Origin of the sequence: Haloarchaeobius lipolyticus (assembly GCF_051208015.1) — an archaeon.
Taxonomy (GTDB): domain Archaea; phylum Halobacteriota; class Halobacteria; order Halobacteriales; family Natrialbaceae; genus Haloarchaeobius.
The window spans coordinates 1-224,987 of record NZ_JBPKGF010000002.1; the positions used below are offsets into that span (position 1 = coordinate 1).

At 65.6% G+C, this 224,987-nt stretch carries 212 protein-coding genes, 4 tRNA genes and 1 pseudogene (1 of these 217 running past the window's edge); 95 read left to right on the plus strand and 122 right to left on the minus strand.

Translation table 11 applies throughout. From position 1 onward, the window contains the following. Positions 1-355 precede the first annotated feature (355 nt). Positions 356-440: transfer RNA gene (locus ACSC1Y_RS03050), tRNA-Leu, on the minus strand. 138 nt (positions 441-578) lie between these two features. Between ACSC1Y_RS03050 and ACSC1Y_RS03055 the strand changes: the two genes are divergently transcribed. From ACSC1Y_RS03055 to ACSC1Y_RS03070, 4 genes are all read left to right on the plus strand, one after another. Then, on the plus strand, positions 579-1,100 hold the full coding sequence (locus ACSC1Y_RS03055) for a helix-turn-helix domain-containing protein (protein ID WP_435333184.1): 522 nt from the start codon (positions 579-581) through the stop codon (positions 1,098-1,100). Between the two features lie 58 nt (positions 1,101-1,158). Next, on the plus strand, positions 1,159-2,433 hold the full coding sequence (locus ACSC1Y_RS03060; RefSeq protein ID WP_435333185.1) for an alanyl-tRNA editing protein: 1,275 nt from the start codon (positions 1,159-1,161) through the stop codon (positions 2,431-2,433). A gap of 242 nt (positions 2,434-2,675) precedes the next feature. Continuing rightward, positions 2,676-3,455: a helix-turn-helix transcriptional regulator gene (locus ACSC1Y_RS03065; protein WP_435333187.1), complete on the plus strand. Its 780-nt coding sequence runs from the start codon at positions 2,676-2,678 to the stop codon at positions 3,453-3,455. 39 nt (positions 3,456-3,494) lie between these two features. Continuing rightward, the gene (locus ACSC1Y_RS03070) at positions 3,495-4,631 is read left to right on the plus strand and encodes an acyl-CoA dehydrogenase family protein (protein ID WP_435333188.1); all 1,137 of its coding nucleotides are present in this window, start codon (positions 3,495-3,497) and stop codon (positions 4,629-4,631) included. Between the two features lie 216 nt (positions 4,632-4,847). Here the strand turns inward: ACSC1Y_RS03070 and cysE are convergent. Then, a pseudogene (gene cysE / locus ACSC1Y_RS03075) lies at positions 4,848-5,351 on the minus strand (serine O-acetyltransferase); the annotation flags it as partial. Positions 5,352-5,573: 222 nt separating this feature from the next. Between cysE and ACSC1Y_RS03080 the strand changes: the two are divergent. Next, a complete protein-coding gene (locus tag ACSC1Y_RS03080; protein WP_435333189.1) occupies positions 5,574-6,095 on the plus strand; it encodes an HAD family hydrolase in 522 nt (173 codons plus the stop codon). A gap of 83 nt (positions 6,096-6,178) precedes the next feature. On the opposite strand, the gene ACSC1Y_RS03085 is transcribed toward ACSC1Y_RS03080, so the two are convergent. Then, positions 6,179-6,502, minus strand: a complete 324-nt coding sequence (locus tag ACSC1Y_RS03085) for a DUF5822 domain-containing protein (protein WP_435333190.1) — start codon at positions 6,500-6,502, stop codon at positions 6,179-6,181. A gap of 111 nt (positions 6,503-6,613) precedes the next feature. Here ACSC1Y_RS03085 and panB point away from each other — a divergent pair, with 111 nt between their 5' ends. Then, positions 6,614-7,426 (plus strand): 3-methyl-2-oxobutanoate hydroxymethyltransferase, encoded by an 813-nt coding sequence (panB, locus tag ACSC1Y_RS03090; protein ID WP_435333191.1) that lies wholly within the window; start codon positions 6,614-6,616, stop codon positions 7,424-7,426. A gap of 24 nt (positions 7,427-7,450) precedes the next feature. Here panB and ACSC1Y_RS03095 read toward each other — a convergent pair whose 3' ends face one another. Then, a complete protein-coding gene (locus tag ACSC1Y_RS03095) occupies positions 7,451-8,239 on the minus strand; it encodes an alpha/beta fold hydrolase (protein WP_435333192.1) in 789 nt (262 codons plus the stop codon). Positions 8,240-8,384: 145 nt separating this feature from the next. Between ACSC1Y_RS03095 and ACSC1Y_RS03100 the strand changes: the two genes are divergently transcribed. Next, positions 8,385-8,633: a DUF7127 family protein gene (locus ACSC1Y_RS03100; protein WP_435333194.1), complete on the plus strand. Its 249-nt coding sequence runs from the start codon at positions 8,385-8,387 to the stop codon at positions 8,631-8,633. Further along, positions 8,630-10,894 carry a CDC48 family AAA ATPase gene (locus ACSC1Y_RS03105; RefSeq protein WP_435333196.1) on the plus strand — a complete coding sequence of 755 codons (2,265 nt, stop codon included), beginning with the start codon at positions 8,630-8,632 and terminating at the stop codon, positions 10,892-10,894. Before ACSC1Y_RS03100 ends, ACSC1Y_RS03105 begins: the two co-directional genes overlap by 4 nt. Positions 10,895-10,964: 70 nt before the next feature. Here the strand turns inward: ACSC1Y_RS03105 and ACSC1Y_RS03110 are convergent, their stop codons facing one another. From ACSC1Y_RS03110 to ACSC1Y_RS03130, 5 genes are all read right to left on the minus strand, one after another. Further along, a complete protein-coding gene (locus ACSC1Y_RS03110; protein ID WP_435333198.1) occupies positions 10,965-13,304 on the minus strand; it encodes an amino acid permease in 2,340 nt (779 codons plus the stop codon). Between the two features lie 104 nt (positions 13,305-13,408). Next, complete coding sequence (gene bcp / locus ACSC1Y_RS03115; protein ID WP_435333200.1) at positions 13,409-13,864, minus strand: thioredoxin-dependent thiol peroxidase; 456 nt, start codon at positions 13,862-13,864, stop codon at positions 13,409-13,411. Positions 13,865-13,929: 65 nt separating this feature from the next. After that, complete coding sequence (locus ACSC1Y_RS03120; RefSeq protein ID WP_435333202.1) at positions 13,930-14,955, minus strand: DNA replication complex subunit Gins51; 1,026 nt, start codon at positions 14,953-14,955, stop codon at positions 13,930-13,932. 7 nt (positions 14,956-14,962) lie between these two features. Then, complete coding sequence (gene priS / locus ACSC1Y_RS03125; protein ID WP_435333204.1) at positions 14,963-16,135, minus strand: DNA primase small subunit PriS; 1,173 nt, start codon at positions 16,133-16,135, stop codon at positions 14,963-14,965. 72 nt (positions 16,136-16,207) lie between these two features. Further along, complete coding sequence (locus tag ACSC1Y_RS03130; protein WP_435333206.1) at positions 16,208-16,693, minus strand: GNAT family N-acetyltransferase; 486 nt, start codon at positions 16,691-16,693, stop codon at positions 16,208-16,210. A gap of 109 nt (positions 16,694-16,802) precedes the next feature. Between ACSC1Y_RS03130 and ACSC1Y_RS03135 the strand changes: the two genes are divergently transcribed. From ACSC1Y_RS03135 to ACSC1Y_RS03145, 3 genes are all read left to right on the plus strand, one after another. Then, entirely contained in the window at positions 16,803-17,642 is an 840-nt protein-coding gene (locus ACSC1Y_RS03135; RefSeq protein ID WP_435333207.1) for a DUF502 domain-containing protein, read from the plus strand. A 15-nt stretch (positions 17,643-17,657) separates the two neighbouring features. After that, entirely contained in the window at positions 17,658-18,068 is a 411-nt protein-coding gene (locus tag ACSC1Y_RS03140; RefSeq protein ID WP_435333208.1) for an archease, read from the plus strand. Positions 18,069-18,143: 75 nt separating this feature from the next. Then, positions 18,144-19,604: an RtcB family protein gene (locus ACSC1Y_RS03145; protein WP_435333209.1), complete on the plus strand. Its 1,461-nt coding sequence runs from the start codon at positions 18,144-18,146 to the stop codon at positions 19,602-19,604. 164 nt (positions 19,605-19,768) lie between these two features. Here ACSC1Y_RS03145 and ACSC1Y_RS03150 read toward each other — a convergent pair whose 3' ends face one another. Together ACSC1Y_RS03150 and ACSC1Y_RS03155 are read right to left on the minus strand one after the other, a co-directional pair. Further along, the gene (locus ACSC1Y_RS03150; protein WP_435333210.1) at positions 19,769-19,981 is read right to left on the minus strand and encodes a hypothetical protein; all 213 of its coding nucleotides are present in this window, start codon (positions 19,979-19,981) and stop codon (positions 19,769-19,771) included. 76 nt (positions 19,982-20,057) lie between these two features. After that, the gene (locus tag ACSC1Y_RS03155) at positions 20,058-20,357 is read right to left on the minus strand and encodes a DUF7969 family protein (protein WP_435333211.1); all 300 of its coding nucleotides are present in this window, start codon (positions 20,355-20,357) and stop codon (positions 20,058-20,060) included. 128 nt (positions 20,358-20,485) lie between these two features. Here ACSC1Y_RS03155 and ACSC1Y_RS03160 point away from each other — a divergent pair, with 128 nt between their 5' ends. Next, complete coding sequence (locus ACSC1Y_RS03160; protein WP_435333212.1) at positions 20,486-21,337, plus strand: eIF2B alpha/beta/delta subunit family protein; 852 nt, start codon at positions 20,486-20,488, stop codon at positions 21,335-21,337. Positions 21,338-21,368: 31 nt separating this feature from the next. Here ACSC1Y_RS03160 and trmB read toward each other — a convergent pair whose 3' ends face one another. After that, positions 21,369-22,427, minus strand: a complete 1,059-nt coding sequence (gene trmB / locus ACSC1Y_RS03165) for an HTH-type sugar sensing transcriptional regulator TrmB (protein ID WP_435333213.1) — start codon at positions 22,425-22,427, stop codon at positions 21,369-21,371. A 172-nt stretch (positions 22,428-22,599) separates the two neighbouring features. On the opposite strand from trmB, the gene ACSC1Y_RS03170 reads away from it, so the two are divergent. Continuing rightward, entirely contained in the window at positions 22,600-23,715 is a 1,116-nt protein-coding gene (locus ACSC1Y_RS03170; RefSeq protein WP_435333215.1) for a mechanosensitive ion channel family protein, read from the plus strand. Between the two features lie 29 nt (positions 23,716-23,744). Here the strand turns inward: ACSC1Y_RS03170 and ACSC1Y_RS03175 are convergent, their stop codons facing one another. The 3 genes from ACSC1Y_RS03175 to ACSC1Y_RS03185 all read right to left on the minus strand — a co-directional run bounded on the left by ACSC1Y_RS03175 (position 23,745) and on the right by ACSC1Y_RS03185 (position 27,049). Next, the gene (locus ACSC1Y_RS03175) at positions 23,745-24,149 is read right to left on the minus strand and encodes a universal stress protein (protein WP_435333216.1); all 405 of its coding nucleotides are present in this window, start codon (positions 24,147-24,149) and stop codon (positions 23,745-23,747) included. 99 nt (positions 24,150-24,248) lie between these two features. After that, positions 24,249-25,649, minus strand: a complete 1,401-nt coding sequence (locus ACSC1Y_RS03180) for a bifunctional metallophosphatase/5'-nucleotidase (protein WP_435333217.1) — start codon at positions 25,647-25,649, stop codon at positions 24,249-24,251. 26 nt (positions 25,650-25,675) lie between these two features. Further along, positions 25,676-27,049 carry a bifunctional metallophosphatase/5'-nucleotidase gene (locus ACSC1Y_RS03185; RefSeq protein WP_435333218.1) on the minus strand — a complete coding sequence of 458 codons (1,374 nt, stop codon included), beginning with the start codon at positions 27,047-27,049 and terminating at the stop codon, positions 25,676-25,678. 79 nt (positions 27,050-27,128) lie between these two features. Here ACSC1Y_RS03185 and ACSC1Y_RS03190 point away from each other — a divergent pair, with 79 nt between their 5' ends. Together ACSC1Y_RS03190 and ACSC1Y_RS03195 are read left to right on the plus strand one after the other, a co-directional pair. Further along, positions 27,129-27,383, plus strand: coding sequence for a DUF5816 domain-containing protein (locus ACSC1Y_RS03190; protein WP_435333219.1), 255 nt, complete (start codon positions 27,129-27,131; stop codon positions 27,381-27,383). Between the two features lie 97 nt (positions 27,384-27,480). Beyond that, positions 27,481-27,804 (plus strand): DUF7116 family protein, encoded by a 324-nt coding sequence (locus ACSC1Y_RS03195; protein WP_435333220.1) that lies wholly within the window; start codon positions 27,481-27,483, stop codon positions 27,802-27,804. 39 nt (positions 27,805-27,843) lie between these two features. On the opposite strand, the gene ACSC1Y_RS03200 is transcribed toward ACSC1Y_RS03195, so the two are convergent. After that, the gene (locus ACSC1Y_RS03200; protein WP_435333222.1) at positions 27,844-29,034 is read right to left on the minus strand and encodes a pyridoxal-phosphate-dependent aminotransferase family protein; all 1,191 of its coding nucleotides are present in this window, start codon (positions 29,032-29,034) and stop codon (positions 27,844-27,846) included. A 123-nt stretch (positions 29,035-29,157) separates the two neighbouring features. On the opposite strand from ACSC1Y_RS03200, the gene ACSC1Y_RS03205 reads away from it, so the two are divergent. The 7 genes from ACSC1Y_RS03205 to ACSC1Y_RS03235 all read left to right on the plus strand — a co-directional run bounded on the left by ACSC1Y_RS03205 (position 29,158) and on the right by ACSC1Y_RS03235 (position 36,177). Then, the gene (locus ACSC1Y_RS03205) at positions 29,158-32,232 is read left to right on the plus strand and encodes an FAD-binding and (Fe-S)-binding domain-containing protein (RefSeq protein ID WP_435333224.1); all 3,075 of its coding nucleotides are present in this window, start codon (positions 29,158-29,160) and stop codon (positions 32,230-32,232) included. A gap of 72 nt (positions 32,233-32,304) precedes the next feature. Then, positions 32,305-32,874, plus strand: coding sequence for a mechanosensitive ion channel domain-containing protein (locus ACSC1Y_RS03210; protein WP_435333226.1), 570 nt, complete (start codon positions 32,305-32,307; stop codon positions 32,872-32,874). 113 nt (positions 32,875-32,987) lie between these two features. Beyond that, entirely contained in the window at positions 32,988-34,004 is a 1,017-nt protein-coding gene (locus ACSC1Y_RS03215) for a metal-dependent hydrolase (protein ID WP_435333228.1), read from the plus strand. A gap of 77 nt (positions 34,005-34,081) precedes the next feature. After that, positions 34,082-34,810 (plus strand): hypothetical protein, encoded by a 729-nt coding sequence (locus ACSC1Y_RS03220; RefSeq protein WP_435333230.1) that lies wholly within the window; start codon positions 34,082-34,084, stop codon positions 34,808-34,810. After that, positions 34,807-35,469 (plus strand): DUF2238 domain-containing protein, encoded by a 663-nt coding sequence (locus tag ACSC1Y_RS03225; protein ID WP_435333232.1) that lies wholly within the window; start codon positions 34,807-34,809, stop codon positions 35,467-35,469. The genes ACSC1Y_RS03220 and ACSC1Y_RS03225 overlap by 4 nt, the downstream gene beginning before the upstream one ends. A 68-nt stretch (positions 35,470-35,537) precedes the next feature. Further along, positions 35,538-35,879 (plus strand): hypothetical protein, encoded by a 342-nt coding sequence (locus ACSC1Y_RS03230; RefSeq protein ID WP_435333234.1) that lies wholly within the window; start codon positions 35,538-35,540, stop codon positions 35,877-35,879. Between the two features lie 97 nt (positions 35,880-35,976). Next, positions 35,977-36,177 carry a dodecin gene (locus ACSC1Y_RS03235; protein ID WP_435333236.1) on the plus strand — a complete coding sequence of 67 codons (201 nt, stop codon included), beginning with the start codon at positions 35,977-35,979 and terminating at the stop codon, positions 36,175-36,177. A gap of 56 nt (positions 36,178-36,233) precedes the next feature. On the opposite strand, the gene ACSC1Y_RS03240 is transcribed toward ACSC1Y_RS03235, so the two are convergent. Then, positions 36,234-36,599: a HesB/IscA family protein gene (locus ACSC1Y_RS03240; RefSeq protein WP_435333237.1), complete on the minus strand. Its 366-nt coding sequence runs from the start codon at positions 36,597-36,599 to the stop codon at positions 36,234-36,236. 105 nt (positions 36,600-36,704) lie between these two features. On the opposite strand from ACSC1Y_RS03240, the gene ACSC1Y_RS03245 reads away from it, so the two are divergent. Then, positions 36,705-37,853, plus strand: coding sequence for a PAS domain-containing response regulator (locus tag ACSC1Y_RS03245; RefSeq protein ID WP_435333238.1), 1,149 nt, complete (start codon positions 36,705-36,707; stop codon positions 37,851-37,853). Between the two features lie 127 nt (positions 37,854-37,980). On the opposite strand, the gene hisD is transcribed toward ACSC1Y_RS03245, so the two are convergent. Next, on the minus strand, positions 37,981-39,264 hold the full coding sequence (gene hisD / locus ACSC1Y_RS03250; RefSeq protein ID WP_435333239.1) for a histidinol dehydrogenase: 1,284 nt from the start codon (positions 39,262-39,264) through the stop codon (positions 37,981-37,983). A gap of 115 nt (positions 39,265-39,379) precedes the next feature. On the opposite strand from hisD, the gene ACSC1Y_RS03255 reads away from it, so the two are divergent. Further along, the gene (locus ACSC1Y_RS03255) at positions 39,380-40,009 is read left to right on the plus strand and encodes a cupin domain-containing protein (RefSeq protein ID WP_435333240.1); all 630 of its coding nucleotides are present in this window, start codon (positions 39,380-39,382) and stop codon (positions 40,007-40,009) included. Positions 40,010-40,024: 15 nt separating this feature from the next. Here the strand turns inward: ACSC1Y_RS03255 and ACSC1Y_RS03260 are convergent, their stop codons facing one another. From ACSC1Y_RS03260 to ACSC1Y_RS03315, 12 genes are all read right to left on the minus strand, one after another. Further along, entirely contained in the window at positions 40,025-40,234 is a 210-nt protein-coding gene (locus tag ACSC1Y_RS03260; protein WP_435333241.1) for a hypothetical protein, read from the minus strand. Between the two features lie 148 nt (positions 40,235-40,382). Next, complete coding sequence (locus tag ACSC1Y_RS03265; RefSeq protein WP_435333243.1) at positions 40,383-40,856, minus strand: cation:proton antiporter regulatory subunit; 474 nt, start codon at positions 40,854-40,856, stop codon at positions 40,383-40,385. 2 nt (positions 40,857-40,858) lie between these two features. Next, a complete protein-coding gene (locus ACSC1Y_RS03270; RefSeq protein ID WP_435333244.1) occupies positions 40,859-41,242 on the minus strand; it encodes a DUF7522 family protein in 384 nt (127 codons plus the stop codon). Positions 41,243-41,286: 44 nt separating this feature from the next. After that, positions 41,287-42,987, minus strand: coding sequence for a proton-conducting transporter transmembrane domain-containing protein (locus ACSC1Y_RS03275; RefSeq protein ID WP_435333245.1), 1,701 nt, complete (start codon positions 42,985-42,987; stop codon positions 41,287-41,289). Beyond that, a complete protein-coding gene (locus ACSC1Y_RS03280) occupies positions 42,984-44,546 on the minus strand; it encodes a complex I subunit 5 family protein (protein WP_435333247.1) in 1,563 nt (520 codons plus the stop codon). The genes ACSC1Y_RS03275 and ACSC1Y_RS03280 overlap by 4 nt, the downstream gene beginning before the upstream one ends. Continuing rightward, on the minus strand, positions 44,543-45,991 hold the full coding sequence (locus ACSC1Y_RS03285; RefSeq protein WP_435333249.1) for a proton-conducting transporter transmembrane domain-containing protein: 1,449 nt from the start codon (positions 45,989-45,991) through the stop codon (positions 44,543-44,545). Before ACSC1Y_RS03285 ends, ACSC1Y_RS03280 begins: the two co-directional genes overlap by 4 nt. After that, positions 45,984-46,343 carry a cation:proton antiporter subunit C gene (locus tag ACSC1Y_RS03290; protein WP_435333251.1) on the minus strand — a complete coding sequence of 120 codons (360 nt, stop codon included), beginning with the start codon at positions 46,341-46,343 and terminating at the stop codon, positions 45,984-45,986. Before ACSC1Y_RS03290 ends, ACSC1Y_RS03285 begins: the two co-directional genes overlap by 8 nt. After that, positions 46,340-46,780 carry an MnhB domain-containing protein gene (locus tag ACSC1Y_RS03295; RefSeq protein WP_435333253.1) on the minus strand — a complete coding sequence of 147 codons (441 nt, stop codon included), beginning with the start codon at positions 46,778-46,780 and terminating at the stop codon, positions 46,340-46,342. Before ACSC1Y_RS03295 ends, ACSC1Y_RS03290 begins: the two co-directional genes overlap by 4 nt. Further along, on the minus strand, positions 46,781-47,317 hold the full coding sequence (locus tag ACSC1Y_RS03300) for a DUF4040 domain-containing protein (protein ID WP_435333255.1): 537 nt from the start codon (positions 47,315-47,317) through the stop codon (positions 46,781-46,783). It abuts the gene before it with no gap. After that, on the minus strand, positions 47,314-47,667 hold the full coding sequence (gene mnhG / locus ACSC1Y_RS03305) for a monovalent cation/H(+) antiporter subunit G (RefSeq protein WP_435333256.1): 354 nt from the start codon (positions 47,665-47,667) through the stop codon (positions 47,314-47,316). Before mnhG ends, ACSC1Y_RS03300 begins: the two co-directional genes overlap by 4 nt. Further along, the gene (locus tag ACSC1Y_RS03310) at positions 47,664-47,954 is read right to left on the minus strand and encodes a cation:proton antiporter (RefSeq protein ID WP_435333257.1); all 291 of its coding nucleotides are present in this window, start codon (positions 47,952-47,954) and stop codon (positions 47,664-47,666) included. Before ACSC1Y_RS03310 ends, mnhG begins: the two co-directional genes overlap by 4 nt. A 25-nt stretch (positions 47,955-47,979) precedes the next feature. Further along, positions 47,980-48,711, minus strand: a complete 732-nt coding sequence (locus tag ACSC1Y_RS03315; RefSeq protein ID WP_435333258.1) for a Na+/H+ antiporter subunit E — start codon at positions 48,709-48,711, stop codon at positions 47,980-47,982. Between the two features lie 437 nt (positions 48,712-49,148). Between ACSC1Y_RS03315 and ACSC1Y_RS03320 the strand changes: the two genes are divergently transcribed. Beyond that, entirely contained in the window at positions 49,149-50,270 is a 1,122-nt protein-coding gene (locus ACSC1Y_RS03320) for an MBL fold metallo-hydrolase (protein WP_435333259.1), read from the plus strand. Between the two features lie 42 nt (positions 50,271-50,312). Here ACSC1Y_RS03320 and ACSC1Y_RS03325 read toward each other — a convergent pair whose 3' ends face one another. From ACSC1Y_RS03325 to ACSC1Y_RS03340, 4 genes are all read right to left on the minus strand, one after another. Next, on the minus strand, positions 50,313-51,314 hold the full coding sequence (locus tag ACSC1Y_RS03325; protein ID WP_435333260.1) for a hypothetical protein: 1,002 nt from the start codon (positions 51,312-51,314) through the stop codon (positions 50,313-50,315). Positions 51,315-51,434: 120 nt separating this feature from the next. After that, positions 51,435-52,736: a Brp/Blh family beta-carotene 15,15'-dioxygenase gene (locus tag ACSC1Y_RS03330; protein ID WP_435333261.1), complete on the minus strand. Its 1,302-nt coding sequence runs from the start codon at positions 52,734-52,736 to the stop codon at positions 51,435-51,437. Continuing rightward, positions 52,733-53,527 (minus strand): lycopene cyclase domain-containing protein, encoded by a 795-nt coding sequence (locus ACSC1Y_RS03335; protein ID WP_435333262.1) that lies wholly within the window; start codon positions 53,525-53,527, stop codon positions 52,733-52,735. The genes ACSC1Y_RS03330 and ACSC1Y_RS03335 overlap by 4 nt, the downstream gene beginning before the upstream one ends. 88 nt (positions 53,528-53,615) lie before the next feature. Further along, positions 53,616-54,347 carry a bacteriorhodopsin gene (locus ACSC1Y_RS03340; RefSeq protein ID WP_435333263.1) on the minus strand — a complete coding sequence of 244 codons (732 nt, stop codon included), beginning with the start codon at positions 54,345-54,347 and terminating at the stop codon, positions 53,616-53,618. A gap of 193 nt (positions 54,348-54,540) precedes the next feature. On the opposite strand from ACSC1Y_RS03340, the gene ACSC1Y_RS03345 reads away from it, so the two are divergent. The 3 genes from ACSC1Y_RS03345 to ACSC1Y_RS03355 all read left to right on the plus strand — a co-directional run bounded on the left by ACSC1Y_RS03345 (position 54,541) and on the right by ACSC1Y_RS03355 (position 56,916). Beyond that, positions 54,541-55,161, plus strand: a complete 621-nt coding sequence (locus ACSC1Y_RS03345; RefSeq protein ID WP_435333264.1) for a hypothetical protein — start codon at positions 54,541-54,543, stop codon at positions 55,159-55,161. Between the two features lie 123 nt (positions 55,162-55,284). Continuing rightward, positions 55,285-55,683, plus strand: a complete 399-nt coding sequence (locus ACSC1Y_RS03350) for a Rieske (2Fe-2S) protein (protein WP_435333265.1) — start codon at positions 55,285-55,287, stop codon at positions 55,681-55,683. Positions 55,684-55,803: 120 nt separating this feature from the next. Next, complete coding sequence (locus ACSC1Y_RS03355; protein ID WP_435333266.1) at positions 55,804-56,916, plus strand: pyridoxal-phosphate-dependent aminotransferase family protein; 1,113 nt, start codon at positions 55,804-55,806, stop codon at positions 56,914-56,916. A 60-nt stretch (positions 56,917-56,976) separates the two neighbouring features. On the opposite strand, the gene ACSC1Y_RS03360 is transcribed toward ACSC1Y_RS03355, so the two are convergent. The 4 genes from ACSC1Y_RS03360 to ACSC1Y_RS03375 all read right to left on the minus strand — a co-directional run bounded on the left by ACSC1Y_RS03360 (position 56,977) and on the right by ACSC1Y_RS03375 (position 60,060). Further along, complete coding sequence (locus tag ACSC1Y_RS03360) at positions 56,977-57,816, minus strand: hypothetical protein (RefSeq protein ID WP_435333267.1); 840 nt, start codon at positions 57,814-57,816, stop codon at positions 56,977-56,979. A gap of 81 nt (positions 57,817-57,897) precedes the next feature. After that, positions 57,898-58,131 (minus strand): hypothetical protein, encoded by a 234-nt coding sequence (locus ACSC1Y_RS03365; RefSeq protein ID WP_435333268.1) that lies wholly within the window; start codon positions 58,129-58,131, stop codon positions 57,898-57,900. A 112-nt stretch (positions 58,132-58,243) separates the two neighbouring features. Continuing rightward, positions 58,244-59,065, minus strand: a complete 822-nt coding sequence (locus ACSC1Y_RS03370; protein ID WP_435333269.1) for a mechanosensitive ion channel family protein — start codon at positions 59,063-59,065, stop codon at positions 58,244-58,246. Then, positions 59,059-60,060 carry a hypothetical protein gene (locus ACSC1Y_RS03375; RefSeq protein WP_435333271.1) on the minus strand — a complete coding sequence of 334 codons (1,002 nt, stop codon included), beginning with the start codon at positions 60,058-60,060 and terminating at the stop codon, positions 59,059-59,061. Before ACSC1Y_RS03375 ends, ACSC1Y_RS03370 begins: the two co-directional genes overlap by 7 nt. 152 nt (positions 60,061-60,212) lie before the next feature. Between ACSC1Y_RS03375 and ACSC1Y_RS03380 the strand changes: the two genes are divergently transcribed. After that, entirely contained in the window at positions 60,213-61,583 is a 1,371-nt protein-coding gene (locus tag ACSC1Y_RS03380; protein ID WP_435333272.1) for an FAD-dependent oxidoreductase, read from the plus strand. Between the two features lie 53 nt (positions 61,584-61,636). Next, positions 61,637-62,950 (plus strand): dienelactone hydrolase family protein, encoded by a 1,314-nt coding sequence (locus tag ACSC1Y_RS03385; protein WP_435333273.1) that lies wholly within the window; start codon positions 61,637-61,639, stop codon positions 62,948-62,950. A gap of 41 nt (positions 62,951-62,991) precedes the next feature. Here ACSC1Y_RS03385 and ACSC1Y_RS03390 read toward each other — a convergent pair whose 3' ends face one another. Then, positions 62,992-64,671: a potassium channel family protein gene (locus ACSC1Y_RS03390; RefSeq protein ID WP_435333274.1), complete on the minus strand. Its 1,680-nt coding sequence runs from the start codon at positions 64,669-64,671 to the stop codon at positions 62,992-62,994. Positions 64,672-65,309: 638 nt separating this feature from the next. Between ACSC1Y_RS03390 and ACSC1Y_RS03395 the strand changes: the two genes are divergently transcribed. Together ACSC1Y_RS03395 and ACSC1Y_RS03400 are read left to right on the plus strand one after the other, a co-directional pair. Beyond that, the gene (locus ACSC1Y_RS03395) at positions 65,310-66,659 is read left to right on the plus strand and encodes a right-handed parallel beta-helix repeat-containing protein (protein WP_435333275.1); all 1,350 of its coding nucleotides are present in this window, start codon (positions 65,310-65,312) and stop codon (positions 66,657-66,659) included. A 252-nt stretch (positions 66,660-66,911) separates the two neighbouring features. Then, positions 66,912-68,108 (plus strand): CBS domain-containing protein, encoded by a 1,197-nt coding sequence (locus ACSC1Y_RS03400; RefSeq protein ID WP_435333276.1) that lies wholly within the window; start codon positions 66,912-66,914, stop codon positions 68,106-68,108. Positions 68,109-68,387: 279 nt separating this feature from the next. On the opposite strand, the gene ACSC1Y_RS03405 is transcribed toward ACSC1Y_RS03400, so the two are convergent. From ACSC1Y_RS03405 to ACSC1Y_RS03430, 6 genes are all read right to left on the minus strand, one after another. Continuing rightward, positions 68,388-68,576 (minus strand): DUF7972 family membrane protein, encoded by a 189-nt coding sequence (locus tag ACSC1Y_RS03405; RefSeq protein ID WP_435333277.1) that lies wholly within the window; start codon positions 68,574-68,576, stop codon positions 68,388-68,390. A 12-nt stretch (positions 68,577-68,588) separates the two neighbouring features. Beyond that, complete coding sequence (locus ACSC1Y_RS03410) at positions 68,589-69,896, minus strand: hypothetical protein (RefSeq protein WP_435333278.1); 1,308 nt, start codon at positions 69,894-69,896, stop codon at positions 68,589-68,591. 12 nt (positions 69,897-69,908) lie between these two features. Next, on the minus strand, positions 69,909-70,658 hold the full coding sequence (locus ACSC1Y_RS03415; RefSeq protein ID WP_435333279.1) for a GNAT family N-acetyltransferase: 750 nt from the start codon (positions 70,656-70,658) through the stop codon (positions 69,909-69,911). Between the two features lie 156 nt (positions 70,659-70,814). Next, positions 70,815-71,648: a DUF7972 family membrane protein gene (locus ACSC1Y_RS03420; RefSeq protein WP_435333280.1), complete on the minus strand. Its 834-nt coding sequence runs from the start codon at positions 71,646-71,648 to the stop codon at positions 70,815-70,817. Between the two features lie 452 nt (positions 71,649-72,100). Continuing rightward, positions 72,101-73,363, minus strand: coding sequence for an NAD(P)/FAD-dependent oxidoreductase (locus ACSC1Y_RS03425; protein WP_435333281.1), 1,263 nt, complete (start codon positions 73,361-73,363; stop codon positions 72,101-72,103). Between the two features lie 103 nt (positions 73,364-73,466). Continuing rightward, positions 73,467-74,840 carry an NAD(P)/FAD-dependent oxidoreductase gene (locus ACSC1Y_RS03430; protein ID WP_435333282.1) on the minus strand — a complete coding sequence of 458 codons (1,374 nt, stop codon included), beginning with the start codon at positions 74,838-74,840 and terminating at the stop codon, positions 73,467-73,469. A 138-nt stretch (positions 74,841-74,978) separates the two neighbouring features. Here ACSC1Y_RS03430 and ACSC1Y_RS03435 point away from each other — a divergent pair, with 138 nt between their 5' ends. The 3 genes from ACSC1Y_RS03435 to ACSC1Y_RS03445 all read left to right on the plus strand — a co-directional run bounded on the left by ACSC1Y_RS03435 (position 74,979) and on the right by ACSC1Y_RS03445 (position 78,284). Continuing rightward, positions 74,979-75,767, plus strand: coding sequence for an enoyl-CoA hydratase/isomerase family protein (locus ACSC1Y_RS03435; RefSeq protein ID WP_435333283.1), 789 nt, complete (start codon positions 74,979-74,981; stop codon positions 75,765-75,767). Between the two features lie 131 nt (positions 75,768-75,898). Continuing rightward, the gene (locus ACSC1Y_RS03440) at positions 75,899-76,867 is read left to right on the plus strand and encodes a D-2-hydroxyacid dehydrogenase (protein ID WP_435333284.1); all 969 of its coding nucleotides are present in this window, start codon (positions 75,899-75,901) and stop codon (positions 76,865-76,867) included. A 79-nt stretch (positions 76,868-76,946) separates the two neighbouring features. Then, the gene (locus ACSC1Y_RS03445) at positions 76,947-78,284 is read left to right on the plus strand and encodes a cytochrome P450 (protein ID WP_435333285.1); all 1,338 of its coding nucleotides are present in this window, start codon (positions 76,947-76,949) and stop codon (positions 78,282-78,284) included. Positions 78,285-78,323: 39 nt separating this feature from the next. Here the strand turns inward: ACSC1Y_RS03445 and asd are convergent, their stop codons facing one another. Next, positions 78,324-79,364 (minus strand): aspartate-semialdehyde dehydrogenase, encoded by a 1,041-nt coding sequence (asd, locus tag ACSC1Y_RS03450; RefSeq protein WP_435333286.1) that lies wholly within the window; start codon positions 79,362-79,364, stop codon positions 78,324-78,326. A gap of 183 nt (positions 79,365-79,547) precedes the next feature. Between asd and ACSC1Y_RS03455 the strand changes: the two genes are divergently transcribed. After that, positions 79,548-80,048 (plus strand): hypothetical protein, encoded by a 501-nt coding sequence (locus ACSC1Y_RS03455; RefSeq protein ID WP_435333287.1) that lies wholly within the window; start codon positions 79,548-79,550, stop codon positions 80,046-80,048. A gap of 84 nt (positions 80,049-80,132) precedes the next feature. Here ACSC1Y_RS03455 and ACSC1Y_RS03460 read toward each other — a convergent pair whose 3' ends face one another. From ACSC1Y_RS03460 to ACSC1Y_RS03490, 7 genes are all read right to left on the minus strand, one after another. Continuing rightward, positions 80,133-81,116 carry an aldo/keto reductase gene (locus tag ACSC1Y_RS03460; RefSeq protein WP_435333288.1) on the minus strand — a complete coding sequence of 328 codons (984 nt, stop codon included), beginning with the start codon at positions 81,114-81,116 and terminating at the stop codon, positions 80,133-80,135. Positions 81,117-81,247: 131 nt separating this feature from the next. Continuing rightward, complete coding sequence (locus tag ACSC1Y_RS03465; RefSeq protein ID WP_435333289.1) at positions 81,248-81,439, minus strand: 30S ribosomal protein S17e; 192 nt, start codon at positions 81,437-81,439, stop codon at positions 81,248-81,250. Positions 81,440-81,463: 24 nt separating this feature from the next. After that, positions 81,464-82,075 carry a DUF447 domain-containing protein gene (locus ACSC1Y_RS03470; RefSeq protein WP_435333290.1) on the minus strand — a complete coding sequence of 204 codons (612 nt, stop codon included), beginning with the start codon at positions 82,073-82,075 and terminating at the stop codon, positions 81,464-81,466. Further along, positions 82,075-82,914, minus strand: coding sequence for a triphosphoribosyl-dephospho-CoA synthase (locus tag ACSC1Y_RS03475; RefSeq protein WP_435333291.1), 840 nt, complete (start codon positions 82,912-82,914; stop codon positions 82,075-82,077). The genes ACSC1Y_RS03470 and ACSC1Y_RS03475 overlap by 1 nt, the downstream gene beginning before the upstream one ends. 62 nt (positions 82,915-82,976) lie before the next feature. Next, positions 82,977-83,723 carry a tRNA-dihydrouridine synthase gene (locus ACSC1Y_RS03480; RefSeq protein WP_435333292.1) on the minus strand — a complete coding sequence of 249 codons (747 nt, stop codon included), beginning with the start codon at positions 83,721-83,723 and terminating at the stop codon, positions 82,977-82,979. Between the two features lie 7 nt (positions 83,724-83,730). Then, positions 83,731-84,723 carry a 2-phospho-L-lactate transferase gene (gene cofD / locus ACSC1Y_RS03485; protein WP_435333293.1) on the minus strand — a complete coding sequence of 331 codons (993 nt, stop codon included), beginning with the start codon at positions 84,721-84,723 and terminating at the stop codon, positions 83,731-83,733. A gap of 73 nt (positions 84,724-84,796) precedes the next feature. Then, complete coding sequence (locus ACSC1Y_RS03490) at positions 84,797-86,353, minus strand: glutamate-cysteine ligase family protein (protein ID WP_435333294.1); 1,557 nt, start codon at positions 86,351-86,353, stop codon at positions 84,797-84,799. Between the two features lie 277 nt (positions 86,354-86,630). Here ACSC1Y_RS03490 and ligA point away from each other — a divergent pair, with 277 nt between their 5' ends. After that, on the plus strand, positions 86,631-88,292 hold the full coding sequence (gene ligA, locus ACSC1Y_RS03495) for an ATP-dependent DNA ligase LigA (RefSeq protein WP_435333295.1): 1,662 nt from the start codon (positions 86,631-86,633) through the stop codon (positions 88,290-88,292). 115 nt (positions 88,293-88,407) lie between these two features. On the opposite strand, the gene ACSC1Y_RS03500 is transcribed toward ligA, so the two are convergent. Both ACSC1Y_RS03500 and ACSC1Y_RS03505 read right to left on the minus strand, forming a co-directional pair. Then, positions 88,408-89,061, minus strand: a complete 654-nt coding sequence (locus tag ACSC1Y_RS03500) for a DUF7504 family protein (protein ID WP_435333297.1) — start codon at positions 89,059-89,061, stop codon at positions 88,408-88,410. Positions 89,062-89,100: 39 nt separating this feature from the next. Continuing rightward, entirely contained in the window at positions 89,101-89,439 is a 339-nt protein-coding gene (locus tag ACSC1Y_RS03505) for a helix-turn-helix domain-containing protein (protein ID WP_435333298.1), read from the minus strand. A 227-nt stretch (positions 89,440-89,666) separates the two neighbouring features. Here ACSC1Y_RS03505 and ACSC1Y_RS03510 point away from each other — a divergent pair, with 227 nt between their 5' ends. Then, the gene (locus tag ACSC1Y_RS03510; RefSeq protein WP_435333299.1) at positions 89,667-90,131 is read left to right on the plus strand and encodes a hypothetical protein; all 465 of its coding nucleotides are present in this window, start codon (positions 89,667-89,669) and stop codon (positions 90,129-90,131) included. Here the strand turns inward: ACSC1Y_RS03510 and ACSC1Y_RS03515 are convergent. Further along, a complete protein-coding gene (locus tag ACSC1Y_RS03515; protein WP_435333300.1) occupies positions 90,095-92,188 on the minus strand; it encodes a hypothetical protein in 2,094 nt (697 codons plus the stop codon). The two genes, ACSC1Y_RS03510 and ACSC1Y_RS03515, sit on opposite strands and share 37 nt — an antisense overlap. A 92-nt stretch (positions 92,189-92,280) precedes the next feature. Between ACSC1Y_RS03515 and ACSC1Y_RS03520 the strand changes: the two genes are divergently transcribed. After that, a complete protein-coding gene (locus ACSC1Y_RS03520; protein ID WP_435333301.1) occupies positions 92,281-93,033 on the plus strand; it encodes an MBL fold metallo-hydrolase in 753 nt (250 codons plus the stop codon). A 29-nt stretch (positions 93,034-93,062) separates the two neighbouring features. Here the strand turns inward: ACSC1Y_RS03520 and ACSC1Y_RS03525 are convergent, their stop codons facing one another. Beyond that, positions 93,063-94,154, minus strand: coding sequence for a DNA topoisomerase IV subunit A (locus tag ACSC1Y_RS03525; RefSeq protein ID WP_435333303.1), 1,092 nt, complete (start codon positions 94,152-94,154; stop codon positions 93,063-93,065). Continuing rightward, positions 94,151-96,577 (minus strand): DNA topoisomerase VI subunit B, encoded by a 2,427-nt coding sequence (locus ACSC1Y_RS03530; protein ID WP_435333304.1) that lies wholly within the window; start codon positions 96,575-96,577, stop codon positions 94,151-94,153. The genes ACSC1Y_RS03525 and ACSC1Y_RS03530 overlap by 4 nt, the downstream gene beginning before the upstream one ends. Positions 96,578-96,895: 318 nt before the next feature. On the opposite strand from ACSC1Y_RS03530, the gene gyrB reads away from it, so the two are divergent. The 4 genes from gyrB to ACSC1Y_RS03550 all read left to right on the plus strand — a co-directional run bounded on the left by gyrB (position 96,896) and on the right by ACSC1Y_RS03550 (position 103,156). Continuing rightward, entirely contained in the window at positions 96,896-98,815 is a 1,920-nt protein-coding gene (gyrB, locus tag ACSC1Y_RS03535; RefSeq protein ID WP_435333305.1) for a DNA topoisomerase (ATP-hydrolyzing) subunit B, read from the plus strand. Continuing rightward, a complete protein-coding gene (gyrA, locus tag ACSC1Y_RS03540; protein WP_435333306.1) occupies positions 98,812-101,328 on the plus strand; it encodes a DNA gyrase subunit A in 2,517 nt (838 codons plus the stop codon). Before gyrB ends, gyrA begins: the two co-directional genes overlap by 4 nt. Before the next feature lie 271 nt (positions 101,329-101,599). Further along, positions 101,600-102,034 carry an ester cyclase gene (locus tag ACSC1Y_RS03545; RefSeq protein ID WP_435333307.1) on the plus strand — a complete coding sequence of 145 codons (435 nt, stop codon included), beginning with the start codon at positions 101,600-101,602 and terminating at the stop codon, positions 102,032-102,034. Positions 102,035-102,109: 75 nt separating this feature from the next. Continuing rightward, positions 102,110-103,156 carry a ferredoxin--NADP reductase gene (locus ACSC1Y_RS03550; protein ID WP_435333308.1) on the plus strand — a complete coding sequence of 349 codons (1,047 nt, stop codon included), beginning with the start codon at positions 102,110-102,112 and terminating at the stop codon, positions 103,154-103,156. Positions 103,157-103,173: 17 nt separating this feature from the next. Here the strand turns inward: ACSC1Y_RS03550 and ACSC1Y_RS03555 are convergent, their stop codons facing one another. Continuing rightward, entirely contained in the window at positions 103,174-103,371 is a 198-nt protein-coding gene (locus tag ACSC1Y_RS03555; RefSeq protein WP_435333309.1) for a hypothetical protein, read from the minus strand. An 80-nt stretch (positions 103,372-103,451) separates the two neighbouring features. Next, positions 103,452-104,378 (minus strand): arginase, encoded by a 927-nt coding sequence (gene rocF / locus ACSC1Y_RS03560; RefSeq protein WP_435333310.1) that lies wholly within the window; start codon positions 104,376-104,378, stop codon positions 103,452-103,454. 144 nt (positions 104,379-104,522) lie between these two features. Here rocF and ACSC1Y_RS03565 point away from each other — a divergent pair, with 144 nt between their 5' ends. Next, positions 104,523-104,897: a hypothetical protein gene (locus ACSC1Y_RS03565; RefSeq protein ID WP_435333311.1), complete on the plus strand. Its 375-nt coding sequence runs from the start codon at positions 104,523-104,525 to the stop codon at positions 104,895-104,897. Positions 104,898-104,928: 31 nt separating this feature from the next. Here ACSC1Y_RS03565 and ACSC1Y_RS03570 read toward each other — a convergent pair whose 3' ends face one another. After that, entirely contained in the window at positions 104,929-105,864 is a 936-nt protein-coding gene (locus ACSC1Y_RS03570; protein ID WP_435333312.1) for an NAD-dependent epimerase/dehydratase family protein, read from the minus strand. Positions 105,865-106,011: 147 nt separating this feature from the next. On the opposite strand from ACSC1Y_RS03570, the gene ACSC1Y_RS03575 reads away from it, so the two are divergent. Both ACSC1Y_RS03575 and ACSC1Y_RS03580 read left to right on the plus strand, forming a co-directional pair. Beyond that, on the plus strand, positions 106,012-106,545 hold the full coding sequence (locus ACSC1Y_RS03575) for an Rrf2 family transcriptional regulator (RefSeq protein WP_435333313.1): 534 nt from the start codon (positions 106,012-106,014) through the stop codon (positions 106,543-106,545). A 69-nt stretch (positions 106,546-106,614) separates the two neighbouring features. After that, positions 106,615-107,772, plus strand: coding sequence for an NAD(P)/FAD-dependent oxidoreductase (locus tag ACSC1Y_RS03580; protein ID WP_435333314.1), 1,158 nt, complete (start codon positions 106,615-106,617; stop codon positions 107,770-107,772). A gap of 499 nt (positions 107,773-108,271) precedes the next feature. Here the strand turns inward: ACSC1Y_RS03580 and ACSC1Y_RS03585 are convergent, their stop codons facing one another. The 3 genes from ACSC1Y_RS03585 to cdd all read right to left on the minus strand — a co-directional run bounded on the left by ACSC1Y_RS03585 (position 108,272) and on the right by cdd (position 110,543). Further along, complete coding sequence (locus ACSC1Y_RS03585) at positions 108,272-109,093, minus strand: nucleoside phosphorylase (protein WP_435333315.1); 822 nt, start codon at positions 109,091-109,093, stop codon at positions 108,272-108,274. Positions 109,094-109,153: 60 nt separating this feature from the next. Then, positions 109,154-110,086 (minus strand): hypothetical protein, encoded by a 933-nt coding sequence (locus tag ACSC1Y_RS03590; RefSeq protein WP_435333316.1) that lies wholly within the window; start codon positions 110,084-110,086, stop codon positions 109,154-109,156. 61 nt (positions 110,087-110,147) lie between these two features. Continuing rightward, positions 110,148-110,543 carry a cytidine deaminase gene (gene cdd / locus ACSC1Y_RS03595; protein WP_435333317.1) on the minus strand — a complete coding sequence of 132 codons (396 nt, stop codon included), beginning with the start codon at positions 110,541-110,543 and terminating at the stop codon, positions 110,148-110,150. A 143-nt stretch (positions 110,544-110,686) separates the two neighbouring features. Here cdd and ACSC1Y_RS03600 point away from each other — a divergent pair, with 143 nt between their 5' ends. Then, a complete protein-coding gene (locus tag ACSC1Y_RS03600; RefSeq protein ID WP_435333318.1) occupies positions 110,687-110,923 on the plus strand; it encodes a hypothetical protein in 237 nt (78 codons plus the stop codon). An 11-nt stretch (positions 110,924-110,934) separates the two neighbouring features. On the opposite strand, the gene ACSC1Y_RS03605 is transcribed toward ACSC1Y_RS03600, so the two are convergent. From ACSC1Y_RS03605 to ACSC1Y_RS03630, 6 genes are all read right to left on the minus strand, one after another. After that, a complete protein-coding gene (locus ACSC1Y_RS03605; protein WP_435333319.1) occupies positions 110,935-112,068 on the minus strand; it encodes an ABC transporter permease in 1,134 nt (377 codons plus the stop codon). Beyond that, positions 112,061-113,359 carry an ABC transporter permease gene (locus ACSC1Y_RS03610; protein WP_435333320.1) on the minus strand — a complete coding sequence of 433 codons (1,299 nt, stop codon included), beginning with the start codon at positions 113,357-113,359 and terminating at the stop codon, positions 112,061-112,063. Before ACSC1Y_RS03610 ends, ACSC1Y_RS03605 begins: the two co-directional genes overlap by 8 nt. Then, positions 113,356-114,906 carry an ABC transporter ATP-binding protein gene (locus tag ACSC1Y_RS03615; RefSeq protein WP_435333321.1) on the minus strand — a complete coding sequence of 517 codons (1,551 nt, stop codon included), beginning with the start codon at positions 114,904-114,906 and terminating at the stop codon, positions 113,356-113,358. The genes ACSC1Y_RS03610 and ACSC1Y_RS03615 overlap by 4 nt, the downstream gene beginning before the upstream one ends. Before the next feature lie 44 nt (positions 114,907-114,950). Further along, positions 114,951-116,090, minus strand: a complete 1,140-nt coding sequence (locus tag ACSC1Y_RS03620; protein WP_435333322.1) for a BMP family lipoprotein — start codon at positions 116,088-116,090, stop codon at positions 114,951-114,953. 286 nt (positions 116,091-116,376) lie between these two features. Further along, positions 116,377-117,765, minus strand: coding sequence for a phosphohexomutase domain-containing protein (locus ACSC1Y_RS03625; RefSeq protein ID WP_435333323.1), 1,389 nt, complete (start codon positions 117,763-117,765; stop codon positions 116,377-116,379). A gap of 120 nt (positions 117,766-117,885) precedes the next feature. Next, positions 117,886-118,356 carry a DUF5793 family protein gene (locus ACSC1Y_RS03630; protein WP_435333324.1) on the minus strand — a complete coding sequence of 157 codons (471 nt, stop codon included), beginning with the start codon at positions 118,354-118,356 and terminating at the stop codon, positions 117,886-117,888. Between the two features lie 159 nt (positions 118,357-118,515). Here ACSC1Y_RS03630 and ACSC1Y_RS03635 point away from each other — a divergent pair, with 159 nt between their 5' ends. The 6 genes from ACSC1Y_RS03635 to ACSC1Y_RS03660 all read left to right on the plus strand — a co-directional run bounded on the left by ACSC1Y_RS03635 (position 118,516) and on the right by ACSC1Y_RS03660 (position 125,075). Beyond that, a complete protein-coding gene (locus ACSC1Y_RS03635; RefSeq protein ID WP_435333325.1) occupies positions 118,516-119,067 on the plus strand; it encodes a DUF7549 family protein in 552 nt (183 codons plus the stop codon). 130 nt (positions 119,068-119,197) lie between these two features. Beyond that, positions 119,198-120,880, plus strand: a complete 1,683-nt coding sequence (locus ACSC1Y_RS03640) for a type II/IV secretion system ATPase subunit (RefSeq protein ID WP_435333326.1) — start codon at positions 119,198-119,200, stop codon at positions 120,878-120,880. 1 nt (position 120,881) lies between these two features. Beyond that, complete coding sequence (locus ACSC1Y_RS03645; RefSeq protein ID WP_435333327.1) at positions 120,882-123,008, plus strand: type II secretion system F family protein; 2,127 nt, start codon at positions 120,882-120,884, stop codon at positions 123,006-123,008. Positions 123,009-123,064: 56 nt separating this feature from the next. Next, positions 123,065-123,715, plus strand: coding sequence for a class I SAM-dependent methyltransferase (locus ACSC1Y_RS03650; protein WP_435333328.1), 651 nt, complete (start codon positions 123,065-123,067; stop codon positions 123,713-123,715). A 269-nt stretch (positions 123,716-123,984) separates the two neighbouring features. Further along, positions 123,985-124,055: transfer RNA gene (locus ACSC1Y_RS03655), tRNA-Gly, on the plus strand. A 213-nt stretch (positions 124,056-124,268) separates the two neighbouring features. Further along, complete coding sequence (locus ACSC1Y_RS03660; RefSeq protein ID WP_435333329.1) at positions 124,269-125,075, plus strand: response regulator; 807 nt, start codon at positions 124,269-124,271, stop codon at positions 125,073-125,075. Between the two features lie 36 nt (positions 125,076-125,111). Here ACSC1Y_RS03660 and ACSC1Y_RS03665 read toward each other — a convergent pair whose 3' ends face one another. Continuing rightward, positions 125,112-125,798 carry a DUF2238 domain-containing protein gene (locus ACSC1Y_RS03665; RefSeq protein ID WP_435333330.1) on the minus strand — a complete coding sequence of 229 codons (687 nt, stop codon included), beginning with the start codon at positions 125,796-125,798 and terminating at the stop codon, positions 125,112-125,114. Positions 125,799-125,890: 92 nt separating this feature from the next. On the opposite strand from ACSC1Y_RS03665, the gene ACSC1Y_RS03670 reads away from it, so the two are divergent. From ACSC1Y_RS03670 to ACSC1Y_RS03690, 5 genes are all read left to right on the plus strand, one after another. Next, the gene (locus ACSC1Y_RS03670; RefSeq protein WP_435333331.1) at positions 125,891-126,535 is read left to right on the plus strand and encodes a GNAT family N-acetyltransferase; all 645 of its coding nucleotides are present in this window, start codon (positions 125,891-125,893) and stop codon (positions 126,533-126,535) included. A 108-nt stretch (positions 126,536-126,643) separates the two neighbouring features. Next, positions 126,644-127,624 carry a flap endonuclease-1 gene (gene fen, locus ACSC1Y_RS03675; protein WP_435333332.1) on the plus strand — a complete coding sequence of 327 codons (981 nt, stop codon included), beginning with the start codon at positions 126,644-126,646 and terminating at the stop codon, positions 127,622-127,624. 151 nt (positions 127,625-127,775) lie between these two features. Then, entirely contained in the window at positions 127,776-128,024 is a 249-nt protein-coding gene (locus ACSC1Y_RS03680; protein ID WP_435333333.1) for a BolA family protein, read from the plus strand. 103 nt (positions 128,025-128,127) lie between these two features. Continuing rightward, positions 128,128-128,592 carry a PH domain-containing protein gene (locus ACSC1Y_RS03685; RefSeq protein WP_435333334.1) on the plus strand — a complete coding sequence of 155 codons (465 nt, stop codon included), beginning with the start codon at positions 128,128-128,130 and terminating at the stop codon, positions 128,590-128,592. Further along, positions 128,589-130,268 (plus strand): PH domain-containing protein, encoded by a 1,680-nt coding sequence (locus tag ACSC1Y_RS03690; RefSeq protein WP_435333335.1) that lies wholly within the window; start codon positions 128,589-128,591, stop codon positions 130,266-130,268. The genes ACSC1Y_RS03685 and ACSC1Y_RS03690 overlap by 4 nt, the downstream gene beginning before the upstream one ends. Before the next feature lie 73 nt (positions 130,269-130,341). Here the strand turns inward: ACSC1Y_RS03690 and ACSC1Y_RS03695 are convergent, their stop codons facing one another. From ACSC1Y_RS03695 to ACSC1Y_RS03710, 4 genes are read right to left on the minus strand one after another with little or no spacing between them, the layout of a single operon-like run. Continuing rightward, positions 130,342-131,487 carry an ABC transporter ATP-binding protein gene (locus ACSC1Y_RS03695; protein ID WP_435333336.1) on the minus strand — a complete coding sequence of 382 codons (1,146 nt, stop codon included), beginning with the start codon at positions 131,485-131,487 and terminating at the stop codon, positions 130,342-130,344. Positions 131,488-131,520: 33 nt separating this feature from the next. Then, a complete protein-coding gene (locus ACSC1Y_RS03700; RefSeq protein WP_435333337.1) occupies positions 131,521-132,429 on the minus strand; it encodes a carbohydrate ABC transporter permease in 909 nt (302 codons plus the stop codon). Further along, positions 132,426-133,409, minus strand: coding sequence for a carbohydrate ABC transporter permease (locus ACSC1Y_RS03705; RefSeq protein WP_435333338.1), 984 nt, complete (start codon positions 133,407-133,409; stop codon positions 132,426-132,428). The genes ACSC1Y_RS03700 and ACSC1Y_RS03705 overlap by 4 nt, the downstream gene beginning before the upstream one ends. Positions 133,410-133,435: 26 nt before the next feature. Next, positions 133,436-134,662: an ABC transporter substrate-binding protein gene (locus ACSC1Y_RS03710; protein WP_435333339.1), complete on the minus strand. Its 1,227-nt coding sequence runs from the start codon at positions 134,660-134,662 to the stop codon at positions 133,436-133,438. A 369-nt stretch (positions 134,663-135,031) separates the two neighbouring features. On the opposite strand from ACSC1Y_RS03710, the gene ACSC1Y_RS03715 reads away from it, so the two are divergent. The 3 genes from ACSC1Y_RS03715 (at position 135,032) to gatE (ending at position 138,959) form a co-directional block, all read left to right on the plus strand. After that, positions 135,032-136,441, plus strand: coding sequence for a class II fumarate hydratase (locus tag ACSC1Y_RS03715; RefSeq protein ID WP_435333340.1), 1,410 nt, complete (start codon positions 135,032-135,034; stop codon positions 136,439-136,441). A gap of 231 nt (positions 136,442-136,672) precedes the next feature. Then, positions 136,673-136,906, plus strand: a complete 234-nt coding sequence (locus tag ACSC1Y_RS03720; protein WP_435333341.1) for an HVO_2901 family zinc finger protein — start codon at positions 136,673-136,675, stop codon at positions 136,904-136,906. A 184-nt stretch (positions 136,907-137,090) separates the two neighbouring features. Next, positions 137,091-138,959, plus strand: coding sequence for a Glu-tRNA(Gln) amidotransferase subunit GatE (gene gatE / locus ACSC1Y_RS03725; protein ID WP_435333342.1), 1,869 nt, complete (start codon positions 137,091-137,093; stop codon positions 138,957-138,959). Between the two features lie 56 nt (positions 138,960-139,015). Here the strand turns inward: gatE and ACSC1Y_RS03730 are convergent, their stop codons facing one another. From ACSC1Y_RS03730 to ACSC1Y_RS03740, 3 genes are all read right to left on the minus strand, one after another. Then, complete coding sequence (locus tag ACSC1Y_RS03730) at positions 139,016-139,888, minus strand: phosphatase PAP2 family protein (protein WP_435333343.1); 873 nt, start codon at positions 139,886-139,888, stop codon at positions 139,016-139,018. 118 nt (positions 139,889-140,006) lie between these two features. After that, a complete protein-coding gene (locus ACSC1Y_RS03735; RefSeq protein ID WP_435333344.1) occupies positions 140,007-140,753 on the minus strand; it encodes an RNA methyltransferase in 747 nt (248 codons plus the stop codon). Continuing rightward, entirely contained in the window at positions 140,750-141,292 is a 543-nt protein-coding gene (locus tag ACSC1Y_RS03740; protein WP_435333345.1) for a DUF8114 family protein, read from the minus strand. Before ACSC1Y_RS03740 ends, ACSC1Y_RS03735 begins: the two co-directional genes overlap by 4 nt. A 147-nt stretch (positions 141,293-141,439) precedes the next feature. Between ACSC1Y_RS03740 and folP the strand changes: the two genes are divergently transcribed. Further along, positions 141,440-142,651, plus strand: a complete 1,212-nt coding sequence (gene folP / locus ACSC1Y_RS03745; protein ID WP_435333346.1) for a dihydropteroate synthase — start codon at positions 141,440-141,442, stop codon at positions 142,649-142,651. A 300-nt stretch (positions 142,652-142,951) separates the two neighbouring features. Next, entirely contained in the window at positions 142,952-143,635 is a 684-nt protein-coding gene (locus tag ACSC1Y_RS03750; RefSeq protein ID WP_435333347.1) for a 6-hydroxymethylpterin diphosphokinase MptE-like protein, read from the plus strand. Between the two features lie 86 nt (positions 143,636-143,721). Here ACSC1Y_RS03750 and ACSC1Y_RS03755 read toward each other — a convergent pair whose 3' ends face one another. Next, on the minus strand, positions 143,722-144,693 hold the full coding sequence (locus tag ACSC1Y_RS03755; RefSeq protein WP_435334638.1) for a quinone oxidoreductase family protein: 972 nt from the start codon (positions 144,691-144,693) through the stop codon (positions 143,722-143,724). 125 nt (positions 144,694-144,818) lie between these two features. Here ACSC1Y_RS03755 and ACSC1Y_RS03760 point away from each other — a divergent pair, with 125 nt between their 5' ends. Further along, positions 144,819-146,234, plus strand: a complete 1,416-nt coding sequence (locus tag ACSC1Y_RS03760) for an FAD-binding oxidoreductase (RefSeq protein ID WP_435333349.1) — start codon at positions 144,819-144,821, stop codon at positions 146,232-146,234. 19 nt (positions 146,235-146,253) lie between these two features. Here ACSC1Y_RS03760 and ACSC1Y_RS03765 read toward each other — a convergent pair whose 3' ends face one another. From ACSC1Y_RS03765 to ACSC1Y_RS03780, 4 genes are all read right to left on the minus strand, one after another. Beyond that, a complete protein-coding gene (locus ACSC1Y_RS03765; protein WP_435333350.1) occupies positions 146,254-146,673 on the minus strand; it encodes an SHOCT domain-containing protein in 420 nt (139 codons plus the stop codon). Positions 146,674-146,753: 80 nt separating this feature from the next. Next, positions 146,754-148,508, minus strand: a complete 1,755-nt coding sequence (locus ACSC1Y_RS03770; protein WP_435333351.1) for a thiamine pyrophosphate-binding protein — start codon at positions 148,506-148,508, stop codon at positions 146,754-146,756. Positions 148,509-148,833: 325 nt separating this feature from the next. Then, positions 148,834-150,120: an O-acetylhomoserine aminocarboxypropyltransferase/cysteine synthase family protein gene (locus ACSC1Y_RS03775; RefSeq protein ID WP_435333352.1), complete on the minus strand. Its 1,287-nt coding sequence runs from the start codon at positions 150,118-150,120 to the stop codon at positions 148,834-148,836. A gap of 349 nt (positions 150,121-150,469) precedes the next feature. After that, the gene (locus ACSC1Y_RS03780) at positions 150,470-151,477 is read right to left on the minus strand and encodes a TIGR04024 family LLM class F420-dependent oxidoreductase (protein ID WP_435333353.1); all 1,008 of its coding nucleotides are present in this window, start codon (positions 151,475-151,477) and stop codon (positions 150,470-150,472) included. Between the two features lie 249 nt (positions 151,478-151,726). On the opposite strand from ACSC1Y_RS03780, the gene ACSC1Y_RS03785 reads away from it, so the two are divergent. After that, on the plus strand, positions 151,727-153,256 hold the full coding sequence (locus tag ACSC1Y_RS03785; RefSeq protein ID WP_435333354.1) for a hypothetical protein: 1,530 nt from the start codon (positions 151,727-151,729) through the stop codon (positions 153,254-153,256). A 129-nt stretch (positions 153,257-153,385) separates the two neighbouring features. Continuing rightward, entirely contained in the window at positions 153,386-155,332 is a 1,947-nt protein-coding gene (locus ACSC1Y_RS03790; RefSeq protein ID WP_435333355.1) for a PAS domain-containing protein, read from the plus strand. A 24-nt stretch (positions 155,333-155,356) separates the two neighbouring features. Here the strand turns inward: ACSC1Y_RS03790 and ACSC1Y_RS03795 are convergent, their stop codons facing one another. Then, a complete protein-coding gene (locus tag ACSC1Y_RS03795) occupies positions 155,357-155,785 on the minus strand; it encodes a universal stress protein (RefSeq protein ID WP_435333356.1) in 429 nt (142 codons plus the stop codon). A 142-nt stretch (positions 155,786-155,927) separates the two neighbouring features. Here ACSC1Y_RS03795 and ACSC1Y_RS03800 point away from each other — a divergent pair, with 142 nt between their 5' ends. The 5 genes from ACSC1Y_RS03800 (at position 155,928) to ACSC1Y_RS03820 (ending at position 161,586) form a co-directional block, all read left to right on the plus strand. Continuing rightward, a complete protein-coding gene (locus ACSC1Y_RS03800) occupies positions 155,928-157,364 on the plus strand; it encodes a cryptochrome/photolyase family protein (protein ID WP_435333357.1) in 1,437 nt (478 codons plus the stop codon). Positions 157,365-157,555: 191 nt separating this feature from the next. Next, positions 157,556-158,461, plus strand: a complete 906-nt coding sequence (locus ACSC1Y_RS03805; RefSeq protein ID WP_435333358.1) for a UbiA family prenyltransferase — start codon at positions 157,556-157,558, stop codon at positions 158,459-158,461. Positions 158,462-158,563: 102 nt separating this feature from the next. Further along, positions 158,564-160,276, plus strand: coding sequence for a histidine kinase N-terminal 7TM domain-containing protein (locus tag ACSC1Y_RS03810; RefSeq protein WP_435333359.1), 1,713 nt, complete (start codon positions 158,564-158,566; stop codon positions 160,274-160,276). Between the two features lie 72 nt (positions 160,277-160,348). Continuing rightward, a complete protein-coding gene (gene sod / locus ACSC1Y_RS03815) occupies positions 160,349-160,960 on the plus strand; it encodes a superoxide dismutase [Mn] (RefSeq protein WP_435333360.1) in 612 nt (203 codons plus the stop codon). Positions 160,961-161,304: 344 nt separating this feature from the next. Further along, positions 161,305-161,586, plus strand: a complete 282-nt coding sequence (locus ACSC1Y_RS03820) for a DUF5827 family protein (RefSeq protein ID WP_435333361.1) — start codon at positions 161,305-161,307, stop codon at positions 161,584-161,586. 21 nt (positions 161,587-161,607) lie between these two features. Here ACSC1Y_RS03820 and ACSC1Y_RS03825 read toward each other — a convergent pair whose 3' ends face one another. Both ACSC1Y_RS03825 and ACSC1Y_RS03830 read right to left on the minus strand, forming a co-directional pair. Next, complete coding sequence (locus ACSC1Y_RS03825; protein ID WP_435333362.1) at positions 161,608-162,207, minus strand: MBL fold metallo-hydrolase; 600 nt, start codon at positions 162,205-162,207, stop codon at positions 161,608-161,610. Positions 162,208-162,289: 82 nt separating this feature from the next. After that, the gene (locus ACSC1Y_RS03830) at positions 162,290-162,628 is read right to left on the minus strand and encodes a cupin domain-containing protein (RefSeq protein WP_435333363.1); all 339 of its coding nucleotides are present in this window, start codon (positions 162,626-162,628) and stop codon (positions 162,290-162,292) included. A 104-nt stretch (positions 162,629-162,732) separates the two neighbouring features. Between ACSC1Y_RS03830 and ACSC1Y_RS03835 the strand changes: the two genes are divergently transcribed. The 3 genes from ACSC1Y_RS03835 to ACSC1Y_RS03845 all read left to right on the plus strand — a co-directional run bounded on the left by ACSC1Y_RS03835 (position 162,733) and on the right by ACSC1Y_RS03845 (position 165,004). After that, on the plus strand, positions 162,733-162,879 hold the full coding sequence (locus tag ACSC1Y_RS03835; protein ID WP_435333364.1) for a DUF8555 family protein: 147 nt from the start codon (positions 162,733-162,735) through the stop codon (positions 162,877-162,879). Positions 162,880-162,941: 62 nt separating this feature from the next. Then, the gene (locus ACSC1Y_RS03840; RefSeq protein WP_435333365.1) at positions 162,942-164,642 is read left to right on the plus strand and encodes a YcaO-like family protein; all 1,701 of its coding nucleotides are present in this window, start codon (positions 162,942-162,944) and stop codon (positions 164,640-164,642) included. Between the two features lie 152 nt (positions 164,643-164,794). Further along, entirely contained in the window at positions 164,795-165,004 is a 210-nt protein-coding gene (locus ACSC1Y_RS03845; RefSeq protein WP_435333367.1) for a DUF7479 domain-containing protein, read from the plus strand. 295 nt (positions 165,005-165,299) lie between these two features. Here the strand turns inward: ACSC1Y_RS03845 and ACSC1Y_RS03850 are convergent, their stop codons facing one another. The 6 genes from ACSC1Y_RS03850 to ACSC1Y_RS03875 form a co-directional block, all read right to left on the minus strand. Next, on the minus strand, positions 165,300-166,421 hold the full coding sequence (locus ACSC1Y_RS03850; protein WP_435333368.1) for a DUF63 family protein: 1,122 nt from the start codon (positions 166,419-166,421) through the stop codon (positions 165,300-165,302). Positions 166,422-166,499: 78 nt separating this feature from the next. Beyond that, the gene (locus ACSC1Y_RS03855; RefSeq protein WP_435333369.1) at positions 166,500-166,949 is read right to left on the minus strand and encodes an Lrp/AsnC family transcriptional regulator; all 450 of its coding nucleotides are present in this window, start codon (positions 166,947-166,949) and stop codon (positions 166,500-166,502) included. Between the two features lie 41 nt (positions 166,950-166,990). Then, positions 166,991-167,797, minus strand: coding sequence for an inositol monophosphatase family protein (locus ACSC1Y_RS03860; RefSeq protein ID WP_435333370.1), 807 nt, complete (start codon positions 167,795-167,797; stop codon positions 166,991-166,993). 175 nt (positions 167,798-167,972) lie between these two features. Beyond that, a complete protein-coding gene (locus ACSC1Y_RS03865; protein ID WP_435333371.1) occupies positions 167,973-168,890 on the minus strand; it encodes a hypothetical protein in 918 nt (305 codons plus the stop codon). 571 nt (positions 168,891-169,461) lie between these two features. Further along, positions 169,462-169,545, minus strand: a tRNA-Leu gene (locus ACSC1Y_RS03870). A 95-nt stretch (positions 169,546-169,640) separates the two neighbouring features. Continuing rightward, positions 169,641-170,201 carry a 2'-5' RNA ligase family protein gene (locus ACSC1Y_RS03875; protein ID WP_435333372.1) on the minus strand — a complete coding sequence of 187 codons (561 nt, stop codon included), beginning with the start codon at positions 170,199-170,201 and terminating at the stop codon, positions 169,641-169,643. Between the two features lie 123 nt (positions 170,202-170,324). Between ACSC1Y_RS03875 and ACSC1Y_RS03880 the strand changes: the two genes are divergently transcribed. Further along, positions 170,325-170,819, plus strand: a complete 495-nt coding sequence (locus ACSC1Y_RS03880; protein ID WP_435333373.1) for a DUF309 domain-containing protein — start codon at positions 170,325-170,327, stop codon at positions 170,817-170,819. A 33-nt stretch (positions 170,820-170,852) separates the two neighbouring features. Here ACSC1Y_RS03880 and ACSC1Y_RS03885 read toward each other — a convergent pair whose 3' ends face one another. Together ACSC1Y_RS03885 and ACSC1Y_RS03890 are read right to left on the minus strand one after the other, a co-directional pair. Beyond that, positions 170,853-173,924 carry a G8 domain-containing protein gene (locus ACSC1Y_RS03885; RefSeq protein WP_435333374.1) on the minus strand — a complete coding sequence of 1,024 codons (3,072 nt, stop codon included), beginning with the start codon at positions 173,922-173,924 and terminating at the stop codon, positions 170,853-170,855. Positions 173,925-174,080: 156 nt separating this feature from the next. Then, positions 174,081-174,809 carry a DICT sensory domain-containing protein gene (locus ACSC1Y_RS03890; RefSeq protein ID WP_435333375.1) on the minus strand — a complete coding sequence of 243 codons (729 nt, stop codon included), beginning with the start codon at positions 174,807-174,809 and terminating at the stop codon, positions 174,081-174,083. 114 nt (positions 174,810-174,923) lie between these two features. Between ACSC1Y_RS03890 and ACSC1Y_RS03895 the strand changes: the two genes are divergently transcribed. Continuing rightward, positions 174,924-175,706: a M14 family metallopeptidase gene (locus ACSC1Y_RS03895; RefSeq protein ID WP_435333376.1), complete on the plus strand. Its 783-nt coding sequence runs from the start codon at positions 174,924-174,926 to the stop codon at positions 175,704-175,706. Between the two features lie 96 nt (positions 175,707-175,802). Here ACSC1Y_RS03895 and ACSC1Y_RS03900 read toward each other — a convergent pair whose 3' ends face one another. Together ACSC1Y_RS03900 and ACSC1Y_RS03905 are read right to left on the minus strand one after the other, a co-directional pair. Next, positions 175,803-176,624: a hypothetical protein gene (locus ACSC1Y_RS03900; RefSeq protein ID WP_435333377.1), complete on the minus strand. Its 822-nt coding sequence runs from the start codon at positions 176,622-176,624 to the stop codon at positions 175,803-175,805. Then, a complete protein-coding gene (locus tag ACSC1Y_RS03905) occupies positions 176,621-177,070 on the minus strand; it encodes a UPF0179 family protein (protein WP_435333378.1) in 450 nt (149 codons plus the stop codon). Before ACSC1Y_RS03905 ends, ACSC1Y_RS03900 begins: the two co-directional genes overlap by 4 nt. Before the next feature lie 143 nt (positions 177,071-177,213). Here ACSC1Y_RS03905 and ACSC1Y_RS03910 point away from each other — a divergent pair, with 143 nt between their 5' ends. Further along, entirely contained in the window at positions 177,214-178,191 is a 978-nt protein-coding gene (locus ACSC1Y_RS03910) for a calcium/sodium antiporter (protein WP_435333379.1), read from the plus strand. A 52-nt stretch (positions 178,192-178,243) separates the two neighbouring features. Here ACSC1Y_RS03910 and ACSC1Y_RS03915 read toward each other — a convergent pair whose 3' ends face one another. The 3 genes from ACSC1Y_RS03915 to ACSC1Y_RS03925 form a co-directional block, all read right to left on the minus strand. After that, a complete protein-coding gene (locus ACSC1Y_RS03915; RefSeq protein ID WP_435333380.1) occupies positions 178,244-179,251 on the minus strand; it encodes a sodium:calcium antiporter in 1,008 nt (335 codons plus the stop codon). 71 nt (positions 179,252-179,322) lie between these two features. After that, entirely contained in the window at positions 179,323-179,475 is a 153-nt protein-coding gene (locus ACSC1Y_RS03920) for a hypothetical protein (RefSeq protein WP_435333381.1), read from the minus strand. A gap of 94 nt (positions 179,476-179,569) precedes the next feature. Then, positions 179,570-179,974, minus strand: a complete 405-nt coding sequence (locus ACSC1Y_RS03925) for a DUF5820 family protein (protein ID WP_435333382.1) — start codon at positions 179,972-179,974, stop codon at positions 179,570-179,572. Between the two features lie 521 nt (positions 179,975-180,495). Here ACSC1Y_RS03925 and ACSC1Y_RS03930 point away from each other — a divergent pair. From ACSC1Y_RS03930 to ACSC1Y_RS03950, 5 genes are all read left to right on the plus strand, one after another. Beyond that, a complete protein-coding gene (locus ACSC1Y_RS03930; protein ID WP_435333383.1) occupies positions 180,496-182,568 on the plus strand; it encodes a PrkA family serine protein kinase in 2,073 nt (690 codons plus the stop codon). Then, positions 182,568-184,853 carry a PrkA family serine protein kinase gene (locus tag ACSC1Y_RS03935; RefSeq protein WP_435333384.1) on the plus strand — a complete coding sequence of 762 codons (2,286 nt, stop codon included), beginning with the start codon at positions 182,568-182,570 and terminating at the stop codon, positions 184,851-184,853. The genes ACSC1Y_RS03930 and ACSC1Y_RS03935 overlap by 1 nt, the downstream gene beginning before the upstream one ends. Beyond that, complete coding sequence (locus ACSC1Y_RS03940; protein ID WP_435333385.1) at positions 184,844-186,154, plus strand: YeaH/YhbH family protein; 1,311 nt, start codon at positions 184,844-184,846, stop codon at positions 186,152-186,154. Before ACSC1Y_RS03935 ends, ACSC1Y_RS03940 begins: the two co-directional genes overlap by 10 nt. Further along, a complete protein-coding gene (locus ACSC1Y_RS03945; RefSeq protein ID WP_435333386.1) occupies positions 186,147-188,153 on the plus strand; it encodes a SpoVR family protein in 2,007 nt (668 codons plus the stop codon). The genes ACSC1Y_RS03940 and ACSC1Y_RS03945 overlap by 8 nt, the downstream gene beginning before the upstream one ends. 61 nt (positions 188,154-188,214) lie before the next feature. Beyond that, positions 188,215-189,366: an MBL fold metallo-hydrolase gene (locus ACSC1Y_RS03950; protein WP_435333388.1), complete on the plus strand. Its 1,152-nt coding sequence runs from the start codon at positions 188,215-188,217 to the stop codon at positions 189,364-189,366. Positions 189,367-189,414: 48 nt separating this feature from the next. On the opposite strand, the gene ACSC1Y_RS03955 is transcribed toward ACSC1Y_RS03950, so the two are convergent. After that, positions 189,415-190,767: a DUF7827 domain-containing protein gene (locus tag ACSC1Y_RS03955; protein WP_435333389.1), complete on the minus strand. Its 1,353-nt coding sequence runs from the start codon at positions 190,765-190,767 to the stop codon at positions 189,415-189,417. 93 nt (positions 190,768-190,860) lie between these two features. On the opposite strand from ACSC1Y_RS03955, the gene ACSC1Y_RS03960 reads away from it, so the two are divergent. Beyond that, positions 190,861-191,256 (plus strand): secondary thiamine-phosphate synthase enzyme YjbQ, encoded by a 396-nt coding sequence (locus ACSC1Y_RS03960; protein WP_435333390.1) that lies wholly within the window; start codon positions 190,861-190,863, stop codon positions 191,254-191,256. A gap of 27 nt (positions 191,257-191,283) precedes the next feature. Here the strand turns inward: ACSC1Y_RS03960 and ACSC1Y_RS03965 are convergent, their stop codons facing one another. Then, positions 191,284-191,961: a glycerophosphodiester phosphodiesterase gene (locus ACSC1Y_RS03965; RefSeq protein ID WP_435333392.1), complete on the minus strand. Its 678-nt coding sequence runs from the start codon at positions 191,959-191,961 to the stop codon at positions 191,284-191,286. A gap of 36 nt (positions 191,962-191,997) precedes the next feature. Further along, the gene (locus ACSC1Y_RS03970; RefSeq protein ID WP_435333393.1) at positions 191,998-192,384 is read right to left on the minus strand and encodes a hypothetical protein; all 387 of its coding nucleotides are present in this window, start codon (positions 192,382-192,384) and stop codon (positions 191,998-192,000) included. Positions 192,385-192,493: 109 nt separating this feature from the next. Here ACSC1Y_RS03970 and ACSC1Y_RS03975 point away from each other — a divergent pair, with 109 nt between their 5' ends. Beyond that, positions 192,494-193,198: an SDR family oxidoreductase gene (locus ACSC1Y_RS03975; protein WP_435333394.1), complete on the plus strand. Its 705-nt coding sequence runs from the start codon at positions 192,494-192,496 to the stop codon at positions 193,196-193,198. Here the strand turns inward: ACSC1Y_RS03975 and ACSC1Y_RS03980 are convergent. Next, a complete protein-coding gene (locus ACSC1Y_RS03980) occupies positions 193,183-194,907 on the minus strand; it encodes a histidine kinase N-terminal 7TM domain-containing protein (protein ID WP_435333395.1) in 1,725 nt (574 codons plus the stop codon). The two genes, ACSC1Y_RS03975 and ACSC1Y_RS03980, sit on opposite strands and share 16 nt — an antisense overlap. A gap of 187 nt (positions 194,908-195,094) precedes the next feature. On the opposite strand from ACSC1Y_RS03980, the gene ACSC1Y_RS03985 reads away from it, so the two are divergent. From ACSC1Y_RS03985 to ACSC1Y_RS04020, 8 genes are all read left to right on the plus strand, one after another. Continuing rightward, complete coding sequence (locus ACSC1Y_RS03985; protein WP_435333396.1) at positions 195,095-196,387, plus strand: M48 family metallopeptidase; 1,293 nt, start codon at positions 195,095-195,097, stop codon at positions 196,385-196,387. Between the two features lie 179 nt (positions 196,388-196,566). After that, a complete protein-coding gene (locus ACSC1Y_RS03990) occupies positions 196,567-197,181 on the plus strand; it encodes a TetR/AcrR family transcriptional regulator (RefSeq protein WP_435333397.1) in 615 nt (204 codons plus the stop codon). Then, on the plus strand, positions 197,181-198,626 hold the full coding sequence (locus ACSC1Y_RS03995; RefSeq protein ID WP_435333398.1) for an MATE family efflux transporter: 1,446 nt from the start codon (positions 197,181-197,183) through the stop codon (positions 198,624-198,626). Before ACSC1Y_RS03990 ends, ACSC1Y_RS03995 begins: the two co-directional genes overlap by 1 nt. A gap of 162 nt (positions 198,627-198,788) precedes the next feature. Then, positions 198,789-200,165 (plus strand): sodium-dependent transporter, encoded by a 1,377-nt coding sequence (locus ACSC1Y_RS04000; RefSeq protein ID WP_435333399.1) that lies wholly within the window; start codon positions 198,789-198,791, stop codon positions 200,163-200,165. A 192-nt stretch (positions 200,166-200,357) separates the two neighbouring features. Beyond that, positions 200,358-201,758, plus strand: a complete 1,401-nt coding sequence (locus ACSC1Y_RS04005) for a sodium-dependent transporter (protein WP_435333400.1) — start codon at positions 200,358-200,360, stop codon at positions 201,756-201,758. Positions 201,759-201,810: 52 nt separating this feature from the next. Next, positions 201,811-202,356, plus strand: a complete 546-nt coding sequence (locus tag ACSC1Y_RS04010) for a carboxymuconolactone decarboxylase family protein (RefSeq protein ID WP_435333401.1) — start codon at positions 201,811-201,813, stop codon at positions 202,354-202,356. Between the two features lie 198 nt (positions 202,357-202,554). Further along, positions 202,555-204,099: an acyl-CoA carboxylase subunit beta gene (locus ACSC1Y_RS04015; protein WP_435334639.1), complete on the plus strand. Its 1,545-nt coding sequence runs from the start codon at positions 202,555-202,557 to the stop codon at positions 204,097-204,099. A 1-nt stretch (position 204,100) separates the two neighbouring features. Beyond that, complete coding sequence (locus ACSC1Y_RS04020) at positions 204,101-204,358, plus strand: DUF8022 family protein (RefSeq protein ID WP_435333402.1); 258 nt, start codon at positions 204,101-204,103, stop codon at positions 204,356-204,358. A gap of 53 nt (positions 204,359-204,411) precedes the next feature. Here the strand turns inward: ACSC1Y_RS04020 and ACSC1Y_RS04025 are convergent, their stop codons facing one another. Continuing rightward, a complete protein-coding gene (locus ACSC1Y_RS04025) occupies positions 204,412-205,551 on the minus strand; it encodes a sugar-transfer associated ATP-grasp domain-containing protein (protein ID WP_435333403.1) in 1,140 nt (379 codons plus the stop codon). Positions 205,552-205,850: 299 nt separating this feature from the next. On the opposite strand from ACSC1Y_RS04025, the gene ACSC1Y_RS04030 reads away from it, so the two are divergent. Beyond that, a complete protein-coding gene (locus ACSC1Y_RS04030) occupies positions 205,851-207,668 on the plus strand; it encodes an acetyl-CoA carboxylase biotin carboxylase subunit (protein ID WP_435333404.1) in 1,818 nt (605 codons plus the stop codon). A gap of 33 nt (positions 207,669-207,701) precedes the next feature. On the opposite strand, the gene ACSC1Y_RS04035 is transcribed toward ACSC1Y_RS04030, so the two are convergent. The 11 genes from ACSC1Y_RS04035 to ACSC1Y_RS04085 form a co-directional block, all read right to left on the minus strand. Next, the gene (locus ACSC1Y_RS04035; protein ID WP_435333405.1) at positions 207,702-208,577 is read right to left on the minus strand and encodes an NmrA/HSCARG family protein; all 876 of its coding nucleotides are present in this window, start codon (positions 208,575-208,577) and stop codon (positions 207,702-207,704) included. A 120-nt stretch (positions 208,578-208,697) separates the two neighbouring features. Next, on the minus strand, positions 208,698-209,396 hold the full coding sequence (locus ACSC1Y_RS04040; RefSeq protein ID WP_435333406.1) for an SDR family NAD(P)-dependent oxidoreductase: 699 nt from the start codon (positions 209,394-209,396) through the stop codon (positions 208,698-208,700). 69 nt (positions 209,397-209,465) lie between these two features. Then, complete coding sequence (locus ACSC1Y_RS04045; RefSeq protein ID WP_435333407.1) at positions 209,466-210,146, minus strand: peptide-methionine (S)-S-oxide reductase MsrA; 681 nt, start codon at positions 210,144-210,146, stop codon at positions 209,466-209,468. Positions 210,147-210,427: 281 nt separating this feature from the next. Then, the gene (locus tag ACSC1Y_RS04050) at positions 210,428-210,616 is read right to left on the minus strand and encodes a DUF7836 family putative zinc-binding protein (protein WP_435333408.1); all 189 of its coding nucleotides are present in this window, start codon (positions 210,614-210,616) and stop codon (positions 210,428-210,430) included. 38 nt (positions 210,617-210,654) lie between these two features. Next, positions 210,655-211,578: an ADP-ribosylglycohydrolase family protein gene (locus ACSC1Y_RS04055; protein WP_435333409.1), complete on the minus strand. Its 924-nt coding sequence runs from the start codon at positions 211,576-211,578 to the stop codon at positions 210,655-210,657. Between the two features lie 80 nt (positions 211,579-211,658). Further along, positions 211,659-212,897 carry a hypothetical protein gene (locus ACSC1Y_RS04060; RefSeq protein ID WP_435333410.1) on the minus strand — a complete coding sequence of 413 codons (1,239 nt, stop codon included), beginning with the start codon at positions 212,895-212,897 and terminating at the stop codon, positions 211,659-211,661. 76 nt (positions 212,898-212,973) lie between these two features. Next, positions 212,974-213,435 carry a hypothetical protein gene (locus tag ACSC1Y_RS04065; protein ID WP_435333411.1) on the minus strand — a complete coding sequence of 154 codons (462 nt, stop codon included), beginning with the start codon at positions 213,433-213,435 and terminating at the stop codon, positions 212,974-212,976. A gap of 70 nt (positions 213,436-213,505) precedes the next feature. Next, positions 213,506-214,069 (minus strand): redoxin domain-containing protein, encoded by a 564-nt coding sequence (locus tag ACSC1Y_RS04070; protein WP_435333412.1) that lies wholly within the window; start codon positions 214,067-214,069, stop codon positions 213,506-213,508. Positions 214,070-214,186: 117 nt separating this feature from the next. Next, positions 214,187-214,261 (minus strand) — tRNA-Glu (locus ACSC1Y_RS04075). A gap of 81 nt (positions 214,262-214,342) precedes the next feature. Continuing rightward, positions 214,343-215,611, minus strand: coding sequence for a helix-turn-helix transcriptional regulator (locus ACSC1Y_RS04080; RefSeq protein WP_435333413.1), 1,269 nt, complete (start codon positions 215,609-215,611; stop codon positions 214,343-214,345). Between the two features lie 34 nt (positions 215,612-215,645). Beyond that, positions 215,646-216,815: a metal-dependent hydrolase family protein gene (locus ACSC1Y_RS04085; protein WP_435333414.1), complete on the minus strand. Its 1,170-nt coding sequence runs from the start codon at positions 216,813-216,815 to the stop codon at positions 215,646-215,648. A 457-nt stretch (positions 216,816-217,272) separates the two neighbouring features. Here ACSC1Y_RS04085 and ACSC1Y_RS04090 point away from each other — a divergent pair, with 457 nt between their 5' ends. Further along, on the plus strand, positions 217,273-217,638 hold the full coding sequence (locus ACSC1Y_RS04090) for a winged helix-turn-helix transcriptional regulator (protein ID WP_435333415.1): 366 nt from the start codon (positions 217,273-217,275) through the stop codon (positions 217,636-217,638). 32 nt (positions 217,639-217,670) lie between these two features. Here the strand turns inward: ACSC1Y_RS04090 and ACSC1Y_RS04095 are convergent, their stop codons facing one another. The 4 genes from ACSC1Y_RS04095 to ACSC1Y_RS04110 all read right to left on the minus strand — a co-directional run bounded on the left by ACSC1Y_RS04095 (position 217,671) and on the right by ACSC1Y_RS04110 (position 220,424). Continuing rightward, positions 217,671-217,958: a hypothetical protein gene (locus tag ACSC1Y_RS04095; RefSeq protein ID WP_435333416.1), complete on the minus strand. Its 288-nt coding sequence runs from the start codon at positions 217,956-217,958 to the stop codon at positions 217,671-217,673. Between the two features lie 86 nt (positions 217,959-218,044). Next, positions 218,045-218,788 carry an FAD-dependent thymidylate synthase gene (gene thyX / locus ACSC1Y_RS04100; protein ID WP_435333417.1) on the minus strand — a complete coding sequence of 248 codons (744 nt, stop codon included), beginning with the start codon at positions 218,786-218,788 and terminating at the stop codon, positions 218,045-218,047. A gap of 106 nt (positions 218,789-218,894) precedes the next feature. Then, positions 218,895-219,836 carry a DUF1028 domain-containing protein gene (locus ACSC1Y_RS04105; RefSeq protein ID WP_435333418.1) on the minus strand — a complete coding sequence of 314 codons (942 nt, stop codon included), beginning with the start codon at positions 219,834-219,836 and terminating at the stop codon, positions 218,895-218,897. Positions 219,837-219,944: 108 nt separating this feature from the next. Beyond that, positions 219,945-220,424 carry a DUF7528 family protein gene (locus tag ACSC1Y_RS04110; protein WP_435333419.1) on the minus strand — a complete coding sequence of 160 codons (480 nt, stop codon included), beginning with the start codon at positions 220,422-220,424 and terminating at the stop codon, positions 219,945-219,947. A 260-nt stretch (positions 220,425-220,684) separates the two neighbouring features. On the opposite strand from ACSC1Y_RS04110, the gene ACSC1Y_RS04115 reads away from it, so the two are divergent. Continuing rightward, positions 220,685-221,401, plus strand: coding sequence for a DUF7117 family protein (locus ACSC1Y_RS04115; RefSeq protein WP_435333420.1), 717 nt, complete (start codon positions 220,685-220,687; stop codon positions 221,399-221,401). A 33-nt stretch (positions 221,402-221,434) separates the two neighbouring features. On the opposite strand, the gene ACSC1Y_RS04120 is transcribed toward ACSC1Y_RS04115, so the two are convergent. The 3 genes from ACSC1Y_RS04120 to glyA form a co-directional block, all read right to left on the minus strand. Then, positions 221,435-222,325: a bifunctional methylenetetrahydrofolate dehydrogenase/methenyltetrahydrofolate cyclohydrolase gene (locus ACSC1Y_RS04120; RefSeq protein ID WP_435333421.1), complete on the minus strand. Its 891-nt coding sequence runs from the start codon at positions 222,323-222,325 to the stop codon at positions 221,435-221,437. 170 nt (positions 222,326-222,495) lie between these two features. Then, a complete protein-coding gene (locus tag ACSC1Y_RS04125; RefSeq protein ID WP_435333422.1) occupies positions 222,496-224,058 on the minus strand; it encodes a methyl-accepting chemotaxis protein in 1,563 nt (520 codons plus the stop codon). A 199-nt stretch (positions 224,059-224,257) separates the two neighbouring features. After that, on the minus strand, positions 224,258-224,987 hold the 3' portion of the coding sequence (glyA, locus tag ACSC1Y_RS04130) for a serine hydroxymethyltransferase (RefSeq protein WP_435333423.1). It continues 518 nt past the right edge of the window; the window shows 730 of its 1,248 coding nt (coding positions 519-1,248); the start codon falls outside the window, past its right edge; the stop codon is at positions 224,258-224,260.

A 224,987-nucleotide genomic window follows, 5' to 3' on the forward strand; every position in this document is an offset into this window, starting at 1 on the left:
GAATGTCCGTTAGGAGCGCACCCGCATCCGCTTCAGTCGTCACTGTTCGAGTGAAGGTTATGAAGAAGTCCAACGCCTCGCTCTGAGAGCGTTGCGTCGGAAAGGATTATGCGTGGGTGCGCTGGCCAGAAATCACAGATTTCTGGCTGCTTCCCAGAACGGCTTCGCCGTTCTGAGAATGTCCGTTAGGAGCGCACCCGCATCCGCTTCAGTCGTCACTGTTCGAGTGAAGGTTATGAAGAAGTCCAACGCCTCGCTCTGAGAGCGTTGCGTCGGAAAGGATTATGCGTGGGTGCTGTCCGTTAGGAGAGCACCCGCATCGTGTTTGTGGCGGAGTTGGTCGCCACGTTTGCGATGCGTGGGACCGGATTTGAACCGGCGGACCTCTACAGGACAGCGCCCTCAACGCTGCGCCGTTGGCCTGGCTTGGCTACCCACGCTCGCTGTGTCTTGCTGCACTCTCTCGTTTTGGGGGGATAAATAAAAGCGTGTCCTTTTCACCCGACAGTGGCGCCCCATCGCATGGGGCATCACAGCAAAGCGGGGTATTCAAATGTCGCGCCACGGTAGGAGGGCGTATGGCGAAGTACTCGACGGGTGGCTCGTCGGGTAGCAGTGACGGCGACACCTGCGAACTCTGCGGTTCGGCGAGCGACGACCTGCGCACGGCGTCCGTGGCCGGTGCGTCGCTCCAGGTGTGTCGCTCCTGTGCCCCACACGACGACACCTCGAAGAAGCGGTCGTCCGGTTCCTCCGGCGGAGGCGGGAGCGAGCAGGACGAGCGCGACCGGAAGCGGCGAGCCGTCCAGAACACGGTGAAGGCGAACGACGTCTGGAAGGGCGACTCGAAGCGCTGGGAAGAAGAGGGAACGAACTACGACGACGACCCGCTCCCGTACCTCGTGAAGGACTACGGGAAGAAGGTGACGGCGAAGCGCCAGGAGGAGGGCCTCCAGCGCGAGGAGCTCGCCGACGCCCTCGGCGTCGACGAAGCGGACATCATCGCCATCGAGCAGGGTCGCGCGACCCAGGCCGGCATCGGTGGCGGGCTCATCGCCGCGCTCGAAGACCGCCTCGACATCGAACTGTCCGAGTCGTAATCGCTGTCGGCTGCCTGCCCGCAGTGCTTTTGGTCGCGGGACGTGTCTTCCACTGCCGATGACGCAACTCGCCGCCAGAGAGCCCTATACGACACGTTTCTCGACGACCGTCACCGACGTCGACGGCCGTGACGTCCGGCTACAGACGAGTTACTTCTACGCCGAGAGCGGCGGTCAGCCCGCGGACCGCGGCACCATCGGCGACGTTCCCGTGGTCAACGTGCGGCTCGAGGACGGCGAACACGTCCACACGCTCGCCTCGGAGCCGACCTTCCGCCCGGACCGGGAGGTGCTCTGCGACGTCGACTGGACGTTCAGGACGTACTGCATGCGCGCACACACGGCCAGTCACGTCCTCTACGGCGCCGGTCGGAAGCTGCTCGACGGGCTCGGTTACGGCGGGTTCGACATCGGGGCGCCACCGACGGATTCGGACGACGAGGGCGACGACGCAGCCGCGGACGTGAAGGTCCGCGTCGACTTCGAGACGACGAGTGACGTCGACGATTCGACCCTGGTCGAACTCGAACGGCTGGTCAACCGGGTCGTCTGGGAGTCCCGCCCGGTGACGTGGGAGGAAGTGGCCCTCGAGACGGTCCGCGACGACGAGTTCGTCTCGTTCAACACGAAGACCGAGGAAGGCGTCTTCGACGGTGCGGACGAGGTCCGCATCGTGACGGTCGGTGAAGGCGAGGTCGTCCCCGGCCAGCCGTCGTCGGGCCCGTGGGACGTGGCCGCGTGTGGCGGAACGCACGTCAGAAACACCCGGGAGATCGGCCCCGTAACCGTCCTGAATCGGTCGAACCCCGGCGAGGGACTCACCCGGGTCGAGTTCGCGGTTGGCCCGACGAGCATCGACCGACGGGCCGCCGAGAAGGAGGCGCTCTTCGACGCCAGCCGATTGCTCGGAACCGGCCAGACGGCTATTCCAGACGCCGTCGGTCAGCTTCGAGGACAGGTTGCGGACCTGGAAGCCGAACTGGCAGCTGTCCGTGAGACGCTCGTCGACTCGCAGCTGGACTCGTTCGAGCGGGTCGAACGAGACGGTTCGTCGTGGCTCGTGGGCACCCTGGAGGAGGTCGGCCCGAACGACGTGCGAGAGCAGGTAGAAGCGACAGCGGGTGACAGGGCAGACGTCGTGGTCGCCGTCGGCGACGCCGGAGGGACGTTCGTCGTCGCGGCGGCCGCCGGCGAACGGGACGCTGCTGCGGTCGTCGATTCGGTAACCGCAGCACACGGCGGCGGTGGCGGCGGAAGCGAAGCCTTCGCGCAGGGCGGCGGCATCTCCGCACCACCGGCTGCCGTGGTCGCCGACCTTCGCGGGAGTGAGTAGCCACGCGAACCGTAACGTCGCGACACTGGGGTCGACGTCGGCGACAGGGCACGTCTCGTGACGGGCCGCAGGCAGCCGTCGCCGGCGGACGGCGATAGAGAATGTCGGCACCATCTGTAAAAGTCCAATCATTCCACACCCGGTGGGACAGTCGCGAGCCTGCGGACCACATCCCTGTGGACGTTAATTGAAAGTACTACCTCTGGGATAATTATTTACAGTCCCAGCTACCATCCCAACTCATGCGTGGTCCCACAGAACGCGCCGCCTTCGTCTGGGGTTCAGCCGCCCGGCGCGAAGTCCTCTCCGAACTGGCCGACGACCCGCGGTCCAGACAGACCGTGGTCGAGACAGCCGATGCGAGCGAGTCCGCCGTCTACGACGCCATCAACCGCCTCGAACGGCGGGATTACGTGTTCGAGCGGGACGACGGCCGATGGGCTGTGACGGGGACCGGGCAGCTGTTCACGGACCTGCTTCGCCACGTCGAAACCGTCGAATCCGTCGTCGAAACGGCACCGGACTACTGGGCCGCACACGACCTTTCGGTACTCCCGGAGAGCCCTCGCCGCGAGCTTCATTCCCTCCGCGGCTGCGAACCCATTCGCTCGCCGGAAGCGGACCCGTTCCGGGCGGCGCGGTACGTGCAGAACGCCATCCGGCGGGCCCAGGATGCGGCCATCGTCGCTCCGATGTACGACGACCGGTTCGCAGAAGCCCTCGTCGAGAGCGAAGACGACAGCCCACGGCTGCTCGTCACTCGGGAGCTCGTCGAGGAGACCGACGACGCGACCGCGACCCGTCACGACGTCGACGACGTACGAATCCGCATCTGCGATGCCGCGTACGCGATGGCCGTCACGGAGACCGGTGTCTACCTCTCGCTCCCTCGACTCGACGGGAGCTACGACCCGCGGACGCAGCTCGTCGCCGAGACGACCGCGGCCGTCGAATGGGGTCGGTCGATGTTCGATCAACTCTGGGCGGCCGCGACTCCCCTCTCCGAAGTCGCAATCGCCTGAATCAGGCAACTTTTTCCACCGCCCACCGTATGCGAGGGTATGCAACTCACCCCGGAGCAAGCGGCGGTCCGTGACGTCGTCAGGGAGTTCGCCGAGGAGGAGATCCGGCCCTACGCCGAGGAGTGCGACCAGACGCAGACGTTCCCCGAGGAGGTCTGGGACGGCCTCGCCGAACTCGACCTCACCGGACTCACCGTCCCCGAGGAGTACGGCGGCTACGATGCCGACCCGATGACGTACGCCATCGTCAACGAGGAACTGGCCTACGGGATGCTATCCGTGGCGACAGCGCTCTCCGTCCACGGACTGGCGACCTCCTGTCTCGCCGAGTTCGGCTCCGAGGAGCTGAAGGATGCCTGGCTCCCCGAGATGGCGACCGGCCGACCCATCGGTGCGTTCGCCCTCTCCGAGCCGCACGCCGGCTCGAACCCCGCCGAGATGACGACGGTCGCCGAACGGGACGGGGACGAGTACGTCATCAACGGCAAGAAGCAGTGGATCACGAACGGGAAGCGAAGCGACGTCGTCATCCTGTTCGCCAAGACCGACCGGGACGACGACGGCTCCATCACCCAGTTCTTCGTCCCGAAGGACGAGGTCGAGGGGCTCGAGGTCGGCAAGAAGGAGGACAAGCTCGGCCTTCGCGCATCGGATACGACGACCCTGATGTTCGACGACGTGCGCATCCCCGCCGAGTACCGCCTCACCGAGGAGGGGAAGGGGCTCTCTGCGGCCTTCCACATCCTCACCGGCGGCCGCATCGCCATCGGAGCGCAGTCGGTCGGGCTGGCCCAGTCCGCGTTCGACGCGGCGCTCGCCTACGCCCAGGAGCGTGAGCAGTTCGGCAAGCCCATCGGCGACATCCAGACCATCCGGCACAAGCTCGCCGACATGCAGACGAAGATAACAGCTTCCCGCCTGCTCACCCGTGAAGCTGCCCGGAAGAAGGCGGAAGGCGACCAGATGGAGACGGCGTTCGCCGCCTCCCAGGCGAAGTACTTCGCCAGCGAGGCCGCGATGGACGTGACCAACGAGGCCGTCCAGATACACGGCGGCTACGGCTACACCACAGACTTCCCGGTCGAGCGGATGTACCGCGACGCGAAGATACTCACCATCTACGAGGGAACCTCCGAGATACAGAAGAAGATCATCGCGCGGCACCTGCTCGACTGAGCGGGCGTACAGGACCTGCGACTCACGTCGCTATCCTGTGGCTCCGACTCGCTCAGTTCAGTCGTCGGCTTCGATCTTCTCGGCGTCGCCGACTTCGCCGTCGGAGCTGGCCGAGTCCGTCCCAGTCTCGGTCGGGTCGTCAGCTTTTGCTCCAGTCCCGCCGTCGACATCGGTCTCCGCCGGTTGCTCAGCGTCCTCGTCAGTCGCCGCGTTTCCCACCGGCTTCGCGGGGATTCCGGTGACGGTGACGCCCGGCGGCACGTCGTCGGTGACGACGGCCCCTGCGCCGACCCTGGCGTCGTCCCCGATGGTGATGTCCCCCAGCAGGGTCGCGTTCGCCCCGATGACGACGCGGTCTCCCACGGTCGGGTGACGCTTGACCGGATGAGGCGAGTTCCCGCCGAGGGTGACGCCGTGGTACATGTGTACGTCGTCGCCGACCGCTGCCGTCTCACCGATGACGACGCCCATCCCGTGGTCGATGACCACGCGACGGCCGAGCTGTGCGCCCGGGTGGATCTCGACACCCGTCATGAACCGGACGAACTGCGAGAAGGCTCGCGCCGGGAGCCGGTACCCTCGCTTCCAGAGGGCGTGGGCGATGCGGTGGCCCCACGTGGCGTGGAGGCCGGCGTAACAGGTGACGACCTCGAGCGCGTTGCGCGCGGCCGGGTCGCTATCGAGGACCGACTTCACGTCCTCGCGAAGGCGACGGAGCATCACCGTGACACCTCTGCCGTCGTGCGTTCGGAACCGCCACCGCAGCAACAGCACGACCGAGACAGCGTCTGGTCGAGAGCGTGCTCCTCGGATGTGACGGTATCCGTCATACTCTGTCATGCGCTTGCGACGATGAAAAACTACGCGGTTTCGAGGGTGACAGTCACCAGATGGGTATCTGGAACCGACACGCTCAACCCACCGAACGTCGTCTGTTCGCACGTGACAGGCGAGTACGACGGGGTCGTCTACGACCTCGACGGGACGCTGGTCCGACTCGACGTGGACTGGGCAGCCGTCAGGACCGACGTGAGCGCCGTATACGAGTCGTTCAGCCACGACCCCAGCGGGCGCGACCTCTGGGCGCTGTTCGAGGACGCACCGGACTTCGGCCTGACCGACGAGGTCGAAGCGACAATCGCACGGCACGAGCGCGAAGGCGCGAGGACGTCCGACCGGCTCCCACTCGCTGACGAAGTCGTGTCGGACGACCGGCCAATCGGCGTCTGTTCGCTCAACTGTGAGGCCGCGGCGCGCATCGCACTGGAGACCCACGACCTCCACGAGCACGTCTCGGTCGTCGTCGGACGCGACTCGGTCGAGCTGTACAAACCACATCCCCAGCCGCTGCTCGCGGCGATTCGGGAGCTCGGGCTGGAGCCGGCGGGAGTCCTCTTCGTGGGTGATTCCGAGCGCGATGCGGATACGGCAGAACGAGCGGGGACGGCGTTCGAGTGGGTGTGATTCCGGCCGAGTGGGTGTGATTCCGGCCAAGTGGGTGTGAGCTCGGCCGAGCGGACCTGCACTCGGCCGGCCAGCAGGGACGGTCACTCGCCGGCGTCGCCGGCGGTACGGTACTGCTTCTCGTAGACGAGTGCGCCGATAGCCGTGACGAAATAGATGACCGCACCGACCCGTAGTGCGAACTCCGCACGCGCACCCCACGTCACCAGGTCGAACGGAAGCGAGAGCAGCGTGACGATGGGGGCACCGACGAGGATGGTCACGACGAACGTCGTCTGCATAACCCACGCGTAGTCTGTCTCGTCCGGGTCGGTGGTCGTCTCGCCGACCTCGGCCGCGTGGGCTGGCGACCTGGCACCGGCCGCCGGTGCCCCGTCTTCATTCGCGTCGTCCGCTGCGTCTGTCACGTCGGTCTCTCCGAGGTCCACCGGCTAATGGTTGCTGATTCCTGTACGAACCCGCGACCGATTCGCTCCCGTTCCGGCACTCGTAAGACACCCCGCCAGCAACTATCGCCCATGCCAACCACGGTGCGCGCGGTCCAGTCGAAGACTGGCGAGGAACCGATAACCATGCTCACCGCCTACGACGCGGTGACGGCCGAACTCGTCGACGAGCAGGGAATCGACGTCATCCTCGTGGGCGACAGCCTCGGCAACACGGTCCTCGGGTACGACTCGACCATCCCGGTGACCGTCGACCAGACCGTCAGTCACACGGCGGCGGTGTCGCGCGCGGTCGACGACGCGCTCGTGGTCGCCGACATGCCGTTCCTGAGCTACGGTCACGACGACAGGGCGAGCATCGAGAACGCGGGCCGGATGATGAAGGAGGCGGGTGCGAACGCGGTCAAGATAGAGTCCGGACCGCACACGGTCGAGTTGACCGAACGGATGGTCCAGCTCGGCATCCCCGTGATGGCCCACCTCGGGCTGACTCCACAGCGGGTGAACCAGCTCGGCTACGCACGTCAGGGGACGACCGAGGAGGCGGCCGCGGACATGCTCGAACTCGCGCGCGAACACGAGGAGGCGGGTGCGTTCTCGCTCGTCCTCGAACACGTTCCGGCGAACGTCGCCCGGCTCATCACCGAGGAGCTGGACATCCCGACCATCGGCATCGGCGCGGGCCCGGACTGCGACGGGCAGGTGCTCGTCGTCGACGACGCGGTCGGGCTGTCGGACTGGACGCCCTCGTTCGTCCGGGAGTTCGGGAAGTTGCGAGAGCAGATGAGCGAGGCCATCGGCGCCTACCGAGACGCCGTCGAATCCGGTGAGTTCCCGGCCGAAGAACACAGTCACGTCGAGGAGGACCTCGACGGGCTGTACTGACCCGTCGACCGCCGCGGTCCGTCGCTATTCTCCCGTCTCGACCCGTCGACAGAACCGTGAGACCGCCTCGTTGAACGCCTCCGGCTGCTCCAGCATCGCGAGGTGGGCCGCGTTCTGGAGGACGGTGACGCTCGCGTCCTGGATGTGTTCTGCGAGGTACTCGTGATAGTGTGGCGGTGTGAGCCTGTCGTGTTCGCCAACGAGACAGAGGGCCGGACCCGTCAGTCCGTCGAGGTCGTCTCGTACGTCGAATTCGTGGCAGGTCAGGAAGTCGCGCTCGGTGACGGTCCGGCCGCAGTCACGCATCGCGGCCTTCGAGAGTTCGACGAAGCGTGGGTCGGCGTCGTGGAACAGTCGGTCCGGCCCGTGCAGGAACTCGACGGCGCGCTCGAAGTCGGACGCGAGCCAGTCACGCAGGTCGTCCAGGACGGCGAGTTTCGCACCCGTGCCAGCCAGGACGACTCCGGCTGGTTCGTACTCGTCGGCGCGCTCGAGCAAGATGTGCTGGACGACCGCACCGCCGAGCGAGTTGCCGACGAGGAACTCGGCACCGGTCTCGCGGGCGACCGCGATGACGTCGTCCGCGTACACGGAGAGCGTCTCGAAGCCAGCGTCCGCGTGAACGTCGTCGCTCTCGCCGTGCCCGCTCAGGTCGAGTGCGACGACCGGCCGTTCGTCGCTCATCCGCGCCTGCCCCTTCCAGACGCCGGCCCTCCCTCCGCTGCCGTGAACGAAGAGAACTGGTGCGTCGTCGCCTCCCCTGTCCGACACCTCGAACGCCGTCTCCCTGCCGTGGTGGCTCGTCGTCTCCATGCCCCTGTTTGGGTCGACCGGTCCATAAAGGCTAATACTGTGTGAACCGCAGTTCAACCTAACATACGTGAACCCGGAGCCGTCCGGTGGTTCCGCCAGCAGTAGATTTATATACTGAGAAGACTAACCTGTGGTTAGTAATAGCATGCACATTCAAGAATTCGTCTCGGGCGGTGAACAGTTCGTTCGCCACTACCAGTACGACGACTATCACGTCGTCGCAGCGGACCTGGGAAGTGCCCTTGGACAGGAGGCGACGCTCGACGTGGTCGGTGACACCGTCATCGTCATCCCCCACGACGACAGCGACCAGTTCGAGCTGGAAGTTCCGGGAATCTCGCAAGCGTTTATCAGAAACGGCATCCTCACTATCGAAGTGGAGGTCGACCAATGAAGCTTACCGTCAAACCCCTCAAGCAGAAGGATGCAGGCCGCGGTCTCGCAGCCATCGACCGGGCGTCGATGCGGGAACTCGAACTGGAGAACGGCGACCACATCCAGATCGCAGGAAAGGGCGACGGGAAGGCCGTCGCGCGCGTCTGGCCGGGCTACCCCGAGGATCAGGGCCAGCACGTCATCCGCATCGACGGCCGTCTGCGACAGCAAGCAAACGTCGGTATCGACGACCGCGTCGAGGTGGAGAAGGCCGACGTGAAGCAGGCACAGAGCGTCACGGTCGCCCTGCCGCAGAACCTCCGCATCCGGGGGAACATCGGCCCGCTCGTCCGAGACAAGCTCTCCGGGCAAGCAGTCACCAGCGGACAGACCGTCCCGTTCTCTCTTTCGTTCGGGCCGATGGCGGGTAGTGGACAGTCCGTCCCGCTGAAGGTCGCCGCGACCAAGCCGTCGGGAACGGTCATCATCACCGACTCGACGGATATCCAGATATCGGAGAAGCCGGCCGAACAGATCGCCGGACCGAGCGGTGCGAGCCGGGAGGGCGTCCCGAGTGTCACCTACGAGGACATCGGCGGGCTCGACAAGGAGCTCGACCAGGTCCGCGAGATGATAGAGCTGCCGATGCGCCACCCGGAGCTGTTCAAACAGCTCGGCATCGAGCCCCCAAAGGGCGTGCTCCTCCACGGTCCGCCGGGCACCGGGAAGACGCTCATCGCGAAGGCCGTCGCCAACGAGATAGACGCGCACTTCCTCACCATCTCGGGCCCCGAGATCATGTCGAAGTACTACGGCGAGTCCGAGGAGAAGCTCCGCGAGGTGTTCGAAGAAGCCGAGGAGAACCAGCCCGCCATCGTCTTCATCGACGAGATAGACTCCATCGCCTCCCGACGTGGCGAAGCGTCCGGTGACGTGGAACGCCGCGTCGTCGCCCAGCTCCTCTCGCTGATGGACGGCCTCGAAGAGCGCGGTCAGGTCACGGTCATCGCGGCGACCAACCGGGTCGACGCACTCGACCCCGCGCTCCGTCGCGGTGGTCGTTTCGACCGCGAGATAGAGATCGGCGTGCCCGACAAGGAGGGCCGGCTCGAGATCATGCAGGTCCACACGCGTAACATGCCGCTGTCGGACAGCGTCGACCTCGAACAGTACTCGGAGAACACCCACGGCTTCGTCGGCGCCGACATCGAATCGCTCGCCAAAGAGGCCGCGATGAACGCACTCCGGCGCATCCGTCCCGAGCTCGACCTCGAGCAGGACGAGATCGACGCCGAGGTGCTCGAGTCGCTGAAGGTGACCGAATCCGACTTCAAGGAGGCGATGAAGTCGGTCAAGCCGTCGGCGATGCGAGAGGTCTTCGTCGAGGTTCCGGACGTCACCTGGAACGACGTCGGTGGTCTCGAGAACACCAAAGAACGGCTCCGCGAGACCATCCAGTGGCCGCTCGACTTCCCCGAAGTATTCAAGGCGATGGACCTGGAGGCCGCACGAGGCGTCCTCATGTACGGTCCGCCGGGCACCGGGAAGACGCTGCTCGCGAAGGCCGTCGCCAACGAGGCCAACAGCAACTTCATCTCCATCAAAGGGCCGGAGCTGTTGAACAAGTTCGTCGGCGAGTCGGAGAAGGGCGTCCGCGAGGTGTTCGACAAGGCGCGGTCGAACGCCCCGACGGTCATCTTCTTCGACGAGATAGACTCCATCGCTACCGAACGCGGCCGTCACTCCGGTGACTCCGGCGTCGGCGAACGGGTCGTCTCGCAGCTGCTGACCGAGCTCGACGGCCTCGAGGACCTGGAGGACGTCGTCGTCATCGCGACGACTAACCGCCCCGACCTCATCGATTCGGCGCTCCTCCGCCCCGGTCGCCTCGACCGGCACGTCCACGTTCCCGTCCCCGACGAGGCCGCCCGCAAGAAGATCTTCGAGGTCCACACCCGCGACAAACCGCTGGCCGACGACGTCGACCTCCAGTGGCTCGCTCAGCAGACCGAAGGCTACGTCGGTGCCGACGTTCAGGCGGTCTGCCGCGAAGCCTCGCTCGCCGCGACCCGCGAGTTCATCAACTCGGTCAAGCCCGAGGAGATGGAGGACTCCGTCGGCAACGTGCGCATCACGAAAGCGCACTTCGAGCACGCACTCGGCGAGGTCGTCGCGAGCGTGACCGAGGAGACCAAGTCGCGGTACGACGAGATAGAGAAACGCTTCGGCCGCGAGGCGCCCGAACTGGACGACCGCGACATGGGTCGCACGTTCCAGTAGGCGCGAGGCCGTCTTCGACGGCGATTCTCACGTCGTCGTTCCTCGGCCTCTACGGCCGTTCTCCACCCTTCTACGCAGATATCGCTCGACGCAGATACCGGTAGGCCGGGAAGGTCCACTCTTCGACCCGTTCGGCGACACCCGTCTGGCTCGCGTAGACGAGCACCGGGACGTCGGCCTCCTTCGCCAGTCGCATCACCCGGTCGGGCGTGCTCCCGAAGACCCAGCGTTTGAGCCGGCGGGTCCGTGACGCGCCGACGAGCAAGACGGCGTCTTGTTCGTCCGCCAGGACCACGAGCGAGGTCGCCACGTCCGACGAGGAGACGGCGTGGTGTTCGACCGTCGCGTCCTCGTCGAAGGCGGCCAGGGTGTCCTCGACGTCCTCGTCGGTCCCGTCCTCGGTCGGGGAGACCGAGACGACGTGGACCTCGGAACCGGAGCGCTCCAGCCCGGCCGCCGTGTCGAGCATCGCCTCGTGGTGCGGGCCGCCGCCGGAGCCGACCATGACGGTCTCGAAGTTCGGCTCCGCGACGTCGCCGTTCATGAACAGCGTGTCGCACGGGGCGTCGTACTCGACCGTCTCCGCGATGTGCGGGTTCGCCTCGGGGTAACCCATCACGATGCGGTCCACGTCGCCCTCGCGAGCGGTGGTGACGATGTCGTAGCCGAGGTCGCGCGAGACGTGGCCCTCGACCGAGTACGAGACGTCGAGGTCCGCCTCGTCGACGAACTCCCGGAGTCGTTCAGTCCGCTCGGTCGCCACGTCGTCGACCGCGTCGGTCGGCGTCTGTTCGGGGACCTTGGTCGTGGTGAGGAAGCGAACGTGCGGGTCGTCGTCCGCCAGCCTCCCGAGTCGCGCCGCGACGCGGCCGAACCGTGGGGCACGGTGCATGCGGGCGAGCGGGACCAGGATGGTGTAGCGCTCCCCGTCGTCGGGCGCTTCGGCGGGACCGGTCCCCGACGCCGGCTCGACCTCGTCGACCAGGTCGTCGACCTCCTCTTCTCCGCCCCAGGCGAGGAACAGCGCGACTGCGGCGACCTCGACGATGACGCCCGCGACGAGCCCGAGCGCGGCGGGCATCACGGCGACCGTCGTCCCCGCGAGCTCGAAGGCGAACTGCGCACCCTCGGGCGTCGAGCCGAACTGGAGCCCCTTGACCGCGAGGAAGCCGATGAGGGCGACGTTCGCCACCGCCCCAACGAGGGGAAGAACCGTCCCGTACGGAATCTCGAACGGGCGGTCGACGTCCGGCTCCCGACGGCGGGAGTAGACCAGTGCGACGTTGACCACGGCGAGCGGGGCGAGCAGATTGAGCGTCGCGAAGTTGGTCAGTCCGGCGAGACCGATGTGGACTATTCCGCCCTCACCGAGGACGAACGTGAAGAGTCCGACGAGGGCGACGATGGTCCCGGTCACTGCCGCCACCGAGTACAACGGCGTCTCGTACTCGGGGTGGACCTGCGCGAGCTTCCGCGGGCCCTGTCCGCGTCGGCCCATCAGGTAGCTGATGCCGCTCCCGGCGAGGATGCTCGCGTTCGAGGCGCTGACCATCGAGAAGACTGCACCAGCGACGATGACCCACTGACCGATGGGGCCGAGGAACGCCTTGGCGATGGTTCCCATCGCGGTCTCACCCTGCGTGAGCGCGCTCTCTGCGGCCTGCGGCGTGTTGACCAGCGCGACGATGACGAGCGCGTAGAGGACCGTCACCGTGACCATGCTCGCCGCGATGGCCTTGGGCACGTTCTTCCTCGGCTCGATTATCTCGCCGGCGCTCGCCGCGATGGCGGAGAACCCGAAGAACGTGATGAACGCGGTCCCAGCAGTCGAGACGATGCTGACCGGTTTCGCCTTGAAGCTCGTGGCGAACTCACCGAAGGCGGGGATGATCCCCGCGAACTGCATCGCCCCGCCGACGAAGACGAGCAGCACGACGACCTTCAGTGCGGTCACGACGACCTGGAAGGTCCCGCTCTCTTCGGTCCCACCCGCGTTCAGCGCACCGAGTGCGAGGGCAGTGAATATGCCCGCGGCACCGACGGGGAGAACATCACCGGGGACGACGAACTTCCGGACCCAGTGGTCCATCGTGGCGAGGTAGAAGGCGGTCGTCCCGGTGTAGCCGAGGAACAACGAGACACCGACGGCGAAGGTGAGCCTGTCGTCGTCGAACGTCTGTGAGGTGAACAGGTAGCCACCACCGTTCTCGGCGTATATCGAGGCGAACTCGGAGTACGATGCAGCCGTGATGCCCGCGACGAGTGCGGCGAGAACGAACGCGACGACGGCGCTGGAACCGACGTCGTGGACCGCCTGGCCGGACAGCGAGAAGATACCGGCGGCGATCATCGTCCCGAGACCCATCGCGAACGCGACCCAGAAGCCAAGCGACCGCGTGCGCTCTACCATACGGGCATTTCTCGCCCGATGCGTGAGTACTCAGGGACGAAGTGGATTGGCTGGAGAACCGAGAACGTCACCCGGAACCGCAATAGGTGGACGCCGCTACCCGGTCAGTCCAGGTCCGCCAGAATCTCCTCCGCGTGTTCCTCCGGGTCCACGCCCTCGTAGACGAGTTCTACCGTGCCGTCTTCGCCGACGACGTACGTGTTCCGGAAGACGCCGTCGAACGTGTTCCCGAACATCTTCTTCTCGCCGTAGGAGTCGTACAGCGTCGAGACCTCGCCGTCCTCGTCGGACAGCAGCGTGACGGTGAGGTCGTGGTCGTCCTCGAACGACTTCAGGTCGGAGACGGGGTCGTCGCTGATACCGAGGACGGCGATGTCGCGTTCCTCGTAGGCGGCCCAGTTGTCGCGGAACGAGCACGCCTCCATCGTACAACCCTTCGTGTTCGCGCGGGGGTAGAAGAACAGGACGACACGCTGGCCCTCGAAGTCCGAGAGCGAGACGAGCTCGCCGTTCTGGTCGGGCAGTTCGAAGTCGGGTGCGTCAGCGCCGATGTCGAGCATACGTGGCGCAACACCGCCGCACTAGAAACAGGTTTCGCTTCCCGGGATTCCCGCGTCGCTCCGACTCACTCAAGCTTCTCGGCCGCCTCGCGCTCGACGAGCGGGTCTGCGTTCGCCGTCGGGAGCGTCACCACGTCGTCGGCCGTGAGCCGGTACTCTCGCTGGTCGACGCCGAAAATCTCGCCGACGTCCTGCGTCAGGCGGACCGTGGTCCGTTCGACGTCGGGCTGTGTCGTCCCCTGCGCAGCCGACGGTTCACCGGCCGTTCCGGGGTCGCTGCCCGCCGTGGGGCCCTCGTCCGGTGTCGGGTCGGCCGCCGCCGAGTCTGCCGCCGCCGAGTCGTCCGGCGAGCCACCCATCACGTCAGCGGCCGAGACGCCGTCGTCGGCCGGCTGGGAAGCCACCGACTGGCCACCGCTCGCGGGCGGTTCGTCGTCCGCGATGGCGCGGGCTTCGGCGGCCGAGATGTCGGGGTCACCGCGGGGGTCTGCCGCCGTCTCCTCGTGGGTGTTAGCCGCCGTCTCCTCGTGGGCGTCGGCCGTCGATACGCCGTCGCTCGCACCCGGGCCCTGGTCGACCGCCGGGTCCGGATCGAACTCCGGCGGTGCCTCGGTCCGGGCGTCCGCACGGGTCGGCTCGTCGTCACCGTCCGCGGCCGAGTCGTCGCCACTCCCTTCGACCGCGGGCGTGGTCGTCGCCTCGCCCGCGACCACGTCGAGCATGTGTGCCTTGTTCTCCTCGATGCGGCCGACCAGGTCCTCGTACAGCTCTCGTTCCTCGGCGGTGAGCCCCTGGACCTGGTCGGGGTTGGCCATGTCCGCGGCGGCGAGGCTGGCCTGCTTGACGAGTTTCCCGAGACGGCGCTCGTACAGGGACTCAGCCGTGTTCTTCGCGGTCTCTATCTCGTCGGTGATTCGCTGAACGTCCGGCGAGGCGAACGGGTCGTCGGCCTCCGCCGCGAGCTCCTCCCGCTCGTCCTTCCGGGTCTCGACGTACTCCGCGACCTCCTGGTAGAACGAGTCGCGAAGCTGCTGGAGACCACCCTTCTGCCGTTCCGTGTCGAGCGCCGAGCGAAGTTCGCCGAGATTCATGCGTGGTTCATTCTTTCTCCTTCTGTGCCTGCCCGCGGGCCATCAGGAAGATGCCCACGTACTCTGGTACTGTCTGTGTTCCCTCCGATACTGTAAATCTACCGCCACCTAACTCGACCGTCACCGGCTCGTCGACGGTAACCTGTATCTCGCTGCCGACGAATGTCCGCGGAACGGCGTCGTGAAGCGGGTCGAACTCGGCGATGTCATCGCGTTCGATGCGCGTGACCGCGAGGCCGCTGCCGCCGTGGATGCTGCCGGGCAGGCGGATGAGCCGGTTGATGTCGGTCGTCACCGGCTCGTCGATGGGGGCAGTCTCCTCGCGGATGGTCTTCTCGGCGAGCGAACGTGCGAGCGTCAGGAACGCCGGGTGCACGTCGACGTTTCCGGCGTGTATCTGCGCTGCGTTCGTCCGCGCTGCGTTGAGGATGCCTTCCGCGCGGCCCTGGCCGATACCATCGAGTTCCTGCAACCGCTCGAGAGCCTCGTCGTCGTCGAGTTCGAGCAAGTCATCGACGTACGCCGAGATCCGCGCCGCGACCCGGGCGCTCCACCCGCCGCTCGTGTCGAGCGTCCGTTTGTCCGTCGGGTTGTTCAGGCCGATGCCGGCGACCGATTCGTGCTGTAAGAGCGTATCGAAGTCGACATCGTTCGCGAGGACGTAGTCGACGATCTCGCGTCGGTGGTGCCGGTCCAGCTCCTTGACGCCCCCGTCCCGGACGTGGACGTGGTAGCCCCGCCCGCCGGAGAACACGATGGTCAGTTCCTCGAAGCCGAAATCGTCCTCCAGGAAGTCGAGCAGCCGGAACAGCGCCTGTTTGCACTCCGCCAGCATGTCCGCATAGCTGGTCTCCGCCGGGTCGACGCCGGGTAGGTGGTCGGCGTCGAGGTCGAACACGAGGTCGGACGAGCGCCATCCCTTCTTCGACATCGACCCCGCGCCGGGGTCGTCGTACCGTCCCGCCGAGAAGTAGACATGCTGGGGAGCGTTGTCCGCGAGGAAGGTCTCGAGGTCGCCGATGTCGAGCCACGAGTTGTGGCGGACCATCGTCGTCCCACCCGAGTCCCAGGGGATGTACCCCCACTCGCGCTCGTGGGGCTCCGGCGGCGGCGTCACCGTCGTCTTGCGATAGTGGTCGCCGAAACGACCGCGGAGGTAGCGTCGGGTGCGCGCGTCCATGGCTCTCAATTTCTTTGAGAAGGTGCGATAAGAACCTAGCGGAGTCGATGGACGAACCGGCCCCGATGGCCGTCACCGACGAACGAACTCGGAGAGGCGCGCGGTGAGACTCACGTCGTCTCCCAGTTTGAGGTAGTACGCGTCGCCGCCGTCCTCGTAGTAGTTGTCGATGCGACGCTTGATGTCGAAGCCGAGATGTTCGTAGAAACGAAGGGCGTTTTCGTTGGTCGTACGGGCGTGGCAGGTGACTGTCCGATGCTCCTCGGCGACTCGTGCGACGAGTCGCTTTCCGAGTGCCTCGCCACGATGCTCGGGTGCGACCGCGAGGAATAGGATGTAGCCGTCGCGGCGAACCGCGGCGAAGGCGATGACCGTCGGGTCGGGACCGTCTTCGACGTAGAGGTGGACCTTCGAGCGGCGATAGGCGTCCGCGAAGAAGCCTCGTCGCTGTTTCAGCACGCCCTCTCGCTGGCGGATGCGCTCTTTCAGCGCCCACGCACCCTCGACGAACTCGTCGCTTCCCGGACCGACGACGCGTGTATCGACGTTGACGCTCACTACTTTTGAAGTCGTGGTCACACAGATATAATTCCACCGGCAGACCCCTCGACGAACCGGCCGATTTGGCCGTGGGTTTTCGTGAGAACCGCTCCTGTACTGAGACACGATGCTCGCGGACGACGTCGAACTCGAACGGACGAGACGCGCCGGCCGGACGCTGGTCGACGTGGTGAGAGACGCGTTCGTCGCGGGCCTCGCCGTCGTCGTTCCCATCATCGTGACGATCGCGGTGCTCAACATCCTCGCTGGCTACGTCTTCGGCGCCCTGTCGGGCGTCGTCACGTTCATCCAGCAACACGGCCTCGTCGTGAAGGAGGCGGAACCCCTCCTCCAGATGACCCCCGCTGAACGCGACCTGGCGCTTCAGATATTCACGGTCCTGTTGTTGCTCGTGGTCATCCCAGCCCTCGGCTTCCTCACCAAGTTCCGCTACGGGGAGCGTGCCATCCAGTACGTCCACGACATCATCGGGACGATTCCGGGCGTCGGCTCCGTCTACGAAAGCTTTCGGGAGATGTCCGAGGTCATCGTCGAGAGCGACGAACGGAACTTCCGGGAGGTGAAACTCGTCGAGTTCCCCCACGAGGGAGCCTACACCCTCGGGTTCCTCACGACGACGACGCCACCCGAACTCCAGGAGGCGGCGGGACGGGACGACATGGTGACCCTGTTCCTCCCGCTCGCGCCGAACCCGGTCATGGGGGGCCACCTCGTCCATATCTCCGAGAACCGGGTCATGGACGTGGACATGACCGTCGAGGAGGGCCTCCGCGCGGTCGTCACGACCGGTGTCGCGTCCGGAAGCGCCGACGCGACGATGGGGCGCTCTCAGGAGCCGCTAACGGCGCAGGTCGGCCAGAAGGCGAGTTTCGAACAGGCCGACCATCGGTTGGATCTCGACGTCGCCGCCGACCCGGAGGAGAACCGACAGACCGACGACGAGTGACGACCCAGTTGTGGTATGCACTTCGAACTTCGTGACCACACCGCCGACGTCGCCGTCGCCGCCGACGGAGCGACCCTCGGCGAGGCCTTCGCCGCGACAGCCGACGGGCTCACGGCCGCGATGTGCGAGGACTGGCCCGAATCCGGCGAGCGGTTCTCCATCTCACTCTCTGCCGAGAACGTCGAGGCCCTGCTCTTCGACTACCTCGACCAGCTCATCTACGAACGGGACGTCAGGCTCGTCCTTCCGGTCGACAACGACGCGACGGTCACCGAGACCGGCGGAACGTGGCACCTCGAGGCGACCGCCCGAGGTGTCCCGCTCGACGAGGTCACTGCCCGCGACGTCAAGGCCGTCACGTACTCCGAGATGGTCGTCGAGGAGACCGCCGACGGCTGGCGGGCGTACGTCGTCCTCGACGTGTGAGCGAGTACCGACGCCGCCCCCGCGACCTGACGGCGCAACGAAATCCTTTCCGACCAGCCGCTCGCATACTCACGTATGGACACCTACGAGGCCGGCGACGTCACGCTCCACAAGGTCCGTGACTACGTCTGGGAGATCCCACAGGAGGGCGATATGCGCGTTCCGGCGCGCGTGCTCGCCAGCGAGTCGCTCCTCGACGAGATCAGCGAGGACAAGACGCTCGAACAGCTGAAGAACTCGACGCAGCTCCCCGGTATCACGAAGTATGCCATCTGCATGCCGGACGGCCACCAGGGCTACGGCTTCCCCGTCGGCGGCGTCGGCGCGATGGACGCCGAGAACGGCTGTATCTCGCCCGGAGCGATCGGCTACGACATCAACTGCGGCGTCAGGATGATGACGACGAACCTCACCTACGACGACCTGCAGGGTCGCGAGGAGGAGCTCGTCGACGCCCTGTTCGCGAATATCCCGTCTGGCCTCGGCGGGGGCGGCGTGGTAAAGGGCACCATCCAGGACGTCGAGCGAATCCTCGAGAACGGCGTCGAGTGGGCGCTCGCCGAGGACTGGGCCGTCCCCGAGGACCTCGAACACTGCGAGGACGAGGGCAAGCGACCCGACGCCGACCCCTCGAAGATATCCCAGAAGGCCAAAGACCGCGGGAAGAACCAGATCGGCTCGCTCGGCTCGGGCAACCACTTCCTGGAGGTCCAGCGCGTTACCGACATCTTCCGCGACGACGTGGCCGAGGAGTTCGGGCTAGAGGAGGACCAGATAGTCGTCCTCATCCACTGCGGTTCGCGCGGGCTGGGCCACCAGACCTGCAACGACTACCTTCGCAAGATAGAGAAGACGCACTCCGGGCTGCTCAAGCAGCTCCCGGACAAAGAGCTCGCGGCCGCACCTGCCGGCTCGCAGCTCGCCGAGGACTACTACGGCGCGATGTGCGCCGCCATCAACTTCGCCTGGGTCAACCGCCAGCTCATCATGCACCGGACCCGGCAGGTGTTCGAGAAGGTGTTCGACCGCGACTGGGAGGAGATGGAGATGGACCTCCTGTACGACGTGGCGCACAACATCGGGAAGAAGGAGGTACACGACGTCGACGGCGAAGAGCGCGAACTGTACGTCCACCGCAAGGGCGCGACCCGGGCCTTCCCCGCCGGCCGTCCCGAACTCCCGCCGGCCTACTACGACGTCGGGCAGCCCATCATCATCCCCGGCAGCATGGGCGCCGGAAGCTACGTCCTCCGCGGCGGCGAGAACTCGCTGCAGGAAACGTTCGGTTCGACCGCCCACGGGGCGGGCCGGCTGATGAGCCGCACCCAGGCGAAGCAGGACTTCTGGGGCGGCGATGTCCAGACCGAGCTCCGCGAACAGCAGCACATCTACGTCAAGGCACAGTCCGGCGCGACCATCGCCGAGGAGGCTCCCGGCGTCTACAAGGACGTCGACGAGGTCGTCCGCGTCAGCGACGAACTCGGTATCGGCGACAAGGTGGCGCGGACGTTCCCGGTCTGCAACATCAAAGGCTGAGACGGCCCGACTACCGGCGAGGGTTCAAGTACGAAGCCGCGGCCAGACGGTGCGTGGTCTGACGACCGACGCATCCTGGCCGAGGCGGTTGTGCGGCACGCCAGATGCGACGACTCCCGTGCGGGTGCCGCCTGTTCGCCATCCAGTGGTCCGGAGCCGCGGCGCTACTTCAGCCGGTACGGATTGTCGCCGTCGTCGCCGTCTTCGTCGTTCTTCGGGAACTGCTTGCGGGCACTGAGCGTCACGCTCGCCTCCGGCGTGTCGTCGTCCTCCCACGGGCTCTCGTACACCGAGAGCTCCGTCTCGGTCACGTCCCAGCCCTGCTCTTCGAGAAGGCGCACCAGTTCGCGCTGGTGGTCGAGGATCTCGTCGTCCATCGACTCTCACGACGCGACCGGCGGGTAAAAATCCGTGGCCGATTCTGGTAGCCGTGCGCCAGTTCGAGCACGCCGCTCAGGCGTTGAAGTCGAACCGCGGTCGGTCGATGTCCGGCATCCGGTGGACCACCTCTTCGCCACCTTCGAACTTCACGAAGTTGAGGTAGAACGTCTCGCCACAGCCCTCGCGTTCGGGGTCCGCGTCGCCGATACAGACGAACTCGACGCCGTCCGCCGCCTCGTAGTCGCCCGTGGTCGACTCGTACTCCCAGCCGTCGAGTGGCTCCCTCGTGACACACTTGTCCGCGAGGTAGGCGTCGCGTTCGAGACTCGTCAGTGCCTCGCAGTAGGGGCAGTAGTAGGTGACGGCGACCATGCCGAGACTTGCCGCCGGAGCGACTTAGCCTCGCGGCTGGCGGTAGCGTCACCGGACTCGCTCGCACTACCGCGAATCCCCATCGCGTAGTGGAAAGGACTTTGACGGCGACGACAGACCTGTAGCACATGATAGACGAGACCGTCGAAGAGATAGAGGAGATGCAGACGCACTCCTCGTCGGTCGTCGCCGTCAAGGCGACACGGTCGCTTCGCGAGCTGCTCGACCGCGAGTACGTCACCGTCGAGGAGTTCGTCCGGACGCTCGACCGAAACGCGAAGGCGCTCCAGCGCGCGAACCCCTCCCACGCCTCGCTCCACAACGCGATGCGCGAGGTCGTCGAGCTCGTGGAGAACGAGGACGCGGGGTCGGTCGACGAGGCGCTCGAAGCGCTCAGGACCGCCATCGAACAGGTCGCCGACGACGTCGAACACGGCAAGCGCCGAGCCGCGGAGAACGCCGCGGACTACTTCGAGGACGGCGCGACGATTCTCACGCACGACTACTCTTCGACCGTGCTGGAGGCGGTCGAACTCGCCACGAAGGAGGGTATCTACCTCGATATCTTCGTCACCGAGGCGCGCCCGCGCTATCTCGGTCGGAAGACCGCCCGGACGCTCGCGGAGAACGACCGCGTCGAGACGCACCTGCTGACCGACAGCGCGTCCGGCTACTACCTGCACGAGTGCGACGCGGTCGTGCTCGGTATGGACTGCATCGTCGGCGACAGCCTCTACAACCGCGTCGGGACGTTCCCCATCGCGGCGACGGCTGCCGCCTGTGACGTCCCCGTCACGGTCATCGGTTCAAGTGCGAAGATAATAGAGGACGGCTTCGTCTTCCAGAACGAGTTCCGCTCCTCCAGCGAAGTGATGCGGGAACCGGCAGAAGGATTCGACGTCCGGAATCCTGCCTACGACGAGACGCCCGTCGAGTTGCTCGACGGCGTCATCACCGACGACGGTCGCAAAGAGTTCTGAACACGGGCTGTTCTCGACCGGGAACCGGCGACTACCGGTCCGGTGCTGGCGGCTCGTCGCGCCCGACCGTTATCTCGTGTGCTTCGACGTCCTCGTACGAGGCGACCTGTCCACCGACGGTGACCTCGCCGTCGTCGGTCTCGAGGGTCATACCGGCGATCTCCTCGGTCAGTTCGAAGGAGATGTCCGCGATCTTGCCCTGGACGAGCCGCGGCGTTCCGGTTTCGACGTCCCTGCCCTCGATGGTCGCGTAGAACTCGCCGCCAGCCTCGATGAGGTCCTTGACGGCGCGGCGGATGGACGCGTACCGGCGGGGGAACGGCCGGTCGTCGCCGTTACTGTGGATCTCCTCGGCCGTCGTCCAGAGGACGGTCCCGAAGAAGCCGGAGACGAGGAAGCCGAGCGCGGAGCGATTGAAGATGACGCCGTAGCGGTCCTGGTCGTCGCGCAGGGCGTCCTGCGTCGCGTAGATGGAGTACGAGCCGTCGGCGACGGCCATGACCGGGCTGGTGATGCCGCGGCGGGCGCGGACCGTGGTCGCGACGCGGGCGTAGTCGAACTCGTCCGGGTCCGGTGCGCCGGACTCCGGCGTGATGAGGAGTTCGATGCTGATGCCCTCGTGGTGCCGACTCGCGAGCAGGTCCTCGAATCGTTCGAGCAGGTCCGGCGTGAGCGACAGCGCCAGTTCGTACTCGGCGGCGTCGATGACCTCCTCGAGGTAGCGGAGGATGGTCGAGCGCGACTTGACCAGCGAGACGGCTTCGGTGTCGCGCGCGGGTGCCGTGTAGCGCGCACCCAGTTCGTCGACCATCTCCGTGAGCGAGGACTGGACGTCGGAGAACGCGTCCTCGGGGTCGACGGCGATGATCTTCATCGGCCGCGACTCACGGAGTTCGACCAGTCCACGGTCGGAGAGGCTGCGGACCGTGTCGTAGACGCGCGGTTGGGGAATCTCCGTGCGGTCCGCGATCTCACTCGCGGTGAGCTGACCGTGCTCCAGCACCGTGAGATAGGCGTCTATCTCGTACTCGCCGAGACTGAAGCGGTCGCCCACTCGTTCGATGGTCGCGTGGAGGTCGTCGGATGGCATATCTACACCACAGGTCCGCCCACCTAAATGATTTACTGAAATCCGAGTAGCACGCTCTTTCAGAATTCGGTCCTATGTGGATTGGTGCCACTTCACTCAGAAGTGGCCCCTGAGACGGTATTGTGCATACGCCTTCCCAACCCTTATCTCGGCAGCGAGTGACCGCTGAGACATGTCCGCCGGCGTGGAGTTCGAACAACAGGCGAACGGGACGGCGACTCGAGCGAGCGCCGGCACCGGCGGAGGTGGCGGGACGTCGACACAGCCTGGTCGGATTACCGATGGACAGAGCGGGCTCGAGGGGCTCAGTCGGCAGATAGCCGAGCTCATCGGCCAGTATCTGCCGCCGTGGATTCCGATCTCGGACATCGTCAACGTCCTCCTCGCCCTGGTCGTCCTGACGCTCGGCTGGTACGCCTCGAAGCTGTTCATCCGCGTGTTCGGCAGGACCATCGCCCAGCAGCTGCAGCGGCCGAGCATCACCCGGACGGTCCTCCGGATGATACGGCTCTGTATCCTCGCCATCGCGGCGGCGCTCGCGTCGACCCTCCTCGGTCTCGGCGTTGGCGACATCCTGCTCTCCGTGACCGTGTTCTCTGCGGTCCTCGGTATCGTTCTCGCACCCATCGTCGGGAGCATCATCAACGGCGTGTTCGTACTGGCCGACCAACCGTACGAGATCGGTGACATGATCGAACTCGCCGACCGCGGGACGCGCGGCTTCGTCGAGGACATCACCATCCGGTACACGAAGATATTCACGTTAGACAACACCTTCCTCGTCATCCCGAACTCCTCCATCAGGAACCGCGACGTCATCAACTACTCAGCGGAGGACGAACGGACCCGACTGTCGCTCCCGCTCGTGGTCACCTACGAGGGCGACCTCGACGAGGCGCGGGAGATCATGCAGGATGCCGCGAAGGAGGTCGAAGAGGTCATCCCTGGCGGCCCTGACATCCGCATCGGCTCTGCCCGATACCCGGCGGCACCGACGGCCTACATCGACACCTACGCCGACCACGGCGTCAAGCTAACGCTACGGTACTGGGCGAAGCAGCCGTACAAGCTGCTAACGGTCCGCTCGAAGGTTCAAGAGCAGGTGTGGACCCGACTCGACGAGGCGGACGTCGCCATCGCCTATCCACACTCGCACATCATCTTCGACGAGACGAGTGGCCAGATGCCCGTGTCGATGCGGCAGACGGACACGGGTAGCGGGGCAGAGAACTGGGCGGGTGGTCGAGGAACCCGTGACCACGATTCTACCGGTGCCGACCGGAGGTGACCGGGTGGGAACGTGTCGGATGAGTCCGGCTACGAGGCCCTGACGGTTACGACCTCGCAGTCGAGGTGCTCTCTGAGGTACTGGTCGATGTTGGGGTCGTCGACGAGCTTCTGAAGCATCCGACGCCACTTGCCGGACTGTTTGTTACCGATGACGACGACGTCGGCACCTTCCGCGGCGACCTCGTCCAACAACGTCTCTTCGACGAGGAACCCGCTCCGGACGACGTACCGGGTGTTCTCGAGCGGGCCGAACGCCTCCTCGACGCCGTCTTTGAGTTCGAGCCGGTCGATGTGACGCGAGTTCTGGTAGAGGTTGACGTGGAGGACCGTCAGCGCCGCCGCTCGCTCGCGTGCGATGTCGATGGCGGCTTCGAGCGTTCGTCGGGAGTGTTTCGAGAGCGGATATCGGACGGGGACAACGACGCGCTCCATCGTCGGAAGGGAGTCGGCCGGCGAGGGTAAAGGTTCGGACTCGGCCCCCTCTCGTCGCCGTCGGCCGAGGCACTCGACGGACGTCGGCGCTCCAGACGGTCAGTCGTCGCCGCGGTTCCCGTTCCAGACGACGCGTCCCTCGACGACGGGGTCGACGCCCCGCTCACGTGCGTAGGCCGCCAGAACTTCGTACTGGATGTCGTCCTCGAACTGGGCGTCACTCGATTCGAGCCGGTGGTGGTCGTCGAGCGCCGGGAACTCGTGGTCGGTGTGGAACAGGTAATCCGTCGTCGCGAGCGTGTACGTCGCCTCGGGGTCGACCGGCTCGCCACCGACGGTCGCTTCGACGAGTTCGTGCGTCCGCCGGTCCCAGGTGACCGTCGCCCCGGAGAGGTGGGCGTGCCACCAGTCGGGTTCGCCGAAGGCGACGTTCGCCCCGCTCGCCTGCCGGAGCGTCGCCAGCAGCTCCTCACCGGTGAGCTCGGCGACCGCAACCGGCTCTTTGAACGGGACGACCGAGACGAGGTCCGCCACCGTCACTTCGCCACGCAGCGGCTCGCCCTCGCGGATACCGCCCGAGTTCTGGAGCCCGACGTCGGCGCCGGTCGCCCAGCGGTAGGCGTCGGCGACGAAGTTGCCGATTCGGCTCTCGCCCCGGAAGGCGGCCGCGTTGGTCCGTTCGATGGGGTCCTCGACGTGTCCGACCACCTCGTCGAGGTCGGCCTCGGCCATGCGGTCTCGGACGGCTGCGGCGAGCGTTTCGTCGAGCGGGCCGTCCGACGGGTCGTGTCTCGTGGCTTCGGGCGCACTGGCTCCATCCGGGTCGAGGGCAACCTCGAACACGGCCGCCCCGTTGACGCCGGGCCGGACGAGCAGCGTGTCGTCGATTCGCTCCTCCACGATGCTGTGGACGTGCCCACCGAGGACGACGTCCACGTCGACGGAGACGGCCAGTTCCTCGTCGTCGTTCCCGAGGTGGGAGACCGCGACGACGTAGTCCGCGCCGGCACCGCGCAGTTCGTCGACGGCCTCCTCGGCGGCGGCGATGGGGTCGGAGAACGAGAGGCCGGTCGCAGCCGGGTTGATGGAGGGCGTCCGGGGGTCGGTGACGCCGAAGAATCCGACGGTAGCGCCGTCGATCTCGCGCACGGTCCACGGTTCGGTGTGGTCGGCGGCGAACCGGTCGCCGTTCTCGTGGACGTTCGCGGTCAGCCAGGTCTGGGGCGAGTCCGCGACGAGTTCCTTCGTCCGCTCGGCGCCGAAGTCGAAGTCGTGGTTGCCGAACGTCTCCAGTTCGGTGTCGACGGCCTCGAAGAAGTCGAGCGCCTGTTGGCCCTCCGTGACGAGGGCGAGCACGCCCGGGGCGGTGTCGTCACCCGTCCCGATTACGAGCGCGTCGTCACCAGTGCGCTCGCGGATGGTGCCTGCCAGGCGGCCGATTCGTTCGGGGTCGTCGTAGGCGTTCTCGACGTCTGAGTAGTGGAGGAGACGGGGAGACATACAGCCGTCTGTGGCCTACCGGGCTATCAGCGTTGCGTCTCCGGTGTATCGGATTCGCCAGATCTGGTGAGCCAGCCGACGGGCTGGGTGGGGATACCCGACTGCCGGGCGCAGTCGGCCATCGCCTCGTGGAGCGACCCCGATTCGGCCACGACTGCCGACTCCCCGAGAGTCGGGAACTCTGTGTCCTCGACGATCAGATACCGGAGCGTCGTCAGCGTGTACCTCGCTTCGGGGTCGACCGGCCGATCGCCAACTGCGAGCGAATCGACCGTCTCCCTCTCTGCGTCCCACGTCATCGTCAGCCCAGCGAACTGCCCGTTCCACAGGTCGTCGCGGTCGATGTGTTTCGCGCTGGCTTCGCGAGCGACCGCCCGGAGTTCGCGGCCGGACAGCGAGAGCGTGACGAGGCCGCCGCCGTCGAAGGGGACGAGCGAGTGAAGGTCGGCGAGCGTCACGCGGCCGTCGAGCGGAACGCCGCAGTCTCGCATCGCCATACTGTTCACGAGTCCCACGTCGGCGTCTCCCGCTCGCCTGAACGACTCGGCAACGAACGTTCCGACGGGCGACTCGCCGTCTCGCACCCGACGTGAGAGCGGGCCGTCGACGGTCGTCACGACGGTGTCAAGACCGAGTGCTTCGAGTCGATGGTCGAGCGTCTGCGTCACCGCCTCGTCCGGGTCGAACTCGGTGACGTCGTGCCACCGGGTCTCGGTCCCGTCCGGTTCGACACGGACCTCCGCGAGTCGCCGGCCGGCCGCGCCGGGCCGGACGAGTCGGGTCCCGGCGACCACCTCGTCCCGTGGTTCGTGGTCGTGCCCACCGAGTATCACGTCCACGTCGGCGGCCGCAGCGAGTTCTGTGTCGTCGCCACAGTGCGAGACCGCGACGACGTACTCCGCGTCGTCTTCGCGCCGCAGGCGCTCGGCTTCCCGTGTTCCGACCGAAACGGGGTCGCGAACGTTGAACGTCAGGCCGGGGTTGATGGCGCAGAGTTCGGGCGGTGAGAGTCCGAACAGGCCGACGCGGCCGGCTGCCGTATCGACGACGGTCGACGCCGTGGAGACTTCCGCGGCGAACCGTTCGTCCCCCTCGTAGACGTTGGCGTTCAGCCAGGTCTGCGGTGATTCGCGGGCGAGTTCGACGGCCCGTGCTGGTGAGTGGTCGAACTCGTGGTTGCCGAAGACCTCCACGTCGGGCCGAACGGCCTCGAAGAAATCGAGCGACTGTCGGCCGGCCGTCGCCATCGAGAGGACGCTCGGACTGGTGTCGTCGCCACCGCCGGTCACGACTGTCGACTCGTCGCGGAGCGTCTCGATCGCGGTGACGACGCGGCCGACGCGCTCGGGCACGTCGTATGCCGCTTCGAGGTCGGCGAAGTGAAGCAGGCGGAGGCTCACGTCTCGGTTCGCGGGCGATGCGAGAAAAAATCTTCCGCCGACGAACAGACCTAAGCACGCCGACGCCCAACCTCGGCCCATGAGTGATGCCGCGCTCGACGAGCGAACGACCGACGACGGCGAGACGGTCTACGTCTCCCGGCAGGAGGGAGACCGCGGGGCGAAGGGCCCGTTCTTCGTCGTCTACCGGACCCCCGACCAGGAACGGAAGTACGGCTACTTCTGCGGCAACTGCAACACCTTCGACAACGCGATGGACGCGATGGGCCGCATCCAGTGCAACGCGTGCGGAAATCTCCGGAAACCGACCGAGTGGGACGCCGCTCACGAGTAGAACCGTCCAGAAAAACCGTACGGAATCACCAATGCTCTGGATTTTTCCAGGCGTTCGGGTGAATACTTATTAGTATGGGCGTGGTAGTCGATACCGAATGTGCCCTGTTAACAAGAGGCGCCACATCGGCGAACAGGCCAGGACGATTTTCAGCCGCCTGGGGTACACCGTCAGCGGAGACGGAGAGGAGTTCCGAGCAGAACGAGACTGGAAGGTCGTGTACGTCACGACGAACACGGACGTGCGCGTGCCGCCAGGCTCCGACCGTGCGACACTTCGGTGTTTCGTGACCAAGAAGGACCGCGCCAAACGGTTGCGCCGTCGCGTCGCCGACGAGAATCCCGAGTACGAGTGGGCCGTCATCGGGGTCGACGACGACGAGGAGTACGAGGTCGAACGCGCACCGGCAGCCGCGGTCTGACGGGACCGTAGCCGTTTTTATCGCTGGTTCGACGGACAGCTACAGCTGCGACATCGTCGCCGAGACGCCCGCGTCCGCGTCGACGTCGGCACCGAGCGAGTTGAGCGTCTCGCCGAGCGCGCTCACGAGGTAGGAGACGTTCTGCGGGCGAGCGGAGTAACCCATGCAGCCGATTCTGAATATCTCGCCGGAGAGGTCGCCCAGTCCGCCGGCGATCTCGAGGTCGTACTCGTCGAGCAGTCGCGAGATGACCTCGCCGTCCTCGACGCCTTCGGGGACGCGCACGGCGTTGAGGCTCGGGAGCCAGAACTCCTCGGCCGCGTTCATCTGCATCCCCATCGCCTCGACACCGGCCTTCAGCGCGCCGGCCATCTCGCGGTGGCGCTCCCACCGGTTCTCGATGCCCTCTTCGGCCACGAGTCGCAGCGCCTCGCGGAGCGAGTAGACGTTCGTGATGGGCGCGGTGTGGTGGTAGGCACGCTCCTCGCCCCAGTAGCCCTCCAGCAGCGAGAGGTCCAGGTACCACGACCGGGCGGGCTCCTCGCGGCTGAGAACCTTGTCCATCGCCGTATCGTTCAGCGTCAGCGGCGACGCGCCGGGTGGACAGGAGAGACACTTCTGCGGTCCCGCGTACGCCACGTCGATGTCCCACTCGTCGACGCGGAGCTCCACCCCGCCGATGCTGGTCACTGTGTCCGCGATGACGAGCGCATCGTGTTCGTGTGCGATTCGGGTGAGCTCGGAGACCCGGGGCTGTCTGACGCCCGTGCTCGTCTCGGCGTGGACGAAGCCGAAGACGTCCGGCTGGTGTTCGTCGAAGGCGTCTTCTACGTCTTCGGGCGCGAGTGGTTCGCCCCACGGCGCGTCCACTTCGACGACCTCGCCGCCGGCACGGCTCGCCATGTCGGCCATCCGGCCGCCGAAGTAGCCGTTCGTCGGCACGAGCATCGTATCGCCCGGTTCGACGACGTTCCCGATGGCCGCCTCCATCGCGGCAGAGCCGGTGCCGGAGACGGGGATGGTCCACTGGTTCCCCGTCCGGAACGTGTAGCGGAGCAGCTCCTGGACCTCGTTCATCACTTCGATGAACGACGGGTCGAGGTGGCCGACGAGCGGGGTGCTCATCGCCCGCAGGACGCGGGGATGGACGTCACTCGGACCGGGCCCCATCAGGGTTCGATTCGGTGGCGTGAGTTCGCCTACGTCGGGTGCATCGGGAACGTCGGACATGGGAGTCGATTCGACGGGTCGGGAGAAAAAAGGTGGCGTTGGGGCGGGAACAGGGTCACCTATCCGCGTTCCGCTGGCATATCCGGGAAACGACTAAACCGCGTCCCCTGTTCACAGTCGACAATGGTGACCGACCCGCCCTCCCCGCACTCCGGTGCCGGTGTGCCCGCCCGACCCGCGCACGAATCCAGCGAGCGCCCCAGTCACGGCGCGCTCGGGTTCGACCACCCCGACGACGAGCAGTTCGCCGACCTCGCAGCCGACCTCCGGAAGGCGGTCGACGGTGACGTCCGGTTCGACGAGTACGCACAGGTCCTCTACGCCACCGACGGGAGTATCTACCAGGCGAAGCCGGCGGGCGTGGTCGTTCCGCGAGACGAAGCCGACGTCCAGGCGGCGGTCCGGGTCGCGGCCGAGCACGACGTTCCCATCATGCCCCGGGGTGCCGGCACCTCCCTCGGGGGGAACGCCGTCGGCCCCGGCTGCGTCGTCCTCGACTGTTCGGTCCACATGGCGGACCTCGTCTCCCTCGACCCCGAGGCGCGGGTCGCTCGCGTCCAGCCCGGCATCGTGCAGGACGACCTCGATAACCTGCTCGAACCACACGGCCTCCAGTTCGCGCCCGACCCCGCGTCCTCGGCCCGGGCGACGGTCGGCGGCGGCATCGGGAACAACTCCACCGGCGCGCACTCGGTCCGCTACGGGATCACCGACGCCTACGTCCGAGAGGTCCGAGTCGTCCTCGCCGACGGGACGGTCGCCGAGTTCGGCGACGTGGTGCTCGACTCGCCCGAGTGGGAGGACCTGCTCGAACGGGACGACCGGGTCGCCGAACTGCACCGGACCGTCCGGGAGATCGTCGAGTCGAACGAGGCCGAGATAGCGGCGCGGTATCCCGAACTCAAACGCAGCGTCACGGGCTACAACCTGAACAAGGTCATCCGGGACGAGGGGGACGAGCGCGTGATGAACCTCGCGAAACTCGTCGTCGGCAGTGAGGGAACCCTCGGCGTCGTCACGGAGGCAGAACTCGACCTCGTCACCCGCCCTTCCGAACGGGCCCTCGCCGTCTACGCGTACGACGACCTCGTGACGGCGCTCGCGGCGGTCCCGGACGCCCTTTCGCACGACGTGAGCGCGGTCGAACTGGTAGACGACCGGGTCGTCGCGATGGCCCGCGATTCCCCGAAGTACGCCGAGTACGCCGAACCCATCCCCGACGGGTTGGCGGCGTTGCTCATGGTCGAGTTCGACACCGAACTGCACGGCGACTTCGAGCTGGCGATGGCGGCGGTGACGGAGACGCTCCAGACCGAGGGCGACGCCTTCGACCGCATCGAGGCGTTCGACCCGGCCGAGCAGGCGAGGCTCTGGAAGCTCCGGAAGGCGGCGATTCCGCTGTTGATGTCGATGGACGGCGACCCGAAGCCGTACCCGTTCATCGAGGACGCGACGGTCCCGCCGGCCCAGCTCGCCGAGTACGTCCAGGAGTTCCAGGCGATACTCGAACGACACGACACGTCGGCGGCCTACTTCGCCCACGCCGGCGTCGGCACCCTGCACATCCGGCCCATCCTCAACCTCAAGTCGGGTGGGGATATCGAAACGATGCACGCCATCGCCGAGGACGTAACCGACCTTGTCCTCGACTACCACGGTTCGTTCTCGGGGGAGCACGGCGACGGCATGGCCCGCACGGAGTTCACGCCGAAGATGTACGGGCCCGAGCTCTGGGACGCCTTCAAGCGCGTGAAGACGGCGTTCGACCCCGACTGGCTGTGTCATCCGGGGAACGTCGTCTACCGCGAACCCTCCGACGACCACGGGCCGCCCACCGACCGCGGCGTCGGTGCGGACATGCGCGAGAACCTGCGCTACGGCGCGGCCTACCAGTCGATCGAGCCGCAGACGACGCTCGACTTCTCCGATGACGGCGGCTTCTCCCATCTCGTCGAACTCTGTAACGGCTGTGGTACCTGTCGGCAGGAGGGCTCGGGGACGATGTGTCCGACCTATCGCGCCAGCCACGAGGAGATACAGTCGACCAGGGGGCGGGCGAACCTCCTGCGGGCCGCCATCTCCGGCGAGCTGGACCCCGAGGAGCTGTACTCGGACCGGTTCCAGTCCGAGGTTCTCGACCTCTGCGTCGGCTGCAAGGGCTGTGCGAGCGACTGTCCGACCGGGGTCGACCTCGCCAAGCTCAAGGCCGAGGCGAAACACCAGCACCACCAGCGTACGGGCTCGTCTTTCCGAGACCGACTCTTCCGCGACATCGACCGCTGGGCCGCGCTCGGGAGCCGACTCGCTCCGGTCTCGAACCTGGCGGCGAAGCTTCCGGGGAGTCGTACCGTGGCGAAGCACGCTCTCGGCGTCTCCCCCGACCGGGAGCTTCCCACGTTCCGGCGCGAGAGCTTCGCGGACTGGTTCGGCTCCCGTGGCCCGTCCGTCTCGCCGGCGGACGCCGGTCACCGCGTCGTCGTCGTCCCCGATACGTACACGAACTACACCGAACCGGCGGTCGGGAAGGCGGCGGTGCGCGTCCTCGAGGCTGCGGGCTGTCACGTCGCGGTCCCGCCCGACCTCGGGCCGAGCGGTAGACCGGCCTACTCGCTCGGATTCCTCGACGAGGCGAGAGAGCGAGCCGAGCGCTTCGTCGAGCACGTCGCCCCGCTCGCAGTCGACGGGTGGCACGTCGTCTTCGTCGAGCCGGCGGACGCGGTCATGGTGCAGGACGAGTACGCGGACCTGCTCTCGCGGTCGTCCGAACGGGATGCGGTGATGGCGGCGACGACGGGCGTCTGCCGGTTCCTCGACGAACGGCGACTCGACGAGGAGATTACGTTCGAGGCCCCCGCAGAGCGGCTCGTCTACCACGGCCACTGCAACCAGAAGGCCATCGGTCGCGACCACCACGCCGTCGGTCTCCTCCGTCGCGCCGGCTACGAGGTCGACCCGCTGGACAGCGGCTGCTGCGGGATGGCCGGGAGCTTCGGCTACCACGAAGAGCACTACGACCTCTCGCAAGCGATCGGCCGCATCCTGTTCGACCAGGTCGACGACCGCGACGGGACGCCGGTCGCCCCCGGCGCGTCCTGCCGGACTCAGCTCGGCGACCGGCCCGGCGCGGAGACGCCGCCTCACCCCATCGAGAAGCTCGCCGAATCCCTCCCGGACTCGAAGCGCGAGTACCGGGGGTGAGAACGAGGCAGGGTTGGCGACGCACCGATGATGAGGGAACACCTTAACAGGCGGCTGGCCGACGGGACAGCCATGCAAGCCGCTGAATCGCCACCGGACAGTATCACGGAGATAGTCCAACGGGCGGTCGACCTCTTCCTCGCGGACCTGACGCAGGCACTCCCGAAGATCCTCGCGGGTATCGTCTTCCTCGCTCTCGGAGCCGTCGTCGTGACGGTCGTAACGTCCGTCGCGAGGCGGCTCCTCCGACGGGTGTTCCCCGACCACTCGCCGGTCTACCGGCGGTTCGTCCTCACCGTCGTCGCCCTGATGCTCTGGTTCACGGTCGCGCTGTCGTTCCTCTCGGTGGTCGGCCTGGGCGAACTCTCGGCCGCGCTGGGGACCTCCGCGGGCTTCCTCGCCCTCGGTGTCTCGTACGCACTCTCGGGTATGATAGCCGACGCCGTCGCCGGCGTCTACCTGCTTCGCGACCCGGACTTCAACGCGGGCGACACCGTCACCGCCGGCGGGGTCACCGGCGAGGTCGTCGACATCGAGCTCCGGAAGACGCGCCTGCTGGTCGACGGCGACACCGTCGTCCGGGCGAACGCGGAAATCGAGAAGCAGTGGCGAAAGCACGGCTCGGAACCGGCCGAGAGCTGACGACGGCGGTGTGGAACTGGCGACGCCGGTGACCGCTGGCCGACGCCAGCGAGGGACGGACGATGCCTGCCGGCGACTGACTTATCCGGCATCCCCGCATATCCTGAGCATCGATGATGGTCGGCCACGCCCTGCTCGCGTTCGCGCTCGTCGTCCTCGCGGCGCGGGTCTCCGGGGCCGAGAACCGGTACGCGCTCGTCGCGGGACTCGTCGCCGGTGCCTTCGCGACGGTCCCCGACGTCGACATGGTCTACGCGCTCGTCGGCGTCGCCCGGGCGGAGGCGACGGGTGTCCTCGACGTGACGAACGCGTTCTGGTCGGCCAGCACGGTCGTCCACCGGACGATGACGCACTCGCTCGTCGTCGCGCCACTCGCCGCCGTGGCGGCCGCGTGCTGGGTGTACCAGGGGGAGTTCGACCGGCCGGTGCGAGGGGTCGGCGGTCTCCTCCTCGTGGCACTCGTCTGCGTGGCCGCCGCGGAACTCGCCCTGCTCGGTGCGGTCGTCATGGGCGCGTTCGCCCTCGCGACGGCGCTCGTCGCGGTCGCGGTCCGCGAACTGACCGAGTTCGGCCCGAGGACGGTAGGTCTCCTGGCTTTCGTCGGTCTGGTGAGCCATCCGTGGGGCGACCTGTTCACCGGCGAACCGCCGGCACTGCTCTGGCCGCTGGACACCGCCCTGCTGTCGGAACGTGTCGTCCTCTCGACCGACCCGACGCTGCACCTCCTCGGCGCGTTCGCGCTGGAGCTGGCGACCGTCTGGCTGGCACTGCTCGTCCTCTTGACGACCGTCGACGTTCGCTTCCGGATGGGTCCGCGAGGACTCGTGGGCACGCGGGCGCTCGTGGGCGTCGGCTACGCCGGGGTCGCCTTTCTGCTCCCGCCGCCGACGCTCGACGTGTCGTACCACTTCGTGTTCACCATCCTCGGAGTCGGGACGGTGCTCGCGGCACCCGACGTGCTCCGGGCGAGACTGCTCGCGTCCGCCCGCCGCCTCCGTCGAGAGTGGGACACGCCTCGATTGCTCACGGCGTTCGTCACCGGCCTCGCCGCCGTCACGCTCGCACTGTTCGCGTACACGGCGCTGTACGTTCTCCGGACGCTTTCGATGACGGGAGCCATCGGCCCGTGACAGACGCCGGTGGCTCGCCGGGAGCACCACGAGGACGGGCGGGTAGCCTTTTACCGGGGCGAAGCGAAGGCCCGGACATGTCGGGGCAGGACCTCGGTCGGCTGTTCGAAGAACATCGCCTGAACGCCCAGCTCGCCTGGGTGCTCGTCGGCGTCGTGCTCGTCACGGCCATCGAGGAGGCGGTCACCGGCGAACTCCTCTGGGCGGCGTTCGCCGTGGGTGTGGTGTCGCTTGCTATCGTTCCACCGGTAGCCTATCGGTCGCTTCGCGTGATGCTTCCGTGGGAAGTGTTGCTGCTGGCGGCGCTCCCGATCGTCGGTCGGGCGTTCGCCGCGACGGTCCTCGGCGGCGGGTTCGTTACCGAGCTCGCGACGATACCGACGTTCGGGAGCGTCCTCGTCACGACCACCGTCGTCCAGAAGGTGACGACGTACCTCGCGGTGGCCGCCATCGCGCTCATCGTCACGGTGGAGTTGCACGTCTTCACAGCGGTCCGGATGACGGTCGGCTTCGCGATTCTCACGGTCGTCGTCATGACGCTCGCGGCCGCGGGCGTCTGGGCCATCATCAGGTGGGCGTCGCACATCTACCTGGGCACCGGCTTCTACGGCGACGACCAGCTGGACCTCCTGATGTGGGAGTTCGTCTACTCGACCCTCGCAGGGATACTCGCGGGTATCACGTTCGAGCTGTACTTCCGTCGCCGCGAACAGGTCGCACAGCGGGCACTGGCCGCGACCGCCGAAGCCGCCGCGACGGCCGAGGCCGCCGTCGACGACGTCGCAGACGAGGTGGGTGACGAGTGAGACTCAGAGACCACATCGGAATCTCTCGGTCGACGCAACGGGCGGTGACCCGTCTGATGGAGCTGACGCTCGTCGGCCTGCTGTTCGTCGGGCTCTACCAGCTCGACGTCGGTATCGTGGTCAACGCGGGAGCTGGGCTCCTCGTCACGCAGCTTCCGCCCGTGCTCGAACGGGACTACGACATCCAGATGGACGCCGGCCTGACCCTGTGGATAACCGCTGCTGCGTTCTTACACGCCATCGGCACGGCCGGGCTGCCGGGCATGTCGCGGAACCTCTACGTCGCGATTCCCTGGTGGGACCACGTCACCCACACCCTGTCCGCGTCGCTGGTCGCGGCGGCTGGCTACACGACGGTGCGGGCGCTGGACCTCCACCGGGAGGACATCTACCTGCCGCCGAACTACACCTTCGTGTTCGTGCTCGCCTTCGTGCTCGCCTTCGGCGTCCTCTGGGAGGTGCTCGAGTTCTTCATCGGGCTCGCCGCACAGTTCGTCGGCGGCGACCCCGTCCTCACCCAGTTCGGCATCGAGGACACGATGGTCGACCTGGTCTTCGACGCACTCGGCGGCATCGTCGTCGCGACGTGGGGCCAGGTCTACCTCTCGGACGTCGTCGGGTCGATTCGGCGGCAGTTCGAACGTGACGCGGCAGAGTGACCGCTGGGAGACGAGTGACCGACGGGAGGCTGCCATCCGACGCGTCGTTTCGAGTACCAGACCGGAACGTGGTGAACGAGCGCAGCCGTCGGCCGATATTCGTGGCCGTCCACTACGCGGAGTTCGAGGACGAGAACGGTGAGACCGTCGTCTTCGACCCGACCGAACGGTCTGAGCGGTACCGATTCAGCCCGCCCGACGTGGTCGCCAGTGGCGGCGGCGCACGGCCCGCCGTACACCTGTTCGAACGCGACATGAACGGCGATGGGGTCGACGACCTCGTGCCGGTGTTCGAGGCACACGAGGCGGGCTTCACGACCGGGGACACACGAGCGATGTTGTACTGGGAACGAGACGAAACGGGCGAGCACGGCCTCGCGGGGGCGGATTCCGTACGAGTCGTCGGCTGAGAGCCAGACCAGGCGTGCGAACCCCGGCGCTTCCGGTACAATCGACCGCCCGCGCAGGGTAGCTTTAACTATCTATGCTGAGTGCTATCACGTGTAGATGGTGTTCAAGAAGATCACACTCATCGGCACGAGTGACGAGAGTTTCGAGGCGGCGGCCGACAACGCGATAGACCGAGCTCAGGACACGCTAAACAACGTCCACTGGATAGACGTCAAGGAGCTGGGCGTCGAGATAGCCACGGCCGACGACCGCGAGTACCAGGCGGAAGTGGAGGTGGCGTTCCAACTTCAGGAGTGACGCGGGCGCGGTCCTGTACTCACTATCGACCAGAGGACGAGCGAAGACAGGCGAAATCAGGTCCGGAAGCTCTCACCGCAGCCACATTCGCTGACCACGTTCGGATTCTCCACGTGGAAGCCTGCGCCCTGGAGTCCTCCTTCGAAGTCGAGCGTGCTCCCGCCGATGTACTTCAGACTCGCAGGGTCGACGAAGATGCGCAGGCCGTGTTTCTCGTAGATGGCGTCGTCGGCCTCCGGTTCGTCGTCGAACCGCATCCCGTAGGAGAGGCCGGCACAGCCACCCTGCTGGACGAACAATCGCAATCCGGACACATCGGTGTCCATCCCCTCGCCGTCGAGCAGCGAGAGCGCCTGCTCGGCAGCGGTCTCGGTGACGCTGATCTGCGGGGCGCTCTCACCGTCCACAGTTCCCGTGCTCATATACCATCTGTTCGGTTCGATCGGTGTTAACGTTGTTGCCGGTCGAACGATATGTCCACCCGGGAGGCGGTACATTGAAATCGACAGACGTAGTGGTGAAGATGAATGACTAGTACCATCCGCGTCCTCCATGTGGATGACGATCAAGCGTTACTCGACTTGACCGAGACGATGCTCGCTCGTGAGGATGGCCGGATGGACGTACACGCAGAGACCAGCGCGTCGGACGCACTCGAAGTGCTCGACGAGGGCGAGCGGTTCGACTGTGTGGTGAGCGACTACGACATGCCAGGGATGGACGGGCTGACGTTCCTCGCCGCGATCAAGGAGCGCTACCCCGAGCTCCCGTTCATCCTGTTCACGGGGAAGGGGTCAGAGGAGATTGCCAGTCGAGCCATCTCGGCGGGCGTGACCGAGTACCTCCAGAAAGGGGGTGGGACAGACCGGTACGTCGTGCTCGCGAACCGCATCGAGAACGCCGTAGCGAAGCGACGGGCGGAGCGCAGACGCGAAGCCGACCGGAACCGGTACCAGGCGCTCATCGAGCACTCGAGCGACCTCGTCTCGGTCCTCGACGACGAGGGCATCGTCCAGTACGTCAGCCCGTCGGCCCCGACCGTCGTCGGATACGAACCCGACGAGCTCACGGGGACGTCGTCGTTCGACCGGATCCACCCGGAGGACAAAGACGAGGTCGTCGAGTCCTTCAGGAGCGCCATCGACGACCCAACCGTCACGCCGACGGTCGAGTACCGGTATCACCACGGTGACGGCGACTGGCATCTGCTGGAGTCGAAGGGGAGGAACCGGCTCGAGGACCCGGATATCGAAGGGTTCGTCGTCAACACCAGGGACGTGACGGACCAGCGCGAGACCGAGCGCGAACTCGACGCCGAACGAGACCTGTTCAGCGCGGCGATAGATGCGCTGCCACACACCTTCTACATATCCAACCTCGATGGCTCGCCGTGGCGGTGGAACAAGGACTTCGAGGAGCTGACCGGCTACACGGGCGAGGAGATCGCATCGCTTCCCACTGAGGCGTTCTTCGCGGAGGAGGACATGGACCGCATCGAAGAGGTCCTCGAGCGGGTGCTCGACGGCGAGACGGTCGTCTACGAGGCACGGGCGAAGACGAAGTCTGGGAACCTGATTACGAGACGCATCAGTGCGTCGCTGCTCACCGACGAGGAGGGTGAACCGATAGCCATCTGCGGCGTCGGGGTCGACCCCGACGTCGAACTCGACCTCTGACGCCGGGCTGGGGTAGCCGCCCGCACTCCCAGTTCACGCGTGCTGTCTTCGACGGACGCCCGTCCGCGACGACGTCCTCCCCGCGACGACGTTCAGATTCCGCTGACGCTCTCCTCTCGAAGGCGGTCTACTTCTCGAACCGCTTCCGGACGCTCTCGGCGTGGGCTTCGAGGCCCTCTGCCTCGGCGAGCGTCGTGACGGTGCCCGAGAGCGCGTCGAGGCCGTCCCGGTCGAGTCGCTGGACGGTCGTCGACCGCACGAAGTGGTCGACCGAGAGGCCGCCGTGGCGCTTCGCACCGCCGTTCGTCGGCAGAACATGGTTCGTCCCCGATGCGTAGTCCCCCGCGGCGATGGGGGTGTAGGGTCCGAGGAAGACGCTCCCGGCGTTCGTGATGCGGTCGAGGAGTGCTTCGTCGTCGTCCGCCTGAATCGCGAGGTGCTCTGCGGCGTACTCCTCGGCGAACAGGATGGCCTCGCTCATCGACCGGGCGAGGAACACACCAGATGCGTCGTTGTCGAGCGCCTCGCGGATGGTCTCAGCACGCTCGCGGTTCGACACCTGCTCTTCGACCGCGTCTGCGACGGCCTCGGCGGTTTCCTCGTCGTCGGTCACGCAGACGACGGAGGCGTTCGGGTCGTGTTCCGCCTGTGCGACGAGGTCAGCCGCGACGAACTCGGGGTCGGCGGTCTCGTCCGCGAGGACCAGCACCTCGGACGGACCCGCGAGGAAGTCGATGTCGACGTCGCCCTGGACCTCGGCCTTCGCGGCGGTAACCCAGCTGTTACCCGGACCGACTATCTTCTGGACGGCCGATATCGACTCCGTCCCGTAGGCCATCGCCGCGACGGCCTGTGCGCCACCGACCGAGTAGACCTCGTCCGCGCCGGCGGCGTGGATGGCCGCCAGCGTGACCGGGTTCATCTCGTCCGCGGGCGGCGTGCAGACGACCACCTCGTCGACGCCGGCGACCTTTGCGGGGACGACGCCCATTATCGCCGACGAGGGGTAGGCGGCGGTGCCGCCGGGAGCGTAGACGCCGACTCGCTGGAGGGGCCTGAACCGCCGGCCGAGTTCCCGGGTTCCCGCCCCGTCGCCGAACTCGTCGCGCCAGTCCTCGGGAACCTGCCGTTCGTGGAACTCGCGGACGTTCTCGGCGGCCGTCTCGATGGTCTCGAGCAGCTCCTCGTCGAGCTCCTCGTAGGCTCGCTCTGCGGCGTCGGTCACCTCGAGATTCGCAACTTCCACGTCGTCGAACTCGCGGCAGAAGTTCCGAACCGCGACGTCCCCTTCCTCGTGGACCGTCGAGACGATGTCGGCGACGTCGCTCCGGACCGCCTCGATACCGGCGTCGCGCTCGAACAACGAGCGTCGGGCCGCCGTCCCGAGGTCGGCGAGACTGCGTACGTTCATGCGACGGGGTTCGGTCGGGGCCGGTAAACCGGTTGTGTTACCCGCTGGGCCCGGTACCGTCGATTCGGCGAGTCGAGGGAGTAGACTTTTACTCGATGGAACCGAGCGGTGAGTCATGAGTCAGGACGTCCTGTCAGCTCCGAACGAGCACGTTCGCGAGGTCTACGACCGTCTCGGTGACCTCCTCGACCAGGGTGACGACGCCTTCGTCGATGAGGGGCCTGCACTCCTCCGGCGCGCCATCCGGCAACCCGGCTTCTTCGACGGCGTGGAGACGGAACCGGCGACCGACGGGAGCTACACCCGGACCAAGGTCGTCGGTGACCCCGACGGCCACGTGATTCGCTTCATGGAGTGGCCACCGGGCTACAGTCTCTGCCCGCACGAGCACCACGGGCGACCCTGCTTCGAGGTACTGGTCGACGGTCTCCTCCACGTGGTCGACATGGACGTAACCCGCGTCGAGGAGAAGGGCGTTGCCGACGGCCTGGTCGACGAGAACGGCGATGCCGACGGCGGCCTGTACGAACTCTCGATACTCGACTGCGGCGTGACCGAGCCGGGGCAGTCGGCGGTCGTCGATCCGCGAGATAACGACGTTCACTCCGTCTACAGCCCCGTCAGAAGCCGCTCTCTCCACGTCTATCCCGACGACCAGCACTTCTCCTACGGCTACGTCCTCGACGAGGACGCGGGCGGGGAGCGAGACCGATATCGGCGCGAACGGTTCGACCTGGACGAGTGAGTCACACTCTCGGTCTCACTCCTCGGCCGACCCGAACAGGACCGTACGAATCCCGTCGGCGAACAGGACGACCACGAGACCGAAGGCGACCAGACCCAGCGGTGCCGACAGCAGCTGTGCCGTGTGGTAGCCGAGGAAGATGCGGCTGACACCGAGGACGACGAAGCTCGCCACGACGAGGGTGAAGGCGACGAGCGAGAGCACCACGTACCTGTCGCGGTTCATAGCTGAGACAGTGCCGGCCGCCGCTAAGTGATTTTGGTTCCGCTCCCGTCGCCTCGAACGGGCTGATTCGGCTTCCGCCCGTAACGTTCGGTGCGACGCTGGATAGACGACGGCAGCGGCGGTTCGTTCACCAGTGGCGGACACAGCGTCAATCGAGCAGTGACTGCAGTGCCCGATGGCTCTCGTCGGTACCGACCCCGACGAGGACGTCTCCCGCCTGGATTCGGGTCGAGGGATCTATCTCGGAGAGAACGGTATCGCCTCGGCGAATCGCGAGGATGGTCACCCCGGTCGTCGAACGGATGCTGACCTCGCCGATGGTCCTGTCGGCCACGGGTGACGCGGCATCGACGTGGATCCACTTGATGCGAGCGTTCTCGAGGATGTCTTCGAGCCCATCCTCGACGGGTTGAAAGTACGTCCCGTCGAAGATATCCGAGAGCTTCTTCGACTCATCCTCGTCGAGTTCGAACAGGCTATCGGAGTCGGCGGTCGGTCGCTCCCTCCAAAACACTTCGCGCGACCCGTCGTTCTGCGTGAGGATGATGAGTTCACCCTTCTCGGGGAACTGTACGGTGTACCTGACGCCGATGCCGGGCAGCTGCGTCTCGTATATCCGCATGATCAGCGCTCCGTGAGCAAGCCTCTGCACGTTTCGGCGAACGACGGGAGCGTGACCGAGACGTCGGGCTCGAACATGATGGTGATGCCGCGCGTGTCGTCGAGGAAGACGTGGTACGCCGTCCCGCGTTCGTACTGGACGACCAGTGAGTCCGCCTCACCGAGGTGGAAGTACACTTCTTCGGCGTGTCGCTTGTTGTAGACAGCGAGCGACCGGTGGATGACGTAATCTAGCTGGTTGTCCTTCAGCTCGGTCTCGAGGTCTGGCCTGACGTATCGGACCCGATACTCGTACGTCTCGCTGTTGTAATTCGCGACCCATCGGAGGTCATCACCGTACTGCGTACGGAGGTCATCGACCAGCCTGTCGAATCGGAATTTTTTCATGTGTATTCGAACGCTTTCCGCGATGGTAAAGATGCTGGCGTCGCTCAAACGAAGATCATCGTGAACAACAGGACCAGAACGAGCGCGATGACGAGAACACCGGTGCCGATCCCGCCCGCTTCCGACCTCGCACGGGCCGCAACCTCGCCGGCGCCGTCGCCGCTGAGTCCGGCAGACAGCGCGTTCGAGAGGACACCGCCGACCCGGTCCACGCTCGACTCGGCCGTTATCGCAACCGTCACCGACCGGTCGCGAAGTCGCCGCCCGAGCGACTCGTACACGACGTCGAGGTCCGGAACCGGCGGGACGTGACTGAGCCACTCCTTCAGCAGCTGGAACAGCACGAGGCCGACCAGGGTGACCGCCCCTGCCTTCAGGAACTGTTTCGAGACGAATGGCTTCGCAGTCCGGACGTCCTCGGCCGGCAGCAGATCGAACAGGAGCGACGGGACGAGACCGAGGATTACGCAGAGAGCAGCGACCGTCCCGAGCGTCAGCAGTTCTACCGGTCGCAGGTCCTCGTGGCCGCGAGCGGGGGTCTCTCGGACGAACGCGTAGTAGCCGAACTTCGCGAAGGAGACGACGGTCCCGACGCCGCCGACGAGGAGTGCGTACCACAGGACCTCGAGGCTCCCCTTCTCGGTCCCATCGAGGATCATCCCTTTGCTGACGAAGCCGTTGAACCCGGGCACGCCGGCTATCGAGAGTGCTGCCACGGCGAAGACGACCGCCGTCACCGGCATCGTCCGCCCCAGTCCCCCGACCTTCTTCAGGCTCGAGTTGCCGGTCCGGACGATGAGCAATCCCGCCACCATGAACAGCAGGCTCTTGTAGAGGACGTTGTTGACGAGGTGGCCCATCGCCCCGGCCCGTGCGAGGTTCGTACCCGCACCGAATCCCGCCACCATGTAGCCCACCTGTGAGACGATGTGGTAGCTGAGGAGGCGACGCATGTCACTCTGGAGGATGGCGAACGTCACGCCGAACAGTACCATCGCGCCGCCGACGTGGGCGACGACGAGGTTGCCCTCGGGGAACGCCCTGATGAGGGTGTACGCGCCCACCTTCGTCGTGATGGCGGCGAGCACGACGCTCGTGGCGACGTGGGTCCTCGGATAGGTGTCGACGAGCCAGACGTGCAGGCCCAGGAAGCCGGCGTTGAGGCCGATTCCGAGCCCGACGAGGACAGCGGGGATGCCCGTCGCGATACCCCCACCGTAGAGAAACGTCCCCGTCGCGACGTAGTGGAGCAGGACGCCACCGACGAGGGCCAGTGCGCCCAGTTCGTGATAGACGGCGTACCTGAAGCCGACTCGACGGTCGCCGGTCCGGTGCCAGACGAGCACCGTCGCGCAGACCGCCATCAGCTCCCAGAAGACGACGAGCGAGAGCCAGTCGCCGACGAGTGCCGCTCCCGTTCCCGAGCCCACGTACGCCAGGACGAGCCCGCGCTGTCGCCGGTCGGCACCGGTCGCGTACGCGTAGGCCGTCGCGACCGCCGCCACGAAGCCGAACGTCATACCGAGGAGCCGGGAGTACGGGTCGACCGCGAACAGGACGGCATCGAACCCGAACAGGCTCGTCTGGAGGTGGGTGCCCGCCGGGGCGGCCGCGACCCATACGCACGTCGCGATGCCACCGAGGACGCCCACCGACGCGCCCGTCCGCCGGGACAGGAACTGTACTGCCAGTGCGAGGCCGAACAGGAGGAACGCGGGTGACGCCGCCACGAGAGGCGAACTCACTCGAACGTCACCTCCACGACGCGGGCGGCGAGGTCGTAGAACGGCAGGTGTTCCGGAACGATTCCGAAGACGACGGCGACTGTGCACGCGACCGCCACGGGCAGGAGCAGTCGCCAGTCGGTCTCGATGGGGGTGATGCGAGCCCCCGCGTCCGGGTGGCTACCTCCCCGTGGTTCCGCGGGCGCCGGCTCGTGGTGACCGTGCTGGTCGCCTGTCACCTCGCCAGCACCATCGTCCGGGAAGAATGCACTCGCGACGATGGGCCAGAAGAACAGGAGTTTGAGCAACCCGGCGAGGAGAAGCGCCCCCGCAAATGCGAGGTACCCTCCGTCGAGCAACCCGAGAAGCAGGTACCACTTGCTCACGAACCCCGCGACAAGCGGGAGGCCGACCAGCCCCGCGCTCGCGATTCCGAACATCGCCATGGTCAGCGGGAGCCGGCTCCCGATGCCGGCGACCTCGTCGATTCGTTCGAGGTGGGTCTCGACGTAGACGATACCGACGCAGAAGAACAGGACGATCTTCATGAACGCGTGGGCGGCCAGGTGGAGCAACGCTCCCTTGACCGCGAGCGGGGTCACCATCGCCAGCCCGAGTACGATGTACGAAAGCTGACTCACTGTCGAGTACGCGAGCCCCCGCTTCAGGCGCTCCTCGCGGAGTGTGAGGAGCCCCGCGAGCAGCATCGTCGTGGCAGCGACTGTAGCCAGCGGGATCCCCACACCGAGTTCAGTCACTCCGTCCGGGCCGAACAGGGAGAGGACGACTCTGGCGATGCCGAACACGCCGCTCTTGACGACCGCGACGGCGTGTAAGAGCCCGGAGACAGGCGTGGGTGCGACCATGGCGTCGGGCAACCAGCCGTGCAATGGCATCAGGGCGGCCTTGACGCCGAAACCGGCGACCAGCAGGGCGAACGCGGCCCGCGCGAGGACGGGGTCGGCGGCCAACACCGCGTCGAGCCCACCGGCCGCGAACGTCGTCGTCCCCGTCAGCGCATAGAACAGGACGGTTCCCGCCAGAACGGCCGCGCCACCGCCCAGGGTGTAGAGGACGTACTTCCGGCCGGCGCGCTTCGCGACGTCGGTTCGTTTGTGGACGACGAGCGGGTAGGTCGCGAGCGTCAGCAGTTCGTACCAGACGAACAGCGTGAGGAGGTTCCCCGCGAAGGCGACGCCCATGGTCGTACTCAGGCTCGCCGCGAAGGCGGCGAAGTAGCGGGTCTGGTGGGGTTCGTCCAGCTCCCGAACGTACCCCACGCTATACAGGCTCGCGACCAGCCAAAGTCCGCTGGCGACGAGGGCGAACAGAGCGCCGAGCCCGTCGACCCGAAACGAGAACGATAGTCCCGGCAGGAACGTCAGTTCGGGCGAGACGTACGTCGCGCCGCCCAGTACGCCACGGACCATCGCGGCCACGGCCCCGAACTTACCGAGCGCGGCGAGAGCAGTCCACGACTCGCGCAGCGTGGGTCGGCTACCGCTCAGCAGGATTGCCACTGTCGCCAGCCCAGGGAGGGCGATGGCCACGAGTGGAAGGAGCGAGTCGACCTCGGTCACGGACGCATCAGCTCCGTGACTGCCGGTTCGACCATGGAGACGATTCCGATCGCGGCCAGTCCGAGGACGACCGTCACGACGGCGGCCCCCACCGCGAGCCCGCGCATCCCTGCCGAGGGCCACCGTTCGACCGCTCGCGGCTCCGCAGTACTCACGTACAGCGACTGGACGATACGGCCGAAGTACGTCAACGAGAGGAGCGTGCTACAGAGCACGAGGGCGAGCACGGGCCACGCAGCCGCTTCGATTGCACCCACGGCGAGGTACCACTTCGCGACGAACCCCACGGTCGGAGGAATGCCGACCATCCCGAGGCCGAGGACGCTGAGTGCACCGCTTTCCCAGGGCAGTGAACTCCCGAGTCCGTCGTACTCGTCGAGCAGCTCTGCGCCGGTCGCCGAAGAGATGACACCTGCAGTCGCGAACAGCCCACCCTTCATCACGGCGTGACCGAGTAGCTGGAGGACCGAGCCGACGACCGCCGGGACGTTCCCGAGTCCGATGCCGAGTGCTGCAAGTCCGAACTGGGCGACAGAGGAGTACGCGAACGTCCGTTTCGCACTGGTCTGCCGGTAGGCGAGGATGCCCCCGGCGAGCACGCTACCCCCAGCGAGCAAGAGGATAGCCTCGTCGAGAAGCGGGACGGCCGCGAACAGACCGAGGGTGAACACGCCGAAGACCAGCCGAATCAGGGCGTAGCCAGCCACGGTCGAGACGAGTGCGGCGAGGAGTGCACTCACAGCAGGTGGTGCATGGTCGTACGCCGCGGGCTGCCAGGTGTGAAGCGGGAACAGCGCCAGTTTCACCGAGAGGCCCGTGACGATGAGGGCGAATGCGGCAAGCGTCAGGGACGACTCGTGGGGGAGACGTTCGGCGAGTGCGGCCATATTGAGGGTCCCCGTCGCGGCGTAGGCGTACCCCACCCCGAGCAGGTACAGGGTCGCGCCGATCGTCCCAAGGAAGAGGTACTGCATGGCCGCGATGGCCGCTCTGCCGCCCGACCCGCTCGCCACGAGCGCGTACGCCGCCAGCCCGCTTATCTCGAGGAATACGTACAGATTGAAGGCGTCACCGGTGAGGCAGACACCCGTGAGCCCAGCGACGAGCAGCTGGTAGAGGCTGTAGAAGGTGTTCGAGTGTGGCCCCTCCCGACGCGTGTACACGAGCAGGCTGAACGAAACGGCCGAGACGAGGACGACGAAGGGGGCGGAGAGCCCGTCGGCGACGAGTACGATACCGAACCGGGAGTCGAAGCCACCGACCGTGGTGGTGACCCGGCCGCGGGCGGCGACCAGCGAGACGAGCCAGAGCGACAACCCGGTCTGGAGCGTAAACGCAACCAGCGCGATGAGCCAGCCGCTCTCTTCCCGCAACCAGCCGACGAGCTGGGGAATCGCTGCGGCGGCGATGGGGAGGACCACGAGTGCGACGAGCAGGTCAGTCATCGGCCAGCTCCTCCCGGAGTACGTCCTCTCTGAGAGTTCCGTACTCGCGATAGATTCTGACGACGAGCGCCAGTGCGACCGCGGTCACGCTGACGCCGACCACTATGGCGGTCAGCATGAGCACCTGCGGCAGCGGGTTGACGTAGGGGCCGCCGCCGTCGGAGACGATGGGTGGGTCGCCGCCGCGGCGGTACCCCACCGTGATGAAGAACAGAAACACGCCGGTCTGGAAGAGGTTGAGACCGATGACCTTCTTGACGAGGTTCTCGTCGTCCACGAGGACGAACAGACCGATCGTGACGAGTGCGACGTAACCGAGGTAGTTCACCCGCTCGAGAAGAACGTCTATCATTCCGACCCCTCCTCGTCGAATCCGCCGGATATCTCGAAGAACAGGACGACGATGGTCGCTGCGACCGTCACGCCGATGCCGAGTTCGACGAGCTCGATGGCGTAGAGTGCGCCCTTCTTGCCGGGGTAGGCCGTGAACTCGAGAACCGTCCCGCCGTAGAGAGTGGGCCCGACGCCGACCGCTGCAAAGGTGACCACGCCGACGACCGAACACGCCGTCAGTATCGTCCGGTCGAGCCACTTCCCAGTCTGGTCGATGCCGAACGCGAACGCGATGGTGACGATGACGGAGGCGACGACGACGCCTCCTTGGAAGCCGCCGCCGACGCTGCTCGCCCCGTGGAACATCGTGAACAGGCCGAACGTGAACACGAAGGGTGCGACGAGTCGCACCGACTTCGTGATGACTACGCTCTCCACCGACTGGTCGGAACGCACTCAGAGCACCTCCTTCTGGAAGACGACGAGCACGGCTACCCCTGCCGCGAAGACGACCGTCACCTCCCCGAACGTGTCGAATCCACGGTAGCCGGCCAGGATAGCGGTGACGACGTTCTGGATGCCGAAATCCGGGACGGACTGGGCGAGGTAGTACGGGGCGACCTCGGCGAACGCGCTCGAGTTCGGGTCACCGACGGCGGGCAGAGACGGAATCGTCGCACCGAGGACCCCGAGGACTCCGAGGACCGCCAGAACCGACGACGGCTCGACGTTCCTGACGAAGACCGCCTCCCCGACCGGGCGACCGGTCTTCGCGATGGCGACGAGGAACAGGGACGTCGTGACGCCGGCGCCGACGGCCGCCTCGGTCAGGGCGACGTCTGGCGCCTGCAGGACGACCCAGAGGATGGCCATTCCGAGACTGTACGCCGCAAATACTACCGCGGCGGCCAGGACGTCCCTGAGCAAGGCGACGACGAGGGCGACCACGACGAGGAACACGACGAGTGCGTGACTCAGTGCGAGGGCGCTCATTCCGACGCCTCCTTCTCGTCTTCCGTTGCGACTCCCTCGGAACCTGACTCACTGCCCCGCCACGCCGGAATTCCCTGAAGGTACGCGGCGCGGGTGATGGCGTGAGCGGCGACGGGGTTCGTGAGGAGGACGAATGCGGCGAGGAACGCCAGCTTCAGCCGAGCCACGCCGGAGTCGAGGACCAGGGCGACCGCGACGAGGGCGAGTCCGGTTCCCATCGTGTCGCTCTTCGAGGTGGCGTGGGCTCGTGAGTAGACATCGGGCAACCTGACGACGCCCAGCGCCGCGACGAACGAGAAGAACAGACTCCCGCCCGCCAGTGCGAGGACGGCGAGCTCGACCGGTTTCACAGGATACCTCCGCGTTCGATCGAGAACTTCGCCACCCCGAGGCTCAGCAAGAAGTTGAGCATCGCGTAGACGAGTGCCACGTCGAGGAATCCCGGCTGGTTCAACGCGCCCGCGACGAGGGCGATGACCACGACGGTGGTGGTCCCGATGGCGTTGATCGCGACGACACGGTCCTGCGTCGTCGGTCCTATCGCTGCTCGGTAGACGAACAGGAGTGCGAACGTCACGAGGAGGGCGGCGGTCGCGAGCAGACTCGTCGAGACCGCCCCCTCCGCAGGCGGGGTCACTCGGACTCACCTCTTCTCTCGGCGGTCATTCGCCATCACCTCCCCTCCACGCCCCGGATTCCGAACCGTGAAACACCCACGAGACGAGTCGTCCGAGCCGACCCTGGTCGAGGTCGTCTCTCGCCGCGGTGGTCAGGGAGTGGACGACGAACGTCTCGTTCTGGACGTCGACGGTGAGAGTCCCGGGCGTGAGGGTGATGCTGTTCGCCAGTACCGTCCGCTCGAGCCCGTGCTTCGTTCGGGTTGTGAGCGTCGACATCGACGGGTCGATGGGGAGTCGCGGATGGAGGATGATCGCGGCGATGACCACGTTCGCCTTCAGCACCTCCCAGAGCAGCACGGGAAGGAACACGACCATCCGTCCGATTCGAGGGAGTGTCCGGGTGACGGTGGGTTCGTTCCGCATCGCTACTTGCGAGAGCGACAGCGAGACGACCGCTGCACTGATCGCACCGGTGAGATACTCGACTCCGCCGGCGAACCCACCGAGCGAGAGGTAGAACAGGAACGTTGCACCGAACAGTGCGACGAGCCGCCGCACACCGCCGGGGTGGACGAGTCGGCGGCGTCCTCCGCGGGTTGCGGTCGGTGCGAGTTCGACGTCTGTGCCGCCGACGAGTTCACGCAACCGTTCCACCGAGAGTGAGGACTCGGCCGGGAGGATGAGACGGGTTACCGGCTCCGGTCCGATGGACCCCACGACGACCTCTGTACGGCGTTCCGGGTCGGTCTCGTCGACGGGCTTGACTGAAACCACGGTTCGAACTCCACTCCCTGGCTGGAACCGGTCGATCGCGACGTCGAGCCTCGCTTCTGTCCTCCTCGCGGCCCGCGTCTGGTCTGGTGAGCAGACGACGTGTATCACGACAGAGAGCCCTCTACCCGTCTCGAGGTGCGTGTCCCGAGCTTCACGTAACGCGTACTCTACCGTCCGTTCGGCCGTATCCGTCGGCTCGACGAGGACCAGAATGCGCGCGTCTCCGTGTGACTGGGACATCGATGATGTACTGTCCTGTCACAGGGGCTGGAGTGATTACTTTTACGCCACGGACATATCGAACAGGCTGTACTCCGGTGACCAGCTCGAACGCGAGACAGTTGGCTGGTTAGAACGGCCCAGTACTGGGGAGGGGTCACTTTTGGTCGAGAATTGGCGGAGGGTTTATGCACCGGACGCAGTTAGTATTGCACAGGATGAGCAATACTGTAATCGACCCATCGACAGTCGCACGTCGCGTCTCCGAGTCCGACGACGACCCGTTCGTCCTCGACGTTCGGAACGAGGACGACTACGAGGAGTGGCGTATCCCGGGAAGTACGAACCTCCCCATCTACGACGAGCTGCTGGAACACGACTTCTCGACGCTCGAAGAGCAGGTCGACGACCTGCCCGAAGACGAGGAGATAGTCGTCGTCTGCGTCGGCGGGGTCACCTCGTCCCGCGCCGCGAGCTTCCTCCGCGACCGGGGGTTCGACGCGAAGTCGGTCGACGACGGGATGAACGGCTGGGGCCGGGTCCACCGGACGTACGAAATCGACGCAGCCGACGGTATCGTCCAGGTCGTCCGACCCGGAACGGGCTGCGTCTCGTACCTCGCCCACGACGGGGACGAAGCCGTCGTCGTCGACCCGAGCCAGTATCTCGACGAGTACCTCGCGGCGGCCGACGACCGTGACCTCGACATCGTCGGGGTCGCGGACAGCCACGCCCACGCCGACCACATCTCCGGGGCACGGAAGCTCGCCGGGGAACTCGACGTCCCCTACTACCTTCACGACGAGGATTCGGGCGAACTGGACCGCGTCACCGCCATCAAAGACGGCGAGACGATAGCGGTCGGCGACCGTCACATCGACGTCCACCACACGCCGGGACATACACCGGGGAGCGTCTCGTTCGAGTTCGGCGACGCACTCCTCTCGGGTGATACGCTGTTCCTCAGGAGCGTCGGCCGTCCCGACCTCGAGGACGGTTCAGAGGAGGCGGTCCGGACCGCCGCGAGCAAGCTGTTCGACAGCCTCGACCGGCTGACGGACCTGCCGGGCGACACGGTCGTTCTCCCCGGCCACTTCGACGACGAAGAGGTCCGCCCGCTCGCCACCGAACTCGGGGAACTGCTCGACGAATCGACCAACGAACTCCTCAGCTACGTTGAGGACGACGACGAGGATTCGTTCGTCGAGACCATCGTCGACTCCCTCGCAGACGAGCCCGCGAACTACAACGAGATAAAGCAGATAAACTGGGGTAGAGAACAGCCCGACGGGGATTCAGAGTCGCTCGAACTCGGGCCGAACAACTGCGCGGCGAACTAGCGCTTCCCCGAGAGCCATCCGTCCACCCCTCCACCTGCCCACCTACGCCTTCAGGTAGCGTCCCGGCGTCGCTGCGACCGCCAGGAGCAGTGCCGGACCCACGACGAACCCGGCCCACGTTAGCAACGCGGCGACGCCCGCAGCGGCGATACCGCCCCGTATTCTGGGCGACAGCGACCCCCCGTTCCGCAGTGCCAGCGACAGCACCCAGCCGCCGCAGACGAGCGGGACGACGACGAACAGGGCGGTGACGACTGCTGCGGGTGTCGGACCGGTCTGGCCGAGCGCGAGCGCCAGCTGTACCGCCGTGTTCACTCCGCTCGCGAGGACCGTCGCACCGGCACCACCGAGAACGAGGCGAGCCGGCCGGGTCAGCCAGCTTCCCTCCCGCTTCCTCCACACGGCGCCCACCCCTCCCAGGGTCGTGGCCAGGAACGGACCGACGACGACGAGCGGATGCTGTCCCTCCCAGAGGTGCGTCCTGACGAGGTCGTATGGGACCCTCACGTACTCGACAGTCGCGAACGACTCCTCGTAGCCGAGAGACACGCCGGCCGGGCCGGACCGATTCTCCGGCTCGTAGATGGCCACCAGATACGTCGTCTCCGCGTCGACCGGTCTGGCGAGACTCGCGGTCCGGTAGTTCGCCGCCGGTGCGAACGGTTCGTAGGAGGGCCGCTCCGGCCGTTCTCCCTCGACGACGATGGCACCCATCCCGTCGGGGACGGTTACGCCTGGCGGGACCCCCTCTGTTCCGTTCAGTGACGGACTCATGACGACTATAGAGGGGGTGAACGCCGACCGTTCGGGTGTGAACGTCCCGACCTGCAGTCGCTCGCCGGCACCCAGCGAGAAGCGGTAGTACTTCGCACCGCCTCCGCCCAGGGTGTCGTAGAACGCCCACGACTTGGCCGCGTCCGGGACCTCGACCGCCCGTTCTGGGCTGGTGTTGTCGACGGGGAAGCTCGGGACGTGAGCGAGAACCGGCGCTGCTAGCAGGACGAGGAGACAGACGACGACGCCCGCACGGGCCGTTCTCACCATACCACCTACAGGTGTTCGCGGGGTATCACGATGCTGCCTTACGAGACGAGGGAATACCCAGTCGAGCACCAGGTGGACACGGACCCTGCGGTGATATCTCGCCGCGGGAGGTGGCCGCGCTCACCGACTCCAGACACCCTGGGCTAAGTCGGCCCACGCCGCGATGGCCGCGTGCGGCAGGGTCAACACCGCGAGCAGGACGAGGTAGACCGCGACCGTACCGGACAGGGTGAGCCGCGCCGCCGGGAGTGCGAGGAACAGCCCGCCCATGAACACGAGGGCTACGGCCGTCAGCGGGGCGGCGTCCCGCGCGAAGCGCACCAATCCAGGCACGAGACGACCTCGTTCGAAGCCGGCGACCGCCGGTGGGTCGAGTAGCTCGAGTCTGAATACGTGTCGCAAAGAGTGCCAGAGCGGGAAGTACACCCCGATGGCGACGACCGGCGGGACGACGGCGAAGAAGCCGACCAGCAGGAGCGTCTCGCCGGCGTCGAACAGCCAGTCGGCCCGGCTTGAGTCGTCACGACGCGAGTCGGCCCGGCTTGAGTCGTCACGACGCGAGTCGGCCCGGCTTGAGTCGTCACGACGCGAGTCGGCCCGGCTTGAGTCGTCACGGTTCGCACCACGACGGGCTCCCAGAACGAGTGTCGTCGCGAGGAGAAGACCGAAGCAGGCGCCGATGGTCAGCCGTGTCGAGAGTGTGAACAGACCGGCGAGCCCGGACGAAGCCGTCGGGTCGACCGCCTCGACCACGAGCGTCGCTACCCTGCGGAACTCGTCGGGGTGAGCGAGCAGGGGGACCAGCATCGGAATCGCTCCGCGGACGGCCGCTACCAGCAGTCGTTCGCCACGTGTCCGCAAGTGACCGGCTCGGTCGACTGCGACGAGGCTGTAGAGGTCGCCCAGTCCCCAGTGTGCGGCGGTCAGGCAGACGAAGAGGACGAACGCGGCAGCAGGTTCGACGAGCCAGCAGCCCAGATACGTTCCGCCGAGGAGCAGGTAGACCACACCCACGGTCGCGAGCGGGTAGGCCCGGGCGAACCTGGAAAGACGGCGTCCGAGCCGCCTTCCGAGGATTCGGGTACCGGCGGTGTTTCCAGTGGCTCGGCGGCCGGTGTCTACCGCTTCCGTCGCAGGGCCGGCCGGCGTGAGGAGCCGACGGACCAGCAGGTGGTCGACCGCCCCGTGTGAGAGCCCGAAGAGGAACACGCTGAGCAACAACAGGCCGTATCCGAGTCTGGTGTGCAGCCGGTACCCGGCCGCGGTGAGGAGCGTGAGAACAAGCAGTACGCCCCAGACGGGTACGAATCCACGGCGACGGAGCACGCTGCGAACGCCGTCGAGTGCCGGCTTCGCGTCGGTCACCCTGCTGGTCCCGGTCAGCTCGGGCTTCCGCCCCCTCGCTTGTGCGGGCCTCGTCATGGGCTCGCCGGTGTCGCGTCGGGAACGGACTCGTCTACGGGCTCGGGGCGTTCGACGACCCAGAGGAACAGCACGAGCCCCTGGACGACGAACACGTTCGTGACAAGGAAGAACAGCCCCTCCTCCACGGGGAGCCCGGCGACGGTCACGCCGGTCGTGAACCGTGGCGACAGCACCCAGATGCCGAGTTCGATGGCGACCCTGTCCGCGACCGAGAGGTACACGGTCGGGACCAGGACAGCGAGCGCGGTCAGCCGACGGGTACGGACGAGCTCCTGCCAGCCGAAGCCCCACTGGAGTGCGAGGACCGGCCCGGCCCAGGCGAGTATCGCACCCAGATACAGGGTTCGTTCGCCCGTCAGGAAGACGAGTCCGCTCGCGCCGACCAGCAGCCCGGCCACGGCGCCACCGATCCGGGCCCGTGTCGAGACCGCCACCCAGCTACGTTCGGCTTCGTAGGCGTCACCTCCCGGTCGCGCTCCCGACAGCCGTTCCCGCAGGACGACGAGCCAGAGCGCGGTCAGCAACGGCTGCAGGAGGATGAACAGGTACTCCTCGAGCGGCGCGCGGTAGAGCGTCGCCAGGACGGCGTCATCGCCGTACCACCATACCCCTCGCGCGATGAGGGCGTTGTCCCACGGCACCGTATAGACGAAACCGATGGCGGTGACGAGCGCCGTTCCGGCGACGAACGTCCGCGTGAGCCGTCGTCGGGCGAGGACGGCCAGCGCGACGAGTGGCGGCACGAGCACGAGAGCCAGGAAGGCGAAGTAGGTCGGTGTGTCGAACATTGGTGGTAGATGCCGAGAACGGATGGTTCGTGCGCGTCAGTCACGTCGGCACGAACTGACGCATTTTCGAGCGGGGACTACCGCACCGTCAGGCGACTTCGGCAACTGCGGCAGTCGGCTTGGTCGCCGCCTCGAGGACACTGCGCGAGCGCAGCAGCAGGTAGCCGAACCCCACTTTCGCCGAGAGGTCGAGGACCATGAACACCGCCGTCTCCCAGTAGAGCGGCAGGATGCCGATGGTGCCTTCGGTCCCGAGTATCCAGACGACCGGGTAGAGCAGCCACAGGAAGATGGTCAGGTTCCGCAGCGTGGCGAACAGCTTGGCGGCTTCTCCGGAGCGCGTCTTCGCCTGCTCGGAGAGCGTCCCGACCAGGAAGTACAGTAACACCAGTAGGGAACCGGTGCTGATACCCCACCAGAGGATGCGGTACGCTGCGACGGCTTCGAGCGTCGCGATTGCGCCGGTCGCGATCATGAACACGTCGATACCGACGAGCGTCGCGATGGTGTTCCGGTTCGCCCCGGCAAGCAGCGCGAGGTCGAACAACAGCAACGGCGTGGTGAACACCCAGTCAGCGTACCGTGCCCAGTAGATGTCGAGCGTCCTGTCGCCCACTTGAACCTGCGTCAACCCGAATCCGGTCGCCATCAGCAGGTACATCGTCGCGGCGATGGCGGTGATGAATATCGTCGCGATGTAGAACTTCTGCATCTCTACGTCTCTGACGCCCCGCCCCCGTCCGACGAAGTACAACGTACCGATGGTCATCCCGATGGTCCCGATCCACAGCCATATCGACTCTGCTCCCGGTGTAGCCATGGAACAGTATAGTCGCCGTAACTCAATAAGTAGAGCGACAATTCACTATTAAATTTATAATCCTATATTCAAATAATATCTTCACGTACTCGTGTCATATGGACGGTACGGACGGTGTACCTGTCGAGCAGCCTGTATCTAACTGACCGACGACGTTATATGCTATTCAGCTACAGAAACGCATCGTACAGTGATGGAACGAGAGGATAGCTTCGACGACCCGATCGCGTCCGCCGTGGTAGCCGGCACGGCGTACGAACGACTCCGGGTACGGCGGTTCAGTCTGTTCTCCCAGTCGATCCCCAGGAAGCTCGCGTGGCAGGGCATCATCCTCCTGGGACTGGCACTGGTGCTACCGCTCGCGATGACCCTGCCCGAGTCGACACGGACGTTCTTCCCCGGCGGAGACCCGGTATGGTCTGCGCCGAAGATACTGCTCCTGGGTGCCTACGCGGGAACTATCGAACTCGTCGGCGGAGCAGGACTCGTCTACGTGGCCTCCCGTCGACTCCAGAGCGACGACGACCTGAGCGAGCACGAAGCGCGAAGGTTACTGAACGTCGAGGACGTGGCGTCGATGATAAGCCTGGTCACAGGCGCGGTCGCCGTCTTCGCCGTCGACGGGTTCTTGCTTCTGGGCCACGGCGGCGAGCCGGCGGTCCGGAGCTTCCTCGCGGCCGGTGGGCGGAACCCGTTCGCCGGGACACCGGTTCCGGTCTCTGCGGTCGTGGTCGCGGTCCCCGCCGTACTCCTCGCCGCGTTCCTGTTCGCCTGGAGCTGGCATCTCAACAGGCGACTCCCGGAGACCGCCTGAGCTGGTGACGTGGTTACCCCTTTTCCGCGTTGACCCACAGTAGTAGTTCTCCTCGCGAGCCGTCCTGCTCGACTCCTCACCTGCCCGCGACAAGTCTTTTTAGGCCCGCCTAAAAGTCGGGGCATGCAGGACGAATCGACGGCGGAGACCCTGGCCGACGACCGCCTCATCGGGACGCTCGAACAGATACCGCCGACTGGAACACTGTGGTTCGAAGTACGGGCGAGCAGGTTCCGCACCGAGGCCATCCTCTGTCACACCGGAGACTCGGTTTCCGCCTGGCAGAACTCCTGCCCGCACGACCCCGAGGTCAAGCTCGACAGGGGGTTCGGTGCGTTCGTGATCGGGGGACAGCTCGTCTGTCACAAACACGGTGCACGGTTCAACTGCGACGACGGTTTCTGTACCCACGGACCGTGTCGGGGCTGCATCCTCGAACCCATCGCCGTGACGGTCCACGACGACGAGGTCTACCTGACCGACGACCGGTTCGACTCGTGTCGGCCGCTCGGTGAGTACTGAGCGGCCGGCTCGGGAGCGACGTCCGCGGCGTCGAACAGCTGTCGGTTCCGCCCAATATGGTGCGGAATCAAAACTACCTTGCCACCGCGCCGCGCAGGAACCCGTACGCAGGTGGTTTCTGTGACCAAGAAACGCGAATACACGGACGACTATCCGGACAAGAAGCTGTACATCCCGGGCCCGACGGAAGTGCGAGAGGACGTCATCGAGGCGATGTGCGAGCCGATGTTCGGTCACCGCATGGACCGGATGACGGACCTCTACACGACCATCGTCGAGGACACGAAGGAGTTCCTCGGCACCGACAACGACGTCATCATCCTCACCGGGTCGGGGACCGAGTTCATGGAGAGCTCCATCCTCAACCTCGCAGACGAGCACGTACTCTGTACGACCTGCGGCAGTTTCAGCGAGCGACAGGCGAACGTCGCCGAGCGCCTCGGCAAGACCGTCGACACGCTCGAGTACGACTGGGGACAGGCCGTCAAGCCCGAAGACGTCCGCGCGGCGCTCGAAGAGAGCGAGACCGACTACGACGTCGTCACCTGCGTGATGAACGAGAGCTCGACGGGCATCCGCAACCCCATCGAGGAGATCGGCGACGTCGTCGCCGAGTACCCGGACACCTACTTCGTCGTCGACGCAGTCTCCTCGCTCGGTGGCGACCACGTCGACATCGACGAGCACGGCATCGACGTCATCTTCACGTCCGTACAGAAGGCGTTCGCGATGCCGCCGGGTCTCGCCGTCTGCGTCGTCAGCGACGACGCCTACGAACGAGAACTCGAGAAGGACTCCGCGTCGTGGTACGGCGGCTTCCAGCGGTCGCTCGACTACTACGACCGGAAGGGCCAGACACACTCCACGCCCGCGATTCCGGTCATGCTCGCCTACCGGAAGCAGATGAAACACATGCTCGACGAGAGCCACGCGGAACGCGACCGCCGCCACCGTGAGATGGCCGAGTACACCCGCGACTGGGCCCGCGAACACTTCGACATGTTCCCCGAGGAGGGCTACGAGTCACAGACCGTGAGCTGCATCGAGAACACCCGCGGAATCGACGTCGCTGGAACCATCGACGCCGTCTCCGAAGAGTACGACATGGTCTTCTCGAACGGCTACGGCTCCGCGCTCGGCGAGAAGACGTTCCGTATCGGTCACATGGGCGAACACGACGTAGAGTCGATCGAGGAACTGACCGACGCCATCGAGGACGTCGCCGGGCTCTGAACGGTCGAAATCAGCGCCGACGCGTCCGACGGGGCAATCTACGACGTGTTTCTCCCGTCTTCACAGACGCCCGACAGTCCTGCCCGGGTCGGTCATCCGAATCGACGTGCTCGCGTGGTCTGCCTCCGAAGGTACGTAGATGTCCGTACTCGTGACCGTCGTGGCACCTGGGTTGACGATGCCGACGGGACAGGTACGGCTGGCGATGACGGCGTCCTGCTCGTCGTGCAACCGTATCTCGACCTCGACGTCGGCTGCATCGCCGTCGTTCGTGAGACTGAACTCGACACGGCAGACCTGGTCCCTGAGTGCCACCACAGAGGCCTCGTCTCCGTCCTCGCCGTAGAATTCGAGGCTATCGACGGTGACGTGCCCCGTCTCCGTTCCGATGTACCTGAACAGTCGGTCGGACACGTTCTCGTACAGTCCGTACCCCTCCGACCCCTCCTCGTAGAGGACACCGATAGGGTTGAGGTCGGCCCGGAGGTCGCTGGCGATAGTGGTGCGGTTCATCGTGTTCGTCTTCAGCCGACGGTAGTCGCTGACGAACGGGTCAAACACCGCCGGAAGGTCGCCGTCGTGTAGCTTCGCGAAGGCCCTCAGTTCGTCGTCGAAGTCGAGTATCGGCGGGAGCGGTACGGGAAGCTCGCGCTCGACCACCCAGGGCTCCGGCGCTGGCTCCGACGCCGTCGCCGCAACACTGGCTGGAGCGGCGTCCTCCTCGAAGTAGCCGAGGCTATCGAGCAGTACACCGAGGACCGCGCTGAGAACCGTGACGAACAGCACTCCCACGGTGAGGATGTCCGAGATGGGTCGCGGTAACGTGACCTGAAAGAACGCGATGAACACGCAGGTCACGGCGACGACGATGAGGAGGAAGGACAGGAGAATCGGTGTCACACCGACGTCAGACCGTCGGACGGCCTCCGGCTCACCCCTGCGGCGAACGGACCCCTCGCTCCGTCTCGGGAGCGACATCGTTCACTTCACCCCCGCCGTCTCCGCCCGTCTCGCGGAGCCGGCCCGCGTGACGACCTGAACGAGGTGAGACACCCATAGACCGGCGGTGAACCCGAAGAGCGTCCCGACCGTCGTGATTCGGACCGTCTCTTCGAGTGGTGCGAACGCTGTGAGGATACACAGCCCCCCGAAGAGGAGCATGAGCGCGTACTGGACGCGTGTCTCTCGGTTGAACAAACGTACGTCGTCGAGCATGGTCGGTGAAGATAGGCGTTTCAGGGCGTTAACGCAGCGCCACGGTACCCTGATACGTTCCGCTGGGCGTTGCGGCCGGCGGTGTCGAAAGGGCGACGTTCTGCTGCCGTACTCAGGACTTCGTGTTCTTCTCTTCGTGCCCCGGAACCGGTGACGGCTTCTCGATGCCCTCCGTGACGAACTGCTCGCGGACGCGTCTGGTCACGTCGGACTTGAAGACGAACTCGTTTCGCGTGTCGTTCACGTACGCCTTCCCCCGGACGACCTGGTAGTACAGCTCGTCCTCGGTGAGGACGACGAACGGTCGTTTCTCCGAGACGAACACGTACCGCGAGGTGACCATGGCCTCCTCGACGATGTGCATCGCCCTCTCGAGGTCCGCGTCCGCCGAGACGTAGAACTCTACCACGACGAGCATCTCCGCCTGCCCGGCGTTCGCGTTCGCGACCGCGCCACTGAACACGGAGTCGTTCGGGACGACCACGAGCGTGTCGTTGGGAGTCTGGAGCCGCGTCGACCGGATGCCGATATCCGTCACCTCGCCGTAGTGGCCGTCGAGCGTGACTTTGTCACCGATCTTGTACGGGCGCTCGACGATGAGGATGAGCCCGCCGAAGATACTCGAGAAGAGGTCCTTGAGACCGAAGCCGATGGCTGCCCCGATGAGGCCGGAGATGGCGAGCAGTTGGTTCGGCGTGAGCGCGAGCACCCCGCCGACGATGTAGTACGTGACTGCACCGTACACCAGGGCCTTGAACAGCGGCAGTACCATCTTCACCGTGATCCGGTGCTTCACCGTTCGCTCTGCGAGCTTCGAGACGACGAATCCGAACGTCTGGACCAGCAGATAGGCGACGACGACGATGGTGAGCGAACTGACGATGTCCACGACGCCGAAGGTGATGTCGGGGATGCCAGACTGGAGCGTCACCATATGATCCGCCGCCGCTCGAGCGATTCCACGAGTTGTTTCAACGTGGCGGGTCTGAGTTCTACGAGGTCACCGTCCACGGTGAGGACCTGTTGTCTCACCAGCTGTCCCAGCGCCCGGTCGAGGTCGGGGTGTGCTACCACGTCGTACAGTTCGTCGTACGATATTCGCTCCTTCGTCAGGAGGACCTGTAACAGGAACGCGGTATCGTAGTCCAGCCCGAGTTCGCCGTCCGGTTCACGGAGCGCACTGAACTCGAGTCGTCCGTCGGAGATGCGCTCTTCCCAGAGGTACCTCGCGACACCGGGGTTCCCATCGGCCACCTGTGTGAGCCGCTCGAAGAAGAGGGTCTCTACGGGCTCTCCGTCGTTCTTCGTCACCCGTCTCACGATCTCGTCGACGTTCGGCACGACGTACGGGAGGTGAAGCTTCCGGTCACGGCCGAACGAGAGTGGATAGTCTCGTCGCACCAGCAACGGCTCGGCTATCGAACCCCTATCGTCGACGAGCTCCGGGACGTCGTCGTTCTCGGCCAGGAGGAACACCTGTAGGTACTCCCTGTCGAGGTGACCGAGGCGAATCTGCGTCGGGAAGGTCCGTTCGAGGTCCTTCACGGCAACCAGATAGTCCCACGAGTAGGTATTCCAGGAGGTGACGACGAGTCCGTCGAAGGTCGCGACCTGGCGCAAGAACCGATCGAACCCGTCGAACCCGCCGATACGGCGAACGAACAGGTGCTGGCAGTCGTCGACGATGACGACGTCGCCATCGCCCAGGTCGAGCCCTCGGCTACACTCCATCGTCGGGCCACACCGTATCCGGGTCGCCCGCTCGCCGAACTTGTCCGCTGCGACGTCGAGGAACCGCTCGCGCCCACCGAACGGCTCTGACAGAACCGCGATAGCACCCCGCGTCCCCCCGTCGGCGTCCGAGAGAGCCGATTCGAACGCCTCCCTCTCTTCACTGAATCCGGTCAGGAGCTGGGTGCTGGAACTCATATTCGATATATTACATCACCTACAATCATAAAGTCCCGTACTGGTCCGTTCTGCGTCGAGGAGACTCTGTGCAGTGGTTCCTGCAACGGCCGGCCGTTCCGGAGACGTAATCTAGTAGCGCGTCTGAACGTTCCGTCGAGGGAGAAGAACCGATGACGTTGGCGAATATCGAGCGATACGACGGGGACCGCACGCGATCTCTCGGAGACCGGGCCGTGGTCGCCGGCGGAAGCATCGCGGGCCTCTGCGCGGCGCGGGTCCTCGCTGATTCGTTCGACGAGGTCGCGGTCCTCGAACGGGACACCATCCCCAGCGAGCCAGCGAGTCGCGACGGGGCGCCTCAGACCAGCCAGCCTCACGCGATGCTCGAAGCCGGTCGCGTGACGCTCGAAGATCTCTTCCCCGGCTTCAGTGCAGACGTCCGGACTGCCGGCGGCCTGCAACTCGACATGACCGCGGACCTCGTCTGGTACGACCAGGGCGGGACAATCGCCGAAGCGGAGAGCGAGCTCGAGGCACTCTACGCGAGCCGCCCGTTGTTCGAACACGTCGTCCGCGAACGGGTCCGCGAACACGAGAACGTCCGACTTCGCGGTGGCTGTCGATTCGTCGACTACGAACACGACGCCGACGGGGACCGAGTGACGGGTGTCCGTTTCCGAGACGAGACCGGGGCCGAACGAACACTCGGTGCGGCGCTCACCGTCGACGCGACCGGACGGAACAGCCGGACGCCGAAGTGGCTGGAGACGAACGGCTATCCCTCGCCTGCGGTCGACGCAGTTCACGTCGACGTGAGCTACAGCACCGTCCGTATCAGCCGGCCACCGGAACGTCAGTGCGGCGTTCTCGTCGCACCGGAGCCGCACCGCCCGCGGGGCGCGGCGATGCTCCCCGTCGAGGGAGACCGGTGGGAGGTCCTGCTTCAGGGACTTCACGGTGAGCGGGCGCCGACCGACCGGGAAACGTTCGTCCGGTGGGCCGAGTCGCTCCCGCTCGACCACATCGGTCGCCAGCTCCGCGAGCAGGAGTGGCTATCGGAGATCCAGCAGTACCCGTTTCCGGCGAGCGTCAGACGGCACTACGAGTCGCTGGACCGCTTCCCGGACGGCCTCGTCGTCACCGGCGACGCGCTGGCGAGCTTCAATCCCGTCTACGGGCAGGGGATGTCGGTCGCGGCGCTGGATGCGGTCTCGCTGCATCACGAACTCACCGGTGGACTCACCGGGCTCGGCCCGCGGTTCTTCGACCGGGCGGCCGGTACCGTCGACGAGGCGTGGAAGATCGCCGTCGGGAAGGACTTCGTCTTCGAGCAGACGACCGGGGCGAAGCCGGTCGGGACCGACCTGTTCAACCGCTACCTCGCGCGGCTCCTGCGGCGGTCGCACACCGACGGGAAGCTGACAGAAGCCTTCTTCCGCGTGTTCCGACTCGAGCGCCCCGCGACCAGCGTACTCCACCCGCGTGTCGTCTGGCGAGTGTTCCGTCCACGGGTCGACTCCGTGCCGGAGCCAGCGGAGTAGCACCTCGGGCTACCGAGCAGTTCACTTTTCACTCACCGGACACGATTCGGACCATGGTCCGCACACGCGACACAGGGGAGACGGTGCAGGAGTTCGCCAGGCGGTTCGTCGATGGAGCGTTCGACGAGATGGCCGACCTGCTCACCGAGGACGGACGAGACGCGGTCGTCGAGTCCTTTCCCACCGATTTCCAGCAGGGACCGATGGACGCTGAGGACGCCTTCGAACAGTACTGGTGGGGACTATACGGCCAGTATGGCCCGCCGGTGGGGGTCGACGAGCTGGCCGTCGAGGGCGCCGATGCGACTGTTGATTGCTCCGAGGCGACCATCACTCTTGAATTCGAGGAGGATACCGAAACAGCCCATCTCGAGGTCGATAACGGTGGAATCGCTGCGTTCTCGTTCTCACCCGCCTACCGGACACCCGGCTACGTCGACGAGAACGGTTTCGACGAGCGCGATGTGACCGTCGACGCCGGAGACGTGGAGTTGGACGGCATCTGTACGGTACCCGACGGTGATGGTCCGTTCCCGGCCGTCGTCTTCGTTCACGGGGCTGGTGTCCACGACCCGGACGGGACGGTTGGCGCCTCGAAGTTGCTCAGAGACGTCGCGTGGGGGCTCGCCAGCGAGGGTATCGCCTCACTTCGCTACGAGAGCCGACTCGCAGCCCACGAGGTCGACGACGAGAACCACACGCTCGATACGGTCGTCGTCGACGACGCGGTCGCCTCGGTGGAGACGCTCGCAGCCACGGAACGCGTCGACGAGGACGCCGTGTTCGTCGCAGGGCACAGCCAGGGCGGGATGGCGGCTCCGAGGATCGCCGACCGACACGGCGGCGTCGCCGGCGTGGTGAGCCTCGACGGCTCGCCCGAAAGTACGCTCGCCCCCGAACACGCCGACATCATCCGGTACGAGTTCGAACGAGACGGTGACCTCGACGAGGAGCAGGAGGCCCAGCTCGAGGAGGACCGCGAGACCCTCCGGCGAATCCGTGCGGGAGAGTTCGACGACGACGAGACCATCATGGGACGGCCGGGAACCTGGCACCGGAGCCTGAACGAGTACGACCCGAAAGCCACCGCCAGCGGCCTCCACGTCCCTCTCTACGTTGCGAACACGTTCCTGGCCGACGAGGAGGCCCAGCCCGAGGTTGCGTCGTTCCTCCGCGACCGCGTCGAGGCGTGGAAGACCGCCGGGCTCCCGGGCGGAAGCAGCGTCAAACTCTACGAGGGCGTCGATCACTTCTTTCAGGAGGGACACGCCCCGAAGACGCCGCTCAGCCTCTACTTCGGTGGGACCGTCACCGAGGACCTGGTAACGGACAGTGCAGCGTGGATTCACGACGTCGCGATGCTGTGACCGGGGACGCGTAACCCGTTTCTCAAGTGGGCTCTCGCGAGTCAGGGAAGCTCGGTCGGGGCGACGTCGAACCGCTTGAGGAACTCCTGGACGGCATCGTCCGACCCGACGATGGTCATCCGTTCGTCTCCGGTGAACTCCCGCTGCGGGTCGACCGCCACCGTCTTCCCGTCGTCTTCGATGGCGATGACACGACAGCCCGTCTGCTCGTAGATGCCCGAGTCCGCGAGCGTCGAGCCGGCGAACGGCGTGGTCGGCACGCGGACGAGCCGGACCTGGCTCGCGGGTGCGAGTACGTCCTCGCCCCGAAGCTCCTTGGCGACCATCCTGGCACTCACCTGCGGAACCGACAGGACGTAGTCGGCGCCGGCGGTGAAAGCCTTCTGTGTGGCGTCCGAATCGCTCACTCGAACGAGGACCTCGATCTCCGGGTTGAGCGACTGCGCCAGGACCGTCGTGAGGAGCGCGACCGAGTCGTCCGGGACGCCGACGATGATGGCACCGGCATCCTCGACGCCCGCCGCTGTCAGTAACTCCCTGGAGCCACCGTTCCCGACGATGTCGACGCCTGGTTTGTCTTCTGCGTCGATGGACACGACGTCGCCTCCCGCCTCTTCGATGACCGACCGGGCCGCCCTGCCGACTTCACCCAGGCCGACGAGGACGAAGCGTTCGTGCTCCGTGAACGAGCGGAGGGGGCGGGTGAACTCGCTCAGCTCCTTGAGTGCGCTCTCCTCGCCCGAGACCAGGAGGACGGTGTTCGGACGGACGATGGCGTCCGGACTGGGCGGTAACTGCAACTCCCCGTCTATCCAGGCACCGACGATGGTTGCCCCCGTCCGCTCTCTGACACGGGTGTCCCGGATCTTCCGGCCGACCAGTTCGCTCGAGTCCGAGACCGGAATCTCCATCAGTTTCGTGTTTCCGCCGATCTCGATGGTGTCCCTGAGTTCTGCGCTGAACGAAGCGACGGCCTTCTCTGCGAGACGGTGCCCCAGAACTCCGTGGGGGGACAGCACGGTATCCGCACCGACCGCGTACAGTACCTCCTCCATATCGCTGTCGTCGGTCAGTGCGATGATGTCCACATCCGGTCGCACCGATCGGATGGTGAGTATCGTGTTGACGTTGGCGTCACCGGCGTCGGTGATGACCGCCCGCGCGGTGTAGATGCTCGCACGCTCGAACGACTCCGTCTCCTGTGGGGAGCCGTCGATGGCTGCGTACCCGCGGTTCGAGAGCGCTTCCGCGTCGTCCCGCGAAGAGGAGATGAGCACGTAATCGATGTCGAGCTCCCGCAGCTCCTCCAGAAGGACCGCGGAGTCGCGCCGGTACTCGCAGATGATGACGTGGTCGTTCTTCCGGCTGAGCCGGTCGTCGAGGTTGACCTCGGCACCGGTGAACAGGGGGATGATGATGAGACGGAGCGTGAAGAAGCCGATGGCGATGCCGGATATCTGTATCAGGGCGACGAACAGGAACATGAGCGGATGGCTCCAGAGACCCGAGTCCTGCCCGTACCCGGTGGTCGTCATCGTCTGCACGACGAACTCGAAGGACGCGAATATCGACTGGTCGACGCCCTCCAGCTGCGCCATCGCGTAGTTGTACGAGACCGTGTACAGGAGCACGAGCACCACGAGACCGGCGAGATAGTAGATAACGTGCCGGATGCGTCGGCTCGGTTCGAGTCTGCGGAGCGGCTCTGGTAGCGAGAACATCGTCTGATAGTCTACTATAGTATCGAATCCGAGAAAAGCATACTCTCCGGGTGTGCAGTCCCCACAAGACTGGGATGCTCGTCATCAGTGGTCGAGCACCCCGCGGGGATCGTCGGCGAATTGGGCTGACGTCTGTTGGTTCTACGGTCCGACCCGTGTCTCGTAGATTCGGTGCTCGGGGGAGGGTTCCATCGTTGGCAGCATACGCCCTCTTCCACGTCTATCGGCATCGAGCCAGCGAGCCTTCCCGGCGGGGTAGGGGCGACACAGTTCGGACGAAGCTACCGAGCGTTTCGAGTGTCCCGGGGGGTTCGGTCGAACTGCCGTTTTCTGTTTCCGATCGAGTAAGAAGTATGCAGTCGTCCAAGGCGGGTCCCGGTTATACTGATGCTGTGGGTTAGACATGCCGATTTCATGTAAATAAGTATATGTGGTGGCCCTGAATAGTCAGGGTCGTCGCTACATTCACAGTCGCCGCGAGTCACTTACACACCGGTGTTTGGGGGTTCTAGACGATTCTGGCAGTAGGACATCAGAGAGCTATGTCGATCAAAAAATCATCTATTGTCGGTCGGTTGGGGAGCGAACGTACCAGCGGTTCCACCGTAACAGTGTCACGGCGCTCTGCGCTGAAGGGCATGGCGGGCATCGGACTGTTCGGTCTCGGCGGGGTCGGCACCGCCACCGCGAATCCCGCTGCGACGACGGTCCACGTCGATGGGAGTGTCTCTGCTGGCGATGGAAGCCAGTCGAGTCCGTTCCCGACCATTCAGGAGGGTGTTGCCCACGCGAACCCCGGCGATACAGTGGTCGTCGCAGCCGGCACGTACAGCGGAGTGGTGTCGCTCACCGAACCAATAACGCTCGAAGCAGACGGGCACGTCGTTCACCAAGGCCAGCCAAACGTCCCTCTCGACGCCTTCGAGATACGGTCTTCCGACGTGACTATCAGGGGGTTCCACTTCCAGGAGACGTATTTCGGTATCTGGACGGACTGGGGGAGCAGGCAGAACATCGTCGTCGAGAACAACTCGATGTCCGACGCCATCCGGGGATTCTCGTTCTCCGGTTGCCGTTCCATGACGGTCCGCAACAACACGTTCACCGACTGCGGAGAGGGAGTTCACTTCAATTCAGTTTCTAACGGCACGATCGAAGGAAACGAATTCATCGGAAACACACACGAGGCGGTGCATCTCCGGTGGACGCAGGATGTTACCGTGACCCGAAACACCATCGAGAACGAGACGGTTGGAATCTCGTTCTATGTGCGGGCAGAGGGCCACATATACGACAACTACGTCGCCACCCCGGAGAACATCCACATCAGGTCGTCCAGTTTCTACGAAAATCAGGGACCCACGCTATACGTCACGCCCGCTGCTGGCCCGAACATCCTCGGTGGCCCTCGAATCGGTGGGAACTACTGGTCCAACCCGAGCGGGACTGGATTCAGTGATACTGCATCCGACACCAACGGGGACGGTTTCGCCGACGAACCGTACGTCACCACCGAATCCCACACCACGGGGGCGACCGAGTTCGTCGACCACTACCCGCTCGTCGAACCCCCGTCACACATCGAACTCGGTCTCGACGTCAAGCCTGACAGCGAGGAGAACACTATCAACCCCAACAGCAAGGGGGTCACGCCCGTCACGGTCTACTCGACGGCGGACTTCGACGCGACGACGCTAGACGTCTCGACGCTCAGGTTCGGTTCGGCCGCCGTCGTCGATGCCGGCGACGGCGCGAGTGCGGCTCACGGTGGTCACGTAGAGGAGAGCGACGGTGACGGTCTCGCGGACCTCGTGTTGCACTTCTCGACGCCGGACGCGGGGTTCGTCGCTGGTGATACCGAGGCGAAACTCGTCGGTCAGACCGGCGACGGAACCCAGGTTGTCGGGACCGATTCGGTGACGACCGTCGATGGGAGCGGGAAGAGGGGCCCGCAGTCGAGCAAATCCGGCGGCAAGAAGAGCAAGTAAGCAACCCGTCGGCCTCTTTGCGTAGAGTAGGAGTTAGAGGGTCGTCACTCGCGGTGAGTCGGAACTGTCGCCCGGAACACTACCGCCCGACAATCTACTAGTACGTTCAGCGGAAGTGAAACACCCGAAACGTGTGAGTCGTAACTCGACGGACGTGAACCAGCCATCTCGTCGCGCTACCAACTCGGCTTCGACAGTGTGCCGGGGGGACAAACGCAACCGTTCAGCGTACTTACACCTAGAGAACAACACATGGACATCTCAGGGATTCTTTCGACCCACTACACCGAGTTCGATATCGGCACACCGCTTTCGAAGGTTGCAGGAGCATTCGAAAATCAGGAACTCGATGCCGTCGTCGTAACGGACGGTGATAAGTACCGGGGCGTAGTCAGCCGCCGACAGCTCGCGTCCTCGTCTAACCAGCCCTCGTCGAAGGTTGGTTCCCAGGTGCAACACGCGCCGACAGTTGACCGCACAGAGGACGGGCGAGAAGTCGCGCGACTCATGATCGGCAGTGACGCCAAGACGCTTCCCGTGTTGCACGGGGACCGTCTCGTCGGCGTGGTGACGGCGGATGCCGTCCTCGAAGCTGTCCGGCCGTTCCTCGACGCGGTGATCGTCGAGGACGCGTATTCGGCGAAGCTGGTCAGCGCAAGCCCAGACACAACGGTCGGGAAAGCACTCAACACGCTCCGAGAAGCACGAATTGCACACTTGCCCGTCGTCGAGGGGACGGAACTCGTAGGAATGGTGGGTCTGTACGGCGTCATTGACTTCACGACTCGCGGTAGCAGCAAAAGCCAGGGTGGGTCGTCGGGCAGTTTCGGGGGCAGCGGACGAGCAAGCGGGAGCCACGGCGGATTTGGTGCCCGCGAAGGCGACTCCGACCGGATGCTCGATCTCCCTGTGCGGAACCTGATGTCCGAGACGGTCGAAACCGTTCGTCTGAGCGCACCGCTCGACGACGTCGTCGAAACGATGTTCGACCGAGAGATCTCCTCGCTCGTCGTCACGGACGATGAGAGCGACGATCCGGTCGGTATCATCACGAAAACGGACATCATCGAGGCACTCACCTGGGAACGTGACGACCGGCGTGCAGTGCAAGTGTTTGGTCTCGAGTTACTGGAGGGGATGAATTACGACGACGTCTCCGCGCTGGTCGAGAGCGTGACTACAAAGTACGGCGACATGAGGGTGATCAAGGCCAGTATCGAACTGCACGAGCACAAGGAACAGTCGCAGGGGGTTCCACTGATACTGGCACGGATTCGGCTAGTCACCGACCGCGGCTACTTCACGGCTGATAGGGAAGGGTACGGAGCCACCCACGCGCTCCGTCTGGCTGCGAACGCTATCGAACGCCAGGTGCTGAAAGGGAAGACGTACGGGCAGTCGAAGAAGAACCCCGACGCGGAACCCCAAGAGCATCTGTACGGCTGGTGACTCGGTGGATGACGGCTTTTCCTCGTCCTATACGGACACACCACGGGACGAAGTCGTTCATCGACTTACTCGTCGGACTAATAGGAGGACTATCGCTCGGACGATGTTAGACCTCTGACTTCGGTGTTGGGATCGTCCACAGGCGATAGGAACTGATAGTTGCTCGGGAGTCGGTTCGTTGGCGGTCAGATTGGAAGCTCGGGGGCACCGCTGCGGCGTTCGAGCCGCTCTCCGCGTCGGCTTGGTCGCCATCCGCAAGGAGGCCAATTCCGATATCCGTTACTTCAGCGAAAAGATACCACCCGGCGCGGTCAGCCGCGCGACGGTGGAGAGCCGGAACAGATAGGCGGTCAACACGAGGTAGGGCGCGATGGAGATCGTGAACGCCATCGCCACGAACGGTTGTAGCAGCGGGATGCCGAACATCAACCCGCTTGGGAGGACCTGCCCGTTGATCGCGATAATCATCGAGGCGAAGGACTACGGCCTGTCACGGAAGAGCGCGAGATGCCGGAGCGCCATCCGATTTTCGGTACCGCCGGCGAGCGCGCCCGACAGCACACCGAGCGTGCTGATGAAGGCCCCGACACGGACAAGGTCGACGAGCCCGACCGTGGGTTCCTCGAGGCTCGGCCAGTTCGTCATCAGGTTCGGCGGAAAGACGGCGAACTCGATCAGGAGCATGATCGATCCGACGAGGATGAAGAGCCCCATCATCGCCACGACGAGGATGAAGAACACTGTCACGTTCACCAGTGCCATATGCTCGGTGAACACCTGGCTGCGCTCTCGTGGGAACGTGAGGCGCTGAACGTACAGGAGATGGACTGCGGCAGCGATGACACTCCCTATCGCGAAGAGTGCGGCCGTACGGTTGGTCAGGTTCAGCCCGACGTCCCATGCCTCGGCACTGAACACGAGGATCAGTGTCGGCGTCACAGCGGCCGTCGAGAGGCGCGGGAGTGAGAACGGGAGCAGGGGGGCGCGACTCTGCAGCAGCGTCGCGGCGACGATACCCGGATTCCGAACGAGGCTCACCACGTGAAACGCCAGCCGTTGAAGCCGCCCTCGCGAGACGTCGGCTTGGGGAATGCGGGTCGCAATCCCTCTGAGGTGATCCGTGATGTCCGCATCGAACGGCGGGACGCTCCGTCGGGAGGGGTCAAACGAGAACGGAGCCATGACGCCGCCATCACCGTGGTCCGCACCAAATACGTGTCCCAGGAGGTGAACGAGGAGGGTCGCAGCGTTCCAGCGGACGGCCGGTGAATCGAGCGCCCTGACCGTCTCCCGGTCGTGGGTCCGCAGGAGTCGCCGTGTGGAGACGACAACGACGCGGGCAAGCGGGGAAGCGAGCCCCTCGACGGATCGCTCCTCCCGCGTGGTGAGGGGCACGTCGGTCACGACGACGACTAGGTCGTACGGGCGTTTCGTCATGTGAAGCGCGGCTTCATCGAGGAACTCGGACGGCCGTCGAGGAGCATGGTCGGTGAGCGAGTCCGGATCGGCACAATGGATCCGCCAAGCTGCGTCCGTGGCTGCCGCCAGCTCTTCGATACCGTCCCGGGCCATCCGCTCGGCGAACGACCGGAGCGGCTCGACATCCCCATCAGGCGAGTGCGCAACGAGGACCCCCACGTCGATCGGTGCCCCGGCCTCATCGTCACTCCGATCGTCCACAGTCGGCTGGTCGGGCTGATCCGCCGCATTGAACTGAGATACCGCACCGCCTGAGGGGTTCCGGTCGACGTCGGAGGACTCGTGATTCATCGCTTTAGTGTCGTCCATTATCAGGCGATCTCAGAGATACGCATCGTCCCACTCGTCAGCCAGGTGAGCGTTGCCACAGTTCCCGCACTCGAGCCTGCCTTGTCCGTCGGCGGAGACGTCAGTACTGCCGCACTGTGAACAGAAGTACCCGTACGCGTCCTCCTCGTCCTCCGCATGGGACACCGTGAAAAACGGGGCCTCCCTGCCAGGAACGCTCTCATCGCGATTGACGGACCGGGCAACTCCATCGACGGTGACGGATTCGGGGATCGGAACGGCGGGTTCGTTCGGCGTCTCTGTCTTTTGCCCCTCCGTGAACATGGTGACATCGAACTCCTCCCCGCCGAGCAGTATCTGGTCGTGGTCGCTCTCTTTGAGGCCGAACCCTTTGAGGAAGTCGCCGCCCTCCACGGCTTCGTCGAGGACAACCGCCGCAATCGGCTTCTCGACGAACTCTTCGCGAACGCGGTCGAGCAGCGCCGTGGCGATGCCCTCGCCCCGCGCATCCGGATCCACCTGGAGCCACCGGATCGTCGCTCGTGTTCCGACTTCGACGGTGATGAACCCGTAAACAGTCTCCGTGCCGTCGATCGTCTCGTCGACGACGAGCACCGTCGTGTCCGTATCTTCGAGCAGGTCGTTCAGTGACGTGTCGTCGAACTCCTCTTCGAGAATCGTCTCGATCTGCTGTGGGCTGAGCGAGTACGACGACTGCAGCGAGTCGCGCGCGATCGCTCTGATCCGTTCCCGGTCGGCTGGCTCCGCAGGGCGAACTTCCATGCGGTAAGTTGTCGTTGAACAGAGTTAAGTCGTCGGTTGGTCCTCATCTCTGCGCGGAACAATCCACGCGAACACGTGACCAGCAGGAATCGGACCAGTCTATGGTTCTCCCGGGGTACAGCTGTGACGCTGGGGTTTAGAACGATTCTGACTCAGTCAAGTCGTCATCGTCGGTGGCATTCCCTCCGCGGTCGCTGTACTTTTCTCGACCGACAGCCTCGTCATCGACCATGTTGAAAGCATGAGCGGTCCCATCGAGAGTGTCTGTTTGGTGAGCGTCGCGAGCCGCAGGATGTAGGATGTGAACAGGAGAAATGGCAGCACTGAGATGGCAAACGCGGCGCTGACGACCCAGAGAACGCTCTCGATGTCGAGGAACGTGCCGGTGAACGTTGTCGGGTCGACGAAGGCGACCATCCCCCCAGCGACGGAGAGTTCGACCACTGCGGTGTACAGGATGGCTCGTGAGAGTTTCACCAGCGCCCACTGGATGTATAGGACTTTGATGTACTTGCGGACTACCCCGTACATCGTGAGCACCTCGAGCAAATTTCTGAACGCGCTTCGTTCCTCGTCGGTGAAGGAGTCTTCGTACTCCATCCCGAGCCGTCGAACGTCGTGTATTTTCCGATCGTAGTTATAATCGAGTGCGGACGATACGACGTCGAAGGTGCCGAAATCTGTGTCTTCGAGGTGGGTACGTGCGTGGTCAGCGTTCTCCAACAGGTCGGTGACGTACTCGTTTACCTTCTTGTAGAGCGCTCGGTTTTCAGTCTCGGAGAGTGTGTCTCGCAGTGTCTTCGCTCGCTGTTTGCTCGTTTCGATAAGCGCATCGAGGTAGGCCGCAGGGTCAGATGGCGACGTCATCCCGAGGAGGCTATCGGTGTTCTGGCGGAAGTCCATCGTCATATCCATCCGACTACGCTGACTCCCGAGCGAGCCGATTTCCTGGGAGAGGACGAGCTGATTAATCGTGACGACGAGCGTCATTCCTGTGATGATCGCGCCGACGAGACTGGCGTAACAAAAAGAGCGTCTCCTACTCTTCGGGTACAGTGGTCAAGGTAATCTTAGAGTCTGAACTCACTGATTGTCTGACTATCAGCGATGACGTTGCAAAGTAGTCCTGAGAGGACTACTAGTAGTTTGTCGCCCGGAACACTAACGACCGGTCTCATCCCTGGCGGCGTGCCGTGTCGACCGGGAAACCCTCGTGCCGGGCGGGCAGCGTCGTCAGTTGCTGCCGGATGCCGAACCGACTGACGCCTGTTCGGCTGGCCGCAGAGCGGCCGACGATACACTGTCGCGTGCCTGGGTTCTCCGCCGTGTCATCGCAACCAGAAGTGGATACGCTCGGGCGGGGACTAGTGGCACGCAGTCGAGAGTAGTCCATCCGTCCGGTAATCTCTTGCGACTCCGCGTGGCCGTCCTCGGCCGCCCTATCAGACGTGTCCCGGGATGTGCTTGTACTCCCAGTCGTTCGTGTAGGCCCGGTAGAGCCGCTCCCGCATCGTCGGGTTGGAGAGGAGGTCGGCGAGCAGTTTCGGGCGTCTCGCGAGCCGAAGGAACGCGTGTTTCGGGTCTCGGTCCACCTCCTCGACGTCGATGCCCGACACCGCGTCCATGACGCCGCCGAGGAGGTCCGGCCGGCCGTCCTCGAGCGCCCCGCGGACGATGTACGCCAGCCGGTACTCGTTCTTCAGTCGGTGGTAGAGATGGCGCGGATAGTCGACGAGCTTGTTCTCGGCGGCGAGTCTCGCCATCAGGTACGAGGATTCGACCGCCTGCGAGATGCCCTTGCCCGTGAAGCGGTTCGCGATGCCGGCGGCATCGCCGACGCGGACGACCGATTTCGTCGGGAAGTAGGTCCGTCGCGGGTCGAGCGAGGGTCCCCGCGGGATGGTGTAGACGTTCGCTTCCTCTCTCGTGGGGACGGGCCAGCCGTTCCGCTCGCAGGCGTCGGCGAAAGCGTCCATGTACGAATCGGGGCGCTTCGACTGGGCCCAGCCGATACCCACGTTGGCCCGGGTGGGCGACTTCGGGAACGCCCACGAGTAGCCGAGGTAGTTCTCGAAGACGATGAGCGAGTTGGGGTAGAGGTCGGAGAAGTCCCCCTCGACGTCGGCGTTGAGGGCGGTCATCGCGCCGGCGTACTCGCCGGTCGTCCCCTCGACCTTGCTCGCCATCGAGGGCTGGCCGGTCGCGTCGACGACGAGGTCGTGTTCGTCCTGGAACGCTTCGAACTCGGCCTTCGTGACGCCGGTCTCGTCCCGGACGTCGACGCCGCGCTCTGTGAGCAGTTCTGCCCAGGAGCGTTCGACGAGATGTCGGTCGGTCACGTACCCGTCGCTGGACGGGAAGGTACCTTTCCCGGCGAGGTGGCGGTCGCCGGTCTCGCCGGTGAACACCTCGACCTCGAACGCCGGCGTGTGGTTCGGGAAGCCGTTCTCGGGCGTCTTCTCCAGCGGAATCGCAGCGCCGTGTGTCATGGCTTCGCCGCAGTTGACCCGCTTCGTCTCGTAGGACTGCCGTTCGTAGAGAGTCACGTCGTAGCCGAGGCTGCGGAGGGCGTGCGCGGCGGCGAGGCCGGCCATCGCGCCGCCGACGACGGCGGCAGACCGGCCGGAACAGTCCAGATGAGCGGGGAGAGAACGGTGACCCAGATAGTCGAGGAACGGGTCGGAATCGAGAGATGGCTGCGTCATGGAGAGAGGTTCGGACGCCAGTACAAAAACTCGTTGCCGTTTCGACACGGCGGTATATCACCGGGGCTCCGTAAGCACGGAGCGGTCCGCTCGAACCTGCGAATCAGACCGTGTACTGGTCCTCGCGGAACTGGACGTAGCCGTCCTTCGCGATGGAGCGCTTCTTGCGCTTGTACTTCGTCAGCAGCTTCAGTCCCCCGACGCCGGCGGAGAGCTTGCCCTTGACGAGCGAGCCGTCGCTGCCGTCGGAGAGCAGTTTGCTGGCCATCTCGAACGTCTCGTCCCACTGGTCGGGTTCGTAGTCGCCGACGATGTCCGCGAAGGTGACGTTGCGGAGTATCTCGTCGCCGATGGCGTCCTTCCAGAGGTCGTTGTACCGGTCGAGCGAGTCCGTCGCGGCGAGTCGCCCGGCCAGTTTGCCCGTCCGGCAGGCGACGTGGTAGCCGCCTTCGTGGAAGGCGGACGTGGTGCCCATCGCGCCGCCGGCGACTGCGATACCGGCACCCGTCGGGGAGTCGATGGGTCGCGTCGAGGAGATGGGGTAGGTCTCGGTGCCGCCCGACTTGCCGCGCTCCTCGACGAGCGGGAAGTCCTCCTCGATGTCGTACTCGTCGCCGTACTCGATCTCGAGCAGCCGGCGGACGTACTCGCCGGCGCGGGGGAGCGACTCGTCGTCCGGTTCCAGCAGGCGGTAGGCCGACGGGTCCTCGACGTCGTCGAGCGACATCCCGATGGGCATCGTCAGGCCGACGCGGGCGACGTTGCCGTCGTTCGGGAAGACCCACGGGTAGGCCGTCTCGCCGGGCATCCATCCCCACCAGAACTTGAGGACGTTCTCCTCGAAGACCTCCTCCGGGAACTCGCGGTGTTCCTGGTAGGCGATGTGGTTCGCTTTGGGCGGCGACAGCTGCTCGGAGATACTCGTCCCCGACGGGACGAACTGGTCGAGCGCCGGGATGGTGACGGTCCGCTGCGGGCCGTCGGCCAGCACGAGATACTTCGCCGCGACGTTCTCGCCGTCGGCGAGCTTCACGGTGTGGCGGTACTCCGCGTCGAGGTCGGACTCGACGCTCTTGACGGAGACGCCGACCTCGTAGGTCGCGCCCTCGTCTTCGGCTCGCTCACGGAGGTAGTCGTCCATCCGGGCACGCTGGAAGGTGTAGCCCAGTCTGTCGTACGACGAGTCGATACCGGTGCTGTGGAGGGTACAGGACTCTGCGGGGCCGACGAAGTCGACCGCGTCGAGCTGCTGGAGGACGATTCCCTCGGGGAACTCGTCCGGGTCCTCGTCCATGATGTCGACCCAGTAGTCGAGCATTCCCGCGGCGTCCGTCGAGTCCGGTCCCAGCCCCTCGCGGTCCGCACGGGGGACACCCTTCTCGAGTACCAGTGTGTCCGCCCCGTGGTAGGCCGCCTCCATGGCGGCGCAGGTTCCTGCGGGACCACCGCCCACGATGGCCACGTCAACGCGCTTCATATCCCGATTCCTCTCGGCAAGTCCTAATAAACCCCCTGAAGCGATGCGGTTCGTCGTGATTACTGATAGACAGGTGAGGGTGGCCGTTGCCCACGGTCCCTCGGCGGACTTTTGGCACTTCCCGTCGACGCCACGAACATGCACGACGCGGAGACCCTCACCGTGACGAAAGCCGACGCAGTCGGCCGCATCACCCTCGACCGACCGGAGACGTACAACTCGCTCGACGCCGAGACCGCCGAGGCGCTCGAAGCCGCCGCTCGAGACCTCGCCGCGGACGACGAGATTCGCTGCATCGTCCTCACCGGCAACGGCCCCGCCTTCTGCTCCGGCGCGGACCTCTCCACCTTCGAGGGTGACGAGTCGGACACCGAGCGACTCGACGCCGTCGCCGGCCCGCTTCACGGCTCGATAGAGGCGCTCGTCACCGCCCCCAAGCCGACCATCTCGGCCGTGAACGGGGTCGCCGCGGGTGGCGGCCTCGGCCTCGCGCTGGCTGGAGACGTCGTCCTGGCACACGAGGATGCCCGGTTCGAGTTCGTCTACCCGAGAATCGGGCTGTCGGGCGACGGCGGCTCGACGTGGTTCCTCCCGCGGCTGCTCGGCTACCGGAAGGCGCGGGAGTTCGCGCTGCTCGACGAGCCGATTCCTGCCGCGAAGAGCGTCGAGGCTGGGTTGGCGACGGAGGTGGTCGCCGACGAAGAGTGGGAGGACCGCATCACCGAGGTCGAGGAGAAGTTCGGGGACGGGCCCACGGCGGCGTACGGAACGATCAAGGAACTCCTGCACGCGTCGAACCGGCGGTCGCTGTCGGAACAGCTCGACGTTGAGAAAGAGGAGATATCGCAGCTGGCGACGACGGGCGACTACGAGCGCGGGTTCGCGGCCTTCTTCGGGAAGGAGGAGCCGGAGTTCCGGGGTGAGTGAGGCCGATGTTCCGGGGTGAGTGAGGCCGATGTTCCGGGGTGAGTGAGAGCGGTCGCTCGGAAACCACCTCGTCATCCGCTTCCCTGCCGCAAGCGCCGGTAGTTTAGTGCCTTCCCATCCTCACCTCGTCCATGACCCACACACCCGACGTACTCGTTCTGCGCAACCGCTGCCACGGGATGCCGGTCGAGGAATACGCCGCGGCCCTGCGGGACCGCCTGCCGGACCACGACGTCGTGCTCGCACGGACGCCCGAGCAGGAGCGCGAGCACATCACCGACGCCGAGATAGTCACAGGATTCGTGCTCTCGCCTGATCTGCTCGACCACGCCGAGAACCTGCGCTGGTTCGCCTGCGGCTACGCGGGGACGGGCCACCTCCCGCGCGACCAGCTGGCCGAGATGGGCGCTGTCCTCACCAACGCCTCGGGCGTCCACGGACCGAACATCGGCGAGCACGTGCTGGGTGCCATCCTCACCTTCTCGCGGCGGTTCCACGTCGGCTTCCGGCGACAGGAGCACAACGAGTGGCGGGCGTACGAGACCCGGGAACTGGCCGGTTCGACGGTCACCATCGTCGGCCTCGGAGCCATCGGGAAGGCGGTCGCCGAGCGACTGGAACCGTTCGACGTGGAGACGGTCGGCGTCCGGTACACGCCCGAGAAAGGTGGGCCGACGGACGAGGTGGTCGGATTCGACGAACCTGGCTTCGACGAGGCGCTGGCCCGGAGCGAGTACGTCGTCCTCGCCTGTCCGCTGACCGACGAGACGGAAGGACTCATCGGCCGCGCCGAACTCGACACGATGCCGCCCGAGGCCGTCGTCGTCAACGTCGCCCGCGGGCCCGTCGTCGACACCGACGACCTGACCATGGCAATCCAGCGCCGGTGGATCCGCGGGGCGTCGCTCGACGTGACCGACCCCGAACCGCTGCCGGGCGACCATCCGCTGTGGGACCTCGGCAACGTCCAGATAACGCCCCACAACGCGGGCCACACGCCGAAGTACTACCAGCGACTCGCGGACGTCGTCGCCGAGAACGTGAAGCGGGTCGACGAGACCGGGCGGTACGACGACCTCCGGAACCAGGTCGGCCTCTGACCCACCTCCTAGCTACTAGAGGCTCGCTCTCTCTTTTCGGGCGGGCAGCGTTTATTACTCTCCCCGACACGCGTAACGTATGCCGAAATCCTCGACCGACTGGCGGCCGCCCGGGCCACGCGGCCTCCCGATACTGGGCAACACACTCGACGCCAGCCGCGACCTGCTCTCGTTCCGGACGGCGGTCGCCCGGACCTACGGACCCATCGCGAGCTTCGAGACCCTCGGACAGGAGTTCTGCCTGCTCACCGACCCCGACCTCATCGAACAGGTGCTCGTCCACGAGAACCAGCGGTACGTAAAGGGCGACCTGTTCCAGCGACTGCTCTCGCCGGTCGTCGGAAAGGGTCTCCTCACCAGCGAGGGCGAGTTCTGGCGGCGACAACGTCACCTCATCCAGCCCGCGTTCGCACCCGAGGCGCTGGCGCACTACGCCGACGTCATGGTCGAGGAGACCGAAGCGTGGGTCGACGGGTGGGATGACGGAGAGGTCCACGAGATGCACGAGGAGATGCTGTCGCTGGCGGGAGAGATCGTCGCCCGTGCCCTGTTCGGGGTGGACGTGAGCGACCGGACCGAGGTCGTCGGCGAGGGGCTGGACGCCATCATGGCCTACTCCGAGAACCTCCTCGCATCGATGCTCCCCGACTGGCTCCCGCTTCCGAAACGGCGACGGCTCGAACGGTCTATGGAAGAGCTCGACGCCGTCGTCGCCGACATCGTCGAGGAGCGTCGGCAGGATCCCGGCGAGGACGTGGTTTCCGCCCTGCTCGCCGCCGAAGACGAGGACGGTCAGGGGATGAGCGACCAGCAGATTCGCGACGAGGTGATGACGCTGTTCCTCGCCGGTCACGAGACCACTGCCCTCACGCTGTCGTTCACCCTGTTCGCGCTCGCCCAGCAGCCAGCGGTCGAGCGACGGCTCGTCGACGAACTGGACGAGGCACTGGGGGGCGACCCACCGACCGTCGCCGACCTCCGCAAACTGGACTACCTCGACAAGGTGGTCACGGAGTCGATGCGGCTCTACCCGCCGGTCCACGCCATCGTCCGCGAACCGACGCAGGACGTAGAGCTGGGCGGGTTCACCATCCCCGCGGGCACGCCCATCTCGATGCCCCAGTGGACCGTCCATCGGGACCCCGAGTACTATGACGACCCGATGACGCTCCGACCGGAGCGGTGGACCGACGAGTTCGAGTCACAGCTACCGCGGTACGCCTACTTCCCCTTCGGTGGCGGGCCGCGGCGATGCATCGGCGACCGGATGGCGACGATGGAGGCGAAGCTCCTGCTCGCCATCATCCTGCAGGAGTACCACCTCGAACTGGTCTCGGACCCGAAGCTCGACCTCGCGGCGAGCATCACGACCCGGCCGAAGTCGCCGATAGCGATGCGACTGCACGAACGGGAGTGACGGGACGAAGGACGAGCGGTTCGGGTTCGAGAGGCGAAACTACAGGTAGCCTTCCGACAGCAGCAGTTCGCCGTTCAGCACGCTCGCACCTGCCGCGCCGCGAATCGTGTTGTGGGCGAGGCAGTTGTACTGCAGGCCGAACGTCGACTCCTGGAAGCCACCCGCCGCGATGGCCATCCCGCCGCCGACGTTCCGGTCGAGCCGGGGCTGTGGCCGCTCGGGCTCTTCGAAGACGTGGATGAGCGGGTCCGGCGACGACGGCAGGTCGAGGCTCGGGAACTCCCGCATGGCCGCGTTCGCGCCCGAGGGCGAGATGTCGTCCTCCGCCTCGACGAAGACGTTCTCCAGGTGACCGTCGAGCGTCGGGATGCGGTTACAGGAGGCCGCGACCTCGACGTCGTTCAGGTCGAGCGCCGCGCCGTCGAAGCTTCCGAGGAGCTTACGCGACTCGGTCTCGAGTTTCTCCTCCTCGCCGCCGATGTGCGGGATGGCGTTGTCGATAATCTCCATCGAGGTGACGCCGTCGTAGCCTGCGCCGGAGACGGCCTGCAGGGTCGCGACGTGGACCCGACGGAGGTTGTAGCCCGCGGCTTCGAGCGCCGCGAGCGTCGGGACGAACGTGATGGTCGAGCAGTTCGGATTCTTCACCAGGGCGCCGTCCCAGCCGCGCTCGTCGCGCTGGACCTCGAGCAGGTCGAGGTGGTCGGCGTTAATCTCGGGGATGACGAGCGGCACGTCCTCGGCCATCCGAGCGTTCGAGGAGTTCGAGGAGACGACGTAGCCGGCTTCACAGAAGTCCGGTTCGACGGCCGCGCCGACCGACGACGGGAGCGAGGAGAAGAGCAGGTCCACGTCGTCGGGCACCTCGTCTGGGTCGGTCGCCGTGACGGTCGCGTCGGCGACGGACTCCGGGATGGGCGAGTCGACGCGCCACTTCGCCGCCTCGCGGTACGATTTGCCCGCGCTGTCGTCGCTCGCGGTGAGTGCGGCGATCTCGAAGTCGTCGTGCGGTTCGAGCAGTTGGATGAGGCGCTGTCCGACGGCACCGGTGGCACCGAGGACGCCTACGCGTACGGTCATCGTTTCTGCCTCTCGGCCCTGCCGTAGCAAAGGCCTTCGGGTGGGGTCAGACATTGCTGGGGCCGCAGTGGCGGCTGCCGCGTCCGACCGCCGGAACTGGTTTAGGGCCCGGCTGGCTATCCTCACGGGTGCGATAGTTCGACGAGGCGAGGTCTTCGGCTCGATTCGTCGCACGGACTCTCAATGGACCCGAACGCATCTCCGACAGACGAAGCGAGCGTCCATATCCGGACGGACGGTGGCGAAGACGATACTGGCGCGTATCCGATGAACCGTCGCGAACTGTTACTCTCCGGCGCGTCGTACGCGACCATCGGTCTCGCCGGCTGTGACGCACCGCTCATCACGCTCGCGCAGGTTCGCCGGGCGGCCGACGCGGGCCACGGAACGGAGGCGGCAGCCGTCTACCGGGCCACTCGACGACAGAGCGCGTCGCCCGTCTCTGCGGCTGGCATCGACGCGGCGAGCAGGATCGTTTCGTCCCCTGGCGACGAGTCAGGAGCGGACGGCCACGAGTCAGAAGCAAGCGACGATGGGCCAGAAGCAGTTAACGACGGGGTCGAAGCAATCGACGGGCCCGAATCAAGGGCCAACGAATCAGAGAGAGTCGACCCGGCAGCGACCGACGGCAACGAACGGGCTGACGCGGTGGAGACAACGGAGTCGGCAGTATCGGGTGAATGAGGAGCGGCAGTCATTCGGGTGAGCACGGGCGATTCTCCGGGTGAGAATCGAAAGAAGAGACCGTTCTCGAGACCGCTTTACCCCTCACCAGCGGTGGTGAACGAACTCCCGTATCGACTCGTCGTACACGCCACGAACGTGGTCGAAGTCCCGGAACGAGGGGGCCGGCAGGTCGGCAGCCGCGACGTTGTCCGCGATGTGCTCAGGAGAGGTCGACCCGGGGATGACCGTCGAGACCGCCTCGAACGAGAGGATCCACCGGAGCGTGAACTGCGCGAGCGTCGCCTCCGCTGGAACGACCGGACCGAGTTCTTCGGCGGCGTCGACGCCGACCGGGAGCGGGACGCCGGCGAACGTCTCGCCGACGTCGAACGCCTCTCCCCCGCGGTTGAAGTTCCGGTGGTCGTTCTCGGGAAACTCCGTGTCGGCGTCGACGTTCCCGGTCAGCAGACCGGAGGCGAGCGGGACCCTGACGATGACGCCGACGTCCGCCTCACGCGCCGCGTCGAAGAACCGCTCTGCTGGACGCTGGCGGAACGGGTTGAAGATGAGCTGGACCGTCTCGACGCCGGGGTACTCGATGGCCTTCATCGCCTCTTCGACGCGCTCGACGGAGACGCCGTAGTGGGCCAGCTTCCCCGCCCGCTTCAGGTCGTCCAGGGCCGCGAACGTCTCCGGCTGGTAGTAGACGTCGGTCGGCGGACAGTGAAGCTGGAGCAGGTCGAGCGTGTCGACCCCGAGGTTCTCCCGGCTCCGGTCGACGAACCGTTCGAGGTTCTCGTGCGTGTAGCCGTCCGGTTCGTGCGGGTCGAGCCGTCGTCCGGCCTTCGTGGCGACGACCGGCTCCTCCGGGCGCTCGGCCAGCACCTCGCGGATGCGCGTCTCGCTTCGCCCGTCACCGTAGACGTCAGCCGTATCGAGGAAGTCGATTCCCTCGTCGAGCGCCGCGTACAGTGCCTCGCGAGCTGCCTCGTCCGACACGTCACCCCAGTCGCCCCCGAGCTGCCACGTACCGAGGCCGACCTCGGAGACCTCGTAGCCAGTCGAACCGAGCGGTCTTGCTTGCATGCTGGGACCGTTGGCCGTCGCTCTGATAACGGTTCGGGCGTCGGCAGTCCGGTGTCACGGCTACCGATGCAGCCTGCCTCGGTAGCGCCGCTGCTCCCGTCGAGAGAGAACGGAGAATGCGAGAAGACGGTCTACTGCTCGACCGGAGCGCCCTTCTTGTGGGTGACGTAGCCCGCGATGCGGTTGCGGACGGATTTGGACTCGATGTTCGTGAGCTTCTGGACGCTCTTTTTGTTCGTGTCGAAGTCGTCGGTGAACGCCTTCGGGTACCGTTCGAGCAGGATGGACCCCGTCTTCTTGACGTAGTCGGGCTTGATTGCCATACTCGCTTGTTCCCCATTCGCCCCCTAAAATGATTCGTTCTGCGTCTTCCAGTCGGTCAGACTCGCGATGCGCGCCATCGCCTCGCGCTCTCGCGGCCCGCCACACTTGTCGACGACGGCGTCGAGGAACGACAGGCGCTGTTCGAGCGTCGTCCGGTCGAACGAGTCCACGTCGAGGCGGGATGCCGCGACCGTCGCCTCGATGACGGCCCCGTGCCCCCGGTTGATGGGGACGACCGATTCGCGTTCGACGTCCGACTCGACCGGGTGGAGTTCCCACTCGGCCCACTCGGTCGCCCCGTCGTCGCCCGTCGTGACGAACTCGACCTCGCACCGCGCCCAGGCGTCCGCACTCGGCAGCACGGGCTCGTCGCGCTCGAAGATGGAGAGTGCGGCCTCGGTGAAGTGGACCGGGTCGCGCGTGAACTGGACGACGCACTCGCCACGGCGGTCGAAGTTGATTCGGGTCCGGGTTCGTCCCCACGTCCGCGCCGTGACGGGGTCGCCGGCGTGCAGGCCGAGTGCGGCGAGGTTCCACCGTCCGTTCGGGCCGAGCGTCGCGACCACGGACTCCGTGACGCCCGTCAGGTCGACGGGCCACGTCTCGTCCGGTCCTGGTACGTCGTCCTCGGCCATCAGACGACCACCTCGTCCCGTTCCAGCGCGACGAACGTTCCGGCCGCGACCACGTCAGCCGTCGTCCCCGGATTGACGCCGCGGGAGACGAGGTCGTCGCCGAACGCCTCGATTTCGTCGAGCGACGCATCGAGAAGGTCCGTCGCCCGGTCACAGACCGATTCGGCCGTCTCGGTCCCGTGCTGTTTCGCCACGAGCGAGTCGGGGAACTCCGCCAGCTGTTCGAGGAATGCTCGTGCGATTCGCTCCGGAACCGGTCCGTCGCCGCTCGCAATCTGGTCGCCGACCGCGAAGCTCCGGGGGAACCCGGCCGTCCACTCGACCGCGTTCCCGTCCTCGGGCGCACTCATCTCCATCAGGTCGTAGAGCGTGAGTCCTCGCTCTTCGACGGCGGAGACGGCATCGCTTCCGCGTCTGGCATCGAGTTCGTGCGCATCCTCGGGTGGGTCGGCGACGAACACGTCGACGTGGTCGAAGGCGCGGTAGAAGCCGGCGGCGTCGGCGACTGTCGTCGTCTCCACCGCCTCCGTCGCCGCCGCGGGGGTCAGGTTGCCCTGTCCCGCCACCCGAACCAGCGGGACGAGCAACAACAGTGCGCCGAACTGGGTGTTCCCGCCGCGCTGGTCGGCCATCCCGGCGACCGCCGTCTCGAAGGCGTCCCCGACGGGTTCGCCCGCTGCTGCACCTCGCAATCCCTCGCTCGCACCCACCGCTCCTGCCAGAAAGTGCTCGAACCGGAGGTCGTCGAAGTCCCGGTGTCGGTCGACGTTGCCCGGTTTCGGCGTCCCGGCCACCTCCAGCAGGAGCGCGAGTTCCGCGTTCTGTGCGGCGGTTCGCATGCCTCGCGGTTCGGTTCGAACCGTCAAGAAAGGCGCGCCACCGGCGAAGACCGCGGTTCGGGTTACCTCCCCTCGGCGTCGAACCACCGGTCTACCGCGTCGCGCACCCGACCGAGGACGCGCGGGTCGTCGCTCGGTCGGCCGACGCTGACCGCGTCCGCACCGTACTCGAGGTACTCGTACACCGATTCGCGGCCGCGGACCCCGTTGTTCGCGACGACGTAGCAGTCGGTCGCGTCTGCCAGCACACCGACGACGGACTCGGAGTCCATCGCGTCGACGTGGAGAACGTCTGCACCGGCGTCCTCGAGCCGAGTTGCGGTCGTCGAAAGGTCGACGCCGGTCACCTCGGCTCGAATCTTCACGCTGACCGTGGCTCCCTCTCCGGCCGCCGCGGCGACGTACTCGCAGAGCCGGTCGGTGTCGCGTAACAGCGTCTCGCCACAGCCAGCCGCGCAGAGTTCCTCCTGTCGGCAGTGGGCGTTTACCTCCAGAATCGCGTCGTGCGCCGCACAGACGGCCGCCGCTTCGGCGACGGGTTCGACCGTGGCGCTCCGGACGTTGAAACCCGCCAGGATGGGGTCGTCCGCGAGCGATTCCAGCTGGCGGTCGACGAAGGCGAGCGGTTCGTCGGGGAGGAACTCGTTTCTGTCACGGGCGACCAGCTCGCGAGCTGCTGCTCGCGACTCCTCGTCGATCGCGATGCCGCCCAGCACCGCCAGGTCGGCGTACGCACTCGCAGCGCGTGCCCAGTCGGCGTTCGACTCGCCACTCAGACTCGCGAGGACGACCCGTGGAGAAGCCTGCATCTCGTGCTCACTCTACCGCGTCGATGGCCCGTGCGACGGCCTCGCAGACACGGGCTGCGTCCTGTCTGTCGTCGATACGGATGTCGGTCTGCTCGACCGGCGCGTCGAAGTCGACGTCGTCGCTCTCGTCGACGACGTAGGCGTCGGCAAACGGGTACGCGACCGACAGCCCGTTCGTGCTAGGCTCGCCACCGACCGCCTCCATCAGCTTCGACGCCGGTCCCGAGAACGCTTCGTCGCCGAGGAACGGAGAGACGACCACGACCGTCGTGTCCCGTAGCGCCTCGCCGAACCCGGGAATCGACAGCATCGGGCCGATGCTGGTCACGGGGTTCGACGGCCCGATGACGACCGTCTCCTCCAGCGCGTCGAGCACGCCCGGCGCGGGGTCTGCCTTCGAGGAGCCGCGGAACTCGACATTGTCGACGTCGGGCTCGCCACCGTGGCCCACCCAGAACTCCTGGAAGTGCATCATCCCATCCGGTGTATGGATGAGACTCGCGACGGGGTCGTTCGTCATGGGGAGGATGTCGATACCGAGGCCGAACCCCTCCGCGAGCATCGCGGTCACCTCCGTGAGCGAGTGTCCCGAATCGAGGAGGCTCGTCCGTGTCACGTGGACGGCGCGGTCCCGGTCGCCGATCTCCATGAACTCCGCGACGCCCGAGAATCGCCGCCAGCGGGCGATGTCGCGTCCCTTCGTCTGGTACTCGTCGGGCAGGTAGTTCGGGCCCTCCGGGAGGTCCATCGCGTTCGCGATGTCGTGGAGCGCGGAGTGTGTCCGAGTGGTATCTCCGCGGATGCCCCACCATCGGTCCCGGTCGAGGATGCCGCCGCCCTGGAACAGCAGGGTGTCGACGTCGGGACAGACGAACAGCCCGCCGAGTTCGATGTCGTCTCCGGTGTTCGCGATAACTGTGGTCTCGTCTGGCGAGAACGCGGCAGCGGCCCCGTCTAACAGTTTGGGGGTTCCGGTGCCACCGGAGAGGAACGTCACCATACGGACCCGCTTCAGCGTGGAGGCTATAATCAGTTCCGGCCCGAATCGCCACTGGTGCGTGGACGACGACCGGCTACTGCTCGCGGAGCCAGTCGGCGAAGGTTCCCTCGAGCAACGTCTCTCGCTGGTGGTCGACGTAGGCTCGCTGGGCCTCGAAGATGGCCTCGTCCAGGTCGGACCCCTCGTCGACGGCCTCCCGGACGCGGTCGTGCTTCCAGCTCGCCGGGGTCACCTCCTGTCTGACCCGTACCCGGAGCGGGTAGAGGTAGTGGGCGGCCTCCTCCTCGGTGAGCCCACGGCTCTTCAGTCCCTCCTCGGCGTGGTCGAAGATATCGGCGAATATCTCGTCCGTCTCCATCGTCTGGTGACCGTCGTTCGTTATCCAGGTCAGGTCTGCGTCGAGACCGTCACGCATCGCCCGGTAGAAGTTGTCGTGGGCGAGTTCCCAGTCGAGGTCCGCGACCGGATGTTCGAGTCGCGGCATGCTCGCCATCAGACCGGCGAAGACCGCCTGATAGGCGACAGAGTCGCGGACCGTCGGCTGGGCGGAGATTGGCCGGAACTCGATGCGGGCGTTCGCCGCCGAGCGAGTCGGCCCGCCGAACACCGGTCTGACCCAGCGCCAGTAGGTGCCGTGTTTCGTCCGGAAGTGCGCGAACGCGTCGTCGAATCGGTCGGACTCGCCGACCGGCATCGGGACGAGCGTGTCGTCCCCGGCAATGCGGTCGACCGCCTCCTCGACCGAGTCGATCTCACGCGGGAACCGGACCTTGCCGGCCGTGCCTGCCTCCGCGTTCAGGACGGTCTCGAACACGCTGATGCGGTGTTCCATCCACGCGTCGTCGAGTATCGCCTCGGCCGTGGCGTCCTCATCGTAGAGGTCCGGCGGGAAGAACGGGGAGTTGACGCCCAGCGCGAGCAGTGGGCCAGCTACCCGGATAGCGTACCGGAAGTACGTCGGGAGGTCGGCCGCGTGCGAGACCTGATAATGCGGTTGGATGGACGTGATGAGGCTCTCGGGCAGGACGGTATCCGCCTCGAGGTCGACGTGAGGCGCGTCGAGTCGCATACCCGCCGCAGTGGCCCGGTCGGTGTTGGCCATCGCGTGGTACCGGTCCGAGTCGCTCATGTTCGTCCCGATTCGGACGCCGCCATCGTCGACGCTGTCCGTGAGGTACTCCCGTGCGGTCTCTCCCTCGGGTGGGATGGTCCACATCCCGTCGCTCACGAGTCGCATCCCCTCTGAGCGGGTGCAGTCGAGGGCGGTCCGTAGTCTCGCCAGTACCTCGTGCTCCTGAGCGAGCAATCCGTGGCGGTTGAACGGCTGCGGACTGGTCGACATCTCGGCGTTGTGCAGGCCGAGTTCCTTCTCGAACCCGATGAACTCGAGGAGCCGCCGCGGGACCCGTTTCAGGGTGTACTTCCGGTCGACGCTGGTCGTATCGACGTCCGATTCACCGACCGCGTAGAACTCGTACTCGAACCCCACGATGTCCTGTGGGTTGTCGAACGTCCCCGCGGCCAGCTCGCGCTTGATCGTCTCGGCGTCGGCCTCGACCTGTGTCTGGAACTCGTCGGGGTCGACGTCGAGCACGTCCTCGACCTGGTCGGCGAGGTCGTCGTCAGGCATGCGCGAGAGTGCGTGCTGGCAGTTCTTCAAAGCCGTGCCTATCGGCGTGAGGCGATACACCGAGTGGCAGCTGCCACGACACGTATAGAGCGAACAGGCGACACGTGGATGCAGACCACCACGAGGGTGCAGTCGGTACCACCGGAGAGCCGTGTCGCGCGGCCGCGAACTCCCCGGTGGCAGTCGTCAAGTCACGCCCACGTTGGCTCCGGCTTCGTACTTTAATCCTCACCCGACTCCGGGCGCTTTATCTGGCAGTCTCGCCGAGTGAGCGGTGATGGAGTTCGCGGCGTTCGCCTCACGTGCGGCCGAAATCGAAGCAGAACCGGCAGACCTCGCTATCGTCTCGCTCGTGGGCGACCTGCTCGCGGACGCGGACGACGACCTCCCCGTGGTGGCCCGGTTCGTGCAGGGACGGGTCTTCCCGGCCTGGGACGACAGGAAACTCGACGTCGGGCCGAACACGGTGTACGCGGCCATCGCACGGGCTGCCGGGCCGAACGTCGACGCAGACGACGTCGAGGATAGACTCGCAGACCGGGGCGAGATCGGGGCGGTCGCCGCGAGTTACGACTTCGGCGGCCAGCAGGGACTCGCCGCGTTCGGCGCGGGTGGCGGCGGCGACCTGACCGTCGCCTCGGTGTACGACGAACTGGAAACGCTCGCCGCGACGGAAGGGTCGGGCAGCGACGACACGAAGCTCGACATCCTGTTCGGGCTGTTCAACCGGGCGTCGTCCGAGGAGGCCCGCTTTCTCGCGCGGCTCGTCCTCTCCGAGATGCGAATCGGGGTCGGCGAGGGAACGGTCAGGGACGCCATCGCCGAGGCGTTCGACCGGCACACGGAGACGGTCGAGCGAGCGGTTCAGGTGACGAACGACTACGGGCTGGTCGCAGAGACCGCCCGGGACGCGGACGAAACCGCGCTCACCGACCTCTCGCTTACGGTGGGTCGACCCATCCAGGCAATGCTCGCACAGGCGGGGACCGCAGCCGGGGCGCTGGAGTCGTGGGACGAGGTCGCCGTCGAGACGAAGTTCGACGGGGCTCGAGTGCAGGTTCACTGGGACGGCGAGGACGTGACGATCTTCTCCCGGAACATGGAGGACGTGACCGCCGCACTGCCCGAGATCGTCGAGACCGTGCGAGCGGACTGTTCCGCGCCAGCCATACTCGATGGGGAGGTCGTCGCGGTCGACGACGAGGGCGACCCCCTCCCGTTCCAGCAGGTGCTCCGTCGGTTCCGCCGGAAACACGACGTCGCCAAGGCACGAGCGGACGTCGAGGTCGAGCTGCGGGCGTTCGACTGCCTGCACGCGTCGGGTGAGGATCTGCTCGACCAGCCACTCGTTACGCGGCACGAACGGCTATCGGCCGTGTTAGATTCGGGTGTCGCCGACCTCACGCTCACCGACGACCCCGACGAGGTCGCCGACGTCGAAGCGGACGCGCTCGCGGCAGGTCACGAGGGCATCATGCTCAAAGACCCCGAATCGACCTACTCCCCCGGGAAGCGCGGAAAGCGATGGCGAAAGCGGAAACCGGACGTCGAGACGCTCGACTGCGTCGTGACAGGTGCGGAGTGGGGCGAAGGGAGACGCGCGAAGCTCCTCGGCACGTTCGAGATATCGGTCCGAACCCCCGACGGCCCGGGCGAGTTCGAACCCATCGGGAAGGTGGCGACGGGCGTCACCGACGAACAGCTCGAGGAACTGACCACCCTGCTCGAACCCCACGTTCGGGGACAGGAGGGGCAGACTGTCGACATCGAACCGGTGGTCGTCTTCGAGGTCGGCTACGAGGAGATACAGACGTCACCGACCTACGGCTCTGGCTATGCGCTTCGCTTCCCACGGTTCGTGGCAGTCCGCGACGACAAGGCGGTCGCGGACGCAGAATCACTGGAGCGTGTCGAACGACTCGCCGCGGCCCAGCACTGACAACCCAGAACGTACTTCCCAGCACTGACAACCCAGAACGTACTTCCCAGCACTGACAACCCAGAACGTACTTCCTTGACCCCCCAGTTCCGACCAGACGAGTCGTCGACGGCACTCAGAGGCGGATCCAGTCCGTCGTCCGTTCGCCAGGTGGGACGTGCCAGCGATGCTGTGGGCCGACCGAACCCTCTCGTAGCTCTATCCAGCCGTCGAACAACCCGATGAACGACGCCTCGACGTCGTACTGTCGCCTGTGGACGTACCCCATCCCACGAACGCCACGGACGATCGTGCCGAGGGCACGCACGAACCGTTCCGATTCGTCAGAATCAGCGTTCGCACTCGAGAGCACTGCATCGACGTCGGGGACGAGCAGCCGGAGCTGCCCCGGTTCGAGTCTATCGGTCCGGCTGTCGAACCGCACCGTCGCCTCCAGTACGGCCTCGCGAAGACCTTCGAGACTGACGTAGTCCGCTGCGGAGAAAACGCGAACGTCGGGTGAGCCTGGCTCGACGGCCTCCGGAAGGAACGCTCCAGGGTCGTCGTCATCCCCCATCACGACGATACGCTTCCTGTCGACGTCGACGGCTCCACCGAGCAGCCGGAACGCCCGTTCTGCGGTCTCCTGTGCGACTGCCCCGGTCACGATCATCGCACAGCCACGGCGCTTGTAGGTCGCGAGGACCGACGCGAAGTCGTCCTCCGCGGCCGCATCTCGGAACGCGGCACCCGAGAGCTGCCGTTCGAACGCGATACGTTCTGCGTCCATATCTGGCACCTACCGCGCGGAGCGTGAAAACGGTTCTCGCTACTCCACGAATTCCTCGACCGAGACGGCAACGTCCTCGCGCCTCCCGTAGACGTCGCTCAGTACGCTGTCGAGTTCGCACAGGAGCCGTGCCTGCTTGGTCTCTGCCAGCGTGTAGGACGGGTAGCCCTCCTCGTCGTGACGCTCGACGAATTCGAGGTCGACGAGCGTGTCTCTGTGGTCGTGGAACGTACTCACTGCGAGCCCCGCGTCCCGAGCGACCGTCGTCGCGCCGAGTGCCTCCCCACGGCGCTCGACGAACACGGCGAGGATGGCGACGCGAGCCGGATACCTGAGAGCTCGGTACAGTGGCTGGTCGAACGGTTCGTCTGCATCCATCAGTTGGATGAACGAGATATGAGTCGAAGTATCTTCTGGAGACTATCCTTCGTTCGCATCATACTACATTTTCGAACGAACGTTGAATATTCTGGCCTGGAAACCCTAATTCAATGAAATTATTCTCGACCAAGCCAACATCTTTTTCACGTTGGCCGGAGCCTGTCTCGAATATGAGCTTCGGTGTTCCCCCAGGGGGGATAGGGTCAGACAAGACCGAATGGGTCATGTCTCGAGCCACCGAGCTCGACGTCCCCCCTGCCGTCGTCTGGGACTTCCTCGAGCGCAACAGCGACGCCGAGGTAGTACGGACAGGCGGCTCTCGGACCCGTCTCGCGAAATTTCTCAAATCACATCTCGACCGCCCCATGGTCTCGGACCATACACGGGTCCGCCTCTACGATGGTCCACTCGGGAGGTACGACTACATCAAAGGTGTTCACTACGCACAGAAGGTCGAAGGTGACGTCAGGCGCATGGTCCACGCGGTCGCCGCCGACCAGCAGATGACCATCGAGGTCGACGGGAACTGCGGCGTCGCCGTTCGCTTCCAGGAACCGGTCGCTTCTGCAGATGCCTACGTTGCCGACGAGATCCTTCGGCGCGCATTCGATATCGACCTCGACGAGACAGACGACATCATCGAGATAATCGACTACGACGACGAACGGTCGTGGTCCGAACTGGAGTGACCCTCGAGTAGTTCTCTGACGTCCGCCTCTGATTCCAGCCAATGGAGACTATCTCTGTAGAAGAGGGGGTAGGAGACGGCCGGTAGTTCCTCTACAAGAAGTGTAGCGTGTACGTCGGTGAAGGAGATTCGACCAGCATCGAGCCTACTCTGTTTCTGATCCCTGAGAGTGAACGAGGTCCATCCACCGACCGAATCGACCCCTTGGAGGTACACGTCGAGATCGAGTCTGTACTCGTCGTCACCCGTTTGCGTTAGCGTCATGACGCTAGGATTCCCCCGCATCTGAGATGCGATACGGGCCAGTCCATCCCCGACCACGATATACGGTGAGCCACCAGATAGACTTCGCCCGACTTGCTCAGTTGCTGCACAGACGGAGAAGCCATCAGCGAGGAGACGAGCCACGTCCTGTCCAGCGCGAACTGCCTCTTCGTTAGAGACTCGTGCGTGCGTTGCGACGACTGCAACGCCCCCATGTTCGACGATATCTTTCGCTTGATGATACGTATCGCACGCATTCAGGACGAACAGATCTGGACAAAGAGAGTCGAGGGAATTGACGTCGAACTGTCCATCCGAGCACCGAAGCCCCTCTTTGGACGCATGTCCGATGAAATGGAACAGATCGCACTGTTCGTCCGAGAGCAATCGAGAAAGCTCTTCTTGGTTTACGTCGGTTCGGAGGTGAACCTCCCGGTCGATTCCGAACGAGTTCCGATAGAACCTGTCGAGGGAGCGTTGTTCCGGCACCATCGTCTCCTCATTACATACGACGGTGATGTCGACTGATTCCGTCGGAGTGCGGCTCCGTAATCTGTTCTCGTACGCCTGCAGTGACCCATGTTCGCCCGTGAGGGGCGTACCCGGCCCGAACCAGATATGAGATACCGCATCGTCGAAGACGGTTGGTTCGACGAAGCGTTCCGGCCCAACAAACGTTCCTCCACCGAACCGTGTGAATTGATTAATCGATATCGAGGGCTTGGATACGAGCGTCCCACGAGCTGGTCTTACGATTCCGAGACGGTGGAGTACGTGTGAAAGGGCTGGGACTGAGGATGCTGCCGGAGGGAGATATGCGACAGCGGACCAACGTGGCACAGATTTCTCGATACGGTTGTACGGTACGTCGAGATACTCTTCGAGTCGGGACGCGATGTCCGCTTCGAACGCCCACTCGGTGTCGAACGGCAGGGCCTCGAACAGCTGGTCGTCGAGATAGTGCGTAGACCGGTACAACCCTTCCGTTCGGCAGGCACAATCGAGTACGAATACCTGTTTTAGTAACCGGACAAGATCATCCTCCAACGTACGGGTGACACCAATATCCACCGTGGTTGCAGAGGTTTCGACGCGTGCGGCCTCACCGATACGGAGGTCTGCACCGAGGTAATACGCAAGCGGGGCTGCACAAAGGAGAGCCGCATACCGTGGCGGGACGACCAGTTCAATCCCTGAAGACGGCGATTCGATGGTGTCGGGGATGTGTAATCGGTCCCCAATCTCGATACGTGGCGGATACGTACGAAGTGTCGGCCACGACCGTTCAGGTGAGGACGAGAGGTGACTGTCACCCAACGCGCTAATCGCCCGAGCGATATCAGAAGGACGTTCTGTCGTCACGACCGTCTCAGTAGGGACGTTCTCCGTGGAGCGGAAACCAAGAGTGACCTGTCTCTCTCGTTCGAACAGGATTCGTGTCTGCGTGCTCGTTTGTTCGATCTTTGGGCGTCCTTCAACGAATAAGTAACATTTCTGTGGGGTGGAGAAGTCGATGACGTAGGTTCCACTCTCGAAGGATCTCCGGTCACCTTTGCGCAGCTCTTCCAGATATGCCATCTCCTCGTTTCTAACGTGGAGGAGAAGCTGATAGTCCAGATAGATGTGATCTGTCTCCACCACGACGGTCTCCTCGACGTACTCCGAGAACGGCACGTCCTCGGGACCTGGCCGGAACTCGTTCGAGGACAGCCTCAGCTGGAGACTCGTCTTCGCAAGCGGGTCTACCACCTGTAGCCCCGTCGGGTCGGACGTCTGGATGAACTGGAGGGACATGCGAGGTGGTCGTCACCCCCTGTAATCTCTCGAGCAATGTAGTCGTTACCGCCGCCGGCGCGTTTTTCCGGCGCACCGACCAACGAACGAACATGACCATCAGACACGATGGCCTCCTTGTCGACTGGCTCGGCTACGCGACGACGCGACTCGAAGCACCCGACGGAACCATGGTCTACCTAGACCCCGGACGGTACGGGGTCCTCTCTGGCGAGTGGGAATCCCCGGGCGGCGAGGACTTGTCTCATCCGGCCCCGCAGAACGACTACCCGAAAGACGGCGACGTCGTCTGTATCACCCACGACCATCACTACGACACCGACGCCATCACGCGGGTCGCCAAGCGGGACGCGACGCTCGTCGTCTACGAGGGCGTCGACGCCGCGAACATCGACCGGGACGTCGATGCCGTCGAGGAACTGCCGTACGAGGTCGTCCGCGTCGACGACGAGGCACAGGTGTCGGTCGCTGGCGTCGACGTCTGGACGGTTCCGGCGTTCAACGAGCCCGATGGGCCACACGCGAAGCCCGACGGGAGCGTCTCTCACCCGCGTGGACTCGGCTGTGGCTTCAAGCTCTCCATCGGTGGTGTCTCCGTCTTCTGGCCGGGTGACGCTGACGCGCTCGACGCGTTCGCCCAGCTCGACGTCTCGCTGTTCCTCGCGAACATCGGCGGAACCGTCGTCTCCGACCGTCACGAAGCGGCGGACCTGGCCGAGGCGATGGACCCCGACCTCGTCCTCCCGGTCCACTACAACACCATCGAGATGCTGACGGCAGATTCTGGCGAGTTCGCGAAAGACGTTGCACGACGAGGGATACCGGTCGTGCTCGACGAGAGATGAGGGTGAAAGAGAGAGAGCCGAGTCGGCCTTCAGATGACGCCCATCTCCGTCAGGCGCTCCGGTAGGTAGGTGTCGGTCACGAAGTCGAGACCGCGTGCCGCGAGTGCCTGCTGTTCCGCCTTCTTCCCGATGTCGAGCTGGAGCTCTATCTGTTCGGTCCAGAACTCGTCCTGGAAGCGCGGGTCCTCCAGTTCGGATTCGAGTGCGTTCACGTCGGAGTCAGAGAGCGGGTCGGTCGGCAGGTCGTAGTCGACGATGTCCTGGGGTCGGATGCCGACGTACTGGGCCTCCGGCGTCGCGAGATACTCGGAGAGGTGTGCGGACTTGATGGAGCCGTAGGCGACCGAGCCGAAGATTCGGTACGACCACGGGTCGCCGTCAGTGAAGACCACGACCGGGAGGTCGAGCTCGTCGTGGAGTCGCTTCGTGATGCGACGGGTCGCCCGGGCGGGCTGGCCCTTCAGGTGGACGACCAGCGTGTTGTACTCCTCGTCGAAGCCGTTCTCGACGAGACGGTCGCGCATACCACCGGTCTCGACGCACAGGACGAAGTCGATGTCGTGGTCGAGGAACTCGACGGTGTCGGGGTTGTTCGGAATCTGGTAGCCGCCCTCGCCGACGTCCTTCTGGCAGTGAATCTCGCGCTCACCGCGGCGGGTCTGCTCGCGGATCTTGAGCGGGCCGATGAGGGTCGCACCCGACTCCTCCGGGCGCATGTGGAAGTCCTCGCGCTTGACCTCGCTGACGATCTCGAGGTCCTCGACGAGCTTGTTCGACTCGTCCTGGCCGTTGAACTGCGCCTCCTCGTTGTCCCACGACTCGGACAGGTAGTACAGCTCACGCAGGGTGGACGAGCGGTCCTCGTCGAGCTGCTGGGCGAGGAAGTCGATGGTGTAGACCGCCTTGAGGAGCTTCCGTGCCCCGCGGACCGAGTTCGCAGAGCGCGAGGAGGTCCGGTCGCCGTAGACCCAGACGTTCTTGTCCTCGTCGTAGATGATGTTGGACTTCGTCCGGGTCGGGAGGGTCATCGCGGGAATCTGCCCGCTCTCGAACTGGTCGTAGAACTCTGCGGCGAGGTCGATGAGCTTTGCTCGGGCCTGGGCGTCTGTGTCGGTACTCATTGGTTCACGGTGAGTTTGGGTGCTTCGACCTGACTGACCGAGAGGTCGAACGATGCGTCTGCCGAGACTGTGTACTCGAGGACGGCCTCGTCGCCGCTTTTCACCTCGGGGTTCCACTTGACGAACCACTCGCCGTCCATCTCGACGACGGTCGCGCCGTCACTGACGTTCGTCGGTTCGGCATCGACGATGTCCGTCACGTCCGGCGACTCGTTCGTGTTGGAGTGGTTCTCGACGACCACCTTCACGGTCTGCATGTCGCCGTTCTCCTCCGTCTCTCGCTCGACGAGCACGTTGTTCATGATTCGCGCCATCGCGTCGTCGATGTTGGGCGTCTCGCGGCCGGTGACGTGGGCGACCTTCTCCGCCATCTGCGGGAGAATGGTCGCGAGGACGTCCTGTTTCTTCTGGCGCTTGCGCATCGAGCGCTGCTTCTTGAGGTAGGACTTGAGCTCGCGAGCGGCCTCCCGGATAGCGAGTTCTATCTCGGCCTCTATCTCCTCGACGGAGGCCACGGCGTCTTTCGACTCGCTCGTGAACGGGACGTTCGTCGAGGCGACGTGGACCATGATGACCACGGGACCGTGCGGAACGCCCGACCCTCCGGGCTGGTCGAGGTTGTAGTTCCGCCAGCCGATGCCTTTGACGACGTCCGTGATGGCGCAGCCGCCGCGCTTGTAGACCAGCGGGACGCGGTTCGCGAACCGGAGCAGGTCAGCCTGTCCCTCGGCCTGCAGGTCGCCACCGTAGGCGATACCGGCCTCGACGATGAACGGGTCGCCGGCGTGGACCTCGGCGTCGCGGGTCGCAGATGAGTAGAACTCGGCGTCGAACACCTTGCGGAGACCCGCGTCGATGAGGTCGGCCGTGATGGGTGAGAGACACGACGTGGGCGGGGCCATGATGTCGGTCTCGCGCATCGCGGCGACGAGGTCGCTGGTGCCGTCGCGGTCGTCCGAGAGGTCGCGGACGTTCGGCGGGTCGTCCGGGACGGTGACCATCGCGTCCCAGATCTCGTCGACGACGTTCTCGCGGGCCGTGTCGCCGAAGGTCGCCTCCTCACGCTCTTCGGTCATGTCCGCGGCCCGGTCGACGTAGTCTCGCAGGTCGTCCCGGGTGAGTCGGTTCCGGACGTCGCCGTCCTCTCCGGGGACGAACTTCGCCGCGAGCCGGTCCGCGAAGGCGACGACCACGGCGTCGTCTTTCTGGACGCTCGTCGCGGCGTCGGCGTGGGCCCGAATCACGTCGCGGAGTCGGTCGTCGCTCTCCTCGTGTCCGTAGCCGGTGATGGTCCGCCAGACCGCGTCGACCACGTTCTCCCGGACCGTCTCGCCGAAGGTGGTGTCGAGGTCGTCCGCGCTCGCGGCCGTCTCGACCGCCTGAATGACCTGATGATGGGCGACGCGACCGTCCGTCGCCAGGGTCGAGAGTCCGTCCACGACCCCTTCGGCGAACGCCGCCTTCGCGTCGGCCGGCTTGTTGTTCACCGCGTCGTCGATTGCGCTGGTGAGTTCGTCGTCGTCGGGCAGCGTCCACGTCATCTCGCGGCCGTAGTAGCGGTCGCGGAAGGCGTCGACGATGTTGTCCGCGGTCTTGCGCCCGACCCGGGTGAACTCGGACTGGACGAAGCCCGAGACGGAGTGCGAGTCGGTCGCCTTCAGCATCTTCAGGACGTTCCCGAGTTCGACTCCGTGCGGGTGCGGGCGTATCTCCTCCGTCTCCTTCGGTAGTTCGTCGGTCGCTCGCTCGAACTTGAAGTGCTCAGTTGGCTCCTTCAGCTCGATGCGGGCGTGGGGGTTGACGACCGCGGTGTGTCGGATGTAGTCGTGGAGCTGTTGGCGCGCCCGCATGTTCGCTTCCATCTCGAGTTCGATTCGGGTGCCGTGGGGACGGTCCCACGAGGTCGTCTTCTCGGCGCGGATCTCGGGCTCGTTCTGGTCCGTATCGATGATGAGCTCGTAGTAGTTCGCCTCCGCAGAACCCTCGGTTCGGGAGGTGATCTTCGCCGGCTTCCCGCTGGTCAGCTGGGAGTAGAGCACCGCCGCAGAGATACCGATACCCTGCTGGCCACGGGACTGTTCGCGTGCGTGGAACCGGCTGCCGTACAGGAGTTTCCCGAAGACCTTCGGAAGCGAGTCCTTGGTGATCCCCGGCCCGTTGTCCTCGACGATGAGGCGGTAGTAGTCGCCCTCCTCTTGGATTTCGACGTAGATGTCGGGGAGGATCTTGGCTTCTTCTGCAGCGTCGAGCGCGTTGTCCACGGCCTCCTTGACCGCGGTCACCAGCCCTCGTGCCCCGCTGTTGAAGCCGAGCATCTGCTTGTTCTTCTCGAAGAACTCGGCGATGGAGATGGCCCGTTGACTCTCGGCCAACTCCTCGGCGATTCCCTCCTCCTCGCCGAGTGTCGACTGGAATGACGTCATCTGTGTCCCCTTTTCCACCGGGAGGTTAAAAGCCGTGTGCAAGCAGGGTGAAAGTGGAACGCGGTCGGGTTGGCCGTCGAGCGTCGAGGGTCCCCCGGGACGGAGAAGCGAGCGATGCTGTCGCTTCGGTGCGGTCGTCGCCCTGGTGTACGTCATCGGGCGGGACGGTATCCGATGCGAGGCAGGTATCGGTCTCTGAAGCGAGTCAGTATCAGTCTCTGAAGCGAGACAGTCACTGTCTCGCTCGCGCGCGAGCGCGCAAGCGAGCGCACACGTGACTTTTATAAGTACCCGCAGACAAGCACAGTACAGGTTTTCATGTCCGAAGAAAGCGAATACAGCGCCGGACAGATTCAGGTCTTAGAGGGCCTGGAGGCGGTCCGGAAACGGCCGGCGATGTATATCGGCTCTACCGATTCTAGAGGGCTTCACCACCTCGTCTACGAGGTCGTCGACAACTCCATCGACGAAGCTCTCGCCGGGTACTGTGACGACATCACGGTGACCGTCCACGAGGACGGCTCCGTGAGCGTCGAAGACGACGGGCGCGGCATCCCCGTGGACACGCACGCCGAGTACGACAGGCCGGCGGTGGAGGTCATCATGACGGTCCTCCACGCGGGTGGGAAGTTCGACAACAAGTCGTACCAGGTGTCCGGTGGGCTCCACGGCGTGGGTGTCAGCGTGGTGAACGCGCTCTCGACCAGATTGGAGGTCGAGATCACGCGCGACGGCGCGGTCTGGAAGCACACCTTCGAGAAGGGCGCGCCGGTGGGTGACCTCGAGAAGGTGCGCGATATGGAGCCGGGCGAAGAGAACGGGACCAAGATTCGGTTCTGGCCCGACGGCGACATCTTCGAGGAGACCGAGTACACCTACTCGACGCTCGCCAACCGACTCCGCGAACTCGCGTTCCTCAACTCCGGCGTCAACGTCACGCTCGTCGACGAGCGCGGCGACGAGCCGAAGTCGGAGACGTTCCACTACGAGGGCGGCATCCGGGCGTTCGTTCGCTACCTCAACGAGACGAAGACGGCCCTTCACGACGACGTCATCTACTTCGAGGACGAGGAGGACAACATCCAAGTCGAGGTCGCCATGCAGGCGACAGACGAACTCCAGGGGAGCATCCACGCCTTCGCCAACAACATCAACACGCGAGAGGGTGGCTCGCACCTCACCGGGTTCAAGACCGCACTCACGCGCGTCGTCAACGACTACGCGACCAAGAACGGGCTTCTCGACGGACTCGACGACACGCTCAAGGGCGACGACATCCGCGAGGGGCTGACCGCCGTCATCTCCATCAAGCACCCCGACCCGCAGTTCGAGGGACAGACGAAGACGAAGCTCGGCAACTCCGAGGTCCGCGGCATCGTCGAGTCGGCGATGCACGAACACCTCGCGACCTACTTCGAGGAGAACCCGAACACCGCACAGGCGACCGTTCGGAAGGCCGTCGAGGCCGCGAAAGCGCGGAAGGCCGCGAAGAAGGCCGAAGAGCTGACGCGGCGCAAGAGCGCGCTCGAATCCACGAGCCTCCCGGGCAAGCTGGCCGACTGCCAGACCCGCGACCCGGACGAAGCAGAGCTGTTCATCGTGGAGGGTGACTCCGCGGGTGGCTCCGCGAAGCAGGCTCGTGCCCCCGAGTTCCAGGCCGTCCTCCCCATCCGCGGGAAGGTCCTCAACGTCGAGAAGCACCGCCTGGACCGAATCCTCGAGAACGACCAGATTCGGAACCTCATCACCGCCATCGGCACGGGCATCGGTGACGAGTTCGACATCGAGGACGCTCGCTACAAGAAGATCATCATGGCGACCGACGCCGACGTCGACGGCGCCCACATCCGGACGCTCCTGCTGACGTTCTTCTACCGGCACATGCGCCCGCTCCTCGAAGCCGGCTACGTCTACGCGACGAAACCACCGCTCTATCGCATCCGCTACAACGGCAACACGTACGACGTGATGAACGACGCCGAGCGCGAGAAGGTCGTCGAGGAGCAGTGCAACGGCAATCCGACGCAGGTCCAGCGGTTCAAGGGTCTCGGCGAGATGAACCCCGAACAGCTCTGGTCGACGACGATGGACCCCGACAACCGCGTCCTCAAGCAGATAAACATCGAGGACGCCGCCGCCGCGGACAAGATGTTCTCGGTGCTGATGGGCGACGCCGTCGGCCCCCGAAAGCAGTTCATCAAGGAACACGCCCCGGAAGCCAGCTGGGTTGACATATGAGTTCAGAAGCCCCCGAATCCCCCGACGTTCCCGCGGACCGCATCGAGCACGTCCGCATCGAAGACGAGATGGAGCAGAGCTACATCGACTACGCGATGTCCGTCATCGTCGGGCGCGCCCTGCCCGACGTCCGTGACGGCCTGAAGCCCGTCCACCGGCGCATCCTCTACGCGATGCACGAGATGGGCGTCACGAGTCGGTCGAGCCACCGGAAGAGTTCGTCCATCGTCGGCGAGACGATGGGTGACTACCACCCGCACGGGGACCAGGCCATCTACGACACGCTGGTGGGCATGGCTCAGGAGTTCTCGATGCGGTATCCCCTCGTCGACGGGCAGGGGAACTTCGGTTCGATGGACGGCGACCCGGCTGCCGCCATGCGGTACACGGAGGCCCGGATGTCGGCCATCGCCGAGGAACTGCTCGAGGACATCGAGAAGGACACGGTCGACTTCTCCTCGAACTACGACGACCGCCTGCAAGAGCCGGACGTCCTTCCCGCCGCGTTCCCGAACCTCCTCGTCAACGGGAGCACGGGCATCGCAGTCGGCATGTCGACGAAGATTCCGCCGCACAACCTCGGCGAGATAATCGACGCGACCATCGAGGTCATCGACAACCCGGCCTGCGACGTCAACGACCTGATGGAGCACGTCAAGGGACCGGACTTCCCGACGGGCGCGAACATCGTCGGCCGGAACTCCGTTCGGAAGGCGTACTCGACCGGCCGCGGCCGCATCCGCGTCCGCGCCGAGTTCGAGGTCGAGGACTGGAAGAAGGACCGGAAACGCATCGTCATCACCGAACTGCCCTACCAGGAGAACAAGGCCCGACTCGTCGAGCGAATCGCCGACGACGTGAACGAGGGAAAGATAGAGGGTATCTCCGACCTGCGCGACGAGTCCGACCGCAACGGCGTCCGGGTCGCAATCGACCTCAAGCGCGGCGCGAACGTCGAAGTCGTGAAGAACCAGCTCGTCGAGCACCACCTCGAGACGACCTTCGGTGTCATCAACCTCTCGCTGGTCGACGGCCAGCCGAAGGTCCTCACGCTCAAGGAGACGCTCGAGCACTACATCGACCACCGGAAGGAGGTCGTCCGCCGGCGCTCGCAATACGACCTGCAGCAGGCCGAGGACCGCGCACACATCCTCGAGGGGCGGCTCAAGGCGCTCGAGAACGTCGACGACGTGGTCGACCTCATCCGCGGTTCCGACGACCGTGACGCCGCGATCGCCGGCTTGCAGGAGACGTTCGACTTCTCCGAGGACCAGGCACAGCACATCGTCCGGATGCAGCTCGGCTCGCTCACCTCGCTGGAGCGCACCGAGATAAAGGAGGAGTACGACGAGACGCTCGAGGTCATCGAGTACCTCGAGTCCGTCCTCGCGAGCGAGGAGAAACTCCTCGACGTCATCAAGATGGAGCTGCGCGAGATACAGGACGAGTACGACGACGACCGCCGAACCTCGTTCGTCGAAGACACCGGCGAGGTCACACACGAAGACCTCATCCCGGAGGAGGACGTGCTCGTCGTCGTCACCGAGGACGACTACGTCAAGCGAATGCCGGTCGACGCCTTCGACGCCCAGCACCGCGGCGGCAAGGGCATCATCGGCGGCGACATCAAGGAGGGCGACCGTGTCTCGAAGGTCTTCCGCGCGAGCACCCACGACTACCTGCTCTGCTTCACCAACCACGGGCAGGTCTACCAGCTGAAGGCCTACCAGATACCCGAGATGTCTCGGACCGCCCGCGGCAAGTCCGCCATCAACATCATCAACCTCGACGACGGTGAGGAGATAACCGCGGTCGTCAACACGGACGACTTCGAGGAAGACGAGGCCATCACGATGGCCACCCGGAACGGCTACGTCAAGCGGACGAAGACCGAAGACTTCCAGAACATCCTCTCGACGGGTATCATCGCCGCCAAGCTGGACGAGGGCGACGAACTCGTCGACGTCGAGGTCACGGACGGGACGAAGGACCTGGTCGTCGCCACCGAGCAGGGGATGACCATCCGCTTCGACGAGAGCGAGGTCCGGACGATGGGTCGGAACACCCGCGGTGTTCGGGGCATCAAGCTGGACGACGACGACAGCGTGGCCGGACTGGTCGCGACCGACGAGTCCGACGAGCGCGCCCTGCTGACCGTGACGAAGAACGGCTACGGCAAGCGCACCCTGCTGTCGAACTACCGTCGCCAGTCCCGCTACGGGAAGGGCCTCATCGACATCAAGACGAACGAGCGCAACGGTCCCGTCACCTCGGTCAAAGCAGTCGAGGAGGCGGACGACGCCATCGTCATGTCCGAGGCCGGGCAGATCATGCGCATCCGCGTTTCGGACGTCTCGCTCCAGGGTCGGAACACAATGGGCGTGACCGTGATGGACCTCGACGAGGGCGATGCAGTCGCCACCGTCGACGTCATCCCGGCACCTCGTGCTGACGACGAGGCCGACGACGAGGAAACGGAGGCCGCCACGGTCGAAGCAGACGACGACGAGTAAACACGGCACTCGTCGCTCCACCGACACGGAAACACCCTCTTTCTGCGAGTCACCTCGGGGACCGGCTGGTCTATCAGGGCAGTAGCTATAGCCACGGGGAACCTCCCCGCACGTCACGTATCCAGACCAGAAACCAGAAGCGAAAGTCGGGCCTGTCCTGAACCCAGGACTGGAACAGCCAGCCCCGACCTGAACCCAGGACCGGAACTCAGAGCCCACGATTGTCACTCGAACTCCAGCAGGAGGTCGGGCGCACCCGAAACCACTCACGATGCCCACCGCAACCCCCACAGCCCAGACGGTCCGAGAGAAGCGAGAGCACGCGTCCCGGTTCTTCGAACACAGCTGGCGGACCGGTAGTCTCGACGCCGACCTCGTGACCGACGACTACCTCGCACACGGCCTTCCAGGTGGGCCCTACGATGCGGCCGCCGAACAAGACGCCATCCGGACGGTCAGGAACGCGATTCCCGACCTCAGGGTGGTTGTCAGGTGCGTCGTCTCGGAGGGCGATTTCGTGAGTCTCCGATTCGGTGCATACGGAACCCAGACCGGCCGACTCGCCGGCTTCGACGGGACCGGTCGGGAGCTCTCGACCGACGGGGTCGTCGTCTACGCGTTCGAGAACGGACGCATCGCCGAGTCCCGGCTGTACTTCGACCTCGCCTCGCTTCTCGGCGAACAGGAGTCGCGGGACGCGGTCTGAAACCGCCGCGACGAACGCGCATCTCCTACGACGCGAGGTAGACCTTTTTCGTTCGCGCTCGTCCACAATCTGCACATGGACGTCCCGTCGCACCTCGACCAACACGAGGTCGCAGAGGAACTCCCACTCGTCACCGAATCGGCCCGGGTCCGGTCGGTCGACGCGCTCGACGACAACCGGGCGTCGGCGGTCCTCGACGCACTCCGCGAGGAGCTCGAGCCACACGACCACGCCGACTGGGTCGACGAGTGCCACGACGACGCGGACCTCGACTGGGAACGACTGTTCGCACTCGTCGAGAATCACGAGATTCCGGACGAGGCAGTCGGCCGGTTCGAGACGCTGAAAGAGCGCTTCGAACGGCCCTACCCCGCCCTCCTCTCGATACGAATCGAACCCGAGGAGACGGACATCGACTTCACGCCCGGGCAGTACGTCACCGTCACCTTCCACGACACGCCTCGGCCGTACTCCGTCTCCAGTTCCCCGAACGAGAACGGGCTCGAACTCTGCATCCGGCGCGTCCCCGAGGGGAGGCTCACGTCCGACCTGTTCCAGCAATGCGAGCCCGGGGACGAGGTCTCGGTCCGCGGGCCGAACGGCGACATGGTCCTCGACGAGGTGACCCGGCGCGACGTCGTCTTCCTCGCCACTGGAACCGGCGTCGCTCCTTTCAAGAGCATGATAGATTACACGTTCGAGGAGGGTCGAGACGAGTGCAACGGGGAGAAACGCGACGTGTGGCTGTTCCTCGGGAGCAGCTACCGAGACGACGCGCCCTACTACGACCACTGGCGTGAACTCGCGGACGAACACGAGAACTTCCACTTCGTCCCCTGCATCACTCGCGAACACCTGCTCTCCGACTGGGACGGCGAGTCCGACTACGTCCAGCAGACGCTACTGAAGTACCTCGACGACGACGTCTCGTCGGCCGACGTGCCGGCGGACCTCGAACGGTTCCTCGACGACGAGCGAGCGGAGGAGATCGACGCAGCCATCGACCCGCAGAACGCCGAGGTCTACGCCTGTGGCGTCAGCGCGATGGTCCAGACGCTCACGGAGACGGTCGAAGCAATCGGGGTCGACGACGATGACCTGCAGGCGGAAGGATTCGGGTAGCTATCGAGTCGCCGATTTCACCGGGTTTCGTCGTCTGACCGGGTTTCGTCGTCCCACCCCGTCTCGTGCTCTCCGATCGATGGCGTCCGCCAGCTATCGTCCGAGCCGAGGAGCCCGAGCACCTCCAGCTGCCACCCGATAGCGATAGCGACTGCGCCACCGAACAGGAGAACTGCGACGAGGACGGCCAGGACGGCCGAAACGGAGAACACCATAGGTGACCTTCGCCACGGGCGGTCATGACGGTTGGGGTCACATCGGGTTGCCAGAGTCCTCGAACGACGAACAGACTCCCTTACAGAATCCGCTTCCCGAGCGCGCTCGCCGCCAGCTCCGTCGCGAGGTTGGCGGTCTTGTTGTGCTCGTCGAGCACGGGGTTGACCTCGACGAGTTCCAGCGAGCGCATGATGTCGTGGTTCCGGTCGAACTCGGCGACCCGCTCCAGCGCGTAGTGCGCTTCGCGGTAGGTGACGCCGCCGTGGACCGGCGTCCCGACGCCGGGTGCCTCGTTCGGTTCGAGCCAGTCGAGGTCGAGGCTGACGTGGATTCCGTCGACCCCGGCCGTCGCGATTTCGAGCGCCTCGTCGACGACCTCGGCGATGCCCTGTTCGTCGATGTCGGACATGGTGAACGCCGTGCCCTCGCTCTCCTCGATGGCACGTGCCTCCTCCTCGTCGATGTCGCGGAGGCCGACCCAGACCGTGTTCTCCTCCTTGAGGTTCGGGACGTTGGCCCACTCGACGTCGGCCCAGTCGCGGTAGCCAAGCGCGGCCGCGAGGGGCATCCCGTGGATGTTCCCACTGGGGGAGGTCTCGGGCGTGTTGTAGTCGCCGTGCGCATCGAACCAGATGGTCCCGATCTCGGCGTCGCGGGCCGCACCCTTCAGCGAGCCGATGGCGATGGAGTGGTCGCCCCCGAGTGCGACGGGCGTCGCGCCGTCGTCGATGGCCTCGGCGACTTGATCTGCGAGGCGGGTACAGACGTCCTCGACCTCGCGGACGAACTTCGCGTCGCGGCCCTCCTCGTCCGGTTCGCGGACGGTCGGGTCGCGCGTCTCCGCGGTCGGCACGAGCAGGTCGCCGGTGTCGACGCAGTCGACGCCTGCCTCTTCGAGTTCGGCCTGCAGCCCTGCGTATCGGATGGCTGACGGTCCCATGTCGACGCCACGTCGGTTCGCGCCGTAGTCGGTCGGTGCCCCGATGAGTCTGACCTGTTCAGTCATGACAGAGACTTCTCACGGGCACGGTATCAAGGACGCGGTTGACGATAGCGGGCACATGCTGGACGATAGCAGGCACTCTGTTGACGATAACGACCGTTGTACGTTACAGTAGGTTTATACGAACGAGCCGAGTCACCTTCACCCATGGCACTTGACAACTCGTCCAGCGGAGGCGAGTGGCGGTCGGCCCCGCTCCGATTCGTCGTCTGGGCCCTCGCGTTCGTCCTCCTCGGCCGGCTGTTCACCAACAACTCGCTGTACGACCTCCGGCAGCTCCGCGCCGAACAGGTCCTCGTCCGGCTCGGCTCGCTCGCGGTTGTCGGGCTGTTCGTCTACTGGTTCGGTTTCGTCGCGCGGCGGGACATCGCAGCCATCGTCCTGTTCTCTGCCGTCGGGTTCATGTTCATGTGGACGCTCCCGCTGATAGCCATCCGGATCATGGGATACGGTGCCGACGCAGAACAGCTGGCCGATGCCCGTCGGTGGAAGTCCATCACCGAAGGACGGAAGTTCGACTGAGAGATGAAGTCCGGTTCGTCGTATCAGCGAATCAGTCCAGGTACGGCTCGCAGACCCGCCGCATGCCCTCCTCGAAGCCGACCTGTGGTTCCCAGCCGGTCGCTTCCTTCATCTTCGCGTAGTCCGCCATCGTGTGCTGGACGAAGACGTCCTCGTCGATGGGGTTGTCCACGTGCTCGGGTTCGACGTCCGACCCCAGGATGTCCGCGAGGGTCGCACAGATTTCGTTCGCGGAGTACTGCTCGCCCGTCCCGAGGTTGTAGATGCCGGTGAGTTCGTGTTCCGCTGCCAGCTCGAGGCCTCGTACGATGTCGTCGACGTAGGTCAAATCACGCGTGTGCGTACCGTCGCCGTAGATGACCGGCGACTCGCCGTTGGCGATCCAGTCGGCGAACTGTGCCACAATGTTCGCGAACTCTCCCTTGTGCGCCTCGGCGCCACCTGCGTAGCCCTGGTAGACCGAGAAGAAACGCATCCCGGCCATCGACATGTCGTGGTAGTTCGCAAAGTACTCCGCGTAGCGCTCGCGGGCGAGCTTCGAGGCCTCGTAGCCCGTGTTCGCGTCGACGTCCATCGACTCCGGCGAGGGCTCGGTCCTGTTCCCGTAGATGGACGAGGTCGAGGCGTAAACGACCGTCTCACAGCCGTCCTGCCGACACTGCTCGACCGTGTTGGCGAAGCCTTCGACGTTGACGCGGAGGCCCGTGAGGAGGTTCTCGCGGGAGTCCTCGTGCATCTTCAGCGACGACAACGCCGCGAGGTGGAAGAGGACGTCGACCCCCTCGGTCGGCAGGTCGTCGTCGAGGACACTCGCCTGGTGGAACTCGACGTCGTCATCGAGGTTCTCCGGCGTGCCCAGATAACAGTCGTCGACCACGACGACCTCGTTCTCCGCCGCCAGATAGTTCGCAAGGTTCGATCCGATGAAACCCGCACCCCCCGTGACGAGGACACGCTGTCCGTGCATACACGTCTCCAGTTCGAGCGGGGTTGTATCTCTACCGCTTCTGTATCGAATCCGTGTCAGTTCACGGGGCGAACCATCAGAAAGGAGAGAGAACCCCGCTCGGCGGCATCCCACGCATTTAAGGACGCGAATTACGAATCACTCTTCATGTCGTCGATAGAGCTGACCCCCAGCCAGAAGAACATCTTACAGGCGCTGATCAATCTCCACCGGAAGAGCGAGGACGCGGTCAAAGGCGAGGACATCGCCGAGCGCGTCGACCGAAACCCCGGGACGATCCGGAACCAGATGCAGAGTCTGAAGGCACTCCAGCTGGTCGAGGGCGTCCCAGGTCCGAAAGGTGGCTACAAGCCGACGGCCGCCGCGTACGAGGCGCTCGAGATTCAACAGATGGACGAACCAGCGACGGTACCGTTCACGCACGAGGGCGAAGACGTCGAAGACGCCATCGTCGAAGAGATAGACCTCTCTTCGGTCCATCACCCGGAGCTCTGCCGAGCCGAGATCCACCTGCAGGGGTCAGTGCGTGACATCCACGAGGGCGACTCCGTCGTGGTCGGTCCGACGCCGCTCTCGAAGCTCCTCATCCGGGGAACAGTCGACGGGAAGGACGACACGAGCAACATCGTGATCCTCCGTATCGACGAGATGACGGCGCCCGCAGAAGAGCCAGAACACTAGACTGGTAGACTGTCTCACACCTGCGGGGGTTTCAACACCTTTGTATCGGTCGCTTTCTGACTCTTCCGTATGGCTACCAAGGTCGTCGTGCTAGGCGCGGGTTATGCCGGCACCGGCACTGTCTCGGACCTCCAAGAAAAGGTCGGACCGAACGTCGAACTCACGTGGATCGCGGACGTGGACTACCACCTCGTTCTCCACGAATCGCACCGCTGTATCCGCGATCCCGCCCGACAGGACAAGATCACCGTCCCCGTCGGCGAGATCGCAGACTCCAGTACGGAGTTCGTCAAGGGTACCGTGACGAACGTCGATACCGACGAACGGGTCGTCGAACTCGAAGCCGGCGACGGTGTCGAGTACGACTACCTCGTCGTCGCGCTCGGCAGCCAGACCGCCTACTACGGCATCCCCGGCATGGCCGAGCACTCCCTGACCCTCAAGAGTCTCGACGACGCGCTCGAGATCCACGAGCAGGTCAAGGCCGCCGCCGAGGAGGCCACGCGCGACGACCGCGCCCAGATCGTCGTCGGCGGTGCCGGCCTCTCCGGCATCCAGTCCGCCGGTGAGATCGCGGAGTTCCGCGACAAGCACCGCGCGCCGATGGACATCTATCTCGTCGAAGCACTCGAGGAGATCTTCCCGCCGGGCGACGCGGAGATCCAGGGTGCGCTCCGCAAGCGACTGGAGGACAAGGACATCGAGATTCTGACCAACGACCCCATCACCGAGGCCGAGGAGGGAACCATCCACTTCGACGAGGGCGAACCCCTCGACTTCGACGTCTTCCTCTGGACCGGTGGCGTCACCGGCCGCGACTGCTTCGACGGCACCGAGCTCGACAACCAGCACAACCGCATCGAGGCGGACATGAACTTCCAGACCTCCGACGACCGCGTGTTCGCCATCGGTGACTCCGCCGTCATCGACCAGCCCGGCGACATGCCCGCCCCGCCGACGGCGCAGGCCGCCTGGCAGGCCGCGGAGGTCATGGCCGAGAACGTCGTCCGCGCCATCAACGGCCAGCGTCTCCAGACCTGGACCTACGACGACAAGGGGACCGTCATCTCCATCGGCGACAAGGCCGTCGCCCACGACGTCGACATGCTCCCGTTCTCGACCTTCGGCGGCATGCCCGCCGAGCTCCTGAAGAAGGCCATCGCGGCGCGCTGGATCGCGAAGATCACCTCCATCAACCGGGCTCGAAAGAGCTGGGACGCGCTGTAGACGACTTCGCTCTAGAGGTTTTTTCGACCCTATCTGGTATCTCTTCGTCTCTCCGAATCCCCCGGTAGCGGCCAGCATCTGCGCTATGACTCTGGCGCGCGCTGATGAGCGTGCCTCGCATCTGCGAGGCCGCGAGTTGATTCGTGCGAGGGGCGAGGAGTGGAGCCGAACGGAGTGAGGCAAACCCCGCAGTCGGTTGGGGAGGGTGAGGTTCGGGGCGGTGCGGCCGCGGTCTCGCTACTGTCGTGTTTCACGAACTACGTGAGGCCACCTGGAAGCCGCTCGAACCGACCACTCAAGAGTATCCCCTGCCGACGATGGCATTCCACTCGGCCAATTATTCAAATACGAATACGACCCCAGACCCGCCGTTACCTGACCGAAAGCCGCGCGGGGGACGAGACGGGTGTGCGACCGAACCCTGCGCGAAACCAAAAAGACGTGCCACCACCGACCGGTCGCCTGTTCGCCAACTATACCCACTCGAGCAGCTGTGCGTCTACTCCAGCGACAGCCCGGCGTGCCACCGGTCGACGCCCTGCTCCTCCTTCACGGCGTCCATCTTCGCGAGTAGCTTCGTCGCCAGCGACGCACATTCCGCGGCCCGGGACTCGCCCTCGGTCCGGAACTCCCCGGTCTCGCGGTTCGCGTAGACGGAGCAGACGGCCCCCGCGCGAAGACCGTAGACGTTCGCGATGGTCATGATGGCCGACGCCTCCATCTCGATGTTCTTCACGTTCGCGTTCTTCAGATGGTCGACGAGTTCGTCGCCACCTTCGGCCATGAAGCCCTCGAAACCGGGGCGACCCTGTCCCGCGTAGAACGAATCCGCAGACATCGTGATACCGGTGTGGTAGTCGTAGCCGAGGCGCTCGGCGGCGGCGACGAGCGCACTCACGACCTCGAAGTCCGCCGTCGCCGGGTAGTCCTCGCGGACGTACTCGTCGCTCGTCCCCTCCTGTCGGACGCCCCCGGTCGTGATGACGAGGTCGCCGACGTCCATCTCTTTCTGGATGGCGCCGCAGGAGCCGACCCGGATGAAGGTGTCGACGCCGACGCGTGCCAGTTCTTCGACAGCGATGGCCGCGGACGGTGAGCCGATACCCGTCGACGTGACCGAGATGGGCGCGTCGTCGTAGGTACCGGTCGCTGTCCGGTACTCACGGTGGTACGCCACCTCGTCGTGGTCGTCCCAGAGCGCGGTGATCTTGTCCACGCGCTCGGGGTTGCCCGGCAGCAACACCGTGTCGGCGACGTCGCCGGGGCCGACTTCGATGTGGTACTGCACGTCCGCATTCGGGTCTTCGCTGTCGCCAGTCATGGAATACTGACGGTTTGCCGAGCGGAATAAAAAGGCTGTTGCGTTGCAGTTTTTCGTTCCCTACGGGTATCCCGCGGCACTCCCATCGTCGGGTAGTGTCACTGTCCACGTGTGGTCGGGATCCACATTGTAAGCGGTGTTCTGGTCGGGTCCATAAACTTCTTGGTAGATGTTAATGGTCTCATCTCCACCGCCGTCGGGAACGCGGAATTCGACATCAACGTGATGGAAGTTGAGCGGTACGGACCTGTCGAATATCCATTCGTACCCGTTGGTCAGTTCGTACTGTCCACTCCTGACCTCCTGTGACATCTGGTCGAATACGACATTAGCTAGGCCACTCACGGCGCCGACACCATCTGGGAGTAGGGAACCAACGACCACACCGGCAGCCTTGGCGAGCCCTTCTTCCAGACTCTGATTGCTGTATTTTTCACTCAGCTCTTGCTCAACATAGTACTCGTAATCAGATTCGTCGTATATCCCGTTCTTGGCCACTTCACTCCAAGTCGTCGAGGTAGTGTCGGTAATGTATCCTGGATAGGTATCGTCCTTGTCCCACAGTACTTCACCACCGTAGTCATGATACATTTTGGACCCGCTTTGGACATCGATACCCGATCCCTTCTCCCAGTCAGGGTTGTACAGCGTCCCGTTGTTTTTGCGGGTATAGGTGTGGGCTGCAAGAGCGATGTCGAACCGATGGGCCCACTTCCCATCGATTGAGTCAACTCCTTGGTAATTGAGCCCATAAATGTACTTCGCAGTGTTCTTGTAGTCTCCTGCGGTCGAATCGTAATCTCCGAAGTTTTGATGGGTTGTCTCCCAACCACCCGAGTAGGCGGCCACAGGTTTCGTGGCAACTTGTAACCCTCCAAGGCCTGCCCCGACTGAGCTAATGCCAACAGCACCTATCTTTCGAAGAGTTTCCCTACGAGTAGGGGAAGATTGCTCCTGTTCTTTACATTCATCCTCATGGTCGTTCGGGACCATACAAACCAATGGTGATTACCAACAATATTTCTTGTTGAAGGCGTGAATATTGCTGATTGGATTACCGGCCCAGCGTCTCCGCGCTGATGGCGTCCGGTAACAGCTCGCCGAGCGAGTACGCCGCGACGTTCTCTCCCTCGTCACACAGCACGACCAGGTCATCGTCACAGAACTCCGAGAGCGTCTGCCGGCACATTCCGCAGGGGGTGACGCCGTCCTGTTCCCCCGACGCGACTGCGATTCGCTCGAACTCGGTGTGCCCGTCCTTGACCGCGTGCGAGATAGCTACCTCCTCGGCGTGCAGCGTGTTCGAGTAGTTCGCTATCTCGATGTTGCAGCCGCGGTAGACCGAACCGTCGGCGGTCTCGATGGCCGCGCCGACGGTGTACTCTGAGTACGGGGCGACGGCGTTCTCGAGCATCTCGCGTGCCTCGGCGATGAGGGCCTCGTCGTCCATAGCGGCTGCTACGGGCAGCGCTTTGAAGTAGCCACCGAGAACGCGCCGGGGCGTGGACACGTTGCCGCCAGCATCTGGTCAGGCGTCGTGAGCCTCCAGCACGCCGAATATCGGTTCATGTCCGTGCGTCCCGTACTTCGGGTATGTTCAGAGCCCTGGTCATCCTGTTCGGCCTGCTCGAGTTCCTGTTCCCGAAACGAATCGTCGATTTCTGGACGCGCCTCGCCTTCGACGGTGACGACAGGGTAGAAGCCCGTCCATGGGTCATCACGGCGGCTCGCCTCGAAGGACTGGTTTTCGTCCTGTATGCACTCGTGAGTGCGCTGAAACACCGGTCGAAGGCGGCTGCGAAGAAATCGAAGTCCGCGAAAGTAGCGTAACCGGGTGACGTTCACTCCTCGCCGGAGTCGTAGTGCTCACCAGCCGCCGCGGGCGTGCGCGTCTTGCCGACGAGCACGAGCACGACGATGACGATGAGGTACGGAAGCGTGAGGAACACCTCGGTCGGGATGTCGATGTCCACACCCTGCAGCCGAAGCTGTATCGCCTGCAGGCTGGAGAACAGGTACGACGCCCCGAACGCACCGATTGGGTTGTAGTTCCCGAACAGGTACGCGGCGATGGCGATGAACCCGCGTCCTTCGACCATCGTCTGTCCCGCACCGGAGAACGACCCGATGTTCCCGATGGACAGGGCGGTGCCACCGATACCGGCGAACAGCCCGGATAGGGCGACCGCTGCGTACCGGACGCGGTGAACGTTGATGCCCACCGTGTCCAGCGCCTTCGGGTTCTCACCGCTCGCGCGGACCCAGTAGCCGAAGCTGGTGTGGTTCAGTACGTACCACGAGCCGGGAACGGCGACGAGCATCATGAACACCATCGGGCTGGCATCGAAGAAGATGGGCCCGAAGAAGGGTATCTCCGAGAGCAGCGGTATCGACCAGTCGGAGACGGTGCCGACCTGCGACGTCGACGGCCGGTCGTAGAACACCTTCGCGGCGAACGGAGCGAGCCCGAGCGCCACCAGCCAGACCGCGAGGCCGGCGATGATCTGGTCCGCCTCGAACTCGATACAGACGATGGCGAACAGCAACGCCAGTGCGATGCTCGAACCCACGCCGACGAAGAAGCCGACCCAGATGTTCGGAATCATCACCTGGTAGCCGGGGTCGAGCGTGTAGATGGTGCCGCCGAGGTGGATGTCGACGACCGGCGGGAGACCAGTCGCGCCGCCTCGGCCGAGCTTGTCGGTCACGAGGACGCTCACGAACGCCGAGATGATGAGCAGGCCCTCGAGGCCGATGTTGATGACACCGCTCTTCTCGGCGTAGATACCGCCGACCGCCGCGAGTGCGATGGGGACCGCGTACCGCAGCGACGATTCGATGGTACTCTGGCTCGTCGCCGTCGAGAATATCTTCCCGGCAGTCGACTGCGGGGCGAGGATGCCCCACAGCGAGAGCACGAGGAGTAAAACTGCGGTTCCGTAGGCTGCCAGTCGTCGGAATCTCTGTCTATCCATCGGAATCACCTCCGGTGCCACCGTCGGTGGCGACCGCGTCGGTCCTGTCCTCCGTGCCGAACGAGAGACGTTCGGCGATCATCCGGAAGAACTCCGGCATGGCGACGAACAGGATGATGAGCCCCGAGAGGACGGCGGTCAGCTCTGGCGGGACGTCCGTCCCGAAGTTGAGCGCGTTTCCACCGCTCTTGAGGATGCCGAACAGCAGTGCACTGAAGACGACCCCGATCGGGTTGTTGCCGGCGAGCACCGAGACGGTGATGCCGTCGAACCCGAGCGACGGGACGTCGGACAGGAAGCGGCCGGAGGAGGTGAGCACCCAGGCCGCGCCGCCGATGCCACCGAGGGCACCGGACAGGGCCATACTGCTCACCATGGTCTTCTCGGCGTCGACGCCACCGTAGGTCGCCGCTTCGGGCTGGAGTCCGCTCGTCCGGACGTCGAACCCGAACGAGGTCTTCCACAGGAGGTAGTAGATACCCCCGGCGAACGCGAGCGCGGCCAGGAGGACGAGAATCGAGAAGTTCCCCTGGGTGAAGCCGAATGGGAGGCTCGGAACGAGCGCGTTCTTCGGGACCGCTTTCGTCTGGGTGATTCCCGCACCGGGGTCCTGGAATAGCGACTTCGTCAGCAGGACCGCGACGTAGAGGGCGATGAAGTTCAGCATGATGGTCGTGATGACCTCGTTCGCCTCCGCGTACGCCTTGAGAGCGCCCGGAATCGCGCCCCAGATGCCGCCGGCGACCGCGCCGACCACGAGGGCGAGCGGGACGAGGATGAACGTCCCCAAGAGACCGCCGGGGACGACGCTTCCTGCCGCGATGACGACGACGGTCGAGGCGAGCGCGCCCCAGACGAGCTGTCCCTGCGTCCCGATGTTGAACATCCCGGCGCGGAAGGCGACCGCGACGGAGAGGCCGGTGAACAGGAGGAGCGTCGCTCGCTGGAGGAGCACCTCCATCGAGAGGTTCGTCGGCGACCAGCCACTCTCCCAGGGGAGGCCGCCGATGGCACCGATGAACAGCTTTCCGTAGACGTTTATCGGGTCGTAACACGCCGTCTGTCCCAGCAGCGAGATTGTCCCGTCGAACAGGAGTATCTCGAAGCTCCCGGGGAGCGGTATCGCGATGTGGAACTGCGCCGCCTGTTCGCACGAGGCAGCCAGTCCCGAGAAGAACACCAGGAGTCCCCCGACGATGATGGAGAGCAACAACGCCGCGACGCTGATAGCCGCGCGTTCGGTACCGGACGCGTCGACGAGTCGGTCGAGCAGCTCTCGCAGCTGACTCATGTATCATCACCTACGCGAACGGTCGTCAGCCCCTCTGGCCGCTCACCGGCCATCAGGAGCCCGATTTCCTCTTCAGACGTCTCGTCAGGGTCGACTACGTCCATGAGTTCTCCTTCGTACATCACACCGAGCCGGTCCGACAGTTGGCGCACCTCGTCCAGTTTCGAGGAGACGAGGAGGACGGCCCGTCCCTGTGAACGGAGTTCAAGGAGCTGTTCGTGGATGAACTCGGTCGACCCGATGTCCACGCCGCGTGTCGGGTGGGTCGCGACGACGACGGACGGGTCGCGTGCGAACTCGCGGCCGACGATGAACTTCTGCTGGTTGCCACCCGAGAGCGAGTGTGCTTCTGCGGACGGGTTCGGCGGCCGCACGTCGTACTTCTGGATGATGTCCTCGGTGTGGTCGTCGACCACGTCCCAGTCGATGCGGCCGTTGCGTGCGTACGGCTCGTCGTGTTGACTCCCGAGGAGACTGTTCTCGACGAGGTCGAAATCCATCACCAGTCCGCGTTCGTGGCGGTCCTCCGGGATGTACGCCATCCCGTCGTCTATCCGCTGACGGCGAGTGTGCGACGTGATGTCTCCTTCGTGCGTACGGATTCGCCCCTCGTTCGCGGTTCGAAGGCCCGTAATCGCCTCGACGAGTTCGGCCTGTCCGTTCCCGTCGACGCCGGCGATTCCGAATATCTCGCCGTCGCGGACCTCGAACGAGACGTCGTCGACCTGGTCGATACCGTCCGCGTCGGTGACGGTCACGTTCTCGACGGCGAGACCGGTCTCACCGGGGTCCATGGGTGGAGCGTCGACCTCGAGCAGGACCTCACGCCCGACCATCATCTCCGCGAGCTCTTCGCGGGTGACGTCGTCGGTGCTGACGGTCGCGATGGATTTACCGTCGCGGAGGACGGTCACTTCGTCGGCTGCGTGCATCGCTTCGCTGAGTTTGTGAGTGATGAAGATGACCGTCTTCCCCTGGTCGGTGAGCTCCTCGATGACGGCGAGGAGGTCCTCGACCTCCTGGGGCGTGAGAACAGCCGTCGGTTCGTCGAGGATGAGTATGTCGGCACCGCGGTAGAGTGCTTTCAGGATCTCGACGCGCTGTTGGACGCCGACGCTGACGTCTTCGACCGTCGCCTCCGGATTCACGTCGAACCCGTAGCGCTCGCTCAGTTCACGGACCTGACGCTTCGCGGCCTCTTTGTCGACAACGAGGTCGAAGAACTTCCGCGGTTCGTTGCCGAGAACGATGTTGTCGGCGATTGTCATCGGGTCGACCAGCATGAAGTGCTGGTGTATCATCCCGATACCTGCGTCGATGGCGTCCCGGGGCGACGAGAAGTCCTGTTTCTCACCGTGGACGTAGATGTCTCCCTCTTCCGGTTGTAACAACCCGTAAAGCGAGTTCATCAACGTCGTCTTGCCGGCACCGTTCTCTCCGAGGAGGGCGTGAACGCTGCCCTTCTCGACGGAGAGGTGGACGTCGTCGTTCGCGACGACGCCGGGAAACCGTTTCGTGATGCCGTCGAGGCGAATAGCGTTTGTCACTGGTCATCACCCGTTCGCAACTGGTTCATCCTGAGTACACCAAGTTACGGCGACTGGGGAACGGAGATCTCTCCGTCGATGATGGCCTTGCGGGACTGCGTGACCTTGTCCTTGATGTCCTGGGGAATCTCGGAACCGAGGGTCTGGCCGTAGACACACTCGACACCGTTCTGTTCGAGACCGAGGGTGACGACGCTGCCACCCTTGAAGTTGCCGTTGACCTCCGCTTCGATAGCCTTGAACACGGCGTTGTTCACGCGCTTGACCATGCTCGCGAGGATGAAGTCCTTGAACGACGGGTCGCTCTTGGACTGGTCGGCGTCGACGCCGATGGCGAACTTGCCCTTCTCCTTCGCGGCCTTGAACACGCCGAGACCGGTCGCACCGGAGGCGTGGTAGACGATGTCCGCGCCGGAGTCGTACATCGAGACGGCTGCCTCCTTCCCGGCGGATGGGTTGTTGAACGAGCCGATGTACGAGGACGAGACCTCGATGTCTTCGCTCGCGTGCTTGACGCCGGCCTTGAAGCCAGCCTCGAACTTCTTGATGAGCGGGGCCTCGACGCCGCCGACGAAGCCGACCTTGGTCGAGCTCCCGGACGTGGAACCGCCCCCGGCGGAGAACTCCTGCTGGGTCAGCAGACCGGCGAGGTGGCCGACCTGGAACGAGCCCTCGTGCTCCTTGAACACGTAGTTCGCGACGTTCTCTGCCTCGACGACGCTGTCGACGAGCATGAAGTGCTGGTCGGAGTACCGCTTCGCGTTCTCCTTGAGCGCGTCCGTCTGTGCGAAGCCGATACAGCTCACGAGGTCGTAGTCGGGGTTCGTAGACTGGGCGAACTGTCGCTGTGCGGGCTTGAAGTCGGAGTTCGTCTCCGGCTGTGCCTCGTCGAACGAGATTCCGAGCTCGCTCTTCGCTTCCATGGCACCTTTCTGGGCCATGTCGTTGAACGACTTGTCGCCGAGACCGCCCGTCGCGTAGACCATCCCGACGGAGACGTCGGATTCGGCGCTCGCTTTCGTTCCTTCGGACGACGTCGTCCCTTCGTTGGAGGACGTGTCCGTGGACTTCTTGGACGTGGTACCGTCCGAGCCACTGTCGTCAGTGCTGCTGATACACCCTGCCAGTGCGATAGTGCCTGCCACACCGGCACTCTTCAGGAACTGTCGTCTGTCACCCTTCATATATCGATGTACCATGACAGACCGTGATTTAAAGCCGTCGGAGCGTCGCCGGCTCACACGCCGATATACAAAATATTTACCTAGGACTGGTGAGAAATATTACTACTCCGTACGGAAAATGCAGGGACAATATATATCTGTCTGGAATTTCTGCTTCGGCAGATGTTGCCACGAGACTGTGTGAATCCTTCGCAGAGACAGCCGGTCCGGTAGGTCTGTTCCGAGGTGAGCGAGCAGCTGCAGCTGAAGCGGTGTCGCTTCCCGACAGGAACGACGTTCCGCCGGACTATCGCGCGTCGGCGACGGCCTGCTTCACCGTCGCCACCGCAGTCTCGACGAGCTGTTCGACGTCCTCGCTCTCCGCGTAGACGCGCACGTATGGTTCCGTCCCGCTCGGTCGGACAAGTACCCACGAACCGTCCGGCATATCGACGCGGACGCCGTAATCGGTGTCGACGTCGCCGTCGGGGAACGTCTCGGGCAGCGTGGTCGCGAGGGTCGCCATCGTCTCGCTCTTGGCCGAGTCGGGGCACTCGACGCTGACCTTGCGATACGGACGCTCCGAGACGGGCGCACGGAGGGCCGCGACGCTACCCCGCTCCGCGACGAGCCTCGTGAGGACCGCCGCGCTGACGACGCCGTCGATCCAGCCGCCGAAGGCGGTGTGGATGTGCTTCCACGGCTCGGCAGCGAACACTATCTCGGTGTCGTCGGTGCCAGCAGCCGTCTCCCGGGCGATTCCCTCGTGGAGGGCACCGAGTCGAACGCGTTCGACGCGGCCGCCACCGGCAGCGACCCGTTCGTCGATCCTCGCCGAGGCGTTCGGCGTGGTGACGACGACCGGGTCCGCTGCGTCGGACCCTCGGACGTAGTACTCGGCGAGGATGGCGAGGACGGTGTCCTCGTGGACCACCTCACCGTCGCCGGTGACGACGACGATACGGTCCGAGTCACCGTCGTGGGCGAGACCGATGTCGAAATCGCTCCGGCCGAGGAACGCGATGAGGTCGGTCAACGTCTCGGCGGTGGGTTTCGATTCGCGTGCCGGGAAGTGCCCGTCGACGTTCGCGTTGAGTGCGACGACGTCTGCACCGAGCATCCGGAGGACCTGCGGTGTCGCGAGACTCGCCATGCCGGTTCCACAGTCGACGACCACGCGGACACCCGTCAGTGGCTTCTCCTCGTCGACCTCCGTTCCGTCCTCGTCGCCGAGGCCACGGGTGTAGTCGGCGACGGCGGCCTGGTAGTCGCCGAGGACGGCCTCGCGGAACCCGTCGCCCCACTGCCCCCAGGGGGCCGGTGGTTCCTGCTTCCGGATGCGGTCCTCGACGCGCTCTTCCGCATCGCGGGCGTACTCGACGCCGTCGTCGAACACCTTGATGCCGTTGTCCATCGGCGGGTTGTGACTCGCGGTGAGCATCACGCCACGGCGGCCCTGTGAGGCGTACGCCAGTGCCGGCGTCGGGAGCATCCCGACCCGGTAGACGTCGGCGCCGGAGCTCTCCAGTCCGGCTTCCATCGCGGCGGCCAGCGCGGGGCCGGTCTCCCGGCCGTCACGGCCGACGACGAACTCGTCTCCGTCGCGGCCGACCGCACGCCCGACTTCCAGTGCCGTCTCGGGCGTCACGACCTCGTCGACGGGTCCTCGAATCCCTGCGGTCCCGAACAGCGTCATGGTCGGAGATTTCGTCGGGGAGTACCTGAAGCTTGGCATCCACGTTCTGCGTCGTCGAGGAGCCTCGCTCTCGGACCTGAGATGTCGAGAAAATCGGGGTGCCGGTCGGTTCTCGTGCCGCTACAGTTCGACGCCGCTCGGAATCAGGCTGTGGTTCCGCCGGAGCTCCCCTGCTTCGTCGTAGACGAGGAAGGTCGCCTTGTCGTACGTCACGAACTCCTCACCGTCAAGTTCGATCGTCACCCGGTACTGGCCCTCGTCCCCGGCGGATTCGCCGAACCGCCTGGCGGCCCGGATGAAACGGAGCACGTCGGACGCGGATTCGTTCAGTTCGAGTACGAAGTCCCCGGTGACCCGGTTCGTGACGCTCACGACGCCGCGTGCGTCTTCGGCGTCGAGGGGCGTCTGCAGTCGGAACGCAACGTCTGTCTCGCCCGCTTCCAGTGCCTCGCCGTCCACACCGGTCAGTCGCTCTCGCAACATCGAGACCGGGCCCTCGAACTCGATAGTCACCGTGGGTTTCTCCGGCGAACCGCCGTCGTCCACCCAGTCGATGTTGCCGACCTGCAACGTGAAGTAGTCGCGCCTCATCTCTCGGTGTGCGCTTGGGTCTCACAGCGTAAGAACGTGACGCCACCGTGACCCCTATTTCCGCCGAGAACGGCCGGGACAGAGCGTGGGGCGGGACACGGAACCTTCCGGGGAGTGGCTTCGGTAGGTTTTACGTCGGTCGGCCCGCGCTGTGGGTGTATGGTCTGGATAAATTCGGAGTACAGCGAGGAGTTCGCAGTCCTCTCGGCGTGGCTCTCGCTGTTGCTTCCGTGGTCGGTCGCGTACGGACAGGTGTCGCTCGTCGGCGATAGTGCGAAGGAGACGTCCATCGTCATCCTCCGTTTCCCCCTGTTCGGCATCCGGTACGTCCTCGGCTCCGGGTTCATCGACGGGACCACCCTCAAGACCCCCTACGGCTTCTTCTCGGAGACCTCTGGTGCGTTCCCGGCCCAGGCCGCGGCGCATCTGGTCTGGGTCGTCGCCGCGGTTCTCGTGCTGGTGCTGTTCGCGGTCAGCCTGGCGATGTACTTCGAGGTTCCTGCCGTCCAGCGACTCCCCGGAAACGGCGTCTACGTCGTCGGTACGTTGCTGGTCGTCCTGGCAGTCGCGTACGCCGTGGCCGCGTTCCGGCTCGACGCGACCCAGGGAACCAAGATCCTCGGACTGCCCCAGTTCGTTCCGGTCGGCCTGCTGGGAACCGTGCTCGTACTCGTCCTCGGCGTCATCAACCTGTTCGCCGAGCGGACGTGACCGGAGAGAGCGGCGCGGCGACGCCGAGAGCTGGCCACCTGATTTAAGTGACGGGTCGTCTTACGTTGCCCAAACAGGGCCGACTCCGGGGTGTCGGCCACATCCGCTCCGCGGTGGGTAGACCGCAACAATGTCAGAGGAGAACCATACTCGCTCGAGTCAGGCTGTCGATGGCGACGAGTCGCTCTCGGCCATCGGAGAGGAGACCGACTCGCTGTTCGACCGACTCGGGCACCTGTTGCAGTTGCTCAAGGGGACGACCATCTCCCGCGAGCCCTACGACCCGTCGGGTCACGGGCCGCTCGTCTCCTACGACGGGCTCGACGGCTACGAGGAGAAACAGCGCTACTGGGTGAACGCCCCGTACGCCTTCGTTACGATCAACCACGACCCCCAGAAGAACGAGCACCTGTACCACGTCGTCGAACCCGAACTCGACGACTACGAACACGACCTGCTCGAGACGCTATTCGAGGACATCCGAGACCCGCTCGTCTACCGACGCGACCTCGACGACCTCGACACCGAACAGGTCCTCGACGACGCGCTGCACGACCACCTCGAGAAGTACGGTGCCGACGTGGACATGTGCACCTACCACAAGCTGTTCTACTACATCTGGCGGGCCTTCCGCGGTTTCGGCAAGCTGGACCCCGTCATGCACGACCCACACGTAGAGGACATCTCCTGTGACGGGAACGACATCCCCATCTTCGTCTACCACGACGAGTACACCGACATCGAGACGAACGTCTCGTTCGGGCAGGAGGAGCTCGACAACTTCGTCGTTCGCCTCGCTCAGCACTCGGGACGACACATCTCCATCGGTGACCCGATGGTCTCGACCACGCTCCCGGACGGGTCGCGTGCGGAACTCGCTCTCGGAGAGGAGGTGACTCCGCGCGGCTCGGCGTTCACCATCCGGAAGTACGCCGAAGAGCCGTTCACTCCCATCGACCTGCTCGACTACGGGACGTTCAATCTCGACCAGATGGCGTACCTCTGGCTGGCCATCGAGAACAACAAGTCGCTCATCTTCGCCGGGGGTACGGCGTCCGGGAAGACGACCAGCATGAACGCCATCTCGATGTTCATCCCGCCGCGGTCGAAGGTGCTCTCAATCGAGGATACGCGCGAGCTGTCGCTCTACCACGACAACTGGCTCTCGGCACTCACCCGGGAGCGACGCCACGAGGGGACCGACGTGACGATGTACGACCTGCTCCGGTCCGCACTGCGTCACCGCCCCGAGTACATCATCGTGGGCGAGGTCCGCGGTGAGGAGGCCATCACGCTGTTCCAGGCGATGAACACCGGCCACACGACCTACTCGACGATGCACGCCGACTCCGTCCGGACCGTCATCAACCGGCTCGAGAACGAACCCATCAACGTCCCCCGGTCGATGGTCGAGAGTCTCGACGTCCTCTGCGTGCAGCGGCTGACTCGACTCGGCGGCGAGCGGGTCCGCCGGAACCGGACCATCGCCGAGATAGAGGGCATCGACCAGCGAACCGGCGAACTCGACTACTCGACGGCGTTCCGCTGGAACCCGGAGGACGACACGTTCACCTCGTCGGGGTCGACCGTCCTCGACGAGATACGGGACGACCGCGCGTGGACGCAGGAAGAGCTGCTGGCCGAACTCCGCAACCGGCGGCGGTTCCTCGAGTACCTCTGGGAGCGAGAGATAACCGACTACCGCCGGTTCACCGCGATGATAAACGAGTACTACGCGGACCCGGCGCGGGCACTGGCACAGATCGACGACGACGTTCCGGAAACGGACGTCGAAGTGGCAGAGTCCCGCTGATATGTCCTGGGCGAACTACGTTCCGCTGGTCATCGCGTGCGTCCTCGCCATTCCCGTCCTCCTCTCCCCGGTCAGCGTCCGCGCAGACCGAATCGTTACCCGGTTCGCACTCATCCTCTTCGGGACGTACGCCAACGCCCGCGGGCGGAAGCAGGCGATTCGAAAGAGTACCCTGCGCTCTGCACACGTTCCGACGACCTACCGAACCTACGCCGCCAAGACGTTGCTGTTCACGGCGGTCCTATCGCTGGTCGGCTCCATCCTCGGGATGTACGTCATCTGGCTGGGCCTCATCCTCCTCGCCGTCGACGAGGCGACGATCCGAGAGGTCTTCCCGCCCGAACTCCACTTCCTCGCCGACTTCGTCGGCCTACCGACCATCTCCGTCTTCGAACTGTTCGGCCTGATGACCGTCACCAGCCTCACGCTCGGCGTCGGCTTCGCCGCGGCCACGTACTGGTACCGGTGGTGGTACCCGGAGTACGTCACGTCCGAACGAGGCAGGCACATCGACGCCTCGCTGCCGCGGAGCATCGCCTTCATCTACGCGCTCTCACGGTCGGGGATGGAGTTCCACAAGGTGATGCACATCCTCGCGGACAACCGCCGAATCTACGGCGAGTCGGCCGAGGAGTTCCACGTCGCGGTCAGGCACATGGACATGTTCGGTAAGGACATGATCACCGCCATCCAGACGATGGCCCGGCGCTCTCCCTCGGAACAGTTCACCGAGTTCGCCGAGAATCTCGCGAGCGTGCTCCAGTCGGGTCGCTCCCTCTCCGAGTTCCTCCACCAGCAGTACCGAGACTTCCAGGAGGAGGCGGAGGCACAGCAGGAGAAACTGCTCGACCTGCTCGCGACGCTGGCGGAAGCGTACGTTACCGTTCTGGTGGCAGGCCCGCTGTTCCTCATCACCATCCTCGTCGTCCTCGGCATCGCGGTCGGCGACACTCTCGACCCGCTCCGCGTGATGGTGTACGTCATCGTCCCCTGTGGCAACCTCATCTTCATCATCTACCTGCTCTCGGCGACCGGGACGCTTTCGGCGGGCCGCGGCTACGAGGACGTCGAACCGCCGGTCGGAAACCTCGACGGCATCCGCCGCGCCGCCGACGTCCAGACCGACGGCGGCGTCGACGCCACGGCCCGGGCGAACCGGGAGCGGCTGAACCTCTACCGGAAGTGGCGTACCCTCCGACAGAAACTGGGCAACCCGACCCGCACCGTGGTCGAACGGCCGGCGGCGGTCTTCTGGGTCACCGTTCCGCTCGCCCTGCTCCTCATCGCGACTCGGCTTCCCGCGACGCTCGGTCCTGCCGGACTGAACGTCCGGGAGTTCGACGACGTGCTCATCCAGGCGCTCCTGTTCGTCGTCGGGACGTTCGCAATCGTCTTCGAGGTCCACCGGCGTCGAACCGAGACGATCGAAGCCGCCGTTCCCGACCTGCTCGACCGCCTCGCCAGCGTCAACGAGGCCGGGATGACCGTCGTCGAGTCCATCAAACGGGTTCGAAGCTCACAGCTCGGCGCGCTCGACAGCGAGATGGACCGCGTCTGGGCCGACATCCGGTGGGGTGCGAACATCGAGACGGCGTTCAAACGGTTCGAGGCCCGGCTCCGGACCCAGATAATCTCCCGCGTCGTCACCATCACCACGAACGCGATGAACGCGAGCGGCGACCTGGCGACCGTCCTCCGCATCGCGGCCAACCAGGCGAAAGCCGACAGGCGACTGAAGCGGGCTCGCGCCCAGGAGATGGTGACCTACATGGTCGTCGTCTACGTCTCGTTCTTCGTCTTCCTGTTCATCATCGTCACGCTGTCGGTCTTCCTCATCCCGGCACTCCCCGAGGGCGGGACGGGGACGGTCCTCAACGCCTCCAGTTCGACTGCCGGTAGCACCGGGGCCGCGGGCGTCCCGGCGGTCGGCGGTGTCGGCCAGCCGGGGAGCATCGACAAGGGGGCGTACACGCTCGTGTTCTTCCACGCGACGGTCATCCAGGGAATCCTCTCCGGGCTCGTCGCCGGTCAGCTCTCCTCGGGCGACATCCGGACCGGGGCGAAACACGCTGCCGTCCTCGTCGCGCTCGCGTACGCGACGTTCCTCGTACTCATTCCGGGCCCCTGAGCTCCTGTCGCCCCGGAGACGAACCGCTTACCCCGGCGCGGGTCCAGCGTGCGAGCATGGACCGTTCGCCGACGACCATACGCGACACCTACGACCGCATCGCGGCGCACTTCGCCAAGACCCGCGAGTACGCCTGGCCGGAGGTCGAGTCGTTCGTCGAGGACGCCGCGATTCCAGCCGACGCTCGCGGACTCGATCTCGGCTGTGGCAACTGTCGACACGCCGAGCTGCTCACCTCCCGTTGTGCCCGGGTCGTCGGCGCGGACATCTCTCGGGGGCTGCTCGAAACGGCGCGGAGGCGAGCCGACGAGCGCGGTTTCTCTGTCGCCCTCGTCCAGAGCGACGCCTCGATGCTCCCCTTCGGCGACGACAGCTTCGACATCGTGGTCTACGTGGCGACCCTGCACCACCTGCCGACGCGGGACGCCCGCCGGGCCAGCCTCGACGAACTCGCCCGGGTCCTCGCCCCTGGCGGACGTGCCCTCGTCTCGGCGTGGTCGACCGCACACGACAGTTTCGACCGAGATGAGGCCTTCGACACCGAGGTCGACTGGACGCTTCCCGGCGGGGTGACGGTTCCACGGTTCTATCACATCTACTCTCCAGACGAGTTCGCGGCCGACCTCGACGCGAGTGACCTCAGCGTCGTCGAGAACCGCATCTCCTCGGGGAACTGTTACGCATCCGTGACTGTCGCTGAACAGTAAAGCCCATAAGGCACGACCGCCAAACCTCAGGTGCGCACACCCGTTGGTGTGGGAATCGCGTGTCCCGTCGGGCCCTCGCGCACGGCTCGACGCGACGTCCTCGGCGATGCACCCCGCGTCGCCCTGTCGACTACAACTCGAGAGCAACCGCTCGATTCCGAGAGGTGGTCGAAGGAATTCCGAAGTGTTTTGTGTACCTCGGGTCGAATCAGCAGATGCAGTCGCGATGCGCCGACGGTCCCGAGGCCGGGCCGGCCCCGAAACCAGGCGCACCGGTGGTCTAATGGCAAGACTTTGGCCTTCCAAGCCAATAATCCGGGTTCGACTCCCGGCCGGTGCATCCCTCTTTCGTAGCTCTGTTCCAGCAGCCCTCCCTGTAGAGCCGCCGCAGTCGTCCTGACTTCATCCTCGCCGCGCGTTCGTTTCGTGGTCACGTCTCACGGTTCCCTTTCGTGTGACAGGCGACGACCGCAAGAGTTCACAAAAGCAACATCTGGCAACAACCGTTAACCCCCAGCACGGCCTGGCCGACGTAAGATGCGGGGATACAGGGATGCGTAACTCGGTAGTCACGGTGCTTCACGTCGACGACGACCCGGCATTCGTCAAACTCGTCGGCGCGTTTCTGGAGCGGCTGGACGAGAACATCGCTGTGGAAGCCGCGACGTCGCCAGCCGAAGCCCTGGCGCACCTCGCCCAGCAGCCGGCCGACTGTATCGTGAGCGATTACGACATGCCGGAGATGAACGGGCTCGAGCTGCTGCAGGCGGTGCAAGAACGAGGCGTCGACGTCCCGTTCATCCTCTTCACCGGAAAAGGGTCGGAGGAGGTCGCGAGTGAAGCGATCTCGGCTGGCGTGTCGGACTACATCCAGAAAGCGGGCGGCTCGGAACAGTACGCTCTCCTCGCAAACCGTATCCGAAACCTCGTCGAGAAACATCAGGCGGAGCGTCGGAGCAACCAGTTCCTCGCGGCCATCGAATCGGTGAGTCAGGGTGTCAGCCTCCTGAACGAAGACGGTGAGTTCATGTTCGTCAACGAAGCCTACGCCAGGTGTTTCGGGTACGATACCGACGAGCTACTGGGTCGACACTGGTCGCTACTGTACGAGGACGACGTCGACATCGAACACATGCAGGGTATCGTCGAGTCGATTCCGGAGGACGGCTACTGGACGGGCCAGACCAGACAGCTCCGCAAGGACGACAGTATCGTCCTGTTGAACCACCAGCTCGCGTTCGCTCACGACCGGACGATGATCTGCACCGTCGGAGAGCCCCGAGACGCCGTCGGAAACGAACCCATCGTCGTCGACGGACACGTCTACGACGAGGACGGGACCGAGCAGCTCTCGGAGTGAGCGGCGTCGGAGAACCGCGTCGGAGAGCGCGGTCATTCAGTCGGAGTACTGCGTCGGGTCCGATTCCTCCGGGAGTTCCGGTTGGAGACCGGTGTCGCCGGAATCCTCTCCGCAGACGTCCGCCGACGGGCCACCCGGCACCAGCTGGTCGACCAGCGTGTCCAGCACCCGCGGCCCCAGCCAGAGCGTCAGGGCCGCACCGACGACGTTGAATACGGCGTCCAGTGCGGTATCGGTCTCGCCGTAGACGACGAGTTCGGGGTGTGCGAGTTCGATGCCCTCCCAGCAGAGGCCGGCCGCGAGCGAGACCGTCAGGACGGCGACCGGCACGGTCCACGCCGGAACCGCTGCCGTCGATTCCGTCCGGACGTACGCACTCGCGAGGACGTAGGCGAGCGCGGCGACGAGCGAAGCCGCCGCCACGTGCGTGAGGTGGTCCCACCACCAGACCGAATCGTAGAAGCCGAACGCGCCGCCGAGCGGATGGAGGAACACGCCGAGGCTGACCCAGACGACGTGGATCGGTTCGAGTCGGAGTCCGAGTGCTCGTCGGAAGAGCCACGGGTGGATGAACACGAGGAGTGCGTAGTGCAGGTACCGGTGCGGAATCGAAGGTGACAGCGCGAACAGAGCCAACGTGACGGCGACGCCAAGCCGGACGACGGTCGCCGAGCGTCGGGAGAGCGAGGGCTCTACCTCTACACGCGGCTTCCCGACGGCCATGTCCTGAGAGAGGCATTGGTCACGGATAACGGGTGCAGTGGGCGGAGAGTCACGGCGAAAGACCGTTGTATCGGCCGCCCGTGACTTCGGCCGTGACCGTCCCGTCTCCCCGACCCGAGCTGCTCGGCTGGCCCCCCGACGGGCCACGGCTCCGTCTCGACTACCGGCGGTTCCCCTACGCCGGGAAGTTCGTCATGACGAGCACGGGGAAGGCGGTGCTGCGTGGCGAGCCACCCGAAGCCGAGCAGCCCACCGAAGACGGCGACCCGCCGATGAACGACGACGACCGGTCGCTGACGGACGGAGACCAGACGCTCCCAGAGCCCGAGAAGTACGACGACACGGTCCTCGCTGCAGTGGCCTTCAACGAGGACCGCACCGACTCGGACACCCTGTGGTTGCGCTACGTGACGGTCCGCGACGACCACCGCGGCGAGGGACTCGGTCCCCGCCTCGTCGAGTTCGTCGTCGACCGTGCTCGAGGACGTGGCTACGGCCGGATACAGATAGCGGTCAACAACCCCTATTCCTACGAGGCGCTGTACCGCGCCGGATTCGGCTACACGGGCGAGCAGACCGGCCTCGCCGAACTGGTGCTGGCGTGCCCGCCCCCGGCCGCTAGCGACCCCGAACGCTACCGGGACGGTCTGCTCGCGTACCGGGAGTCGGACCACGACCTCTCGCAGGCGGAACGAGAGTTCGTCGCCGAGAAGCACGACCGTGGCCCGCCGACCTGACCGCCGTCTACCGACCTGACCGCCGGCCCCCGGCCTGACGCGGAGCACGCGGCCGTTCCATCGACCGACACCACCAGAGTTGATACACCCCACCCCGTACGGCCGCCAATGGGTAATGCAGACCTCCGGGACCTCGCGCACATCGAGGAGGTCCCGTTCGACGAACTGGGTGGTGGCGTCGTCGCTGTCGACGCACACAACTGGCTCTACCGGTACCTGACGACGACGGTCCGCTGGACCAGCGACCACAAGTACACGACCGAGGACGGCGACGAGGTGGCGAACCTCGTCGGTATCGTTCAGGGGCTTCCGAAGTTCTTCGAGAACGACCTCGTCCCCGTGATGGTGTTCGACGGCGGTCCCTCGGAGCTGAAGGAGGCCGAGATAGCCGACCGACGCGAAGCGCGCGAGAAGCGCGAGGAACAGCTGGAGAAGGCGCGCGAGAAGGGTGACACGAAGGAGGTCGCCCGGCTCGATTCGGCGACGCAGCGACTGACCCCGGTCATCCAGCAGACCAGCCGAGAGCTCCTGCGGCTGCTCGATATCCCCGTGGTCGAAGCACCTGCCGAGGGCGAAGCACAGTGTGCCCACATCGCCAAGCGGGGCGACGCCGACTGGGTCGGCACCGAGGACTACGACGCGCTCCTGTTCGGCGCACCCCAGACCCTCCGCCAGCTGACGAGCAAGGGCGACCCGGAGCTGATGTCCCTCTCGGAGACGCTCGCCGACCTCGACGTGACGCTCGAACAGCTCATCGACATCGCCATCCTCTGTGGCACCGACTTCAACGAGGGCGTCCACGGGTACGGGCCGAAGACCGCCCTGAAGAAGGTCAGAGAGCACGGCGACATCTGGACCGTCTTCGAGGAGGAGGACGTCTACGTCGAGAACGCCGACCTCGTCCGGACGCTGTTCAGGGACCCGAACGTCACAGACGAGTACGAGTTCGAGACGACCCTCTCACCCGACGTCGACGCCGCCCGCGAGTTCGTCGTCGAGGAGTGGGAGGTCGACCCCGACGAGGTGTCGCGCGGCTTCGAGCGGATAGAGAGCCAGCTCGTCCAGACCGGGCTCGACCAGTGGTCGTGAATCGCGGCGACGCTGCGACCGTCGCTCGGACGAATCCGCGTTCGTAGTCCGGCGGGACGATTCGTAGTCGATCCAGATCTCGTAGGCCGTCTGGAGTCGCATCCCGTTCCGAACCCGACCGTTTTTCCCCCCGCCCGACTCACTCCCGGGCATGAACCCGGAAGACGTCGCCGCGCTCATCGAGGACGGTATCGAACACTGCGAAGCCACCGTCGAGCGCGCCCGCGGCAAGCACGACGACGACCACCTCCGAGCGACCGTCGTCTCACCAGCGTTCGACGGCCTCCCGCTCGTCCAGCAGCACCAGCTCGTCTACGACGCACTCGGCGACCACATGACCCGCGACATCCACGCCCTCGAGCTGAAGACGTACACGCCCGAGGAGTACGACGAATTGTAGACGGCCAGACGACGAGCCGTAGAGAACTAGAAGACAGCCCAGCACCTCTATTCCCGTCGACAGGTCCTCCGCCTTTATGACTCGAGAGAGCCACGGCTCGGGTATGGAGACCCTGCACGACCGCGTCCGCATCCAGTGGATACTTCGAACCGCCGTCGGTGGGTCCGTGCTCGCACTCGCGGTATTCCTGCTCGGGATGGCGGGCGACGTGGCAGTTCGGCTCCCGCTGGCCGCGGGCGTGTTCGCCCTGGTGCTCGGACTCGGAACGTGGCACGCCTTCGCGCTCTACCGCGACTGGCGCTTCGAACTGCAAGAGGACGCCCTCTACCTCGAGCGCGGCGTCGTCACCCGGGTCGAGACCGCGGTCCCCTACGTCCGAGTCCAGCACGTCGACACCCAGCAGGCACCGCTCGACCGGGCGCTCGGGCTCTCGCGGGTCGTCGTCTACACGGCGGGCTCGCGCGGCGCCGACGTGACGGTTCCGGGGCTCACGCCCGAGCGAGCCCGTCGACTCCGCAACGAACTCCGCGAACTGGCGGTCGCCGCCGAGCCGGAGGACGCCGTATGAATCGGCTCCATCCGCTCTCGGCGGTCTCCCGTGTCGTCAGATACGGCGTCAACGGCGCGTCGATTCCGCTGTTCTTCGCGCTGTTCGGGTCGACCGTCCTCTCGGACGTGCTGAAGATGGACCTGGGGAACGCGGGAATCGTCTCGGCCATCGCGCTGGTTCCGCTGGGCTTCCTCGTCGGTGCCCTGTTCGGCTACCTGTCCTACACCCGGTTCGGGTACGAGCTGACCGAGAACACGCTCGACGTCGCCTCGGGGGTCATCAGACGGACCGAACGCGAGATACCCATCCGGCGCATCCAGAACGTCGACGTCCAGCAGAACGTCCTCCACCAGCTGTTCGCCGTCGCCGTCGTTCGCATCGAGACCGCCGGCGGAGGCGGAACCGAGGCGGTCCTCTCCGTCGTCTCAGAAGGTGAGGCGGAACGGTTGCAAGCGGAGATTCGCGAGAGGCGGGAGGGCGGCTCCAGAACTGCCGACGAGCCGTCTCGGGAGGAGACCGGTGCGGAAGCCGCCACGCCGACGGAGGGTGTGGCACCCGAAGGTCCGGTGACAGCGGAGAGCGGAACGGACCAGGGGCCGCGCGAACCGCCCGCCGAGAACGGTGCGACCCCCGACCGACCGGCTCCCTCGACGACAGAGCCGGCGCGCGAACGCGAACCGGCGGAGTCCACGCTCTTCTCGCTCTCGCCGGTCGACCTGCTGGTCCTCGCCGCGGCCAGGTTCCGCCTCGGGTCCATCGTGTTCGTCGTCTTCGCCATCCCGTTCGCGGAGGAGTTCACGGTCAGCCTGCTACTCCGGCTCGCCAGGCCGTTCGGCGGCCCGACGTCGGCCGACCTGACGGCGATGACCCCGGACCAGGCGCTCGTTCTCACCGCCATCAGCGCCCCGCTGGCCGTACTCGCATCCTACCTCGTCGGTGCGGCCGTCTCGGTGCAGGAGTACTACGGGTTCGAACTCGCCCGCCGTGGTGACGACCTCGTCTACGAACGGGGCCTGTTCCAGCGGTACTCGGGGTCGATTCCGACGGACAAGATACAGACGGTAACGCTGACCGAGACGTGGCTGATGCGCCCGCTCAGCTACGCCGCACTGCAGGTCGAGACCGCGGGCTACGCGGGACGCGGGAACGGTGGCAACCAGTCGGCCGTCCCCATCGCCCGGCGAGCGCGTGTCCTCGAACTGGCGACCGAACTGGTCGACGCCGACGTGACGGACCTGTCGTTCGAGCGGCCCCCGAAGCGAGCCCGTCGCCGGTACGGCGTCAGATACGCCCTCGTCGTCACCGCCGTCTTCGCCCTGTGGGTTACGGCCGCGATGGCGATACCCGGCTTCACGTTCTGGTACCTCCCCGCGGTCCTCTATCTCGTCGTGCCGGTCGCCGCCCACCTGAAGTGGGCCAACCGGGGCTACCACCTCGGAGAGGACCACGTCCTCGTCCGGACCGGCTTCTGGCAGCGACGGACCGAGGTCGTCCCCTACTACCGGCTGCAGACGGTCGTCAGCGAAGCGACGGTGTTCCAACGTCGGCTCTCGCTCGCGACCCTCGTCGCCGACACGGCGAGTTCAGCGACGCTGACCGGGCGTGCCCCCACCGCCTACGACCTCGACGCGGCGACCGTGGACGAGCTACAGATGGCGCTCAGAGAGCGACTACAGGCGCATCTGCACGGGTGATTTTCGGCGTTTCTGCGATTCACTCCCGCTGTCCGAGACGACCGTCTCCAGAAAGAGACCGACAGAGCCGCGTTCAGACCGGGGTGCCGAGCGCCTCGACGTTCTCCAGCGAGCGGTTCTTGAGTGCCCGGCCGGAGTCGGCGTCGAACAGGTGGATGGCCTCCTCGGGGATGTGTGCGACGACCGGCTGGCCGGCCTCGGCACGCTGCATCCCGCCGATGGTGACGACGAACGTCTCGGCGTCTCCGCCGCTCTCGTCGAACGTGAGGTAGAGGTTGTTCTCGTCGCCGGTCGGCTCGACCACGTCGACGACCGTCTCGAAGTCGTGCGGACCGGTCGCGTCGGTACGGATCTCGATGTCCTCGGGTCGGATGCCGAGGCGGAGGTTCGTCACGTCCCCCAGTTCCTCGCGGGTCACCTGCGAGATGGGGTAGGTGAACTCGTCGGCGCGGAGCTCGTCCCCCTGGAGTTGGCAGTCGAAGAAGTTCATCGAGGGCTCGCCGATGAAGTCCGCGACGAACTCGTTGTTCGGCTCGTGGTAGCACTCCAGCGGGGTGCCGACCTGCTGGAGGATACCGTCGTCGAGGATGGCGATGCGGTCGCCCATCGTCATCGCCTCCGTCTGGTCGTGGGTGACGTAGACGGTGGTGACGCCGAGGTCCTCCTGGATGCGCTGGAGTTCGGTGCGCATCTTGGCGCGGAGCTTCGCGTCGAGGTTCGACAGCGGCTCGTCCATCAGGAAGACCTCGGGGTCGCGGACGATGGCGCGGCCGAGGGCGACGCGCTGTTGCTGGCCACCGGAGAGTTCGCCCGGCTTTCTGTCGAGCAGGTCGCCGATGCCCATCATCTCCGCCGTGGAGCTGACCTTCTGCTGGATGGCGTCGTCGGCCATGTCGGTCGACTCCTCCAGCCCGAAGCTCATGTTCTCCGCGACGGTCATGTGCGGGTAGAGGGCGTAGGACTGGAACACCATCGCGATGTCGCGGTTGGCGGGCGCGGTGTCGTTCAGGACGCGCTCGTCCAGCCGTATCTCACCGCTGGTGACCGTCTCCAGTCCCGCGATCATGCGCAGGGTGGTCGACTTCCCGCAGCCCGAGGGGCCGACGAGGACGAGGAACTCGCCGTCGTCGATGTCTACGTTCACCTCGTCGACGGCGACGATATCGTCGCCACCGTCGTCGAAGACCTTCGATACGTCGTCGATGTGTAGTTCAGCCATTGTTGTTGATTCGTACGGTGGTGTGCTGTTGGCTCACGATGCGACCCCCTCGGCGAACTTGTCGCCGAAGAAGATGTAGACCAGGATGGTCGGTCCGGCGGCGATGAACGCCCCGGCCATGCGGATGCCGAACCCGATGTCCGACAGGCTGTTTCCGAGCGTGGCGAGCGGGACGGTCACCGGAGCGGTCTCGCTCGGGCCGATGACGATGAGCGCGAACAGGAGGTCGTTCCAGATCTGGGTGAACTGGTAGATGAGCGTGACTGCGAACATCGGGACCGAGAGCGGGAGCACGACGCGCCGGTAGATGCGTGCGGTGCTCGCGCCGTCGAGCCGTGCTGCCTCTATCATCTCGCCGGAGAGGTCCTTGTAGTAGGTCCGGAACAGGAGGAAGCAGATGGGTATCCCGTAGGCGACGTGCGAGATGATGAGTGCGAGCAGGTCGCCGTGGGCCTCCGTGAGTCCCGGCAGGAGCCAGAACGGTGCCAGCCAGGTTCGAAGCGGGACGATGGACGCCCAGAACTTCGACAGCGGGATGAGCACCGCCTGGTAGGGGATGAAGATGCCCGCGATGAGCAGCGCGATTATCGGCGTCTTGCCCTTCCAGTCGACGTTCGTGAGCCCGTACGCGGCCATGCTCCCGACGAAGGCGGACAGGATGGTCGCCGGCACCGTCAGCAGGATACTGTTCACGAGGCCGCTCTGGAGCTGGGCGAACGCCTGGCTCCACTCAGAGAGCGTGAACCCGGCCGGACCGGGCGGCAGGAACGGCGGACTGCTCAGTGGCTTCGACTTCACCGAGGTCACCAGGCCCGTCTCGATGGGCGCGAGGTAGAACGCCACGATAGCGCCGAGGACGGCGTACAGCCCGATTCGCTGCAGGCCGACGTCTTCGATGCGCTCGGAGACGTTCCACGAGTCGGATGCGGTCTCTGAACTCATAGCTCACCTCTGCGGTACTGGTAGACCAGGTACGGTGCGACGATGGCCAGCGCGAGCAGGAACAGCATGATGCCGATGGCTGCCGCGTAGGCCCGGTTGTTCTGGGCGAACGCCTGTCGGACCATCATCGTCGACAGGATGTCCACGCCCTTCGGCGGGTAGTACGAGCCGTTGAGCGAGAAGATGAAGTCGAACGCCTTCAGGGCGAACACCATCAGCACGACCGTCGCGCTGATGGTCGCTCCCTTCAGCTGCGGGATGATGACGCGCCAGTACATCTTCAGCGTCGAGGCGCCGTCGACGCGGGCGGCCTCGAAGTGCTCGTTCGGAATCGCACGCAGGCCCGCCAGGTAGACGACCATCGCGTAGCCGCTGAACTGCCAGATGAGCGCGAACACGACGGCGCCGAGTACGAGCTTCGAGTTGGAGATCCAGTGGTACTTCCCCAGCCCGAGCGTCGACGTTATCATGTTGACCATCCCGTTCTCGAAGTTGTACATCCACAGCCAGAACTGGGCCGTGACGACGAACGAGAGGCTCATCGGGAGCAGGTAGATGGTCCGGAACGTGTTCTCGAAGCGGACGTGCTGGTCGAGCAGGATGGCGAGCACCAGCCCGACGACCAGACAGACCGCCGTGAACGCGATAAGCAGGACGAACGTGTTTCTGAGCGCTGCGACGAACAGCGGGTCGCCGAACGCCCGCGTGTACATCTCGAGGTCGAGGTTGCCGTAGTTCGGGTCGTTGAACGCTCGAAGGTCCGTCAACGAGATGAGCGCGTTCCAGGCGATGGCGCCGTAGACGAACAGACCGACGACGAGGAACGGCGGGAGCCAGAACGGAAGCGAGCCGATGAACTCACGGCTGACCGGCAGCGACCGGCCCTCTGTTGCGGTCCCGCCGTCCGCCCTGAGCTGTGGCTCGTCGTCCGCCGAGAGCCCGGGAACGGCCGAGCGAACGGTTCTAAGTATCGATTTCATGATGTATCGAAACGGATGTGACCGGCCTAGAAGGCGTTGGTGAACGCCTTGGCGGTCGCGGTCGCGGCGTCGTCGGAGTACTCCGAGAAGTTGTTGCTGATGGCGGTCTTGAGCTTCGAGAGGACCTCGGGGCGGACCGCGAGGCCGTGGGCGACCGACGCCGGCTGGGACTTCGAGTTCTTGAAGTCCTTCATCTGGGTCGCCTGGAACTCGGGGAACTCGTCCGGCGAGACGTCGCTTCGTGGCGGGATGGAGCCCTTCTCCTTGTTGAAGCGGATCTGGGCGTCCTTGGTCCCACAGTAGGTGAGCCAGGTCTTCGCAGCCTCGGGGGCCGCAGAGCCCTTCGGGTAGACGAAGCTGTCCATGTTGAGCGCGTAGTGACCCTTCGTCCCCGGGAACGGGACGTAGTCCCAGTCGTCGCCGTACTTGAAGTCACTCCCGGCGAACAGACCGGCGACCCAGTCTCCCTGGTGGATGAAGGCGGCCTCGCCGTCGATGACCATGTTGGCGGCCTCTTTGAAGCCGATGGTCGAGACGTCGCTGGAGTAGTACTCGCTGTAGTCGACTATCGTCTTGAACGCCTTCGCGATGGGTTCCTGACCGAGCTTACCCTCGGTGAACTTCTTGTATCCTTCAGGGCCCTGCTGTGCGAGCAGGACGGTCGCCCAGAGCTGCAGCGTCGGCCACGGCTTCTTGCCGCCCTGCGCCATCCCGACGGCGTCCGTGTTCTCGTCGACCTTCTGCAGGGCGTCGACGAGCGACGACGCGTCGGTGATGCTCGAGGGGTCGACGCCCGCCTTCTCGACCACCGATTTGTTGTAGAACAGGTTGTTCATCCGGTGGATGTTGATGGGGACCGCGACGAATTCGCCGTCGGGTTTCGCCGCCTGTTTCGGCCCCTCGAGGTAGGCGTTCTTCATGTCGTTCTTGCCCCAGACGTCCTCACCGATGGAGCCGAGGAGGTCCTCGTCGGTGAACTGGAGCAGATTCTTCCCCGGCCAGTCGGCCCACGAACCCGGCGGGTTGTCGTTGCCCAGACGGGTGTTGACTCGCTGGTCCAGGGTCGTGTTCCCGCTGCCGCCGATGGCCTGCGCGTCGATGTCGACGTCGCCGTGGGCCTCCTTGAAGCCCTCGAGCATCGCGTCGAACGCGGCCTGTCCGTCGCCGCCGCTCCAGCCGTGCAGCACCTCGAGCGTCCCGGAGTCACCACTGCCACCGGTGAAGCCACTGAGGCAACCTGCCGACAGAGACACCGCACCGACAGCACCAGCTGTTTTCAACATACTACGCCGCGAAACGTCAGAGTTGGAATCGTGACCTGTCATGCCACCACGTGTCCCACGAAGTGAGACATGTTCGGACGTTACAGTGGACCTCACTTAATAGTTCCCCAAATTAATTCATTAACGAGTGAATTTATGGAGGTACAACGGCTGTAGTGGAGGATTTCTGCTAGCCGTGTGCCGTGATAACGTGGGCGGACGGCCATCGTCTACCGATACTGGACACTCTGCAGTTACGAGCAATAAGGGAATCGAACACGATTCCGTCTGTCAGCACGACCAGCGTTCATCGACCGCGATTCGGTGGGTTTTACCCCCCGCCAACTCGTCGTTCCGGGTATGTCCGACGACTTCCGAACCGAGCGAGACAGCCTCGGCGAGATGCAGGTACCGGCCGACGCCTACTGGGGCGCCCAGACCCAGCGCGCGGTCGAGAACTTCCCCATCTCCGGTCTGACGTTCGGGCGCCGGTTCATCCGCGCCCTCGGCGTCGTGAAGAAGGCCGCCGCACAGGCCAACCGCGACCTCGAGATGATTCCCGAGGACAAGGCCGAGTGCATCATCGAGGCCGCCGACGAGGTCATCGCCGGCGAGCACGACGGCCAGTTCCCGGTCGACGTCCTCCAGACGGGCTCCGGTACCTCCTCGAACATGAACGCGAACGAGGTCATCGCCAACCGCGCCACGGAGCTCTACGGCGGCGACATCGGGAGCCGCGAGATCCACCCGAACGACCACGTCAACTTCGGGCAGTCGAGCAACGACGTCATCCCGACCGCGATGCACGTCGCCGCCCTCGAAGCCGTCGAGAAGGACGTCACGCCCGCCCTCGATACGCTCCGGATGGCCCTGGAGGAGAAGGCCGAGGAGTTCGACGGCATCGTCAAGACCGGCCGCACGCACCTGCAGGACGCGACGCCGGTCCGGCTCGGACAGGAGTTCGGCGGCTACGCGACCCAGCTCGAGAAGGGCCTCGTGCGCGTCGACAACGTTCGCGAGCACCTCGCGGAGCTCGCCCTCGGCGGCACCGCCGTCGGAACGGGGCTCAACACGCACCCCGAGTTCCCCGGCCGCGCTGCCGAGTACATCACGAAGGAGACCGGCGTCCAGTTCCGCGAGGCCGACGACCACTTCGAGGCACAGGCCGCACACGACGCGATGGGCGAAGCTCACGGTGCGCTCCGAACCGTCGCCGGCAGCCTGAACAAGATCGCGAACGACCTGCGCCTGCTCGCCTCCGGCCCGCGCAACGGCCTCGGTGAGCTCGAACAGCCCGAGAACCAGCCCGGCTCGTCTATTATGCCCGGCAAGATCAACCCGGTCGTCGCCGAGGCGGTCAATCAGGCCCACAAGCAGGTCGTCGGCAACGATGCCGCCGTCGCCGCCGGTGCCGCAGAGGGGCAGCTCGACCTCAACCTGTACAAGCCGGTCTGCGCGTACAACTTCCTCCAGTCCGCGGAGATCCTCTCCAATGCGAGCGAGGTGTTCGCCCACAAGTTCGTCGCGAAGCTCGAGGCCAACGCCGAGCACTGCGAGGAGCAGGTCGAACAGTCGATGGCCCTCGCCACGGCGCTTAACCCGCACATCGGCTACGACAAGGCCAGCGAGGCAGCGAAGACCGCGCTCAAGGAGGGCAAGACGGTCCGACAGGTCGTCGTCGAGAAGGGCTACCTCACCGAGGAGGAGGCCGACGAGATAATCGACCCCGAGGCGATGACCCACCGCGGCATCCTCGGACAGGACGACTGACAGGTCCCGGACCAGCACGACTCCGGTCGACGCGAAAGGCCCGTTACCGGGGCCTCACCGGCACTCCGTGGCGCGCGAGAGGATATCAAGGACAACTTTTATTACCGGGTAATCGGCCGAGCGGAAGTGAGGTAACCGGGAGACGGCGCGAACTTACCGAAAGTGACCGTTAGAGGGCGTAGGGGCGAACAATCCACTGCTGTTATGGGGGATGGCGTCCTCGTTACTAGTATGCACACCTGTCGCAACTGCAACCAGTCGTTCAGCACAGAGCTCGCCCTCGAACTTCACCACGACTCGTGCGAGAAAGGGCAGCTTTTCTGTGAAAAATGTGGCGACCGGTTCTCGGAGGGTGTAAGCACACGAGACGGCTGGCATTATCGATGCCCGAACGACGACTGCGACGGAGAGGGACTGGGGGAGGACATTATTCAGATCGAAGATATCCGGATGGCGACGCACTGACGACGGCGAGAACCTGACCCACCTTCTGACGCGTCCGCCCGCCGGACAGGGGGCCGACGCGTCCAGCACGCGACAGAGCCGGTGGCCTTCGTCCGTGGCCACGCTCTCTCCACTGACGACAGGGTGACCGACGGCTGCGACGGACTGGACGGTTTTTTACCCCTCCGACTCGGAGCCTTGCGCAATGACCGACCACGACTACGAGGACCTGGGACTGGTCGCCGGGCTGGAGATACACCAGCAGCTGGACACGGCACACAAACTGTTCTGTCGCTGTCCGACCCGGCTCCGAGAACCCGAGGAGTCCGTCCGGACGTTCACGCGCTACCTCCACCCGACGAAGTCCGAGCTCGGTGAGATAGACGACGCCGCACTCGAAGAGAGTCAGGTCGAACGCGAGTTCGAGTACCTCGCCTACGATTCGACCTGTCTCGTCGAGGAGGACGAGGAACCGCCCCACCGCGTCGACAGTGAGGCGCTCGAGGTCGCGATGGAAGTCGCACAGCTGCTCGACACGACGCCCGTCGACACCGCCCACGTCATGCGGAAGATCGTCGTCGACGGCTCCAACACCTCGGGCTTCCAGCGGTCGATGCAGATCGGCACCGAAGGAGAGATAGAGACGAGCGACGGTCCCGTCGGCATCGCGGACCTGATGCTCGAAGAGGAGTCGTGCCAGCGCGTCGAGGAGCGCGAGGACGGCGTTACCTTCAGCCTCGACCGACTCGGCATCCCGCTCGTCGAGATCGGCACGAAGCCGGACATCTCCTCGCCCGAGCAGGCTCGCGAGGCCGCCGAGCAGATCGGGATGCTACTGCGCTCGACCGGCCAGGTCAAGCGTGGCCTGGGCACCATCCGACAGGACGTGAACATCTCCATCGCGGAGGGAGCTCGCGTCGAGGTCAAGGGCGTCCAGAGCCTCGACGACATCGACGACATCGTCCGGAACGAGGTCGCACGGCAGGTCGAGCTCGTCGAGATTCGTGACGAACTGCAGGAGCGGAACGCGAGCGTCGGCGAGGTGCAGGACGTCTCCGACGTCTTCGCAGAGACCGAAAGCGGCGTCATCCGCGGTGCGCTCGATTCCGGCGGCACGGTCACGGCCGTTCCGCTGTTCGGCTTCGACGGCCTCGTCGGCCGGGAGATACAGCCCGACCGTCGTCTGGGTACGGAGTTCTCCGACCACGCCAAGCGCCACGGCGCCGGCGGCATCTTCCACACCGACGAACTCCCGGCCTACGGCGTCACCGAGGACGAGGTCGCCGCACTGCGCGAGGCGGTCGACGCCGGCGAGGACGACGCGGTCGCCATCGTCGCGGCAGACACCGAAGTCGCGGAGAACGCCATCGAAGCCGCCGCCGACCGCGCCGAGGTCGCCATCAGCGAGATTCCGGAGGAGACCCGCGGCGCGAACGAGGACGGGACGACCCGGTACATGCGCCCGCTTCCCGGCGCGGCCCGGATGTACCCCGAGACGGACGTGCCGCCGGTCGACCTCGACCCGAGCGAGGTCGAGGTCCCCGAACTCCTGACCGAGAAGGTCGAGCGGTACCAGTCCGAGTTCGGCCTCGACTCCGGCCTCGCAGAGCAGGTCGCCTACGGTCGCCGGATGCCCCTGTTCGAGTCGCTCGTCGCGGACGGCGTGGACGCGACGCTCGCCGCCGGGACGCTCGAGTCCACGCTGACGGAGCTCCGCCGTGACGACGTCCCCGTGGAGAACCTCACGGACGAGCAGCTCCGGGACGCCATCGTCCTCGTCGACGAGGGCGACGTCCCGAACGAGGGGCTGAACGACCTGCTGACCGCGCTCGCCGAGAACCCGACCCTGACGGCCGAGCAGGCGGTCGAACAGGAAGGCCTCGGTGGCGTCTCCGAGGACGAGGTCCGCGAGGCGGTCGCCGAGGTCGTCGAGCGGAACGCGGACCAGGTCGAAGAACAGGGGATGGGCGCGTTCTCCGCCCTCATGGGCGAATGCATGGGCGCGCTCCGCGGCAAGGCCGGTGGCGATACCGTCAGTGCCGTGCTCCGAGAGGAGATACAGAAGCGCGCCTGAGAACCGACAGGTTCAGTCGAACTGCTGTCGTCGCCCCGTCTTCCGGTTTCTGTTCTTCAGTCCGCCTGCCGACCGTACCCGCCGTCGAGCGGGCGCTTCTCCCGGAGCAGTTCCTTGAGCCGTTCCTCGTACGTCGCCGGGTCCGAGATACGCTGAGAGGCGTAGAACGCGATTCCGACGAGCACCAGCGCGAAGACGGCATCGGTCAGCCAGTGGATGCCCAGGTAGAACGTCGAGAAGATGATCGCGACGGTGAGGCCGACGGAGAGCCTGGCGTACGATCTCGAGGTGTACCGGCTGTAGACGGCCGCCAGCGAGGAGATGCCCGTGTGGAGACTCGGGAACGACTTCACCAGCGTATCCGTCGACGTGATTCCCTCCGTGATGACCGGGTGCAGGTCGTACATGAGGGCTCGCATCACCGGGCCGCCCGCGGCCGTGTGGCCGAGATACTCGGAGGTCACGGCGACGGGGAACGCGAGGAAGTAGGGTAGCGCCATCAGGACGAGCATCGCGTATGCCGCGCAGTAGCGCCGTGCCTGTTCGGGGTCGTGAGCCTTCAGCTTCCAGTACGTGAACAGCGTCACGAAGGGGAAGCCCACCAGGTAGACGAAGGTCAGCGCGTAGGTGAGCGGCTCCCAGGTCACCGCCTGAAACGCAAGCACGGTCGTCCCTTCGAGGTTGTAGATGACGTTCGTGTACGCTCGCCCCCGGTAGAGGTAGTGGGCCATCGTGTTCACGCCGAAGGTGACCACCCACGCGAACCCGAGGTACTTCCAGTCGGTCGTCAGGAGTTCGAGGAGGAACCGCCGCGGCGACGTGTCGGGGACGAACAGCCGGAACCCGAGGGCGAACGTCAGCAGTGTCGGCACCGCGACGAGGAGCGAGAACCACGTCCCGGCCGAGATGGAGGGCGCCAGCTGTTGCATAGTTCTACATATCGCTACAGTAGCAATTTTCCATTATCCTTTCGGTCCGGTAGGAATGGGCTGCTCTACCCGAGCGACGACGGTCCGGTGACGCCGGAGTGGAACCGCGACGACGAGGTCAGTCGCCCCTGCCTCGTCCCTCGAGCTCCGGCCGGTCCGTCGCCCGGCGGAAGATTCCCAGCAGGGTGCGCGCCTCGCGCTGGGTCAGGTGCGCCCTGCCGAAGACGCGACGAGCCATCCGGAGCGTCTTCGCGCGCTTCTCCTGCGGGTGGTCGATGGCATCGAGGAGGCCGTCGAACTGGTCGTAGATGCGCTCGAACATCTCCTCCTCGGCGCGCTCGTGTTCCACGTCCGGGAGCTGCGTCTCCTCGACGGTCAGATTCCGCAGCTCGTACAGCGTGATGGTCGCGGACTGGCCGAGGTTGAGGACCGGGTACTCGTCGCTGGCCGGGATGGAACAGACTGCGTCGAGTCGCGAGAGCTCCTCGTTCGTCAACCCGTCGGCCTCGCGGCCGAAGATGATGACGCTGTCCGCGTCGAGCCCGGAGAGGTCCTCGGCGAGTTCATCCGGGGTGAAGAACGGGAAGCGAACGTGCTTGCGGCAGTCCTCGTTCGTCGTGGCGGTCGTGCCGATGGTGTAGTAGTTCTCGACGAGGTGGTCGAAGCTGACCTCTTTCGCACCTGCGAGTACGTCCTCGCGGGCGCGGCCGGCGAATCCCCACGCCTCGCTGTGCTTCTCCTGGACGCCCTCCGGTGGGTCGACGAGCAACAGCTCGGACAGGCCGAAGTTCTTCATCGCCCGGGCGATGGTCCCGACGTTGCCGGGCGTCTTCGCGTCGACGACGGCGACGGCTGGCACGCTCATGTGTCCCTCGTCGGATACTCCTTCGATATCTCCAGGTTACGGATGTCGATGCGCTCTTTGGGCTTTCCGTCGTCGACTCCGGCGTGGTCGCCGAGGTCCGAAGGGTCCGGGAGCTTCGGCTTCGGGAGGTCGACCGGGTCGGTGTCGACGTGCTCCATCCCGCCGTAGTCCTCGGGTGCTCGCCCGCCGTCTACGAACCACTCGTGGAACTCGTCGTCGAACGCCTTCGTCTCGGCGTGCTCGATGCCACCCTCCTCGCGGAACCAGTAGAGGAAGTCCGGCTCGTGTTCGTCACAGACCGTCACCTCGGCCAGCGGCTCCCCGTAGACGACGGTCGACTCGTTGCAGTCGTCGAGGTTGTCGTCGCCGTGGATGAGCCAGCAGGCGTCGCAGGGTGCGCCGTAGAGCACCCCGAGGCGGACGAGGCGTTTCTTCGTGTCCTCGTCCATCTCGTCGAACGGGACCACGCCCCCGTCCTCGGTGAACACCTCCTCCTCCTCGAAGCGCCACCCGCGGAGGCCGATGCTTATCTTGGACATACGAGGCAGTACCGTGGCAGGAGGTAAAAGCGGCGCGTCTCGGGGCTGTACGGTCGAGCCAGTTCGGATATCGACGACCCGCGAGTTCCCGGCAGCCCGGGCGGGGAACGCGGCCCTTTTCACTCCCCCACCACCGAGCCACTGGGTATGAAGGACGTGGACGCGGCCGGGCTGGCTATCGGCGACGGCCATCCGACGCGAATAATGGGCGTGTTGAACGTGAGCGCGGAGTCGCCGTACTCCCCGAGCGTGTTCGACGACCCCGGCGAGGCGGCGGCGTACGTTGACGAGCAACTCATCGGCGAGGGGGCGGACATCGTCGACGTCGGCCTCGAATCCGCCAACAAGCGCTTCGAGGTCATGAGCGCCGAGGAGGAACTGGAGCGACTCGACGTCGCACTCGAGACCATCGAGTCGACGTCTGGCGACGCCGTCTGGTCCATCGAGACCCGCTACCACGAGGTCGCCGAGGCGGCCATCGACGGCGGCTTCGACATGGTGAACGACATCGCCGGCTTCGCGGACCCGGAGCTCCCGCGCATCTGCGAGGAGCACGACGTCGCCGTCGCGAAGATGGCCAGCCCGCCGGACCTGACCCGGCCGGGGGCGGTAGAGGAGGCACCGTGGGCCGAGCGGATGGGAGCGGACTGGGCAGAGTCGGCCGATTACGTCGACATGGTCTACGAGTCCCTGAAACAGAACGGACTGACGGACAAGACCATCGTCGACCCGGCCTTCGGCGGCTGGTCGGAGGCACAGACCACCGAGCAGGACCGCGAGACCTTCCGCCGACTGCGGGAGTTCCGTGGACTCGGCCGGCCCATCCTGGTCTCCATCAACCGGAAGAACTTCCTCCGCGAGCTGACGGGCCGCTCGACCGAGGAGGCCCTGCCGGTCTCGCTCGCGGCGACGGCGATGGCCATCGAGCGCGGGGCACACGTCGTCAGGACCCACGACGTCCGTGAGACGGTCGATGCCGCCGCCGTCGGCGACGCGTTCTCCCCGAAACGGACGAACGAGGCCGACCCGACGAACCCCGACGTCCGGGTCGAGGAACTCGACGTGCGCACCGCGAAGGACGTCTCTCGACACGCCGAACGACTCGGAATCGACGACATCGGGCCCGACGCGACCGTGTTCGTGATGGAGGTCGACGGCCTCTCCGAGACGCAGGCCGACCGACTGTCCCTGTTCGCGGCGGCAAACGGGGCGACGTTCGCCGCGCCCACCGTCGCGGCGGACGGTCAGCCGGGACTCCTCGTCGGGACGGTGCGCGCGCTCCGGGGACTCGTCGGCGAGTCCCCGGCCGACGACTCGCTCGAGTGGGTACTGAGGGCGGTGCGTGAGACGCTACCGTGATACAGGGCGAGCGTGACAACTGGTTGAACCCTCTACCGCCAGGATTCGACGGTCTCGACATCGGAACGGTCTAATCAGACGTTATTTTCTCCCGAGCGAACCATCCGAAGGTAGGTACGATTCCGGGCCCGGCACTCGGTTTCGCACCGACAATGACTGACTAAAGAGAGAAAACTTATACCGGTGTATCCAGAATGGTCGCGTGGAAGCCGGAAGGGCCTCTCGGGTAGGGGTACCTTGTAAGAGGCAATTCCGGCCCACACCAACGGTTATCTTGGAACTACTCCGGTAGCGACAGCCATGGACTACGCCGAGTTCGAACCCGTCTACGCGCGCATCCTTCGAGACTTCGGCTTCGACAGGGCGGGCGACGAGCGTGTGCGCGACGTTCTCGCGAGCCTGACGACGCCGTTCGACGAGTCCCGTCTATCCCTGCTCGCCGGGGCCCGCGTCGCGGTCTGTGGGGCCGGACCGTCCCTCGCGCACGACCTCGAGACCCTCGACTCCGACGCGGTCGACTGCGTGGTCGCCGCCTCGTCCGCGGCCGCGGTCTGTCGCGACCACGGCCTCACGGTCGACGTGTACGTCACAGACCTCGACGCCGACCCGGAGCTCGCGGCCGACCTCTCTGCCGCCGGAACGCCCACTGTCGTCCACGCCCACGGCGACAACGAGCAGTCGGTTCGAAAGCTGGTCCCAGACCTTGCGGCAGAACACGTCCTGCCGACGACGCAGGCCGCGCCGGTCGCACACGTCAGGAACTACGGCGGGTTCACCGACGGCGACCGGGCGGCGTTCCTCGCGGACCACTTCGGCGCCGACTCGCTCTGTTTCCCCGGCTGGGACTTCGACGATTCGGCGGTCGATCCGATGAAGCAGCGAAAACTGGTGTGGGCCGAACGGCTGCTGTTCTGGCTCGAGCAGCGCCGTAGCGAGCGATTTTCGATACTGGATGGGCGTCGCGACGGGCTGGAACTGCCCTGAGAAACGGTCGCGGTAGCTTCTGGCGGGTCAGGACAGTCCAGCGGGCAGGTCAGATATCGTAGACTGACCTGACCTCAATAGACCAGTCAGGGCTCCAGCACGACTTTGCCGGACGACTTGCGGTCCTCGATGAACTCGTGCGCATCCGCGGCGTCTTCGAGCGCGAACCGCTCTCCGACTATCACTTCGAGCTCGCCCGACTCCAGGCCCTCGGTCAGGTCGGGGACCGCCTGGAGGACCTGCTGGGGACGCGTCTGCATCGCGTTGCCGAGGTGGTAGCCGACGACGGACTGGTTCCGGAAGAAGACGTCCGTCGCCTCGATGGTTCCCGGTTCGCCACTGGCGGCGCCGTAGGGGACGACCCGGCCGAACTCCTTCGTCGCGCGGAACGAATCCGCGAACACGTCGCCACCCACGCCGTCGAGGGCGAGGTCGACGCCCTCGCCGTCGGTGTGCTCGTGGACGACCTCGACGAAGTCCTCGCTGGTGTAATCGATGGGGTGGTCGCAGCCGAGCTCGGCAGCGAGGTCGCGCTTCTCCTGCGTGCTCGCGGTGCCGAAGACCTCTGCACTCGCGCGATTCGCGAGCTGGACAGCGGCCGTGCCGACGCCACCGGCTGCGGCCTGGATGAGCACGGACTCGCCCGATTCCAGTCCGCCCCACTCGAACAGGCAGTTGTGCGCGGTCAGGAACTGGACCGGGAAGCCGGCGGCCTCCGCGAACGACATCCCCTCCGGGACCGGGAACAGGCTGTCGGCACCGGTGACGGCGTACTCTGCATAGCCGCCCTCGCCGACGAGCCCGACCACGCGGTCGCCGACGTCGTAGTCGACTCCCTCGCCGACCGCGTCGACGGTGCCGGCCGCCTCGAATCCCGGCCGGAACGGCGGCTCGGGGCCACCCGGATAGTGGCCGCGGCGCTGCATGATGTCGGCGAAGTTGATGCCCGCGGCCTCGACCGCGATGCGGACCTCACCCTCGCCGGGCTCGGGAATCTCGTCTTCGACGACGGTCAGGACATCGGTCTCTCCGTACTCCGGAACCTCGATTGCACGCATCGACATGGATGCGAGTAGCGGCCCCTCGTCCGTAAGTTCGAGAGAACCGGCGAAACCCTCCACGTGTTGTCTGTTGTCTCGACACACCGGGGACCTTTATCCACCTGCTCGTCGCACGAGCACACATGACACACGATTGCTCGTTCCTGTCGTCGCTCGCCCTCGCCGACGACCAGGTGTCGTTCCTCGACGCGACGCGTGAGAGCCACGCGTCCGACTGGGGAACCCCCGAGGGTGCCGAAGTGGTACCCGACGCCGTCGTCTTCCCCGAGTCGACGGAGGACGTGTCCGCGGTCCTCGAAGCCGCGACAGCCAACGACGTGCCCGTCACACCCTACGCGGCCGGGACGAGCCTCGAAGGGAACGCAGTCCCGGCCCACGCGGGAATCAGCCTCGACGTGACCCGCATGGACGCGGTGCTCGACGTCCGGCCCGAGGACTTCCAGCTCGACGTCCAGGCCGGCGTGATGGGTTCGGCCATCGAGGAGACGGCCGGCGAAGCCGGTCTCTTCTTCCCGCCGCTCCCCTCCTCGGGCGAGTTCTCGACCATCGGCGGGATGCTGGCGAACGGCGCGAGCGGGATGCAGACCGTCAGGTACGGCGAGGTCGCGGACTGGGTCCTGGAGGTCGAGGCGGTCCTGGCCGACGGGAGCGTCGTCTCCGCCGGCTCGAAGGCGGTCAAGACCTCAGCGGGCTACAACCTCCGCGACCTGTTCGTCGGGAGTGAGGGGACGCTCGCGGTCATCACGGAAGCGACCCTCCGACTCGCGGGCCGTCCCGAGCAGATCAGGGGTGGACGTGCCCTGTTCCAGACCCTGGACGACGCGACCGCCGCGGTCCAGGACGCCGTCCAGTCCGGCGTGGACCTGGCAAAGATAGAGCTCCTCGACGAGGACAGCGCGACGATGGCCAACGCGTACTCCGGGACGGACCTCCCCGACTGCCCGATGGTCTTCCTCGAGTTCCACGCGAACCACGGTATCGAACGGGAGGTCGAGTTCTGTGAGTCCATCTTCGAGGCCCACGGCGTGACCCGGCTCGAGGTCGCACGACCCGACGAGGGAATGGACGAGCTCTGGCAGGCCCGCAAGGATATGGCGTACGCGATGCAGGCGTACGACCCCGACCTGCGCCCGCTCAAACCGGGCGACGTGACCGTCCCCATCTCCGACTACGGCGACGTGGTACGAAACGCCAAGACGGTCGCGACCGAGTACGACGTGCTCATCCCCTGCTTCGGGCACGCCGGCGACGGGAACGTCCACTACTCGGTGCTGGTCGACGCGGACGACGAAGACGCCGAAGAACGAGGTCGGCGGGCCAACGAGGCCATCGTCGAGTTCGCCATCGACCGCGGCGGGACCTGCACCGGCGAACACGGTATCGGCCTCGGCAAGCGCGAGTTCCTCGTCCGCGAACACGGCGAGGCGACCGTCGAGGCGATGCGGAAGGTGAAACGGGCGCTCGACCCGACGGACACGCTGAATCCCGGGAAGCTGTTCCCGGAGACCATCGGCGGGAAGCGAGTGCGAGACGAGTGACCGGCGGCCCAGAATCGACTCAGGATTCGTGCTCCAGTTCCGCGTCTGCGTCGGACTCGGCCTGCCGGGCTCGGTCTACCTGCCGGGTCCGGTCCACTCGTGCCTGCACGTCGTCGAGTGACTCGTTCTCCAGCAGCCGCTCGGCCCGATGCTCGAACTCCTCTTCAGAGATCCCGCCGGCGGCGTAGCGGCGTTTCAGTTCCTCCAGCGCATCAGACTCCGGCGTCGTGTCGGACGCCCGCTCGCCGGTCCGCCCCCCGAACAGCCGCCGAAGGTCGTCCTGGAAGATGGCGCTCAGCGGGAGCACGACGGCGAAGCCGATGGCTGCCACCATCCCCGCATACGGCAGGTCCAGCATCGAGAGCGCGATGGTCAGCCCGAGCGTGGCGAAGACCACCAGCGCAGGGAGCTTCTCGAAGAAGTCCTCGTCGTCGGTCATGCTCCGAAGTTCATGTCGTTCGGGTAAAAGGTTGCGTCTGTGCTGGCGATCCCGGGCCGGGCGGTCGAGCCTGTCGGAGGTCAGTCCTGCACCCGAACGTCGACCACCGAGGGGCCGGACTCCTCGACCGCCTCCGCGAGCGTCGACTCGAGGTCGTCGACGTGGTCGACGTGATACCCGGCCGCGCCGTGGCTCTCTGCGTTCGCCGCGATGTCGACTGCCGGGTCGAAGTCCATCCCGGTGAACTCGTAGTCGTCCTCCTCGCCGCCGAACATCGCCATCGAGTTGTCCTTCAGGATGCGGTAGTTTCTGTTGTCGGGGACCACGACGGTCAGGTCGAGGTCGTACCTCGCCGCGGTGTAGAGCGAGTGCGGGTAGTAGAGGTACGAGCCGTCGCCGATGAAGCCGTAGACGGTTCGAGGTTCGTCACCGAGGGCCGTAGCCCGGCCACGCTCGGCCAGTGCCGCGCCGACCGCAGCTGGTAGCCCGTAGCCCAGCCCGCCGCCCTTGTTGCCCATGAGGTGGCCCGGCTCGAAGTCCCACCGGGTGAGCAGCGCGTAGCGGGAGGTGATGCCTTCGTCCATCACGAACGCGTCGGCCGCGACGGCTCGCATCGCATCCACGAGTGCCGCCTTCGATATCTCGCCTTCGCCAACGTCGTCGTCGCCCATCGCGTCCAGCTGCTGGCTGACGAGCTGTTTCATCGCGTCGACCTGGTCGAGCCGTTCCTCGCGGGTGTCGTCCGAAACGCACTCCTCGACCGCCTCCGCGAGCTCTGTCATGACGTGTCCGAGGTCGCCGGTGACGACCGTCGCCGAGTGGTTCTTCCCGCCCTCCCACGGTTCGTCGGTCAGGTCGACGACGGTCGCGTCGTCCGGAACCAGCGGTTCCTCGTGCGCCCAGAGCGTCGTGTTGGTCGAACAGCCGGCGAAGACGAGCGTATCGGTGTTGTAGAGGGTCTGGGCGAGCCGTTCGCTCGGTGGGACGTGACTGACCCACTGCTCGTGGTCGGTCGGGAAGTTCACTTCGTATCCGAGTATCTCGCCGTGGACGCGCGCACCCGCCGCCTCGGCCAGCTCGACGGCGGCGTCGACGGGGTCGACGCCCGACCAGGCACGGTGTCTCCCGACGTGGTCGCCGACGACCAGAACCGGGTTCTCGGCTTCTGCGATGGCGTCTGCAGCCGCGTCGATCGCTCGCGGGTCGCCGCGGCCCGGGTTCGGGATGGTCCTTCCGATCGGTTCCGCGAGACTACCGGTGGACTCCGTGGTCCCACCGATCGGCTCCGGTTCGAGGTCCGTCTCCTCGGTCATCACGTCCAGCGGCAGCGCGAGGAAGACCGGTCCGGTTGGCGGCGTGCAGGCGACGCGGAACGCCCGCCGGAGCATCGCGGGGAGCGCCTCGACGGAGAGGACCTCGTCGGACCACTTCGTGTACTGCTCGGTCATCGTCACGAGGTCACCGGACAGGATAGGCTCCTCGTGACGGAAGTGACGCTCGTGGTTCCCCGCGGTCACGACGAGCGGGGCGCCGGCCATAGCTGCTCCGTAGAGGTTCCCGAGTCCGTGGGCCATCCCCGGCGCGACGTGGAGGTTGACGACGCCGGCCGGCAGCCCGTCGAGTTCGTCGGCGTGCTGGCGGCGCAGGCTCGCGTACCCTGCGGCCGCGCCGACGGCAACGTCCTCGTGGAGCCCGAGGACGTACTCGACGTCGGACTCGCCGATGGCGTTCACGACGGGTAGCTCGGTCGTCCCCGGGTTACCGAAGACGTGCTCGACGCCGTAGCGCTCGAGCGCGTCTACGAACAACTCCGCACCCGTTCGGGGTTCTGTCATGGCAGCAGAGTCGGACGGTGATGACAAAACGATTCGGCTGCTGCTTGTCTTGGTCCGTGGAGCCAGGATGGGTTGTGTTTCCAGCTCGTCCACGGCAGGTAGGTAAGGAGAGCAGTTCACTCGCGCCGATGGTAATGGAACCGCCCCGCACAGCTTCGGAACCGCACCACCTCCTCCCCAGCCGATTGCGATGCTCGTTCCGCTCCGCTCCACTGCGCTTCTCATCCCTCGCGCGCTTCTGTCGCTGGCCCTCGCTATCGCTCGGGACCGGCGACCGCGCACGCAGGCAGAAAGAGAAGAATCGTGGAAGACTGCTGTAACCGTCTCAGTGCGCCCGTTCGATTGCCTGTTCGAGGTCGGCGATGATGTCGTCGACCTCCTCGATGCCGACCGAGAGGCGGACGAGGTCGGGCGTGACACCACTCGCGAGCTGTTCCTCCTCGGTGAGCTGCTGGTGGGTGGTGCTGCCCGGGTGGATGATGAGCGACTTGGCGTCGCCGACGTTCGCCAGCAGGCTCAACAGTTCCGTGTTCTCGGTGACGGCGCGGCCAGCCTCGTAGCCACCCTCGAGGCCGAACGTTATCATCCCGCCGTAGCCACCGTCGAGGTACTCCGACGCCATCTCGTGGGTCTCGTGGCTCTCCAGCCCGGGGTAGGTGACCCAGTCGACCTTCGGGTGGTCCTCGAGGAACCGGGCGACTTCGAGCGCGTTCTCGGAATGGCGCTCGACGCGCAGCGGGAGCGTCTCGAGCTTCTGGAGGGTGACCCAGGCGTCGAAGGGAGCCTGCTGGTCGCCGAGGTCGCGCAGGCCGCGGGCTCGGGCAGCCATCGCGAACGCCATGTCGCCGAACCGTTCCTGGAAGTTGACGCCGTGGTACGCCGGGTTGTCGCCGGCGACCTCGGGGTAGTCCTCGGCCGTCCAGTCGAACGACCCACCGTCGATGAGGACGCCGCCGATGGAGGTTCCCGACCCGTGGATCCACTTCGTCGTCGAGTGCCAGACGAGGTCGGCACCGTGGTCGAGCGGGTTGCAGAGGTACGGCGTCGCGAACGTGTTATCCACGAACAGGGGCGCACCGTTTTCGTGCGCGATGTCGGCGATGCGCTGGATGTCCGGGGTCACGAGTGCCGGGTTCCCGATGGTTTCGAGGTGGACGTACGCGGTGTCTTCGTCGATGGCCTCCGCGTAGGCGTCGTAATCGAGTGTATCAACGAAGCGAGCCTCGACCCCCCGCCGCGGTGCGGTGTGCGTGAAGTAGGTGTAGGTGCCGCCGTACAGTGACGAGGCAGTGACGATGTTGTCACCCTCGCCCGCGAGCACGAACGTCGCGAGGTCGAGTGCTGCCATCCCGGAAGAGGTCGCGACCGCCGCGACGCCGTTCTCCAGGGCCGCCAGGCGCTGTTCGAGCACCGCGTTCGTCGGGTTCATGATGCGGCTGTAGATGTTGCCAGCCTCTTCGAGCGCGAACAGGCTGGCGGCGTGCTCGGCGTCGTCGAAGACGTACGAGGTCGTCTGGTAGAGCGGCGGAGCCCGGGACCCGGTGGTCGGGTCTGGCTCCTGTCCGGCGTGGACGCTGTTCGTGGCGAAACCGCGACTGTCGTTATCTCCCATGTTTCACTCTCGTGGTACACCGCTCCTCAAACTACCGACAGTCACAACACCTACCTCGTTTCTATGACGGTCTCCGCCGGGCACCGAACCCGAAGCCGTGGGGGAGGATGACCGTCCCGCCTTCGTTCGACGGTCGACGTCCCCGTCACGAACGGTCTCCCACCGAACTTCTGTCAGAGGTACCGGCAATATCTGGGCCAGTCGCTTCGCGAGGGTTGAAATACGAGACCGGGGCCAGTCGGGGTGTGCGTTGAGAATCGTCACGGGACGTGTCGCGGGTGTGTGACACGGCCGTCTCGTGTCCTGCCGATCCGTGTCACCTGTTCACCACCAACGCGTGGTCCGATCGCTATTCCGCGTCGGGCGCGAGTGCTTCGAGCGTCGAGTGGATCTCCTCCTGGGAGGCCGCGCGCGGGAAGCCGATGCTGACGGCATCGATACCGTCGACGTCTTCGAACTTCGCCAGCTCCTCGCGCGTCCGCTCGGGCGTCCCCGCCGCACAGAAGTCGTCGAGCATCTCGTCGGAGAATATATCGAGCGCAGCCTCGCGGTCGCCGTTCATCCAGTTCGCGGCGATCTGGTGCGCCTCGTCCTCGTAGCCCTGCCGGGCGAGCGAGTCGCGGTAGTAGGTCCCCATCGCACCGACGTAGAAGGCGGCGTGCTGTTTCGTCAGCGAGCGCGCGTGGTCACCGTCTTCGAGGGCACAGCACGTCAGCGACAGCGTCACCTGCTGGTTCGACCGGTCGCGGTCGCCCATCTCGCCGCCGCGGTCGAAGTCCTCGAGCCGGTCGGCCATCGTCTCCGGCGTGAAGAGGATGGCGTGCCAGCCGTCGGCGAACCGGCCGGCGAGCTCGACCGCTTTCGGCCCCATCGCGGCCACGTCGACGTTCGGCGCGGGCTCCGGCGGGTCACAGCGGAGTCTGAACCCGGAGACGTTGAAGTACTCGCCGTTGTAGTCGAGCTCCTCGCCCGCGAGCACCATCTTGATGATGTCGACGTACTCCCGAGTCCGTCGCAACGGGTTACCGAACTCCTCGCCGTGCCAGCCGCCGACGACGGCGGGACCGGAGGGACCGATGCCGAGGCGGAAGCGCCCGTCTGAGACCTCGTCGAGCGTCGCCGCTGTCTGTGCGAGCAGTGCGGGCGAGCGGGAGTAGACGTTCATTATCGAGGAGCCGATGCCGATCTCCTCCGTCGCGTGGGCGATGCTGGTCAGGACGGTGACGGCGTCGCGACCCCACGTCTCGGGGAGCCAGACGAAGTCGTAGCCAAGGTCCTCTGCGAGGACCGCCTGTTCGACGAAGTCGTCGACACTTTCCTGTGCGGCGACCGGGAGATGGACGTGCCGTTCGGTCATGCTATGCGGATGGATGCCACCCCGGCACCAAAAAGGGGGGTGGAAGTCCTCTCCAGTTGAACGCGGGGTGCTTGCGCGTGGAGTTCTCTCTCCTCCCACCGCGACCTGCTCCCGTTCCGACGACGCGTTCCACGTCCCGGTCCCCCGGCGTATGGTCCTGGCCGCAAGTAGCTTGAACCAACGAGCGCGGAACCGGATTTTGACAGCCATCTATAAATTACTGCATCACGTAACGTATCGGAGAAAGGAATGGTCGCGAGCGAGACACGGAGACACGGTACGACTGTTGCCGCAGAGGGCATCGTCGTCGAGAAACGGTTCGACGTAGTGACGATGCCGCTTCCCGCTGTTTCGTACGACATCTCTTCCGCTAGAAGCGTACCCGTCGAGGTGACTCTCTCCGAGCGACTTCCACCGGATCTTTCCCCCGACCGTATCGGCTTCCACCCACGGTTCGGAGCCGACGGCTGGACGTGCTACGACGAGCGAGAACTCGTCTGGCGTGGCGTCGTGGACCCGGATTCGACCAGGCGAATCGTGTTCGGAATCTGGTTCGACGCGCCGGAGCGAGCGCTCTCGTTGCTCAGCCCCCCGAATCTGACGTCGGTCCGAGGTGTCGGCGACGACGCGTCACCGCTCGTCCTGGACGAGACGTTCGTCGACTCTCCCCAACCGCATCTCGAACGACTTCGAGAGTCGATCGCCGAAACCGTTCCAGCTGATGCCCTGCGCGACGAGTCGGAGGACAGAACGACGTGGGAAGACCTGCCCGATGCGGGTACCAGCGTCGCCGCACCGACCGAGCCGGAGTTACAGGAGGTGGTCAGCGCGGTGGTCGGGGGTACCGCAACGGGTCACGGGCGGTACTATCACCTCCGGCTGACGGTCGAGACGGCAGGCCGTGGAGCACGCGATGTCTCGGTTCTCGAAGATCTCACGAATGCACTGTCGGTCCTGTATGCGGACGCCGAGGACCGAGACGGTGGTTCATGGCGCGTCCTCGACGTCGCCATCGGGACGAACTGGCAGGCGGAGCGAATCGTGACGGCGCTCGGGGACGACGACCGGATTTCAGGCCTCCTGGTCACCGAGCTGACGGGGGCCGTCAACGCTGCACGGTCGACGGACGAGCGGCACCAGAGCGAACCCGACCCGAGTGAGATGGCATCGGCGGTGTTCGGCGGGAACGCCGGGACAGCGGCGTACGGTGCGCCACGACCCGACGACGGGGGTGCCAGTGCGCCTCGTTCGAGGCAGACCGATGGGTCAGCTCCGTCCGACGACCCGGTGCAGAAGCCGTCGGTTAGCGACGACGCCGTGGCGTCGTTCGGTGCCGATGCATGCGACGAGTTTGGCACCGATGCCGTCGACGCATTCGGCGGGTTCGAGCGAGCGACCGGTACCGTCGACGAAGACCAGGCCGGGACCGCTGCGTGCGGCGATTCGTCCTCCACGGCTGCCGAAGTCTCGTCCTCCACGGCTGCCGAAGTCTCGTCCTCCACGGCTGCCGAAGTCTCGTCCTCCACGACTGCCGAGGTCTCGTCCTCCACAACTGTCGAGGTCTCGTCCTCCACAACTGTCGAGTCTGCCGGGGACGATACCGTCGAGGACGTGGCCGGTACGTTCGCCGAACTGAAGGCCGAGGTAGACCCGGTAGGCTTCGACGAACTGGAGGCCGAGCTCGACGAGTACGACCTCACACCGGACTCCGAGGAGGAGTTCAGCATCGCGGAACTGCTCGCCGACGAGGACGAACAGCTGGAGCGGACCAGCGTCTGAGCGCCTCGTGCGAACACGGCAAAAGCGGTGCAGGCGCTACGTCGTTGCCGTTTCGGCGCTGCCCACGTTCCTTTCGAGGCGATAACGCAAGAATGATGACCGATGCAAAGGTCGGTGAGTGTGATACGAATGACCACTCGGACGACAGTCCTTCTCGTCGACGGTGACCCGGAGTTACGGGGCCAGTTGACGGCGTTTCTCGAGGACGAAGGGGATCGGTTCGAGTGCCTTGAGGCGGAGTCCGTCAGGGGGGCGCTCGATCGGTACGGATGCGATGCTGTCGACTGCATCGTCAGCGCGTACGAATTGCCAGACGAGTCGGGACTGTCCCTGGTCCGGGCAGTCCGTGACCGAGACCAGTACGTGCCGTTCGTCATGTTCGCTGAAGACGGCTCCGAGGCGGTCGCGAGCGAAGCCATACGTGCGGGAGTGACCGATTACGTAACCAGGAACCGTCTCGACTCCTTCGAGCACCTACGCGGACGGATCGAAGATGCCCTCGAGCAGTACCGGACGGAGCGGTCGCTACGAGAGACCCGCGGGCGACTGGAGCGACTCCACCGGAGTGCCGTCTCCATCGCCAGCGCCACCGATGCCGACCTGGCCATCGAACGGGCACTCACCGCGGCATCGCAGATTCTCGACTTCGACGTCTGTGGCATCTACACCGTCGAGGACGGGGTCTTCGTCCCGGTGACGGACCAGAGTTACGTTCCGGACAACCCGCTTCCATCCATCGACGAGGGGGTCCTTGGGAAGACCTATCGGGAGGGGGTCTCTTACCTCGTCGACGACACGGCGACCGACAGCAGTGCGAGCCCGGACCGGGAATCGTTCCGCTCGGCCGTCAGCATCCCCATCGACGGCTTCGGCGTCTTCCAGGCTATCTCCGAGCGGCCGGCCGCCTTCTCGGAGGCGGACCGCGAGCTGGCGGAGCTACTGGTCACGCATCTCGCCCAGACGCTCGATAGGCTCGAGTCCGACAGACATCTTCGCCAGACGAACGAGCAGCTGCAGGCCATCCTCGACAACACGACCGCGAACATCTACATCAAGGGACTCGACGGCGAGTACGAACTGGTGAACGACCGCTTCTCGAAGGCGCTGGGGCGGCCGAAGACGGAGATCCTTGGCAAGACGGACGAGGAGCTACAGCCGTCGGAACACGCCGAGCGACTCCGTGAGAACGACCGGCTCGCCATCGAACGGCGGGAACCCGTCGAGGTCGAAGAGGACGCCGAGTTCTGCGGCGAGTCGCGCGTCTACTACTCGGTGAAGGTCCCGCTCTACGACGATTCGGCGGAGCCCGTCGGCGTGTGCGGTATCTCGACCGACATCACCGAACTGAAAGAGCGGGAGGACGAGCTCGAGCGGCAAAAAGCGCGTCTCGACGAGTTTGCGAGACTCGTCAGCCACGACCTGAAGAGTCCACTCGCGGTGGCGCAGGGCTATCTGGGTCTCGTCGAGGAGGACGTCGAACACGAGAACATCGACGAGGTGAAACGGGCCCACGAGCGCATCGAGGACATCATCGATGGACTGCTCCACCTCGCACGCCAGGGCCGTCAGATCGGGGACAGGGACCCGGTACGACTCGACGTGCTCGCGCGAACGGCCTGGACGACCGTCGACACCCGGTATGCAACGTTGGAGACCGAGTCAGCCGCGGTCATCGACGCCGACGTCGACCGCCTGCAGCAGGCGTTCGAGAACCTGTTCCGGAACAGTATCGAACACGGTCGTGCGGCGGAGCAGGTACCCGTCGGCGAGGACGGTTCCGCCGACGCATCGCGACCGCTCACGGTTCGGGTCGGCGTCTTGCGCGAGTCGTCGGCTCCCGCTCAGCAGACTACGCACGACGACGAGGCAGCGGTTCGAGGGTTCTACGTCGAAGACGACGGGACCGGATTCGACGACGCGACGCAGGAGAACGCCTTCGAACTCGGCGTGACGAGCAGCAACACGGGGACAGGTTTCGGGCTCGCCATCGTCCAGAAGATTGTCGAGGCACACGGCTGGTCGATCTCGTCGACGGAGGGCTCGACGGGCGGTGCGCGGTTCGAGGTCGAGTTCTGAGTAGCTCGCCGAAGGGTCGAGGTCCTATCCACGTACCGTCAGGACGGGAACGGTCGAGCGACGGACCACGCGCTCGGAGACGCTTCCGAGGAGGAACTTGTCGATTCCCGTCCGACCGTGGCTGCCGACGACGACGAGGTCCGGCTCCCTCGCGTCGATGGCGGACAGTATCTCGGCAGCGGGTGACCCGCGGGTTATGAGCGGTTCGGCGGAGACACCCATTTCGATGGCCCGCTCGACCGTCTTCTCCACGATCTCCGTCGCATCGGCCTCCAACTGGTCGGCGAGTAACTGACCACGCGCGTCGAGTGCCAGCAGGTCCCCGTCGACGACGTGCATCACCGTCAGCGTGGAATCGAACCGCTTCGCCAGGTCGATGGCGTGGTCCGCCGCACGTTCCGACGTCTTGCTTCCATCGACGGCGACGAGCAGGTGGTCGTATCGAGTTGCCATGTACCATACTTCGCGCCCGAGAGACTTCAACGCGTTCCAGCCGGTGATCGGACGTGCGCACGCGAAGCAGCGGGTACCGTGCGCACCGCGTTCATAGCGCCGTTGGCACCGCGTTCATACTCCCGGCGGCCGTTGATATCGTATGCAACTCCACTGGCATCGGGCCGACCTCCGTGCGAGCGACAACCGAGCGCTCGCGGATGCGGCCGGGTCCGTCGACGTGCACGGAGCGGTGGTCCCCATCTTCGTCTTCGACGAGGACGTACTCGCCCACGGGTCACCCTCGCGCGTCGCGTTCATGCTCGATGCGCTCGGGTCGCTCCGGGAGTGGTACCGAGAGAACGGGAGCGACCTGCTCATTCGCCAGGGAGACCCGCGGGAGGTCCTTCCATCGGTTGCAGCCGACCTGGATGCGACCCGCATCTGCTGGAACCGTAGCTACTCCGGACTCGCACGACGACGGGATGCCGACGTCCGCCGGTCCCTCGACGACGTCGACGTCGTCTGCGAGGCGTTCCACGACGCCGTCCACCACGAACCGGGATCCATCACGACGAACGAAGGGGACCCGTACTCGGTGTACACCTACTTCTGGAAGAAGTGGCGCGACCGGCCGAAGGCCGAGCCGTATCCGGACCCCGCTCCCGATTCGCTGGTCGACTCGGACGCGCTGGAGTCCGCAGGACTCGAATCGGGCGACCTGCCGACACTCGCCGACCTCGGCTTCGATGAGCCGGAAGCGTCACTCCCGACTGCGGGGACGGAAGCCGCGCGGGAGCGGCTCGTCTCGTTCTGTGACGGCCCGATATACGAGTACGACGAGCGGCGGGACTACCCGGCAGACGAGTGTACGTCGCGGCTCTCGGTCGACCTGAAGTGGGGTACCATCGGTATCCGGGAGGTCTTCGAGGAGACGGAAGCTGCCGCCGGTGTCGCCGAGACGGAACCACAGCGCGAGTCGGTCCAGACGTTCCAGAGTCAGCTCGCGTGGCGAGAGTTCTACTATCAGGTGCTGTTCTTCAACCCGAACGTCGTCTCGTCGAACTTCAAGACGTACGCGAAGCCGATAGACTGGCGCGACGCCCCGGACGACCTGCAGGCGTGGAAAGACGGCGAGACCGGGTATCCAATCGTCGACGCCGGGATGCGCCAACTCCGTGAGGAGGGATACGTTCACAACCGCGTGCGCATGGTCGTCGCCTCGTTCCTCACGAAGGACCTGCTCATCGACTGGCGCGAGGGTTACGACTGGTACCGGGAGAAGCTCGTCGACCACGACACCGCCAACGACACCGGGGGCTGGCAGTGGGCGGCCTCGACCGGCACCGACGCCCAGCCGTACTTCCGCATCTTCAATCCCATGACGCAGGGAGAACGGTACGACCCGGACGCGACGTACATCAAGCGGTACGTTCCCGAGCTCGGTGACGCCGAACCGTCACTGATCCACCGCTGGCACGAGGCGAGCGAACTGGACCGCGCCGAAGCCGCTCCCGACTACCCCGACCCCATCTGTGACCACGCCGAGCGTCGCGAACGGGCTATCGCCATGTTCGAGAGCGCGCGGGGCGACGACTGAGCGAACGACAGTATGATTTCTATCTGGTAGTAAAACCAGTTTCTATCGTACCGAATCCGCATACAATCTGATTATATAATTGATAGTTCTTGGCGCTGCAACTATCTTCTACGGCCAGCCACGGGTCTCATCGGCCCGTTGCGCGAACAGGTACACTATTGTATAACCAAAGACGATAGCTAAAGGAAATTATGAATCAGTCGAACGACCGATTTCGGTGGGAGCACGTCGGCCGGCACGTGCCGGACTCGACCGGGGGAGTATCGAACGCGTTCGAGGTCGTGGTTCACACGTCGCTGCTCGACGGGGCGGTCGCGGCGACGAAGGTCGTCGTGGTGAGTATGCTGCTGTCCGTGTCGTTGTCGCCGGCCATCGCGCTCGGGTTCCTGGTGGCACTCGCCGTCTACGGGTCGAACAAGCTCGTCGACGACGAAGACGAGGTCAACTGCCCCGAGCGGGCTGCGTTCGTCTCGCGCCACCGCACGCTTCTCACCGTGATGACGGTCGGGAGCTACCTGTTCGCACTCGGAATCGCGGCACTGGAGGGGCCGCTCAGCTTCGGTCTGGTCTCGGTTCCGGGTCTCGCTGCCGTCCTGTACAGCGTCGAGTGGGTGCCGTACGACGACGGGACGCGGCTGAAGGACGTCCTGTTCGTGAACACGGCACTGGTGGCGGCGGCGTGGGCCATCCCGTTGACGTTCCTTCCCATCACCTATGCCGACCGGTCGCCCGGACTCGCTTCGTTCACCATCTTCGGGTTCTTCTTCCTGCAGACCGTCGTCGCGGGCGAGGTGATGAACGCGCGCGACGTCGTCGGCGACCGTCGCGAGGGCGTCTCGACCCTCTCGACCCGACTCGGCGTCGAACGTACCCGCCGCGTCTTGCTCACACTCGACTTCCTGACCGCTGCACTGCTCGGACTCGCCGCCTGGAGCGGCGTGCTCGCGGCCGAACAGGTCCTCGCCCTGACGCCCGCGCTCCTGTTCTCGCTCGCTGTTACCTCGCTGGTCGGCCGCGACCGCGACCTGTCACAGCTCGCAGCGGCGCGAGATGCCGAGTATCCGATAATGTTCCTCGGCGTTCTCGTACTTCTGTAGCCCTCTGTCGATTGATACCGAGAGGACAACTCATCGAATGAACCCACCAGTCGAGTTAAGAGAGTAGATTCCTATGTGTGCAGTGAACTGCCAATTCGACCGATGTCAATCGTCCTCTTTGCGATGAGTGTTCTCCTGTTCACTGCTGTCGTCGCAGTGCTCGTAGCCACGCTCACGTACCAGCAGCGGCCGAAGCCCGGTGCGACGTGGCTGACGCTCCTGCTGCTCGCCGTCGCCTGGTGGGCAGCGCTGTACGCGATGGAACTGCCCATCGGCACGCTCTCTGCACGGATGCCGCTGATGAAAGTCCAGTGGCTCGCCAGCTCGACCATCTCCGTCTTCTGGCTACTGTTCACGCTGGAGTACACTGGACGCGACCAGTACGTGACGCACCGGTCTGTCGCAGCCCTCCTCGCCGTGCCGGCGCTCATCGTCGGCCTGGTGTTCACCTTCGAGCACCACTCGCTCATCTACGCGGCGACCCCGGAACTCGTCCCGCGCGGCGGAGCGTTCGTCATCGACCATACCTTCGGCCCGATGTTCTACGTCTACGCGGGCTACGCCCTCGCGCTCAGCTTCGCCGGCTCGCTGGTGCTGGTCCCGCTGCTGTTCGAACGATACGCGACCCACCGGGAACAGTCGGTCGCCCTGCTGATCGCGATGATAACCCCGTGGATCGGCGAGACGCTCTACATCCTCGACGTGGACGCGCTCGGGGGCGTCGACCCGACGCCGATGGCGCTGCTCGTCTCCGGCTTCGCGAGCTACGTCGCGCTCTCGAAACTCGACCTGTTCACGGCGATGCCCGTCCCCGAACACATCGCCCGCGACTTCGTCATCGAAGGGATGGACGACCCGGTCATCGTCATCGACACACGCGGCCGGATCGTCGACCTGAACGAGGCGGCGACGAACGTCGTCGGGCTCCCCGTCCCGGTCGCCATCGGGAGCCGGGCCGTGGATACGGTTCCCGGATTCCCGGAGACGGCCGACAGCGGGACGCTGACCGTCGAGATCGGGGCTGGCGTGAGGCACTTCGACGTGCATACGTCGACCATCACGGACGCCCACGACCGCGAGCTCGGAACCGTGCTCACCATGCGCGACGTCACCGAACGCGAACAGGACGAACAGCGGCTCACCGTCCTCAACCGGGTGTTGCGTCACAACCTGCGGAACGACATGAACGTGGTCGCCGGCTGCGCCGAAGAGCTTCGGTCGCGCGTCGACGACGACGACGTCGAACTCGCGACTATCATCGCGGAGACCGCGACGGAGGTAGCGGCCCTCGGGGACACCGCGCGCCAGATAGAGGACCTCCTCGACGAACCGAAGAGCGGGCGGATAGTCGACCTGCGCGTCGTTCTCGGCGAAACCCTCGCCCGTGCCGAATCGGAGTTCCCGGGCGCGACGTTCACGCTCGAGTGGGCAATCAGCGAGCCGGTCGAATGTCGCGAGACAATCGAGCCGGTCCTGTGGCACCTCCTCCGGAACGCAGCAGGCTGCGACAGCGTCACTTCCCCGAACGTCCGCGTCTTCGTCACCACGACGCCCGCCGGCTACATCTCTATCACGGTCGCCGACGACGGGCCGCCGATTCCGGCGACCGAGCGGAACGTCCTCAAGAACGGGACGGAGACGCCACTGGACCACGCGAGTGGGCTCGGCCTCTGGCTGGTTGTCTGGGGCGTCCGCGCCATGGGTGGGGCCGTCGACTTCGAGGCTCACGAAGACACCGGGAACGCGGTCACCATTCACTTTCCCGTCACGTCGACGCCTCCGGGGACGCGACACCGTGCGGACGTGCGACGATAGTGTGCTGTGATAGCGAACGGCTTCCATACTTTTAAACTGCAGACGCACGAAGTATTCGACCGGGTGATACAAATGGCTGAGAAATCCAACGCCGAACTTCCGCCGCTTCCGTACGACTACGATGCACTCGAGCCCTCGATCTCCGAGCAGGTGCTCACGTGGCATCACGACACGCACCACCAGGGCTACGTCAACGGCCTGAACTCGGCCGAAGAGACACTCGCGGACAACCGCGAGTCCGGCGACTACTCGTCGACCGCCGGTGCACTGGGCAACGTCACCCACAACGGCTGTGGGCACTACCTCCACACGCTGTTCTGGGAGAACATGTCCCCGAACGGCGGCGGCGAGCCCGAAGGCGACCTCCGTGACCGCATCGAGGCCGACTTCGGCTCCTACGAGGGCTGGAAAGGCGAGTTCGAGGCAGCCGCCTCGGCCGCCGGTGGCTGGGCGCTCCTCGTCTACGACCCGGTCGCCAAGCAGCTCCGCAACGTCAAGGTCGACAAGCACGACCAGGGCGCGCTCTGGGGCGCACACCCCATCCTCGCCTGCGACGTCTGGGAGCACTCGTACTACTACGACTACGGTCCGGACCGCGGCTCCTTCGTCGAGGGCTTCTTCGACGTCCTCAACTGGGACAAGGTCGCAGAAGAGTACGAGAAGTGCGTCGGGCACTTCGAGTAAGCGACGAGTCGCAAACCGTCTCCGATTTTTTCGGCCACGCGTCGTCACGCCTACACTCGCATCGCGTAGCTACGGCTCTATAGTGCTCCGGAGACCTGCCGAGTGCACGGCTGACGTCCGTCCCACAAAATATATGATTTCCGATATTTTTATCCTCCTCTCCTCGCGACTCACGAGTGCCGATAGACACAGACACCCTGTCACCTGCCACCACCCTGTCATTCCGTGTCCTGTCTACGGCCTGACGGCCGGTTACTCCGTGCGGCGGTGTCGGCCGGCCCGCTTCCTCCCTCTTCGACCCACAGACCGTGCGGTTTAGGGACCGACCAGTCGTAGCGGCCACCATGCCCGTTCCGAAGTCCGAGTTCGAGAAGCTCCACCCGTGTGACTTCTACACGCCCGACGAACTGCTCGACGACGACCAGATGTACACCGTCTACGAGATAGCTCGCCTGCTGCAGGGACTCGATGCCGACGCGGAGATAGACCGGGAGACAGAGGACATCCTGCTCGACTGGGCCATCCCCTGGGTGATGCGCCACGCAGACGACCTCGTCGTCGCCAGCCCGCGAAGCGATGACGAGCCGGGCTATTACGGCATGAAAGAGTCGGAAGCAGCCGAGTGAGCACCGCTCGACGGGGCCTCCCTACCGCCGGTACGCCGACCGCGCCATCTCGAGTGCGAGTTCGACGTGCCCGTACGGTTCGTTCGTGACCGACGGACCGTGGCCGACGTGCAGTTCACGAAGGTCCTCGTCGACCGTCTCCAGCACGCGCTCGATACTGTCGATGAGCGCTCCGTGGTCCCCCTCTTCGAGGTCGGTACGACCGAAACTCCCGTTCTGGAATATCAGGTCGCCAGCGAACAGCACCTTCGCCTCGTCGGAGTAGAAGCAGAGGTGGTCGTTCTTGTGTCCGGGTGTGTGGAGCGCTACGTACTCGTGGTCGCCGATCGTCACCGTCTCGCCGTCCTCGATGGTGTGGTCGACGCCCGGCTGGCCGGTGTCGAACCCCCACGCATCGACACCGAAGGCCGATTTCACGTCGTCGAGGTTGCCCACGTGGTCGGGGTGCGTGTGCGTCATCAGGACCGCGTCGAGGCCGCCACGCGCCTCCAGCTTCGAGACGACGTCGAAGTTCGCACCCGCGTCGACCAGGACGCGACGGTCCCCGTCCACCAGGAAGACGTTGCTCGTGAACGCCTGTACGTCCGCGGCGAGGTTCGAGACGTCGAGGTTCCGTTCCATGGCCGCGACTACTCGTGCGGGGCGTTTGATGGTTCCGTTCCCTGCAGGGCGGGCCGGTCGGCGGTGCCGGACCCGAACTTCGTCAGGGACCCGCGCCCGCCAGCACGAGCTTCGCCGGCTCGTCGTACGGGTTGTGGAGCTGGCGTCGCTGGTCGGCCGAGATGCGGATGGCCTGATCCGTCTCGATCGTCACCGTCTCGTCGGGGAGTTCGACGTCCACTTTGCCGGCGACGACCACGCACACCTCCTCCTGTCCGTCGCCCGAATGGTCGTGCGCTTTCCCCTTACAGCCCGGTTCCATCTCCAGGATGGTGATTCCCAGCTGTTCCGCCTCGAGTGCGTCGCGCAGGAACCACATCCCGCCCCACTCCTCGTCCATGACCGAGTCGACGTCCGCGGTTCCGGCTATCGTGTAGGACATACGTACAGGTTCGGGCGGCGAGGGGAAGAAAGTCGGGGGCACGATAGGGTGCTACCGTCCTGCCGGAAGAAACACACTTCCGGGAGGCGCCCGCACGTCTCGGTATGCGCGACGAAGAAGAGGTTCGCGAGCAGTACGAGTTCCTGAAAGAGCAGCTCGCGGACGAAGACATGAAACACGAGGGCGTCAAGCAGATGTTCACCTACTACAAGCGGGCCCTCGGCTGGGTGCTCGAAGAGGAGCACATCTGACTGCCGACCCGGACGGCCGACGGAGCGCCGCACTTTTCTCCCGTCCACGAACAGCCCTCTGCATGGATCTACGTATCGCAGGGAACGGTCCCGCGGCCGAGGCCGTCACGGAGGCCCTCTCGGATGCGGACCTGACTCCCGAGTCCGTCTCGCCGGAGGAACTCTCCGGGGCGGACCTCGCCGTGGTGGTCGGCACGGTGGGCGAGGAACCGTTCGAGAAGGCGAATCGAGTGGCAGACGGCCCCTGGCTGGCGGTCGAACTCGGTGGCATCGGTGGGGCGGCGATTCCCGGCGTCGAGGCCGCCGTCTCCGGTTTCGAGCCCGGCAACGGCTGTCACGACTGTCTCCGGCTCCGCGTCGCCGCGAACGCGAGCGAGGTCGGCGACCCGTCGGTCGACGCCTCGACGGCGAGACTGGCCGGCGCGGTCGCGGGCCGGAAGGCCGTCGCGTTCTGCACCGAAGACGAACCCGTCGCCGGAACAGTCCACGAACTCCCCCACCAGGACCGCCAGTTCCTGCCCGTTCCCGGCTGTTGTCTCGAACGCGACCACGAGGTCCGCCGCGAACACGAGACCGTCTCGCTGAACGAAGCCGTCGGACGGGCCGAACGGACGCTCGACCGACGGGTCGGCCTCGTCAGCGACATCGGCGAGGTCGAGTCGTTTCCCGCGCCGTACTACCTCGCGACGAACTCGGAGACGAGCGTCTTCAGCGACGCGAGCGCACCGAGACAGGCGGCGGGCGTCCACGACGACTGGAACGCGGCCTTCATGAAAGCGGTCGGTGAGGCGCTGGAGCGTTACTCGGCCGCGGTCTACCGGGCCAGCGACTTCGAACGGATGCCACCCGGACTGCTCGACGAGTGCGTCACGCCGGCCGACGTGGTCAGACACGAGTCACTCCCCGCGGTCGACCCCGACCAGCCGATTCCGTGGGTACCCGGCGAGAACCTGGTCTCCGGCGAGCGGACGCCCGTCGCGGCCGAGCTGGCGCAGTTCCCGCCGCCGGAGGAGCGGTACACGAACGCCATCACGACCGGACTCGGACTCGGGTCCTCGGGGGCGGACGCGCTCGTCTCCGGGCTGACCGAGGTCGTCGAACGCGACGCGACGATGCTCGCCTGGTACTCGACGTTCGAACCGCTCGAACTCCACGTCGAGGACGAGACGTTCGAGACGCTCGCGAGGCGGGCACGTGCCGAAGGGCTGGAGACGACCGCGCTCCTGGTCACACAGGACGTCGACGTCCCGGTCGTGTCGGTCGCGGTCCACCGAGAAGGAGGCGACTGGCCCAGGTTCGCCGTGGGTTCGGGTGCGGCACTCTCTCCGGTCGATGCGGCCACCTCGGCGCTCGCGGAGGCGCTCCAGAACTGGATGGAGCTCCGGTCGATGGGCCGGTCCGGTGCGACCGACGAACCGGGGGCGATCGCTGCGTTCGCCGACTTCCCGGCTGCCGCCGCCGACTTCCTCGACGCTGCTGGACCGGTTCCGGCGACGAGCGTCGGCCCGACCGAACCGCCGACCGGTGCGGCCGCAGTGGACGAACTCGTCACTCGCGTGGCAGACGTGGGGCTGACACCGTACGCCGTCCGGCTCACGCCGCCCGACGTCGCGACTGCCGGGTTCGAAGCGGTCCGCGTGCTCGTGCCCGGGGCGCAACCGCTGTTTACCGACGACCCGGCGTTCGGAGAGCGTGCTGCGTCCGTTCCGGAGGACCTCGGGTTCGACCCCCGGCTGAACCGGCGCCACCACCCATATCCGTAGGCTAGTTCCATACGCGTCCACTCATCCCCGCCACGACCCAACCGTCTCCTGCAACAGGCGGTGATGGTCGAGAGATGGTCAGGGATGCCGGAAGATACCGTAGATTTATTGGTATTGTCCCCCTGGTATGTGTTGGTGTGTCACAAAAGAACATGAGTGAGCTACGCAGTGACCGGCAGGCAGGTGTATCCGAGTTCGAACTTCCATGTGCGACGTGCGGCGGCTCGCTCGTGAGACGTGAGTTACCCGGTGAGCGGCTCCGGACGCCGGTCACCGTCGACCGACCGGTCGTCGTCGCGGAGTGTCGAGGCTGTGGCGGGCGGTACTTCCCTCGACAGACACTCACCGAGTTGAGCAACTGACGTCGAGTCCACGGGAGGTCCGGTTAGGGACCAAAGTATATGTTACTCATTGCCATACTTTCTGGGTGAGGTTCGCGACCATGATGGACAACCAACACCACCGAGAGTGCGGCGTATCTGAGTTCGAACTCGTCTGTGAGTCCTGCAGCGGCTCACTGGCGCTGACTGCGGTTCCTGCTGCCGACGGTGAAGGGTCTGCTGGCGAGCGGAGGATCGTTGCCGAGTGCGTCACCTGCGGCAACCGGTATTCGGGTGGTTCCACACTGGACGCGCTGTAGAAGAATCCGCTCCAGGTTCAGACGTAGAACGTCGCTCTGAGCATGTCACGCGTGCCTGGACCGAGTCCGACCGCGACGATGGCGACGAGTAGCATGATGGTAAAGCGGGGACTATCGTCGAACACCTCCTCGTCGAAGACCGCGATGACGAACGTCGCCGCGACCAGCTTCACCAGCAGGAACGGGAACGCGTCGAGGGCGTCCGGGAGCCACTTCCCGGCGACGTCTACGATGAATCGGTTCACCGGATGCTTGCCGACGAGGTTGCTCTGCCCCGTGAGCAGCGGCATCCAGTCCAGGCCAACCACGTTCGCCACGCCGTCGACGGCGTGCGCCCAGAGGATGACCATCCCCATCGCCCCCGTTCCCGCGTTGTAGTGTGGTGCGAAGCGTTCGATGAGGTACCAGGTGATGCCCGCCGAAAGGGTCGCTCCCGCCAGAACCACGACAGTCACCTGCGGGTAGAAGTGGACGTACTCCTCGGTCAGTGACGCGTAGCCGAGATAGGCCAGCGTCGAGAGCAGGATGAGACTCCCGATGGCGAACAGCGGGTACTCGAACTCGTAGTCGAGTAGCGTGTCCGAAAGGTAGACAGCGAGCACCAGCGAGGCCAGTGCGACGAAGAAGACGGTGAAGTAGATTATCGGACTGATGAACAGCGTGTTGACCGGGTAGCCGAAGATGGGTGCGCCGCCGGCTCCCTCCGCGGCGTTGTTCACGTCCTCGACGACGCGCAACGCACCGCCGAAGAACATGAACGGGAACAGGCCGTAGAACATGGCCCGGAACCGCTGGACCTGTAGCTTCCGGAGCAATAGCGCCACGCCGACGAGCATCACCAGCAGGATGATGGCGTAGCCGATCTCGGAGACGACCGTGTAGCCCGGCTCTGCGACCGGTCCCAGCTCGGCGGGAACGCTCCCACAGTTCTGTGGCTGGAGCTGCTCACCGTTCGCCCATGCCGCACAGCTCCAGCCCTTCGCGTCGGCGTACACTGGCCCCCAGAAGTAGTGCCAGACGAAGTTCGCGTACACCTCCTTGCGGAACAGTATCGACCCGAGTCCGAAAACGACGACCAGCAGTGACACCGTCGCGGCCCACGCGCGACCGATGCCGATGCGGTCGATGACGTCGCTCATATCCCCACGGCCGGTGCGATTCGGCATTACCCTTCTGGTCTCGTGCGCCGCCGATACCGTCCCGGTCGCTTCATCACCTTATATTGGAAGCTCTTCGGACTCGTGCGGCGTGCCCAGGATGACCATCGTCTGCGACCGCGCGAAGCCGTCCATCTGGGCGATTCGGTCGAACATCAGTTCACGGAGGGCGTCGGCGTCGTCGGCGAAAACACGCGCCATCACGTCCCACTCACCGGTCGTGAGGTGGACCTCCTGGACGCCCTCGATGTCCTGTAGGCGCTGGAGCGTGTCCTTCTCCCGACCTTGTTCGACACGGAGGCCGATTATAGCCGAGATACCGTAACCGACCGCCTTCGGGTCGAGCTTCGCGTGGTAGCCCTGGATGATGCCCGCGTCTTCCAGCCGGCCGACCCGGTCGTGCACGGTCGCACTCGACATCTCGATGCGTCGTGCGATCTCGCTGAACGTCGTCCGCGCGTTCTCCTGTAAGATTCGGAGAATCTGACGGTCCGTCTCGTCGAGGTCCATGCGCGAGCACAGACACCGCTAGAGCATAAGAACCGGTCCTCTCACTTCGTCCGCTCGGCCTCGACTGCCCGGGCCGCCGACAGTACTTCTTCGTGGGCCCGTCCGTTCGAGGCGACCAGCCCGCGGCTGTCGTGCCGCCAGCGCTCGCCCTCTAGGTCGGTCACGGTCCCACCCGCTTGCCTGACGAGGTGGACACCACCCACGGTGTCCCACGGGTTCGGGACGACGTTCGTGAACGTCGCCTCGAGCGAGCCAGACGCGACCATCCCCAGCACCGCCTGTGCACAGCCGAACCGGCGCAGGTCGCCGAACCGCCGCACGATCTCCTCGCAGGCCGCGGCGTACTCGTCTCGACGGTCGAAGTCCCACCAGATGGTCGGACAGACCGCGAACCGGTCCGTGTCCGACTCGTCGCTCACCGACAACCGACTCCCGTTCAGGAACGCGCCGTCTTCGCCAGCGACGTAGTGGTCGTCCAGCGCCGGCATCGCCGTCGCCGCCGCCACCGGTTCGCCGTCGACCACGGCCGCGACCGCGGTCGCCCAGACGGGCAGGTCGCGGACGTAGTTGTTCGTCCCGTCGATGGGGTCGACGACCCACGCTCCCCCCGAATCGGGGACGGTCTTCAGCTCGTCGTCCTCCTCTCCGACGATGGCGTCGTCCGGAAAGTGCTGCTGGACGTGGTCGACGACGGCCCGCTGGGCCTCCCGGTCGGCCTGCGTGACGACGTCCGTCTTGCCGTCTTTGTGTTCGACGTCGATGTCGGTCCGGAACTGCGACGCCGCCACCGCCGACCCCGCCCGTGCCGCCGCCTCGGCGACGCGGACCCGGGCTGCGTATTCGCTCATAATTCTCTCCGCGAGACCTGTAGGAAAATAGTCATCGGTTTCTGGAAGGGTCGAGCCGAGTTCTGGTCCTACCGAGAGGAAATCACCCTCGTTAGGGTTCCGTACCGACACCGGTGCCAAAACGGAGAGATGAGAGACTGATTCACCCTCCGCGGCGTGGTTCTTCTGAGTAGACCTACGCACAGGTGTTGTCGATCACCCTGTTCCACCGGCGACCGCCGAATCCACCAGTGACACCGGTGCGGTTGAGCGTCACATCGGACTGTATCTCCAGTTCGAGCGTGCCGCGCCCGGTTGCGCGCCCTTTGGGGACGTCGACCCAGGTGCCCGAAATCGTGCGCTCGCCCTCCTGGAGTCTTCCCCAGAAGACGTTCGACCAGTCGAGGTCACGTTCACCGAACCAGACCACGGTGGCAGAGTTCGGTCCGAACTCGTTAATGTTCGTGCGCATCTGGCGGATGTAGTACGTCCCACCGTCGTCTCCTCTCCAGGTTCCGGTTATCCGGTCGGGGATCTCCCAGTCGAACTGCGCACGTGTCCACCGTGCGGATGCCCGTGAATCAGCGTCGATGTCAGTCAACCGAACTCCGTCCACCGTCTCTCCGCGCTCGAGACGGGTGCGGCGACGGTCCCAGGTCCGTTTTCTGAGCCTTCTCCAGCGGCTCCCACCGAATCCGCTTCCGACGCTCGGCGAGTCACGTGAAAGACGTCGGCCTCTTGCCCGAAGTGTCATCGAACCCTGTCCCTGGATGAACCCTTTCGGTACGTCGCTCCAGCCGGCGTTGATGGTAGCTCCCCTGTTCGAAACGCTCCCGACGAGGACGTTCGCGAACGGGATCATCGAACATCCACGACCGAATCGGGTGGACGGTTTCGTAGCTTCGCCGGCCCAGTAGATTCGGTCACCGACCTGCGTCACATAGTAGAGAGCTTCATCGTTCGCCTCGTATACCCCGGAGAGGTCGTTCGCCGCGACGACTCGTCCCACAACCGGACTCGCGGCGATACTGGTGGCAATTGTGAAATTTTTAAGATATTTCCTGCGGGATTCACTACTACTGTATCTGGTTCCCACTTTATTGCTATCTGCCATACTGTGTAGTAAGTACGTTACCTGAGAGAAAATACAGAGAGTTACCGTACACGAGCGAGTTCCTATAGGATTCCCTGGCTGGTACTCACATTCGTGTACAGCGCCTATTCAGGACCACACCTCGACTCTGTCGCTGTTTGAAGTCGTGGCTGGTCGAATATACCCTGAGAGATGTTTTGGAGGGCAAGACGCTCCGTCTTGCCACGCATTCCGCGCCGACTCGAGGGTCGGGGCGTCATGCGAGGGGCAGGATTTGAACCACGGTCGCAGCGAGCTGCTCCCTGATTCAAACCTCCCTTTTCGCATCTCGGCGCTCACTGCCGTTCGCGCCAGACATGCGAGGGGCAGGATTTGAACCCGCGGACCACCGGGAGACGGACTCACTCGCTTCGCTCGCTCGACCGCCTCCCGAGCTGCCGCTCACGTTCGTTCGCGGCACCTCTACAGGAGCGGATCTTGAGTCCGCCGCCGTTTCCAGGCGAGGCTATTCGAGTGTGGGTGTAGTAAATTGCGAGGGCAAGACGCTCCGTCTTGCCACGCATTCCGCGCCGACACGAGGGTCGGGGCGTCATGCGAGGGGCAGGATTTGAACCCGCGGACCTCTACAGGAGCGGATCTTGAGTCCGCCGCCGTTTCCAGGCTTGGCTACCCTCGCACGCGATTCCGTGTACGGCTTCCACCCGGTTTAACCGTGGTGATTCGTCTCGTGTGTGGGGATTCGCTACTGTATCCCGTCGGCCACTCGTTCAGCTACGCGGTCCGCCAGTGCTCCTGTTTCGACAGGGGGAACCGCGCGACGATGCGGTCGCCGGACTCGTTGGTATCCAGCAGGGCGAGTTCGGTCACGTCGAACGACAGCGGCGGCAGTCGCTCGGTAAGGAACTCGACGACAGGCCCCAGGGACCGTCGGTCCAGGTCTCCGTGTGCGAGCGTCACGTGCGGCTGCCACGCACCCGGTTCGTAGTATGGATTGGGCTCGACGGCGAGGTCCGCGGCTGCGTCGACGATTTCACCGTGGAGCGAGTCGAGTTTTGCGTCTCGAATCACCGTCGCGTAGACCACGAGGTCCGGGGCAGGGAAGACCCCGATTCCGGCCGTGTGGGCGGTGAACGGCTCGAAACTGGAAGCGACCGTCGCGAGTGCATCGTCGATGTCGGAGTCGGTGCCGTAGGTAGCCGCTCCGTGGAGTGAGATGTGTGGAGCGATGGTCGACGTGTGATCCAGGCCGAACCGCTCGCGCAGGTCGTCCCAGATTGCCTCGATTTCCGCGGCCTGTTCCCTCGGAAGTGGGGCGAGTATCGCGAGCGTCATACCTCCCCGAAGGTTCTCCACCGACATATTTGTCTAGCGAGGTGTGATGGTGTACCGCACGGGCGGTTACTCGCGTCTCGACGACGATGGATTGAGGCGTGTCGCGCCCGAAGGACCACCCAGATGGACGACCACACCACCGACCCGACGGTCGGCCCGCCGGCGTCGGGGACGCCGACCGGCTGGCACCCGCACGAGGAGCGCTGGGAGCACGACACGCTCAGACGGGCACTCGTCCACGGCGTCCGCCTCTACAACGCCGGCGACTTCCACGAGAGCCACGACTGCTTCGAGGACGAGTGGTACAACTACGGCCGCGGGTCGGCCGAAAGCATGTTCCTCCACGGGATGGTGCAGGTCGCCGCCGGCGCGTACAAGCACTTCGACTTCGAGAACGACGACGGGATGCGCTCGCTGTTCCGGACCGCGCTCCAGTACTTCCACGGCCTGCCGGGAGACTTCTACGGCGTCGACCTGCGGGAGATTCGGACGAAACTGACCAATGCACTGAACGACCCGACCGAACTCCACGGTTGGCAGATCCGCCTCGACGGGGCGATTCCGGAGGCGACCGAGGCGGATTACGCCTACGCGGAAGAGACCGAACACGGGCCCTGATTCTGCACCAGATGCGGAAGCCCCAGAGGGTCGCTACTCTCCGCCAGCTCCGTCGCCGTAACCGATTGGTGTCCGCCCGTCCCCGGTGACGAACAGCCGGTCGAGTCGAGTGTCGTCCTCGCGGAAGCCGACGGTGAGCGTGTGCGTTCCACCCGAGAGCGAGAACGTTCGGTGGTCGTGCCAGTCGTCGGTGTCCGGTTCTGGCGCTCGTTCCCACGCCCAGCCGCGGCGCTCACCGATGCCGCCCCAGGGTATCCACTGGCCGCCGTCGACCCGGAGCCAGATGGAGTCGTCTTCCCCTGTGGGGCCGTGGGCACGGGCCCAGACGTCATACTCGCCCGCTGGTGCCTCGAACTCGTAGACGAGGTGGCCTTCGGAGGGCGGTTCGTGGTGCCCGTCGACACCGCGGGCGACGACGTACTTCCCGCCGGAGGCGCTGGGGGCCGAATCGACGGTGAACGGTTCGCGGATATCGGTCGCCTCCGCCTCGAACCATGCCTCTGTCCCGGCGGCCGCGCCGTCCGCCCCGAGGAAGCCGCCCGCGACGCGCTCGTCCCGGGTCGCGTCAGCCGGGACGGGCCGACCCTTGACCGCGACGCCGTACCGGTCGTAGAGCCGGCGGTTGGTCAGGCCGACGAGGTTCGCCGGGTCGGTGTCCGGAACGAGCTCTCGCAGGTCGGACCGGCCGAGCCTGTCGAGCGTCGCCTCGTCAGGTATCGGGACGTGACTGGGGCGCTGGGCGTCATAGTAGACGGGTCGCCCGTCGAGCTCGACGCCACCCTCCGGGTCGAACACCTCGTCGCCGGAGCGGTCGTCTGGCTCGTCGAGCTGGAGTGAGAGGTGGCCCTTCTTCCCGCGTTCGAAGGTACAGCCGTCGAGCTTGATTCGCCGGGAGGGGTGGGGATGGCCGTCCTCGACCGAGACGTTTCGTTCGTTGGCGAACCGGCAGTTTCGGTAGATGGTGACGCCGCGCGGGAGCGGCCGGGCACCCGTCGTGAAGCCCTCGACGTCACAGTCCTCGAAGACGACGTGGAAGGGGTACGGCGTGTTCCGGTTGATCCCAACGCTCTCGAGTCGCTCGGGGTGCTCTGCGGCCTGGTCGTCGTCGACCGCCTCGCGAGTGACCTCCTCCCCGCGACCCCAGACGAGACGCGCGTTCTTCACCCGCAGGTTGTGGCTGTAGCGGATGCTGATGCCGTTGTTGCCGCCCTCGGCGTTGCCGTGGTCCGGGTCGGCGACGTGACCCCACGACCGGACGAGTGGCCCGACGTTGAACGCGGTGAACTCCTCGACGACGCCGTAGTCGGCGAACCGCTCGTGGTCCCAGCCGAACTGGTGGCGCGAAACGTCGAGACCGCCGCCGGAGGCGAACGTCGTGTTGTTCCGGAACGACCGGAGAGGGAGGTACGCCGATGAGATCTTCCCTTCGTGGACGTGGTCGGACTCGACGAGGAACGGCAGTCTGGACTCGTCGACGAACTCGAGCGGAAAGTTGGCGACGGTCCCGCGGATGTGGTCGATTTCCTCACCCGGCCGCAGCTCCCGGTCGATGAGCGGCCGGTTCCAGAAGACGAAGCCGTGGTGGCGGTGACCGGCCGCGACGTTGTCCTCGACGGTGAGCGCGGGCCCCTGGAACCAGAAGCCGTGGCCGCCGTGGCCGAAGTCGTCGACGTCGCCCTCGCGGTGTCGGTCGCGGCTCGAGTCGAAGTCTCGCGAGTCGGGCAGGTCGCCGCTCCCCTCCGAGCGCAGCGCGAAGTTGCCGACGAACGAGCCGCGTTCGTTGCCGGCCTCGGCGACGAAGCCCGCCCCGAACACGTCGTAGCTGACCGAGTTCGTGACGTGCGCGAAGCTGTGGTGGTTGACGACGCCCCAGCCGGGGCTGCCGTCGACTGCGACGCCCTCGACCCGGTGGGGTTGGTCGGCGTCGATGCCCGTCTTGTGAAAGTGCAGCGCGTACCGTGCCCGCGGGTTCGGGGGGACCTCCTTCGGCGGCTCGCCGTGCAACGGGTTCGTGAACGCGTAGGACTTGTCGGTCCGGCCGAGCCCGGAGAGGGCGGCGTACCCAACCGAGACCGACTGGGACATGAACATCGTGTGGCCCCGGCGCGGAATCTCCTCGCTCTCCGACTCGAGCCGGACGTTCCGGTCCATGTTGACGACGTACGACGGCAGGTCTGTCTTCGGCGGGACGTGGTCGTGTTTCAGCGTCCGGTCGAGTTCGACCGTCGTCCCGTCGACCCGCGTGACGTACACCTCGTCGTCCTCGTCCACCAGGGGCGTCATCCCCGGGACGACCAGCCGGTCGCCCTCGTCCCAGTTCGTCGGCGGCTCCGGCAGGGAGAGCGTCCTGTCTCCTCGCTTCGGGTGGCTCGCGAGCTCGGTCCACGTCGTCTTCGACGCGCCCTCGACGCGAACCTCGCCCATGCCGATGAGTCCCGTGCTCACCCGCTCCGGGTCCCAGTCCTCGTCGATTGGGCCGAGGTCGGCGAACGTGATGCGAGCCTCGTGGTCTGCGCGGATTGGGCTTCCTTCCCGCCCGACCTGTAGCACGCTCTCGGTCATCGTCACCAGCGTCTCGACCCGGAGGTGGCTGTCGCGCTTCGGGTGGAACGCGAGCGCACCGTCGATCCGGAGAGTCTTCAGCCGGGCGGTCGTCCCGCCCTCGAGCGTGACCGTCACGTCAGCCGGAATCTGCACCCGTGCGAAGTCGTCCGGGACCTCTCCGTCCCAGGTGCTCGCCTCGTGCCACGGGCCGTCCCGTTTCGCCCGGTGGGTCACCTCGGACTCGGGCACGAGGTTCATGACGGCGCTGTGGTCGTGGTGTCCGGGCGGACTCGCCCCAGGTCCCGGCGGCGGGACCGTCACCCCGCCGGATACGACGTCGGTCAGTCCCGCGACGCCGAACTTCCCGAAGCCCGCGCCGACCGCCCCGGCGCCGAGCAGTGAGAGAACGGCCCGTCTGCTGGGCCCCTCCTCGCGCACCCGGTCGGTCGCCGTCGAGACCCGAGGTTCCAGCTCCGACAGTGCCGATTCGATTCGCCCCATCCCGTCCCCACGTTCTCCCGCCGTCGGGTCGATTCCACCTGTCTCGTGTTCTTTCGACATCGTCTCTTGCTCCGTGGGTCGTCGGACCGGACTCCACCCCACCATCCGTGGCGGTGAAACCTCGGTCGACTACTGCATCGTTCGACATCTCAATCTCCCGTTATAAAAATGATATTCAGGCAGTCTTTCACGAATCCGATAGAGAACCGGCGGCGGTCACCGGCCCCTTCCCATCCCGTACGTCTCCCTGACGTAGTCGACGAGGCCGTCGACGACCACCGGGTCGTACGTCCAGAACCCTTCGAACTTCCCCGAGTCGGTCTGCCGCGCGAGCAGGGCACACGCGTTCTCGTCGTCACCACCGCCATCGTACGCCACGAACCAGTACTGGCCGATCTCCTCAGAGTCCACGGGGTACACCCAGACGCCGGTCAGGTCCGGCGGGTTCCAGCCGGGCTTTCCGTAGACGTGGACCTCCAGCTCGGGGCGGCTCCCGAGCTGCGAGTAGACGCGGACCTGGGCTTCCATCGCATCCAGCGACTGGAACCCAGTGTGAAGTTCACCGACGCCGATTCGCCAGGCTCTGTCCTCTATCTCGCGTGCGGCGGCGAGGAGCTGGCGCTTGTCGAGCGACGTGAATACGGTGTCGTCGAGCAGGCCGAGCAACCCTTCGAACGATTCCTCCTCGTGTTCGAGGGGGAGCTTCGCCGACGGTGACGGGGCGACGAGGTGTCCGACCGCGGCGAGCCCCACGCGACCGAGGTCGCCCGACTCGTCACTGACGACCACGTAGCCGACGGTCCCGTCGTCCGGGAGTGGTTGGTGAACTACCGACACGTTCCACGTGTCGAACGCCTCGGCTAATCCAGGGATGGGTTCGGGTGCGTGAACAGCGACGGTCTTCTTGCGGGAACGAAGCTGTCGTAAGATGTCGTGGAGGGTCATCGCCGCTCCTGTTGTACGATAGGTCACTGAACCGGATAGCAGTTGGTCTGGGAATTCGAGACTCCGAACACAGTCCGAATGGTTTTCGTGTTCGCTTCGATTACGGTCGTCTCGATGAAGGTCACAGTGTTGGGAGATGGTGAGCCCGCCGTCGCGGTCGTTGCCGCGGTCCACGGAGACGAGCCCTGTGGCGTCGACGCGGTCGAACGGGTGCTGGACGAGGCGCCCGAGGTGCAACGACCGGTGAAGTTCGTCGTCGCCAACGAGGAGGCACTCGCCCGGGGGGAGCGCTACCTCGAATCGGACCTGAACCGCTCGTTCCCCGGCGACCCGGACGGTGATACGCACGAGGAACGGCTGGCCGCAGAGCTGACCGAGGAGCTCGCCGGCTGTCGGACCCTCGCATTGCATTCGACCCAGTCGCACGCCGACCCGTTCGCGGTCGTCGACGGGGTCGACGAGGTCGTCGAGACCGTCTGTCCACGACTTCCCATCGAAGCGGTCGTCGAGACCGGCGCGTACGTCGAGGGACGGATGTTCAACGCCGTCTCCGAGGTGGTCGAGGTCGAGTGCGGCCTCCAGGGTAGCGACGAGGCGGCAGAGAACGGCTACCAGCTCGTCCGGGCGTTCCTCACCGCGACGGGCGTGCTTCCTGGCGAGCAGACCCCGTCGTCGGTCCCCGTGTTCAGGCTCGTCGAGCGCGTTCCGAAGGGGACCGCCGAGGAGTACGAGGTGTTCGTCCCGAACTTCCAGCGCGTCGACGCGGGCGAGCCCTTCGCCGCGGCCGACGGCCGAGAAGAGGTCGCGGAGGTCTCGTTCTACCCCGTGCTGATGTCGCCGTACGGCTACGAGGACGTCTTCGGCTACTCCGCCGAGAGGATAGGCGTCGTGGACTGAGCGGCGGGTTGCTGAGACCCCTCTCTACTCGTCGACCCGTCTCGGTACAGGTCGTCCTCTCTACTCGTCGACCCGTCTCGGTACAGGTCGTCCTCTCTACCCGTCGAACCGTCTGTCGATAGCCGCGAGCAGCTGCGCGACCGGGACGCCCGTCAGCGACGCGACCTCGTCCGCTGGTCTGTCGAACGTGCTGTACGCCAGGAGCGCCCCCTGCAGCCTGACTATCTCGCGGACCTCGTCGTCGCTCTTCGACTGCGGTTCCGTCGCCGGCGGCGAGCCCTGGGCCGCCTCGAGGTGGTAGCTCGCGAGCAGTGCGTCGCGGTAGACCGCGTCGTCGACGGTCGCATCCGACTCCGTGAGTGTGACGAGCCGCGCGACGACCGCGAGGACGATAGAGAGCGAGTGAGCGAGGTCGCCTTCACCCGTCTCGCGGGTCGACTGGACCGCCAGCGCGGCGCGCTCCAGTCGCTCGAGCAGGACCACCAGCGCGAGGTAGGGCCCGGGGTCGTCCGGGTCTGCCAGCAACTGAGCCAGCAGTCGTCCCTGCCACGTCCCGGCGTTCCTCACGACCGTCTTCACGCCGACCTGGACGGGTGCGTCGACCGGAAGGTCGGTCCCCAGCGCGTCCAGTGACGCCGGGTCGGTCAGTCCGCCGAGGCCGAAGCGTCCCGCGTAGCGCGAGGCCGACTCCCGGAAGCGCTCCGATGGCGGCATCGCGAGCACGTCGTTCGCGAGCGTCGACGGGTCGGGGAGGCCGACGGCGGCCGTCCCCTTCCGGGCGAGGTCCAGGAGCGGGTCGAGGCCCGCCGAGAGCACGGCCTCGGGTGGCGTCGGTCCGCCGGAGGATGACGTCTGCTCGCCTGAAGCGGGGGGTTCCTCGCTCGAAGGCGGTGTCTCCTCCGCGGGCTCACCGGTCATTCGTCGGAACGAGCGAACTCGACGAGGGTCAGTTCGCGGTCGAGGTGACAGTAGTCGTGGGGTGGGTCACCGACCACGTCGTCGATCCGGTACTCGGTGTCGAACTCTGCCCCGTCGGGGACGCAGAACTCGTGGCTCGGACACTCCGTATGGGGACACGGTCCGGCGAGTTTCACCTTGCTCCCGCCGTAGGCGTGTTGGGAGGGGATGTTCGCCCGCACGGGTGCCGTCTCCACTTCGACGGCCCGGACGCCCTCGTCGTGGACGGCACACTCGAGCGTCTGCGCGTTCTCGCGCAGGTCGGTCACCTGGTACTTGACGCCCTCCGTGAGGTTGAGACATTGTGCCCGGTAGGGGCAGCCCTCGCACAGGCTCGACTCGCCGTGATAGACGAACTGCTGGCCCGGCTCGGCGAGTCGAGCACCGATGAGCGTGACCTTGGTCATGTCGCCTGGTACAGCACCCCCGCGGTTAAGCCCTTCCCGTCGGTTCCGGTCGACTGTTCCGGGAATCCGCTTCGAGAGCCCAGTCAGCCGACTCCGGCTTGGCACCCGGTTTTTCCGGGAGCGCCCAGTACGACACATGTAGAATGGTTCAGGGTGGACCCGTCGTTCAGGTCGGTGTGATACTCCTCTCGGTGCTCGGCCTCTGGGTCGGTGCACGACTGCTCGTCGATGCTGCCGTCCGGGCGGCCCAGCGATTCGGCCTCTCGGAACTCACCATCGGGCTGACCATCGTCGCGGTCGGAACGTCGATACCGGAGCTCGTCGTCTCGGTCGACGCCGCCCTCGTGGGGACCGGTGACATCGCGGTCGCGAACGTCCTCGGCTCGAACATCTACAACCTGGCGTTCGTGCTGGGTGTCATCTCCATGTCCCGAGCGATTCCGATCGCGGACTCCGTCCTCCAGCGTGACGGCGTCGCCCTGTTGGCGAGTACGCTCGTAGCGGGCGTCGTTCTGCTCGACCGTCACATCTCGCGGCTCGAAGGGCTCCTGCTGGTCGGCTTCTTCGTCGGCTACACGGCCTACATCCTCGGCCGCGAGCAGACTGAGTCGGCCTCGGAGCGAGAACTCGGTGATGGAGGCGTCACCCGGTCGGCGACCGAACGGTTCTCCTTCCCGGGTCGAGACGGCGTGTTCCTCGTGGCCGGTCTCGCACTGGTGCTCGTGAGTGGTGACGCGATGGTGCTTGCTGCCTCGGAGCTGGCTCGCGGTGCCGGTATCTCCGAGTGGGTCATCGGCGGGACCATCGTCGCGGCGGGGACCTCGACGCCGGAACTCGCCGTCTCACTGGTTGCGGTCAAGCAGCGGAGTCTCGGGGTCTCGGTCGGGAACGTCGTCGGCAGCAACATCCTCAACATCACGGGTATCATGGGCCTCGCTGCGGTCGTTCGACCACTCACCGTGAGCGGGTCGGCACTGACGACGCTGGCCTGGCTGGTCGGCATCGTGCTCCTGGTGGTCGCCGCACTCTGGACCGACAGGGTGCTGTCTCGCCTGGAAGGTGCCTTCTTCGCCACCGCCGAGGTCGCCCGGTGGGCGCTGGGACTCGTCGGGCTGGTCTGATAGCGTCGCTGAGGCAGAACTGGTGACCGTTCCCCTGGCAGGTGGCGGGCCACTAGAGCCCGCGGACGATATCGACGTGTCCGACGGTCTCCAGACCGACCCAGCAGAGGAAGACGACGTAGAGCACGAGGAGCAGGTACGCCTCCTTGTCGGTGAGGTGGAGGCCCGTCCTGGTGAACACGATGAACACCAGCGTGGCGCCCGTCAGGTACCCGAGCAACGGGACGGCGACGAGAAAGTCGATGGTCGCCGACCCGGCGATGAGGACGCCGACCGGCAGTGCGACCAGGAGGTTGAACGTGTTGCTCCCCAGGACGTTTGTCAGGCTAGTGATGCTGTCGTCGTTCGCGGCCGCCCGGATGCTGACGAACGCGTCCGGGAGACTCGTCCCGATTGCGATGACTGTCAGGCCCCAGAGGAAACTCGGCGTCCCGAATATCGTTCCGAACTCCAGTGCGGCCCTGACGATTCCCTCGACGCCCACGGCGATGACGACGAGTGACACCAGGAGGCGTCCCCACTCTCGTGGCGGGTCGACGTCGACCGTGGCTGTCGGCGTGTGTTCGCTCGTGTCCTGCTGGTGAAGGAAGACGTATACGCCGTAGGTCAGAAGCAGCAGTACGGCGAGCGGCGGCGTCACGATCGCCGCCTGATTCGTGCCGCCGGGAACGTACGTCGCACCCAGTGCGAACACCAGGAAGAGCAGCAGGATACTGATGATGTAGAACTGGGCGTCCTTGTGGACGATGTCGCGGGTCGTCTCCAGGGAGTCACTCCGGACAGCGGCCAGTGCCGGGATGACGAGCAGGTTGAAGACTGCGCTCCCGACGATGGCGCCGAGTCCCAGCGAGAACTCGCCGTGGACCGCCGTGCTGACGACGACGGAGCTGAGTTCCGGGAAACTCGACCCGACGGCCACGACGACCGCGCCGTGGACCGCGACAGGGAGTCCGTAGTACCGACTGAGCCGTTCCGCCGCGCGCTCCAGCAGGTCGCTCCCCTTCCAGATGACACCCGTCGACACGACCGCGACGCCGAGCCAGACGAAGAGACTATTCATGGCGCCCAGCCCCCGATGGTGTCTCTGGTGGTAGCGTCGTCGTGCGTACCTGAACGTCAGCCGCGGTTCCCTCATTCATCGTCACTCTTCTCGGAGGCGACGACGATGCGCTGGAACACCTCGTGGGTCTCGAACCGGTCCTGAATGACCGAGCCGACGGCCGGCACACCGTGAGAGGAGTGATGTTTCGAATCGGGGAGTGTGTCTGACTCGTCCGTAATCATCGGTTACAGGATGGATTGTGAGACTCGTCGCCCGAAAAGATTGTCCGAACGTGTATCGCCCGATTCAGCCGTCGCAGGGGTCAGGCGCTCACGGTCACTCACCGTCTCGGCCCGTCAGCTCGTGCAGTTTCTCGATGTAGGCCTCCCGGGGAAGCTGGTAGACGTCGTTCGGGTCGATCTCGCCGGCGGCGAATCGACGGGCGAGCTCGATGGCACCCTCGACTCCCTCTTCACGGCTGCCGAACCGGTGTGTCTCCTGCAGCTGAACCTGCGGTTCGAGATAGAGCGTGACGAACCAGTCGCCCGAGACGGCGTCCTCGCGCGAGACGCCCGGTCGGCGGTGGTTGCGCCGCCCCCGAGTGAGGTACAGCGTCGGGAGGCACTCGGCCGGATAGTCCTGCGAGTCGAACACGTCGGGCCGGTAGGCGAGGATGCACGGCCCGTCGGGTTCGTCGTTCCAGACGACCCACCCGTCCGGGAGCTCCTCGATATCGGACATAGTTGTGGTTGGCGAGACGAGCCCTAATGGTTCTCGGTTCGACCACGGTCTGTCACGGGGACGGAATATAAGGCATGGGTGCGTAACGCACCGCGGAGTAAGTGGCGTGTTCCGGTTTCACGGATTGAAATCGATTCCCTTAAATTGAGCGTTCCTTCTGGTAAATAGTTGTTGGGGTCAAAGTTAAGCATCTTGGTGTCGGATTTGTACACACCCCTCGGTATCCAGTACCGACCCGACCGTCCTGCACCTCCCGGCCGCCCATCGTGACATCCACTCACGCGAAGGCCCGGCCGCAGGCCACAGGATGCCAATAGTTCACAAATGGCACGATTCGTGTGCGCGACGACGCGCCGGATGCACCAGGCGGTGGCCCCGTTCCAGTGGCGACGCAGTGGGGTCCGGTGGTGCCAGCGGGTCGGCCCGGATGCCGAGATAGACGACGTCCGTTCTGCTCGCGCTACGTGCGCGCGACCGAAATGCGCCCAGCGCGGCCGTCGTCGTTACCTGTCCGTGATAGCATGACCACCAATAGAGAGTCACTTGCAGAGCTGAGTACCGATTACAAGGAGTCGATCCCCGCCGACCTGCGGGAGACGAAGACCTTCCAGTGGTACCTCGACGAGGTGTACGAGGACCCGATGGTCGCCCGCAACGCCCACCAGCGCGTGGCGGATATGTTCGACTTCTACGGGACCGAGTACGACGAGACCGAAGGCATCGTCAAGTACAAACTCGCGACCGAAGACCCACTCCACGACGGCGAGAACACCTTCTACGGGAAGGTCATCCACCGCAGCATCCACGAGTTCGTCAACAAGATAAAGTCGGGTGCCCGCGGCCTCGGTCCGGAACGCCGCATCAAGCTGCTGCTCGGGCCGGTCGGGTCGGGCAAGTCCCACTTCGACCGGATGTGCCGGAAGTACTTCGAGGACTACACGCTCCGCGAGGAGGGGCGGATGTACACCTTCCGGTGGACCAACGTCTGCGACATCGTCGACGACCAGGACCCCGCCGACGACGTGGTCCGCTCGCCGATGAACCAGGACCCGCTCGTGTTGCTCCCGCTCCGACAGCGCCAGAAGGTGCTCGACGAGATCAACGAGCTCCACGACGCACCCTACACGATCCGCAACGAGCAGGCGCTCGATCCGGAGTCCGAGTTCTACATGGACAAGCTCCTCGAGCACTACGACGACGACCTCGAGGCCGTCCTCAACAACCACGTCGAGGTCATCCGGCTCGTCGCCGACGAGAACAAGCGCCAGTGTCTGGAGACGTTCGAGCCCAAGGACAAGAAGAATCAGGACGAGACCGAGCTGACCGGCGACGTCAACTACTCGAAGATCGCCATCTACGGCGAGTCCGACCCGCGGGCGTTCGACTACTCCGGCGCGTTCTGTAACGCGAACCGCGGTATCTTCAGTGGCGAGGAGCTGTTGAAGCTACAGCGCGAGTTCCTGTACGACTTCCTGCACGCGACGCAGGAGATGACCATCAAGCCGAAGAACAACCCCCGAATCGACATCGACCAGGTCATCGTCGGGCGGACGAACATGCCCGAGTACAAGGACAAGAAGGGCGACGAGAAGATGGAGGCGTTCAACGACCGGACGAAACGCATCGACTTCCCGTACGTCCTCGGCTACGAGGAGGAGGCCGACATCTACCGCAAGATGCTCAACAACGCGGACGTGCCCGACATCCACGTCGAGCCGCACGCGCTCGAGATGGCCGGCCTGTTCGCCGTCCTGACCCGCATCGAAGAGCCCGACAACGAGATGGTCGGGATGATACAGAAGGCGAAGGCCTACAACGGTGAGATAGACGACGGCGACGACATCGACGTCAAGAAGCTCCGCGAGGAGGCCGAGTCGAAGGCCGAGATCGGCGAGGGCATGGAGGGCGTCTCGCCCCGCTTCATCGGCGACGAGATAGCCGAGGCCATCATGGACTCCAAGCACCGCGGCCGGCAGTTCCTGTCGCCGCTGACGGTGTTCAACTTCTTCGAGGAGAACCTCGAACACCACGGCTCCATCCCCGAGGGCAACTTCGAGACCTACTACCGCTACCTCGAGCTCGTGCGCGAGGAGTACAAAGAGCGCGCCATCGAGGACGTCCGCCACGCGCTGGCCTACGATATCGACGAGATACAGCGCCAGGGCGAGAAGTACATGGACCACGTCATGGCCTACATCGACGACGACACCATCGAGGACGACATCACGGGCCGCGACCAGGAGCCAGACGAGAAGTTCATGCGCTCCATCGAGGAGAAGCTGAACATCCCCGAGGACCGGAAGAACGACTTCCGCCAGGAGGTCTCGAACTGGGTGTCGCGCCGTGCCCGTGAGGGGACGACGTTCAACCCGCAGGACAACGAACGCCTCCGCCGCGCCCTCGAACGGAAGCTCTGGGAGGACAAGAAACACAACATCAACTTCAGCGCCCTCGTGTCGGCCAACGAGACGGACGACGACGAGCGAAACTCCTGGGTCGACGCGCTCATCGACCAGGGCTACTCCCGCGACGGTGCGAAGGAGGTGCTCGAGTTCGCTGGTGCCGAGGTCGCCAAAGCAGAGATGGAAGACTGATGAGCAGGGGAGACGACTTCGTCACGGCGAGTGACCGCGCGCTGGAGGAGACGTACGAGGAGCCGATGTCCCTCGCGGCGTACGTCGACCGGGTGTTCGAACAGCCCAGCATCGCGAGCCACGCCGCGAAGTACCTGCTGGCGGCCATCGAGGCCGCCGGTACACGGTCCGTCATCGAGCAGGGCGAGGAGAAGCAGCGATACTGCTTCTTCGACGACCCCCACAACGACGGCCAGCACGCCGTGCTCGGTAACACGGAGGTCCTGAACGCCTTCGTCGACGACCTCCGCTCCATCGCCTCGGGCCGCGGCAAGCACGAGAAGATCCTCTGGTTCGAGGGCCCGACGGCGACCGGCAAGTCGGAGCTCAAACGCTGTCTCGTCAACGGGCTCCGCGAGTACTCGAAGACGCCCGAAGGGCGGCGCTACACGGTCGAGTGGAACATCGCCTCCGCGTCGGCCGGCGGCGGTCTGACCTACGGCGAGGACGTCGTGCGAGAGGACGAGGCGAACTGGTACGAGTCACCGGTACAGGCGCACCCGTTGACCGTCTTCCCACCAGAGATCCGCGCGGAACTGCTCGAAGAACTCAACGGCGCGCTCGACTCGGACATCCCCATCGACGTGGACGAACGACTCGACCCGTTCAGCCGCGAGGCGTACGACTACCTGGAGGAGATGTATCGCCGGAAGGGTCGCAAGGACCTGTTCTCCGCTATCACGGACAGTCGTCACCTCCGGGTGAAGAACTACGTCGTCGACCTGGGACAGGGTATCGGCATCCTCCACTCGGAGGACGACGGTACTCCCAAGGAGCGACTCGTCGGCTCGTGGATGGCCGGGATGCTCCAGAAGCTCGACTCGCGTGGGCGGAAGAACCCCCAGGCGTTCAGCTACGACGGCGTGCTCTCGCAGGGCAACGGACTCCTCACCATCGTCGAGGACGCGGCCCAGCACGCCGACCTGCTCCAGAAGCTGTTGAACGTGCCCGACGAGGGGACGGTCAAGCTCGACAAGGGTATCGGGATGGACATCGACACGCAGCTGCTCATCATCTCGAACCCCGACCTCGAGGCGCAGCTCAACCAGCACTCGGAGCGTCAGGGGATGGACCCGCTGAAGGCGCTCAAGCGCCGGCTCGACAAGCACGAGTTCCGCTACCTGACGAACCTCTCGCTGGAGACCGAACTCATCCGGCGCGAGCTGACCGGCGAGACGACCGTCTGGACCGCCGAGAACTACGAGGAGCTCGCGGACGAGATACGCAAACCGGTGGTAATCACGGTGAAGGGGCCGTCGGGCGACCTCGTCGAGAGGGAGTTCGCGCCCCACGCCATCGAGGCGGCCGCGCTCTACAGCGTCGTCACCCGCCTCGACGAGGAGGACCTGCCCAGCGGGCTTACCCTCGTCGAAAAGGCCATCCTCTTCGACCAGGGCTACCTGCAGGAGGGTGACACCCGGACCGAGAAGGCCGACTACGACTTCGCCGAGGAGCCGTCCGACGGGACGTTCGGGATGCCGGTGACCTACACCCGCGACGCCCTCGCGGACCTGCTCCACGAGAAGACCCACCGGCACCACCCGACCCTGCCGGTCGAACTCGTCATCATGCCCCGCGACGTGTTGAACACGCTCGCGGAGGGGTTCACCGAGGCACCCGTCTTCTCGAAAAAGGAGAAAGCGGAGTTCGAATCCCGCGTGGCGCTCGTGAAGGGCTACGTCTTCGGGGCGCAGGAACAGGACGTCATCGACGCGATGATGCACGACCGCCACGTCGACGAGGCGACCGTCGCCGAGTACGTCGAACAGGTCTACGCCTGGGAGACGGGCGACCCCATCGTCAACGACCGGGGCGAGTACGAGGAGCCCGACCCGCTGAAGATGAAGGTGTTCGAAGTCGAGCACCTCGGCCGGTTCGAGGACGACGACTACGAGGGCAACCTGCCCAGCGAGGAGGTCGAGTCGTTCCGCCGTGAGAAGGTCATCACCGCGCTCAACCGCCACGCCTGGGAGCACCGCGACGAGGACTTCAGCATCGACAACGTCGACCTCACCGCGATTCCGGTCATCAACACCGTCCTCGAATCGAACGACTGGGACGACGTCCGTCGCGTCTACGACGACTTCGATCCGAACCAGTGGGACGACCCGCCGAAAGGTACCGAAACGAAGACGCTGAAGGAGAAGACCATCGACGCGCTGGTCGACCACTTCGGCTACTCGCCGGCGTCGGCCGAGCTGACCAGCAGACACGTCATGAAAGAGGTGGCATACAGATGGGACTGAAAGACGACCTGGAACGGTTCAAGGAAGTCGGTGAAGAGCGCCGTGAAGACCTCAAGGAGTTCATCCAGTACGGTGAGCTCGGCCGCAGCGGCCAGGACGAGGTGCGCATCCCCATCAAGATCGTCGACCTCCCCAATTTCGAGTACGACCGCCTCGACCAGGGCGGTGTCGGCCAGGGCGACGCAGAGGTCGGCGACCCAGTCGGTCAGCCCCAGCCACAGCCCGGAGAGGGCGAAGAGGGCAAACCCGGCGAGGAAGGGGCCGACCACGAGTACTACCAGATGGACCCCGAGGAGTTCGCACAGGAACTCGACGACGCCCTCGGCCTGGACCTCGAACCGAAGGGCAAGCGCGTCATCGAGGAGAAGGAGGGTCCCTTCACCGATATCACCCGGACCGGCCCCGACTCGACGCTCGACTTCGAGCGGATGTTCAAGGAGGGACTGAAGCGCAAGCTCGCCATGGACTTCGACGAGAACTTCCTCACGGAGGTGCTGAAGATCGAAGGCTGGGGCCCGCAGACCGCCTACGAGTGGGCTCGCGGCAAGCGCATCCCCGTCTCGAAGGCGTGGCTCGTCGACACCTACGCGAACATCCCCGACGACGAGAAGACGAAGTGGGGCTCCATCGAGGAGGTCGAAGAGAACGTCGAGCGCGAGACGACCTACCAGAAGATACGCCGTGAAGGTATCAAACACGTCCCGTTCCGCCGTGAGGACGAACGCTACCGCCACCCGGAGATAATCGAAGAACGCGAGAAGAACGTCGTGGTGGTCAACATCCGTGACGTCTCCGGCTCGATGCGCGAGAAGAAGCGCGAGCTGGTCGAGCGCGTGTTCACGCCGCTCGACTGGTACCTCACGGGCAAGTACGACAACGCCGAGTTCGTCTACATCGCCCACGACGCGGAGGCCTGGGAGGTCGACCGCGACGAGTTCTTCGGCATCCGCTCGGGCGGCGGGACGAAGATATCGAGCGCGTACGAGCTGGCGGCACAGCTCCTCGAGGAGTACCCGTGGAACGAGTGGAACCGGTACGTGTTCGCGGCGGGTGACTCCGAGAACTCCAGCAACGACACCGAAGAGCGGGTCATCCCGCTGATGGAGAGCATCGACGCAAACCTCCACGCCTACGTGGAGACCCAGCCGACCGGCTCGGCCATCAACGCGACCCACGCCGAGGAGGTGGAAGCCCACTTCTCGGGCAGCGACAACGTGGCCGTCGCCTACGTCTCCAGCCCGGACGACGTGGTCGACGCCATCTACACCATCCTCTCCACGGAGAGTGATTCAGATGAATAACGAGGCCGACCGGTTCCGGAAACAGCGTATCGCCCGCGACCTGCGCGAGCCAGTCGAAGAAGCGCGCATGCTCGCCGAGAAGCTCGGGCTCTCGCCGTACGAGGTGAACTACTGGATCGTCGACTACGACGAGATGAACGAGCTCATCGCCTACGGCGGCTTCCAGCACCGCTATCCGCACTGGCGCTGGGGTATGATGTACGACCGCCAGCAGAAACAGAGCCAGTACGGCGGCGGCAAGGCGTTCGAGATAGTCAACAACGACAATCCGGCACACGCCTTCCTACAGGAGTCGAACACTCTGGCCGACCAGAAGGCCGTCATCACCCACGTCGAGGCGCACTCGGACTTCTTCGCGAACAACGAGTGGTTCCAGCTGTTCTCCGAACAGACGCCGAACGCGGCGGCGATGCTGGAGCGCCACGCCCGGGCCATCGCGGAGTACATGCGCGACCCCGAGGTCGACCGCGCCGAGGTCGAGAAGTGGATAGACAGCGCGCTGGCGCTCGAGGACAACATCGACCAGCACCAGCGCTACCGCTCCGTCAGCGAATCCGACTACGAGCCGCGCGAGCTGGAACACGCCGACATCGCCGAACAGCTCGACGAGCTGAAACTGTCCGAGGAAGTCAGACGCGAGGTGTTCGACGAGGAGTGGCTCGCCCGCCAGGACGCCGACGAAGGCCCGGTGACGTTCCCAGAGCGTCCGGAGAAGGACCTGCTGGCGTTCCTGCGGACCCACGGAAAGCAGTTCGACCGCGAGGCGGAGAAGGCGGCCGACATGGAGCCGTGGCAGCGCGACGTGCTCGACATGATGCGCGCCGAGGCGTACTACTTCGCGCCCCAGAAGATGACGAAGGTCATGAACGAGGGCTGGGCGGCGTTCTGGGAGTCGTTGATGATGGGCGACGAGCGCTTCGCCGGCGACGACGAGTTCATCAACTACGCCGAGCACCAGGCGGCCGTCCTCGGCTCGCCAGGGCTCAACCCGTACAAGCTCGGCAAGGAGCTCTGGGAGTACATCGAGAACTCGACCAACCGCAAGGAGGTCGTGACGCACCTGCTCCGGACGAAGGGAATCACCTGGCGGAACTTCACGGACACCGTCGACTTCGCCCTCGTCAGGAAGCTGCTCGAACCGCCCGAGGCACTGGCCAGCATCGACCCGACCGACCTCGATGCGCTTGCCGAACTCCCTGCCGAGTACGTCGACCAGGAGGCCCTCGAACGCGCTCGGAACGGCGAGATAGACGTCGAGACGTACCCGTGGAAGCTCCTGACCTACGAGGGTATGTGCCGTCGGCACTACTCGCTGGTCAAGCGCCAGAACCGCGGCTTCGTCGAGCGCATCGGTCAGTCTGAACTGGAGCGAATCGGTCGCTACCTGTTCGACGACCAGGTCTACGACAGCATCGAGGAGGCGCTCGCCGAGGTGGACTTCTCCGCGGGCTGGGACCGCATGCGGGAGGTCCGTCGCAGCCACAACGACGTGACGTTCATCGACGAGTTCCTCACCCAGGAGTTCATCGACGAGAACGAGTACTTCACCTACGAGTACTCCCACGCCACCGGGCAGTACCGCGTCGCCAGCCAGGACGCCGAGGACGTCAAGAAGAAGCTGCTGTTGCAGTTCACCAACTTCGGCAAGCCGACGATACTGGTCTACGACGGCAACTACAACAACCGCAACGAGCTGTTGCTCGGCCACAAGTACAACGGCGTGATGCTCGACGTCCGGCAGGCCAGACAGGTGCTCGAACGCGTGTTCGAGCTCTGGGGCAGGCCGGTCAACCTGATGACCATCGTCAAGGAGATCTCGGACCACGACCGCGAGGTCGCCCGACGGCGCAACCGCGAGCCGGAGGCGACCGAGCAGGGCAAGCTCATCCGGTTCGACGGCGATGAGTTCGAGACGACCGACCTCGCCTGGGAGGAGGTCGAACACCTCGCGGCCGACGACGTCGACTACGACACGAAGCCCGAGGAGTGGCTGGCCTGAGGCCGGCCGCACGGTTTCGTCGCGGGCTACGTTTTTGCGCCGTCCCCGCCTCTCTCCAGCTATGCCCAGCTACATCTCCGTCGACGAGTTCCGCGAGCGTCGCGAGCGGGGAGACGACTTCGTCCTCGTCGACACCCGCGACCCGGGGAGCTTCGACGGCTGGCGACTGCCCGGCTCGGTCAACTACCCGTACAAACCCGGTCAGTCTGTCGACCTCGGCGAGTTCGAGGAGGAGACGGGTGCGACGCCGGACGACACCGTCGTCACCATCTGCGCCATCGGGAAGTCCTCGACCGCGTTCGCCGACGCGCTCGAAGACGAGGGCTACGACGTGGTCGCCGTCGAGGGCGGGATGGCCGCCTACGGCGCGACCTACGACGTGACCACGGTGCCGACGGCTGACGACGGTCTCGAACTCGTCCAGCTCCAGCGCCGCGCCAAGGGCTGTCTGGGCTACGTCGTCGGCTGCGCAGAGACGAACGAGGCCGTCATCGTCGACGCGACCCGGCACATCGAGGAGTTCCGAAAGGCAGCCCAGGATCGCGGATACGATATAGTCGCCGTCTTCGACACCCACGTCCACGCCGACCACGTCTCGGGCGGCCGTGCCCTCGCGGACGACCTCGGGGTGCCGTACTACCTCGGCGAGCACGCCGCTGCTGACCGGGCGGTGGACTACGAGTACACAGCGCTCGGCCGGAACGAGGTCGTCCGGGTGGGTTCGGTCGAGGTGAAGGCGCTGGCGACGCCCGGGCACACCTCCGAATCGGTGAGCTACCTTCTGAACGGAGCCGCCGTCCTGACGGGCGACACGCTGTTCGTCGACTCTGTCGGACGGACCGAACTCCAGTTCGCGGGGAGCGAGGCCGCCGAGGGAGCACGTTCGCTGTACGAGAGCCTCCACGCGACGCTGCTCGCGGAGCCGGATTCAGTCGTCGTCTGTCCCGGTCACTTCCCGGTCGCCGACGACGGGACGACGCCCATCACGCCGGGTGAGCCGGTCGCTGCGACGGTGGGTGAGCGGCGACAGTCGGCGGGGCTCTTGCAGGAGTCACGGGACAAGTTCGTCGCGAGCGTCACCGACGACCTGCCCGAGAAGCCGCCGAACTACGAGCGGGTCATCGCGGTGAACACCGGGAGTGAGGAGCTGGCAGACGAGAAGGAGGCAGTCGAGCTCGAACTGGGGCCGAACCGGTGTGCGGCGGAGGAATGAATCCGTATTCTGACCGGAGCCAGGAGCCGTTCGGCTGCCGTGTGCCGGTTACCGCCGTCGGCGAACCCCGGTGAGCCAGAGCGAGACCGCCACGAGCGCCGCCAGAACGCCGAACCCCGGCTGTCCGGCTGACTCCCGCGGCGCGAACGTCGGGTAGGTGTTCGGCGGGTCGTCGGAGAGCCAGACGTCGACGAATCCCTGCTGGACGCGGCTCCCGCCCTCGACGCGGACGGTGTAGTGGCTCTTGCCCTCGGTGAGCGGTGCGGTGTTCACCGGGATGGTGACGAGTAGCCGCGAGTGCGGGAAGACGACGACGGTCCGGCTAACGGTCTGGTCGTCGAGCGTGACCCGGATCGTGACGTTCCCTGCCCGGGAGCCGCTGTTGACCACGGCCACCGTGAAGTTGGCGTCCCTTCCTTCGATGACCCGCTCGGGTGCGTCCACCTCGACGACCTCGACTGACGCCCCGTCGTCCTCGGACCCGCCGGGGAGGATGGTGAAGTCCTGCATGACGCGCTCCTGGGCCACGGCGTAGGGGTTCGACTCCGCGACGGTGAAGGTCGCGCGGTAGATGGCGTTCGCCTCGAACCGTGTAGTGTTCGGCTTGAACGCGAGGACGAACACGTCTCGTTCGGGGTAGTGCAGGAACGTCGCGTCCGTCACCGGAACCGCCGGTCCACCGTGGGTTCGCTGGATGTGCATCGAGACGCCCTCGGTGCCCGGGTCGACCAGGGCCGACGTGGTCTCGATGTAACCGTGGATGCTCGTGTCGTTCACCTCGACGAACAGCCACTCGTCCCGCTCGATCCGGCTCGAGGTCGACGCGACCTCGTACGCCGCGCTGGCGTTCAGGTCCGCCGGGCCTTCGAGCACGCGCATCGACTGCGCGCGGAGTAGGTCGACCTCCAGGACCACGGTTCCGGATGCGACGGGCGATTCGCCGTCTTCGACCGGGCGATCTCCGGGTCCGACCGCGACCGAGTACCGACCAGCCGGCAGGTGCTCGCTTCGTCGCTCGCTCGTGCGGGTGGCCGCGACGACCCGGTCCTCGCCCTCGGCGGAGACGACGCGCTCGAGCTCGCCATCGGCGACGACGCCCGCGTAGTGGGTGTTCCAGCAGAGCCCGACCCGCCCGTCGCCGTCCCGGTCCGCCACCGTCACGTCGAGCCGGTAGCCGATGGAGTCGTTGGCGATGGTCACCGTGGCCCGGGAGTCGTTCGGGCCGAGCTCGACCGGCAGGCGGACCGGGTCGCCGGGCTGGTCGACGACCGTCTCCGGGACGCTCCAGAAGGCGACGGGCTCGTCACTCGCAGCCGCTGCTCCGGCGGATACTGCGGCGACCACGGCGATTGCGCAGGCGATGATGACCATCGCTCGCGCCCCTGTCGCAAGTTCCCACATTCCACTATCCGAGAGAACGAACGTCCACGTAAGAACCTTCGCGTTTCCATCAATATTCGAACGCTTTTGCGCGAACGGCACGTTCAGCCAGTCATGCACCGCGAACGGGTCACCGTCCAGACCGACGAGCGCCTGACCACCGTCGACGTGACCGCCGAGGTCCGGAACGCGATTCCGGACGGGGTCGACGGCCTCTGTACAGTTTCGGTCCAGCACACGACCGCAGGAGTCGTCCTGCAAGAAGCCGAGCGCGGCCTCCGGAACGACATCGTCTCGTTCCTCGCAGACCTCGTTAGCGACGGCGGTTGGGAACACGACCGCGTCGACGACAACGCCGACTCCCATCTGCGTGCCACCCTCCTCGGCGCGAGCGAGACGATTCCGGTCGAAGACGGCGAGCTGTCGCTCGGGACCTGGCAGTCCGTCCTGTTCGTCGAGTGTGACGGCCCACGGAGCCGGTCGGTCGTCGTGACCGTGCTCGAGGGGTGAGTAACAGCCCCCTCGGACGCCCGCCTCTCACCGCAGCACGTCGCTTCGGTCCGAGGTGACCCCGTCGACGCCCAGGAAACCGAGCAGACGAGCCAGCGACCCGTGCCTGATGGTCCAGACGTTGACCTCCAGCCCGGCGGCGTGGGCCCGCTCGACGACCCGCGAGAACAGGCAGAGCTGGTAGTGCGGGTGGACGTACGAACAGCCGAGCTCTCGCGCCGTCGACACGGGACGCTCGCGGAGTCTGTCGGTGAGGAACGCGGTGGGAACGTCGGGGTCGGCGTCGCGCATCTCGCGCAGGGCATCCTCGTCGAACGACGAGACGATGACCTCGCCGTCGTGGGTCCGACGGAACGTCGACAGGGCGTCGGCGACGTCCTCCGCCAGCCCTCGCTCTTTGAGCTCGACGTTGACGCCCAGCGACGGCGGAATCGCGTCGAGGAGTTCCGCGAGCGTGGGAACGCTCTGGTCGGAGTCGTAGACGGAGAACCCTCGTAGCTCGTCGAGCGGGAGGTCCGCGACGCGGCCGGTCGCGCCCGTCACCCGGTCGACCGTCTCGTCGTGGACGACGACGACTTCGCCGCTCGCACACCGGCGTACGTCGATCTCGACGAGGTCGGCGCCGTGGGCGGCCGCGTACTCGACGGCGGCGACCGTGTTCTCGGGCGCTTCGGCGGCGAATCCCCGGTGAGCGATGAGTCGCACGCCAGAACGGTCGTGTGGGACGGGTTTACCGTTTTCTCATCCTCGGTACTGTTCGACGGCCGCGGCGACCACCGGGGCGAGGAACCCGAGCAGGCCGGCACTGATGCAGACTGCTCCGAGGGCGTTCCCCGGAACCGCCTGTCCGACAGCGACGAGGGGGCCGTCCGGCCCGGTCGCGAATTCGCCTGCCGATTCCTGGCCGACCAGACCGATCGTCCCGAGGTAGTCCAGCCCGATGAACACCAGACCGAGGCCGACACTGGACGCGCCGAGTGCCGGGCCGCCGCGGATGGTCCGGGCGATTGCGGTCGCTCCACTCGCGCGGGCGTCGAGTCTCGGTGCGCCGACCCACCAGCCGATACCGAGGCAGACGCAACAGACAGCGAACCCCACCGAGGCGACGAACGGTGCGTAGAACCACATGCCAGACGTGACTGCCGACGAGCACGAAACGGTTCCGGCCGTCCGCGTCCCGGTGTCGGGTCCGTCCCTCCGGGCGATACTTTTGGTCGTCGCTCACGTCTGTCAGACTATGTCCGTCACGTTCGACTTCTCGGACCGTGTCGCCATCGTCACGGGCGCATCCGGTGCGCTCGGCAGTGCCCTTGTCGCCGCCTTCCGCGAGGCCGGTGCGACCGTCGCGGCCGTCGACGTCGTCGGCCCCGACGACGAGGACTCGCTGCTCTCGCTGGACGAGGAGACGCAGTTCTTCGAGGCCGACCTCACAGACGAGTCAGCGGTCGAGTCGATGGTCGACGCCGTCGTCGACCAGCTCGGCCACATCGATTACCTCTGCAACGTGGCTGGAACGTGGCGCGGCGGAACGCCCATCGACGAGACGGACCTCTCGACGTTCGAGTTCCTCGTGAACGTCAACCTCAAGTCGGCGTTCCTCGCCTCCAAGCACTGCCTCCCGCACCTCCGCGAGCGAGAGGGCGCCATCGTCTCGGTGTCGGCGCGGTCGTCGCTCGAAGGAGGCGAGGGAGACGGTCCGTACCGCATCACGAAGGCGGGCATCCGCATCCTCACCGAGACCCTGGCCGAGGAGAACCTCGGCGCGGTCCGTGCGAACTGCGTCATGCCGTCGGTCCTCGACACGCCGATGAACCGCGAGATGATGACGCCGAAGGACGAGTGGGTCGACCCGGCCGACGTGGCCCGGACGATGCTGTTCCTCTGTTCCGACGCCGCGAGCGTGACGAGCGGGGCCGCGGTTCCGGTCTACGGCGAGGCCTGAGTCCGTTCGTCGGGACCGGAGACCGGCTCGTCGGGAACACGGAGCGTGACCGTCGTTCCGTCCGACGGACCCGTCTCGAAGGAGAGGTCACCGCCGAGCGACCCGACCGCCCAGGTGGCGACCCAGAGGCCGAGCCCGCTCCCGTGTTCGAGCGGCGTCTCCTCGTCGGCCGTGAGCACGGCGAGTTCGTGCTCGGGGATGCCCGGCCCATCGTCGGAGACCTCGAACGTCGCGGAACGGCTGGTACCATCCGATTCGACGAGTGTAACGGTCACGTCCGGCGCTGGTCCGTCGTGGTGGACCAGCGCGTTCTCGACGAGGTTCGAGAACGCGAGCTCGAGCAGTGCTCCGTTCGACTCGATGCGGTAACCGTCGGGAATCGCGAGGTCGACGGCGCCCGCATCCGGGGCGTCGAGGTCCGCCACGACCTCCGTGAGCAGTTCGTCAACGGCGACCTGCTCTCTCGTCGCAGCTCCCGCGTCCATCGTCCGTTCGACCTGTCGTGCCTTCTCGCCGAGTTCGACGAGCCCCGAAGTCTCGTCCAGCGCGGTCTCGAGATAGCCCGAGACCGTCTCGTCGTGTACCTGGTCGCTCGCGGCCTCGAGGTAGCCCCGAACGACGGTCAGGTCGTTCCGGAGGTTGTGCCGTAACACCCGGTTGAGGACGGTGAGGCGCTGCTTTCGCCGAATCTCCTCTGTGACGTCCTGCAAGACGACCGTGTAACCGACGTGGGTGTCGGCTGCGTCGCGGAGGGGCTTCGCGGTCAGTTTGACCGTCGACCGATGGCCCCCACGGTCCACCCCGATGGTCCGCTCGAAGCCTGCCGGGTCGAGCGGCCCGACCGGGACGTACTCGTCCAGCGACCGGGTCAGTGCGGTCTCCTTGTCCACCCCGAACAGCGTTTGTGCTCCCTCGTTCAGCGTGACGATGCGACCCTTCTGGTCCACGACGACGACCGGACTGCCGAGGTCGTCGACCGCGGCTCGCTCGCCAGTCCGACGCGTCGTCGGGTTGAACTCGAACATGTCGCTGTGGAAGAGGGCGTACATGTCGAGCGCGATGTGGGGGATGAACATGATGGGGACGAGGTTCCACTGCGGCACCGGACCGAGGTGGAACGTCCAGACGGCGAACGCCAGGGTCGGCGGGACCGGTGTGAGTGCGACTGCGATGGCCTGTTTCCGGTACAGGGGACCGTAGCTCGCGACCGTGTCGAAGAGGATGAACATCCCGACGAGCGAGACCAGCACCACGCCGACGAACTGGAGTCGAACGAGCGGCTGGTGGGTGTACGAGACCGTGGCCGCCCCGAGAACGGGGTCGAGACGGAAGTCGGACCAGACGAGCTGGTGTAGCGGGTTGCTCACTGCGAGGACGCTCACCGCCGCACCGGCGACGACGAGGGACCGGAACCAGACCGTGTGTACGAGGTGGCCCCGCCCGGTGTAGGTCGCGGCGAAGCCGAGGTAGGAGACGAGGACGACGCTTCCGGTGACGTAGAAGGGTATCTCGAGGACGAGTCGGAGCGTCGGGTCGAACACGAGCAGGGCGAGCCCCTGCGAGAGACAGAGCGCGAACTGGGCGGCGATGACCACCTGGAACCAGCGGACCCCCGGTTGCCCGCGGAAGTCCTGCAGCTTCCGGAGGAAGAACAGGTTCGCGACACCCGCGACGAGCGCACCGACCGCTGGCCAGGGGACGCCGGCCACGCTATCCCACTCCGACCATCCGACGGTACGTCCCCACGCGACTGCGGTTCATCTATGCGACCACCCCCCAACCATACTACCTCCCTCTTTCGACGCGCGTGACTTCGCCGTTGTGGTCGGACCCCTCGAGTCGACCGACTGACCACAACGCTGCCGTTTTTCCCCTGCGCGACGTATACCTCTCCTGATGCTCGAGTTTCACGTTCTCTTCGTGGTGCTGGTGGTGGGGACGGAGGCGTTCTTCACCGCGCTCTCCCTGTTGAACCTGCGGTACGGCGCGAAGACCGCCCGGGCCGAGGACGACTGGATGCGCGAGGAGCTGGGCGTCGACGACGTGGAGAGCGTCCTCGACTACCAGCGAGCCCGCACGGGGCTCTCGCTCGTGAGCACCTGGGTGAGCATGGGCTTCCTGCTCGTCGCGCTTTACACCGGCCTCGTCACGGACGTGGTGGTCGCCCTGACCGAGTCGGGGCTCCCGCCGCTCGCCCAGGGCGTCGCGTTCGTCGTCCTGCTCCTGCTGGGTTCGCAGCTGGTGAGTATCCCGTTCGACCTCTACTCCACGTTCGTGGTCGAGGAGGCGTTCGACTTCAACAACCAGACGCCGCGGCTCTGGCTGCGTGACTTCGCCGTCGGGACCGTCGTCAACACGGTCATCGTCGGCGCGCTCACGGCGGCCGTCCTCTGGTTCGTCGGCCAGCTACCGACCTACTGGCCGGCGGCCGCCTGGGCGCTCGTCGTCGGCTTCTCGCTGGCGATGCTGGTCCTCAAGCCGCGCGTCATCGACCCGCTGTTCAACGAGTTCACGCCCGTCGAGGAATCCGACCTCCGGGACGCCGTCGACGAGGTGTTCGACCGCGCCGGCTTCGAGTGCGAGCAGGTGTACGAGATGGACGCGAGCAAGCGCTCGGGTCACTCGAACGCCTACTTCGTCGGCTTCGGCCGGACCAAGCGCGTGGTGCTGTACGACACGCTCGTCGAGCAGATGACCGTCCCCGAGGTCCAGAGCGTGCTCGCGCACGAACTCGCCCACTGGAAGCGCGGGCACATCTGGAAGTTCGTCGGGCTGGCGGCGCTCCAGTTCGCCGTCGTCTTCGGCGTCCTCGGCTACCTCGTCAACCAGTCGTGGCTCTACGCGCTCTTCGGGCTACCCCAGGAGGCGACCTACGCCGGGCTGTTCGTCGCCCTGCTGTTCGTCGGCCCCGTGATGCAGCTCACCTCGCCGCTCCAGAACTACTTCTCGCTCGCCTACGAGCGCGAGGCCGACGCCTTCGCGGTCGAGACGATGGGGGCCGAGCCGATGGCGACCGCGCTCGCCAGCCTCGCGGGCGAGAACCTCTCGAACCCGTTCCCCCACCCGCTGTACGAGACCTTCCACTACGACCACCCGCCCATCCCGGAGCGCATCAAGTACGTCCGCGAGATGGGCCAGACGAGTGGTTCTGACGGGGCTCCTGCCGAGGACGTGCCGACCGCCGACTGACCGGCTCTGGACTGGCCGACTCTCGACTGACCGCCCTGAACCGACCGCCACACGCGCTTCTTCTGCCGTTCCTGCCCTGAATGTTCTTCTGGAGACGTGTCACCCGTCGCGAGAGGGGGCAAACGAGGGGTGACGAAGACGGTTTTACGTAGCTGGCTGAATGAACGTTCAGTCAACGAATGGGCGAGTCATCTCTGTTCGCCGACGCCCCCGAGGACACGCGGGCCGCCATCATGCGCGCCACCTACGACGCCCTCACCCAGCACGGGTACGCGAACCTGACGATACAGCGCATCGCAGACGAGTTCGAGAAGTCGAAGTCGCTGCTCTACCACCACTACGACGGCAAGGACGACCTGCTCGTCGACTTCCTCCAGTTCATGCTGGAGCACTTCGAGGCCGAGACGACCTGTCGTGACTGTCTCACTCCCGGCGAGCGACTCGACGCGCTCCTCGACCGTGTCGCACCCCGCGAACTGGACGACGAGCGTCACGCCTTCACGAGCGCGATGGTCGAACTGCGGGTGCAGGCCAGTCACGACGAGGCCTACCGCGAGATGTTCACGAAACACGACCTCGTTCTCCGGGACCGGTTCGCCGACATCCTCCGAGACGGCATCGACGCGGGCGAGTTCGCCGCGGTCGACCCCGAGGCGACCGCCGACTTCGTCCTCGCGGTGGTGAACGGGGTCCGCCGCCAGCGCGTCACCCGCGACGACGACGGCGGCGTCACGACGGCGCGCGACCAGCTCGACGCGGTCCTCGTCGACCGGCTCGAACGGGGTGAGACCTGATGGGACTCTCCGACCTGTTCAAGAGCAAGGACGAGATGAACCTGACCGAGGGCGGCATCGCCAAGCCGCTCTTTTTCCTCTCGCTCCCCATCGTCATCACGAACCTGCTCCAGACCGCCTACAACCTCGCGGACACCTTCTGGCTCGCGCAGGTCAGCGAGGAAGCGCTCGCGGCCATCACGTTCGGCTTCCCGATGGTCTTCCTGCTCATCTCGCTCGGGATGGGCCTCTCGGTGGCGGGGAGCGTCCTCGTGGCCCAACATACGGGTGCAGGCGAGGAACGCGAAGCGGAGTACGCCGCCTCCCAGACGGTGATGTTCGCGTTCGTCGCCTCGACGATACTCGGCGTCGCCGGCTACTTCGCCGTCCACGACGTGCTCTGGCTGCTCGGCGCGCGGGGCCTCGTCCTCACGAAGGCGGTCGAGTACATGGAGGTCATCTCGCTCGGGATGCCGTTCCTGTTCGGCTTCTTCGTCTTCATCTCGCTGATGCGTGGCTACGGCGACACCGTGACGCCGATGCAGGTGATGTTCGGCACCGTCGTCCTCAACGTCGTCATCGACCCGCTGTTCATCTTCTCCGTGGGGCCCATCCCGACGGCCTTCGACGGGGTTCGCGGGGCGGCCATCGCCACCGTCATCTCCCGGTTCGTCGCCACGGCCGTCGGCCTCTCCATCATGTTTGCAGGTAACCGCGGCGTCCAGATCCGACTCGCGCAGATGGCGCCCGACCTCGCGTTCTTCAAGAAGATGCTCGCCATCGGGATTCCCGCCTCCGTCGAGGGGACCGGTCGCTCGGTCTCGGTCAACCTGATGCTCGTCATCGTCGCCATCTTCTCCTCCGGTTTCATCGCCGCCTTCGGCGTCGGTATCCGCATCTTCTCCGTTATCTTCCTGCCCGCCATCGCGGTCGGCCAGGGCGTCGAGACGATGGTCGGCCAGAACATCGGCGCGGGCAAGCCGGACCGGGCGAAGCAGACCGCCGACGCCGCCGCAGTCGGGATGTTCGCCGCGCTCTCGGTCCTCGCCGTCGTCGTCTTCGCCTTCACCGAGGCCATCGTCGCGCCCCTCTCGCCCAACGAAGGTGTCACCGACATCGCCGTGACGTTCCTGCAAGTCGTCGCGCCGACCTTCGGCTTCATCGGCGTGATGCGCGCCTACAACGGCGCGTTCCGCGGGACCGGGAAGACGATGGTCTCGGCCGCCATCGCCATCTCGATGCTCGGCGTCATCCGTCTGCCCATCGCGTGGGTGCTCTCGTGGAGCATCGAGCCGTTCGCCAGCTGGTTCCCGTACGCGACGGGCCACGCCGGCATATGGGCGTCGTTCGTCGTCTCGAACGTCCTCGGCGCGCTCATCGCCTTCGCCTGGTTCCGGCGGGGGACCTGGCGCGACGCGGACGTGCGGATGCCCGGTGGGGCGGATGCACCGGCCGTCGACGATTAGCGAGTCGGGACGGTCTCGATACCGAAACGGATTCTCACGCGGATAATTTGGTCCACGCTTTTCAGTGTGTCACCACCAACCGCGGTTTGTACCGACTAATCATGACAGGGCAAGCCAGAGCAGGCAGTTTATCAACCACCATCGATGAGCGGGGAGTAGCATATGAGTGAACGAGAAACATGGAGTACACGACTGGGGTTCATCCTCGCTGCCGTCGGCAGCGCGGTCGGCCTCGGGAACATCTGGCAGTTCCCGTTCCAGACCGCGTCGAACGGTGGCGCGGCGTTCGTCATCGTGTACCTCGCAGCGGTGATGCTTATCGGCTTCCCGGCGATGCTCGCGGAGTTCGTCGTCGGGCGAAAGACAGGACGGAACCCGGTCGACGCGTTCCGTGAACTGGGCGGCAACAGTGCCTCTATCGTCGGCGCGCTGGGCGTATTCATCGCGTTCTGGATACTGTCGTTCTACAGTGTCGTCGGCGGCTGGGTCACCCGGTACATCATCGGCAGTGCCCGCGGTGCGTACTTCGGCAACGCGGAAGCCTACTTCCTCGAGACGGTCTACTCCGGTCCCGAAGCACTGGTCTTCCACGCCATCTTCATGGCGCTGGTCATCGGCGTCGTCGCGCTCGGCGTCGAGGACGGCATCGAACTCGGGACGAAGGTGATGGTCCCGAGCATCGTCGTCCTGCTCGTCGGCCTCGCGGCCTGGGCGTTCACCCTCGACGGTGCTGGCCCTGGATACGCGTACTACCTCAGTCCCGACCTCGACTCCCTCGCAGCGAACTTCACGAGCGTCCTGCCGGCCGCGGTCGGACAGGCGTTCTTCACGCTCTCGCTGGGTATGGGCGCGATGGTTACCTACGCGTCCTACCTCGGTGACGATGATTCACTGCCGGTCGACGGCGGTCTCATCGTCGGGATGAACACGATGGTCGGCCTGCTGGCGGGTCTCGTCGTCATCCCGATTCTCGCGACCCAGATGCCCGTCGGCGAGATCAGCAAGAGCGGTGGCGCGGGCTATCTGTTCATCTCGATGGGTGCGGCGTTCACCAAGCTCCCGGCGGGCCGCATCCTCGGTGCGATCTTCTTCGCCGTGCTCCTGCTCGCGGCGCTCTCGTCGGCCATCTCGCTGCTCGAGGTCGTCGTCTCCTACGTCACCCAGAACACGGGTTGGGACCGCAAACCGGCGGCGGCGGTCTTCGGACTCGCCGTCTTCCTGCTGGGTATCCCGACCGCGTTCAGTGGGACGCTCACGCTGAACGGGGTCGGCGCACTGACGTGGTACAACGATATCGCGTACAACCTCCTGCTCCCCCTGTCCGTCCTCGGCGTGCTCATCGTCGTCAGCTGGCTGCGCCCGGGCATCTCGGCTCGAGAACTCGTCAAGGGGACCTCGGGCGGCGAACAGGCAGCGACCGCCTGGATACTCGCAGTCCGCACGTTCGTCATCCTCGCAGTCATCGTGACGCTCGCGCTCGGGCTGCAGGACCTGGCCGTGACGGCAGGTGTGCTGAAAGAACCTATCGTCGCAGTCTAGACAGTCGACAGGCCGGTTGACCGCTGGCCATCGACACCACACCGCACAGTTACGATTTCTAACCAAGTGCTTCATTTTCGCGTCGATTTCGAGCGAATATCTCTGCTTCATCGACGGTAATCCGTGATAATGGACAGCTGACGGTTTTTAGGTTCGTAATCACTTTATCCCCAGATTGGGCAGTGCACAACAATGACACGCGAATCGTGGACATCGCGAGTGGGGTTCATCCTCGCCGCGGTCGGTAGCGCAGTCGGCCTCGGGAACATCTGGCGCTTCCCGTGGATGACCGCGGAAAACGGCGGTAGCGCGTTCCTCGTACTGTACCTCGGAATCGTCCTCGCGGTCGGCGTCCCCGGCCTCGTCGCGGAGTTCGTCATCGGCCGTCGCTCGGGCAAGAGCCCGGTCGGCGCGCTCGAATTGCTCTCCGGCTCGAAGCACTGGGGCAAACTGGGCCTCATCACCGTCCTCGCGGGTCTCGTCCTCCTCTCGTTCTACAGCGTCGTCGGGGGCTGGATCCTTCGGTACACGATAGACAGCGCGACGGGGGCGTACTTCGCCGATCCCGGCGCGTACTTCAGCGGAATCAGCTACGGCGTCGGCGCCGTGGGCTTCCACGTCCTGTTCCTCGCGCTGACTGCAGGAATCGTCGCGGGCGGCGTCCGCGGCGGCATCGAGCGCGCCACGACCGTCATGATGCCCATCGTCGTTCTCATGCTCGCAGCGCTCGCCGTCTGGGCGCGCGGCCTCTCGGGTGCGGCCGAGGCGTACCAGTTCTACCTCACGTTCGACGCGGGCTACGTCACGAACAACGCGCTCGACATCCTGCTCTCTGCCGCCGGACAGGCGCTGTTCACCCTCTCCGTCGGTGCTGGAACGATGATCACCTACGCCTCCTACATCGGTGAGGACCGCTCGCTTCCGGCCGACGCGAGCATCATCGCCATCTTCAACACCGGCGTCGGCGTCCTCGCAGGCTTCGTCGTCCTCCCGCTGCTGTTCTCGACGCCGAACGTCGACCCGACGGCGAGCGGCCCCGGTGCCCTGTTCGTCGGCGTCGCCACCGCGTTCTCCGAACTGCCCGCAGGACGCCTGCTCGCCTTCGGCTTCTTTGCCGTCGTCACGCTCGCGGCGCTCTCCTCGTCCATCTCGATGCTCGAGATTCCCGTCGCCTACCTCGTCGACGAGCACGGCGTCGAGCGGAAGACCGCGACGGCCGGCCTCGCCGGCCTCGTCCTCTTCACGGGGAGCGCCAGTGCACTGAACTCACAACTGTTCGGTATCCTCGCCGGGCCGGTCGTCGACGTGCTCCTGACGTTCGGGCTGTTCGCCTTCGTCATCTTCACCGCGTGGGTCCTCGGCGGCGACGCCGTCGAAGAGTTCGCGCGCGGCACCACGCTCGTCCGGAGCTTCGGGAACGCCTGGCGACTCCTCATCGGCGTGGTCCTGCCGCCGTTCCTTCTGTTCACGCTGTTCACGGGCCTCATCGGATTCGTCCCGGTCGCAGCCAGTACCACCGAACTCGCCATCGCGGCTGTCGTCATCGGACTGGCAGCCGTCGTCGGCGTCGGACGCCTCAACAGTTCGGTCTGAGGGCCTCTCAGCCGAGAGGAACTGCTTTCGTTCGTGGTATCATACCCCTAGCATGGCGCTCATCGACTACGTAGACCTCGACGATGCCGAGGGTCGAGTTGCCATGCTACTCGCCGCGGATGCCGAGACGTTCGGCCGCCCGTCGTTGTTCGCACGGATGCTGGCGAACGAGCCCTCGATACTCGAAGCCCGTGCCAGATACGTGACCAAGCTCCGTGAGACCGGGATTCTGGACAAACGAGAGCGAGAACTCATCTACGTCGTCGTATCGCTCGCTCACGACTGCGAGTACTGCGCGGTGAGTCATACGCGACGACTGGTCGAGGAGGTGGGGATGCCCCAGGACCGCGTCGACGCGATCGCCGACGGCGATCGGTCGTCGCTTTCGGAGCGAGAGCGTACCATACTCCGGTTCGCCGAACGAGCCGCGACCGACCCGAAACAGATCTCCGACGCCGACGTGGAGGCGCTCAACGATATCGGCTTCGACGACGCGGACCTGGTCGCACTCACAGCCGTCACGGCGACGGCGGTGGCTGCGACGACCATCATGGACACGTTGAACATCCACCCGGATGACGGCGTAGTCCTCGAGTAGCACGCCACACTCATCATAATTTTTACATTGGAGCTCCGGGTTTCGCGACGCCGTGGCCGAATATCTGCCGTATTCGACACGTAGGGACATCCTCGTCCCGGTGAGCGCGAGGAACGAGAACAGGCTCTCCCTTACGGAAACCTTTTTGCGCCGGTGTGAGTCGGTTCGAACAATGATTGCAGGGTGGTCACCATGACGATGGAAGACCGCATCGAGGAACTCGAAGAACTCCGCGCCGAAGCGCTGAAAGGCGGCGGCGAGGACCGTATCGAATCCCAGCACGAGAAAGGAAAGATGACCGCTCGCGAGCGCATCGACTACTTCCTCGACGACGGGACCTTCCACGAGTTCGACCAGCTCCGCACCCACAACTCCCACAACTTCGGGATGGAGGAGAAGAAGATACTGGGCGACGGCGTCGTCACCGGCTACGGCGACGTCGACGGTCGGAAGGTGTTCGTCTTCGCACACGACTTCACCGTCTTCGGCGGCTCGCTCGGCGAGGTGTTCGCCGAGAAGATCACGAAAGTGATGGACATGGCGATGGAGGTCGGCGCCCCCATCGTCGGCCTGAACGACTCCGCTGGTGCCCGTATCCAGGAGGGCGTCAAGTCCCTCGCCGGGTTCACGGAGATCTTCCACCGGAACCAGATGGCCTCAGGCGTCATCCCACAGATATCGTGCATCATGGGTCCGTGTGCAGGTGGCGCGGTCTACTCCCCGTCCATCACGGACTTCATCTTCATGGTGAAGGACACGAGCTACATGTACATCACCGGCCCCGGGGTCACGAAGACCGTCACGGGCGAGGACGTCACCCACGAGGAGCTGGGCGGCGCGATGACGCACTCCAGCAAGACGGGCGTCGCGGAGTTCGCCTGCGAATCCGACGAGGAGGCGCTCGACCAGATAAAGACGCTGCTCTCGTACCTCCCGAGCAACAACGTCGAGGACCCACCGCGGGTCGAACCCTGGGACGACCCCAAGCGTGCCGACGATGCTCTGGAAGAGATCGTCCCCGACAGTCCGCAGAAGCCCTACGACATGACCGACGTGGTCGGCTCCGTCGTCGACGAAGGGTCGTTCTTCGAGGTGCAGGAGGACTTCGCGAAGAACATCGTCGTCGGCTTCGGTCGCCTCGACGGCCACGCAGTCGGCATCGTCGGCAACCAGCCGAAGGCGAACGCCGGGACGCTGACCGTCGACGCCTCGATGAAGGGCTCGCGGTTCGTCCGCTTCTGTGACTCGTTCAACATCCCCATCGTCACGTTCGTCGACGTGCCCGGCTACATGCCCGGCACGGACCAGGAGCACCGGGGCATCATCCGCCACGGCGCGAAGCTGCTCTACGCCTACTCCGAGGCGACAGTGCCGCTGCTGACCGTCATCACGCGGAAGGCCTACGGTGGCGCCTACTGTGTCATGGCGTCGAAGAACCTGGGCGCGGACGTCAATTACGCGTGGCCGACGGCGGAGATCGCCGTCATGGGTCCGCAGGGTGCCGTCAACCTGCTCTACCGCAACGAGCTCTCGGAGGCCGACGACCCCGACGCGCTCCGCGACGAACTCATCGAGGAGTACCGCGAGGAGTTCGCGAACCCGTACACCGCGACGGACAAGGGCTTCCTCGACGACGTCATCGAACCGACCGAGACGCGCGCACGCCTCATCGACGACCTGCAGATGCTGAAGTCCAAGCGCGAGGACCAGCCGGACAAGAAACACGGCAACATCCCGCTCTGAGATGAGTCAGGAACTGCTCGACCGACTCGACATCCCGGACGACGCCGACGCGGAGGAAGCCGCGGCCATCGCGGCCGTCATCGGAGCCCACCTGCGGGACCGTGAACTGCAGGCCCAGCAGGACTCGGAAGAGACCTGGCAGGGGAAGAAGTGGGCGTTCGCGGGCCGCCTGCGAGCGACGACCGGTCACAGTGGTCGCGTTCCCGACAGCGCACCCACGAACGCGTGGGCGGCGAGCGGTCGCGCGGACCGGTTCTAGCGGAGTCCGTCTCTTTTCGGTCCGCTTGCGCTCTACGAACTGAGACGCCGCTCCTACCGCACGAGCACGTCGTGAGAATCGTAGAACCGTCTGACGCGGTCGTCTTCGAGCAGCGGCCGGTGCACCTGCATCGCTTTCGTCCCGGGGTAGCTGTTGCCCTCGACGATGGTGAAGCCCCCCTCGTCGTCGGTCGGCAGTACGTCCCAGCCGACGTATGGGACGTGCTGGTTGTGCGCGGCGATGCCGAGCACCTTGTCTCGAATCTGCTCCCAGCCGGGTATCTCTGTGCCTGCGATACGGCTGCCCGTGTCGGGATGGGTCTCGTGCCAGACGGGCTCGCCGGATTCGGGGAGCTGTGTCGCCGCCGTCAGTTCGCCCGTCTCGACGTCTATCTCGGCGTTCAGTCCCCCCTGCGAGAAGTTGTCCATCGGGTACGACCGGTCCGAACCCATGCGCTGGATGGCCATCGCGACGAACGACCCCTTCTCGTCGCACATGGTTATCATCCGGATGGTGTTCGGCGTGTCGGGATAGAGACGGGCCTGAGACGACGCCTGTTCGACGAACTCACAGACGAGGTAGTCGTCGAGGTCGCGGACGCGGCGCGCGAAGGCGTCGCGGGATTCTGCGTCGCCGTTGACCAGGATACGGTCGCCGTCTCCTCCGTCGAGTTCTTCGCCCGTCGGGTCGGCCGAACACAGCAGAACGTTGTTCCCGCCACCGCCGCTCTTCCACTTCAGGACGAGGTCCCCCTCGCGTTCCAGCAGGTCGACGACGCGAGTCGCGGCGTCGCCGGAGTCGCCATCTGCAGTGAGCTGGACCGTTCCATCGGACTCGTGGAGGGCGCCCGCCGGGAGGAACCGGCCGTCACGAAGCAGGCCGTAGACGGTCGGTCTGTGCTCGGCGAAGCCCCCGAGCATCCAGTGGAACACGAGCTTGTGGTCGAGCGCGTGCGACCACGTCCCGTTGATGTCGGGCGTGCCGACGAATCGCTCGTAGTCCGAGAGGTAGTCGTCTATCGAGTGTCGGTCCAGGTCGAACAGGACGTCCGACCGGGTGAGGAAGCCGTGTCTCCAGAGCCAGAGCCGGCGGGTCAGCGGACGGTCGAACTTCCCCGCCGTGTCCCGCTCGGTCTCGACCAGCGACCAGTGGTTCCGAACCACGTTGTAGACGGTACGGGGGTTCAACGCCATAGTTACCGATGCGGTTCCAGTCACATCAAACGAAAGCCAATCCTCCCGCCGGTACCGTCCCAGCGTGTGCCGGTCGAGTGCACGGGGTCGTCGAGGGCAACGAGGCCGACGGCGAGCAGGCGAGTTGCAGTACCGCTTCAACCGAAAGATGGACCGGCGGTCCTCAATGGCTCTACTGGCGGAAGATCGGGGAATCGGAGGCGCTCTCGTCGACGATTCAGGGGGGAATCGGAGACAGTATCGGCAGATGTTGCGAACCGACAAAGTAAGGTGCCCAACGTGAGACGTTCCGCGTAAGAATGTTCAGGAAGGTTCTCGTCGCGAACCGAGGAGAGATCGCAGTCCGCGTCATGCGTGCCTGTGAAGAGCTGAACGTATCGACAGTCGCCATCTACAGCGACGCAGACAAGGACGGCGGCCACGTCCGCTACGCGGACGAAGCGTACAACGTCGGCCCGGCCCGCGCGGCCGACTCGTACCTCGACCACGAGGCGGTCATCGAGGCCGCGCGGAAGGCGGACGCCGACGCCATCCACCCCGGCTACGGCTTCCTCGCGGAGAACGCGGAGTTCGCGAGCAAGGTCGAGGCCGAGGACGGCATCACGTGGATCGGCCCGAGCTCGGAGTCGATGGAACAGCTGGGAGAGAAGACGAAGGCCCGCAAGGTCATGCAATCGGCGGACGTCCCCATCGTCCCCGGGACGACCGACCCCGCCGAATCCGCAGAGGAGGTCAAGGAGTTCGGTGACGAGTACGGCTACCCGGTCGCCATTAAGGCAGAGGGTGGCGGCGGCGGCCGCGGCATGAAGGTCGTCCACAGCGAGGACGAGGCGGAAGACCAGTTCGAGTCCGCCAAGCGCGAGGGCGAGGCGTACTTCGACAACGACTCGGTCTACCTCGAGCGGTACCTCGAGGCCCCGCGCCACATCGAGGTTCAGATCGTCGCCGACCAGCACGGCAACGTCCGTCACCTCGGCGAGCGTGACTGTTCGCTCCAGCGCCGTCACCAGAAGGTCATCGAGGAGGGGCCGTCGCCGGCACTCTCCGACGACATGCGCGAGCGCATCGGCGAGGCGGCCCGCCGCGGTGTCAAGGAGTCCGACTACGTCAACGCCGGGACCGTGGAGTTCCTCGTCGAAGACGGCGAATTCTACTTCCTCGAGGTCAACACGCGTATCCAGGTCGAACACACCGTCACCGAGGAGCTCACCGGCATCGACATCGTCAAGTGGCAGCTGAAGATCGCCGCCGGCGAGGAACTCGACTTCTCGCAGGACGAAGTCGAGCTCGAGGGCCACGCGATAGAGTTCCGCATCAACGCCGAGAACGCCGCGAAGGACTTCTCGCCCGCGACAGGCGGCAAGCTCGTGACGTACGACCCGCCGGGCGGCCCGGGCGTCCGCATGGACGACGCTCTCCGTCAGGGCGACAAGCTCGTCACCGACTACGACTCGATGATCGCGAAACTCATCGTCTGGGGACAGGACCGCGACGAGTGTATCGAGCGCTCGCTCCGCGCCCTGCGCGAGTACGAGATCGAAGGCGTGACGACTATCGTCCCGTTCCACCGCCTGATGCTCTCCGACGAGAAGTTCGTCGCCGGCGAGCACACGACGAACTACCTCGACAACGAGGTAGACAAAGAGCGCATCGTCGAGGCGCAGGAGCAGTGGGGCACCGAGTCCGCGACCGAAGACGACGACGAGGACGTGGTCGAACGCGAGTTCACCGTCGAGGTCAACGGCAAGCGCTTCGAGGTCAACCTCGAAGAGCGCGGTGCGATGCCGGTCGGCGGAACGAAGTCGTCCTCCGGCCCGAAGCGTCGGCAGTCGGGTGGAAGCGGCGGCAGCGGCGGAAGCGACGGCGACTCCGGCAGCTCGCAGAGTGTCGAGGTAGCGGGCGATGGCGAGGTCATCGAGGCCGAGATGCAGGGAACCATCCTCTCCGTCGAGGTCGAGGAGGGTGAGGAGGTCGCCGCCGGCGACGTGCTCTGCGTCCTCGAAGCCATGAAGATGGAGAACGACGTCGTCGCCTCCCGCGGCGGCACCGTCACCCAGATAGCCATCGGTGAGGGCCAGAGCGTCGACATGGGCGACGTGCTCGTCGTCCTCGAGTAACGCGACTCGCGAAAAAAATCTGCGGACCCCTTCTCAGGGAAGTCTCGGTATCGGTTTCCAGTCCTGTTCTGCGAGCGATTCGTGCAACGTCCGCGGCGTGACCCCCAGTTCGGTGAGTCTCGTCGCGTCGAACCGCATCCCGCCCATCCCGTCTATCCACGCGTAGAGGTCGGCGACGACGTCGCCGTAGCGCGCTCTCGCCTCCTCGTTCGAGAGGAAGACGGGGGTGACCTCGCGCCCGAGCGCTTCGCCGAACGACTCTGCGATCTCAGAGAGCGTGAGCAGGTCGCCCGCGAGGTCGATGCTCTGGCCGACGAACGTCTCCGGGTGGGCGAACGCCTTCGCGGCCAGTTCACCGACGTCCGTGACGTCGACGAGGGGGAGCAGCGTGTTCGGAGAGACGGGCCAGGCCAGTTCACCGGCCTCGATGGCCTCCCGCTGTGCATCGAAGTTCTGGACGAACACGCCCGGACGAATCACGGTCGCCGGGAGCGCGAGGTCGCGGATGCGACGCTCTATCTCGAGTTTCGCGTCGAGGACGTCCACGTTCGCGTAGAAATCCGCTCCCATCGCCGAGGCGAACACGAGATGGGTCAGGCCGGCGTCGGACACCGCTTCGACGAAGTTCACGCCCTGCTGCACCTCTGTATCGTAGTCGTACTCCACACCGTCGGTGACGAGGAACGCGCCGTCGACCTCGTCGAGTGTCGCCCGGTACGAGACCGGTCTGTCGAGGTTACCCGTCACCACCCGTGCCCCGAGACGCCGGAGTTCGAGGGCACGGTCGGACTTCGGCGTCCGCGTCATCGCGTACACCGTGAAGTCGCCGTACACGCCGGACAGGAGGGCATCGACCACGGCGCCGCCCTGTCGACCAGTCGAACCGACCACGAGGATACGCGTCGTCATACGCCCGGTTACGGGCCCTGACGCAATGGCTAATCACCCGTCCGCGAACGCTAACGAGCCGTGAAAGCGTCCTAACGACGCGTTAGCACCGGCTCCCGAGACCGCGGTTCCGAACCGGACTCACCAGTCGATGACGGCGCGGTCGCGCCAGAACCGGCCGGCCGGTGCATCCGGCGCGAAGCGCGCGAGCCAGACCGGCGTGTCGGCTCCCTCCTCGACGCTCCGCGCCGCACCCGGGCCACCCATATCGGTCCTGACCCAGCCGGGACAGACCGAGTTGGCGAGCAGTCCATCGTCACCGTACTCGCCGTGGAGGTAGGCCGTGAGGCCGTTCAGACCGGTCTTCGAGACCCTGTAGCCGGGTGAGCCGCCCGATTGAGCTTCACCGAGTGCACCCATGCCGCTGGAAACGTTGACGACACGACCACCGGGTCGCTCCAGGAGCAACGGGAGGGCGTGCTTCGTGAGAACTGCCGGGCCACGGAGGTTCGTGGCGAGGACGCGGTCGATGCCGTCGACGGGCGCATCGACGAGCGGTTCACGGGGACCGGAGATGCCGGCGTTGTTCACGAGCACGTCGAGCCGGCCAGTCTCGTCCTCGACGGTGGCGATGGCGGTCTCGATGGACCCGTCGTCCGTCACGTCGAGGCGAACGGGGCGCTGGCCGTCCGGAACGTCTGCACCGGTGTCGCGAATGCCCGCGTAGACGGTTGCCCCGCGGTCGACGAGGTCGGCGGCTATCTGTCGGCCGATGCCCCGGTTCGCGCCCGTGACGAGTGCGACCTGCCCGTCGAGCGTATCGAGGAGTGGAACGTCCATATCCGGTAGAGGAACCGGCGGCACATCTAGTCGACCCTGCGCGTCGAGACTTCCGAGACGACCGTCTGCTCAGTCGACCCTCGCCCGGACCGTCTCGAGGACGTCGGCGGGGAGCCCGTAGCTGTCGGCCTCGGCGTCGAACAGGCCGGGCGTGCCGTACCCGGCGACGAAACCGTTGAGCCGCGCGGCGACGGTCGACTCGCGGACCGCGTCGGGCTCGTCGTAGACTGCACAGACCGCGTCGAACACCTCGCCGGAGCCACGGAGGTGGTACTTCTGGTGGTAATCCTCGGCGAGGGTGAAGCCGGGACTCGAAAGCGGTTCCGTCCGTGTACTCACGTGGCCGCGCCGCGTCTCTCGGGCAGCTCTCGACTCCTCGACCGCGGTGCGCTGCCGCTCGTCGTGCCACAGCACGAGGTTCTGGTACTGGCGGACCGGCGAGCGTGCTCTCGCATCGTGGCTTCTCCAGAACTGGTCGAGCAGGTCCCGATAGGAGAGCACGTCCGGGTCGAAATCGACCTGGACGACCTCCGTGTGGTCGCCGAGGTCGCGGTACGTCGGGGAGGGCGTCGATCCACCCGCGTAGCCGACGCGGGTCCGGACGACTCCGGGTAGCACGCCGAACCGCGCGTCCGGTCCCCAGAAACAACCGAGACCGAACGTGGCGGTCTCGACCGTCCGTGGGGCGGTTGCGTCGAGCGGGAGTGAGTGGATGGGGAGGGCGTCCCGACCGTGTCCGTCTCGCGTCACGGGCGGAAGTCGAGCGTCAGCGGGAATGTGCCTTTCGTCAGCGAGCCGCAGACGGCCGCACGGGGACGGTGGGGTCGGAGGCGACCGTCAGGCGGCTGCTGTCGAACGAGGGGCGCGGGCCGAGCGGAGCCGGTACTCCACGGGCACGTCTACTACTCGAAGCCGAGAGACCATTTACGTATCCTAAGCTAAAATACCAGTTTGACTCACTGGAGAAAGAGCGTACGAGCCCGGTTTTCGGACGTTGCGAAGGGGTGAACCCTGTGATTCGGCGCAGGCGCTCAGTTCTGATGGAACTCCTTCACGAGTTCCAGGTCTCGCTGGGTCTGCATGAACTCAGACAGGCGACGCTGGCTCGCGCAGTCCTCGCACTGGAACTCCTCCTTCGGGTCCGGCAGCTTGTGCGGCTTCGCTTCCCACATGTAGTCACAGTCTGGACACGATAGGTCGACGAAGGCTTCGGGTGCCATGGTCGAATCGAGGGGCGACTCGACCGAAAAGGACCGGCCTACAGTGCGGGGTCGAGGTCGAGCAATCCCGCAGCCAGCGTCCGACACTCCTCGGCGACCGCGACGCCGTCTACCCATCTCCGCGGGAGCGCACTCGCTCCGAACCGTGCGCCGGCGACCGCCCCTGCGACCGCACCCAGCGTATCCGCGTCGCCGCCCATCGCGACCGCACCGACGATGGCGTCCTCGGCCGTGTCGGCGCGCAGTCCGTGGAAGAGCCCGGCCTGGACGGTCGTCACGACGTATCCGGAGTTCTCCAGGTCCGTTGGCTCGAGGTCGGAGAGTCCTTCGACGGCGGTGACCAGCTCGCCGGGCGCTTCGTCCCGAATCCGGTCGAGCGCTGTCTGGAGCGGGTCCGACTCGCCACGGACGAGGCCAGCGACGACGAGGTTGACCAGCGCACAGCCCCAGGTACACCGCGGGTCCGCGTGGGTGATGGCCGAGGACCGTCGACTCACCGCGACCAGTCTGTCCGGGTCGTCTCCGAACGCGAGCGCGTGAGGTACACAGCGCATCACGCTCCCGTTCCCGGCGTTCGTTCCCTCCTGGCTGTTCTCCCAGACCCTGTGACCGGCCTCGTCCCACGGCGCACCGTCCCGGTAGGTCCGGATCGCCCGGGCGGTCATCCCGCCGATGTCGAACGGGCCGCTCTCGTACCAGGCGAGGAACCGCTGGGCGACGTCGTCGCCGTCGAAGCCCTCGCACTCGACGAGGCTCCGGGCGAGACAGAGCATCATATCCGTGTCGTCAGTGACCGTTCCCGCCGGCTGTCCGTGCGTTCCGTGTCCCACGAGTTCGGTGAGGCGGCCGTGCTCGCGCTCGATGGAGTCCGGCGTCCTGAACTCGACCGGTCGCCCGAGCGCATCGCCACAGGCGAGGGCCAAGAGCGCACCTGCCGCCCTGTCGTTCTTCGATTCGGACATGACGTGGAGAGATGTGACGAACTGCCAAGAAGATATCCCGCGATGTCGGGTTCGATACCGGCGGCTGAGCGCCTGCCCAGTTAGAGCGATTCCGCGAGTGCCCACACGTCCTCGGTCGGGTCGACGTTGCACGGCTCGCCACCGCGTTCGGTGACGATTCCGGTGTGGTAGAGCATCGCCTTCAGCTGGAAGGTCGTCCCCGACTGGTAGACGGTCCCGTCGGCGAGCGCTCCACGGTTCAATCCCCCGTCGCCGTCGAGGACCCGGCCCCGCGCCGTCTCGCGCGTGCTGACGAACAGTTCGACCGCGAACGAGGGGTGGTCCTCGTGAAGACGACAGACGAGCTCCTGCAGGGTCGGTGCCGTCTCACCCTCCCGGTGCAGCTGCTGCAGTTCCTGCACGAGCAGTCTGGTCGCCGGATACTCGTACACCACTCGACGTGCGAGCTGTCCCCATCGCGGCGCGACGTCGATGAACCGCTTGCGCGAGCGCTTCCACTCCTCGAACGCCCGCAACGCCTCGTGTACGTCGCCGTACTCCCGTATCGCGAACCTGACGACCTCCTCACCGAGGTGCGTCAATTCCACGCCGTCAGGTCTCTCCGTCACGAGACCGAGGAACGCTGCCCCGGCACGCGCCCCGTCGGTCGCGCCGACGACGTGTTCTGCGACGAGGTCGTCGGTCGGTCCAGGGAGGTAACACGCCAGCGGATAGGCGAGGTAGTTCTTCGGGTGGTTGAGGCCGAACGACTGGTCCGCCACGCCCTGTGCGGTCGCCTGGAACCGGAGCGCCGTCGTCGCCGACGACGCCTGTGCGCCGACGACGTGCGGCACTTCGAGCGGCGTCACAGACCCGTCGTCGTGGACGGCCAGGACACCGACGTTCAGGTCACGCGCCAGCATCTGTGTCCCGGTCGTGATGGCCTTCGCAGGTGCCGCGAGGTACGCGACGTTCGCGTCGGTCAGGCGGTCGTGCGCCTGGACGACCCCACGCTCCGTGTCGACCACGCCGTCGCGCCTGTATCCCTTCGCTTCGACGGCGACGAGTGGGGTGTCCGTCTCGTCACCGAGCCCCGCCATCATCGTGTCGTCGAGCCGTCCGACGCCGACCAGATCCGGGTAGCCCGACCCGACGAGGACGTGGTTGAACGGCGAGAGGTCGGCGGCGACGGACGACGGAATCTCCTCGTCAGTTCGCCACGTCTCCATCGAGAACTGCGTGTCCACGACCGCGTACGAATCTTCACGTTCGGGCGGGAACAGCGCACGTTTCGTGTGCGCGAGGACGGTCGGTTCGGACATGGACGCACCGGCGCTCATTGACGCGCTCTTCGGCGGGTCACACCATGAAACCGTGGGCCGGACGTGGTACGTTCGGTGACCGGCTGTCGTGTGCTCACAGCCAGAGGTTCGAGACGAACCCGACCAGTCCGCCGTAGACGACGTACGTGGTGAAGGCTGCTCCGTCGACCACCGGAACGGCCGCCCACGGAGCCATCCCGTGGGCTGCCAGCCAGAGCGGTTCGAGCAGGGCGGCCGTAGCGAACCACGCGAGCACGCCGAAGACCCCACCGACCAGCGGGCCGAGAAAGCCCCGTCCGTACCGCCAGAGCGGCCGTGAGTGGACCAGCACACCGAAGACGCCGCCGAACAGTCCCGAGAACAGAAGGTGCCAGAACCACAGCTGGGTGACGTTCGCACCGAGTTCGAAGCTCGTTCCGAGGGCACTGGCCTCCACGGACCACAGGTGGACAGCGCCGATGATGCAGGACCCGGAGACCACCCCGGCTGCGAGCGTCCGGATAGCGAGTTCGTGCCGTGGTGTGACTCCGACCGTGACCGTCGGACGAGTGCTCATACCGTAGCGTACCACGGAGGGCTACATGTACCGTTTCCGAACTGTTACCCCAGTCTCACCCAAATTCCGTTCACAGTGTCCACTGATCCTCACCGCGAGCGGCTTCACGCGGCCCGAGTTCCGCCTCGTCCAGTTCTTCGCGGATCGCCTGATAGACCTCTTCGACCGGCGGCGTGTCCATCGTCGGGTCGAGCGGGTGTTCGCCGACCCACTTGTACCGGACCGTCCGCTCCCGGTCGATGAGAAAGCACGACCGGCGCGATCGGGCGAACAGTTTGAACACGCGGTACTCGACGCCGAACGCGGCGGTCAGTTCGAGTTCGGGGTCCGAGATGAGCGGGAAGTCCAGCCCGAACGCCCGCATGAACGTCCGGTGGGTCAACGGCCGCGACTTGCTCACGCCGACGATCTGGACGTTCCCCTCCGCGTCGTCGAACCAGCCGTAATCGCGGAACTCGCACCACTCGCCGGTGCAGTCCGGCGTGAAGTCGTTCGTGTAGAAGCACAGCAACACTGGTCCGTCGTCGAGGAGGTCGGTCAGCCGTGCCTCCTCCGTGCCACCGTCCGGGTGGACCATCGGGGCGACGAACTCGGGCACCGCCTCGCCGACGGCGAGCCCTTCTGAATCTGCCATAGCCCAACCTGTGAGTACCGACGAATATACTTTCGGGAGCAGTCCGTCGGCGTAACTTCGGACGGGTCGAGAGGTGGACGACGAAAGCTGTCGCTCGTCGGTCTGAATCTGGAAAAGTGCTCCGTCAGGGATTCGAACCCTGGTCCTTGCCGTGAGAGGGCAAGATGATTGGCCGGACTACACCAACGGAGCTTACATCCGGTCGCGCTTCGCATTCAGTCGTTTCGCTGGGATACTAAAAACCCTTGCGTTTCGGAGGCGCTGTGTGGCGGTTTACCGACGCTCATCCTCCTCGTCTTCGAACGGCGAGCCGGCCGCGTCGGGCTCGTGGCCGGCGAGGCTGACGATGTTCTCCCTGCCGACTCTGAGCTTGCTGATGGTTCCCTCATCCTCCATCTCGCTGAGGAGCATGCTCACCTTGGACTTCGACCAGTCGGTCTCGTCGACGATGTGGGACTGGCGGAGCCGACCGCCGTTCCGTTCGAGCAGCCTGACGACCCGGTCCTCGTCGGTCAGGAGTTCCTCGTCGCTGATGGCCGGCGTGGTGGCTCCCCCGTCCGAGTTCGCGGTCGTCGGTGCTCCGCCGGATGCGTCCTGCTGCGGCGCGTTCTGTGCCGTCGACGACCCATCCTGGGGTCCGGCACCGGAGACCGCCTGACCGGAACCGGCATCGTCGTCGCGAGAGCGAAGCCAGACCACGACCGCGCCGATGCCGACGAGCGCGACGGCGAACATCACCGGGAGCATCGGGAAGGAGCCGTCGTCCCCGCCGGCGTTCGGACCGGAGGCGGCTTCCGTTTCCGTCGAACCGCCGGGCGTCCCGGTTGCGGTCGGCGTCCCGTTCGACCGCGTCGGGAGGAGTTCGACGCGGGGACGGCCGTCGGCGAACTGCCGTTCGCCCTGCCACGTCACGGACTCGCTACGCTGGAGCGAGTCACCGGAGACGGTCCCGCTCGGGTCGACGCTCTCGAAGCGGATGGCGTCACCGTGCTCTACGACGAGGCTCTGTGACGGGCCGATGTAGAGACCGCCCGCGAACACGTCCCCGACCACCACGCGGCCGTTGGGAGTCTGGGCGAACTTCTTCCACCGGAAGGAGAGCTCGACGATGCCGACGTCGTTGAACCCGGTCTCGACCCTGGCGCTCCGCCTGAAGTCGACCGCCTCCATCTCGCGGCCGGTCTCGTTCGTTCCGGTCGCGACGAGACTCTCTGCCCGGCGGGTGAAGTCCGTGTAGAGCTTCGTCTCGTTGTTCTCGAACTCCTGTGCGAAGGCTTCGAAGTCCTCGCGTTCCTGCGAGCCGTTGAGGTTACGCTCGTACCGGATGGTGAACCTCGCCGACCCGTTCGCGTGTACCCGAATCCTGAACTGTGTTCGGTCGAACTCCTGTTGTGCTCCACCGACATCCCACTCGGGAGCATCGAGACTCGATGCTTTCGTCTGGGTGGCCGGCTGGGCAGCCGTCGCTGGGAAAGCGCCCGCGAAGACGGTCGCGCCAACGAGGAGGACGACGAGTGTCGAAACACCGTATGACCGACGCATTCGTCTGCCCTTTCACGGGGAGGGATAAAGAACGCTAGGCACTTGGCTCGACGAGTGCGCCATGTGCACAGACCAGCTCCGGCTGTTTCCACGCTGACACGTCGTCGCGGGGGTCGGACGGGAGAACGACGAGGTCTGCCGGCGCTTCGGGCTCGATGCGGCCCGCTTCTATCCCGAGCAGGTCGGCCGACCCCACCGTCGCCGCCTCGAACGCCTCGGTGGGTGTCATGCCGTAGTCGACCATCAGCTCCAGCTCGTGCGGGACGTCCGCGAACGCGTTGTACGGGGTGCCCGCGTCGGTCCCCATCGCGATGGAGACGTCCGCAGCGAGCGCGTGTTCCCAGGCCGTCTCGTAGGCGTCCAGCGCGTCTTTCGCCTTCTCGACCGCTTCCGGGGGGATGCCGCCCTCGTCGGCGTTCTCGACGATGCCGTGGAGGGCGCTCGCGGTCGGGACCCAGTAGGTGCCCGCGTCGGCCATCGCCGCAGCCGCCGACTCGTCCATGTACGTCCCGTGTTCGATGCTGGAGATGCCGGCGGCGACGGCGTTCTCGATACCCTGCGTTCCGTGGGCGTGCGCGGCCGTGGGAACGGCCTTCGCGCTGGCCGCCTCGACGAGCGCCGAGAGCTCGTCACTGTCGAGTTCCGGGGCGCCGGTCTGGGCACCGGGCGTGAGGACGCCGCCCGTCGCCATGCACTTGACCACGTCTGCACCGGCTTTCAGCTGTTCCCGGGTCGCCTTCCGGACCTCGTCACGGCCGTCCGCTTCGCGACCGAACCAGTGACCGTGCCCGCCCGTCATCACGACGTTTCGGCCACAGGCCAGCACTCGCGGTCCCAGGACGGTCCCGTCGGCGACCGCGCGCCTGGCATCGAGGGCGATTCCATCCGCCGCGCCCAGGTCTCTGACGGTGGTGACACCCGCCTCGACCGCGTCCCGGAGGTTCCGAGTCGCCTGGAAGCTGAGGAAGGCGGTCGACTCACCGACGAGCGTGGTCGGGTCCGGCCCGGCGTCCATCATGAGGTGGACGTGCGCGTCGACGAGTCCCGGCGCGAGGTACGACCCGTCGAGGTCGTGGACGGTGTCCGGTGCGCCGTCCGGTTCGTCTCCGACGTGGACGATCTGCCCGTCCTCGACGAGGACGCTCGCGTCTCGGGCTCCGTCGGCATCGACGACGGTTCCCCCCCGGAAGAGCCGCGTGGTCATCGGCCTCCCTCCCCGGTCGGCTGCCCCTCACGCCGTCCGTCGCTGTCACGGACCGTCGACACTGCCTGTCCCTTACCGTATACTGTCGTCACGACTCTCGGTTCGAGTGGTGAGAGGAAAAAGATGGGCCCGCACGGGATGACGAATCGCCGGGCCCGCAGTCGACGAAACCGTGACTGACGTGGTGGGTGGGTGGTGGGTGGTGGTGCTGGGTGTGGGTCTAACCGGAGTCACGGTGGGGATTGTGGGACGTCCAGTCAGGGAGCGTGGCAGGGTTGGCAACCGAGTGTATCTCTCGGGTCTGCCGTCACACCCTAACCCACAGTTGTGACCCGCCCACCATAAAATTACCGACGAAAATTTCCAATAGCTATCGAACCGGTGAATTGCCATTAGATAGAAATAAAGGGAGGTTCATAGTGTAACATACAACGGCTACCGCCGGGAGTGAGATACGATGAGACTACGACAACCCACCGACTTCCTGATCCTCGAAGCCCTGCAGGCGCAGGGCCGCAACGTCGCGACCAACCTCGCCCACCACACGGGCAAGAGTCGCAAGAACATCAACAGCCGACTGCCGGTCCTCGCAGACTACGGTCTCGTCGAGAAGATCGGCCCCGCAGAGCGCTCGGGCCTGTACGAGGTCACCAAGAAGGGCAAGATCGCCCTGATGTACCAGGACCAGTACGACGAGGTCGACGACTTCGGCGAGCTCATCGAGGGCCCGCACGCGAGCGACCCGCAAGCTGGATCGAACCAGCAGGCGGCGGCGCTCGTTCGCGGTGCTGAGGAGGAAGAGTCCGACGACGCGGACAACTGAACTCGGTACTGCTCGACGCCGAGCGGTGAGCGTTACTGCTCGACACCGAGAAGCGTTCGGCCACGCGTTACCGATTCCGTCGTTTCTTCGACGCACGTCATGCACCAGACGGCCACGTCAGAGCCGTCAGTCGCGGTCGCGAGCCCGGTCGCCGCGTGCCGTGACTGGACCCGACCGCAGTGGTCACACCGGAACGACCCCGCTGGGACGTCCTGTGCGTCGATTCGTTCGCGTATCTTCCCGAACAACATCCGACGCTTTCGGACGCCGGGATGCAGGCCTGTGACGGCCGTGACGACAGTATCGAAGAGTCCCCCCATCTCACTGGAAGATACGGCGTGCCTGTATATTCAGTAAGCGGTCCCTGTGCCAGCCGCGCGTGCCTGACCGCGCACCTAACGGCCCGTTAGGGAGCCAGCCGGTTCTTTCGGTTCTTCATGTTCTGTTCGTAGTAGTCGAAGGTGATGGGACACCACTCGGCGGCGAGGTCGAGGACTTTCTCGGTCATCTCCCGGATCTCCCACTGGCTGTCGGCCGCGGCGCGCATGTCCGCGACGTGCATCAGCATCCGCGCGTTCATGCTCATCACCATGTTGACCTCGGTCCCGATGGGCAGGACGAACCGGGCGTCCTCCGGGGGCATCCCGAGGTCGAGCAGGCGCTGGTAGTCCTCGACGCTCCGAGTGACCGACTCGCGGAATATCTCCTCGCGCTCGGCGACCGTTTCCTCGTCGACGGCACCGCCCTTCTGGTTCCGACCGATCCAGTCCGGGTCCGAGGCGGACGGCGGCGTCACGACCATCTCACCCTCCCGGACGTCCTCTGGGTCGACGTCGTCGAAGGCGACGTACCGCATCGACTGCACGTCGAAGCTGACGTGGCGATGGCGGGTTATCTGGGCCATGCACGACCGGCTGATTCCCTTCACCGCGAACGTGACCTGCGGGTGCTCGAACGGCCCGAAGTGACCGTGGCTGAGCAGGTGGCCGATGAGCGTCTCCTTCTTCGCCTCGATGTCGTCGCCGTCGATGCTCTCCATCACGGTCTCGAACGACTCCTCCCCCACGAAGTCCGCGTAGTAGTCGTTCCGCGCAGCCGTGCAGATGAGCTCTTCCGGGTCGTCCGTCGCCGCCAGTAGTTCCACCTTCATCTGTCGCTCTTGGAAACGTGGTCACCTCGTGGGAGTAAAACCATTCTGTCTTCTCCCCTGCCGGGAGTCTATCGCCCACTGCTGCGAACCAGGTTCGAACCCCTGGCTACTTCCGGTCCAGCCGCTGGAGCCCGTGCCAGATGGCGTCGACGAGTCGGTCCTCGCCCTCGCCGTCCGCCCGGTCCCACCCGCGGGCGAGTGCATCTTCGAGTACCCGCAGACTGTGGTTCTCGAAGTTGTTCATCCCGCGGAAGGATTCGAGGGCGTCGCGTTCCACCTCGCCGAACTCGTCGGACGGGTCGCCGCCGGTCTCCCCGGTGTCGTAGAACCCGAGGTCTGCGAGCACCGCCCGGACCTCGCGCGCCGCCTCGCCGGAGAGCGACCGTGTCTCAACCGGCTCCTCGCGCGCGAGCAGGGTGATGTCGTACAGTCGGAACACCCGCTCCAGCTCGTGGATGGGGTGTTCGTGGTCGTCGACGCGCACGTCGACCCAGCGGTCGTTCCGACCATCGTAGCCGCCCTCGGGTTTGGCGACGTACAGTGCGGCGGACTGCTCGCCGCGGGAGTCACCACCCGCGTCGTTGCCGGCGTGCAGCGCCGCGATGAGCCGTTCGGGGAGACCTCCCTCGGTACTCTCGAACGTCTCGGCCATCGCGGTGAGCGTCTCCTCGTTCTCGAGGATGTTCCCCTGGACGGTGTAGTGCTCGCCCTGCACGTCGCCACAGACGTCGAAGCACTCGTCGCCGGTGAACGCGTCCACGGAGCCGTCGACCCCGACGACGCCCACCTGCCTTCGCGGCGCGTCCGGGTCGGCACCAGTGAGCTCGTCGACGACCTCGGTCGCGCTCCGGCCGGCGCGAAGCATCTCGAGCCCGTCCGGGCCGTAGGCGACGTTGGCGAAGCTCTGCGTGGCGATGGCGCCCGCGTCCGCGCTGACGAACGGGACGACGGCGCCGACGCTGATGAACTTCGACTGGACCGCGACGCCGATGGCGTCGGTCTCCGGGTCGCGCGCGACGATGGAGAAGGTCGAGGGTCGTGGTTGCATACGCTGGCTGTCGACGCGTGGCCGGAAAAGGGTACGGGGGTCGGCAGGCTGCACTGGTCGTCGTCCGACGCCCGTCAGTGAGTCGGGCCCTGGGTCGGCCGGCGGTCGTCAGTCCGCGGGTAACACCCCCAGTGATGTCGGCCGCGCCGTCTCGTCGTCGGCCTCGACGGAGCCCTCCCGCCCCGCGGTGGAGTCGGGGTCGGCCGATTGGGCGTCCATCGACCGTTTCCGAACCGTCAGTGGCTGTCGCGAGACCAGCTCGCAGTCGAACCCCGGATGTTCGACGAAGTGCCAGAGCAACATGTGTCGGCGGCCACCAGTGAGGCCGGTGCGGCCGACGTGCTCGGCGGTGAACTCCTCCGGGAGACGGTCGTACAGCCGCTCGCAGGCCGCGTAGCGCTCGAACACCTTCCGGTGGCCGGCGGAGTTCGCTCCGCGCCGTTCGACCACGTACCGGCCGTCCTCGCGGTGCATGCAGGTCGTGTGGACGAACTCGTGGCTCCTCGTCAGTGCGTTCGCAAGCTGGTCGCGAAGCTCGGCTGCTTCGCTGCGCGTCAGTACGTGCGTCTCGTCGCCGACGGCGAGCAACAGGTCGGTGCCGTCGGCCGCGACGGTGGGACTATCGTGGTCGGAGAATTTCTCGACCAGCCGCGTCGTCGCGACTTCCTCTATCCTCGTGCGAATGTGGTGTCATCGCAATCCATGCTTCGGTGGCAGGGTGGGTAAAGGTGGTGGTCGTGCAGGTGGGACTGCCGGACGCGTCGGTTGCACGGGCGACGTCGGTCGTCACCGCGGTTCGACCTCCCCGGACCGTCGCTCCTTTCACCCGGCCGACCGTATCGCCCCCTATGGAGATACGCGGCGAGCGCGAGTGCAAGGACTGTGGGCGACGGTGGTCGTACTACGAGACCGGCAGCGTCAACTGCCCGGACTGCGAGAGCATGCGGAGCGTCGGCGTCGACGACGAGAAACGGCTTCACACCGCGAGCCCGGTCGAGTTCGACCTCTCGGAGGCCAGAGGTGCCATCGACGAAGTGCCGGAGGACGAGGCGCTGACGCTCGTCGTCGAGGCCTGCCGGGAGTTCCGCGGCGCCCACGGCTTCGTGAACGCGGGTGAACTGCAGGACCTGGACGACACTTACCTCGTCGCGGGCGAGCTACGCCACGTCGCGGGGATGGTCGAGCGCTCACTCGGGCGTGACGACGAGGAGCGGTTCTACCTGCTGTCGCTGCTCCGCGAGGACGTCACCGACCGGCCCGCACCCGACGAGGTTCCGGAGACGCTCCGGGCCGCACGGGGCCTCGCGTATGCCGATTCGGTACGCACCTACCGGCGCGAGCTCCGCGACTGGATGGAGGCGTCGGGTATCGAGGCCGACCGGCTGGCCGCGGAGGTGCTCTCGGCGCTCGACGACCACGCCAAGCGTGTCGAGGCGCTCGACGGGGACGTCTCGCCGCGAGAGTCGGAACGGCTCGTCCTGGCGACCCGTGAGGTCGCAGCGTACCTCAGAGACGACGACGAGGACGCCATCAGCAGAGCGAGACAACGGCTCGATATCGACTGAGAGGACGTATGAAGAAGTGAGACTCGGACCGACTCAGAGGTCGACCGCGACGTCTTCCTGCAGACTGGCCGCCCGCACGGTGTTGTAGAGCAGCATCGCGATGGTCATCGGGCCGACGCCGCCAGGCGAGGGCGAGATGACCGACGCCTTCTCCTTCGCACTCTCGAAGTCGACGTCGCCGGTGAGCTCGTAGCCCTTCTCGTTGTCCGCGTCGACGCGGTTCGTCCCGACGTCGATGACGACGACGCCCTCGCTCAGCATGTCGCCGGTGAGCATCTCGGGGATACCGACGGCCGCGATGACGACGTCCGCGTTCCGGGTCTTCTCCGCGAGGTTCTCGGTCCGGGAGTGACAGACCGTCACCGTGGCGTTGCCGCCGTCGGCTTTCTGCATGAGCAGGTTGGCCATCGGCTTGCCGACGATGTCGGACCGGCCGATGACGACGACGTCCTTGCCCTCCGGGTCGACGTCCGCCGATGCGAGCAGTTTCTGGATACCGTGCGGCGTACAGGGCTTGAACCGGGCGTCACCGGCGACGAGCCGGCCGACGTTCTCCGGATGGAAGCCGTCGACGTCCTTCATCGGGTCGACGCGCCGAAGGACCTCGCGCGTATCGACGTGGTCCGGGACGGGCATCTGGACGAGGATACCGTGGATGGAGGGGTCTTCGTTCAGCTCGTCGATGGTGTCGTACAGCTCCTCTGCGGGGGCGTCGGGGTCGATTTCGACCGTCGTCCCGTCGATTCCGACGTCGTCGCAGGCGCGCTGTTTCATCGAGACGTACGTCTGGGACCCGCCGTCGTCGCTCATCAGGACCGTCGCGAGCCCGGGCGTAACGCCCTCCGCTTCCAGCGAGTCGATCGCGGCGGCGACAGAGGCGCGGACGTCTTCGGCGACCGCGTTGCCATCGATGACGTGTGTCATTACGTCGGGATTCGCGAGGCGAGCCCTTCAACCCTCGGGTTCGTGCCCAAAAGGACCACCCCTAACTGTGTAAAACATCACGTTCGTGCATACACTCTCGGCCTGTCGCGGCCGGTTCGCGACGAGATGGTTCCCTTCGCCTATGCTCAGCCAACCGTATCGACCCCCGCTCATTCGGTTCGGGAGATGGTAACCTGTTGTTCCGAACGGGCCTCGAACCGGTCGAGCAGGTCGCAGAGGTCCCGCGAGCGTTCCGCGAGCAGGTCGCTCGTCCGGCGCACGTTCGCGATGGACGCGAGCTGGTGGTTCGCCGCCGCGGCGACCTGGTCGGTCCCGTCTGCCGTCCGGTGGCTGATGTTGGCCACCTCGTCCACCTTCGAGCGCACCGCCTCCGTCGAGTTCGCTTGCTGCTCCGTCGCGGCCGATATCCGCTGGATACCGTCGTCGACGGCCTCGGCGTGTTCCTCGACGGCGGAGAGGGCTTCGATGCTCCTCTCGACGGTCTGGAGTCCTCGTGCAACGTCCGCCGTCATCTGTTTGATGTCGGAGACGACGGTCGAGGTGTCCGCTTTCACCTCCTCGACGACCTCGCCGATCTCGGTCGCCCGTTTCTTCGACTCCGCGGAGAGCTCCTTGACCTCACGTGCGACCACGCCGAAACCCTGGTTCGACGCGGCATCACTGTTCGCCTTCGACGCCTCGATGTTGGCGTTCAGCGCGAGGACGTTCGTCTCCGAGGCGATGTCCGAGATGGCGCCCGTGGTCTCCTCTATCCGCTCTATCTGAGAGTGCAGGGCCATCACGTCGGTCGCCGCCTGTCGGGTACTCTCGCGGATGTCACGCATCGCGGTGGCGACCTCCACGATGGCTTCTCTCCCCTCGTCGCTCGCGCCGACGGCGTCACGGGACTGCTCTGCGACCCGCTCTGTCGTCGCCGATATCTGGTCGATGGTCGTGGTCAGTTCGCGCATCTCTCGGGTGACGTCGTCGAGTCTGGCGGTCTGCGTGCGAGCACCCGCCTCGATGCGGTCGATGGTTTGAGTGACCTCGTCGCTCCGGCGAGCGACCTCCGCCGCCTGGTCGGACGCGCTCGTGCTCGCCTGCGCGACGGTCTGGGCGAACGCCTGCGCCTCCGCGTGTGCCGGCTCGAGTTCGTCGAGCATCGCGTTGAACGAGCGTGCGACCGTACGCATCGCTTCGCTTTCGGTCGCCTCGGTCGACAATCGCTGGGAGAGGTCGCCGTCTGCACAGTCCTTCATCGTCTCCCCGTACGTGGCGGCCGTGTCCTCGAGTTGGGTGTTCATCGCCTGGACCATCTCTCTGGCCGCTTCGGCGTCGGCGCGGGCCTGGTCCGCCCGTTCGATAGTCGCCCGCAGTTCGTCGCGCATCGCGCCGATGGAGTCGTACAGCTCGCCGATCTCGTCGTTCCGGTTCGAGGAGAGGTCGACGTCGAAATCGCCCCCCTCTATCTCCTTCGCCTTCTCCGTGAGCGCCTGCACCTCCACGAACTGTGAGAGAGTGCCGAGACCGAGCGAGCTCATGACGCCGACCGTCGTCGCCAGCCCGAGGACGAACAACGAGTAGTTGGCCGTCTCTACGAAGAGGTAGACCGAGATTGACCCGCCGAGAAGGCCGATGACCCCGACCCCGACCGTCAACTGGAGTTCCAGACTGTTCCTGAAGTGGTCCGTTATCGATATCGCTGGTAGTCGAATTGATGTCCCCCCGAACATATTGACTACCCAATCGTTCTGGTTGCTAGCACAAGACGTGTGCGCATGACAACCAAAGCCCTACTCCGCGAGAACAGTTAGTACAGCCCGCCTATCGGGCTAAAAGTCGATTCTGGTACGTTGCCTCTTCCCCGTATTTCCGCTAACTGAATACGTCAGCAGGCGTGACCGTCTCGGTTATGGCTGACGGTGAGTGGGCCTACCGGTAGAGCGGGTTCGCGTCGCAGAGGTCGGCGACCGTCTCGGCCACGTCCGCCTTCACGTCGGTGTCTTCCGGGTGGTCGATGACGCGAGCGATGCAGTCAGCGACGACGCGCATGTCCTCCTCGTCGAAGCCACGCGTCGTGAGGGCGGGCGTCCCGGCGCGGATGCCCGAGGGGTTGAACGCAGAGCGCGTCTCGCCCGGGACGGTGTTCCCGTTCAGGACGATACCGACGTCCTCGAGTGCCTCTTCTGCGTCGCCGCCCGTCGTGTCCGGGTGCGAGGGGCGCAGGTCGACGAGCACGAGGTGGTTGTCGGTGCCGCCGGAGACGAGTTCGAAGCCGTGGTCGGCGAGCTCCTCGCCGAGGACCTTCGCGTTGGCGACCGTCTGTTCGGCGTACTCGGTGAACTCCGGCTGGAGCGCCTCCTTGAAGCCGACGGCCTTGCCGGCGACGTTGTGCATGAGGGGACCTCCCTGCGTGCCGGGGAAGACCGCCTTGTCGATGTCCGAGGCGTACTCCTCGTCGCACATGATGATACCACCGCGGCCGGCGCGGATGGTCTTGTGCGTACTCCCCGTGACGAAGTCGGCGACGCCGACCGGCGAGGAGTGGACGCCAGCCGCGACGAGACCGGTGATATGGGCGATATCGGCGAGGTGGAGTGCGTCGACCGCGTCGGCTGCCTCCTGGATGGCTTCCCAGTCCACGTCGCGCGGGTACGCTGAG

Coding starts and splice junctions, on each gene's coding strand:
- ACSC1Y_RS03605 (WP_435333319.1), bottom strand. CDS start 112,068: ATGGATAGACAGAGATTCCGACGACTGGCAGCCTACGGAACCGCAGTT.
- ACSC1Y_RS03820 (WP_435333361.1), top strand. CDS start 161,305: ATGCCCGTTCCGAAGTCCGAGTTCGAGAAGCTCCACCCGTGTGACTTC.
- fen (WP_435333332.1), top strand. CDS start 126,644: ATGGGTAATGCAGACCTCCGGGACCTCGCGCACATCGAGGAGGTCCCG.
- ACSC1Y_RS03300 (WP_435333255.1), bottom strand. CDS start 47,317: ATGAGCGCCCTCGCACTGAGTCACGCACTCGTCGTGTTCCTCGTCGTG.
- ACSC1Y_RS03825 (WP_435333362.1), bottom strand. CDS start 162,207: ATGGAACGGAACCTCGACGTCTCGAACCTCGCCGCGGACGTACAGGCG.
- ACSC1Y_RS03155 (WP_435333211.1), bottom strand. CDS start 20,357: ATGGTCGCCGTCACCTACTACTGCCCCTACTGCGAGGCACTGACGAGT.
- ACSC1Y_RS03375 (WP_435333271.1), bottom strand. CDS start 60,060: ATGAGTTCCAGCACCCAGCTCCTGACCGGATTCAGTGAAGAGAGGGAG.
- ACSC1Y_RS03955 (WP_435333389.1), bottom strand. CDS start 190,767: ATGTGGGAACTTGCGACAGGGGCGCGAGCGATGGTCATCATCGCCTGC.
- asd (WP_435333286.1), bottom strand. CDS start 79,364: ATGACCGTACGCGTAGGCGTCCTCGGTGCCACCGGTGCCGTCGGACAG.
- ACSC1Y_RS04120 (WP_435333421.1), bottom strand. CDS start 222,325: ATGACACACGTCATCGATGGCAACGCGGTCGCCGAAGACGTCCGCGCC.
- ACSC1Y_RS03550 (WP_435333308.1), top strand. CDS start 102,110: ATGGACGTCCCGTCGCACCTCGACCAACACGAGGTCGCAGAGGAACTC.
- ACSC1Y_RS03200 (WP_435333222.1), bottom strand. CDS start 29,034: ATGTCCGACGTTCCCGATGCACCCGACGTAGGCGAACTCACGCCACCG.
- ACSC1Y_RS03750 (WP_435333347.1), top strand. CDS start 142,952: ATGGACTACGCCGAGTTCGAACCCGTCTACGCGCGCATCCTTCGAGAC.
- ACSC1Y_RS03730 (WP_435333343.1), bottom strand. CDS start 139,888: ATGCAACAGCTGGCGCCCTCCATCTCGGCCGGGACGTGGTTCTCGCTC.
- ACSC1Y_RS03700 (WP_435333337.1), bottom strand. CDS start 132,429: ATGAGTTCAGAGACCGCATCCGACTCGTGGAACGTCTCCGAGCGCATC.
- ACSC1Y_RS04070 (WP_435333412.1), bottom strand. CDS start 214,069: ATGGCAGATTCAGAAGGGCTCGCCGTCGGCGAGGCGGTGCCCGAGTTC.
- ACSC1Y_RS03545 (WP_435333307.1), top strand. CDS start 101,600: ATGCCCACCGCAACCCCCACAGCCCAGACGGTCCGAGAGAAGCGAGAG.
- ACSC1Y_RS03140 (WP_435333208.1), top strand. CDS start 17,658: ATGCACTTCGAACTTCGTGACCACACCGCCGACGTCGCCGTCGCCGCC.
- ACSC1Y_RS03390 (WP_435333274.1), bottom strand. CDS start 64,671: ATGTTCTCGCTACCAGAGCCGCTCCGCAGACTCGAACCGAGCCGACGC.
- ACSC1Y_RS03855 (WP_435333369.1), bottom strand. CDS start 166,949: ATGGACCTCGACGAGACGGACCGTCAGATTCTCCGAATCTTACAGGAG.
- ACSC1Y_RS03785 (WP_435333354.1), top strand. CDS start 151,727: ATGGTCGCGAGCGAGACACGGAGACACGGTACGACTGTTGCCGCAGAG.
- ACSC1Y_RS03435 (WP_435333283.1), top strand. CDS start 74,979: ATGCACGACGCGGAGACCCTCACCGTGACGAAAGCCGACGCAGTCGGC.
- ACSC1Y_RS03430 (WP_435333282.1), bottom strand. CDS start 74,840: ATGAAGCGCGTTGACGTGGCCATCGTGGGCGGTGGTCCCGCAGGAACC.
- ACSC1Y_RS03830 (WP_435333363.1), bottom strand. CDS start 162,628: ATGTCCTACACGATAGCCGGAACCGCGGACGTCGACTCGGTCATGGAC.
- ACSC1Y_RS03175 (WP_435333216.1), bottom strand. CDS start 24,149: ATGGAGCGCGTCGTTGTCCCCGTCCGATATCCGCTCTCGAAACACTCC.
- folP (WP_435333346.1), top strand. CDS start 141,440: ATGAAGGACGTGGACGCGGCCGGGCTGGCTATCGGCGACGGCCATCCG.
- ACSC1Y_RS03285 (WP_435333249.1), bottom strand. CDS start 45,991: ATGACTGACCTGCTCGTCGCACTCGTGGTCCTCCCCATCGCCGCCGCA.
- ACSC1Y_RS04050 (WP_435333408.1), bottom strand. CDS start 210,616: ATGGCACCCGAAGCCTTCGTCGACCTATCGTGTCCAGACTGTGACTAC.
- ACSC1Y_RS04015 (WP_435334639.1), top strand. CDS start 202,555: ATGGAAGACCGCATCGAGGAACTCGAAGAACTCCGCGCCGAAGCGCTG.
- ACSC1Y_RS04080 (WP_435333413.1), bottom strand. CDS start 215,611: ATGCGTCGGTCATACGGTGTTTCGACACTCGTCGTCCTCCTCGTTGGC.
- ACSC1Y_RS03195 (WP_435333220.1), top strand. CDS start 27,481: ATGTGCCCTGTTAACAAGAGGCGCCACATCGGCGAACAGGCCAGGACG.
- ACSC1Y_RS03875 (WP_435333372.1), bottom strand. CDS start 170,201: ATGACGCTCGCGATACTCGCCCCACTTCCGAGGGAACAGGCCGCGGAA.
- ACSC1Y_RS03500 (WP_435333297.1), bottom strand. CDS start 89,061: ATGGACGCAGAACGTATCGCGTTCGAACGGCAGCTCTCGGGTGCCGCG.
- ACSC1Y_RS03060 (WP_435333185.1), top strand. CDS start 1,159: ATGACGCAACTCGCCGCCAGAGAGCCCTATACGACACGTTTCTCGACG.
- ACSC1Y_RS04030 (WP_435333404.1), top strand. CDS start 205,851: ATGTTCAGGAAGGTTCTCGTCGCGAACCGAGGAGAGATCGCAGTCCGC.
- ACSC1Y_RS03905 (WP_435333378.1), bottom strand. CDS start 177,070: ATGACCAAGGTCACGCTCATCGGTGCTCGACTCGCCGAGCCGGGCCAG.
- ACSC1Y_RS03190 (WP_435333219.1), top strand. CDS start 27,129: ATGAGTGATGCCGCGCTCGACGAGCGAACGACCGACGACGGCGAGACG.
- ACSC1Y_RS03490 (WP_435333294.1), bottom strand. CDS start 86,353: ATGCCTGACGACGACCTCGCCGACCAGGTCGAGGACGTGCTCGACGTC.
- ACSC1Y_RS03245 (WP_435333238.1), top strand. CDS start 36,705: ATGACTAGTACCATCCGCGTCCTCCATGTGGATGACGATCAAGCGTTA.
- ACSC1Y_RS03350 (WP_435333265.1), top strand. CDS start 55,285: ATGCAGGACGAATCGACGGCGGAGACCCTGGCCGACGACCGCCTCATC.
- ACSC1Y_RS03900 (WP_435333377.1), bottom strand. CDS start 176,624: ATGACCGGTGAGCCCGCGGAGGAGACACCGCCTTCGAGCGAGGAACCC.
- ACSC1Y_RS04020 (WP_435333402.1), top strand. CDS start 204,101: ATGAGTCAGGAACTGCTCGACCGACTCGACATCCCGGACGACGCCGAC.
- ACSC1Y_RS03570 (WP_435333312.1), bottom strand. CDS start 105,864: ATGCACGGACAGCGTGTCCTCGTCACGGGGGGTGCGGGTTTCATCGGA.
- ACSC1Y_RS03585 (WP_435333315.1), bottom strand. CDS start 109,093: ATGACTGGCGACAGCGAAGACCCGAATGCGGACGTGCAGTACCACATC.
- ACSC1Y_RS03100 (WP_435333194.1), top strand. CDS start 8,385: ATGCACATTCAAGAATTCGTCTCGGGCGGTGAACAGTTCGTTCGCCAC.
- ACSC1Y_RS03445 (WP_435333285.1), top strand. CDS start 76,947: ATGCCGAAATCCTCGACCGACTGGCGGCCGCCCGGGCCACGCGGCCTC.
- ACSC1Y_RS03625 (WP_435333323.1), bottom strand. CDS start 117,765: ATGACGCTGTTCGGGACCGCAGGGATTCGAGGACCCGTCGACGAGGTC.
- ACSC1Y_RS03945 (WP_435333386.1), top strand. CDS start 186,147: ATGAATAACGAGGCCGACCGGTTCCGGAAACAGCGTATCGCCCGCGAC.
- ACSC1Y_RS03270 (WP_435333244.1), bottom strand. CDS start 41,242: ATGAAAAAATTCCGATTCGACAGGCTGGTCGATGACCTCCGTACGCAG.
- ACSC1Y_RS03645 (WP_435333327.1), top strand. CDS start 120,882: ATGTCCTGGGCGAACTACGTTCCGCTGGTCATCGCGTGCGTCCTCGCC.
- ACSC1Y_RS03795 (WP_435333356.1), bottom strand. CDS start 155,785: ATGGCAACTCGATACGACCACCTGCTCGTCGCCGTCGATGGAAGCAAG.
- ACSC1Y_RS03860 (WP_435333370.1), bottom strand. CDS start 167,797: ATGAGCGAATACGCAGCCCGGGTCCGCGTCGCCGAGGCGGCGGCACGG.
- ACSC1Y_RS03995 (WP_435333398.1), top strand. CDS start 197,181: ATGGGACTCTCCGACCTGTTCAAGAGCAAGGACGAGATGAACCTGACC.
- ACSC1Y_RS04055 (WP_435333409.1), bottom strand. CDS start 211,578: ATGTCCGAATCGAAGAACGACAGGGCGGCAGGTGCGCTCTTGGCCCTC.
- ACSC1Y_RS03925 (WP_435333382.1), bottom strand. CDS start 179,974: ATGTCCGATATCGAGGAGCTCCCGGACGGGTGGGTCGTCTGGAACGAC.
- cdd (WP_435333317.1), bottom strand. CDS start 110,543: ATGGACGACGAGGCCCTCATCGCCGAGGCACGCGAGATGCTCGAGAAC.
- ACSC1Y_RS03990 (WP_435333397.1), top strand. CDS start 196,567: ATGGGCGAGTCATCTCTGTTCGCCGACGCCCCCGAGGACACGCGGGCC.
- ACSC1Y_RS03515 (WP_435333300.1), bottom strand. CDS start 92,188: ATGTCCCTCCAGTTCATCCAGACGTCCGACCCGACGGGGCTACAGGTG.
- ACSC1Y_RS03960 (WP_435333390.1), top strand. CDS start 190,861: ATGCACCGCGAACGGGTCACCGTCCAGACCGACGAGCGCCTGACCACC.
- ACSC1Y_RS03660 (WP_435333329.1), top strand. CDS start 124,269: ATGCGTAACTCGGTAGTCACGGTGCTTCACGTCGACGACGACCCGGCA.
- thyX (WP_435333417.1), bottom strand. CDS start 218,788: ATGAAGGTGGAACTACTGGCGGCGACGGACGACCCGGAAGAGCTCATC.
- ACSC1Y_RS03405 (WP_435333277.1), bottom strand. CDS start 68,576: ATGATTATCGCGATCAACGGGCAGGTCCTCCCAAGCGGGTTGATGTTC.
- ACSC1Y_RS03465 (WP_435333289.1), bottom strand. CDS start 81,439: ATGGCAATCAAGCCCGACTACGTCAAGAAGACGGGGTCCATCCTGCTC.
- ACSC1Y_RS03335 (WP_435333262.1), bottom strand. CDS start 53,527: ATGTTCGACACACCGACCTACTTCGCCTTCCTGGCTCTCGTGCTCGTG.
- ACSC1Y_RS03215 (WP_435333228.1), top strand. CDS start 32,988: ATGATGGTCGGCCACGCCCTGCTCGCGTTCGCGCTCGTCGTCCTCGCG.
- ACSC1Y_RS03850 (WP_435333368.1), bottom strand. CDS start 166,421: ATGAGCGACGTCATCGACCGCATCGGCATCGGTCGCGCGTGGGCCGCG.
- ACSC1Y_RS04065 (WP_435333411.1), bottom strand. CDS start 213,435: ATGAGCACTCGTCCGACGGTCACGGTCGGAGTCACACCACGGCACGAA.
- ACSC1Y_RS03580 (WP_435333314.1), top strand. CDS start 106,615: ATGGCTACCAAGGTCGTCGTGCTAGGCGCGGGTTATGCCGGCACCGGC.
- ACSC1Y_RS03810 (WP_435333359.1), top strand. CDS start 158,564: ATGTCAATCGTCCTCTTTGCGATGAGTGTTCTCCTGTTCACTGCTGTC.
- ACSC1Y_RS03330 (WP_435333261.1), bottom strand. CDS start 52,736: ATGACGAGGCCCGCACAAGCGAGGGGGCGGAAGCCCGAGCTGACCGGG.
- bcp (WP_435333200.1), bottom strand. CDS start 13,864: ATGCTCGACATCGGCGCTGACGCACCCGACTTCGAACTGCCCGACCAG.
- ACSC1Y_RS03440 (WP_435333284.1), top strand. CDS start 75,899: ATGACCCACACACCCGACGTACTCGTTCTGCGCAACCGCTGCCACGGG.
- ACSC1Y_RS03650 (WP_435333328.1), top strand. CDS start 123,065: ATGGACCGTTCGCCGACGACCATACGCGACACCTACGACCGCATCGCG.
- ACSC1Y_RS04025 (WP_435333403.1), bottom strand. CDS start 205,551: ATGGCGTTGAACCCCCGTACCGTCTACAACGTGGTTCGGAACCACTGG.
- ACSC1Y_RS03665 (WP_435333330.1), bottom strand. CDS start 125,798: ATGGCCGTCGGGAAGCCGCGTGTAGAGGTAGAGCCCTCGCTCTCCCGA.
- ACSC1Y_RS03930 (WP_435333383.1), top strand. CDS start 180,496: ATGACCACCAATAGAGAGTCACTTGCAGAGCTGAGTACCGATTACAAG.
- ACSC1Y_RS03290 (WP_435333251.1), bottom strand. CDS start 46,343: ATGATAGACGTTCTTCTCGAGCGGGTGAACTACCTCGGTTACGTCGCA.
- ACSC1Y_RS03915 (WP_435333380.1), bottom strand. CDS start 179,251: ATGAATAGTCTCTTCGTCTGGCTCGGCGTCGCGGTCGTGTCGACGGGT.
- ACSC1Y_RS04005 (WP_435333400.1), top strand. CDS start 200,358: ATGACACGCGAATCGTGGACATCGCGAGTGGGGTTCATCCTCGCCGCG.
- ACSC1Y_RS03510 (WP_435333299.1), top strand. CDS start 89,667: ATGTCTCGAGCCACCGAGCTCGACGTCCCCCCTGCCGTCGTCTGGGAC.
- ACSC1Y_RS03895 (WP_435333376.1), top strand. CDS start 174,924: ATGAAGGTCACAGTGTTGGGAGATGGTGAGCCCGCCGTCGCGGTCGTT.
- ACSC1Y_RS03385 (WP_435333273.1), top strand. CDS start 61,637: ATGGTCCGCACACGCGACACAGGGGAGACGGTGCAGGAGTTCGCCAGG.
- ACSC1Y_RS03640 (WP_435333326.1), top strand. CDS start 119,198: ATGTCAGAGGAGAACCATACTCGCTCGAGTCAGGCTGTCGATGGCGAC.
- ACSC1Y_RS03480 (WP_435333292.1), bottom strand. CDS start 83,723: ATGCAGGCTTCTCCACGGGTCGTCCTCGCGAGTCTGAGTGGCGAGTCG.
- ACSC1Y_RS03685 (WP_435333334.1), top strand. CDS start 128,128: ATGGAGACCCTGCACGACCGCGTCCGCATCCAGTGGATACTTCGAACC.
- ACSC1Y_RS03600 (WP_435333318.1), top strand. CDS start 110,687: ATGTTCAGAGCCCTGGTCATCCTGTTCGGCCTGCTCGAGTTCCTGTTC.
- ACSC1Y_RS03235 (WP_435333236.1), top strand. CDS start 35,977: ATGGTGTTCAAGAAGATCACACTCATCGGCACGAGTGACGAGAGTTTC.
- ACSC1Y_RS03565 (WP_435333311.1), top strand. CDS start 104,523: ATGGCACTTGACAACTCGTCCAGCGGAGGCGAGTGGCGGTCGGCCCCG.
- ACSC1Y_RS03460 (WP_435333288.1), bottom strand. CDS start 81,116: ATGCAAGCAAGACCGCTCGGTTCGACTGGCTACGAGGTCTCCGAGGTC.
- ACSC1Y_RS03105 (WP_435333196.1), top strand. CDS start 8,630: ATGAAGCTTACCGTCAAACCCCTCAAGCAGAAGGATGCAGGCCGCGGT.
- ACSC1Y_RS03180 (WP_435333217.1), bottom strand. CDS start 25,649: ATGTCTCCCCGTCTCCTCCACTACTCAGACGTCGAGAACGCCTACGAC.
- ACSC1Y_RS03135 (WP_435333207.1), top strand. CDS start 16,803: ATGCTCGCGGACGACGTCGAACTCGAACGGACGAGACGCGCCGGCCGG.
- ACSC1Y_RS03910 (WP_435333379.1), top strand. CDS start 177,214: ATGGTTCAGGGTGGACCCGTCGTTCAGGTCGGTGTGATACTCCTCTCG.
- ACSC1Y_RS04000 (WP_435333399.1), top strand. CDS start 198,789: ATGAGTGAACGAGAAACATGGAGTACACGACTGGGGTTCATCCTCGCT.
- ACSC1Y_RS03370 (WP_435333269.1), bottom strand. CDS start 59,065: ATGGTGACGCTCCAGTCTGGCATCCCCGACATCACCTTCGGCGTCGTG.
- ACSC1Y_RS03715 (WP_435333340.1), top strand. CDS start 135,032: ATGTCCGACGACTTCCGAACCGAGCGAGACAGCCTCGGCGAGATGCAG.
- ACSC1Y_RS03520 (WP_435333301.1), top strand. CDS start 92,281: ATGACCATCAGACACGATGGCCTCCTTGTCGACTGGCTCGGCTACGCG.
- ACSC1Y_RS03455 (WP_435333287.1), top strand. CDS start 79,548: ATGGACCCGAACGCATCTCCGACAGACGAAGCGAGCGTCCATATCCGG.
- ACSC1Y_RS03110 (WP_435333198.1), bottom strand. CDS start 13,304: ATGGTAGAGCGCACGCGGTCGCTTGGCTTCTGGGTCGCGTTCGCGATG.
- ACSC1Y_RS03755 (WP_435334638.1), bottom strand. CDS start 144,693: ATGCGTGCAATCGAGGTTCCGGAGTACGGAGAGACCGATGTCCTGACC.
- ACSC1Y_RS03935 (WP_435333384.1), top strand. CDS start 182,568: ATGAGCAGGGGAGACGACTTCGTCACGGCGAGTGACCGCGCGCTGGAG.
- ACSC1Y_RS03345 (WP_435333264.1), top strand. CDS start 54,541: ATGGAACGAGAGGATAGCTTCGACGACCCGATCGCGTCCGCCGTGGTA.
- ACSC1Y_RS03885 (WP_435333374.1), bottom strand. CDS start 173,924: ATGTCGAAAGAACACGAGACAGGTGGAATCGACCCGACGGCGGGAGAA.
- ACSC1Y_RS04040 (WP_435333406.1), bottom strand. CDS start 209,396: ATGGACGTTCCACTCCTCGATACGCTCGACGGGCAGGTCGCACTCGTC.
- ACSC1Y_RS03590 (WP_435333316.1), bottom strand. CDS start 110,086: ATGGTCCCGAACGACCATGAGGATGAATGTAAAGAACAGGAGCAATCT.
- panB (WP_435333191.1), top strand. CDS start 6,614: ATGCCAACCACGGTGCGCGCGGTCCAGTCGAAGACTGGCGAGGAACCG.
- ACSC1Y_RS03415 (WP_435333279.1), bottom strand. CDS start 70,658: ATGGAAGTTCGCCCTGCGGAGCCAGCCGACCGGGAACGGATCAGAGCG.
- ACSC1Y_RS04060 (WP_435333410.1), bottom strand. CDS start 212,897: ATGAGCGCCGGTGCGTCCATGTCCGAACCGACCGTCCTCGCGCACACG.
- ACSC1Y_RS03975 (WP_435333394.1), top strand. CDS start 192,494: ATGTCCGTCACGTTCGACTTCTCGGACCGTGTCGCCATCGTCACGGGC.
- ACSC1Y_RS03620 (WP_435333322.1), bottom strand. CDS start 116,090: ATGAAGGGTGACAGACGACAGTTCCTGAAGAGTGCCGGTGTGGCAGGC.
- priS (WP_435333204.1), bottom strand. CDS start 16,135: ATGGACGCGCGCACCCGACGCTACCTCCGCGGTCGTTTCGGCGACCAC.
- ACSC1Y_RS03735 (WP_435333344.1), bottom strand. CDS start 140,753: ATGAGCGTGCCAGCCGTCGCCGTCGTCGACGCGAAGACGCCCGGCAAC.
- ACSC1Y_RS03320 (WP_435333259.1), top strand. CDS start 49,149: ATGAGCAATACTGTAATCGACCCATCGACAGTCGCACGTCGCGTCTCC.
- ACSC1Y_RS03070 (WP_435333188.1), top strand. CDS start 3,495: ATGCAACTCACCCCGGAGCAAGCGGCGGTCCGTGACGTCGTCAGGGAG.
- sod (WP_435333360.1), top strand. CDS start 160,349: ATGGCTGAGAAATCCAACGCCGAACTTCCGCCGCTTCCGTACGACTAC.
- gyrB (WP_435333305.1), top strand. CDS start 96,896: ATGTCCGAAGAAAGCGAATACAGCGCCGGACAGATTCAGGTCTTAGAG.
- rocF (WP_435333310.1), bottom strand. CDS start 104,378: ATGACTGAACAGGTCAGACTCATCGGGGCACCGACCGACTACGGCGCG.
- ACSC1Y_RS04090 (WP_435333415.1), top strand. CDS start 217,273: ATGAGACTACGACAACCCACCGACTTCCTGATCCTCGAAGCCCTGCAG.
- ACSC1Y_RS03845 (WP_435333367.1), top strand. CDS start 164,795: ATGAGTGAGCTACGCAGTGACCGGCAGGCAGGTGTATCCGAGTTCGAA.
- ACSC1Y_RS03170 (WP_435333215.1), top strand. CDS start 22,600: ATGTCCGCCGGCGTGGAGTTCGAACAACAGGCGAACGGGACGGCGACT.
- ACSC1Y_RS03420 (WP_435333280.1), bottom strand. CDS start 71,648: ATGACGCTCGTCGTCACGATTAATCAGCTCGTCCTCTCCCAGGAAATC.
- ACSC1Y_RS04115 (WP_435333420.1), top strand. CDS start 220,685: ATGGAGATACGCGGCGAGCGCGAGTGCAAGGACTGTGGGCGACGGTGG.
- ACSC1Y_RS03525 (WP_435333303.1), bottom strand. CDS start 94,154: ATGAGTACCGACACAGACGCCCAGGCCCGAGCAAAGCTCATCGACCTC.
- ACSC1Y_RS03760 (WP_435333349.1), top strand. CDS start 144,819: ATGACACACGATTGCTCGTTCCTGTCGTCGCTCGCCCTCGCCGACGAC.
- ACSC1Y_RS03780 (WP_435333353.1), bottom strand. CDS start 151,477: ATGACCGAACGGCACGTCCATCTCCCGGTCGCCGCACAGGAAAGTGTC.
- ACSC1Y_RS03740 (WP_435333345.1), bottom strand. CDS start 141,292: ATGTCCAAGATAAGCATCGGCCTCCGCGGGTGGCGCTTCGAGGAGGAG.
- ACSC1Y_RS03770 (WP_435333351.1), bottom strand. CDS start 148,508: ATGACAGAACCCCGAACGGGTGCGGAGTTGTTCGTAGACGCGCTCGAG.
- ACSC1Y_RS03890 (WP_435333375.1), bottom strand. CDS start 174,809: ATGACCCTCCACGACATCTTACGACAGCTTCGTTCCCGCAAGAAGACC.
- ACSC1Y_RS03765 (WP_435333350.1), bottom strand. CDS start 146,673: ATGACCGACGACGAGGACTTCTTCGAGAAGCTCCCTGCGCTGGTGGTC.
- gatE (WP_435333342.1), top strand. CDS start 137,091: ATGACCGACCACGACTACGAGGACCTGGGACTGGTCGCCGGGCTGGAG.
- ACSC1Y_RS03635 (WP_435333325.1), top strand. CDS start 118,516: ATGGTCTGGATAAATTCGGAGTACAGCGAGGAGTTCGCAGTCCTCTCG.
- ACSC1Y_RS03150 (WP_435333210.1), bottom strand. CDS start 19,981: ATGGACGACGAGATCCTCGACCACCAGCGCGAACTGGTGCGCCTTCTC.
- ACSC1Y_RS03505 (WP_435333298.1), bottom strand. CDS start 89,439: ATGGATGCAGACGAACCGTTCGACCAGCCACTGTACCGAGCTCTCAGG.
- ACSC1Y_RS03920 (WP_435333381.1), bottom strand. CDS start 179,475: ATGATTACGGACGAGTCAGACACACTCCCCGATTCGAAACATCACTCC.
- ACSC1Y_RS04105 (WP_435333418.1), bottom strand. CDS start 219,836: ATGCAACCACGACCCTCGACCTTCTCCATCGTCGCGCGCGACCCGGAG.
- ACSC1Y_RS03055 (WP_435333184.1), top strand. CDS start 579: ATGGCGAAGTACTCGACGGGTGGCTCGTCGGGTAGCAGTGACGGCGAC.
- hisD (WP_435333239.1), bottom strand. CDS start 39,264: ATGAACGTACGCAGTCTCGCCGACCTCGGGACGGCGGCCCGACGCTCG.
- ACSC1Y_RS03380 (WP_435333272.1), top strand. CDS start 60,213: ATGACGTTGGCGAATATCGAGCGATACGACGGGGACCGCACGCGATCT.
- ACSC1Y_RS03220 (WP_435333230.1), top strand. CDS start 34,082: ATGTCGGGGCAGGACCTCGGTCGGCTGTTCGAAGAACATCGCCTGAAC.
- ACSC1Y_RS03555 (WP_435333309.1), bottom strand. CDS start 103,371: ATGGTGTTCTCCGTTTCGGCCGTCCTGGCCGTCCTCGTCGCAGTTCTC.
- ACSC1Y_RS03470 (WP_435333290.1), bottom strand. CDS start 82,075: ATGGCCGAGGACGACGTACCAGGACCGGACGAGACGTGGCCCGTCGAC.
- ACSC1Y_RS03695 (WP_435333336.1), bottom strand. CDS start 131,487: ATGGCTGAACTACACATCGACGACGTATCGAAGGTCTTCGACGACGGT.
- ACSC1Y_RS03145 (WP_435333209.1), top strand. CDS start 18,144: ATGGACACCTACGAGGCCGGCGACGTCACGCTCCACAAGGTCCGTGAC.
- ACSC1Y_RS03160 (WP_435333212.1), top strand. CDS start 20,486: ATGATAGACGAGACCGTCGAAGAGATAGAGGAGATGCAGACGCACTCC.
- ACSC1Y_RS03790 (WP_435333355.1), top strand. CDS start 153,386: ATGACCACTCGGACGACAGTCCTTCTCGTCGACGGTGACCCGGAGTTA.
- ACSC1Y_RS03950 (WP_435333388.1), top strand. CDS start 188,215: ATGCCCAGCTACATCTCCGTCGACGAGTTCCGCGAGCGTCGCGAGCGG.
- gyrA (WP_435333306.1), top strand. CDS start 98,812: ATGAGTTCAGAAGCCCCCGAATCCCCCGACGTTCCCGCGGACCGCATC.
- ACSC1Y_RS03475 (WP_435333291.1), bottom strand. CDS start 82,914: ATGCGAACCGCCGCACAGAACGCGGAACTCGCGCTCCTGCTGGAGGTG.
- ACSC1Y_RS03400 (WP_435333276.1), top strand. CDS start 66,912: ATGGACATCTCAGGGATTCTTTCGACCCACTACACCGAGTTCGATATC.
- ACSC1Y_RS03985 (WP_435333396.1), top strand. CDS start 195,095: ATGCTCGAGTTTCACGTTCTCTTCGTGGTGCTGGTGGTGGGGACGGAG.
- ACSC1Y_RS04010 (WP_435333401.1), top strand. CDS start 201,811: ATGGCGCTCATCGACTACGTAGACCTCGACGATGCCGAGGGTCGAGTT.
- ligA (WP_435333295.1), top strand. CDS start 86,631: ATGGAGTTCGCGGCGTTCGCCTCACGTGCGGCCGAAATCGAAGCAGAA.
- ACSC1Y_RS03205 (WP_435333224.1), top strand. CDS start 29,158: ATGGTGACCGACCCGCCCTCCCCGCACTCCGGTGCCGGTGTGCCCGCC.
- ACSC1Y_RS03425 (WP_435333281.1), bottom strand. CDS start 73,363: ATGACGCAGCCATCTCTCGATTCCGACCCGTTCCTCGACTATCTGGGT.
- ACSC1Y_RS03410 (WP_435333278.1), bottom strand. CDS start 69,896: ATGGACGACACTAAAGCGATGAATCACGAGTCCTCCGACGTCGACCGG.
- ACSC1Y_RS03880 (WP_435333373.1), top strand. CDS start 170,325: ATGGACGACCACACCACCGACCCGACGGTCGGCCCGCCGGCGTCGGGG.
- ACSC1Y_RS04095 (WP_435333416.1), bottom strand. CDS start 217,958: ATGGGGGGACTCTTCGATACTGTCGTCACGGCCGTCACAGGCCTGCAT.
- ACSC1Y_RS03940 (WP_435333385.1), top strand. CDS start 184,844: ATGGGACTGAAAGACGACCTGGAACGGTTCAAGGAAGTCGGTGAAGAG.
- ACSC1Y_RS03610 (WP_435333320.1), bottom strand. CDS start 113,359: ATGAGTCAGCTGCGAGAGCTGCTCGACCGACTCGTCGACGCGTCCGGT.
- ACSC1Y_RS03530 (WP_435333304.1), bottom strand. CDS start 96,577: ATGACGTCATTCCAGTCGACACTCGGCGAGGAGGAGGGAATCGCCGAG.
- ACSC1Y_RS03120 (WP_435333202.1), bottom strand. CDS start 14,955: ATGAATCTCGGCGAACTTCGCTCGGCGCTCGACACGGAACGGCAGAAG.
- ACSC1Y_RS03325 (WP_435333260.1), bottom strand. CDS start 51,314: ATGGTGAGAACGGCCCGTGCGGGCGTCGTCGTCTGTCTCCTCGTCCTG.
- ACSC1Y_RS03800 (WP_435333357.1), top strand. CDS start 155,928: ATGCAACTCCACTGGCATCGGGCCGACCTCCGTGCGAGCGACAACCGA.
- ACSC1Y_RS03720 (WP_435333341.1), top strand. CDS start 136,673: ATGCACACCTGTCGCAACTGCAACCAGTCGTTCAGCACAGAGCTCGCC.
- ACSC1Y_RS03690 (WP_435333335.1), top strand. CDS start 128,589: ATGAATCGGCTCCATCCGCTCTCGGCGGTCTCCCGTGTCGTCAGATAC.
- ACSC1Y_RS04035 (WP_435333405.1), bottom strand. CDS start 208,577: ATGACGACGCGTATCCTCGTGGTCGGTTCGACTGGTCGACAGGGCGGC.
- ACSC1Y_RS03065 (WP_435333187.1), top strand. CDS start 2,676: ATGCGTGGTCCCACAGAACGCGCCGCCTTCGTCTGGGGTTCAGCCGCC.
- ACSC1Y_RS04125 (WP_435333422.1), bottom strand. CDS start 224,058: ATGTTCGGGGGGACATCAATTCGACTACCAGCGATATCGATAACGGAC.
- ACSC1Y_RS04085 (WP_435333414.1), bottom strand. CDS start 216,815: ATGACCACGCGGCTCTTCCGGGGGGGAACCGTCGTCGATGCCGACGGA.
- ACSC1Y_RS03630 (WP_435333324.1), bottom strand. CDS start 118,356: ATGAGGCGCGACTACTTCACGTTGCAGGTCGGCAACATCGACTGGGTG.
- ACSC1Y_RS03805 (WP_435333358.1), top strand. CDS start 157,556: ATGAATCAGTCGAACGACCGATTTCGGTGGGAGCACGTCGGCCGGCAC.
- ACSC1Y_RS03340 (WP_435333263.1), bottom strand. CDS start 54,347: ATGGCTACACCGGGAGCAGAGTCGATATGGCTGTGGATCGGGACCATC.
- ACSC1Y_RS03365 (WP_435333268.1), bottom strand. CDS start 58,131: ATGCTCGACGACGTACGTTTGTTCAACCGAGAGACACGCGTCCAGTAC.
- ACSC1Y_RS03680 (WP_435333333.1), top strand. CDS start 127,776: ATGAACCCGGAAGACGTCGCCGCGCTCATCGAGGACGGTATCGAACAC.
- ACSC1Y_RS03265 (WP_435333243.1), bottom strand. CDS start 40,856: ATGCGGATATACGAGACGCAGCTGCCCGGCATCGGCGTCAGGTACACC.
- ACSC1Y_RS03240 (WP_435333237.1), bottom strand. CDS start 36,599: ATGAGCACGGGAACTGTGGACGGTGAGAGCGCCCCGCAGATCAGCGTC.
- trmB (WP_435333213.1), bottom strand. CDS start 22,427: ATGCCATCCGACGACCTCCACGCGACCATCGAACGAGTGGGCGACCGC.
- ACSC1Y_RS03775 (WP_435333352.1), bottom strand. CDS start 150,120: ATGGGAGATAACGACAGTCGCGGTTTCGCCACGAACAGCGTCCACGCC.
- ACSC1Y_RS03840 (WP_435333365.1), top strand. CDS start 162,942: ATGGATCTACGTATCGCAGGGAACGGTCCCGCGGCCGAGGCCGTCACG.
- ACSC1Y_RS03865 (WP_435333371.1), bottom strand. CDS start 168,890: ATGGCAGATAGCAATAAAGTGGGAACCAGATACAGTAGTAGTGAATCC.
- ACSC1Y_RS03095 (WP_435333192.1), bottom strand. CDS start 8,239: ATGGAGACGACGAGCCACCACGGCAGGGAGACGGCGTTCGAGGTGTCG.
- ACSC1Y_RS03255 (WP_435333240.1), top strand. CDS start 39,380: ATGAGTCAGGACGTCCTGTCAGCTCCGAACGAGCACGTTCGCGAGGTC.
- cofD (WP_435333293.1), bottom strand. CDS start 84,723: ATGGTGACGTTCCTCTCCGGTGGCACCGGAACCCCCAAACTGTTAGAC.
- ACSC1Y_RS03260 (WP_435333241.1), bottom strand. CDS start 40,234: ATGAACCGCGACAGGTACGTGGTGCTCTCGCTCGTCGCCTTCACCCTC.
- ACSC1Y_RS03970 (WP_435333393.1), bottom strand. CDS start 192,384: ATGTGGTTCTACGCACCGTTCGTCGCCTCGGTGGGGTTCGCTGTCTGT.
- ACSC1Y_RS03705 (WP_435333338.1), bottom strand. CDS start 133,409: ATGAAATCGATACTTAGAACCGTTCGCTCGGCCGTTCCCGGGCTCTCG.
- ACSC1Y_RS03210 (WP_435333226.1), top strand. CDS start 32,305: ATGCAAGCCGCTGAATCGCCACCGGACAGTATCACGGAGATAGTCCAA.
- ACSC1Y_RS03835 (WP_435333364.1), top strand. CDS start 162,733: ATGCGCGACGAAGAAGAGGTTCGCGAGCAGTACGAGTTCCTGAAAGAG.
- ACSC1Y_RS03575 (WP_435333313.1), top strand. CDS start 106,012: ATGTCGTCGATAGAGCTGACCCCCAGCCAGAAGAACATCTTACAGGCG.
- ACSC1Y_RS03395 (WP_435333275.1), top strand. CDS start 65,310: ATGGCGGGCATCGGACTGTTCGGTCTCGGCGGGGTCGGCACCGCCACC.